This window comes from Paenibacillus sp. FSL L8-0708 (genome assembly GCF_038009325.1).
GTDB lineage: Bacteria > Bacillota > Bacilli > Paenibacillales > Paenibacillaceae > Paenibacillus_AQ > Paenibacillus_AQ odorifer.
Genome location: NZ_JBBPBC010000001.1, coordinates 115,343 through 346,028 on the forward strand (window position 1 = coordinate 115,343; position 230,686 = coordinate 346,028).

Annotated in this window: 184 protein-coding genes, 12 tRNA genes, 3 rRNA genes, 3 other RNA genes and 1 pseudogene (2 of these 203 cut by a window edge); 146 read left to right on the forward strand and 57 right to left on the reverse strand. The window is 44.7% G+C overall.

From position 1 onward, the window contains the following. Both NYE58_RS00550 and NYE58_RS00555 read right to left on the reverse strand, forming a co-directional pair. A protein-coding gene (locus NYE58_RS00550) for a hypothetical protein (protein ID WP_076187222.1) crosses the window boundary here: on the reverse strand, positions 1-545 show its 5' portion. Its footprint begins 286 nt before the window's first position; 545 of the gene's 831 nt are visible here — the first part of the coding sequence; its start codon is at positions 543-545; its stop codon lies beyond the left edge, outside the window. 11 nt (positions 546-556) lie between these two features. Beyond that, positions 557-2,563 (reverse strand): M1 family metallopeptidase, encoded by a 2,007-nt coding sequence (locus NYE58_RS00555; protein ID WP_341000894.1) that lies wholly within the window; start codon positions 2,561-2,563, stop codon positions 557-559. Between the two features lie 103 nt (positions 2,564-2,666). Here NYE58_RS00555 and NYE58_RS00560 point away from each other — a divergent pair, with 103 nt between their 5' ends. Further along, positions 2,667-3,173 (forward strand): YwhD family protein, encoded by a 507-nt coding sequence (locus tag NYE58_RS00560; RefSeq protein ID WP_036679953.1) that lies wholly within the window; start codon positions 2,667-2,669, stop codon positions 3,171-3,173. A 79-nt stretch (positions 3,174-3,252) separates the two neighbouring features. Here the strand turns inward: NYE58_RS00560 and NYE58_RS00565 are convergent, their stop codons facing one another. Both NYE58_RS00565 and NYE58_RS00570 read right to left on the reverse strand, forming a co-directional pair. Then, complete coding sequence (locus tag NYE58_RS00565) at positions 3,253-3,726, reverse strand: AbrB/MazE/SpoVT family DNA-binding domain-containing protein (protein WP_038568063.1); 474 nt, start codon at positions 3,724-3,726, stop codon at positions 3,253-3,255. 204 nt (positions 3,727-3,930) lie between these two features. Continuing rightward, entirely contained in the window at positions 3,931-5,997 is a 2,067-nt protein-coding gene (locus NYE58_RS00570; protein WP_280753842.1) for a transglycosylase domain-containing protein, read from the reverse strand. 181 nt (positions 5,998-6,178) lie between these two features. Here NYE58_RS00570 and NYE58_RS00575 point away from each other — a divergent pair, with 181 nt between their 5' ends. The 3 genes from NYE58_RS00575 (at position 6,179) to argS (ending at position 10,102) form a co-directional block, all read left to right on the forward strand. Continuing rightward, on the forward strand, positions 6,179-7,351 hold the full coding sequence (locus tag NYE58_RS00575) for a hypothetical protein (protein WP_341000896.1): 1,173 nt from the start codon (positions 6,179-6,181) through the stop codon (positions 7,349-7,351). 625 nt (positions 7,352-7,976) lie between these two features. Beyond that, a complete protein-coding gene (locus tag NYE58_RS00580; RefSeq protein ID WP_036679946.1) occupies positions 7,977-8,420 on the forward strand; it encodes a DUF1934 domain-containing protein in 444 nt (147 codons plus the stop codon). Continuing rightward, on the forward strand, positions 8,417-10,102 hold the full coding sequence (gene argS / locus NYE58_RS00585; protein WP_036679944.1) for an arginine--tRNA ligase: 1,686 nt from the start codon (positions 8,417-8,419) through the stop codon (positions 10,100-10,102). The genes NYE58_RS00580 and argS overlap by 4 nt, the downstream gene beginning before the upstream one ends. A gap of 127 nt (positions 10,103-10,229) precedes the next feature. Here the strand turns inward: argS and NYE58_RS00590 are convergent, their stop codons facing one another. Beyond that, the gene (locus NYE58_RS00590) at positions 10,230-11,396 is read right to left on the reverse strand and encodes a S8 family peptidase (RefSeq protein ID WP_076278006.1); all 1,167 of its coding nucleotides are present in this window, start codon (positions 11,394-11,396) and stop codon (positions 10,230-10,232) included. Between the two features lie 460 nt (positions 11,397-11,856). Between NYE58_RS00590 and rpoE the strand changes: the two genes are divergently transcribed. The 35 genes from rpoE (at position 11,857) to NYE58_RS00765 (ending at position 39,523) form a co-directional block, all read left to right on the forward strand. Beyond that, entirely contained in the window at positions 11,857-12,405 is a 549-nt protein-coding gene (gene rpoE / locus NYE58_RS00595) for a DNA-directed RNA polymerase subunit delta (RefSeq protein WP_036679939.1), read from the forward strand. A 324-nt stretch (positions 12,406-12,729) separates the two neighbouring features. Next, positions 12,730-14,337: a CTP synthase gene (locus tag NYE58_RS00600; RefSeq protein ID WP_076130377.1), complete on the forward strand. Its 1,608-nt coding sequence runs from the start codon at positions 12,730-12,732 to the stop codon at positions 14,335-14,337. Positions 14,338-14,607: 270 nt separating this feature from the next. Continuing rightward, entirely contained in the window at positions 14,608-14,994 is a 387-nt protein-coding gene (locus NYE58_RS00605) for a response regulator (protein ID WP_036679935.1), read from the forward strand. Between the two features lie 207 nt (positions 14,995-15,201). Continuing rightward, positions 15,202-16,056 (forward strand): class II fructose-1,6-bisphosphate aldolase, encoded by an 855-nt coding sequence (gene fba / locus NYE58_RS00610; protein WP_036679934.1) that lies wholly within the window; start codon positions 15,202-15,204, stop codon positions 16,054-16,056. A gap of 188 nt (positions 16,057-16,244) precedes the next feature. Next, the gene (locus NYE58_RS00615; protein ID WP_036679932.1) at positions 16,245-17,498 is read left to right on the forward strand and encodes a UDP-N-acetylglucosamine 1-carboxyvinyltransferase; all 1,254 of its coding nucleotides are present in this window, start codon (positions 16,245-16,247) and stop codon (positions 17,496-17,498) included. 164 nt (positions 17,499-17,662) lie between these two features. Continuing rightward, entirely contained in the window at positions 17,663-19,015 is a 1,353-nt protein-coding gene (rho, locus tag NYE58_RS00620) for a transcription termination factor Rho (protein WP_036679930.1), read from the forward strand. A 25-nt stretch (positions 19,016-19,040) separates the two neighbouring features. After that, complete coding sequence (locus tag NYE58_RS00625; protein WP_341000898.1) at positions 19,041-20,318, forward strand: radical SAM protein; 1,278 nt, start codon at positions 19,041-19,043, stop codon at positions 20,316-20,318. Positions 20,319-20,439: 121 nt separating this feature from the next. Continuing rightward, positions 20,440-20,637, forward strand: coding sequence for a 50S ribosomal protein L31 (gene rpmE / locus NYE58_RS00630; RefSeq protein WP_036679927.1), 198 nt, complete (start codon positions 20,440-20,442; stop codon positions 20,635-20,637). Positions 20,638-20,754: 117 nt separating this feature from the next. Next, an RNA gene (gene ffs / locus NYE58_RS00635) (signal recognition particle sRNA large type) lies at positions 20,755-21,023 on the forward strand. 137 nt (positions 21,024-21,160) lie between these two features. After that, positions 21,161-22,930, forward strand: a complete 1,770-nt coding sequence (dnaX, locus tag NYE58_RS00640; protein WP_076305520.1) for a DNA polymerase III subunit gamma/tau — start codon at positions 21,161-21,163, stop codon at positions 22,928-22,930. A gap of 47 nt (positions 22,931-22,977) precedes the next feature. Beyond that, the gene (locus NYE58_RS00645; RefSeq protein WP_036679924.1) at positions 22,978-23,289 is read left to right on the forward strand and encodes a YbaB/EbfC family nucleoid-associated protein; all 312 of its coding nucleotides are present in this window, start codon (positions 22,978-22,980) and stop codon (positions 23,287-23,289) included. A 38-nt stretch (positions 23,290-23,327) separates the two neighbouring features. Further along, positions 23,328-23,927: a recombination mediator RecR gene (gene recR / locus NYE58_RS00650; protein WP_036679922.1), complete on the forward strand. Its 600-nt coding sequence runs from the start codon at positions 23,328-23,330 to the stop codon at positions 23,925-23,927. Between the two features lie 137 nt (positions 23,928-24,064). Further along, the gene (locus NYE58_RS00655) at positions 24,065-24,316 is read left to right on the forward strand and encodes a DUF2508 family protein (protein ID WP_076130375.1); all 252 of its coding nucleotides are present in this window, start codon (positions 24,065-24,067) and stop codon (positions 24,314-24,316) included. Between the two features lie 42 nt (positions 24,317-24,358). Further along, a complete protein-coding gene (locus tag NYE58_RS00660; RefSeq protein ID WP_370510561.1) occupies positions 24,359-24,616 on the forward strand; it encodes a pro-sigmaK processing inhibitor BofA family protein in 258 nt (85 codons plus the stop codon). 306 nt (positions 24,617-24,922) lie between these two features. Beyond that, a 16S ribosomal RNA gene (locus NYE58_RS00665) occupies positions 24,923-26,480 on the forward strand. A gap of 124 nt (positions 26,481-26,604) precedes the next feature. Further along, positions 26,605-26,721, forward strand: a 5S ribosomal RNA gene (gene rrf / locus NYE58_RS00670). 46 nt (positions 26,722-26,767) lie between these two features. Next, positions 26,768-26,844: transfer RNA gene (locus NYE58_RS00675), tRNA-Ile, on the forward strand. A 24-nt stretch (positions 26,845-26,868) separates the two neighbouring features. Further along, a tRNA-Ala gene (locus NYE58_RS00680) sits at positions 26,869-26,944 on the forward strand. Positions 26,945-27,116: 172 nt separating this feature from the next. Further along, positions 27,117-30,042 (forward strand): 23S ribosomal RNA (locus NYE58_RS00685). Together the 16S, 23S and 5S rRNA genes with 10 tRNA genes alongside form the textbook arrangement of a ribosomal RNA operon. Before the next feature lie 82 nt (positions 30,043-30,124). Beyond that, positions 30,125-30,216: transfer RNA gene (locus NYE58_RS00690), tRNA-Ser, on the forward strand. Positions 30,217-30,246: 30 nt separating this feature from the next. Continuing rightward, a tRNA-Met gene (locus tag NYE58_RS00695) sits at positions 30,247-30,323 on the forward strand. An 8-nt stretch (positions 30,324-30,331) separates the two neighbouring features. After that, positions 30,332-30,407: transfer RNA gene (locus NYE58_RS00700), tRNA-Val, on the forward strand. 32 nt (positions 30,408-30,439) lie between these two features. Then, positions 30,440-30,515 (forward strand) — tRNA-Thr (locus tag NYE58_RS00705). A 14-nt stretch (positions 30,516-30,529) separates the two neighbouring features. Beyond that, positions 30,530-30,607: transfer RNA gene (locus NYE58_RS00710), tRNA-Asp, on the forward strand. A gap of 62 nt (positions 30,608-30,669) precedes the next feature. Next, positions 30,670-30,742, forward strand: a tRNA-Phe gene (locus NYE58_RS00715). Between the two features lie 8 nt (positions 30,743-30,750). Then, a tRNA-Tyr gene (locus NYE58_RS00720) sits at positions 30,751-30,836 on the forward strand. A gap of 5 nt (positions 30,837-30,841) precedes the next feature. Beyond that, positions 30,842-30,914 (forward strand) — tRNA-Lys (locus NYE58_RS00725). 149 nt (positions 30,915-31,063) lie between these two features. Next, complete coding sequence (locus NYE58_RS00730) at positions 31,064-32,158, forward strand: PucR family transcriptional regulator (RefSeq protein ID WP_341000899.1); 1,095 nt, start codon at positions 31,064-31,066, stop codon at positions 32,156-32,158. 111 nt (positions 32,159-32,269) lie between these two features. Next, a complete protein-coding gene (locus NYE58_RS00735) occupies positions 32,270-33,391 on the forward strand; it encodes an ABC transporter ATP-binding protein (RefSeq protein ID WP_076126826.1) in 1,122 nt (373 codons plus the stop codon). Between the two features lie 210 nt (positions 33,392-33,601). Further along, complete coding sequence (gene hprK, locus NYE58_RS00740) at positions 33,602-34,540, forward strand: HPr(Ser) kinase/phosphatase (RefSeq protein ID WP_036687047.1); 939 nt, start codon at positions 33,602-33,604, stop codon at positions 34,538-34,540. 12 nt (positions 34,541-34,552) lie between these two features. Next, positions 34,553-35,584: a prolipoprotein diacylglyceryl transferase gene (lgt, locus tag NYE58_RS00745; RefSeq protein ID WP_076126827.1), complete on the forward strand. Its 1,032-nt coding sequence runs from the start codon at positions 34,553-34,555 to the stop codon at positions 35,582-35,584. 5 nt (positions 35,585-35,589) lie between these two features. Further along, positions 35,590-36,246, forward strand: coding sequence for a pyrophosphatase PpaX (ppaX, locus tag NYE58_RS00750; RefSeq protein ID WP_076126829.1), 657 nt, complete (start codon positions 35,590-35,592; stop codon positions 36,244-36,246). Next, positions 36,243-36,752 (forward strand): acyltransferase, encoded by a 510-nt coding sequence (locus NYE58_RS00755; RefSeq protein WP_170914218.1) that lies wholly within the window; start codon positions 36,243-36,245, stop codon positions 36,750-36,752. The genes ppaX and NYE58_RS00755 overlap by 4 nt, the downstream gene beginning before the upstream one ends. A 293-nt stretch (positions 36,753-37,045) precedes the next feature. Continuing rightward, on the forward strand, positions 37,046-38,254 hold the full coding sequence (locus NYE58_RS00760) for an acyltransferase (RefSeq protein WP_076219572.1): 1,209 nt from the start codon (positions 37,046-37,048) through the stop codon (positions 38,252-38,254). 111 nt (positions 38,255-38,365) lie between these two features. Further along, the gene (locus NYE58_RS00765; protein WP_076219571.1) at positions 38,366-39,523 is read left to right on the forward strand and encodes an acyltransferase; all 1,158 of its coding nucleotides are present in this window, start codon (positions 38,366-38,368) and stop codon (positions 39,521-39,523) included. 70 nt (positions 39,524-39,593) lie between these two features. Here the strand turns inward: NYE58_RS00765 and gntK are convergent, their stop codons facing one another. Continuing rightward, positions 39,594-41,123, reverse strand: coding sequence for a gluconokinase (gntK, locus tag NYE58_RS00770; protein ID WP_076277742.1), 1,530 nt, complete (start codon positions 41,121-41,123; stop codon positions 39,594-39,596). Positions 41,124-41,403: 280 nt separating this feature from the next. On the opposite strand from gntK, the gene NYE58_RS00775 reads away from it, so the two are divergent. The 27 genes from NYE58_RS00775 to NYE58_RS00905 all read left to right on the forward strand — a co-directional run bounded on the left by NYE58_RS00775 (position 41,404) and on the right by NYE58_RS00905 (position 69,171). Beyond that, positions 41,404-42,621, forward strand: a complete 1,218-nt coding sequence (locus NYE58_RS00775; protein WP_076219570.1) for an ATP phosphoribosyltransferase regulatory subunit — start codon at positions 41,404-41,406, stop codon at positions 42,619-42,621. A gap of 69 nt (positions 42,622-42,690) precedes the next feature. Further along, complete coding sequence (hisG, locus tag NYE58_RS00780) at positions 42,691-43,329, forward strand: ATP phosphoribosyltransferase (RefSeq protein ID WP_036687062.1); 639 nt, start codon at positions 42,691-42,693, stop codon at positions 43,327-43,329. 38 nt (positions 43,330-43,367) lie between these two features. Further along, the gene (hisD, locus tag NYE58_RS00785; RefSeq protein ID WP_341000900.1) at positions 43,368-44,678 is read left to right on the forward strand and encodes a histidinol dehydrogenase; all 1,311 of its coding nucleotides are present in this window, start codon (positions 43,368-43,370) and stop codon (positions 44,676-44,678) included. Then, the gene (gene hisB / locus NYE58_RS00790) at positions 44,665-45,273 is read left to right on the forward strand and encodes an imidazoleglycerol-phosphate dehydratase HisB (RefSeq protein WP_036687073.1); all 609 of its coding nucleotides are present in this window, start codon (positions 44,665-44,667) and stop codon (positions 45,271-45,273) included. The genes hisD and hisB overlap by 14 nt, the downstream gene beginning before the upstream one ends. A 1-nt stretch (position 45,274) precedes the next feature. Continuing rightward, positions 45,275-45,898 carry an imidazole glycerol phosphate synthase subunit HisH gene (gene hisH, locus NYE58_RS00795; protein ID WP_340033846.1) on the forward strand — a complete coding sequence of 208 codons (624 nt, stop codon included), beginning with the start codon at positions 45,275-45,277 and terminating at the stop codon, positions 45,896-45,898. 42 nt (positions 45,899-45,940) lie between these two features. Then, complete coding sequence (gene hisA, locus NYE58_RS00800; protein WP_076126839.1) at positions 45,941-46,678, forward strand: 1-(5-phosphoribosyl)-5-[(5-phosphoribosylamino)methylideneamino]imidazole-4-carboxamide isomerase; 738 nt, start codon at positions 45,941-45,943, stop codon at positions 46,676-46,678. A 776-nt stretch (positions 46,679-47,454) separates the two neighbouring features. Further along, complete coding sequence (locus NYE58_RS00805; protein WP_341000901.1) at positions 47,455-47,625, forward strand: hypothetical protein; 171 nt, start codon at positions 47,455-47,457, stop codon at positions 47,623-47,625. Between the two features lie 130 nt (positions 47,626-47,755). Next, positions 47,756-48,514 (forward strand): imidazole glycerol phosphate synthase subunit HisF, encoded by a 759-nt coding sequence (gene hisF / locus NYE58_RS00810; RefSeq protein ID WP_036687077.1) that lies wholly within the window; start codon positions 47,756-47,758, stop codon positions 48,512-48,514. Further along, positions 48,511-49,224 carry a bifunctional phosphoribosyl-AMP cyclohydrolase/phosphoribosyl-ATP diphosphatase HisIE gene (hisIE, locus tag NYE58_RS00815; protein ID WP_076220888.1) on the forward strand — a complete coding sequence of 238 codons (714 nt, stop codon included), beginning with the start codon at positions 48,511-48,513 and terminating at the stop codon, positions 49,222-49,224. The genes hisF and hisIE overlap by 4 nt, the downstream gene beginning before the upstream one ends. A 14-nt stretch (positions 49,225-49,238) precedes the next feature. Continuing rightward, entirely contained in the window at positions 49,239-50,066 is an 828-nt protein-coding gene (gene hisJ / locus NYE58_RS00820) for a histidinol-phosphatase HisJ (protein WP_076277719.1), read from the forward strand. Between the two features lie 26 nt (positions 50,067-50,092). Then, positions 50,093-51,043, forward strand: a complete 951-nt coding sequence (locus NYE58_RS00825) for a ribose-phosphate diphosphokinase (RefSeq protein WP_036687083.1) — start codon at positions 50,093-50,095, stop codon at positions 51,041-51,043. Between the two features lie 232 nt (positions 51,044-51,275). Continuing rightward, positions 51,276-53,015 (forward strand): tetratricopeptide repeat protein, encoded by a 1,740-nt coding sequence (locus NYE58_RS00830; protein ID WP_076277720.1) that lies wholly within the window; start codon positions 51,276-51,278, stop codon positions 53,013-53,015. A gap of 150 nt (positions 53,016-53,165) precedes the next feature. Beyond that, positions 53,166-54,119, forward strand: a complete 954-nt coding sequence (gene trxB, locus NYE58_RS00835) for a thioredoxin-disulfide reductase (protein ID WP_341000902.1) — start codon at positions 53,166-53,168, stop codon at positions 54,117-54,119. Between the two features lie 350 nt (positions 54,120-54,469). After that, a complete protein-coding gene (gene uxaC / locus NYE58_RS00840; protein ID WP_341000903.1) occupies positions 54,470-55,897 on the forward strand; it encodes a glucuronate isomerase in 1,428 nt (475 codons plus the stop codon). A 57-nt stretch (positions 55,898-55,954) separates the two neighbouring features. After that, on the forward strand, positions 55,955-56,959 hold the full coding sequence (locus NYE58_RS00845) for a LacI family DNA-binding transcriptional regulator (protein ID WP_076126848.1): 1,005 nt from the start codon (positions 55,955-55,957) through the stop codon (positions 56,957-56,959). 157 nt (positions 56,960-57,116) lie between these two features. Further along, positions 57,117-58,586 carry a tagaturonate reductase gene (locus NYE58_RS00850; protein WP_076219202.1) on the forward strand — a complete coding sequence of 490 codons (1,470 nt, stop codon included), beginning with the start codon at positions 57,117-57,119 and terminating at the stop codon, positions 58,584-58,586. A 33-nt stretch (positions 58,587-58,619) separates the two neighbouring features. Further along, complete coding sequence (locus tag NYE58_RS00855) at positions 58,620-60,110, forward strand: UxaA family hydrolase (protein WP_076219204.1); 1,491 nt, start codon at positions 58,620-58,622, stop codon at positions 60,108-60,110. A 207-nt stretch (positions 60,111-60,317) separates the two neighbouring features. Further along, entirely contained in the window at positions 60,318-60,542 is a 225-nt protein-coding gene (locus NYE58_RS00860) for a DUF1858 domain-containing protein (protein ID WP_076219201.1), read from the forward strand. A gap of 15 nt (positions 60,543-60,557) precedes the next feature. Beyond that, positions 60,558-61,817, forward strand: coding sequence for a DUF438 domain-containing protein (locus NYE58_RS00865; RefSeq protein ID WP_076308723.1), 1,260 nt, complete (start codon positions 60,558-60,560; stop codon positions 61,815-61,817). A 209-nt stretch (positions 61,818-62,026) separates the two neighbouring features. Next, the gene (locus NYE58_RS00870) at positions 62,027-62,977 is read left to right on the forward strand and encodes an ROK family glucokinase (RefSeq protein WP_036687097.1); all 951 of its coding nucleotides are present in this window, start codon (positions 62,027-62,029) and stop codon (positions 62,975-62,977) included. A 46-nt stretch (positions 62,978-63,023) separates the two neighbouring features. After that, positions 63,024-63,923 carry an RNase adapter RapZ gene (rapZ, locus tag NYE58_RS00875; protein WP_076126855.1) on the forward strand — a complete coding sequence of 300 codons (900 nt, stop codon included), beginning with the start codon at positions 63,024-63,026 and terminating at the stop codon, positions 63,921-63,923. Positions 63,924-63,977: 54 nt separating this feature from the next. Further along, the gene (locus NYE58_RS00880; protein ID WP_169744815.1) at positions 63,978-64,925 is read left to right on the forward strand and encodes a gluconeogenesis factor YvcK family protein; all 948 of its coding nucleotides are present in this window, start codon (positions 63,978-63,980) and stop codon (positions 64,923-64,925) included. Positions 64,926-64,970: 45 nt separating this feature from the next. Beyond that, positions 64,971-65,900, forward strand: coding sequence for a DNA-binding protein WhiA (gene whiA / locus NYE58_RS00885; RefSeq protein WP_036687104.1), 930 nt, complete (start codon positions 64,971-64,973; stop codon positions 65,898-65,900). A 97-nt stretch (positions 65,901-65,997) separates the two neighbouring features. After that, positions 65,998-66,267: an HPr family phosphocarrier protein gene (locus NYE58_RS00890; protein WP_036687106.1), complete on the forward strand. Its 270-nt coding sequence runs from the start codon at positions 65,998-66,000 to the stop codon at positions 66,265-66,267. A 169-nt stretch (positions 66,268-66,436) separates the two neighbouring features. Further along, on the forward strand, positions 66,437-67,192 hold the full coding sequence (locus NYE58_RS00895; protein WP_076126857.1) for an SIMPL domain-containing protein: 756 nt from the start codon (positions 66,437-66,439) through the stop codon (positions 67,190-67,192). Between the two features lie 125 nt (positions 67,193-67,317). Continuing rightward, complete coding sequence (locus tag NYE58_RS00900) at positions 67,318-68,421, forward strand: PdaC/SigV domain-containing protein (protein ID WP_076219200.1); 1,104 nt, start codon at positions 67,318-67,320, stop codon at positions 68,419-68,421. A gap of 111 nt (positions 68,422-68,532) precedes the next feature. Then, entirely contained in the window at positions 68,533-69,171 is a 639-nt protein-coding gene (locus NYE58_RS00905; RefSeq protein ID WP_076186860.1) for a GDSL-type esterase/lipase family protein, read from the forward strand. An 89-nt stretch (positions 69,172-69,260) separates the two neighbouring features. Here NYE58_RS00905 and clpP read toward each other — a convergent pair whose 3' ends face one another. Further along, on the reverse strand, positions 69,261-69,857 hold the full coding sequence (gene clpP / locus NYE58_RS00910) for an ATP-dependent Clp endopeptidase proteolytic subunit ClpP (RefSeq protein WP_036687113.1): 597 nt from the start codon (positions 69,855-69,857) through the stop codon (positions 69,261-69,263). 193 nt (positions 69,858-70,050) lie between these two features. Continuing rightward, positions 70,051-70,125 (reverse strand) — tRNA-Arg (locus NYE58_RS00915). A gap of 268 nt (positions 70,126-70,393) precedes the next feature. Between NYE58_RS00915 and NYE58_RS00920 the strand changes: the two genes are divergently transcribed. The 22 genes from NYE58_RS00920 to NYE58_RS01025 all read left to right on the forward strand — a co-directional run bounded on the left by NYE58_RS00920 (position 70,394) and on the right by NYE58_RS01025 (position 93,388). Beyond that, positions 70,394-71,446 carry a sugar-binding transcriptional regulator gene (locus tag NYE58_RS00920; protein WP_076126862.1) on the forward strand — a complete coding sequence of 351 codons (1,053 nt, stop codon included), beginning with the start codon at positions 70,394-70,396 and terminating at the stop codon, positions 71,444-71,446. 113 nt (positions 71,447-71,559) lie between these two features. Beyond that, the gene (gene gap, locus NYE58_RS00925; RefSeq protein WP_036687120.1) at positions 71,560-72,570 is read left to right on the forward strand and encodes a type I glyceraldehyde-3-phosphate dehydrogenase; all 1,011 of its coding nucleotides are present in this window, start codon (positions 71,560-71,562) and stop codon (positions 72,568-72,570) included. Between the two features lie 116 nt (positions 72,571-72,686). Next, positions 72,687-73,868, forward strand: coding sequence for a phosphoglycerate kinase (locus NYE58_RS00930; protein ID WP_076277723.1), 1,182 nt, complete (start codon positions 72,687-72,689; stop codon positions 73,866-73,868). A gap of 26 nt (positions 73,869-73,894) precedes the next feature. After that, positions 73,895-74,647: a triose-phosphate isomerase gene (gene tpiA / locus NYE58_RS00935; protein ID WP_076126864.1), complete on the forward strand. Its 753-nt coding sequence runs from the start codon at positions 73,895-73,897 to the stop codon at positions 74,645-74,647. Position 74,648: 1 nt separating this feature from the next. Then, on the forward strand, positions 74,649-76,193 hold the full coding sequence (gene gpmI / locus NYE58_RS00940; RefSeq protein WP_076277724.1) for a 2,3-bisphosphoglycerate-independent phosphoglycerate mutase: 1,545 nt from the start codon (positions 74,649-74,651) through the stop codon (positions 76,191-76,193). A gap of 73 nt (positions 76,194-76,266) precedes the next feature. Beyond that, positions 76,267-77,553, forward strand: coding sequence for a phosphopyruvate hydratase (eno, locus tag NYE58_RS00945; protein ID WP_036687130.1), 1,287 nt, complete (start codon positions 76,267-76,269; stop codon positions 77,551-77,553). Between the two features lie 231 nt (positions 77,554-77,784). Further along, positions 77,785-78,018, forward strand: a complete 234-nt coding sequence (gene secG / locus NYE58_RS00950; RefSeq protein WP_076126868.1) for a preprotein translocase subunit SecG — start codon at positions 77,785-77,787, stop codon at positions 78,016-78,018. Positions 78,019-78,372: 354 nt separating this feature from the next. Further along, the gene (rnr, locus tag NYE58_RS00955) at positions 78,373-81,240 is read left to right on the forward strand and encodes a ribonuclease R (protein WP_341004224.1); all 2,868 of its coding nucleotides are present in this window, start codon (positions 78,373-78,375) and stop codon (positions 81,238-81,240) included. 757 nt (positions 81,241-81,997) lie between these two features. Then, positions 81,998-82,477 carry an SsrA-binding protein SmpB gene (gene smpB / locus NYE58_RS00960; RefSeq protein WP_036687155.1) on the forward strand — a complete coding sequence of 160 codons (480 nt, stop codon included), beginning with the start codon at positions 81,998-82,000 and terminating at the stop codon, positions 82,475-82,477. A 201-nt stretch (positions 82,478-82,678) separates the two neighbouring features. Continuing rightward, positions 82,679-83,043: a transfer-messenger RNA gene (gene ssrA / locus NYE58_RS00965) on the forward strand. Between the two features lie 461 nt (positions 83,044-83,504). Then, positions 83,505-83,648 (forward strand): recombinase family protein, encoded by a 144-nt coding sequence (locus NYE58_RS00970; protein ID WP_341000906.1) that lies wholly within the window; start codon positions 83,505-83,507, stop codon positions 83,646-83,648. A 103-nt stretch (positions 83,649-83,751) separates the two neighbouring features. Next, a complete protein-coding gene (locus NYE58_RS00975) occupies positions 83,752-85,350 on the forward strand; it encodes a recombinase family protein (RefSeq protein ID WP_341000907.1) in 1,599 nt (532 codons plus the stop codon). 169 nt (positions 85,351-85,519) lie between these two features. Continuing rightward, on the forward strand, positions 85,520-86,521 hold the full coding sequence (locus NYE58_RS00980; RefSeq protein WP_341000908.1) for an AAA family ATPase: 1,002 nt from the start codon (positions 85,520-85,522) through the stop codon (positions 86,519-86,521). Between the two features lie 12 nt (positions 86,522-86,533). After that, entirely contained in the window at positions 86,534-89,107 is a 2,574-nt protein-coding gene (locus NYE58_RS00985; protein ID WP_341000909.1) for a S8 family peptidase, read from the forward strand. 156 nt (positions 89,108-89,263) lie between these two features. Next, positions 89,264-90,673 carry a hypothetical protein gene (locus NYE58_RS00990; RefSeq protein ID WP_341000910.1) on the forward strand — a complete coding sequence of 470 codons (1,410 nt, stop codon included), beginning with the start codon at positions 89,264-89,266 and terminating at the stop codon, positions 90,671-90,673. Position 90,674: 1 nt separating this feature from the next. Further along, positions 90,675-91,011: a transfer-messenger RNA gene (gene ssrA / locus NYE58_RS00995) on the forward strand. 263 nt (positions 91,012-91,274) lie between these two features. Then, positions 91,275-91,499: a recombinase family protein gene (locus NYE58_RS01000; RefSeq protein WP_254847761.1), complete on the forward strand. Its 225-nt coding sequence runs from the start codon at positions 91,275-91,277 to the stop codon at positions 91,497-91,499. A gap of 9 nt (positions 91,500-91,508) precedes the next feature. Then, positions 91,509-91,712: a hypothetical protein gene (locus NYE58_RS01005; RefSeq protein ID WP_341000911.1), complete on the forward strand. Its 204-nt coding sequence runs from the start codon at positions 91,509-91,511 to the stop codon at positions 91,710-91,712. After that, positions 91,713-91,880, forward strand: coding sequence for a recombinase family protein (locus NYE58_RS01010; RefSeq protein ID WP_341000912.1), 168 nt, complete (start codon positions 91,713-91,715; stop codon positions 91,878-91,880). Further along, a complete protein-coding gene (locus NYE58_RS01015) occupies positions 91,873-91,989 on the forward strand; it encodes a hypothetical protein (protein WP_341004225.1) in 117 nt (38 codons plus the stop codon). Before NYE58_RS01010 ends, NYE58_RS01015 begins: the two co-directional genes overlap by 8 nt. A gap of 38 nt (positions 91,990-92,027) precedes the next feature. Next, complete coding sequence (locus NYE58_RS01020; protein WP_076275893.1) at positions 92,028-92,906, forward strand: hypothetical protein; 879 nt, start codon at positions 92,028-92,030, stop codon at positions 92,904-92,906. Between the two features lie 71 nt (positions 92,907-92,977). After that, positions 92,978-93,388 (forward strand): hypothetical protein, encoded by a 411-nt coding sequence (locus NYE58_RS01025; RefSeq protein ID WP_341000913.1) that lies wholly within the window; start codon positions 92,978-92,980, stop codon positions 93,386-93,388. Between the two features lie 294 nt (positions 93,389-93,682). Here the strand turns inward: NYE58_RS01025 and NYE58_RS01030 are convergent, their stop codons facing one another. Then, entirely contained in the window at positions 93,683-93,886 is a 204-nt protein-coding gene (locus NYE58_RS01030; RefSeq protein WP_076186845.1) for a hypothetical protein, read from the reverse strand. 431 nt (positions 93,887-94,317) lie between these two features. On the opposite strand from NYE58_RS01030, the gene NYE58_RS01035 reads away from it, so the two are divergent. The 4 genes from NYE58_RS01035 to NYE58_RS01050 all read left to right on the forward strand — a co-directional run bounded on the left by NYE58_RS01035 (position 94,318) and on the right by NYE58_RS01050 (position 98,767). Next, on the forward strand, positions 94,318-94,683 hold the full coding sequence (locus tag NYE58_RS01035; protein WP_076275896.1) for a hypothetical protein: 366 nt from the start codon (positions 94,318-94,320) through the stop codon (positions 94,681-94,683). A gap of 399 nt (positions 94,684-95,082) precedes the next feature. Beyond that, a complete protein-coding gene (locus NYE58_RS01040) occupies positions 95,083-95,448 on the forward strand; it encodes a hypothetical protein (protein ID WP_076275897.1) in 366 nt (121 codons plus the stop codon). A 663-nt stretch (positions 95,449-96,111) separates the two neighbouring features. After that, a complete protein-coding gene (locus NYE58_RS01045; RefSeq protein ID WP_081398313.1) occupies positions 96,112-97,419 on the forward strand; it encodes an aminoacetone oxidase family FAD-binding enzyme in 1,308 nt (435 codons plus the stop codon). A 31-nt stretch (positions 97,420-97,450) separates the two neighbouring features. Then, positions 97,451-98,767: a BaiN/RdsA family NAD(P)/FAD-dependent oxidoreductase gene (locus tag NYE58_RS01050; protein WP_076220239.1), complete on the forward strand. Its 1,317-nt coding sequence runs from the start codon at positions 97,451-97,453 to the stop codon at positions 98,765-98,767. 162 nt (positions 98,768-98,929) lie between these two features. Here the strand turns inward: NYE58_RS01050 and NYE58_RS01055 are convergent, their stop codons facing one another. Together NYE58_RS01055 and NYE58_RS01060 are read right to left on the reverse strand one after the other, a co-directional pair. Continuing rightward, positions 98,930-99,313: a YdeI/OmpD-associated family protein gene (locus tag NYE58_RS01055; protein WP_076275898.1), complete on the reverse strand. Its 384-nt coding sequence runs from the start codon at positions 99,311-99,313 to the stop codon at positions 98,930-98,932. A 50-nt stretch (positions 99,314-99,363) separates the two neighbouring features. Beyond that, positions 99,364-99,834, reverse strand: a complete 471-nt coding sequence (locus NYE58_RS01060; protein WP_179086299.1) for a DinB family protein — start codon at positions 99,832-99,834, stop codon at positions 99,364-99,366. A 261-nt stretch (positions 99,835-100,095) separates the two neighbouring features. On the opposite strand from NYE58_RS01060, the gene NYE58_RS01065 reads away from it, so the two are divergent. The 3 genes from NYE58_RS01065 (at position 100,096) to NYE58_RS01075 (ending at position 103,383) form a co-directional block, all read left to right on the forward strand. Next, positions 100,096-100,779 carry a Crp/Fnr family transcriptional regulator gene (locus tag NYE58_RS01065; protein WP_076275899.1) on the forward strand — a complete coding sequence of 228 codons (684 nt, stop codon included), beginning with the start codon at positions 100,096-100,098 and terminating at the stop codon, positions 100,777-100,779. 147 nt (positions 100,780-100,926) lie between these two features. Then, positions 100,927-101,550: a hypothetical protein gene (locus tag NYE58_RS01070; protein WP_076219839.1), complete on the forward strand. Its 624-nt coding sequence runs from the start codon at positions 100,927-100,929 to the stop codon at positions 101,548-101,550. Between the two features lie 12 nt (positions 101,551-101,562). Then, entirely contained in the window at positions 101,563-103,383 is a 1,821-nt protein-coding gene (locus tag NYE58_RS01075) for a cyclic nucleotide-binding domain-containing protein (protein WP_081387383.1), read from the forward strand. A gap of 100 nt (positions 103,384-103,483) precedes the next feature. On the opposite strand, the gene NYE58_RS01080 is transcribed toward NYE58_RS01075, so the two are convergent. Further along, positions 103,484-103,660, reverse strand: coding sequence for a hypothetical protein (locus tag NYE58_RS01080; protein WP_175617392.1), 177 nt, complete (start codon positions 103,658-103,660; stop codon positions 103,484-103,486). A gap of 344 nt (positions 103,661-104,004) precedes the next feature. On the opposite strand from NYE58_RS01080, the gene NYE58_RS01085 reads away from it, so the two are divergent. After that, a complete protein-coding gene (locus tag NYE58_RS01085; RefSeq protein ID WP_076219838.1) occupies positions 104,005-106,140 on the forward strand; it encodes a pectate lyase family protein in 2,136 nt (711 codons plus the stop codon). Positions 106,141-106,283: 143 nt separating this feature from the next. Here the strand turns inward: NYE58_RS01085 and NYE58_RS01090 are convergent, their stop codons facing one another. The 3 genes from NYE58_RS01090 to NYE58_RS01100 all read right to left on the reverse strand — a co-directional run bounded on the left by NYE58_RS01090 (position 106,284) and on the right by NYE58_RS01100 (position 108,803). Further along, entirely contained in the window at positions 106,284-106,505 is a 222-nt protein-coding gene (locus NYE58_RS01090; RefSeq protein ID WP_076219837.1) for a helix-turn-helix domain-containing protein, read from the reverse strand. A gap of 200 nt (positions 106,506-106,705) precedes the next feature. After that, positions 106,706-107,503 carry a WYL domain-containing protein gene (locus NYE58_RS01095; RefSeq protein WP_076192619.1) on the reverse strand — a complete coding sequence of 266 codons (798 nt, stop codon included), beginning with the start codon at positions 107,501-107,503 and terminating at the stop codon, positions 106,706-106,708. Next, complete coding sequence (locus NYE58_RS01100; protein WP_341000915.1) at positions 107,490-108,803, reverse strand: helix-turn-helix transcriptional regulator; 1,314 nt, start codon at positions 108,801-108,803, stop codon at positions 107,490-107,492. Before NYE58_RS01100 ends, NYE58_RS01095 begins: the two co-directional genes overlap by 14 nt. 229 nt (positions 108,804-109,032) lie before the next feature. Between NYE58_RS01100 and NYE58_RS01105 the strand changes: the two genes are divergently transcribed. Genes NYE58_RS01105 through NYE58_RS01115 form a run of 3 tightly spaced genes read left to right on the forward strand, consistent with a single transcriptional unit; the run spans position 109,033 to position 113,704 of the window. Next, entirely contained in the window at positions 109,033-109,824 is a 792-nt protein-coding gene (locus NYE58_RS01105) for a nucleotidyltransferase domain-containing protein (RefSeq protein ID WP_076192614.1), read from the forward strand. A 25-nt stretch (positions 109,825-109,849) separates the two neighbouring features. Next, positions 109,850-111,115: a class I SAM-dependent methyltransferase gene (locus NYE58_RS01110; protein ID WP_076219836.1), complete on the forward strand. Its 1,266-nt coding sequence runs from the start codon at positions 109,850-109,852 to the stop codon at positions 111,113-111,115. 3 nt (positions 111,116-111,118) lie between these two features. After that, entirely contained in the window at positions 111,119-113,704 is a 2,586-nt protein-coding gene (locus NYE58_RS01115; protein ID WP_341000916.1) for a metallophosphoesterase, read from the forward strand. A gap of 214 nt (positions 113,705-113,918) precedes the next feature. Here the strand turns inward: NYE58_RS01115 and NYE58_RS01120 are convergent, their stop codons facing one another. The 3 genes from NYE58_RS01120 to NYE58_RS01130 form a co-directional block, all read right to left on the reverse strand. Further along, positions 113,919-116,300: a GH36-type glycosyl hydrolase domain-containing protein gene (locus NYE58_RS01120; protein WP_076275901.1), complete on the reverse strand. Its 2,382-nt coding sequence runs from the start codon at positions 116,298-116,300 to the stop codon at positions 113,919-113,921. Positions 116,301-116,515: 215 nt separating this feature from the next. Beyond that, positions 116,516-117,124 (reverse strand): zf-HC2 domain-containing protein, encoded by a 609-nt coding sequence (locus NYE58_RS01125; RefSeq protein ID WP_341000917.1) that lies wholly within the window; start codon positions 117,122-117,124, stop codon positions 116,516-116,518. Beyond that, a complete protein-coding gene (locus NYE58_RS01130) occupies positions 117,121-117,603 on the reverse strand; it encodes an RNA polymerase sigma factor (RefSeq protein WP_036687188.1) in 483 nt (160 codons plus the stop codon). The genes NYE58_RS01125 and NYE58_RS01130 overlap by 4 nt, the downstream gene beginning before the upstream one ends. A 204-nt stretch (positions 117,604-117,807) precedes the next feature. Here NYE58_RS01130 and NYE58_RS01135 point away from each other — a divergent pair, with 204 nt between their 5' ends. Continuing rightward, on the forward strand, positions 117,808-118,149 hold the full coding sequence (locus NYE58_RS01135; RefSeq protein WP_076275903.1) for a nitrous oxide-stimulated promoter family protein: 342 nt from the start codon (positions 117,808-117,810) through the stop codon (positions 118,147-118,149). A gap of 48 nt (positions 118,150-118,197) precedes the next feature. On the opposite strand, the gene NYE58_RS01140 is transcribed toward NYE58_RS01135, so the two are convergent. The 5 genes from NYE58_RS01140 to guaD form a co-directional block, all read right to left on the reverse strand. After that, the gene (locus NYE58_RS01140; protein WP_076218295.1) at positions 118,198-119,349 is read right to left on the reverse strand and encodes a glycosyltransferase family 2 protein; all 1,152 of its coding nucleotides are present in this window, start codon (positions 119,347-119,349) and stop codon (positions 118,198-118,200) included. 269 nt (positions 119,350-119,618) lie between these two features. Continuing rightward, positions 119,619-120,698, reverse strand: coding sequence for a saccharopine dehydrogenase (locus NYE58_RS01145; protein WP_076218283.1), 1,080 nt, complete (start codon positions 120,696-120,698; stop codon positions 119,619-119,621). Between the two features lie 98 nt (positions 120,699-120,796). Further along, positions 120,797-121,117 carry an ArsR/SmtB family transcription factor gene (locus NYE58_RS01150; protein WP_076126921.1) on the reverse strand — a complete coding sequence of 107 codons (321 nt, stop codon included), beginning with the start codon at positions 121,115-121,117 and terminating at the stop codon, positions 120,797-120,799. A 328-nt stretch (positions 121,118-121,445) separates the two neighbouring features. Then, positions 121,446-122,798, reverse strand: a complete 1,353-nt coding sequence (locus NYE58_RS01155) for a uracil-xanthine permease family protein (RefSeq protein WP_076192601.1) — start codon at positions 122,796-122,798, stop codon at positions 121,446-121,448. A gap of 38 nt (positions 122,799-122,836) precedes the next feature. Continuing rightward, positions 122,837-124,201, reverse strand: a complete 1,365-nt coding sequence (gene guaD / locus NYE58_RS01160) for a guanine deaminase (protein ID WP_341000918.1) — start codon at positions 124,199-124,201, stop codon at positions 122,837-122,839. 311 nt (positions 124,202-124,512) lie between these two features. On the opposite strand from guaD, the gene NYE58_RS01165 reads away from it, so the two are divergent. The 7 genes from NYE58_RS01165 (at position 124,513) to NYE58_RS01195 (ending at position 133,430) form a co-directional block, all read left to right on the forward strand. Then, complete coding sequence (locus NYE58_RS01165; protein WP_036687195.1) at positions 124,513-124,701, forward strand: hypothetical protein; 189 nt, start codon at positions 124,513-124,515, stop codon at positions 124,699-124,701. Positions 124,702-124,788: 87 nt separating this feature from the next. Then, the gene (locus NYE58_RS01170) at positions 124,789-125,511 is read left to right on the forward strand and encodes a GntR family transcriptional regulator (RefSeq protein ID WP_076126926.1); all 723 of its coding nucleotides are present in this window, start codon (positions 124,789-124,791) and stop codon (positions 125,509-125,511) included. A gap of 293 nt (positions 125,512-125,804) precedes the next feature. Further along, positions 125,805-128,186: a phosphoketolase family protein gene (locus NYE58_RS01175; protein WP_175618986.1), complete on the forward strand. Its 2,382-nt coding sequence runs from the start codon at positions 125,805-125,807 to the stop codon at positions 128,184-128,186. 160 nt (positions 128,187-128,346) lie between these two features. After that, complete coding sequence (locus tag NYE58_RS01180; RefSeq protein WP_076282639.1) at positions 128,347-130,542, forward strand: ABC transporter ATP-binding protein; 2,196 nt, start codon at positions 128,347-128,349, stop codon at positions 130,540-130,542. Continuing rightward, positions 130,535-131,068, forward strand: a complete 534-nt coding sequence (locus NYE58_RS01185) for a DUF1854 domain-containing protein (protein WP_076275906.1) — start codon at positions 130,535-130,537, stop codon at positions 131,066-131,068. The genes NYE58_RS01180 and NYE58_RS01185 overlap by 8 nt, the downstream gene beginning before the upstream one ends. 153 nt (positions 131,069-131,221) lie before the next feature. Beyond that, positions 131,222-132,544 carry an MFS transporter gene (locus tag NYE58_RS01190; protein ID WP_076275907.1) on the forward strand — a complete coding sequence of 441 codons (1,323 nt, stop codon included), beginning with the start codon at positions 131,222-131,224 and terminating at the stop codon, positions 132,542-132,544. Further along, a complete protein-coding gene (locus tag NYE58_RS01195; RefSeq protein ID WP_076275908.1) occupies positions 132,516-133,430 on the forward strand; it encodes a polysaccharide deacetylase family protein in 915 nt (304 codons plus the stop codon). Before NYE58_RS01190 ends, NYE58_RS01195 begins: the two co-directional genes overlap by 29 nt. Before the next feature lie 36 nt (positions 133,431-133,466). On the opposite strand, the gene NYE58_RS01200 is transcribed toward NYE58_RS01195, so the two are convergent. Then, on the reverse strand, positions 133,467-133,904 hold the full coding sequence (locus NYE58_RS01200; protein ID WP_076126935.1) for a hypothetical protein: 438 nt from the start codon (positions 133,902-133,904) through the stop codon (positions 133,467-133,469). 816 nt (positions 133,905-134,720) lie between these two features. On the opposite strand from NYE58_RS01200, the gene NYE58_RS01205 reads away from it, so the two are divergent. The 6 genes from NYE58_RS01205 to NYE58_RS01230 all read left to right on the forward strand — a co-directional run bounded on the left by NYE58_RS01205 (position 134,721) and on the right by NYE58_RS01230 (position 147,297). Next, a complete protein-coding gene (locus NYE58_RS01205; RefSeq protein WP_341000919.1) occupies positions 134,721-139,055 on the forward strand; it encodes a bifunctional 2',3'-cyclic-nucleotide 2'-phosphodiesterase/3'-nucleotidase in 4,335 nt (1,444 codons plus the stop codon). Positions 139,056-139,282: 227 nt separating this feature from the next. Further along, positions 139,283-139,366: transfer RNA gene (locus NYE58_RS01210), tRNA-Leu, on the forward strand. Between the two features lie 118 nt (positions 139,367-139,484). After that, the gene (locus tag NYE58_RS01215; RefSeq protein WP_076218289.1) at positions 139,485-140,879 is read left to right on the forward strand and encodes an MATE family efflux transporter; all 1,395 of its coding nucleotides are present in this window, start codon (positions 139,485-139,487) and stop codon (positions 140,877-140,879) included. A 164-nt stretch (positions 140,880-141,043) separates the two neighbouring features. After that, positions 141,044-142,144, forward strand: a complete 1,101-nt coding sequence (locus NYE58_RS01220; RefSeq protein WP_076218290.1) for a glycerol dehydrogenase — start codon at positions 141,044-141,046, stop codon at positions 142,142-142,144. 216 nt (positions 142,145-142,360) lie between these two features. Then, positions 142,361-142,606, forward strand: a complete 246-nt coding sequence (locus NYE58_RS01225; protein WP_076275910.1) for a hypothetical protein — start codon at positions 142,361-142,363, stop codon at positions 142,604-142,606. A 389-nt stretch (positions 142,607-142,995) separates the two neighbouring features. Further along, positions 142,996-147,297: a glycosyl hydrolase gene (locus NYE58_RS01230; RefSeq protein ID WP_341000920.1), complete on the forward strand. Its 4,302-nt coding sequence runs from the start codon at positions 142,996-142,998 to the stop codon at positions 147,295-147,297. A gap of 99 nt (positions 147,298-147,396) precedes the next feature. Here NYE58_RS01230 and NYE58_RS01235 read toward each other — a convergent pair whose 3' ends face one another. From NYE58_RS01235 to NYE58_RS01245, 3 genes are all read right to left on the reverse strand, one after another. Further along, a complete protein-coding gene (locus NYE58_RS01235; RefSeq protein WP_076206080.1) occupies positions 147,397-148,152 on the reverse strand; it encodes an SDR family NAD(P)-dependent oxidoreductase in 756 nt (251 codons plus the stop codon). Positions 148,153-148,904: 752 nt separating this feature from the next. After that, positions 148,905-150,257 carry a sensor histidine kinase gene (locus NYE58_RS01240; protein ID WP_076275911.1) on the reverse strand — a complete coding sequence of 451 codons (1,353 nt, stop codon included), beginning with the start codon at positions 150,255-150,257 and terminating at the stop codon, positions 148,905-148,907. After that, positions 150,235-150,972 carry a response regulator transcription factor gene (locus NYE58_RS01245; RefSeq protein ID WP_076126944.1) on the reverse strand — a complete coding sequence of 246 codons (738 nt, stop codon included), beginning with the start codon at positions 150,970-150,972 and terminating at the stop codon, positions 150,235-150,237. The genes NYE58_RS01240 and NYE58_RS01245 overlap by 23 nt, the downstream gene beginning before the upstream one ends. Before the next feature lie 160 nt (positions 150,973-151,132). On the opposite strand from NYE58_RS01245, the gene NYE58_RS01250 reads away from it, so the two are divergent. Beyond that, positions 151,133-151,780: a hypothetical protein gene (locus NYE58_RS01250; RefSeq protein WP_076275912.1), complete on the forward strand. Its 648-nt coding sequence runs from the start codon at positions 151,133-151,135 to the stop codon at positions 151,778-151,780. A 96-nt stretch (positions 151,781-151,876) separates the two neighbouring features. Here the strand turns inward: NYE58_RS01250 and NYE58_RS01255 are convergent, their stop codons facing one another. Further along, the gene (locus NYE58_RS01255; RefSeq protein ID WP_076206086.1) at positions 151,877-152,800 is read right to left on the reverse strand and encodes a DMT family transporter; all 924 of its coding nucleotides are present in this window, start codon (positions 152,798-152,800) and stop codon (positions 151,877-151,879) included. Positions 152,801-152,942: 142 nt separating this feature from the next. Here NYE58_RS01255 and NYE58_RS01260 point away from each other — a divergent pair, with 142 nt between their 5' ends. Further along, on the forward strand, positions 152,943-154,283 hold the full coding sequence (locus tag NYE58_RS01260; RefSeq protein WP_076275914.1) for an aminotransferase-like domain-containing protein: 1,341 nt from the start codon (positions 152,943-152,945) through the stop codon (positions 154,281-154,283). 549 nt (positions 154,284-154,832) lie between these two features. Here NYE58_RS01260 and NYE58_RS01265 read toward each other — a convergent pair. From NYE58_RS01265 to NYE58_RS01290, 6 genes are all read right to left on the reverse strand, one after another. Further along, positions 154,833-156,143 (reverse strand): 6-phospho-beta-glucosidase, encoded by a 1,311-nt coding sequence (locus NYE58_RS01265; protein ID WP_076126950.1) that lies wholly within the window; start codon positions 156,141-156,143, stop codon positions 154,833-154,835. Positions 156,144-156,149: 6 nt separating this feature from the next. Beyond that, positions 156,150-157,145, reverse strand: a complete 996-nt coding sequence (locus NYE58_RS01270; protein WP_341000921.1) for an N-acetylglucosamine kinase — start codon at positions 157,143-157,145, stop codon at positions 156,150-156,152. 30 nt (positions 157,146-157,175) lie between these two features. Then, entirely contained in the window at positions 157,176-158,165 is a 990-nt protein-coding gene (locus NYE58_RS01275) for a LacI family DNA-binding transcriptional regulator (RefSeq protein ID WP_036687224.1), read from the reverse strand. 135 nt (positions 158,166-158,300) lie between these two features. Then, positions 158,301-159,686 carry an ABC transporter substrate-binding protein gene (locus NYE58_RS01280; RefSeq protein WP_341000922.1) on the reverse strand — a complete coding sequence of 462 codons (1,386 nt, stop codon included), beginning with the start codon at positions 159,684-159,686 and terminating at the stop codon, positions 158,301-158,303. A 52-nt stretch (positions 159,687-159,738) separates the two neighbouring features. Further along, positions 159,739-160,617 (reverse strand): carbohydrate ABC transporter permease, encoded by an 879-nt coding sequence (locus NYE58_RS01285; RefSeq protein ID WP_038568194.1) that lies wholly within the window; start codon positions 160,615-160,617, stop codon positions 159,739-159,741. Continuing rightward, on the reverse strand, positions 160,614-161,507 hold the full coding sequence (locus NYE58_RS01290; RefSeq protein ID WP_341000923.1) for a carbohydrate ABC transporter permease: 894 nt from the start codon (positions 161,505-161,507) through the stop codon (positions 160,614-160,616). Before NYE58_RS01290 ends, NYE58_RS01285 begins: the two co-directional genes overlap by 4 nt. 362 nt (positions 161,508-161,869) lie before the next feature. Between NYE58_RS01290 and NYE58_RS01295 the strand changes: the two genes are divergently transcribed. Then, the gene (locus tag NYE58_RS01295) at positions 161,870-162,667 is read left to right on the forward strand and encodes an ATP-grasp domain-containing protein (protein WP_341000924.1); all 798 of its coding nucleotides are present in this window, start codon (positions 161,870-161,872) and stop codon (positions 162,665-162,667) included. On the opposite strand, the gene NYE58_RS01300 is transcribed toward NYE58_RS01295, so the two are convergent. Genes NYE58_RS01300 through NYE58_RS01310 form a run of 3 tightly spaced genes read right to left on the reverse strand, consistent with a single transcriptional unit; the run spans position 162,662 to position 165,790 of the window. Further along, positions 162,662-164,011, reverse strand: coding sequence for a bifunctional folylpolyglutamate synthase/dihydrofolate synthase (locus NYE58_RS01300; RefSeq protein WP_076275918.1), 1,350 nt, complete (start codon positions 164,009-164,011; stop codon positions 162,662-162,664). The genes NYE58_RS01295 and NYE58_RS01300 overlap by 6 nt on opposite strands. A gap of 14 nt (positions 164,012-164,025) precedes the next feature. Further along, the gene (locus NYE58_RS01305) at positions 164,026-165,174 is read right to left on the reverse strand and encodes a hypothetical protein (RefSeq protein ID WP_143761864.1); all 1,149 of its coding nucleotides are present in this window, start codon (positions 165,172-165,174) and stop codon (positions 164,026-164,028) included. Further along, the gene (locus NYE58_RS01310; protein ID WP_076192573.1) at positions 165,140-165,790 is read right to left on the reverse strand and encodes an N-formylglutamate amidohydrolase; all 651 of its coding nucleotides are present in this window, start codon (positions 165,788-165,790) and stop codon (positions 165,140-165,142) included. The genes NYE58_RS01305 and NYE58_RS01310 overlap by 35 nt, the downstream gene beginning before the upstream one ends. A gap of 333 nt (positions 165,791-166,123) precedes the next feature. Between NYE58_RS01310 and NYE58_RS01315 the strand changes: the two genes are divergently transcribed. The 5 genes from NYE58_RS01315 (at position 166,124) to NYE58_RS37410 (ending at position 170,902) form a co-directional block, all read left to right on the forward strand. After that, complete coding sequence (locus NYE58_RS01315) at positions 166,124-167,506, forward strand: ABC transporter substrate-binding protein (protein ID WP_076126963.1); 1,383 nt, start codon at positions 166,124-166,126, stop codon at positions 167,504-167,506. A gap of 160 nt (positions 167,507-167,666) precedes the next feature. After that, positions 167,667-168,509, forward strand: coding sequence for a carbohydrate ABC transporter permease (locus NYE58_RS01320; protein ID WP_036687240.1), 843 nt, complete (start codon positions 167,667-167,669; stop codon positions 168,507-168,509). Continuing rightward, a complete protein-coding gene (locus tag NYE58_RS01325) occupies positions 168,509-169,342 on the forward strand; it encodes a carbohydrate ABC transporter permease (protein ID WP_036687243.1) in 834 nt (277 codons plus the stop codon). Before NYE58_RS01320 ends, NYE58_RS01325 begins: the two co-directional genes overlap by 1 nt. Positions 169,343-169,506: 164 nt before the next feature. Then, positions 169,507-170,538 carry a LacI family DNA-binding transcriptional regulator gene (locus NYE58_RS01330; protein WP_076275921.1) on the forward strand — a complete coding sequence of 344 codons (1,032 nt, stop codon included), beginning with the start codon at positions 169,507-169,509 and terminating at the stop codon, positions 170,536-170,538. A gap of 88 nt (positions 170,539-170,626) precedes the next feature. Further along, positions 170,627-170,902, forward strand: a complete 276-nt coding sequence (locus NYE58_RS37410; protein WP_367946839.1) for an ArsR/SmtB family transcription factor — start codon at positions 170,627-170,629, stop codon at positions 170,900-170,902. A 30-nt stretch (positions 170,903-170,932) separates the two neighbouring features. On the opposite strand, the gene NYE58_RS01335 is transcribed toward NYE58_RS37410, so the two are convergent. The 5 genes from NYE58_RS01335 to udk form a co-directional block, all read right to left on the reverse strand. Beyond that, a complete protein-coding gene (locus tag NYE58_RS01335; protein ID WP_254847760.1) occupies positions 170,933-171,163 on the reverse strand; it encodes a hypothetical protein in 231 nt (76 codons plus the stop codon). A gap of 22 nt (positions 171,164-171,185) precedes the next feature. Then, positions 171,186-172,298 carry a GerAB/ArcD/ProY family transporter gene (locus NYE58_RS01340; RefSeq protein ID WP_341000925.1) on the reverse strand — a complete coding sequence of 371 codons (1,113 nt, stop codon included), beginning with the start codon at positions 172,296-172,298 and terminating at the stop codon, positions 171,186-171,188. Positions 172,299-172,319: 21 nt separating this feature from the next. Continuing rightward, positions 172,320-173,519 (reverse strand): Ger(x)C family spore germination protein, encoded by a 1,200-nt coding sequence (locus tag NYE58_RS01345; RefSeq protein WP_076126972.1) that lies wholly within the window; start codon positions 173,517-173,519, stop codon positions 172,320-172,322. Between the two features lie 3 nt (positions 173,520-173,522). Then, on the reverse strand, positions 173,523-175,115 hold the full coding sequence (locus NYE58_RS01350) for a spore germination protein (RefSeq protein WP_076219031.1): 1,593 nt from the start codon (positions 175,113-175,115) through the stop codon (positions 173,523-173,525). A 147-nt stretch (positions 175,116-175,262) separates the two neighbouring features. Then, entirely contained in the window at positions 175,263-175,889 is a 627-nt protein-coding gene (udk, locus tag NYE58_RS01355) for a uridine kinase (protein ID WP_036687251.1), read from the reverse strand. A gap of 157 nt (positions 175,890-176,046) precedes the next feature. On the opposite strand from udk, the gene NYE58_RS01360 reads away from it, so the two are divergent. Next, positions 176,047-177,147 (forward strand): threonine aldolase family protein, encoded by a 1,101-nt coding sequence (locus NYE58_RS01360; RefSeq protein ID WP_076275923.1) that lies wholly within the window; start codon positions 176,047-176,049, stop codon positions 177,145-177,147. Here the strand turns inward: NYE58_RS01360 and NYE58_RS01365 are convergent. From NYE58_RS01365 to NYE58_RS01380, 4 genes are read right to left on the reverse strand one after another with little or no spacing between them, the layout of a single operon-like run. Continuing rightward, positions 177,133-178,449, reverse strand: coding sequence for a glycosyltransferase family 2 protein (locus NYE58_RS01365; protein WP_076220995.1), 1,317 nt, complete (start codon positions 178,447-178,449; stop codon positions 177,133-177,135). The genes NYE58_RS01360 and NYE58_RS01365 overlap by 15 nt on opposite strands. A 19-nt stretch (positions 178,450-178,468) precedes the next feature. Then, positions 178,469-180,016, reverse strand: coding sequence for a sugar isomerase (locus NYE58_RS01370; RefSeq protein WP_076126979.1), 1,548 nt, complete (start codon positions 180,014-180,016; stop codon positions 178,469-178,471). Beyond that, positions 179,991-181,118 carry a polysaccharide pyruvyl transferase family protein gene (locus NYE58_RS01375; RefSeq protein WP_341000926.1) on the reverse strand — a complete coding sequence of 376 codons (1,128 nt, stop codon included), beginning with the start codon at positions 181,116-181,118 and terminating at the stop codon, positions 179,991-179,993. Before NYE58_RS01375 ends, NYE58_RS01370 begins: the two co-directional genes overlap by 26 nt. Next, positions 181,115-182,173, reverse strand: a complete 1,059-nt coding sequence (locus NYE58_RS01380) for a glycosyltransferase family 2 protein (protein WP_076220588.1) — start codon at positions 182,171-182,173, stop codon at positions 181,115-181,117. The genes NYE58_RS01375 and NYE58_RS01380 overlap by 4 nt, the downstream gene beginning before the upstream one ends. Before the next feature lie 220 nt (positions 182,174-182,393). Here NYE58_RS01380 and NYE58_RS01385 point away from each other — a divergent pair, with 220 nt between their 5' ends. The 4 genes from NYE58_RS01385 to NYE58_RS01400 all read left to right on the forward strand — a co-directional run bounded on the left by NYE58_RS01385 (position 182,394) and on the right by NYE58_RS01400 (position 187,588). Further along, positions 182,394-183,620 (forward strand): Zn-dependent hydrolase, encoded by a 1,227-nt coding sequence (locus NYE58_RS01385; protein WP_076275926.1) that lies wholly within the window; start codon positions 182,394-182,396, stop codon positions 183,618-183,620. A gap of 281 nt (positions 183,621-183,901) precedes the next feature. Next, positions 183,902-185,035, forward strand: coding sequence for an alanine dehydrogenase (gene ald, locus NYE58_RS01390; protein ID WP_341004226.1), 1,134 nt, complete (start codon positions 183,902-183,904; stop codon positions 185,033-185,035). Positions 185,036-185,521: 486 nt separating this feature from the next. Beyond that, positions 185,522-186,784: a PucR family transcriptional regulator gene (locus NYE58_RS01395; RefSeq protein ID WP_076275928.1), complete on the forward strand. Its 1,263-nt coding sequence runs from the start codon at positions 185,522-185,524 to the stop codon at positions 186,782-186,784. A 75-nt stretch (positions 186,785-186,859) separates the two neighbouring features. Beyond that, positions 186,860-187,588: a protein-glutamine gamma-glutamyltransferase gene (locus tag NYE58_RS01400; RefSeq protein WP_076186204.1), complete on the forward strand. Its 729-nt coding sequence runs from the start codon at positions 186,860-186,862 to the stop codon at positions 187,586-187,588. Between the two features lie 156 nt (positions 187,589-187,744). On the opposite strand, the gene hflX is transcribed toward NYE58_RS01400, so the two are convergent. Further along, positions 187,745-189,010, reverse strand: a complete 1,266-nt coding sequence (gene hflX / locus NYE58_RS01405) for a GTPase HflX (protein ID WP_341000927.1) — start codon at positions 189,008-189,010, stop codon at positions 187,745-187,747. A 527-nt stretch (positions 189,011-189,537) separates the two neighbouring features. On the opposite strand from hflX, the gene NYE58_RS01410 reads away from it, so the two are divergent. Further along, the gene (locus NYE58_RS01410) at positions 189,538-190,338 is read left to right on the forward strand and encodes a hypothetical protein (RefSeq protein ID WP_076275929.1); all 801 of its coding nucleotides are present in this window, start codon (positions 189,538-189,540) and stop codon (positions 190,336-190,338) included. 50 nt (positions 190,339-190,388) lie between these two features. Here NYE58_RS01410 and NYE58_RS01415 read toward each other — a convergent pair whose 3' ends face one another. Continuing rightward, positions 190,389-193,409, reverse strand: a complete 3,021-nt coding sequence (locus NYE58_RS01415) for a DEAD/DEAH box helicase (protein WP_341000928.1) — start codon at positions 193,407-193,409, stop codon at positions 190,389-190,391. Continuing rightward, a complete protein-coding gene (locus tag NYE58_RS01420) occupies positions 193,406-195,052 on the reverse strand; it encodes an SWIM zinc finger family protein (RefSeq protein WP_341000929.1) in 1,647 nt (548 codons plus the stop codon). Before NYE58_RS01420 ends, NYE58_RS01415 begins: the two co-directional genes overlap by 4 nt. 409 nt (positions 195,053-195,461) lie before the next feature. Here NYE58_RS01420 and NYE58_RS01425 point away from each other — a divergent pair, with 409 nt between their 5' ends. The 3 genes from NYE58_RS01425 (at position 195,462) to clpB (ending at position 200,390) form a co-directional block, all read left to right on the forward strand. Then, complete coding sequence (locus tag NYE58_RS01425; RefSeq protein WP_076186194.1) at positions 195,462-195,935, forward strand: Hsp20/alpha crystallin family protein; 474 nt, start codon at positions 195,462-195,464, stop codon at positions 195,933-195,935. Between the two features lie 175 nt (positions 195,936-196,110). Further along, positions 196,111-197,109, forward strand: a complete 999-nt coding sequence (locus NYE58_RS01430) for a DnaJ C-terminal domain-containing protein (RefSeq protein ID WP_179086975.1) — start codon at positions 196,111-196,113, stop codon at positions 197,107-197,109. Positions 197,110-197,735: 626 nt separating this feature from the next. Next, positions 197,736-200,390: an ATP-dependent chaperone ClpB gene (gene clpB, locus NYE58_RS01435; protein WP_341000930.1), complete on the forward strand. Its 2,655-nt coding sequence runs from the start codon at positions 197,736-197,738 to the stop codon at positions 200,388-200,390. Positions 200,391-200,447: 57 nt separating this feature from the next. Here the strand turns inward: clpB and NYE58_RS01440 are convergent, their stop codons facing one another. Beyond that, positions 200,448-202,025 (reverse strand): glycosyltransferase family 2 protein, encoded by a 1,578-nt coding sequence (locus tag NYE58_RS01440; protein WP_341000931.1) that lies wholly within the window; start codon positions 202,023-202,025, stop codon positions 200,448-200,450. 435 nt (positions 202,026-202,460) lie between these two features. Here NYE58_RS01440 and NYE58_RS01445 point away from each other — a divergent pair. The 7 genes and pseudogenes from NYE58_RS01445 to NYE58_RS01475 all read left to right on the forward strand — a co-directional run. Continuing rightward, positions 202,461-202,574 (forward strand): annotated as a pseudogene (locus NYE58_RS01445) (peptidylprolyl isomerase); the annotation flags it as partial. 82 nt (positions 202,575-202,656) lie between these two features. Further along, on the forward strand, positions 202,657-204,273 hold the full coding sequence (locus NYE58_RS01450; RefSeq protein WP_076127005.1) for an ABC transporter substrate-binding protein: 1,617 nt from the start codon (positions 202,657-202,659) through the stop codon (positions 204,271-204,273). Between the two features lie 68 nt (positions 204,274-204,341). Continuing rightward, on the forward strand, positions 204,342-205,292 hold the full coding sequence (locus tag NYE58_RS01455; protein WP_036687292.1) for an ABC transporter permease: 951 nt from the start codon (positions 204,342-204,344) through the stop codon (positions 205,290-205,292). A 4-nt stretch (positions 205,293-205,296) separates the two neighbouring features. Then, positions 205,297-206,142, forward strand: a complete 846-nt coding sequence (locus NYE58_RS01460) for an ABC transporter permease (protein WP_036687295.1) — start codon at positions 205,297-205,299, stop codon at positions 206,140-206,142. 15 nt (positions 206,143-206,157) lie between these two features. Then, the gene (locus NYE58_RS01465) at positions 206,158-207,177 is read left to right on the forward strand and encodes an ABC transporter ATP-binding protein (protein WP_076127008.1); all 1,020 of its coding nucleotides are present in this window, start codon (positions 206,158-206,160) and stop codon (positions 207,175-207,177) included. Then, on the forward strand, positions 207,170-208,087 hold the full coding sequence (locus tag NYE58_RS01470) for an ABC transporter ATP-binding protein (RefSeq protein WP_280753353.1): 918 nt from the start codon (positions 207,170-207,172) through the stop codon (positions 208,085-208,087). The genes NYE58_RS01465 and NYE58_RS01470 overlap by 8 nt, the downstream gene beginning before the upstream one ends. Before the next feature lie 33 nt (positions 208,088-208,120). Further along, a complete protein-coding gene (locus tag NYE58_RS01475) occupies positions 208,121-208,570 on the forward strand; it encodes a hypothetical protein (protein ID WP_076192528.1) in 450 nt (149 codons plus the stop codon). Positions 208,571-208,664: 94 nt separating this feature from the next. Here the strand turns inward: NYE58_RS01475 and NYE58_RS01480 are convergent, their stop codons facing one another. The 6 genes from NYE58_RS01480 to NYE58_RS01505 are packed head-to-tail and all read right to left on the reverse strand — an operon-like array spanning position 208,665 to position 213,886. After that, positions 208,665-209,534: a metallophosphoesterase family protein gene (locus NYE58_RS01480; RefSeq protein ID WP_076275938.1), complete on the reverse strand. Its 870-nt coding sequence runs from the start codon at positions 209,532-209,534 to the stop codon at positions 208,665-208,667. A 51-nt stretch (positions 209,535-209,585) separates the two neighbouring features. After that, positions 209,586-209,927 carry a DMT family transporter gene (locus NYE58_RS01485; protein ID WP_248549163.1) on the reverse strand — a complete coding sequence of 114 codons (342 nt, stop codon included), beginning with the start codon at positions 209,925-209,927 and terminating at the stop codon, positions 209,586-209,588. Continuing rightward, complete coding sequence (locus NYE58_RS01490) at positions 209,924-210,712, reverse strand: HAD family hydrolase (RefSeq protein ID WP_076275939.1); 789 nt, start codon at positions 210,710-210,712, stop codon at positions 209,924-209,926. The genes NYE58_RS01485 and NYE58_RS01490 overlap by 4 nt, the downstream gene beginning before the upstream one ends. Positions 210,713-210,727: 15 nt before the next feature. Beyond that, positions 210,728-212,074, reverse strand: a complete 1,347-nt coding sequence (locus NYE58_RS01495) for an ABC transporter substrate-binding protein (RefSeq protein WP_081387137.1) — start codon at positions 212,072-212,074, stop codon at positions 210,728-210,730. 35 nt (positions 212,075-212,109) lie between these two features. After that, positions 212,110-212,955, reverse strand: a complete 846-nt coding sequence (locus NYE58_RS01500; RefSeq protein WP_076275940.1) for a carbohydrate ABC transporter permease — start codon at positions 212,953-212,955, stop codon at positions 212,110-212,112. 25 nt (positions 212,956-212,980) lie between these two features. After that, positions 212,981-213,886 (reverse strand): carbohydrate ABC transporter permease, encoded by a 906-nt coding sequence (locus NYE58_RS01505; protein ID WP_341000932.1) that lies wholly within the window; start codon positions 213,884-213,886, stop codon positions 212,981-212,983. 195 nt (positions 213,887-214,081) lie between these two features. Between NYE58_RS01505 and NYE58_RS01510 the strand changes: the two genes are divergently transcribed. The 3 genes from NYE58_RS01510 (at position 214,082) to NYE58_RS01520 (ending at position 217,190) form a co-directional block, all read left to right on the forward strand. Next, positions 214,082-214,639, forward strand: coding sequence for a GbsR/MarR family transcriptional regulator (locus NYE58_RS01510; RefSeq protein WP_076101159.1), 558 nt, complete (start codon positions 214,082-214,084; stop codon positions 214,637-214,639). 209 nt (positions 214,640-214,848) lie between these two features. Further along, the gene (locus tag NYE58_RS01515) at positions 214,849-216,033 is read left to right on the forward strand and encodes a polysaccharide deacetylase family protein (RefSeq protein ID WP_341000933.1); all 1,185 of its coding nucleotides are present in this window, start codon (positions 214,849-214,851) and stop codon (positions 216,031-216,033) included. A gap of 140 nt (positions 216,034-216,173) precedes the next feature. Continuing rightward, on the forward strand, positions 216,174-217,190 hold the full coding sequence (locus tag NYE58_RS01520; RefSeq protein ID WP_036687315.1) for an AI-2E family transporter: 1,017 nt from the start codon (positions 216,174-216,176) through the stop codon (positions 217,188-217,190). A 107-nt stretch (positions 217,191-217,297) separates the two neighbouring features. Here the strand turns inward: NYE58_RS01520 and NYE58_RS01525 are convergent, their stop codons facing one another. After that, complete coding sequence (locus tag NYE58_RS01525) at positions 217,298-217,684, reverse strand: hypothetical protein (protein WP_038568262.1); 387 nt, start codon at positions 217,682-217,684, stop codon at positions 217,298-217,300. A gap of 256 nt (positions 217,685-217,940) precedes the next feature. Between NYE58_RS01525 and NYE58_RS01530 the strand changes: the two genes are divergently transcribed. The 6 genes from NYE58_RS01530 to NYE58_RS01555 form a co-directional block, all read left to right on the forward strand. Beyond that, on the forward strand, positions 217,941-223,886 hold the full coding sequence (locus NYE58_RS01530; protein ID WP_341000934.1) for an S-layer homology domain-containing protein: 5,946 nt from the start codon (positions 217,941-217,943) through the stop codon (positions 223,884-223,886). A 406-nt stretch (positions 223,887-224,292) separates the two neighbouring features. Next, positions 224,293-226,047 carry a CHASE2 domain-containing protein gene (locus tag NYE58_RS01535; RefSeq protein ID WP_256718934.1) on the forward strand — a complete coding sequence of 585 codons (1,755 nt, stop codon included), beginning with the start codon at positions 224,293-224,295 and terminating at the stop codon, positions 226,045-226,047. After that, positions 226,044-227,789: a FecR family protein gene (locus NYE58_RS01540; RefSeq protein WP_341000935.1), complete on the forward strand. Its 1,746-nt coding sequence runs from the start codon at positions 226,044-226,046 to the stop codon at positions 227,787-227,789. The genes NYE58_RS01535 and NYE58_RS01540 overlap by 4 nt, the downstream gene beginning before the upstream one ends. A gap of 35 nt (positions 227,790-227,824) precedes the next feature. Then, positions 227,825-229,294: a stalk domain-containing protein gene (locus tag NYE58_RS01545; protein WP_341000936.1), complete on the forward strand. Its 1,470-nt coding sequence runs from the start codon at positions 227,825-227,827 to the stop codon at positions 229,292-229,294. 245 nt (positions 229,295-229,539) lie between these two features. Further along, a complete protein-coding gene (locus tag NYE58_RS01550) occupies positions 229,540-230,079 on the forward strand; it encodes a MarR family winged helix-turn-helix transcriptional regulator (RefSeq protein WP_076275944.1) in 540 nt (179 codons plus the stop codon). A gap of 27 nt (positions 230,080-230,106) precedes the next feature. Beyond that, positions 230,107-230,686: the start of an aryl-sulfate sulfotransferase gene (locus NYE58_RS01555; protein WP_341000937.1), read on the forward strand. It continues 875 nt past the right edge of the window; the window shows 580 of its 1,455 coding nt (coding positions 1-580); its start codon is at positions 230,107-230,109; the stop codon falls past the right edge of the window.

The window sequence follows — 230,686 nt, forward strand, 5'->3', positions numbered from 1 at the left end:
ACGATAAAAATATATATAAGCCATGCCAATACGTATGGTACTAAATGAAGTAACAAAGTGTAGTTAAACAAAGAGGATAAGAACAGCCCGTACATTTTTGGAGCAAGCCAGTAAAGCGGCAGCAGGGTCAGAACCCATTCGATTAGGCTAAAGACTAAGACAGGTAGTCCATAGATCTTCATGCCGGGGAAAAAGAACAGTCCGCGCTCGCCCCTTCGCTCCTGGTGGAGCTCATGCAGCAATCCTGCCCTTATGAAAGGAGAAAGCAGAAGTCGCAAGACAACAAGTCCTAGAAGCATCCATAACCAAGTGCGTATCGCAGGGTCAGTATTCAAGCTGAACTGTCCCTCGATATAATACAACAGTCTGCCCATACCGCTGCCGCCGGCGTCTTTATCTGGATAGCGCAGTAGAATTGGAATAATAGCAGATCGGATGAAACCATACATAAAGTAGCCCCAGAGCAGTCGGTAGATGAAGAGCAGAATTAAAATATAAAATTGCTCCTTCATGCTTTGCCAGCCGCGGGTTATCGATGTTCTCACAATCATTCACCTCACCAGACAAGAGTTCCGAGCACGGTTTCAAGTAGTTTAGTTACACTTAACGTCCAGCGAGAGAGCGTCTTGGGCTCTATTTCCGCCAGCCTAAAGTTGTTTAAATGTTTGCTCTCCAATAAGATGGAATGCTCAGGGTCAATCTCAGCAGAGAGAAGAGGCTTATCGCTTAACAATTGAAACGTAGTCTCTGCTCCTTCACCGTTCCAGACCCGCTGCACCGAAGAGCTGTCGGCGAATGTGAATTTCACGGGAACATCAACGTAATGGCTCCCTTTATTTGAAATCTTCACTAATGATTCGTAGCTTTGAGCATCGCCGCTGTTATTTTTTTTAAAAGTAATCGTATCTACTGAGAAGTCAGGCGCCCCATCGCCATAAATGTAATCATCGAAATATGCCTGCCATGATTTTTTGGTTACCTTCTCAACCACTTTCTGAAAATCTGCCGTAGCGGGATGCTGGAAACGGAACTTACGAGCGTAGGAGGACATGATGTTGTTCATTGCTTTGGTACCTACCTGGCGTTCGATATCTTTAAGTACAAGCTTGCCGCGGATATAAACATTTCGGCTATAGGAATCCGCCCCTGCATATTTCCACGTTTCCAGATTTAACGGCTCAGGTATAGTTACCAGGCTGGCCTGTAAAGGCAAATTAGACTTGATACCGTATTCTTGTTCCATAAGTCTGTCTTCGGCATAGGAAGTAAAGCTTTCATCCAGCCAAGCCTCCTCGAATTCATTGCTGGCTACCATACCGTAGAAGTATTGATGGCCGATCTCATGAATGACGGTTCTTTCAAGTGAGGTATCTGGAGAAGAATCCGCGGCCCCAAAGGCTGTAATAAGGGTAGGATATTCCATTCCTCCCGCGCCGTTTCCCTCCTTAGGTGGGACGATAATAGACAGCGTAGAGTAGGGATAAGGGCCATACCATTTGCTGAAGTAGGTCAGGGCAGCCTTGGCAGCTTGAAGGTAACGCTCTTGTAAGTCTTTGTGCAGAGGGTCGAGATACACCTTAATTCGCACTCCAGGCACCTCCGGCGTAGAGAAAGCTTCCTCTGCTACTGTAAAATCAGGGGATGCAGCCCAAGCGAAATCGTGGACATCATCGGCGTAGAACTGATATATTTTCTGATCTTGTTTGAGCTTGGCATTTTTTACAGGAAATCCGGTCGCTGCCACCGTATAGTTGGAAGGAACGGAAATCGTTACATTAAAGATGCCAAAATCACTGTAAAACTCAGAAGTTCCGTGATACTGATGCAGGTCCCAGCCTTCTTCTTTAACTCCGCGCGTGCCCTTAGGCTCGTATACACTAAGCTTAGGAAACCATTGCCCAGCCATAACGAAGTTACCTGAAGCACCCATGCGAGCAAAGATTTTGGGCAGCTGGACTTCATACTGAAGCTTAAGTGTTACACTTTCCCCACCATTAACAGGCTGAGGAAGATGTACCTTTAGGAGTGTCTTATCGTTGATATTGCCGTCATCAGGTTGGACATATTGCACTCTTTGCATTAGCGAAGTTCCTTCTGTCGTGCGCAGATCGGTCAGCGTCATATTTCCGAAGCCGTTCTCAGGCATGCTGTCGCCTCTGAGCGTCCCCCCGGATTCCTTCATAAAGGTGGTATCTGATGAGGCAAATGCATTTGGATACATGTGAAAATATAAATCACTTACTGGCTTTACTCCGGGGTGTGTCCAGGTTACTGTCTCAGAAGCTTTTAAGGTTTCTGTGTCAGGAACAAGCTGGACATCAATGTGATACTCGACTACCCGCTGGCTTAAAGCCTCCTCTGCCGGGACGGGTGCGCTCTCAGGCAATACCTGCTGTGGTACGGCTGCAGGCGCTGTGCCGCTGGAGGACTTGGCCTCTTTTGAAGCAAAGCTAGTAACAGAAGCTGTTGAGCTATCTCCTGAAAAGGCCCATATTCCTCCTCCCAGCAGCGCGAGGATGGCCAGGGTCGCAAAGATGATGTACTTTAATGACAGTGACTTCATAGTGTGATTCCTCCCGTGACAAGCATCTACGGGATGTATATGTTTGCAATCGCCGCATTATTAGCTAAAATTAAATTATTCGTAAGAGGAAGGGTGTGCACTCGTGGACAACATACAACCGGAGGGCAAGAAACAGATTGCCTTAAATATTGTGAACGCTAAAAGTAAACATAAAGGCTTTGGAGCAGGCTCTATAGATCTCAACAACGTTTCACCTGTCATTATTGATGGTGATGTGGCGGTTATTGATATCGGTGCCATGCATGCCAAGAGCAAGGTGGAAAAAGGAATTAAATTTTCCATGAATCGTGAAGATGTACCGAATGGAAGACAGGTTTGGGTGGTATGGGTAGCGGTAGACCGTACATTGGAAGCTCAATTTTATGGTGGAATCACAGCCTGTGAAATGTGGATTGATACAGAAGCGCGCCGCGGATGGAAAATTCTTGCCGAGCATGTCAATAAGCTGGATGCAGCTCTTAAACGCAAGATCGATGTGGCAGGGCTTGGAGCCATTGAGAAGTCGGCGCTCAAATCCCTTCTGATCTCTCATAATGAAGCATGGTGGAATGCATCCTCAGATGAGCTTAAAGCTGCACTGACTGAATAGTATAGGAGCCTCCAGAAGGGTTATCCGATATAAAAAAAGCTTCGACCTCCGGAAATAGGAGCGTCGAAGCTTTTTTAATTTATGATTTGCTTGTACTGCTAAGCTTGCGTTTGAGCTGACTCACTCTGGCTTGGCTAATCCCGAGGATTTCTGCAAGTTCTTTTTGGTTGGCATAGGGATGATCTTCAATAGCTTGTTCCAGACGTTGGCACATTTCCTCTGTCTTCGACTTTCGGATGCTGGTGTTGTGCTCTGGTGCCTCAACAACAAAATCCTCACGTGACTCTGGCAATTGAGACATGCGTTCAGGATCGACAATTTCTTTTAGACAGCTGCTACAAATAAACTGCTCTTTATAGTAGGTGACATGGTCGTGGCTTCTGCAAAATGTACACTCTGTCGAGGTGTACTTCCTAAGGACGATGATTTTTTCGTCTAAAACAAAAAATTCGATAGGATCACCAATGTCGATATTACGCGTCATACGGATTTCTGCGGGAACCACAATTCTCCCAAGACTGTCTAAACTCCGGATCATGCCTGTATCCTTCATCCCATGTCCCTCATTTACATCAATTTATTTTGGTTTCTAATAACTATTATAGCAGTAATTGAGAGTTAAGAGAATGGGGTAAGCATAATAAATAAAACGGTTACATCCCTTATGTGATAAGTGATATTTGAATTTGGAAATTCTGTTGTTACTACAATATATAACTTATAAAAAAGAAAAACCCCTTCAATATAAATGAAGAGGCTAATTCAACCACCAGCGTTTAATGTTCTTCCATAGGGAACGGTTCTCTTCCGCAGGATCAACCTTGCTTTGTGTGTCATCGACAGCAGGAGCGGCGCCAGTTCCATGCAATTCGCAGTACTCGGTGGGCTCAGTTCCACTAATAAAGGTTTCCAGTTCTTTGTCGGGACATGCTGCTGTAGCAAGTTTACCGGATTGTGGATTGACGTATACGCTGACCACTCCATCTGGAATGGGGAAAATTTTTGGAGGGACATTTTCCAGCGCTTTTTCAGTAAATTGGGCGAAAATGGGAGCCGCACGCCGTCCGTCGGTAGTTGCGATGTCGCGCCCCTTGTCGTATCCAACCCAGACTGCCGTGGATAGCTCCGGGGTGAATCCTACCATCCAGCCATCTGTATCCGTAGTGCCGGTCTTGCCGGCTACCGGACGTTTGATTATGGAAGCCACACGATTACCCGTCCCCCCAGTCTCGAATACCCCCTCCATTAAACGAGTCAGGACATAGGTAGCTGAAGGTTCTACGACGGTTACTCCTTTGGGTTGAGGTGCTTCATACAGGACCATGCCATTTGAATCGGTTATTTTTAGAATGGCTGTGGTCGGCATTTTCTGACCGCTGTTTCCAATTACAGCAAAAGCCGCAGCCATTTCAAGCGGACTGATCGGTGAAGTGCCTAGTGCCAGCGAAGGTACGCTTTGAAGTGGACTGTCAATGCCCATCTTCGCAGCCATTTCGCTCACTTTATCCGCGCCGATCTTCATAATTGTATTAACAGCATAGATATTGTCCGATGCTGCGATAGCTTGCCGCATATTAATTTCACCCAGATACTTATCCCCAAAGTTTCGGGGCTGATACGTTTTGCGGTTGTTATCATAATGAAACATCGTTGGCTGACTATTGAAGACCGAAAGTCCTGTCATCTCTTTGGAAGAGAGTGCGGCCAAATACATAATCGGCTTAAAGGAAGAACCCGGCTGGCGTGTGGTGGCCAAAGCATGATTGTACTGGTTGGTACGATAATTTTTTCCGCCGACCATTGCTTTGATGTAACCGGTGCGAGGATCGATGGATACAAGCGCAGTCTCCAGATCACTAGTTTGATCCATCTCTTTATCAACGGCATTTTCTGCGGCATGCTGCATGTCAGGGTCAAGGGTGGTATAGACATTTAGTCCGCCTTGCTCCAGCTCATCATTACTGATGTGGAGCGATTCTATAGCCAAATTGCGGATATAATCCCGGAAATAAGGCGCAGCTACAAGCGTATCCTTTTGTCCTTGCGGCTTGAAGTTTAAGTTCTCTTGGACAGCTTGTCCGGCTTCTTCCTGAGTGATATTACCTAAATTCGCCATGACGGTCAGGATGATTCTCTGGCGCTTTTTAGCATTGTCCATGTGGTTGTATGGTGAATAATAGGTAGGTCCCTTTGGAATTCCAGCCAGCATGGTACTCTCTGCCAGGTCTAAATCAGCTGCAGATTTACCAAAATACATCCGTGAGGCTGCTTCAATGCCGTAAGCACCGTGGCCATAATAGATATTATTTAAATACATGTTCAGGATTTCATCTTTGCTGTATTTCATCTCCAGCTGCATCGTATAGACAGCTTCTTTAGCCTTGCGCGTCCACGTTTTTTCATGGGATAGGTAGAGGTTACGTGCGAGCTGTTGAGTTAGCGTACTAGCACCCTGCGACCGGTTCCCCTCTTCCAGATTGACAAGAACAGCTCGTGCCATCCCTTTCAGATCAAATCCGGAATGCTCATAAAATTTACGATCCTCGACTGCTAGTGTAGCTTCAATGAGCAGGGGAGAAATTTGACTTAATTTGACGGGTTCACGGCTGCGGCCGTCTGAGGTAAAGGTGGCAAGAACATTGCCCCGGGAGTCAAACAGCTTGGAGCGCACATCATCGCTAATCGGTGGAAGATCTTTTTGATATAGATAACCGAGCAGAGCTCCGGTGGTTAATACAAATAATATGATCAAGGCTGCCAGCAGCCGAAATAAACGCCGGAAGCGGCTTTTTCGTTTCGGTGGATTCGTTGATTCGCGTGTCATGGCACCAGACTCCTTTCTTTCATATTATGGGGAAGGATCTGGAAGGATATTCATTAGGGATATGGAGGGTAACAAATTGTTTCTATTTTGTGATTGTTTAAGGTAGATAGGGTATCCTCTCTGGCGGTATAACAGAGTAGGGATTGTGAGTAAGGGTATATACATATTAGGAGGTGTCATCATGAAATGGACGAAAAGGATTCATAAGACGACAATAACCGCCCTCTCGGCGACGCTTATTATGGTTTCAGGCTGGAGTGCACCTGTAACTTCTGTACATGCTGCACCAGCGACTTGCGGCACGGGAGATCACGGCTTGCTACAGGCCCTGCAAAACAAGCATTCAGGCGATGTATCCACACCGCTTAGCTTTTCTGATGTTCAGTTTTTGAATGGGAATATTGGACGGGCAGCAGGTAATGGATTTATGATTGGTACCTCTGACGGAGGTTGCCATTTTCAAGAGATCTATCAAGGCCAATGGAGCTTCAAACAATTCGATTTTCCCGATAATGTACATGGCTTTGCTCTTGCTTCTGTAGAGGAGGGGCAGGCTCAATATTTAATTGGTACCTCTAACGGTGGCTCGGAGTGGAAGAGACTTTCGAACAATGCCGTCAGCTTTGAAAGAATAAATTTTATCGATAGTAAGAAAGGTTTTGCTTATGAGAGAGCCGCCACGTTTTACACCAAAGACGGGGGGCTGAGCTGGAGTAAAATTTCCACCCCACCCAATACACGAGGCGCTTATTTTAGTGACCGGAATACCGGCTGGGCGGTTGTAATCGTGCCGGGAAGCGGATATCGGGTAATGAAGACCACAGATGGAGGGGGAACTTGGAGCCTTTCATTGAAGGCGGCTTTTGCCGAGCCCGAGTTTGGACAAATCTCCGCTAAGGGAGATCAGGTCGCTGTATTGCTCTATGGCGGTACGGGGATGAGTCAGACCTCTTACTCGCTGTATGAAAGTGCGAACAGGGGGAAAAGTTGGAATCGTGTGATCGCTCAGGAAACTGCCGGCGGCGGACCTGCGCCAGGCAGTGGCAAGGCTGAATTCAATAAAGGGCCAGCCGCTGGCAAACCCGGGAATCTGCAGCTTGTGGGAAACAGCACATCTTTTTTAGTGGGATTTTCCCCAGCAGCAGAGAAAGTGGCAGTTGGACGCTCTTATAACGGCGGTAAGCAATGGGCTAATCTTCCGGAGCTCGCTGGTTATGACGGGGTAACTTCCTTTACTAGTAATAAAGAGGGCTGGCTCGCCATCCATGAGCTTGATTACTCTTCCTTGTATGTGACCAAAGACGGCGGAGCTTCATGGGAACGCAGGTTTTCTTTAAAAGTGATGACCCAATAATTCTCTTCAATAAAAAATATAAGGGTCCGAAGTATTGTAAACATCGCAAATAGGCAGCAGAGCAGCGATTCTCCGGATACTTGGAGAATCGCTGCTCTGTATTTTTTATCCTTGGTTGCTTGCTTGAATAGTACCCTTATCAGTGGCCTTATCAGATCCCTCATCCTCGGAGGGGTACGGACCCAGTTGACGTTATTTGCAAATTTTCGGCCTTTGGGATAGCGTTTCGGACTCCAGTAACACTATTGCCTAGAAAGAGGTTCAAATGGGTTGCTTTTTATGCCAATAGCGACTAAGGGGTCCGTTATCACACCGAATATGGAATCATACTGCGTTTAAGGTCATCTATGTCCGATAGGTGCTTGGTAGGTGCAAATATAATCGAAGTAAATGATATACATAGAGAATGGACGTTCAAAGTGTGCTTTTAATCATCAATATGGTAATATTTTATGTGCTTATGAAGATATGCTTGATTCTGTATTGAAATGCTTCTTTGAACTGGATTATAGTGTACAATGGGAAAGCGAAATAGGCCTTTGATTAATATAAAAATGTTTAAGCTTTGCCATTAGACGTTTTTCTTATGCAGAATGCAGAGGCTTGCAGAATGGAGGAACGTGTGATGCCTGAAATACAGTCTGACAAATATGATGTCTCTATTACGCTCGTGAGCCTTCAAGATGGTCAGCGAAATGTTATGGAAGCGAATGGAGAAGTAACATCCAAGGGACCGCATCTATATATTCAATATGAAGAATTAGAGCAGGGTCCTCGCGGAGAGGAAGTTTCTGTTCGTACAACGATAAAGATTGCAGGCAATCAACTGAAGCTAATCCGCCATGGCGGGATTCAGTCGGAGCAGAGCTTTGAAGCTGGACGGCGTCTGCCAGGATTCTACCGCTCGCCATATACGCAGTTCAATCTTTCTACGGAAACGAACAAGCTGGAAGTTGTGCGCGAAGGGCGTTCTTTAACGGTTGCCTGGGAATATGATTTGTACGTTTACGAGGAATTGACAGGAAAGTTCGCTATTAGTTTGCATATACAGGAGGAACCGAAATTATGACACATAGTAAGAATCCGTTAGAGCTTGTAAATGAACGGGTAAAAGAAGCCATCGCCGATGCGATTGTGAATGCTGGGCTGGTTGCACCGGAAGAGGTTCCGGATATTGTACTTGAAGTACCAAGAGATAAGGCGCATGGTGATTTGGCTACGAACGCTGCTATGCAGCTGACCAAAATTGCTAAACGTAATCCACGCCAGATTGCTGAAGCTATTATTGAGCATTTGGATACGAGCCGAGCTTCTATTGAGAAAGCGGAGATTGCAGGACCAGGCTTTATTAACTTTACCCTGTCTAAGAATTACTTGTACCCAATCATCAGCCTTGTTGCTGAGCAGGGGGATGACTATGGCCGTATTAATCTGGGTCAAGGTCAGAAGGTTGAAATGGAGTTCGTCAGTGCCAATCCAACGGGTAGCCTACATTTAGGGCATGCCCGTGGTGCTGCTGTCGGTGATGCGCTGTGTAATGTGCTTGATTATGCAGGTTATGAGGTGACCCGGGAATATTATATTAATGATGCCGGTAACCAAGTGGCTAATCTGTGTAAATCCATTGAAACCAGATACCTGCAGGAGCTGGGTCAAGAGGCAGAAATGCCGGAAGATGGTTACCATGGTGAGGATATTAAGGGTTTTGCGAAGGAGCTTGTGGCAGAAAAGGGCGATACCTTGCTCGAGATGAGCCCTAGTGAGCGCGCTGCTTTTTTCCGGACCTATGGACTTAATAAAGAGTTGGATAAAATTAAACGTGATCTAGGTCTTTTCCGTGTAAACTTCGATATCTGGTTCAGTGAAACTTCGCTGTATGAGAACGGAGAAGTACTGCGCTCGCTGGACGAGCTCCGTGATCGTGGAGAAGTGTACGAGCAAGATGGGGCAACCTGGCTGCAAACGACAAAATACGGGGATGATAAAGACCGTGTCTTGATCAAAAATGATGGCACATATACCTACCTTACCCCGGATATTGCTTATCACAGCGATAAGTATGGCCGTGGTTACGATAAAATGATTAACATTTGGGGCGCTGATCACCATGGTTATATTCCGCGGATGAAGGCGGCAATGTCAGCACTTGGCAATGATCCTGAGAAGTTAGTGGTTCTGATTGCTCAGATGGTCAGCCTGTTCCAGAATGGTGAAAAGGTCAAAATGTCCAAACGTACCGGCAAAGCGGTTACGATGGAAGATTTGATGGAGGAAGTAGGAATCGATGCGATTCGTTATTTCTTCACCATGCGCAGCATGGATTCTCATCTTGATTTCGATATGGATTTGGCGATCTCTACTTCTAATGAAAATCCTGTATTCTATGTTCAATATGCGCATGCGCGTATTTGCAGTATTTTCCGTCAGGCAGAGGAGCAAGGGATTTCTATCCCTGATTACGCGGAAATTGACTTCTCCAAGCTGACAGCAGTGCATGAATATGACCTGCTGCGCAAAATTGGTGAGCTCCCGGCAGAAATCGCTGTTGCGGCTGAAGGTTATGCTCCACATCGCCTCATCCGTTATGTATATGAGCTGGCTGCGATGTTCCACAGTTATTACAAAGCTGAACGTGTAATTACTGAGGATGCTGCTCAAACCGTGGCGCGTCTTGCACTGCTGGGCGCAACACGTACTACTATTGCCAATGTACTGCGTCTTGTCGGAGTTTCTGCACCGGATCGCATGTAAATCAACAGCAAACGACAAAAAATCCGCCTTCCGGTTTCCTGGGGGGCGGATTTTTCTTTGCTGCCGTTCTTCGCACCGACATCAGCTGCGCTAACGTCAGAGTGACCCACCCGGTGCCCGGGCGGGTCTACACGTTCGCGGAGACCGAACGCTTCGCCCTTACTCCTGCTCTCAGCAGGCGTAGGGCATCGGCAGAGCCGCCGCCTAGGGATGCGCGGCGCTGCCCCTTACGCAGCCGCACCGGGGACGCGGTGCGGCGCAAGAGCAGCTTCAGCTCCCTTGGCGTGAGGCCCGGTCGCAGTGCGAGCAGCAGTGCTGCGGCTCCCGTGACATGCGAGGTCGCCATGGAGGTGCCGCTCATTTCTTTGTAGCCCTCCTTCAGCCAGCAGGAGGGCACGCCTTCGCCGGGCGCGTATACATCGATATATGAACCGCGATTGCTGAAGCCGGCAACCCGGTGTCTTTTATCGATGGCGCCCACGGCTATCGTCTCGGGATAACGTGCAGGATAGTCCCCGCCACGTTTGCCGTCATTCCCAGAGGAGGCAATGACGGCGATTCCGGCCCGATACGCTTTTATAACCACATTGTGGAGCGCCTTGCTTCTAGTCTTCATTCCAAAGCTCATATTAATGACGTCGATTCGGTTCTGCACACACCAATCAATACCTAGCACAATATCGGATACATAGGCTGATCCACTATGATCAAAAGCCTTGACTGGATATAGCAGCGCTCGCGGCGCCACTCCCATCATTCCGCGATTCCCCCCTGCTGCCGCTAAGGTTCCGGCGATATGAGTTCCGTGCCCATTATCATCCAGCGGCAGCATTCCGCGGTGTAGTAGGTTGACTCCAGTGGCTAATGAATGCTTCAGATCGGGATGACGGTAATCCGCGCCGGTGTCAATGACGCCGATTTTGACGTGAACTCCGGTTGATTTAGACCATGCCTGAGGAGCATGAATCGCTTTCACCCCCCATGGGAGCGCTGCAATTCCGCTTTTTTCGTTAGCTATGGAATGGATTTGGATTTGCAGATCGTCTTCGACATTTAGAAGGTCTGTAAATCGGTTCATCAGCTTTCCGGCGGCAGCGGGCACGAAGAAGGCCCGAATCAGCGGAGATACCTGTACTTGCCGCAGCTCGGGCTGCTTTGCTTTTAGAGCCTTCCATTGGGAGAAAGCTCCGGCATACTGGCGGGGATCGTTGAAGGTAAGAATACGCCGCTCACCATTTTTGGGGGCAACCGATATTTCTTCAAGAAGCATGTTCCAAAATTTGTAATAGTCCATAGGTTTCGCTGTCCCTCCTCGGTGCCCTGCTGCCATATTGTATGAGCGGAGGGAGGGGTCCGAATGGGAACTTGCCCTTTTTTAAGGAAATGGGCTGCCCAGCGTGTCAAAAGACGGCGCTTTACATAAAATAAACAGAAGAGATTAAAACTCTCTTTGTAACATCCCGTAAGGAGCCGATCCTTGGCGTGGATACAGTCATGCGCGGAGGTCTTCCTCCGCCTTTTTAAATCCCATTTCTAAAAACTTTGGGTGCGGCGAACCTTGCTACAATTACATATCAACTCTTCTTGATGAAGACAGGTTTCCTGTATGGATAATAAGCAGGAGGCTTTTTCTGTTGGGCGGTTCTTGCATTTGACTTGCATTTTGTTGTTAAATAGGTTTTACTTAGTTTTGTTAATGGATATTATTGAAATAAACCGTAATGTGAACAATGCGTGAGAGGAAGTGTCCTTTAGTGAGTACGCCACTCAATTTAAAGCTAGACCCTGAGAAAGTTAAAGAAATGCCAATGGTGGATCTTGCCTTTCTGGTGCTTAAAGCAGCCAATACACCGTATTATTACCGTGATCTGATGGTCGAGGTAGCCAAGTTACGCGGCATGACCGATCAAGAAAGCCAAGATACTATTGCCCAGTTATATACCGAGATTAACATTGACGGGCGTTTTGCCTGTGTCGGAACCAACCTTTGGGGACTGAAACGCTGGTATCCTCTTGAGCGCTCCGATGATCCGGTTGGTAACACTAAACGGGTTCGCATCATCAACGATGAAGACGATGATTTAGAAGATGACGATTTTGCTGATGAAGAAGAAAACTACACAGCTGAAGAAGAGGATTTCGACGCTATCGATGAAGATCGCGACGACCTCTATTCTGACGACGACAGCGAAGAAGAAGTCGACGAAGATGTCGTGATCGATGAAGATGACATAGACGAAGACGATACGGACGAAGACGATGCAGAAGATGGCGACGATGAAGATTCCGAGGATGACAAGTAAGATCAATAATCAGAGAGTCTTGTCTGTGGCATAATTCCTCCCTTGACAGTGGGGGATCGTCAGAGTAAACTATTGCATGGGCTTATCATGTAAGTTAATAAACGTGTTTTCTAAAATAAAAAGTGCCCCGGTTCTACGGGTGTCACTTTTTTGTTTTTTTAGATGCAAAGTAGCTGTAGATTAATGGAATTTGAGGGATGACCGTTTATGTTTTCCCCGGTGAATTAAACTTTTGATTTCCCCTGTTTTGATGATAGTAAAACGGGTTACGATAAACACCATGTGCCGCTTTTATGTTTGGACTTTATTTAGGAGGGTTTTACAGTGACAAAGTATATTTTTGTAACGGGTGGCGTTGTGTCTTCCCTGGGTAAAGGCATTACCGCCGCTTCGCTGGGCAGGCTGCTCAAGAACAGAGGTCTAAAGGTAACGATTCAGAAATTTGATCCGTATCTTAACGTAGACCCTGGAACAATGAGCCCTTACCAGCACGGAGAAGTCTTCGTAACGGATGACGGTGCAGAGACTGACCTTGACCTTGGGCACTATGAACGGTTTATTGATATCAATCTGTCGAAGAACAGCAATGTGACGACAGGTAAGATCTATTCATCCGTAATCAGCAAGGAACGTCGTGGAGAGTACTTGGGTGGAACTGTACAAGTTATCCCGCATATTACGAATGAGATCAAAGAACGCGTGTTCCGCGCGGGCCGCGAGACCAACTCTGATGTTGTTATCACAGAGATCGGCGGTACTGTAGGGGATATTGAAAGTCTTCCGTTCCTGGAAGCGATTCGTCAAATCAAGAGTGATATTGGCCGGGAAAATGTGATGTATATCCACGTAACCTTGATTCCTTATATCAAGGCTGCTGGAGAAGTGAAGACGAAGCCGACACAGCATAGCGTTAAAGAGCTGCGCAGTATCGGTATTCAACCGAATGTCATCGTGTGCCGTACGGAATATGAGCTTTCCGCAGATATGAAAGCCAAAATCGCACTCTTTTGCGATATTGATGCTAATGCTGTTGTGGAATGCCGCGATGCTTCGACGTTATATGAAGTTCCATTGAACCTTCGTGATGAAGGATTGGACGAGATTGTTGTTAATCATTTGAAGCTTACAACACCTGCGCCAGATATGCGCGAATGGGAAAGTATGCTTAGCCGGATTCAGAAATTAGAGAAGACAGTAGAAATCGCAATTGTAGGTAAGTACGTAGCACTGCATGACGCTTATTTGAGCGTTGTTGAATCACTTTCACACGCAGGTTTTGCTGCGAATGCAGAGGTTAAGATCCGCTGGGTGAATGCAGAGGAAATTACGGATGAGAACGTGGACGAAATGCTGCGTGGTATTGGCGGTATTCTTGTTCCTGGTGGTTTCGGTGATCGGGGAATCGAAGGTAAAATCTCCGCTATTCGTTATGCCCGTGAGCAATTGATACCTTTCTTTGGCATTTGCCTTGGAATGCAGGTTTCTGTAATTGAATATGGCCGTTCTGTTCTTGGACTACAAGGTGCAAACAGCTCCGAAATCGATCCAAATACACAATATCCATTGATTGATTTGCTTCCTGAGCAAAAAGATATTGAAGATATGGGCGGCACTATGCGTCTTGGGTTGTATCCTTGTAAGATTATTCCGGACTCTCTGGCAATGTCTTGCTATGATGATGAACTGGTATATGAGCGTCACCGTCACCGGTATGAGTTCAACAATGCTTACCGTGACGAAATTGAAAAAGCAGGACTGGTTATCTCCGGAACTTCTCCGGATGGCCGTCTAGTAGAGATCGTAGAGCTTCCAGAGCATCCGTGGTTCCTCTCGGTTCAATTCCACCCGGAATTCACTTCACGTCCGAACCGCCCGCAACCGCTATTCCGTGAATTTGTCAAAGCCTCTTTGACCCATTCCGAGCAGCAATAATTTATACACAGACAGAAAGAACCCTCGGTTCTTAAATAGTCGAAGAGAGCCTTCATCCGAAGGCTCTCTTTTTGTATTACCCTTTAATAGAAATATTGTAACTGACATTTATTTCATTTTAGACTCTTTATTTACCCATTTTATCCAATTAGCAGGATTTGGACAGTAAAGCACGAATAATAGGTTTCGTATGGAGTAGTTTCTAAAGGGGCCGGTCGCTGTGGAGAGCGCGGTATAGTCAATCTGCCTTAATTTCTGGGAGGGTATCGTATGGAAAAGAAGAAAGTATTAATTGTCGATGATCAGAATGGGATCCGGATTCTTCTTATGGAAGTGTTCAATAGTGAGGGATATACAACATTTCAAGCGGCTAACGGAAAATTGGCATTAGACATTGTTCGCAGCGAGTCACCCGATTTGGTCTTACTCGATATGAAAATACCGGGAATGGATGGACTCGAGATTCTGAAGCATCTAAAGGAGATCAATCCGTCCATTAAGGTCATTATGATGACGGCATATGGTGAACTGGACATGATTAAGGAGGCGACCAAGCTAGGGGCGTTAATGCATTTTACAAAGCCGTTCGACATAGACGAAATGCGCGTAGCGGTAAACATGCATCTTCATAACAAGTCTGTGGATCAATGCAGTTAGAACGGTGATTTCTGTATCGGTCCTATTTCGCGTGGTGACTCCGAAGAGGATGAGTGTAATTGTTATATGGGCTGGATAAAAATCGTCCCACCGGGACATTTTTTTGTTTACCCTATTTAGTATTTGACACAGGATGTGCTATAATAAGCCTGTATGTGATGTCGGTTTAAAAACATAGCCAACCAACATTCTTAGGAGGATGAAACCATGCCATTAGTATCTATGACAGACATGTTGAACAAAGCACTTGAAGGAAAATATGCAGTAGGTCAGTACAACATTAACAACTTGGAGTGGACTCAAGCTATTCTTGGTGCCGCTGAACAAGAAAAATCACCAGTAATCCTTGGTGTATCTGAAGGCGCAGCACGCCACATGGGCGGCTTCACTACTGTTGTTAAAATGGTTGAAGGTCTAATTATTGACATGAATATCACTGTTCCTGTAGCTATCCACCTTGACCATGGATCTAGCTTTGATAAATGTAAAGCAGCAATTGATGCTGGATTTACATCCGTAATGATCGACGGTTCCCATCACCCAATCGATGAGAACATCGATATGACTAAAAAAGTCGTTGAATATGCTCACGCTAAAGGCGTTTCTGTAGAAGCTGAAGTAGGTACTGTTGGTGGACAAGAAGACGACGTTATCGGCGGCATCATGTATGCTAAGCTTGATGAGTGCGTACGTATTGTGAAAGAAACAGGTATCGACACCCTGGCTCCTGCACTTGGTTCCGTTCATGGACCTTACCATGGCGAGCCTAACCTCGGATTCAAAGAAATGGAAGAAATCCGTGACGCTACTAACATCCCAATGGTTCTTCATGGTGGTACAGGTATTCCTGAACATGACATCAAGAAAGCCATCTCCCTGGGTACTTCCAAAATCAACGTGAACACTGAGAATCAAATCGTGTTCGCAAAAGTGGTTCGCGAAGTTCTAGCTGCTAAACCTGATGCTTACGATCCACGTACATTCATCGCACCAGGCCGTGATGCAATCAAAGAAACCGTTATTGGTAAAATTCGCGAATTTGGATCCAACAACAAAGCCTAATCATTGTAGCTTCCGCCTCAGGTGGACAAGCAATTTGTTAAAGGATAGGGCTATTACTCTGTCCAGTTGAATAGTTTGATGAGGAAAGCACACCGCTTAGCCGGTGTCTTTCCATTTTCATCACTAAAAGTCCACAGCACGTATTGCCCACCCAGCTGCAATACACGTAGGGGGAAATTGATAAATCTATGGAAAAATTAATGATTGGCGGTGGACGTCCGCTAGAGGGCGTTGTAACCATCAGTGGAGCAAAGAATAGTGCCATCGCGCTTATTCCTGCGGCAATTTTGGCCGAATCTGAAGTTGTTCTGGATAATTTACCGTCCCTTAGTGATGTAGCCGTTTACTCCGAAATCTTGCAAGAGCTTGGCGCTAATGTATCCTGGTCAGGCAATCAGATGAGAATTGACCCTTCACGTATTGTATCTATTCCAATGCCCAATGGGCCGGTTAAGAAACTTAGAGCTTCGTATTATATGATGGGAGCTCTGCTTGGAAGATTCAAAGAAGCGACAATAGGTCTTCCTGGTGGCTGTAATTTTGAACCTCGTCCAATTGATCAACATATCAAGGGATTCGAGGCTTTGGGAGCAACAGTTACCAACGAACATGGTTCTATCCACTTATATGCAAAAGAGCTACGCGGTGCGAAGATTTATCTGGACGTATCAAGCGTAGGTGCCACTATAAACATCATGCTGGCGGCTTCACGAGCCAAAGGCTCTACAATTATTGAAAATGCGGCTAAAGAGCCTGAGATTATAGATGTAGCTACCCTATTGAACTCTATGGGCGCTGTTATTAAAGGCGCTGGTACAGAAACCATCCGGATCGAAGGGGTCTCGGAAATGCACGGTTGCCGTCATTCCATTATTCCCGATCGGATTCAAGCAGGAACTTATATGATTGCCGCTGCGGCTACGCGCGGTAATGTGTTGATAGATAATGTTATTCCTAAGCACTTGGAAGCCTTAACAGCCAAGCTTTTAGAGATGGGCGTGGATATTGAAGAGCTTGATGAAAGTATCCGAGTTATAGGTAGAGCTAATTATGAACATGCAGATGTTAAAGCACTGACCTATCCTGGATTTCCTACAGATTTACAATCTCCTATGACAAGTATGCTGACACAGGCAGAAGGGGTTAGTGTGCTTAGCGATTTCGTCTACAGCAACCGCTTCAAGCATGTGCCAGAGTTGGTAAGAATGGGCGCAAAGATTCGTGTTGAAGGCCGATCTGCAATTATTGAGGGCAGTAAACTTAATGCTGCAAAAGTAAAGGCAGCTGATCTGCGTGCGGGTGCAGCCCTTGTCATTGCCGGGTTAACAGTAGAAGATGGTATTACTGAAGTGACCGGCGTAGAGTATATTGATCGTGGTTATGATAATTTAGTGAGCAACCTTCGGCAACTTGGTGCTCATGTTTGGCGTGAGAATGAATAATATTAGGATATCCCGCTTGGAAGGAGTATTAATTTGCGGCCAAACCGCATATTTCCTTCCATTTGGGGTAATACTAACCTAATGAGCATTTTAATAGAATCATATTTTTGCCTAGTAGATAGACTAGGAAGAACTCATTTAAAAATTGAATAGGTGGTTATTACATGGATCTTCAAATTTCCGATCTGGAAGAAATGAAGCTGACCGAGTTATATAAGCTGGCCAAGAAATACCAGATTCCTTATTACGGACAGCTGAAGAAACGGGAACTGATCTTTGCGATCCTTCGGGCACAGGCAGAGCAGAGCGGTCTCATGTTTATGGAAGGCGTACTAGAAATTTTGCCTGAGGGCTATGGATTTCTTAGGCCGATTAACTATTTGCCCAGTGCTGAAGATATTTACATCTCAGCTTCACAAATTCGTAAGTTTGATCTCAGAAGCGGAGATCTTGTGTCTGGTAAATGTCGGACACCAAAAGAAAATGAACGATATTTTGGCCTGCTTCAAGTCAATGCAGTTAATGGCGAGAACCCTGCTAGTGCAGCGGAGCGTCTTCATTTTCCAGCATTAACACCACTTTATCCGCAAGACAAGCTACCGCTTGAAACATCCCCTACTCATTTGTCTACCCGAATAATGGATTTGCTCGCTCCTGTAGGTTTGGGGCAGCGGGGTTTGATTGTAGCACCTCCAAAAGCAGGAAAAACGCTCCTCTTAAAAGAAATTGCCAATAGTATTTCCACTAATAATCCTGAGATTGAGCTCTTTGTATTGCTGATTGATGAACGTCCTGAAGAAGTAACCGATATGCAGCGTTCTGTAAAAGGCGAAGTGGTTGCATCGACGTTTGATGAGCTTCCAGAGAATCATATTAAAGTGGCTGAGCTTGTGTTGCAAAGGGCACTTCGTTTAGTTGAGCACAAGAAGGATGTAGTTATTCTTTTGGATAGCATTACGCGTCTGGCGCGTGCTTATAATCTGGTGGTTCCACCATCTGGACGTACACTTAGCGGGGGGATTGACCCGGCGGCTTTTCACCGGCCGAAGCGGTTTTTTGGTTCTGCACGGAATGTGGAAGAAGGCGGCTCATTAACTATTTTGGCAACAGCATTAATAGATACTGGCTCGCGTATGGATGATATTATATATGAAGAATTTAAGGGTACCGGTAATATGGAGCTTCATTTGGACCGCAAATTGGCGGAACGCCGGATATTCCCAGCTATCGATATTCGTCGTTCAGGTACACGTCGCGAAGAAGTGCTCTTGAGCAAAGAAGAACTGGATACGATTTGGGCGATTCGCAAAAATATGAACGAGTCCTACGATTTTGTGGAGGGATTCATCAAAAAGCTGCGTGATACGAAGACTAATGCTGAGTTCTTGGCATCCTTTGACGTTGCTGGGGCAAAAACAACACCAAACGGGACTGCAAGTAACGGAGGCACCTCCAACAGCGGTACAGCTGCTCGTCGTACCACACGGGCGAAGACACCTTCAGTACCTACAACTTGAGAATTGATAATAAGAGGAGACTAACATGTATTTGGTATATGCCGACGGGCAAGGAAACGTATATGATCATCCTGAACTGTACGGGCTAGCCCGTAGTGGGGATATGATTGTTGAAATGCTGGAGGAAGAATTAATTCCATTACCAGAAGGTGCTACGCTCGTGGGCTTGCCTAGTACACGTGCTGTGGGTATGAATCCTGAGACGGGTGAAATGATGTCTTTGCCGGAAGGTTCGCAGGCTGTCGGAGCGCTGCTGCCGCAAGGCTACACTCGTCTATGTCTTCCTGGTTATGTGAAGACAGATAAGTCTTATAAGCTTCCTCTGTTTGGGTATTCGGCTGTAGTGTGGAAGGATGGCGGGTTCTATGTTGCGGCAGACCCTACCGATAATCCAGAGAAATGGAATCCACTTAATTGTGACAAAGAAGATCTTGAAGTCAGTGTTGGTGAGATGACAGCCAAATATCCTGATAACCGCCTCTATGAGCATCTTTCTAACTGTGCGCTTGGCTATGAATGCCTGACTTCCTCCAATACCTTTTTAGGGCGTTGGGAGGGCGGTGTACCCGTCTCTTATTCATGTAATGCTGGATGTTTTGGCTGTATTTCTGAGCAACCTGATGATAGCGGCTTTGTATCTCCGCAGACTCGGATGAATTTCCGGCCTACGGTCAACGAAATTTCACAAGTTATGTTGGAGCATTTAAAGACGCCTGAATCGATTATCAGCTTTGGACAAGGCTGTGAAGGGGAACCTTCCACGCAGGCAAAACTTATTATAGAAGCTATTCGTGAAGTGCGCTCGATTACTGATATGGGCTATATCAATATCAACACCAATGCGGGATTAAGCGATCATATGCGAGGAATCGTTGATGCTGGGCTCGATTTGATGCGTGTCAGCACAATCAGTGCCCTTGATGACCATTATAATGCTTATTACAAACCACGCGGTTATACATTGGCCAATGTAGAAAAATCTTTGAAATACGCTGCTTCGCACGGGGTTTACACATCGATCAATTATCTGATCTTCCCTGGAGTGACTGATCGCGAAGAAGAGATTGAAGCGATGCTGGAGTTTGTAAGACGTACTGATCTTAAGCTTATTCAGATGCGCAATCTAAACATTGACCCGGAGAGTTATTTAGAGTTGATTCCTCCTGCCCAGGGTGAAATCCTTGGGATGAAGACGATGCTTGATATTTTCCGCGATGAACTGCCGGATGTAGTTATAGGCTCTTATACACATGTGCCACCAGCAGATATGGCGCGGTCTAAGCGGCGGGGAATCAATATTTAAGCAGCTAAAATGTAAAAATGAAACATATTGCCCAATTTGATATTTCGTGCTAAAATACCACAGTGTAATCATATAACTCTGGGTCCGCATGAGGCTTAGGGCATGAGAGGTGAAATTCAAAATGCAAGAAGCAATTCAACCAAAGTATAATGTAACTAAGGTAACCTGCGCATGTGGCAACACTTTCGAAGCTGGCTCTGTTAAACAAGAGCTTCGTGTCGAAATTTGCTCCAACTGCCATCCGTTCTTCACTGGCAAGCAGAAGTTCTTGGATGCCGGCGGTCGCGTTGATAAATTTAAGAAGAAATATGGTATCTAATTCGAACAGTCGCTTTGCGGCTTAACAGTTAGATTGAGCCCCCAGCTGTATAGCTGAGGGGCTCATTTTATGTCTTAGAGTTGATTTTTGTCCGAGCGTGAGCTATACTTATCTTCGCCGTGCTAGACGGGGAGGTAGCGGTGCCCTGTAACTCGCAATCCGCTGTAGCGAGGTTGAATTCCTGTTAGAGGTGCTATCGATGTGAGGCCTTGGTTCCTACGGGCTGTGTTGACAGTTGGGTCCTCCGCAATGAGTGCTTATGAACCTGGTCAGGTCCGGAAGGAAGCAGCCATAAGTAAGATTACTCTTGTGCCGGAGGGTGGCCTAACTCGAGCAGTCATGTAGGGTTGCCGCTTGGATCGTAGCCATCAATAACAGGTGCACGGTTTATAATTCTGTTTATCATAGCATCTTTGCCACAAGCAAAGATGCTTTTTGTTTTTGGTCAATAGCCGATGAATATAGTATAATAAATTTGCGACAAATGCCGGGAAAGCGGCAGCTTAAGAGAGGGTAATGCATAGTGGAACATATCGCGCTGTACCGTGCTTGGCGGCCGCAGTCGTTTCAAGACATGGTTGGACAACAGCACATTATCCAAACGCTGCAGAACGCAATTCGTGAACAGCGGGTTTCGCATGCCTATCTGTTCAGCGGTCCGCGGGGAACTGGTAAGACAAGTGCTGCTAAAGTCTTAGCTAAAGCGGTTAACTGTGAACGTGGGCCAGGTCCGGAACCTTGTAACGAATGTCCATCCTGCCTGCGAATCGCTGCGGGTAATGTAATGGATGTGCAGGAAATAGATGCGGCATCAAACCGGGGCGTAGAGGAGATCCGTGATCTGCGTGAGAAGGTGAAGTATGCACCTACCGAGGTGCGCCGTAAAGTGTATATCATTGATGAAGTGCATATGCTGACGACAGAAGCTTTTAATGCTCTATTAAAGACTTTGGAGGAACCGCCGTCACATGCGATGTTTATTCTTGCGACAACGGAACCTCACAAATTGCCGGCGACAATAATTTCCCGTTGTCAGCGTTTTGACTTCCGTAGAGTGGCGTTAGAAGAACAGACCGCCCATCTGACTGCTATTTGTGAGAAGGAAGGGATTACAGCGGATAACAACGCATTGCAGTATATTGCCCGTCTATCTGATGGTGGTATGCGTGATGCATTGAGCTTGCTGGATCAGATTTCATCCTTTACAGATGGTAATGTTACGTACGAGCAAGTGTTAGGAATGACAGGGGGAATTCCCTCCGAGCAATTTGCACGTCTTGCCACTGCCATATTAGAAGGTGATATGGGTCTTCTTCTGGAGCTCGTTGAGCAGCTTATGCATGAAGGTAAAAGTGCAGATAAATGTCTAGAGAATCTCATGTATTATTTCCGTGATTTATTGATGATTAAGATGGTACCCGAGGCCGATCAATTAACAGAGCGGGTGCTGAATCCTGCTGAATTTAAAGATATGGCTACCGCATTTTCTCGGGAGCGTCTATTTCAGATTGTAGATACAATCAATAAATACCTAGGTGAAATGAAATACGCAACACATCCTCAGACACTGTTTGAAGTGGCGCTGATGAAGCTTTGCAGCTTGCAGCAAGAGGTAAGTCAGAGCGCCGCATTTGCTCCGTTAGGTGAAACAAATGCCGGAGTAAGCGCGAATCATTCGAGCGTTGACTCTGGTGAACTGGATCTTCTCAAAAGACAGATCGCAGCACTGGAGAAGAAGCTGGAACAGGCAATGCAATCCGGTGGTATTTCCGGAGGAGGGCGTGATGGTGCTCCTGCACCGAAATCGCACGCGGTTCCAACACCGCGGGTTTCTTCAGCCTCGAAAATGCCTCCTAACGTAGATAGGTTTATTGCTGGTAAGGATAGTCCCGATTTTGCAGCTATCTATAAACAGTGGAGCCTAGTCCTGCAGGGAGTAAAAGAGGAAAAGGTAACGGTTCATGCATGGTTTGTAGACGGTGAGCCAGTATCGATTATGGAGGATGCGGTACTTGTTGCATTCAAGAACACGATTCACCGCGATACTACTGAGAAGCCGGCAAACAGACAGGTTATTGAGAGTGTGCTTGCAGCGCGTCTAGGCAAACCTTATAGACTTGTAACCATGATGCTTCGTGACTGGAATGAAGCTGCCCAGAAGTCTGTGGGACAGACTGGCAAAGAAGAACTGCAGCTGGAGCATGAACACGATACTGCAGAAGCTAAACCTGAACCTTGGATTGATGAGGCTATCCAGCTTTTTGGAGAAGACCTTGTTGTCATAAAAGAGTAATATAAACATACTAGCGCTAATTGCGCATTCCAAAGGAGAGACGATGTATGAATAATATGAACCAAATGATGAAGCAAGTTAAGAAAATGCAGGAGCAAATGCTTAAAGCTCAAGAGGAACTCGGAGGCAAGGTTATTGAGGGTTCATCAGGTGGCGGCGTAGTTACTGTTCAAGTAAACGGCCACAAAAAATTGCTGTCTATTCAAATTAAACCGGAAGCCGTTGATCCGGAAGATGTTGAAATGCTGCAAGATCTTGTAATCACTGCTGTAAATGATGCATTGACTCAAGCTGAAGAGCTTGCTAACAATGACATGGGTAAATTCACTGGTGGAATGAAGATCCCAGGCTTGTTCTAATAGCCCACTCCACTTCAGTCTAAAGGAGAATTATTAATTTGTATTATCCCGAACCGCTAGCTAAGCTGATCGATGCTTTTACGCGTTTGCCCGGGATTGGACCGAAGACAGCCGCCCGGTTAGCTTTTCATGTGCTTAACATGAAAGAGGATGAAGTCATTGATTTTGCAAAAGCGCTAGTAAGCGTCAAACGCAATCTTCACTATTGCTCGGTCTGCTGTAATATTACGGATACGGACCCATGTAAGATATGTCAGGACAAAACTAGAGATCCTTCAGTGATATGTGTGATTCAAGACTCTAAGGATTTGGTGGCTATAGAACGAACCAAGGAGTTTAATGGATATTACCATGTTCTTCAGGGTGCTATTTCACCTATGGAAGGTATCGGCCCTGATGATATTCGCCTGAAAGAATTATTGACCCGTCTGAGTGATGAGAGAGTAAGTGAGCTTATAATGGCGACTAACCCCAACATTGAGGGAGAAGCAACGGCGATGTACATTTCTCGTCTTGTTCGGCCGTTTGAGATTAAAATCACCAGGATAGCTCATGGCTTGCCTGTAGGTGGCGATCTTGAATACGCTGATGAAGTTACTTTGTCCAAAGCGTTGGAAGGCCGTCGCGAGCTATTCTAGCAGCTCTATAGTGGTATTTTTCAAAAAGGAAGCCCTCGGGTTTCCTTTTTTTTGTTCTAAGTTTGTCCCTATCCCGATATGAATGAGAATAACGAGATGTGTATTTTGCATCAGAATTATTCTGAGGAGGAATTGAAATGGGATGGTGGAGAGAGCTGTGGTGGGGAGTGGATAAGGAACAAGGCGCAAAGGAAAGTGAGGGATGGGAAACCCTCTTAGAGGTCCGTAAGGCGCATTCAGAGTGGGAGAGGGCGTACCTGATGTTCGACGAGGCGTTGGGACAGGATCAGATAGATTACGCGATATATATTTTGGAGGCTGCAGAACGTAAATATCAGATACATCTCAAACATGCAAAAAGCTTGGGGTTGAACAGCAGTCAAATATAAGGGCTTATAAATAAATGTATAAGGGGGATCTACATGCTTAGAATGATAGCTATGGGCGTATTGATATTATCCGTTATCTTATTAGGTTTAGTTGTATTTAGAAAAAAGCTGGGTTTTGGGTGGCTAAGTTTATTTGGGGTTCATTTGGTATTGGCTGCACTCGGGATATATGTAGTGAACTTCTCAGGTTTGCTCACGCAGGTATATATCCCTTTGAACCCTGCAACTATAGGCGCAGTAACGGTTCTTGGGCTTCCTGGCGTGGTTATGTTACTCGGATTAAGAATAATTTTATTTTAATGCTTGACGTGGCTTTGAAAAATATGATACATTAAGTCTCGCCCGTTTGGACAAGCTGTTGATTAACAACTTGCTGAAATGGTCAAGCAAAAAAAGAAATTAAAAAAAATGCTTGACGAAAACAAAGGCGCTGTGATATATTATAAAGGTCGCTGCTGACAAGCAACGACGACGAAAGATGAGACATTGATCTTTGAAAACTGAACAACGAGTGAGTGAGTGGGAAATCACGTAAGTGAAATCCAAATTAGAGAATTAATTTTCTCGTCAGATGTTTCAAAATGAGCATATCGCTCTTTTCAATACTAATTGGAGAGTTTGATCCTGGCTCAGGACGAACGCTGGCGGCGTGCCTAATACATGCAAGTCGAGCGGAGTTATTTTGAAAGCTTGCTTTCAAAATAACTTAGCGGCGGACGGGTGAGTAACACGTAGGCAACCTGCCCTTCAGACTGGGATAACTACCGGAAACGGTAGCTAATACCGGATAATTTCTTTTTTCTCCTGAGAGAAGAATGAAAGACGGAGCAATCTGTCACTGAGGGATGGGCCTGCGGCGCATTAGCTAGTTGGTGGGGTAACGGCCCACCAAGGCGACGATGCGTAGCCGACCTGAGAGGGTGAACGGCCACACTGGGACTGAGACACGGCCCAGACTCCTACGGGAGGCAGCAGTAGGGAATCTTCCGCAATGGGCGAAAGCCTGACGGAGCAACGCCGCGTGAGTGATGAAGGTTTTCGGATCGTAAAGCTCTGTTGCCAGGGAAGAACGTCCGGTAGAGTAACTGCTACCGGAGTGACGGTACCTGAGAAGAAAGCCCCGGCTAACTACGTGCCAGCAGCCGCGGTAATACGTAGGGGGCAAGCGTTGTCCGGAATTATTGGGCGTAAAGCGCGCGCAGGCGGCTATTTAAGTCTGGTGTTTAAACCTTGGGCTCAACCTGAGGTCGCACTGGAAACTGGGTGGCTTGAGTACAGAAGAGGAAAGTGGAATTCCACGTGTAGCGGTGAAATGCGTAGATATGTGGAGGAACACCAGTGGCGAAGGCGACTTTCTGGGCTGTAACTGACGCTGAGGCGCGAAAGCGTGGGGAGCAAACAGGATTAGATACCCTGGTAGTCCACGCCGTAAACGATGAGTGCTAGGTGTTAGGGGTTTCGATACCCTTGGTGCCGAAGTTAACACAGTAAGCACTCCGCCTGGGGAGTACGGTCGCAAGACTGAAACTCAAAGGAATTGACGGGGACCCGCACAAGCAGTGGAGTATGTGGTTTAATTCGAAGCAACGCGAAGAACCTTACCAGGTCTTGACATCCCTCTGAATCTGCTAGAGATAGCAGCGGCCTTCGGGACAGAGGAGACAGGTGGTGCATGGTTGTCGTCAGCTCGTGTCGTGAGATGTTGGGTTAAGTCCCGCAACGAGCGCAACCCTTAACTTTAGTTGCCAGCAAGTAATGTTGGGCACTCTAGAGTGACTGCCGGTGACAAACCGGAGGAAGGTGGGGATGACGTCAAATCATCATGCCCCTTATGACCTGGGCTACACACGTACTACAATGGCCGGTACAACGGGAAGCGAAGCCGCGAGGTGGAGCCAATCCCATCAAAGCCGGTCTCAGTTCGGATTGCAGGCTGCAACTCGCCTGCATGAAGTCGGAATTGCTAGTAATCGCGGATCAGCATGCCGCGGTGAATACGTTCCCGGGTCTTGTACACACCGCCCGTCACACCACGAGAGTTTACAACACCCGAAGTCGGTGGGGTAACCCGCAAGGGAGCCAGCCGCCGAAGGTGGGGTAGATGATTGGGGTGAAGTCGTAACAAGGTAGCCGTATCGGAAGGTGCGGCTGGATCACCTCCTTTCTATGGAGAATCGTTCTCTGCAATGAGGACATTCAAATCGGAAGCTCAGCTTCCACAATAGAACCTTCGGGTTCGAACACTCACTCGTGTTCAGTTTTGAAAGAGCAAGTCTCTTTCGTATGCGTTTGGTGGCGATAGCGGAGGGGTTCCACACGTACCCATCCCGAACACGACCGTTAAGCCCTCCAGCGCCGATGGTACTTGGACCGAAGGGTCCTGGGAGAGTAGGACGTTGCCAAGCGGACAACCAATTCATTGGTTGATTCACAATGTTATATATGTTATATGGGCTTTTAGCTCAGTTGGTTAGAGCGCACCTCTGATAAGGGTGAGGTCGGTGGTTCGAGTCCACCAAGGCCCACCATATAACATTATAGAGTAATTTTATGGGGCCATAGCTCAGCTGGGAGAGTGCCTGCCTTGCAAGCAGGAGGTCAGCGGTTCGATCCCGCTTGGCTCCACCAACAAACTTCATCTATTTGTTATGTCTATACACTTGATCCTTGAAAACTGGATACCGAAACGAATTTGCGTTTTAGAACATCTTTTAGCAACTTGTGTAAACAAGTAAATGTTATTAGTGAGATGATTCCAAAGAGAATGTCATCGTATGATATTTTCCTGCGGAAAAATCAAGGTTAAGCTAATAAGAGCACACGGAGGATGCCTAGGCGCCAGGAGCCGACGAAGGACGTGGCGAACAACGAAACTGCCTCGGGGAGCTGTAAGCAAGCTTTGATCCGGGGGTGTCCGAATGGGGAAACCCAGCTGTGGTAATTCGCAGTTACTCATTTCTGAATACATAGGAAATGTAGAGGCAGACCAGGGGAACTGAAACATCTAAGTACCCTGAGGAAGAGAAAACAATAGTGATTCCGTCAGTAGCGGCGAGCGAACGCGGAACAGCCTAAACCTAAGAGCTTGCTCTTAGGGGTTGTGGGACGTCTCACATGGAGTTACAAAGGAATATGGTAGGTGAAGAGGTCTGGAAAGGCCCGCGATAGAGGTAAAAGCCCTGTAACCTAAACTGTATTCTCTCCGAGACGGATCCCGAGTAGTGCGGGGCACGTGAAACCCCGTATGAATCCAGCAGGACCATCTGCTAAGGCTAAATACTACCTGGCGACCGATAGTGAAACAGTACCGTGAGGGAAAGGTGAAAAGCACCCCGGAAGGGGAGTGAAATAGAACCTGAAACCGTGTGCTTACAAAAAGTCAGAGCCCTATTAATGGGTGATGGCGTGCCTTTTGTAGAATGAACCGGCGAGTTACGTTTAACATGCAAGGTTAAGCCGAGAAGGTGGAGCCGCAGCGAAAGCGAGTCTGAATAGGGCGAATTAGTATGTGGACGTAGACCCGAAACCGTGTGATCTACCCCTGTCCAGGGTGAAGGTGCGGTAACACGCACTGGAGGCCCGAACCCACGTACGTTGAAAAGTGCGGGGATGAGGTGGGGGTAGCGGAGAAATTCCAATCGAACTCGGAGATAGCTGGTTCTCCCCGAAATAGCTTTAGGGCTAGCCTCGGTATAAGAGTAGTGGAGGTAGAGCACTGATTGGGTGCGGGGTCCGCAAGGATTACCAAGCTCAGTCAAACTCCGAATGCCATATACTTATTGCCGGGAGTCAGACAGTGAGTGCTAAGATCCATTGTCAAAAGGGAAACAGCCCAGACCATCAGCTAAGGTCCCCAAGTGTGTGTTAAGTGGGAAAGGATGTGGAGTTGCACAGACAACCAGGATGTTGGCTTAGAAGCAGCCACCATTGAAAGAGTGCGTAATAGCTCACTGGTCGAGTGACTCTGCGCCGAAAATGTAACGGGGCTAAACACACCACCGAAGCTATGGCTAGATGCTTTGCATCTGGGGTAGGGGAGCGTTGTGTAGGGGTTGAAGGTGTACTGAAAAGAGCGCTGGACACTACACAAGTGAGAATGCCGGTATGAGTAACGAAAAGATCAGTGAGAATCTGATCCGCCGAAAGCCCAAGGTTTCCTGAGGAAGGCTCGTCCGCTCAGGGTAAGTCGGGACCTAAGGCGAGGCCGAAAGGCGTAGTCGAAGGACAACAGTTTGAAATTACTGTACCACCGTAATCCGCTATGAGCGATGGGGTGACGCAGGAGGGTAGTGACGCGGACTGATGGATGTCCGTCTAAGCAGTGAGGCTGATGTGTAGGCAAATCCGCACATCATTAAGGCTGGGCTGTGATGGGGAGCGAAAATTGTAGTAGCGAAGGTCATGATCTCACACTGCCAAGAAAAGCCTCTAGCCAGGAGAAGGTGCCCGTACCGCAAACCGACACAGGTAGGCGAGAAGAGAATTCTAAGGCGCGCGGAAGAACTCTCGTTAAGGAACTCGGCAAAATGACCCCGTAACTTCGGGAGAAGGGGTGCCCCGGTAGTGTGAATAGCACGAGGGGGCCGCAGTGAAAAGGCCCAAGCGACTGTTTAGCAAAAACACAGGTCTGTGCGAAGCCGCAAGGCGAAGTATACGGGCTGACGCCTGCCCGGTGCTGGAAGGTTAAGGGGAGTGGTTAGGGGTAACCCGAAGCTATGAACCGAAGCCCCAGTAAACGGCGGCCGTAACTATAACGGTCCTAAGGTAGCGAAATTCCTTGTCAGGTAAATTCTGACCCGCACGAATGGCGTAACGACTTGGGCGCTGTCTCAACGAGAGATCCGGTGAAATTTTAATACCTGTGAAGATGCAGGTTACCCGCGACAAGACGGAAAGACCCCATGGAGCTTTACTGCAGCTTGATATTGAATTTGGGTACGATCTGTACAGGATAGGTGGGAGCCGTAGAAATCGGAGCGCAAGCTTCGGTGGAGGCGCCGTTGGGATACCACCCTGATCGTATCTAGGTTCTAACCTAGTGCCCTTACCGGGTACGGGGACCGTGTCAGGCGGGCAGTTTGACTGGGGCGGTCGCCTCCTAAAGAGTAACGGAGGCGTTCCAAGGTTCCCTCAGAATGGTTGGAAATCATTCGCAGAGTGCAAAGGCATAAGGGAGCTTGACTGCGAGACCTACAAGTCGAGCAGGGACGAAAGTCGGACTTAGTGATCCGGTGGTACCGCATGGAAGGGCCATCGCTCAACGGATAAAAGCTACCCTGGGGATAACAGGCTTATCTCCCCCAAGAGTCCACATCGACGGGGAGGTTTGGCACCTCGATGTCGGCTCATCGCATCCTGGGGCTGAAGTAGGTCCCAAGGGTTGGGCTGTTCGCCCATTAAAGCGGTACGCGAGCTGGGTTCAGAACGTCGTGAGACAGTTCGGTCCCTATCTGTCGTGGGCGCAGGAAATTTGAGAGGAGCTGTCCTTAGTACGAGAGGACCGGGATGGACGTACCGCTGGTGCACCAGTTGTTCCGCCAGGAGCATGGCTGGGTAGCTACGTACGGACGGGATAAGCGCTGAAAGCATCTAAGCGTGAAGCCCCCCTCAAGATGAGATTTCCCAATTAGTAAGACCCCTTGAAGACGACGAGGTAGATAGGTTGGAGGTGGAAGTGCAGTAATGCATGGAGCTGACCAATACTAATCGGTCGAGGGCTTATCCTATAGTTAGAATGCAGATTCGTTTCGGATTCAGTTTTCAGGGAGTCAAATTCCTGTTTGGATTGCTGTGGTACTGATATCGTTTGGAGAGATACCCAAGTGGCTATAAGGGGACCCTCTGCTAAGGGGTTAGACTGCGTAAGCGGTGCGTGGGTTCGAATCCCACTCTCTCCGCCATTTTCAATCCATAGCAATACTAATTATTGTGGCGGTGTAGCTCAGCTGGCTAGAGCGTACGGTTCATACCCGTGAGGTCGGGGGTTCGATCCCCTTCGCCGCTACCATAATACCTGGAGGCTTAGCTCAGCTGGGAGAGCATCTGCCTTACAAGCAGAGGGTCGGGGGTTCGATCCCCTCAGCCTCCACCATTTTCATCTTTTTAGAATTGCTTTTACACCGTGCCGGTGTAGCTCAACTGGTAGAGCAACTGACTTGTAATCAGTAGGTTGGGGGTTCAAGTCCTCTCGCCGGCACCATTTTTAATTAATGCGGAACCGTGGTGTAGTTGGCCTAACATGCCTGCCTGTCACGCAGGAGACCGCGGGTTCGAATCCCGTCGGTTCCGCCATTTTTTCCACAAAATGAGTGGGAAGTGTAAGACTTTTCCGCTTAATTGTCATGTAATCTTATGGCTCGGTAGCTCAGTCGGTAGAGCAGAGGACTGAAAATCCTCGTGTCGGCGGTTCGATTCCGTCCCGAGCCACCTTTTTTGGGGGATTAGCGAAGTGGCCAAACGCATCAGACTGTAAATCTGCTCACGTACGTGTTCGGTGGTTCGAATCCATCATCCCCCACCATTTATGAGCCATTAGCTCAGTTGGTAGAGCACCTGACTTTTAATCAGGGTGTCGAAGGTTCGAGTCCTTCATGGCTCATCCCAAATAGAAAGTCATCACCTTAGGGTGGTGGCTTTTTTTGTGTTTTTATGTCGTATTATAGTAGCGCGCTGCTGTAGTGATTAACATAATATTAGAGAATATGCTAAAATAGGCGAAAAGAGCAAAAGTGGTGGAGTATGGTGACTATGGATAGCGAAACATTGCGGAAAAAGTTAGAGCAGCTCACCGGAAAGAAAACCGGAATCAAGCAGTTAGGTAGGCAACATTCAGCTTCTCTTTTTAGTATGGGATTGGAAGCACAGGAACAGCCGGTAATCCATGAGGGTCATCTTTGGGCACCATTATATGAGACTGATGGACGTGTAACCGCTGTCTGGGTGGAATTGGATGGACTTAACTCTTTGGAAATACAATTAGTGAATTATGCAGTTCGAAACTTTGCAATTGCACTAAAAGCTACTGGGGTTAGAGAAGAAGGGGAAGCGGAGGCTCGGCAGCTGGGTATCTGGTTGAACACCGAACTGGAGCAAGAGAAAAATGACTCTGAGATACCCGATGAGATGGCTCTAAAGGGACGTTTATTCGGAGATATGGTTCCATTCCTACTTAGCAGTGAGAATGCACATAGCCCGCAGATCACTTATCGTTCCTTAATGAAGCTGCTGCGCAGCTATTTTGAGAATGAAATTCTGCTTATACCTCTTCAAGAAAAAGAATGGTTAATATTGGCCCGGAAGGAACTACTCACGGGCGGAGATGATAAGGATGAGGAAGAAGAGAGTGTAGATGAAATTCTGGCTCAGACCAGTATGGGCTTACACGAACTGATAGCCAGCGAATGGGTAGGTGTATTCCATTTGGCTGTAGCTCCGGCTATAGTCCCTGTTAAGGGATTGACGGGATCCGTGGCCTTGCTGAGGGAGACCATTGTACTCGGACGTATTTTCCAAGTGGGTGAATATATTCATTTACCTTGGGAGCTGCATTTGGAACGTTTGGTTAACAGCATTCCTGATGCACGGCGTAAACAGTTACTTGGACAGATTGGCGACTATTCTTCCGTATTATCGGATAAAGAGATGCTGATGACCCTGGAGACGTTTTTTGAGATGGATTGTAATGTAAGTGAAACAGCCAAGAAGCTATATATTCATCGCAACACGCTTTTATACCGTCTGGACAAGATAAAACAGGAGACGGGTGCCGATGTGCGTAGCTTTGGGGACGCTGCTATTGTGAAGCTTACTATGCTTTTGTATAAAGTGACGAAAAGGAAATAGGTTTTTTGTGAACGTTACAAATAGCCACCGTGTCCCGTCTAGGGTAATATAAATGTACAAGGAAAAAAGAATTTTTCAATTAATCAATAATTAACTCGAGGGGGAAATACAATGGCAGGCGTACGTTTAGAGCATATTTTCAAAAAATACCCGGGTTCAGATAAAGCAACAGTAATGGATATCAATCTTGATATTAAAGATAAGGAATTTCTAGTATTGGTTGGACCATCCGGTTGCGGTAAATCCACAACTTTGCGTATGATCGCTGGTCTGGAAGAAATCTCCGAAGGTAAAATGTACATTGGCGATCGTGTAGTCAACGACGTTGCACCTAAAGACCGCGATATCGCGATGGTATTCCAATCCTACGCCCTGTATCCGCATATGAGCGTATACCAAAACATGGCTTTCGGTTTGAAACTTCGTAAAGTGAAGAAAGATGAAATCGACAAGAAAGTACGTGAAGCTGCTAGAATTCTCGATATCGAACATTTGCTAGATCGTAAACCAAAAGCACTTTCCGGTGGTCAACGCCAACGTGTCGCTTTGGGACGCGCTATCGTACGTGATCCACAAGTCTTCTTGATGGATGAGCCTCTTTCCAACTTGGATGCTAAACTTCGTGGTCAAATGCGCGCTGAAATCACTAAACTGGTTAAACGCCTTGAAACCACTTGTATCTACGTAACGCATGACCAAACAGAAGCTATGACAATGGGTGACCGTATCGTAGTTATGTATGATGGTATCATTCAACAAGCTGCTTCCCCTGAAGAGTTGTACAATGAACCAACTAACCTGTTCGTAGCTGGATTTATCGGATCCCCTACAATGAACTTTATCAATGGTACTTTGTCCGAAGCAAACGGTTCTATCCGTTTCCGCGCTGAGAACCTTGATGTTGAAGTACCAGGCGGAAAAGCTCAAATCATCCGCAGCAAAGGCTACATTGGCAAAGAAGTAATTATGGGCGTTCGTCCAGAAGATATCCATGAAGAGCCAGTATTCTTGGAAGCTTCCCCGAACACAATCTTTACTTCATTGGTTGATGTAACTGAAAACCTTGGTCACGAAATGCTCCTTTACTTGAGCGGCCTTGGTAAATCTACTGTAATCGCTCGTGTAGATGGACGTTCCACTACTCGCGAAGGCAGCAAGCCAAAATTGGCTATCGATATGAACAAAGTTCACTTCTTCGATAAAGAATCCGAAGTTAACATTCTGTTGGGATAAGATCGCAGGATCTTTTCTCTCTTGATAAAGCCACCCGAAAGGGTGGCTTTATTGTTTAATTAGGGTCGTAATGGATAGGCGTTAAGATTGCATTCACAAGCGTTATCAATTAAGATAGCAGGAGAATTACCTCCGGAATTGTAATGAGATCGCTGTCAACCGGACGCAGTAAGCGGACATATACCGCAGGTGACGAAAGGACGAATTTACATGGCTAAGAAAGTAAAAGTATCTGAATTGGTACAACATTTTCAATTAGAGGTTATTTCCGGCCAGGAAGGTCTAAAACGACCTATTACGGTCGATGACCTGAATCGCCCTGGACTAGAGATTGCTGGTTATTTCGAATATTATCCGGAAGAACGTGTTCAACTATTAGGTAAGACAGAACTCGCATTCTTCTCCATGCTGCCTGAAGCTGAACGTAAAAGTAGGCTTCGTGGAATCTGTAATGACAATACCCCTTGTATCGTAATTACCCGTAGTTTGGATGTGCCACAGGAGTTAATTGATATAAGTAATGAAAAGGGACTTCCTGTGCTTCGTAGCTCGATGGCTACGACTATTTTCTCCAGCCGTTTGACGAGCTTCTTAGAAGGGAGATTAGCCCCTACAGCAACGATTCATGGTGTGCTCTGTGATGTATATGGTGTAGGTATGCTGATTACTGGTAGTAGTGGTATTGGTAAGAGTGAGACAGCCCTTGAACTTGTAAAACGTGGACATAGACTGATCGCTGATGATGCCGTGGAAATCCGCCAGACTTCAGATAACCAGCTGCATGGTACAGCCCCTGAGTTGATCCGTCACTTGTTGGAAATTCGCGGAGTAGGTATCATTAACGTAATGACACTTTTTGGTGCGGGTGCTATCCGTAATCATAAACGGATTACACTTGTCGTTAGATTAGAGGCTTGGCAGCAAGACAAGCAGTATGACCGGCTTGGACTTGATGAGGAAACAACGCGGATTATTGATACCGATGTTCCACTTGTAACCATTCCTGTACGTCCAGGACGTAACCTTGCCGTTATTATTGAGGTTGCTGCGATGAACTATCGCCTGAAGCAAATGGGTTTTAATGCAGCCCTGCAGTTTACGAATAAGTTAACTGCGACCATATCTGAGGATATGGACGATCTCGATTAGGAGTGTGAGACAATGTTCCCATTAGCAATAGATCCTATTGTATTCTCAATTGGATCACTACCTGTACACTGGTACGGGTTAATACTAGGGGTCGGTGCACTCGCGGGATTATTTCTTGCGATCCGCGAGGGCAAACGGTTCGGAATCCCGCAAGAATTCTTTATGGATATGCTGCTACTGGGTGTACCCTCGGCAATTATAGGGGCACGGATTTATTTTGTAGCTTTTAAATGGGACGATTATAAGCATAATCTGATAGACGTCTTTAAGATCTGGAATGGCGGCATCGCCATTTACGGCGCATTAATAGGAGCGATTATTTGCGGAATTATTTATTTCCGTTATAAGGGTTACCCTTTCTGGCGTATTGTTGATATTTGCGCACCTGGACTACTGGCGGGTCAAATGATTGGCCGCTGGGGAAACTTTGTCAACCAAGAGGCATACGGCAGCGTAGTTGAGGAATCTTTTTTACGGGATAAACTGCATTTGCCTGACTTCATCGTTAATCAAATGTACATAGGGGATGCTTTTCATCATCCGACCTTCCTGTATGAATCTCTTTGGAGCTTACTAGGGATTGCGTTATTGATGGTTCTCCGTCGTCAGAAGTTTGTACGTGCTGGAGAAATCTTCATGTCTTACTTTATATGGTATTCCATCGGTCGGTTCTTCATCGAGGCTGTGCGTACTGACAGTTTAGCGTTTAACGGAAGTGCAGGACTGGCTTCGTTTATAAACGGCTTATGGAGTCCGATGGAATGGTTAGGTTTTGAACAAGGATATTTGGATCCTGCCTATGGTAATATTCGTATTTCTCAGCTGCTTTCTCTACTGATTATTGTGGCAGCTATATTGCTGATCGTTATTCGCAGAGTAACCGGAGAGCCTAAAGCACATTATTCTGACCCTATCGTATGTACTAAACCGATCCAAGCAGATACTGTAGTGCCAGAAAGCGCAGTAAATACACCGCAGAAAACTCGTCAAGGAACACAACCTGAGCAAGGACAGCCAGCGGATGGAGATAAGAAGGAGCAGTAAAACTTATGATAGAATGCGTTCTTTTTGATCTGGATGGAACGATTGTCGATACGAATGAGCTAATCATTAGTTCATTTATGTACGCGCTGAAGGACAATGGTCTGGCTCCACTGACCAGAGAAGAGATAATTCCGCATATGGGAACAACCCTTCAGCAACAGATGAGAGTATTCTCTGGACTAGAGGATGTAAATGGTACGTTAGAAAAGTCCTATCGTTCTTATAATAATGAGCATCATGATGAGTTAGTGCGTTCTTTCCCGCTTGTAAAGGAGACTATTGAGGAGCTCTCGCGTCGTGGGATCAAACTTGGGATTGTAACTACTAAGATCCGTCCAACAACGATCAAGACCCTGGAAAGGTTCGATTTGCTTAAGTACATGGATACGATTGTGACTGTGAACGATGTTACTGAACCAAAGCCACATCCGGAGCCCGTTCTGACAGCGGTCCACAATCTTGGTGTTGATCCTCGCAAAACCTTAATGATAGGTGACAGTGCAGTTGATATTCAATCAGCCAAAGCTGCCGGTGTATACGCTGCTGGAGTATCTTGGTCTTTGAAGGGCGAGGATACGCTCCGCAAGTATGATCCGGACTTTATCATCCATAACATGAAGGATATTATAGAAATTATGGAGCGAGGAACGAATGAATCGTGAGAAACGTAACCCGTTATCCAGTAGAAGGTCATAACTCACTTTGGTATATTTACCGTACGGTCAGCCCTTGGAAGGGTGTCCGCAACTTTATTTTTATTCAGATTGCCCGCTATTGTCCGATTCTACCGTTAAAGAATTGGATCTATCGACGGATGCTGGGGATGAAGGTTGGTAAACACACGGCTTTTGGTCTTATGGCAATGGTGGATGTGTTTTTTCCGGAGAAAATAACGGTAGGTGAGAATTCTATTATTGGTTATAACACGACGATTCTGGCGCATGAGTATCTGATCAAGGAATATCGCCTGGGCGAAGTGGTGATCGGTGAAAATGTATTGATCGGCGCGAATACAACGATTCTTCCCGGTGTAACCATTGGAGATTGGGCAGTTATAGCTGCTGGCTCCGTGGTGCACAAAAATGTGGCGGCTGGCTCTTTTGTCGGAGGCAATCCTCTGCGAGAGCTGCGCCCCTCTTCAACGGAAGAACATGCGGAACAAGTGTAAACGATGCTTTTTTAACCCTGCAGTTACATATTGCGTTTTTTTAGCGCAGGTTCTGCAGGGTTTCTTGCGTCTTAGAGAAGATTATTAAGGAAACTTTAAGTTCTTCTTAAGTTTTTAGAACAGATACATTCGATATAATTAGCGTTAGTGATAAGGCGAATCCCACGCTAGGCATTCAGCTTCAAATATCAGAATGTAAAATCAGCAGGTGCAGGCTTCCTGGTATTTTCAGTTTCCACATTCCGCTTAGCGTCTCTATGAACAACCATCATAGTAGAGAAGAGGAATATAATATGAACACTGCGAGACAGGAAAGGCTGCCCCAGCTGGATATTTTCAGAGCATTAGCGATCTTAGGCGTATTGCATGTGCATTCCTCATCTTTTGCGGCTGGAGAGCAGGCACTGCATTCCCCTTATTATTACTGGCTGAACTGGATCAACATTTTCTTTAAATTCGGTACGCCCTCATTTATTTTTCTGAGCAGCTTCGTATTGTTTTATAATTATTATGGGCGTCCTGTGACACGCAGCTTGATTATTAATTTCTACCGTCGTCGATTAAAGTATATTTTATTACCTTATCTGCTAGCCTCTATGGGCTATTATGCACTAACCTTATATGTGAACGGACGATTGACCCAGAACCTCGGTGGCAACCTGTACAGCTTTATTAGAGCGTTATTCTCAGGTTCCGCATATGCGCATTTGTATTTTGTATTTATCAGCATTCAGTTTTATTTGCTTTTTCCAGTACTGCTTAAGCTACTCCAGAGTTCCCGCTTTTTAATTAAATGGGCGGTTCCGCTCGGATTGGCACTTCAGTGGGGGTTTATTTTCTGGAATAAATACGAACTGCACATTGTTGAAAAAGGGAGCCTGGCGATCTCTTATCTGGCTTATTATATGATGGGTGCTTATATCGCGATTCACTTTGAGAAGGTGAAGACGTGGCTGATGAAGCCATGGAGGGAGCTAACTGCCAAGCAAAAGGGATGGACTGCCCTGTTAGTGAGCGGGTGGTTAATTGCAGCCTTTATCCATGTGCAGCTTTGGTATGTGGCCCGCCATTTTGGGGTGTGGACGGATTCGCTGTGGTACGAGCTATTATGGAATGTCCATACGATGTTATCAGCATTGGTTCTGTTGTATGCTACATTCCTGATCTACCGTAAGGCCTCTCGCGGGATTGTTGCTTTTTTAACACGTTTGGGTGAACTCTCATTTGCGATATATTTGGTTCATCCGCTATTGCTGGCGGTATATCGCAGGTTCCGATATCAGATTCCCCTAGAGTCGCTAACATATGTTTTGTTCATCTACGGAGGGCTTGTGGTCGCACTGGGAGGGAGCTGGCTTATTGTGCAGTTTGCTTTCCGGCGAGTTCCGGGTTCATGGATTATTTTTGGAAGCGTGCCTCGCTCTTTGGAATCCAATCCGCAGGAAAAGTCAGGTTATATCTCTGAGGAACGGGCAAAGGGGTTCGTGCAGCAGGAGAAATAGCGTTAGAAGAAGGTCTGATACACGCACACGCTTAAACGTGGGGAAGTAGCCTTCATAATATTTGATTAAAAAGGCATCATTTCGATGCGGAGCTTAACAGGAGGAAAGATTATGAGACAAAAAGAAAGAATTCCGCAGCTGGATATTTTTCGGGCGATTGCTATTTTTGCAGTGCTGGCTATTCATGCTACTTCACGAACGTTGGCGGAGACACTAGGTACAAACATGTTTCATCCGTTCTTATTTATTAATAAATTCAGCCAGTTCGCCGTACCTTCATTCATATTTTTGAGTGGGTTCGTGCTCTTCTATAACTATATTGACCGTCCGCTGGGTGGCAAAACGCTAGGAAAGTTCTACACTAGAAGGCTGCTTTATATTATTGTGCCTTATGTAGTATTTTCACTGCTGTATTTTGCGTTAAAAATGAATGCCGGGAATACTTGGGGCTTACCTCCGGGGGAGATGGCTTCTAAGCTATGGAAGTATTTATGGACAGGAACGGCATATACGCATCTGTATTATATTATTATCATTATTCAGTTTTACGTGTTATTTCCGCTCATTTTGTGGTGTTTGCAAAAGGTTCGTCATCTGGCGGCTTGGGCGCCGCTGATCGGGTTATTACTACAGTGGGGTTTTGTGTTGCTGAATAAATACATGACCAATCACGGGTATTGGCAGTTATCCAAGGGGAGTCTGGCGATCACTTATTTCTCGTATTTCCTGCTGGGTGCTGGGGTTGCAGTGTATTACTCTTCTTTGAAAAAATGGTTAGTGCCTTCACGTGAAGGCTGGCGCGCCGGTAAAGGTCCGGTTTGGATTACGTTGTGGTTGTTATGGATTGTAGCAGGGGTTGTTCATGTTGAGCTATGGTTTAACAATTACACGGAAAAAACTGTCATCAACAGCTTATGGTATGAGGGTTTCTCTAATCTACATGCGCTGCTCTCTTGTGTGGTGCTGTTGCAAATCTCCTTCTTGCTCTATGGGGCGGGTCGTAGCTTGCTGACAAGACTTTTGGTATCTGTGGGAGCATGCTCCTTCGGAATTTATCTATTGCACCCTATGCTGCTGTATTTCTATAGAAAATTACCATTTCACGGGGGTTCTCTTGCGTACATCGCAGCGATTGTAGGAGGATGGCTTGTTGCGCTGCTGGTTTCATGGCTGGCAGTGGCTCTCGTCTTCCGGTATGTGCCTGCGTCTTGGATTATTTTCGGATCAGGCGCACAAAAGAAAGCAAAAACAGGCTCCATAAGCACATAGTCTACTGCTAGGTAATATAAAAGCGCCGGTCTCCCGTATATGCGGGTTGACCGGCGCTTTTATTTTTTGTCTATTCTCCAGCTTGTTCCCGCTGAAACTCCGCAATAGCTTGATACTGGCTTTCCAGACTACGGTAGACGGAAATATAAATCGGCAGCAGCTGCTTGTACACTTTGGTATGTTCATCAATCGGATCATGCTGGTAAGTTGAACCGATCATGTCGAATACAACATCGAAGGAGTCCACACGGCCCGTTGCGTATAGACCAAGCACTACTGCTCCGAGGCAGGAGCTTTCGATACTCTCCGGAATGATGACCTCTTGATCAAAAATATCAGACATCATCTGCCGCCAGATTGAGGAACGGGCGAAGCCGCCTGTAGCCAGAATTTTGCTAGGACGCCCGATTTGCTCTTCCATAGCCAGCAGAACCATATACATATTGAAGATTACGCCTTCTAGTACCGAGCGAATCATATGCTCCTTATGGTGATTCATAGAAAGGCCGAAGAAGGAGCCACGAGCATCAGGATTCCACAGCGGTGCCCGTTCACCAGTTAAGTAAGGATGGAATAGAAGACCACCGCTACCTGCCGGAACTTGTTCCGCGATGCGCGTTAGAACCTCGTAAGGGTCAATGCCAAGACGTTTGGCGGTTTCGACTTCAGAAGCAGCGAACTCATCCCGTACCCAGCGGAACAGCATACCACCGTTATTAACGGGCCCTCCGATCACCCAATGTTTTGGGGTTAAGTTATAACAGAAGGTCCGTCCTTTAGGGTCGGTAAGCGGGTGATCCACTACGGTGCGAATCGCTCCGCTTGTTCCAATCGTTGCGGCCACTACACCGGGTTTAATCGCGCCTACGCCAAGGTTGGACAAGACGCCATCACTGGCTCCTACGACAAAAGGTGTCGTCGGGAGCAGTAGTAGCTCCTCTGCTAGACCGGGAAGCAGGCCTTGCATGATCTCTGTGGTGGGAACAAGCCGTGAGAGTTGACCTGGTGAAATATGGGCTATCTCCAGGGCCTCTTGATCCCACTCCAAAAGTTCAAGGTTGAGCATGCCTGTAGAAGAGGCAATGGAATGATCGATGATGTATTCGCCGAACAGCCGAGCGAATATGTATTCTTTTATAGAAATGAATTTATAGGTTTGTTGAAACAACTGAGGCTGCTCTTCCCGAAGCCACATTAGCTTGGTAATCGGTGACATAGGATGAATAGGCGTTCCTGTGCGCAAATACAACTCATGTCCGTTGAACTCGTTCTTCAGGCGAAGTGCAGATCCGGCACTACGGTTGTCAGCCCAAGTGATGCAGGCAGTAAGTGGTTTACCCAGCTGATCAATTGCAATGACACTGTGCATGGCTGAACTGAAGGAGACGAATAGGATCTTATCTGGAGTTACGGCGCTTTGCCGCATGACATTAGAGAGGGTATGAAAGACTGCACGTAGGATTTGCTCTGGGTCCTGCTCCGCTATAGAAGGGGAGGGTTGATGCAAGGGATAACCCATATTCGCTTGTGCAACTATGGCTCCATTCTCCTCGAAGAGAACTGCCTTTGTACTTGTAGTACCAATATCAACGCCAATCATATAGGATTTAGTCAAGCGTTAGCCCTTCTTTCTAGTTGAAAGTATATTTTTAGAACACCAATTACAAAATTATGAAGTACAATCGTATTAGCTCATTATAGTATTCGATAAGCGGGGAGGCAAAAATAAAGAAAATGCCAAACGCTCGACTAAGGGTTTGATTGACGAAAAAGCAGTGAACATGATACGATATTGAAAATACTTTAATTTGCTACCACTTTACCATAGTAAAGTAAACATAAACAGTATCTAATGATAACTGACGAGGTGAACAATGAAGATGTCCAAACCAAAGGGATTTGAGAAGCCGTCTGGCGTTCGGGACTATCTGCCCCGGGCCGTAACGAAATTGCGCAAAATTGAGAACGATGTACTGCATTGCATGAGTCGCTGGGGATATCAGCAAATGATGACTCCAACGTTGGAATATTACGATACAGTTGGCGTGGCTAGCTCTACGTCGGACCAGAAGCTCTATAAATTACTTAACAATCGTGGTCAGGCTTTGGTGCTTCGATCAGAAATGACTGCCCCGGTTGCCCGTGTTGTTGCCTCTCTATTGAAGGATGAGCCACTGCCATTGCGTCTGTCATATCACGCGAATGTATTCCGTGCCATTGAGGAAGAAGCGGGGCGGGAAGCGGAGTTCTTCCAGACAGGTGTAGAGCTGGTAGGTGATGATTCACCTGAAGCCGATGCGGAGGTAGTTGCGCTTGCTATTTCTTCGCTGCAAGCCGCGGGTGTGAAGTCTTTTAAGATCGCTATGGGGCATGTAGGCTTTCTGAATGGGTTATTTCAAGAGGCACTTCCTGAACTGCCTGAGGCTCAAGAGGAGCTGAAAAGTCATTTGCTGGGCCGTGACTATGTTTCTTTCCGGGAGACTTTACGGCGGCTGGATCTTACAGAAGCGCAGAAGAACGAACTGGATGGGCTGCTGCGTCTGCGCGGAGGCAAGGAGATTTGTGGACAGGCGCTAGAGCTGAGCAATCATCCGCTCGCGCGTCATTCGATTGATCATTTGTGCAAGGTGTGGGAGGTGCTGGTCTCTTACGGCGTATCACAGCATGTACTGATTGATCTGACGATGATCGGGGACTTTTCCTATTATACAGGCATGACTTTTGAAGGTTATGCAGCGGAGTTAGGATTTCCGGTATGCAGTGGTGGTAGATATGACAATCTGCTGCAACAGTTTGGGCGTCCGATCCCATCCACAGGATTTTCCTTAAAAACGAATCGCATCCTGGATGGTGTAACTGGAGTGGCCGAAGAGGAAGAGCTGCCTATTTTGATCCAATATGATGCGATTCGCAGAAAAGAAGGCTTGGAAGAGGCAACACGCCTGCGGTCAGAGGGTCATGCAGTCGTTACTAGACTTGCTGCAGGTCCAGAAGAGCTTGAAACGGTGAAGCGTTTGGATACGGACACGGTTGAAGCAGAGGGTGTACGGTACGGTGAGATCTATACATTCGTATCTTTTGTAAGTGAGCATGGCTGAGGATATCGCTAGTACAAAAAGCGATTAACATAAATTTTGCATGGAGATGGAAAAGGAGGCAACTTAACAATGGCACAGATATTGAAGGTGGCTATGCCAAAAGGCCGGATTTACGAAAAGGCTGCTGAGCTGTTCCGCCAGGCAGGTCTTCCGATTCCACCGGACGGTGAGGCATCACGCAAGCTTGTTATTCCGCTGCCTGAGGCAGGGATGGAGTTTATATTGGCGAAACCAGTAGATGTACCTACATATGTAGAATATGGCGTGGCGGATATTGGGATCGTGGGCAAGGATGTTTTGCTGGAGGAAGATCGTGATGTATACGAGCTGCTTGATCTTGGCATTGCCCGCTGCCGGATGTCGATCATCGGATTGCCGAACTGGCAGCCGGGAATTCAGCAGCGTGTAGCGACCAAATATCCGAATGTAGCTTCAAGGTATTTTAGGGAGCAGGGGCAACAGGTCGAGGTAGTGAAGCTAAATGGATCCATCGAGCTTGCACCACTGATTGGTCTGGCCGATCGTATTGTGGATATGGTAGAGACCGGGCAAACGCTGCGGGACAACGGATTAATCGAAATGAAGAGTATATTCGAAATTACAAGCCGCCTGGTGGCAAATCGTGTGAGCTATCGGATGAAAAATGAAGAGATACAGCAACTGTGTGACCGACTACAGGCAGTTATAGGGCAACCTAATTTGCGGTAGGCGGCAACAGATGTTAGGGGTAAAGGGAGGAACCAGCGATGAAGGTTGTGTCGAGCAAGGACTTTAAGCTAGAGCGGGAAGTGGAGTATGGTACGCCAGAGCAAAATCAGGCGGTAAAGGAAATTGTGGCCGCCATTAAAAAAGAAGGAGACACAGCGCTTCTTCGCTATACGGAGCAATTTGACCGGGTTGCACTTACGCCGAATCAACTGCGGGTAACGCCGGAAGAGCTTCAGGCAGCGTATGGCCGAGTAGAGCAATCTTTCGTATCTGCCATTCAAGCAGCTGCAGCCAATATCCGGGCGTTCCATGCCAGACAGAAACGGAATTCATGGATGGATTTGCAGCCGGATGGCACGATTCTGGGGCAGATTATTCGTCCGCTGAAGCGGGTAGGGGTATATGTACCTGGTGGCAAAGCAGCTTATCCCTCCTCGGTGCTGATGAACGTGATCCCAGCACAGATCGCGGGTGTGCCGGAGATCGTCATGGTGACTCCGCCATCCACCGGCGGCAAGGAAGGGATTGACCCTTATATCCTGGTTGCTGCCGCAGAAGCAGGTGTGAATGAAATCTACCGTGTGGGCGGAGCACAAGCGGTAGCTGCTTTGGCTTTTGGTACGGAGAGCATAGCGCCGGTAGATAAAATATGTGGGCCCGGCAACATATACGTTGCGCTGGCTAAACGCGAGGTATATGGCGCCGTGGATATCGACAGTATCGCGGGTCCAAGCGAAATTGTCGTGCTGGCAGATGAGACCGCTGAGCCGGCTTATGTCGCAGCGGATCTACTTTCGCAGGCCGAGCATGACGAGATGGCCTCGGCGATTCTGGTCACGCCATCGCAGAGCCTGGCGGATAACGTGGCGGCCGAAGTGGAGCGTCAGCTGCAAAAGCTGCCGCGTCAGGCGATCGCCCGTTCTTCGGTAGAGAATTACGGCGCGATCATTGTTGTGGAATCTATGGAGGAAGGGATCTCCGTAGTGAATAGACTGGCACCAGAGCATCTGGAGATTGTTGTCGAAGATCCTATGGGCCTCGTAGGCAGCATTGAGAATGCTGGAGCCATCTTCCTGGGAGCGTATAGCTCCGAGCCCGTGGGTGATTATTTTGCCGGGCCAAATCATATTATCCCAACCAATGGGACCGCACGTTTCTCGTCACCAGTGGATGTGGATGATTTTATTAAAAAATCAAGTCTGATCTATTACAGTAAGGAAGCACTCTTGCGTGATGGGAAGACCATTATAGAGCTGGCACGTCGCGAAGGCTTAGAAGGCCACGCACGAGCCATTGAGATTCGACTCAAGAACGAAGGAAAAGGTGGAGACGGATATGGAGAACAATAACGAACAGGCCCTGCGCCAAGCTGGATTAAGCCGTAAAACAAACGAGACGGATATAAAGTTGTCTCTTAACGTAGATGGAAGTGGAGTTTCAGAGCTGGAGACGGATGTTCCTTTTCTGAATCATATGTTGGATCTGTTCACGAAGCACGGACAATTTGACCTGTCTGTACAGGCGCGTGGAGACATCGAGATTGATGACCACCACACGGTTGAAGACATTGGGATCTGCCTAGGGCAGGCACTGCACGAAGCACTGGGTGATAAAAAAGGAATCAAACGTTATGCGAGTGTTTTTGTACCGATGGATGAGGCGTTGGCGCAGGTTGTGATCGATATCAGCAATCGCCCGCACTTTGAATATCGTGCAACCTATCCTTCACAGCAGGTGGGCAGCTTTTCGACGGAGCTTGTTCAGGAGTTCCTGTGGAAGTTCGCGCTCGAAGCACGGATTACGTTACATGTTATCGTACACTACGGTTCTAACACACACCACATGATTGAGGCTGTATTCAAAGCGCTTGGACGGGCGCTGGATGAGGCAACTTTGATTGATCCCCGTGTGAAGGGTGTGCCTTCTACGAAGGGAGTGCTGTAGGATGACTGTTGCAATCGTCGATTATGGCATGGGCAACCTGCACAGTGTGAGTAAGGCGGTAGAACGTCTCGGTTATGAGTGTGTAGTGACGGGTGATGCCGAGCAAATTCTCGCTGCTGATAGTGTCATTCTGCCAGGTGTCGGTGCATTTGGCGATGCGATGGGGCATTTGCGGGAGAATGGTTTGGATCTTGTCGTCAGACAGGTAGCCGCTGGAGAGCAGCCTCTGCTTGGGATCTGTCTTGGCATGCAGCTGTTGTTTAGCACCGGTGAAGAGCATGGCAGCCATGAGGGGCTAGATATTCTCTCGGGTTCAGTGGTGCGGTTCGCTCCTAGAGATGGCTATAAGGTGCCGCATATGGGGTGGAACAAGCTCAGCTTTAGACAGCCGGAGAATCCGCTTTTTGTTGGCCTTGAGGAGGGGCATGTGTATTTTGTCCACTCTTATCACGCGCTTGTAGCAAAAGAGAGTGATCTGCTGGCTGTCACGGATTATGGTTACCCAGTCACGGCTATTGTCGGGCAAGATAATGTGTTCGGTATGCAGTTCCATCCGGAAAAAAGCGGAGAGCTGGGAATCAAGCTGTTGGGTAATTTTTTGAAGATTAAGAGAGAGCGGGCGTAAGCCACGCTATAAATATAACGGAACGAAAGTGGGGAGCGCCAAATGTCTTCTTTTATTGTATATCCGGCGATTGATATTCGGGATGGAAAATGCGTCAGGCTGCAGCAGGGGGATTACAATCAGGAAACGATATACAATGATAGTCCACTAAAGGTGGCAAAATCATGGGAAGAGCAAGGTGGAAAGTTCATTCATTTGGTGGACTTAGATGGTGCGAAAGCGGGTCATCCTGTGAACGATGCGATTATCGGTGCTATTGCTGCTAATGCTAACGTTCCTGTGCAGGTGGGCGGTGGTCTTCGCAATCTTGCGGACGTAGAGAAATTGCTCGGACTTGGCGTTAGCCGCGTCATTATCGGTACTGCTGCGATTAATGATCATGCTTTTACCGAAGAGGTATTGGCAAAATACGGCGATAAAGTCGCGATCGGCATTGATGCGCGCAACGGTTATGTTGCGACACACGGCTGGCTGAACACCTCTGAAGTACGTGCTGAAGCTCTTGCCAAGGAATTGGCGGCAAAAGGAGCCGAGACATTCATTTACACCGACATCTCCCGCGACGGGATGATGCAGGGACCGAACGTGGACGGTATCCTGTCCATGGCGCAGGCCAGCGGTAAAACTGTGATCGCGTCCGGCGGAGTCACCAGTCTTGATGATCTGTTGCGTCTGAACGTGCACAGCGGCAGCGGTGTAGGCGGAGCTATTGTTGGCAAGGCGTTATACACGGGCAATATTGATCTTTCTGGAGCTTTGCGAGCGCTTGGGCAGAAATAGCGTTGGGCGAGCGCGCTAATTGATGAGCGGATGAACAAAAAGACGACATGAGCTAGCCAAGGAATAGTGGATTAATGAAACAGACAGAACCAACAGTGGGTTAAAGAAATAGACTTAACAGTAACGTAGTGAACACAAATCACTAAATCACCAAACTAATTAATAAACGAGCGAATGAACAAAAAGACAATAGATGAACTAGTAAATGAGCAGTGGGTTAAAGAAATAGACGTAACAGTAAATGAGTAACTAATGATAATTAAATGAACGCCCAGAGAAGCAAACTAGCAAAAGTTAAACGAACAAACCAGCAAAAGGGCTTAATAACAAAGCAACAAACCAATATACCAACAAAAGAGCTAAAACAAACCAGCTGGCCAATAAAGCAACAAACCCAACTAGCTAATGTGTTTTCACTTTGCAAAAATCTCATCTCATTACGAATGGCGTAACGACTTGGGCGCTGTTTCAACGAGGGATCCGGTGAAATTTTAATACCTGTGAAGATAGAGGTTACCCGCTAGCTAAAACCCGCTGCACAATCTGCTACAATAGGCGTAATGAGGCGGCGGGAAGGGTATTTTTCCTCGGATGATGATTTAAGTGTACTTTATACAGCTATTTTTCACATTTAGAGCTGATTAGCTAATTTAGTTGTATTTCGTGCAGCTATAACTCAGAGATGAGTTGATTTATAAGCTCATCCCCAGATTTAGTTGTACGAAATGCAGTTAAAAGAGTAGCTTGCAAACAGGCTGATAAAATAACTGCACGTTGTGCAATTAAATACTCGTGGGCTTGCAGGTGGCGTGAGCCCTTCCGACCACATAAGGGCCAAAACCGCGGAACATGAAGGTGTTATGGATCTAGGAAGCGGCTACGAAGGGGTTAGCGATCATAGCACATGTTCAGCCGTGTGGGCTATGGTTCAGCCGGATGGGCTATGATCCGCCATGCCAACAATCAAGGTTTTCAGAGGGCAGGGGCCCTTGGGCTCCCCCTGGGCTAAGAGGGCTTTAGGGGGACGGACACACTTTAGGTGCTTGAAACGCTTTTTAAAGAAAGGGGGATTTCATAATGTTAGCAAAACGTATCATCCCCTGTCTTGACGTTAAGGATGGACGGGTAGTCAAAGGCGTTAACTTTGTGAATCTGCGTGATGCTGGAGATCCGGTAGAGCTAGCGGCGCTGTATGACCGCGAGGGCGCAGATGAGCTTGTGTTTCTCGATATATCGGCTTCCGTAGAAGGTAGAGCAACGATGATCGAGGTTGTGCGGCAGACCGCTGGTGAGATTGCTATTCCTTTTACAGTGGGTGGAGGGATCTCTACAACTGATGATATGAAAAGAATTCTTCGTGCAGGCGCAGACAAAATCGGCATTAATACGGCAGCCATCACTAATCCTCAGTTAATTTTGGACGGTGCTCGCCGATTTGGCTCCCAGTGTATTGTAGTAGCGATAGATGCTAAATATAATGAGGCTTTTGGTGAATGGGAAGTGTACACTCATGGCGGGCGTAAGCCCACCGGCATCCGTGCTCTGGCTTGGGCTAAAGAAGCTGAGAAGCTGGGCGCAGGCGAGATTTTGCTCACTAGCATGGATGCAGATGGCACAAAAGACGGCTTCGACCTGAAGCTAACCTCGGCAGTATGCGATTTGCTCAGTATTCCTGTGATTGCTTCTGGCGGCGCTGGGAAGAAGGAGCATTTTTACGATGTATTTACGGAAGGGAAAGCCGATGCGGGACTTGCGGCGACCATTTTTCACTATAAAGAGATTGCAATTAATGATTTAAAGGCAGATTTGAAGCAAAAAGGGGTAGAAATCCGATGAGCGAAACACAAAACAATACCACATTAAGCCAAAAAGAAGCTCTGGCAGGCATTCGCTGGAATGAAGCGGGTCTGGTGCCTGCCGTTGTTCAGGATGCTAGCAGTTTAGAGGTACTTATGGTTGCTTATATGAACTCCGAATCGTTACAGCTCTCACTGGAGAGTGGTCAGACTTGGTTTTGGAGCCGTTCACGCAGCGAACTTTGGCATAAAGGCGGAACCTCAGGCAACACACAAGCTATTACCTCCATATCCTATGATTGTGATAGCGACACACTACTCGTGAAGGTTGTGCCTGAAGGACCAGCTTGCCATACTGGAGCTACGTCATGCTTTTTCCGTGAGATTCCTTTGAATAACCCAACAACGGATGCTTCGAAATCAGTGTCTAGTCTGACGGATGGTGAGCGTTTTGCTGTTCTTGGTGAGCTGGAGCGTGTGATTGCTGAACGGGAAGTGGAACGCCCGGAAGGCGCGTATACCACTTATCTGTTTGATAAAGGCGTGGATAAGATCCTCAAAAAGGTAGGCGAGGAAGCTTCCGAGACCATAATTGCCGCCAAAAATAAAGATAACGCCGAGCTGCGCCTTGAGGTCAGTGATCTGATCTATCATCTGTTGGTATTGCTGCAAGAGCGCAAGCTTCCACTGGATGAGATTATGGAAGAGTTGAGTACCCGTCACGAACGCCCACGCCGGGATCAGTACTAAGGGAGGACTGAGTGATGCATATTGATTACCACACGCATCATGAACGCTGTGGCCATGCCGTGGGTAAGCTTGAGGAGTATGTACAGCGCGGGATAGAGCTTGGACTTCAGCAGCTGGGATTATCCGACCACTTGCCGCTCATCCACGTAGATCCCGCCAGCTATTATCCAGAAATGGCTATGCCAATGGCTGAGCTGCCTCGTTATGTGGAGGAATGTCTAACCTTAAAGGAGCGTTACCGTGGAGTCATAGATCTGCGGGTGGGGCTGGAAGCCGATTATATCGAAGGTTATGAAGAGCAAATCCGCGAGATTTTGTCGCCGTATCCATGGGATTATCTTATAGGTTCTGTACATTTTCTTGGGGAGTGGGATATTACGGATCACCGCCAGGTTCATGGTTGGGAAGGCAAAGATGCGCTAGAGGTATATCGTCTTTATTACGATGCGGTAAAGAAGTCGGCGTTATCGGGATTATATGATATTATAGGACATATGGATGTTATTAAACGGTTCGGTTATGGCCCACAAACACCGGAGGGCACGGCTGAGGTAAGGACGCTAGAGCTAGAGACCTTAAAGGTTATAGCGGATAGCGGAATCGCCATGGAGCTGAATGCATCCGGACTTACGAAGCCTTGCGCTGAGATGTTCCCGGCCGAGCATCTGCTACAGGAGGCCCTAAAGCTCGGCATACCGCTGACATTAGGCTCCGATGCACATGATCCTGCCAAGCTGGGGGACGGGCTGCAAGAGGCGCGTAGTATGCTTTGGCACACTGGTTTTCGTGAGCTGGCTGTATTTGAGGGACGCCGCCGTACCACTGTTCAGTTCAAACTATAATAATTTATAATCCGCAGGAGGGTATTATGCATCATCAACAATTACGTATTTTTTCCGGTTCGTCGAATCCAAAGTTAGCGGCTGATATTGCGGAGCGACTTGGTGTTGAATTGGGGCAGATAAAGCTGACCCGCTTCATGAGCGGCGAGATTTACGTGCATTACGAAGAAAGCATCCGGAACTGCGACGTATTTTTGGTGCAATCCCTTTCGCATCCCATTAATGAGATGTTCGTGGAGCTGCTGGTGATGATAGATGCTGCCAAACGGGCTTCAGCTCGTACAGTGAACATTATTGTGCCGTATTATGGATATGCTCGGCAGGAGCGGAAGTCCGCACCTCGTGAGCCGATCTCGGCTAAGATGGTGGCTGATGTGCTCACGACCGCTGGAGCAACCCGCGTAATCACCATCGATTTGCACGCAGCGGCGATTCAAGGCTTTTTCAACATTCCGGTCGATCATCTGACTGCACTCGATTTGATCAGCAGCCATTTGAAAGCCAAGGCAATGTCTGATCTGGTCATTGTTTCCCCGGATGCAGGGCGTGCGTCTATGGCTGAGAAGCTGGCGAATAAGCTGGATTCACCTTTTGCCATTATGATCAAGAAGCGCCCAGCCCATAATGAATCGGTAATCACTCATGTCATTGGTGATGTCGAGGGACGGACACCTATCATTATTGAGGATCTGATCGATACTGGGACGACCATTGTGAATGTGGTAGAAGGTCTGAAGGAGAGAGGTGCGAAGGACAGTATTGTCTGCGCGACGCACGGATTATTCTCAGGGCCCGCGCTACAGCGGCTTGACCATCCTTCTATTCAGGAAGTGGTTACGACAGATTCTATTGCACTGCCTGATGACCATTCAAGTCGGTTTACGGTATTATCTGTTGCACCGATGCTTGCCCAGGCTACGCACATCATCCTTGAGGGTGGTTCAATCGATAAGCTATTTAGAGACGCGGGAATTTAATTCCCCGTCTTTTTTATTTTTTGTCAAAAAAGATGTTGTAAGCAGAGTGGTAGAGTCTTTCTCAACTTGAGATTCTCGCTGTCACATGTGGTATACTGTGTGGAGATACCCGCGCCCAATAAGGGAACGGAATAGCGATTAAGGATGGAGCTCCGGCATACCCCATAGGGCGCCGCCCTCCTATTTTTCGTTAGTATAAGGAAGCTTCTTATAAGGGAGGTGCCTTGCTTCCATGATTGAGAGAACTTCAGAGTATGAACTGGGGAATGATAATGTGATTCCTGTAACTCTGAATGCCAATTTTTTCTTTGAAAGAGCCGTTCGGTCCTTGGATCGCTTTCAATATGATAAGGCATTAAAGAATTTTCGCAAAGCTGTAGAGTACGAGCCGGAGAATCCGGTCAATCATTGCAACGTGGCTGGCGTATTATCAGAAATGGGTAATTATGAAGCGTCCAACGACATTTTAACCCATGTACTGGAGAATATTGATCCGGCAATGACGGAATGTTATTTCTATATGGCTAACAACTTCGCCAATATGGAAAGCTATGAGGAGGCAGAACGCTCACTCGTCACTTATCTCGAAGAAGATGTGAACGGTGAATTTCTGGCCGAATCGGAAGAATTGATGGAGCTGCTGCAATATGAGCTGGACCGTCCTGCTCCACTTATCCGGATTAGAAGCCGGGAAGGTGTAATAGAGCATGAGCGAGCCCGAGCACTGTTGGAGGAGGGCAAGTTTACACAAGCCGTCACTTTGCTTGAAGAGATTGTGAGCAATACGCCTGACTTCCTGGCGGCACATAACAACCTAGCCCTAGCGTATTTTTACATGGGTCGTTTTACCAAAGCTAAGGAATGTATTATGCGGGTGCTGGAGCTGGATTCCGGGAATTTGCATGCACTCTGTAACTTAGCGATCTTCCTTCAGTATGAAGGTGACCGCGGGCAACTGGATGGATTGTTACACCTTCTGGAGACCACCATTCCGTTTCATCAGGAGCATCTGTTCAAAATGGCCACCACCATGGGGATTCTGGGACGCCATAGAACCGCCTATGGCCATTTTAGACGTCTGTTGAAGGATGAAGAGGTCGGTGGCGACGCCAGTCTCTATCATTACTGTGCGGCAGCTGCCAGCAATAGTGGCCTGTATACAGAAGCCCAGCGCTGCTGGCAGAAGGCGGCTAAGCTCGATCCGGAATCGGCTGTGCCGAGATTTTTTCTTGCTCAGCTGCAGCAGGCGCAGGGGGAAGGTAAAACGCTGTCGCTGGTCAGCTACAACTATCAGCTTCCTTTTCAGGAGCAGCTGAAGCTGTGGAAGGACAACAAGGGCAGCTTTACCGAAGAGGTACGGAACAATCCGCTGCTTCGCTCTTCCTTCTTCTGGGCGCTCCGCTACGGGGATGCCAATACGAAGCTTCAGGTTACAGAAGCTCTGCGGTGGATCGAAGATGAAGAGATGTCCGAAATTCTGCAAGGACTTCTAAAGCAGCAGCCCTTGCAGGAAGAAAAGCTGCAAGAAGCGGCACTTCTTAGTCTGCAGCGGCTGATTGGAAGTGTTCCTGAAGAGAATGTGCTTCAGGAAGTCAAAGAAACCTCTTCCCCGCGTCTGAAGGGACTGCCGGAATGGAGAGAGGATTGGCAGAAAGTTATCGACCAGACCCTTAGTATGATGGATCGAAGATATGATGCAATCCACAAAAAAGATGCTGAATTACTGTGGAAGCAATTTCTGAGCAGCCTTTATCCGGATGTTCCGTTTATCCGTCATGCGAATGGCTGGTGTGCTGCCTTAGAATATCTAATCGCTAAAACGCATAACCTGCCGGTCACCTACCGTGAAGTAGCCCAGCGTTACAATGTTTCCGTTTCTATGGTCAGTCGTTATGCTCGGCGCATAGATGAGGAATGTAGTTTCGAGGGAAGTGTGAGCGACAGCCTTCCGCCATTTACCGAGAATATCTAAATCGATCATGTAGTATTTCGTAGAAACGGAGCCCTTTTTATATGTCTTGCGTAACGCTAATGTTCCTTATAGGGACACCGAAGGCGTCTATGCTCGCCAAAAAAGGGCCCGTTTCTTCTAAATAAACCCTATTGTGAGGAGGCCACTGTTATGTACAAAACGATTGTAATCGGAACAGGCCCAGCCGGGCTTACTGCTGCAATTTATTTGGCACGTGCTAACCTAAACCCACTTGTGATTGAAGGTATGCAACCAGGTGGACAACTGACAACGACAACAGAAGTCGAGAACTTCCCAGGCTTTCCTGAAGGAATTCTAGGCCCGGATTTAATGGACAACATGCGCAAGCAGGCTGAACGTTTTGGGGCTGAATTTAAGAATGGTTGGGTGGATTCAGTTGATTTTTCACAGCGTCCATTTAAAGTGACTGTAGATGGATTGGGAGTATTAGAGGCGGAGTCAGTGATCATCTCAACCGGCGCATCTGCCAGATATTTAGGAATCCCCGGGGAGCAGGAGAATGTGGGCCGTGGGGTCAGCACTTGTGCTACTTGTGACGGATTCTTTTTCCGTGGCAAAAAGATTATTGTCGTCGGTGGTGGAGATTCAGCGATGGAGGAAGCCAGCTTTTTAACCCGGTTCGCTTCCAATGTAACATTGGTTCACCGTCGTGATGAGCTTAGGGCTTCGAAGATTATGCAGGCTCGCGCACGGGATAACAGTAAGGTATCGTGGGCTCTTAACCGTACACCGCTTGAGGTTACAACCGACGAGTCTGGCGTTAAGGGACTGACGGTTCGCAACAATGAGACGGGAATTGATGAACTCATCGAAGCGGACGGAGTGTTTGTCGCGATTGGGCACACGCCGAACATCGGATTTTTAGGGGGGCAAATTACGACCGATACCAACGGCTACATTGTGGTCAACCCTGGAACGACAGAAACGAACATCCCGGGCGTATTCGCTTGTGGCGACGTGCAGGATACCCGTTATCGTCAGGCAATTTCCGCAGCGGGATCTGGCTGTATGGCAGCAATGGATGCTGAGAAGTACCTAGAGGGCACGATGGTGCATGACTGGAGCGAAACACTGGATAGTTAATTTTGCGAGAAATCGTAGTCGATGACATATAAGCAGGTTATCCTTTTTCTAAAGGGTTGCCTGCTTTTTTCAATATTGGCGGGGCCGTGTCCAGATATTAAATATGTTGTTTATTTATTACCGCTCGGAAGTTAAAATAACTGTAACAATGTCTTTATAAAAAGACTTGCGCATTTTAAAAATACGTTTACAATGAAGATATAATGTTAACGTGAACAATTTACACAAACCCTATTATAAGCAATAATTTTAAGTTTAAAATATTTATTAAGAAATCGACCGATTGAATAAATGTTCACGTTAAACTTTGTGTAACTCCCATTCGAACTTAAAGGAGAGCAGCAAACCTCATGAGTAAAAAATTCATGGATGAGAACTTCTTATTGTCGAGCGAGACCGCAATTAAGCTGTTTCATCATCATGCGAAAGACATGCCCATTATCGATTATCATTGCCACCTCAGTCCAAAAGAAATTTATGAGAACAAAACGTTCAACAATATCACCGAAGCTTGGCTGTATGGCGACCATTATAAATGGAGAGTGATGCGCGCTAACGGTATAGAAGAGAAATTTATTACTGGCGATGCCAGTGATTATGATAAATTTTTAGCCTGGGCTAGAACGGTTCCGATGATTATCGGGAATCCGCTATACCATTGGACGCATCTGGAGCTGCAACGTTTCTTCGGTGTATATGAGTTGCTGAATGAAGCTAACGCACCAAAAATCTGGGATGAAGTGAATAGACAGTTACAGGGTGAAGGATACGGAGCAAGAGATTTGATCATTAAATCGAAGGTAACTACGGTTTGTACTACCGATGATCCTGTAGATAATCTGGAATATCATGAGAAAATCAGTAATCTGAGTGGGTTCAATGCTAGCGTTGTGCCGGGATTCAGACCAGACAAAGCGCTTGAAATCAACCGTCCTACCTTCCAGCCTTGGGTAGCTCAGCTAAGCGAAGTTTCGGGAATGGCTGTTAAGAATTACGGACAGTTTCTTGCAGCATTGGAGAGCAGAGTGAGATTCTTCCACGCCAGAGCCGGCCGTGTATCTGACCATGCTTTGGATGCGGTAATGTTTGAGCCTACTACCTTGGAGGAAGCTACAGCTATATTCGCTAAAGCACTTTATGAAGGCACTGTAAGTGAGAGTGAAGAAAAGAAATATAAAGGATTCACGCTAGTATTCCTCGGCAAATTGTATAACGAGCTGGATTGGGCGATGCAATTCCATATTCATGCGCTACGGAATAACAACAGCGTAATGTTCGGACGTCTCGGACCTGACACGGGTTATGATTCTATCAATGACGGCGTGATTGCTAAGCCTTTGGCGGGTCTGCTCGATGCGCTGGATCGTGAGAATGCGTTGCCTAAGACCATTTTGTACTCATTGAACCCTAATGATAATCATGTTATTGCCAGTCTAATGGGCAGCTTCCAGGGCGGCGGTATTCCAGGGAAGATTCAATTCGGAACCGCATGGTGGTACAACGATAATAAAGACGGCATGCTGGAACAGATGAAGACACTTGCTAATCTAGGCGTACTTAGCCAATTTGTTGGGATGTTAACAGACTCCAGAAGTTTTTTATCGTATACCAGACATGAGTACTTTAGAAGAATCTTGTGTGATCTAGTAGGCTCTTGGGTAGAAGCTGGAGAAGCCCCGGATGATATGGAGTTAATGGGCAGTATGATTGAGAACATCTGTTACAATAACGCTGATCATTATTTTAATTTCTCGAAACAGGCATTGGTGACTAGGTAATCGTTATGATATCCTTACATGGAAGAGCCAAACCCGTTTAATAAGGAAGGTTGACCCATGGCACCTACAATCAAGGATATCGCCAAATTGGCGAATGTATCGCATACAACTGTATCGAGAGCACTTAACAATAGTCCACTAATTAAAGAGGTCACACGTAAAAAAATTGCCGAGATCGCTGCGCAAGTGGGTTACGTCCCTAATTACAATGCCAAAAGCCTTGTGATGCAGCGATCCTATACCATTGGTCTGTTCTTCACGAGTATTGCCAACGGCACAACTTCTGGTTTCTTCTCTGATACGATTCGTGGTGTAAATAGGGTCATAGATGTAGAGTACAATCTGTTCATCCGTGGGATCGACGATTATGCGGATTACTCCTCTATTCATCGCAAACGTTTTGATGGAATTATTCTAATGAGCCAGAGTGAAGCAGATAATAAATTCATTTACCATGTTGTCCAGCAAGGCATTCCAATCGTTGTGCTGAACCGGCAAATTGATGACCGTTCCATTATCAACATCATCTCGAACGACCGGGAAGGTGCTTATAATGCAGGCAAATACCTGATCGAAAACGGGCATCAAGACATTGCAATTATTGAAGGTGTCGAGGGCTTTAAATCCACACAGGAACGCAGAGATGGCTTTATAAAAGCTTTGATTGACCATAATATCCCTGTTCGTAATGACTACATGATAAGCGGTAGTTATGATATGCAAAGTGGATATGAGGCGATGGGCAAGCTGCTGGATCTCGAGAAGCCACCGACTGCTGTGTTTTGCTCCAATGATGATATGGCGATCGGGGCTATGAAAGGCGTGTTTGAGCGAGGGCTGCAGGTGCCAAATGATATCTCTGTTGTTGGTTTTGACGACATTGGGTTTTCACTTTTTGCCAATCCTTCACTCACCACGGTCAAACGTCCTATTGAGAAGATTAGTGAGCAAGGCGCTCGCCAGCTGTTAAGCTTGGTCAAGGAACCCTCAGAAAAAGACGGGCGAATCTCGATCGAGACAGAGCTTATTGCCAGAGAATCAGTCAGGAAGTTGCAGAAGTAGAGGCTGCGCATAGCAGCCTAATCCTTTACCTTCGTAAAGGGTTGCTATTTAAAATTTTCACGTGTGCATATATTTAATTGATTAGTAATATAAATATGATTTTATATAGTTTATTTAATAAGTTTATCGTGTGCATTTACTATTAGGAGGCGTTAATATGAAAAGATTAAATAGTGATAATTGGACAGCTTACAAGCAGTATCCTGAGAAGGTTCTACAATTTGGCGAAGGCAATTTCATGCGCGCCTTTGTAGATTGGCAGATTCATACCATGAATCAAAAAACGGATTTCAATGGTGGAGTGGTTGTTGTACAGCCATTGGCTAACGGACTGGCAGAAATGCTGAATGATCAGGATGGGCTGTATACCCTTTATCTGCAAGGCATTAAAGACGGAGCGGCTGTAAAAGAACACGAGGTAATTAATTGTATTACGCGGACGCTTAATCCCTATTCACAGCATGAGGAGTATATGAAGCTGGCTGAGAACCCTGAGCTGCGCTTTATCGTGTCTAATACTACTGAAGCGGGAATTGCTTTTGAAGCTGGCGACAAGTTAACCGATACGCCGCAGAGTAGTTTCCCAGGCAAGCTGACGGCCTTATTGTACAAACGTTATCAAACTTTTAATGGGGAGGCTTCTAAAGGTTTTATCATCATTCCATGCGAGCTGATTGACCGGAATGGTGATGAGCTCAAAAAGGTTATTTTGAAATATGCTGAGCTGTGGAATCTTGGAGAAGGTTTTGTGAACTGGTTGAATGAAGCTAATACCTTCTGCTGCAGTCTGGTGGACCGCATTGTTCCCGGTTATCCAAGAGACAGCATTGCCGAGATTACAGAAGAGCTGGGTTATGAGGATAAGCTGGTCGTTGTCGGCGAGCAATTCCATCTTTGGGTGATTGAAGGGCCACAGTGGATTAAAAAGGAGTTCCCGGCTGAACTAGCAGGTCTTAATGTGCTGGTGGTGGATGATATGGCCCCTTATCGGACTCGTAAAGTGAGGATTTTAAACGGAGCTCATACAGCTATGACACCCGTAGCGTATTTGTACGGTATTGATACGGTTGCTGAGGCCATTGAGCACGAAGAGGTTGGAGCGTACGTGAAGTCCTTAATCTATGATGAGATTATTCCAACGCTGGATCTGCCGGCAGAGGAATTGAATTCTTTTGCAGACGCGGTATTAGAAAGATTCCTGAACCCTTATGTGCAGCATTACTTGATGAGCATTTCCCTTAATTCTATATCGAAGTTTAAGACAAGAGATCTGCCTTCTTTACTGCAATATGTAGAGGCCAAAGGACAATTGCCTGAAAAGCTTGTCTTCTCATTGAGCGCATTAATTGCCTTCTATAGAGGACGCAGAGGGGAAGAAAACATTCAACTGGCTGATGATACGGATATTTTGGAATGGTTCGCCTCCTTATGGGGAGGATGGGATGGCACAGACACCGGGCTGCGCGCACTGGCCGTCGAAGTACTTGCCGCAACCAATCGCTGGGGCTGTGATCTGAATGAAGTGGCTGGACTTACTGACAAGGTGACAGAAGGACTGATTGCGATTGAGAAAAATGGCATGAAGCAAGCCTTAAAAGCGTTCGTGAAGAGACCGGCACACAACTAATACCCTGGAGGTGACAAATATATGATCAAGACGATGAAAGAAGTATTGCAGATTAATGAGGCTGATAATGTCGCTGTTGCACTTAAAGACTATAAAGCAGGCGACACCATTGTGATTGGTTCAAAAGAGATTAAAATTACTGAAGATATCGCTAGAGGCCATAAAATTGCACTATCCAGCATTAGCGAAGGTGAAAACGTATTGAAATATGGTTACCCCATTGGTCATGCTATAGCGTCTATCGCGCCGGGGCAGTGGGTGCATACCCATAACACTAAGACAAACCTAACAGGGGTAGAGGAATATACCTTTGAGCAGAAGCTGACGCCGAATCCTTTTGCAGCGGAGAATTTGACCTTTAAGGGGTATCGCCGCTTTGATGGATCTGTAGGTATCCGCAATGAGCTGTGGATCGTCCCTACTGTTGGTTGTGTGAATGGAGTGGCGGAGCAGATCATCAATATTTTCAAAGCAGAGGTTGGAGATATCGCACCTTTCGATAACGTGCTCGTGCTTAAGCATAACTACGGTTGCTCCCAGCTGGGCGATGATCATGACAATACACGTACGATTCTGGCTAACGCGGTTAAACACCCGAATGCGGGCGGCGTGCTTGTGCTCGGATTGGGCTGTGAGAATAACAATTTGCATATTTTTAAAGACATGCTGGGCAGCTATGATGAGGATCGTGTGCGTTTCCTTGTCTCCCAGGAGGTTGGGAATGAGATTGAAGAAGGCGTGAAGCTGCTGAAGGAAATCTACAATAATGTACAAGGTGATCAACGGGAAGAGGTATCACTCTCCGAGCTGAAGATCGGTCTGAAATGTGGAGGCTCCGACGGGTTATCCGGTATTACTGCGAATCCGCTCCTTGGACGTCTGTCTGATTATATGGCTGCTCAAGGCGGGACCACTGTACTGACAGAAGTGCCTGAAATGTTTGGTGCCGAAAAAATTCTAATGGAACGTGCTGCGGACGAAACTATTTTCAACAAAATTGTCGATCTCATTAATGACTTTAAGCAGTATTTTATGGACTATAAACAGCCGGTATATGAAAATCCTTCTCCAGGGAATAAAGCCGGAGGAATTACTACGCTTGAGGATAAATCATTGGGTTGTACTCAAAAATCGGGGAACGCTACAGTTATGGATGTCCTCAAGTACGGGGAGCTTATCACTAATAAAGGCTTAAATCTCCTTAACGCACCTGGCAATGATCTTGTGGCTTCCTCTGCACTGGCTGCTGCTGGCTGCCAATTGGTGATCTTTACGACCGGGCGGGGAACACCATTTGGTACATTCGTGCCAACGATGAAGGTATCTACCAATACCCCATTGTATGAAGGCAAACGTCATTGGATCGATTTTAATGCAGGTGTGTTGGTGGAAGATGGTTCTCCAGATGAGGTCCTGCGCAGCTTCATAAACTATATTATTGCGGTGGCCAGCGGTGAATGGGTTAATAATGAAAAGAATAATTTCCGTGAGATCTCCATATTCAAAACAGGAGTAACGCTATAATAAATCATTAATTAATGACAAATCAGGCTGTCTCTTATGCTTTTTAAGCGTAGGGGGCAGTTTTTTTAGGTTCACAGGAGACATAATCCGTCTTAAAAAGAACGATAATTGCATTCTTTTGAATTAGTGATTGCAATCACAATGGTCCTGTACGGCCTGTGCTAATCTTTTATTGAGAATAGTTCTCACATGAAGGAGAAGAGTCAGATGGAAAAAGTGCTGAGTTTGGATGAATCTATATTCGAGATGGTATCACGGCATCCGGAGGTCATCGAGATTATGGTAGAGCTGGGCTTTAAGGATATTGCCAAGCCTGGCATGCTGCAGACCGCTGGCCGTTTCATGACCTTATCCAAAGGAATTAAGCTGAAGAAAATGGAACTCGAGCACGTGAAGCTAACTTTTGAACGTCATGGTTTCGGGATTATTTAATAAAGGAGTGTTAATATGAGCGAACTGATTAACAACCGTGAAGTTGATGTGCCTGAACAGACTCGTCGCCAGGCTATGCTTAAGGAGATTATTAAAGAGCTGCATGCAGGGAAAAGTGTAGAAGAGGTTAAGGCGCGGTTCGCCGAAGCTGTGGGTGATGTTACCGTAGCGGAGATTTCCGCGATGGAGCATTCATTAATGACCGAAGAAGGAATTCCGGTATCCGAGGTCCAACGTCTTTGTTCGGTGCATACAGCCATTTTTAAAGGCTCTATTGAGCAAATTCACCGCTCGTCCCAGCCCGAGGAGCAGCCAGGCCATCCAGTACACACCTTCAAATTGGAGAACCGTGAGATCGAAAAACTTGTTAACTTCCGCATGGATCTGCACGCAACAAAGTTTCAAAAGAATGATAGTGAGGAACTGATCTTCAAATTGTTGGAGGATCTTAGCTTGCTGCTGGATCTTGATAAACACTATAGCCGAAAAGAAAATCTGCTGTTCCCATACCTCGAAAAATACGGCATTTATGGCCCAACCAAGGTAATGTGGGGAGTGGATGATAATATCCGCCGTATGATTAAAGAGGCAAAAGCTGCGCTCAGCACTTATAGCGGAAACGCAACAGAAATAGGCATTCAGCTTGAGGAGATCATCAAGGAAGTTAATGAAATGATCTTTAAGGAAGAAAATATTCTATTGCCCATGGCCCTGGACAAACTGACGGAAGATGAATGGGTCAAAATCGCCCGGGAGAGTGATGAGATCGGGTTCTGCCTAACCGCACCGGAGCAGGAGTGGATCCCTGAGCGGGCCGCTGAGCCGGACGGCGCAGTGCTGGAAGAAACAGAAGGAGCTACGCCGCAAGGCGGGTTTATCCGTTTTGAGACAGGGTTGTTGTCACTGCATCAGCTGGAGACCGTACTCAACCATCTTCCTGTAGATCTAACCTTCATTGATGAGAATGATGTTGTCCGATATTTTTCACACGGGAAGGAACGTATCTTTGCCCGAACTAAAGCGGTTATCGGCCGTACAGTACAGAACTGTCATCCCCCGCAAAGTGTTCATGTGGTAGAGAAGCTTTTGGAAGACTTTAAGGCAGGCCGTAAGGATGCTGAGGACTTCTGGATCAATATCAAGGATAAGTTTATCTACATCCGTTACTTCGCTGTACGAGACGAGTCAGGCCAATATATGGGCACGCTAGAGTTCACACAGAATATCGCTCCAATCCGAGCATTAGAGGGCCAAAAGCGCATTTTATCAGAATAAATCGGTGCGTTGGGTTATTTTCCAGATAATAATATAGGTACAAGACTCTCTTACTTAGGCGTAAGGGGGTCTTTTTAGAATATAATAGAGTATACTCTTAAAATAAGGAATTCCCGGGTGTGTTGTCTTTCCTTGACCACAGAGAGGGCTTCTATTATAGTTGGTACTTAGGATTAACTATTTTAGTATAAAAAAAGGTGGCTTGTTACATGTCTGAGAATATCTACGTTGGCGTGGATTTGGGTGGAACTGCAATTAAGGTTGGAATCTGTAATGCTGAAGGTACCCTGCTACATACTTATGAGGGACCTACAGGAACTGCAGAGGGTGTCGATACTGTTATCGATAATATCGAGAAGTATGTACGCCAAATTGTGGAGGATTCCCCGTACTCTTGGGATCAGCTTGCAGGTGTAGGAGCGGGTGTAGCCGGGTTCACAAATATTCGTGAAGGAATCATCATCCTTGCGCCTAACATAGGATTTAGAGATGTGCCGATCCGTTCCATTTTGGAAGATCGTTGGAACAAGCCTGTCAAAATAGACAATGATGCGAATGTGGCTGCACTGGGCGAAGCTTGGAGTGGTGCGGGACGTGGCGTTGATAACTGTGTCTGCTATACGCTTGGAACAGGTGTCGGTGGCGGAATTATTATTAATGGAAAGATTTATCAAGGCTTTGCGGGATTAGCTGGTGAGCTTGGTCATATCACAGTAGTGCCGGATCTGGAAGCTATTCAATGCGGCTGTGGCAACATGGGCTGTCTGGAAACCGTTTCCTCCGCCACAGGTATTATCCGCATGGCTAATGATGCAGTAGCTCGTGGCGATCGTACTTCCCTCTCTATGGTAGAGAAGATTGCTGCGAAAGAAGTCTTTGATGCGGCTAAGGCTGGCGATGAAGTAGCTATCCGTATAGTGAATCGTGCAGCGTACTATCTGGGTAAATCCATGGCTTCTGTTGCGGCTGTGCTTAACCCTGAAGTATTTATCGTTGGCGGCGGTGTGTCTAAGGCTGGAGATATTCTATTTGATGAGGTTCGTCGTGTGTTTGCGAAATTGACACCGGCTCCGCTTCAAACTGGTGTTTCGATTATTCCAGCTGAGCTTGGTAATGACGCAGGTATTGTTGGGGCTGCCGGCCTTTTGCTGCGTTCTTAAAAGACGGGAAGTATTCATATACTAAATCTAGGGAGGGGACGCTTTTATGACCGAATTGGACAATACCCCAACGGCTGGAGCCACCCTGATTATTATTACGGGAATGTCAGGTGCGGGGAAGACAATTGCTGTACAGAGTCTGGAAGACCTAGGGTTCTTCTGTGTCGATAATTTACCACCGGTGCTGATTCCCAAGTTCGCAGAGCTAATTGAACAGTCGAAGGGTAAGATTGCCAAGGTAGCCCTTGTAATTGACCTGCGTGGTCGAGAATTCTTCACTGCTTTGTCTGAGTCTCTTGCCTATATCAAGGATGAGTCAACCATTGGCTGTGAGATCTTGTTTTTGGATGCTACAGATTCAGTACTTGTTCAGCGTTACAAGGAAAGTCGACGTCATCATCCATTAGCACCTAAGGGGCTGCCGCTTGATGGTATCAAGCTAGAACGTAAAATGCTTGAAGAATTGAAAAATTCAGCTACGTTATGTTTAGATACCAGCAGTATGAAGCCCGTGCAGCTTAAGGAGAAGATCGTTTCACGGTTTTCGCATCTAGGAAAAAGTACGCTTTCCGTCAATATTACATCCTTCGGATTTAAGTACGGTATCCCTATTGATGCAGATCTTGTCTTTGATGTCCGCTTCTTGCCTAACCCACATTATGTGGACCATCTGCGGCCTAAAACCGGCCAGGACAGTGAAGTCTACGATTATGTAATGAAGTGGCCTGAAACACAGGTGTTCCTGACCAAACTGCTCGATATGCTTCATTTTCTAATTCCGCAATATCGCAAGGAAGGTAAGTCCCAGATTATCATTGGCATTGGCTGTACGGGAGGTAAACACCGTTCCGTAGCCATATCTGAGTATTTGGGTAAAATGCTGGGCGTTAGCGAGACGGAATCCGTAACCGTTAGTCATCGGGATTCCGAGCGTGATCGGCACTAGAGAGAAGGGGTCATAGTGGCTGAAGAACAAAGACAGCGTCCACGTATCGTCGTTATGGGCGGTGGCACGGGGTTATCTGTTATGCTTCGTGGTTTAAAAGAGAAGCCATTAGATATTACTGCTATTGTTACCGTTGCCGATGATGGGGGAAGCTCAGGTATTTTGCGCAGTGAACTGCAAATGCCTCCTCCTGGGGACATCCGCAACGTATTGACAGCTATGGCTGATGTTGAGCCGCTCATGGCAGAGATTATGAGATACCGTTTCAACACGGGTGAGGGACTAGCTGGTCATAGTCTCGGCAACTTGATTCTTGCTGCGCTCACGGATATATCCGGCGATTTCGTTACAGCTGTACGGGAGCTCAGTCGATTATTCGCTGTTCGCGGCCGGGTATTGCCTGCGGCCGGTGAGGCTGTAATCCTGCATGCAGAAATGTCGGACGGCACGATTATCACGGGGGAGTCCAAAATCCCTGAAGCTGGCGGGATCATCAGACGAGTGTCCTTGGAGCCGCCAGATGTAGAACCGTTGCCCGAAGCGCTTGAGGCGATTCGGAATGCAGATGCGATCCTGCTGGGTCCTGGCAGTCTGTATACGAGCATTCTTCCCAACCTGCTTGTTCCGAAACTGGCAGAAGCGGTTGTATCTTCGAATGCTATCAAAATTTTCGTCTGCAACGTAATGACTCAGCCGGGTGAAACGGATAACTATACCGTCAGCGATCATCTTCAAGCTGTATATGATCATATCGGGATCGATTTATTCGATTATGTTATTGTTAATGACGGTGAGATTCCGGAACAGGTCCAGACGAAGTACGCCGAGAAGGGCGCGCGCCCGGTGCAGCTTGATAAAGAAGCGCTGGATGGCAATGGATACAAGGTTATAGCCGATAAACTGGTTTTATTCCGAACTTATTTGAGACATGATACCGATAAGCTTAGCCATCACATTTATCAGCTTGTGCAGGATTGGATAAACAGAAACCCTAGGGTATAACTTATAGATGAGAACGAAGTACTTATCAAGAAAGAGGTGAGACCCTTGTCTTTTGCGGCCCTTACCAAAAAAGAGCTGACGATGGTGGAGAGTGAACCCTGCTGCGAGAAGGCGGAAATGTCAGCGCTTATCCGTATGAATGGATCTGTGCAGCTTTCAAGCAAAAAGGTTATTCTCGACATTTCGACGGAGAACGCCGCGATTGCAAGGCGGGTATATTCTTTACTTAAGAAATATTACCAGGTCCATATTGAGCTACTCGTGCGTAAAAAAATGCGTTTGAAGAAAAATAACGTCTATATCGTCAGAATCCCAAACCGTGTACAAGAGATCCTAAAGGATCTTAGAATTGTGTCGGAAGGATTTATTTTTACCGATGGTATTGATGATGAGATTGTTGGGAATAACTGCTGCAAGCGTGCTTATTTGCGCGGTGCCTTTCTGGCTGGCGGATCGGTTAATAATCCGGAAGGCTCCTCCTACCATTTGGAGATTTCCTCGATGTATGAGGAACATTGTAAAGCATTAGTGGATCTGGCTGGGGAATTCCACCTAAACGCACGCTGTATTGAACGTAAAAAAGGGTTCATTCTTTACATTAAAGAAGGCGAGAAGATTATTGAATTCTTAAGTTTGATTGGAGCGCATCAGGCGCTGTTCAAATTTGAGGATGTAAGAATTATGCGCGATATGCGTAATTCCGTGAATCGGATCGTGAACTGCGAGACCGCAAATCTCAACAAAACTATAAGTGCTGCGGTGCGGCAGATTGAAAATATCAAGCTGTTGCAGCGAGAAATGGGACTGGAGAATTTGCCGGATAAACTGCGTGAAGTAGCAGAAATTCGAATGGCGCATCCAGATATCAACCTCAAGGAGGTTGGTGAAATGCTCAAAGGTACAGTCAGTAAGTCGGGAGTAAATCATCGGCTTCGTAAGATTGATGAGCTGGCGGACAAGGTTCGAGGCGGCTAATTACTTTTTTTCTAGTGTGGTTTACGTTATAATGATATAATAATATAAAATTAATGTGAAACTTTTGGGGAGAACTCAATTAGGGGGTAAGCGTTTCATGACAAAGCACCCGGTAGTTGTTCGGTTGAAGACAGGGCTTCATGCCCGACCGGCAGCATTGTTTGTGCAAGAAGCTAACAAGTTTTCGTCGGAGATTTTCGTGGAAAAAGATGATAAAAAAGTAAATGCTAAAAGTATTATGGGGATTATGAGCCTCGCTATCAGTTCCGGCACGGAGATTTACATTAGCGCGGACGGTGCGGATGCCGATCAAGCTGTAAACGCTTTGACAAGTCTGGTCAGCAAAGAAGAGCTTGAGAACCAATAATAGGAAGACAACATCGTTTCTGCTAGGAAGACTTTATTTATCGCATGACCAAAAGCCCTTCGGGGCTTTTTTTAATACCAAAAAATAGATGGAGAACGTGCAACATTTACCAAAATGACTCGTCTAGAGGATAATAACAAATCACAAGAAATGAAAGGGGCTGGCAAATATGAAAGGTTTATTGAAGAAAATTGGTTCAGTGATGATTGTAGGGAGTTTGTTAATTGGAGGGATCAGCATGAGTGGTGTTTTCCAAGGTCCTGCAAAGGCTTACGCAGATGAAGTGCAGAAAAATGTCGTTAGTGTAGTAGGTAAAGGCGAATTGTCCCTCAAGCCGGATATCGTATACTTGTCCATCGGTGTGGATACTACGGCCACAACTGCGCAAGAAGCGCAGAAGACCAATGCCGCTAAAATTCAGAAGATTATGACTTTACTGAAGAATACTTGGAAAATTGCAGATAAAGATATTCAAAGCACGCAGTTTTATGTGCAACCCAATTATAGTTACAGCGAAAAAGAAGGACAGCAAGTGAAGGGGTACAACGCCAATCATACGCTGTTAGTGTCTTATAGAGATCTGACCAAGGTTGGTGAATTGCTGGACGCTGCATCTGCGGCAGGGGCGAATAATATCGGAAATGCACGTTTTTCTGTGGAAGATACTTCTGCATTTGAAGCTCAGGTGATTGAAAAAGCGATGGCGAATGCAGATGTTAAAGCAGGGGCTATTGCTAAGGCAGCTAAACGCAGCTTGGGTCAAGTGATCACGGTCAGCCAAAATGATGGCGATATCACTCCGGTTTATTTTGAACAGAATCTAAAAATGAATATGGCTGCAGCAGATGCTGGTGCAAGTACATCCGTGCAACCCGGAGTAGTTAAAGTTACAACTCAGCTGAGCGTAATGTATGAATTGAAATAGTATCAGAACAAGGTGAATGCAGAGAGGAGAGGTGATCTTCCACTAGTAATAGTGGGGGGGCCTCTTTTTTTGTGTAAGTTCTCTACGATTCTGTTTAATAAATTGGAAAGGAGAGGAAAAATAAGATGATGAATATTATTTCAAAAGAATCAGCACGCAAATGGGGCATAGGTCTGATGTCAGCAGGTTTATTGTTTGGTGGAGGTCTGCTGCCCAGCGAAACGGGTTATGCAGCAGCTAGTAAAACGGAGAATAAAACTATTGAATCGCGTATCGTTTTAAAGGCAAACGGGATAAATTCGTTGCAGGAAGGTATTTTGAAGGAAGGACAGGCCTGGATTCCCCTAACTTTTATGCGAGGTGTGTTGGGATTACCGCTTGTGTATGATAAGAAGGAAAATGCGTACATGATTGGAAAAGGATCGGCCAAGGCCAAGTTGATGTTATCCAGCTACGGTACTTCTGTGTGGGTGAACAACTATTTCATTCGAGAGTATGAAGGGAAGTTAATTAATAATCGCCTCTATGTTCCATCAGGATTGTTAAATGATTATATGGGTTATAAGGTAGATTGGAGTCGGGCCGCCAGTAGGCTGAATGTGGTGAACAGACCGCAGAACGCGCTGACGGTAACCACGGAAACTTATGCTAAAGATCGGGCAGAAGCTTTTATTCAGCTTGATTATCCGAAGATCAGTGGATTGGGCAACTCCAGTGCGCAACAAGCTATTAATAATACTTTGAAGGAAAGTGTTATGAAATTCGCGGCGGGTGCAGAACAGGATATCTCCGATCGAGATGGAGCAGAGCCCAAATACACCTATGATTCAGGTTATGTAGTGACCTACAATCAGAATGGTGTGATCAGCATAGTGATGCATCAGTATAGTGATACGGGCGGCGCCCATGGAATGACTAACCGTGAAGCCTTCACCTTCTCGCTTAAGGATGGTAAACGTCTACTGTTGGGCGACCTGTTTGGAGCTAATCCAAACTACAAAAAACAGCTGAATGCAAAGCTGAGCAAGCTGCTGAAGGCAGAGGATAGTTATTTGGGAGGATTCAACGGATTGAATACGGAGAAATATTTCTATCTGAAGGACGACAAGGTTGTTCTGTTCTTCCAATTATATGAGTACACAGCGTATGCTGCAGGCTTCCCTGAGTATACTTTTAGTTTCAAAGAGCTTTTGCCGGATGGCAGTAGCCCGTTTGCTGGCATGAAATAAATGGAAATGCGTCGTCTCCGCTAATGTCGGCACAAGACATCTCCCCCTTACCAGAGTTGTCTCTTGTTCATATGCTAAAGGGAGTAACTAGTTTATGAACGGGGGAGAGCTATGGGCTACCAATATACTGCAATTGGCGATTCCTTGACGACTGGATTTGGTGCTCTGCCAGGTAACGGTTTTGTACCGGTGTACCGTAGAATGGCAGAAGGGAGACTGCGGACTACTGTAGCCTCTACGAATTTAGGCGTGAACGGAATGACTACTTCAGAGCTGGAGCAGCGGCTGCGCGGAAATTCCATGATGCGTGAGGCCGTTCGAGTAGCCGATATCATCACTGTGTCTATCGGTGGTAATGATTTGATTCACGCGGCCAAATCAGCAGCAAGACAGCAAGGCAACTTATCCGCAGAACTGCGCAGATCGCTTCAGGAATGCAAACAAAATTTCTCTGCAATTATGAATATCCTTATACAATTGAAGGCGAGGACGCGTAGACCTTTTATCATTAGAATTGTGGGATTATATAACCCCTATCCTCAGGTGGTTGGTGCGACAGAGTGGGTCAGGCAGTTTAATCAATACGCAGCACAGTACAGCAGCCGAGTATGTGGATTTGCTTCGATTTACAGTGAGTTCGCAGGAAATGAGAGAGGGCTGTTATCCATTGATCATTTGCATCCGAATGGCCGGGGTTATCGCGTAATTGCCGAGAAGCTGGATGCGCTAGGTTATGGCGGGCTGGCTTAATTGGATTTAGGTCTTCTATAAAATATAAAGAGGCTGTGCTCTAACCATAACGGATAGAGCACAGCCTCTTTATATTTTTACTTTATAGCTTACACACCGCTAGGCAATGTCTTCTCGATTACTTTATCTACGATACCGTATTCAGCCGCGTCTGCAGCAGTCATGAAGTAGTCGCGATCTGTATCCTTCTCAATACGTTCTAGAGGTTGACCCGTACGTTCTGCTAGAATACGGTTCAGCTTATCGCGCAATTTGAGGATGCGGCGGGCACGGATTTCAATGTCCGTTGCTTGACCTTGAGCACCACCCAGAGGCTGGTGGATCATAATCTCGCTGTTAGGCAGTGCGAAGCGTTTGCCTTTGGCGCCAGCGTTTAGCAGGAAAGCTCCCATGGAAGCTGCCATACCCACACAAATGGTGGAAACGTCTGGTTTAATGTACTGCATTGTATCAAAAATAGCCATACCTGCAGTAATGGAACCGCCTGGACTATTCACGTAGAGGTGAATGTCCTTGTCAGGATCTTCGGCAGCTAAGAACAGCATTTGTGCGATGATAGAATTGGCTACCACGTCATTAACCTCCGTTCCAAGGAAAATGATGCGGTCCTTCAGCAGGCGGGAATAGATGTCATAAGCGCGCTCGCCGCGGTTGCTCTGTTCTACTACCATAGGAATATAACTCACGTGGAAAACCTCCTTGATATTGGTTCTTTAAATGTATTCATTTTTACTCTTGCCGTATTACCCACATGATAAACAAATTCAAACAAAAAGTCAAAGAAAGTCAAACTTATATTCAAAAAAAAGAGCCGACAAGCGGCTCTTTGGTTAAGTAGTAGTATAGGCACTACTAAATTATGTGCAAAAATGAAATTAATGGCGCGCCCGCCAAGAATCGAACTTGGATCTCAGGCTTCGGAGGCCTACGTCATATCCATTGGACCACGGGCGCAACAAAAATGATTATAATACAATTTTTACACAATTGCAATGTAATATTAATACTGGACAAGCGCTCTAGGGACAGGCATCTGGCGCTATATCTTTTTCTGACCTTATTAATGTATAAGAAGACAAGCGCTTGAGAATTCTACTCTCGGAAGACTTGCGCTTCGAGCAATATTTGGTTAGAATATGGGTGGGACTTAAAAAGTTTACCCGGGACGTTTTGAGACCATGAACAAGGGAATAGAGGAAGACGAAGTTGCAGGAGTGAAAGTATGCGTAATTTATTAGATATCCAAAAGCAGCTTCTGCCTGATCTCATGGAAACCCTTAAGAGACGGTACACGATTCTTCATCAGATCATGCTGTCCGATATTATTGGGCGCAGAACGCTAGCCGCTTCGCTAGATATGACTGAGCGGGTACTGCGTGCCGAGACGGATCTTCTGAAATCGCAAGGGCTTATTGAGATCGAGAGTGTTGGCATGCGCATTAGCGCTGCTGGACGTAGACTGCTTGATTTGCTAGAGCCGGTTGTTAAGAGCCTATTTGGTCTGGATGAGCTGGAAGAGAAAATTCGAGCAACGTATGGTCTGGATAAAGTTATTGTAGTACCGGGTGATTGTGAGTCATCGCCGTTCACCAAACGAGAGCTTGGCCGAGCGGGTGCGAAAGCGCTGCTGAGTATACTTCGCGCAGATGATACAGTTGCCGTCACAGGTGGATCGACGCTTGCCGATATGGCTGATCAACTGGCACCGCCGTTGTCCCTTTCCTATAAGAACGCTTGGTTTGTTCCGGCGCGTGGAGGATTAGGAGAGAGTATGGAGATTCAAGCCAACACGATTGCCTCAACCATGGCAAAGCGGGTTGGAGCCAACTACCGGTTGTTGCATGTCCCTGATTTGCTTAGCGGGGATGCATACCAATCGCTGGCACTTGACTCTAATATTGGAGAGATTGTACAAACCATCCGTAGTTCGCGTATTATTGTACATGGGATTGGGGATGCCATTGAAATGACCCGCCGCCGCAAACTGGACGAGGCTACAGTCTCGGAAATCCAGGGTGAAGGGGCAGTGGCCGAATCTTTTGGCTATTATTTCAATGAAGAGGGTCAGGTTGTCCATACCATGCTTACGATGGGTCTACGTCTAGAAGATATTATTCGGACAGAGAAAGTCATCGGTATTGCAGGAGGCAAACCCAAGGCCAAAGCCATTCATGCCATGCTGCGTTTCGGGCAGGAGAATATTCTCGTCACGGACGAGGCTGCTGCAGTAGAAATAGGCAAGGAAATTGACAATCAACTACAGCTATCTTCGTAGTTTTTAGATTGCAGGCAATAACATACTTCTTGCATCATACTTAACATTGTTGTCATGACAGACCTCACCGTCTGTTTTGAATAAATAAAACGAATTCTAGGAGGAACTATTCAATGAGTGTAAAAGTTGGAATTAACGGTTTTGGACGTATTGGACGCCTTGCTTTCCGCCGTATTCAAAATGTAGAAGGTATCGAAGTGGTAGCAATCAACGACTTGACTGACGCTAAGATGCTTGCTCATTTGCTTAAATATGATACAACTCAAGGTAAATTCCAAGGTGATGTTGAAGTGCATGATGGCTTCTTCAAAGTCAATGGTAAAGAAGTTAAGGTTCTTGCTAACCGCAACCCTGAAGAATTGCCATGGGGCGACCTAGGCGTTGATATCGTACTTGAGTGCACAGGTTTCTTCACAACTAAAGAAGCAGCTGAAAAACACTTGAAAGGTGGAGCTAAGAAAGTAGTTATCTCCGCTCCAGCTACTGGCGACATGAAAACTGTCGTTTACAACGTTAACGATGACATTCTTGATGGTACTGAGACTGTTATTTCCGGCGCATCTTGCACAACTAACTGCCTAGCTCCAATGGCAAAAGTACTGAACGACAAGTTCGGTATCGTTGAAGGCTTGATGACTACAATTCATGCTTACACTGGCGACCAAAACACTTTGGATGCTCCACATGCTAAAGGTGACTTCAGACGCGCTCGTGCAGCAGCTGAGAACATCATTCCTAACACTACTGGTGCTGCTAAAGCAATCGGTCTGGTTATTCCAGAACTTAAAGGTAAATTGGATGGTGCAGCTCAACGTGTTCCAGTTGCAACTGGTTCCCTGACTGAACTTGTAACTGTTCTTGATAAGAGCGTTACTGTTGAAGAAATCAACGCAGCAATGAAAGCAGCTTCCGATCCAGACACTTATGGTTACACTGAAGATGAAATCGTATCTTCCGACATCAAAGGTATGACTTTCGGATCCCTGTTCGATGCTACACAAACTAAAGTATTGACTGTTGGCGACAAACAACTGGTTAAAACTGTTGCTTGGTATGACAATGAAATGTCCTACACTGCACAATTGGTTCGTACTTTGGAGAAATTCGCTAAAATCGCTAAGTAATTGACTTGATATAAGCAACATCTATAGAGCGGAAACAGAAATTCCTTGTTTCCGCTCTTTCTAAATGTATTTCTTGTTTCCTGCTAGAAACAATTTTGGGTGTGGAGGAATTAATCATGAACAAAAAAAGCGTCCGTGATGTAGAAGTAAAGGGTAAGCGCGTATTTGTACGCGTGGATTTCAACGTACCTGTAGAAGACGGTAAAATTACTGATGATACTCGTATTCGCGAAACACTTCCAACCATTAAATATTTGATCGGGAACGGTGCAAAGATCATTCTTGCGAGTCATATGGGTCGTCCTAAAGGCGAATTCGTAGATTCCATGCGTTTGACTACTGCTGCTGAACGTCTGTCCGAGCTCCTTGGCAAACCAGTAGCTAAAGCTGACGAAGCAATTGGCGAAGCTGTAAAAGCAAAAATCGCTGAGCTAGGCGAAGGCGACGTACTTGTACTTGAGAATGTTCGCTTCTACCCAGGTGAAGAGAAAAACGATCCTGAACTGGCTAAACAATTCGCTGAATTGGCTGATTTGTTTGTTAATGATGCGTTTGGTGCGGCTCACCGTGCACATGCATCGACAGAAGGTATCGCTCATTTCTTACCAGCTGTATCCGGTCTTTTGATGGAGAAAGAATTGTCCGTTCTTGGTAAAGCTCTTTCTAACCCAGAACGTCCTTTCACTGCGATCATCGGTGGTTCGAAAGTTAAAGACAAGATTGATGTTATTGATAACTTGTTGTCTTTGGCTGATAACGTCCTGATCGGCGGTGGATTGTCTTATACATTCACTAAAGCACAAGGCTTTGAAATCGGTAAATCACTAGTAGACAACGACAAACTTGACGTTGCTCTTGGATTCATCGAAAAAGCAAAAGCACTTGGTAAAAACTTCATGCTTCCTGTTGATGTTGTTGTTGCTGATAAATTTGGTGCTGACGCTAACACTAAGATCGTTGATTACAATGAAATCCCAGAAGGTTGGGAAGGACTTGATATCGGACCTAAGACTCGTGAACTTTATGCCGATATTATCAAGAACTCCAAGCTGGTTGTCTGGAATGGACCTATGGGCGTATTCGAAATCGATAAATTCGCTGAAGGTACACTTGCAGTAGCAAAAGCTTGTGCAACTACTGAAGGTTACACTGTTATTGGTGGCGGAGATTCCGCAGCAGCAGCAGAGAAATTCCACCTGGCTGATCAAATGGATCATATCTCCACTGGTGGCGGTGCATCCCTTGAGTTCATGGAAGGCAAGGCGCTTCCTGGCGTAGAAGCACTGAACGATAAGTAAGACCTAAGAAGGAGGCAACATAAGTCATGAGAACACCTATTATTGCAGGTAACTGGAAAATGTTCAAAACAGTTCCTGAAGCAGAAAGCTTTATTGCTGAAATTAAAGGCAAAGCAGAAGTAGAAGGCGTTGAGACTGTAATCTGCGCTCCATTTACTAACCTGCCTGCACTTGTAGCAGCTGCAAAAGGTACTGACATCAAGATTGGTGCACAAAACCTACACTTTGAAGATAACGGTGCTTACACAGGCGAGATCAGTGGTGTAATGCTAAGTGATCTTGGTGTGGACTATGTTATCATTGGCCACTCTGAGCGTCGTGCTTATTTTGGCGAAACGGATGAAATCGTGAATAAGAAAATGCATGCTGCATTCCGTCACGGAATTACTCCTATCGTATGTGTTGGCGAAAAGCTCGAAGAGCGTGAAGCTGATCAAACTAAAGCAGTATGTAAAGTACAAACTGAAGCTGCATTCCAAGGTCTTAGTGCCGAGCAAGCAGCAAAAGTTGTTATTGCATACGAACCTATCTGGGCTATTGGCACAGGTAAATCTTCCACTTCCCAAGATGCTAACGAAGTTATTGCTTACATCCGCAGTCTTGTAAAAGATCTGTATGATGCAGCAACAGCTGAAGCTGTTCGTATTCAATACGGCGGCAGCGTGAAGCCTGAGAATGTAACTGAGTACATGGGCCAAAGCGACATCGATGGTGCGCTTGTTGGCGGTGCCAGCTTACAACCGGATTCCTTCGTTCAATTGGTTGAGGGGGCGAAGTAAGATGTCAGCTCCAAAACCCGTAGCTTTGATTATCATGGATGGTTTTGGTTTGCGTGGAACGACAGAAGGTAATGCCGTTGCTCAAGCCAACAAACCTAACTATGACCGTTACCTGAAACAATATCCTAACACTACACTCACTGCTTGCGGTGAAGCTGTAGGCCTTCCGGAAGGGCAAATGGGCAACTCCGAAGTAGGGCATTTGAATATTGGTGCAGGCCGGATCGTTTATCAGGATTTGACTCGTATCGATAAATCGATTCGCGAAGGTGAGTTCTTCGATAACGAAACCCTGGTTAGCGCAGTTAGAAATGCTAAGAACAGTGGCAAAAAGCTTCACCTTTACGCGCTTGTATCCGACGGAGGGGTACATAGCCATATTAACCACTTGTTTGCTATGCTTGACCTTGCTAAAAAAGAAGATATGCATGAAGTGTATATCCATGCTTTTATGGACGGTCGTGACGTAGCTCCTGATAGTGGGAAGAAGTTTGTCCAAGATCTAGTAGCTAAAATCGAAGAGGTTGGCGTGGGTACAATTGCAACGGTGTCCGGACGTTATTACGCAATGGATCGTGATAAACGTTGGGAACGTGTAGAGAAAGCCTACCGTGCTATGGTTTATGGTGAAGGCCCTAAATACACGGATGCTGTGCAAGCCATCACTTCATCTTATGAAAACTCGGTATTTGATGAATTCGTTGAACCTAGTGTAATTGTAAACAGTGAAGGCAAACCTGTAACGGCAGTAGAGAGCGGCGATTCCGTCGTATTCCTCAACTTCCGTCCTGACCGTGCTATTCAATTGTCACAAGTGTTCACGAATCAAGATTTCCGCGGTTTCGATCGTGGTCCTTTGTTCCCGCAAAACCTGCACTTCGTATGCCTAACTACTTTCAGCGAAACGGTACAAGGTTATGTAGCCTATTCACCGAAGAACCTGGATAACACATTGGGTGAAGTGCTTGTTCAACAAAACAAGAAGCAACTGCGCATCGCGGAAACTGAGAAATATCCGCATGTAACCTTCTTCTTCAGCGGTGGACGTGACGAGGAGCTTCCTGGTGAAACTCGGATCTTAATCAACTCTCCTAAAGTGGCGACCTATGATCTTCAACCTGAGATGAGCGCATACGAAGTGGCTGCAGCCTGCGTAGCGGAAATCGAAGCGGAAAGACAGGATGCTATCATTCTTAACTTTGCCAATCCTGATATGGTTGGACACTCCGGCATGCTGGAACCAACAATCAAGGCTGTAGAAGTGACGGATGAGTGTGTAGGTAAAGTAGTGGATGCGGTTGTTGCCAAAGGTGGCGTTGCCATTATTATCGCTGACCATGGTAATGCAGATATGGTATTTGACGAGAACGGTCGCCCGTTCACTGCTCATACAACCAATCCTGTTCCGTTCATCGTGACTACTGAGAATGTTGTATTACGTGAATCCGGTATTCTTGCAGACGTAGCACCAACAATCCTAGATTTGATGGGACTTCCGCAACCTGCGGAAATGACCGGACAATCCATGATTGCTAGCCGTAAGTAAGGTAAGGTATAACGCCTTTGATTTTAAGCTATACAAGTAAGACCAAAACAATGTTAAAAGGAGATTAACTTACATGACTATTATTTCTGATGTATATGCTCGCGAAGTCCTTGACTCCCGTGGTAACCCTACTGTAGAGGTTGACGTTTATCTGGAATCCGGTGCTAAAGGCCGCGCTATCGTTCCTTCCGGCGCTTCCACTGGTGCTCACGAAGCTGTAGAACTTCGTGATGGCGACAAATCCCGTTACATGGGTAAAGGCGTTCTGAAAGCTGTTGAGAACGTAAATGAAATCATCGCTCCAGAAGTTATCGGTATGGACGCTCTTGACCAAGTGGGCATCGACAAATTGATGATTACTTTGGACGGAACTCCTAACAAAGGCAAATTGGGCGCTAACGCAATCCTAGCTGTATCCATGGCAGTAGCTCGTGCAGCTGCAGCAGCTTTGGATATTCCTTTGTACGTATACCTGGGCGGATTCAACGCTAAAACTCTTCCAGTACCAATGATGAACATCATCAATGGTGGTGAGCATGCGGACAACAACATCGACGTTCAAGAGTTCATGGTTCTTCCTGTAGGAGCTCCAAGCTTCAAAGAAGCTCTTCGCACAGGTGCTGAAATCTTCCACAACTTGAAATCCGTACTTCAATCCAAAGGCTTGAACACAGCTGTAGGTGACGAAGGTGGTTTCGCACCGAACCTTGGTTCGAATGAAGAAGCAATCACTACAATCATCGAAGCTATTGAAAAAGCTGGTTACAAACCAGGTGTTGACGTATTCTTGGGTATGGACGTTGCTTCCACTGAGTTCTACAAAGACGGTAAATACACCCTTGCTGGCGAAGGTAAATCTTACACTTCCGCTGAGTATGTTGACCTTCTTGCTTCATGGGTTGAAAAATATCCTATCATCACAATCGAAGACGGTATGTCCGAAGACGACTGGGATGGCTGGAAATTGCTTACTGAAAAATTGGGCGATAAAGTCCAATTGGTTGGTGACGACTTGTTCGTTACTAACACTGAGCGTCTTGCAACAGGTATCGAAAAAGGTATCGGTAACTCCATCTTGGTTAAGGTTAACCAAATTGGTACATTGACTGAAACTTTTGATGCTATCGAAATGGCTAAACGTGCTGGTTACACAGCAGTTATCTCCCACCGTTCCGGTGAATCCGAAGATAGCACAATCGCTGACATCGCTGTTGCGACTAATGCTGGTCAAATCAAAACAGGTGCTCCTTCCCGTACAGACCGTGTTGCTAAATACAACCAATTGCTTCGCATCGAAGATGAGTTGGGTGAATTGGCTCAATACAACGGCCTGAAATCCTTCTACAACCTTAAAAGATAATCTGCTTTTATAGCAGACTTCGAAGACCCGCCGTTATGGCGGGTCTTTTTTATGATTTGAAGAAGATAGACTTTAATAGGTTTATCCTTATCTTGCAAGAAAAGCTACGACTTAACAGTCTAAGCTGTTGTATTACCGACAGCGCTATGATAAAATAAGAATACTGTTTATGTATCGTGATAACCTAAATTACCATAGATAGTGATGCTTAGGCGTAGGAGGTGGAAGTGAATGGATATCTTTTTGAAAGTTGTGCTCCTGATTTTTTCCGTCGGTCTTATTGCGGTCGTTCTTCTGCAAAAGGGGAAAAGCGCGGGTCTTTCCGGTGCCATCTCTGGCGGTGCTGAGCATCTCTTTGGTAAAACAAAAGCTCGTGGTATGGAGCTTGTACTACAACGTGTAACTGTTGGACTTGCTGCTGGTTTCTTCATCATGGCGATTCTAGCTGCTATTCTAATCGACTAAAAGATCTACCGTAAGCCCTCGCTCTGTTCTAAATGGAATAGAGCGGAGGCTTTTTTGTTATATTAAAAGGAGTTAAAAAGCACCTAAGGGTGCTTTTCTTTTCATATTCGCAAAGAAAAAGGCTGGATCGATAGGAAGTAAATCTGAAATTGGCATGGATGTATTTCAGCAGTTAAAGGAAATTTTGTACTGTGTTAACCTTTGGATGACAGTAACAGGGATGCGCAGGATTGATTTCGTGTATACTAGGGTATGAAGTAGTAAAGGTAAAATTTACTTGGCATTACTGCAGGGCAGGACAAGATATACATATTTGCCAGCGGCTTGAAGCCGCGGAGGGCTGGGGTGACGAACATGATAACACAAGAAATATTACTCGATTTCATGCGGGAAACTGCATATAAACCAATGACTTATGAAGAGCTGGTGAGTCATTTTGCTCTAGAGGATAGTGAAGGGTTTAAAAAGTTCGAGGAGCTGCTGATTGAATTAGAGCAGGATGGAAGAATTGTATTGACCCGTACTGCACGTTATGGCGTGCCGGAACGGATGGATTTGCTGCGTGGACGTTTACAAGCACATGCGAAGGGTTTTGCTTTTTTAATCCCGGATGATCGTGATCATCCTGACGTATATATCCATGCAAATGATCTTAAGGGAGCTATGAATGGCGATATCGTTCTGATTCGTATTACCTCTAAAAGTCCGTCCGGCGGACGTATGGAAGGCGAAGTAGTACGTATTGTAAAACGTGGCGTGTTGCAGACGGTAGGTGTTTTTCAAAACCTGGAGACCTATGGCTTTGTGCTGCCTGATGATAAGCGGATTAATCGTGATATTTTCATTCCGAAGCAATCCTTTAAAGGTGCTGTAGATGGTCAAAAGGTCGTTGTGCGTATTGTGAGTTATCCGGAAGGCCGAGCAGCGGCAGAGGGTGAAATTATTGAAATTCTCGGACATAAGGATGATCCGGGTGTTGATATTCTTTCCATTATCCGCAAACATCAATTGCCTGAAGCATTTCCAGCTGAAGTGATGGATGAAGCCGATAGTGCTCCTGATTCAATTACAGAAGAGGAGATTGCGGAGCAAGGAAGACGCGACCTGCGAGGGCTGAACATTGTTACGATTGATGGCGAAGATGCTAAGGATTTGGATGATGCGGTAAACGTACAGCGCTTGGAGAATGGACATTACAAGCTGGGCGTCCATATAGCAGACGTAGGTTATTATGTGCGTGAAGGCTCTGAGCTGGATAAAGAAGCCTATGACCGCGGTTGTAGTGTGTATTTGGTAGACCGGGTTATTCCGATGTTGCCGCACCGTCTATCGAACGGGATTTGCAGCTTGAATCCACAGGTAGACCGGTTAACAATGTCCTGTGAAATGGAATTTAACGAGCAAATGAAGGTTGTGAAGCACGATGTCTTTACGAGCGTGATTCGCACCAAAGAGAGAATGACTTACTCCAATGTTCGTAAAATTCTCGAAGATGAAGATCCAGAGCTGCTGGAACGTTATAGTCCACTAATTGATGATTTCCGCCTCATGAAAGAATTGGCGATGAAGCTGCGCGATGCGCGGATGCGCCGGGGTGCGGTTGATTTTGATTTTGAAGAGAGCAAAATCATCGTCGACGAGAACGGCAAGGCTGTAGATATCGTGAAGCGCGAACGTTCTGTAGCGGAGCAGATTATCGAGGAGTTTATGCTGGCGGCAAATGAAACGGTTGCTGAGCATTTCCACTGGTTGAAGGTTCCGTTCCTTTACCGGATTCACGAAGATCCAGATCCAGAGAAGCTGCAGAATTTCATGGCTTTTGCGGCCAATTTCGGATATCACGTCAAGGGCCGTGGCAATTCGGTTCATCCACGTGCTTTGCAGGATCTGTTGGAGCAAATCCAAGGCACGAAGGAACAGACGGTCATCAGTACGATGATGCTGCGTTCCATGAAGCAGGCAAAGTATGATGCGGAGAGCACGGGCCATTTCGGACTGGCTGCGGAATACTATTCTCACTTTACTTCTCCAATTCGCCGGTACCCCGATCTGGTCATTCACCGCGTAATGCGTGAAGTGATTGAGAATGGAGGGGCACTGACCCAGAAACGGCATGATTATTTGTCTAGCCGGATGCCTGACATTGCTCAGCAGTCCTCGGAACGCGAGCGTGTGGCGGTAGAAGCTGAACGCGATACGGAGCAACTGAAGAAAGCAGAATACATGCAGGATAAAGTAGGCGAGGAATTCGAGGCTATGGTCAGCAGTGTGACCAGCTTCGGAATGTTCATCGAGCTGGATAATACCGTCGAAGGTCTTATTCGTCTCAGTGCAATGAGCGACGATTATTATCACTTCGACGAAGGTCATATGGCGCTTATTGGCGAGCGCACATCGCGTGTGTTCCGCATTGGTGACGAGGTGAAGATCCGAGTTGCCAAAGTAAATATGGATGACCACACGATCGATTTCGAGTTGGTCGACATGAAGCCACGCGCGCCAGGTGAGCACCGCGGCGGTGGCTTTGCAGGCGGCCGCGGAGGCAAGGGCGGCCGTTCGGGTGGCGGCTTCATTAAGCCGGCCGGGGGCAAAGGCGCCGCGGGCAAGGGACGCGGCGGTAAAGGCAAGCCCGGCGGCGCTGCTGCAGGCGCGGGCAAGGGCAAGCCGGGCGCAGCTGTGCGCGCCGGTGAAGGGCCGCGCGAAGCGGCCGGTGTTGGCGCAGCGGGCGGACGCGGTAAGCGGAAGCGCGGGCGCGAGGCCGGCGAGGATGCGAGCCGGGTAGTTGCTGCGCCGGGCGCAGAGCGCGGAGGCGAAGCCGGCGGCAACGCAGGCGCGCCGCGTGAGCGCAGCGGCGGGCGAGGCCGCGGCGGAGACACCGGCGGTGCCGGTGGTGGACGCGGCATCAGCTTCGGCTTTGGATCAGGCAAAGGCGGATACGGCGCTCCTGCGTCCGACGCCTCCGGCGGCGAAGCGCGGGGCGTGGACGGCAGCACGAAGTTCCGCAGCCGCGAGGATCGCGGGGGGAACTTTGGCGGTGGAGAAGGCCGTAACGGCGCTCCTACAGGCAAAGGCCGCCGCAAAAAGAAAACCAAAGGCGGCGTGTTCATCGGCCAGTCCGTGACACCAGGCAACGTAGAGACGTTTGAGCAAGTTACTTCTAAACGAAGTGACAATAATGGCGGCGCTCCAGAAGGAGCACCACGTAAGCGTAAAAAGAAATAAATGACGGTTATGCGTTGCGTAACTCTATAATGTTACTAAGCACCGTCCCTCCTGGGGGCGGTGCTTTTTAACTCATAACAGGCTTGGTTAATTGCATTATGTGCAGTTAAATTTGGGTTATGTAGTAAAAGTGGCAGTTAGTTGCATTTTGTACATCTAAATCTGATGAGTTACCTCTAATTGGTCTGATTTCGCTTTTTTAGCTGCAGAAAGTGCAACTAATTAGTTTTTTGGCGGTGATAAGGCTTAAATAGTTGCACGAAATACATTTATATAGAAAAACGTAGGTGATAGCAAAGTGGATAGGTAGAGGATAGGTACAGTATACGATAGGCACAGTATAGGTAAAAGCGGCACTATTTGAATAGGCGTCGAATAGATGTATATCCAAGTAGGGGGAAGCGGATAATTGAGAACAATAGGTAATAAGTAAATAGGGTAGATGGATATAGATATGTAAGAGATTAGTGGATAACTATCTGTTAATTAAGGCGCACAAGCAAAAGGCTAACCTCGCTATTTTCTAAAAAATCCAGATCAACTCAGCTTAATGTTTTTTTGTAACAAATGCTAGATATTGGGTAATGTTACTGACAACTATATGACAAATTAGGTGAGGTATATTTGGTTGAAGGTTCCTTGCGCTCACTTGATTCCATTTGTTACAATATAGATCAGACGTTCGATGGCTGTGTCGTTTAAGATTAGACAGACATGGTTACTTTAACTTATGAATATGATTCAAGGAGTGATTCTCATGGGTAAAAAAGCAGACGGGAAAGTACTCGCCCAGAACAAGAAAGCTTCCCATGATTATTTTATCGAGGATACTTATGAAGCTGGCTTGGTGCTGACGGGTACAGAGATCAAGTCGCTGCGTAATGGCCGCGCTAATATTGGAGATGCTTTTGCTACGATCCGCAATGGTGAGATTCAGATTCACAACATGCATATCAGCCCTTTTGAACAAGGTAACCGTGCCAATCCTACTGATCCGACACGCACACGTAAATTGTTAATGCATAAGGAGCAAATTCATAAACTGCTGGGCTTGTCCAAGCGAGATGGGTTTACGATTGTGCCGCTTAAGATTTATGTGCGGAATGGCTATGCGAAGCTGCTGATTGGTCTTGGTAAAGGTAAAAAAGAGTATGACAAACGTGACTCGGCTGCCAAGCGAGATGCTCAACGTGATATCCAGCGTGTACTGCGTGATAAGCAAAAGATCGCCAGATAATCTGGGAGAACTAGACGTTTCAAAGGAGTTCCAGTTTCAACCTTCAATTCCTTTAACCCACGTGTTAAAGTGTTGATAAATGTGCTATACTGAGTAAGTAAGTTAGTTATTGCTTCGTTACAGTTTTCTTGAATAAGAAGCTGTAGATTGGATCTCTCTTGCTTGGAAGATCCGCTTGATCCGAAGCGCCCTTTTTAATGAGGGGCCGTTCTTGGATTCGACGGGGATAGTTCGAGCATGAGTAGCGAGTAGTGGGGACGCGTCCGCTTCATCAACGCTAAAGCCTATTAAACGGCAAACAACAAAACAACTACGCTTTCGCAGCCTAAGAAACTGTGTGCGTGCTTCTACTCTGCATCGCCCATGTGACAGGGATAGGGGCTAACAAATAGTGGGATACGCTGTCTCATCTCCGCCTGCGGTGAGCTGAAGAAGACAATCAGGCTGACCCAACGTATAGCCGGTTACGGGGCGATACTCGGGTGACATCAAAACTGTGACTACACTCGTAGAAGCTTATGTGCCGTTATCTTCGGACAGGGGTTCGACTCCCCTCGGCTCCATATGGAGTATCAGTGAAGACACCTTAATCGGTGTCTTTTTTCGTTTTAGCAGTTGTTTTGGACTATACATGGTGGTTAAAAAGCTTGTTACGACGCGGTTTCTGAGGCTTGCTGTTAATGGATAGAGTGAGTTTCACTGAGGCTATACGGAGACAGGAGGTTTTGGCCGCCACGTAACCAGTGATGAGATACAAACCCCTTCGGCGTTGTGCTTTTGCCCTCCATGCCTCATCATCCGCAGCTCAATTCTTTAATACTACTTCTCAAAGTACCTCTCTAAAGCCTCCAAAGCCTCCAAAGCCTCCAAAGCCTCCAAAGCCTCCAAAGCTTCTCTGTTATTCAATTACTCTACTCTTGCACATATCTGTACCTGAATATTTCAAACGACAACCTGAGTCAATCTGAGCGGTTTTACGTATCTTTGCAGGGTTCATAACCCTTGAAAAATGATATAATAATAACGAATGGAGCTGATCGTAGAAGGCACCAGAAATGCTGAGACTGAATGGATCGTTGTAAAAGACGCCCATCTCGCAATCATAGATGATAAGCTCTGGAATACTGCTCAGTCGGTCTTGGAGCTTCGTAGGCCAGCAAAGTTCAAATGAGAAATATTTAATCGAATAGCTTTCCCCAAGCAGGTATGCCGCATTGACGGTGTGCCTGCTTTTTTTGTGTCCAAAATAATCTATAAAAAGGAGATTGAATGTAATGAAAGTAGTCGTATATGCACGTGTATCTTCGGAACGCCAAGCAGAGAAAGAATTATCAATCCCGGCCCAGCTCAAAGCTATGCAGCAATATTGCCAAACTAAGGGGTGGACTATCGTTAATGAATTCATCGAAAAAGGCAAGTCCGCCAAGACCGATGATCGTCCAGAGTTTCAGCGAATGATTGCAATGGCGAAACGTACAAATCGTTCTTTTGAAGCTATTCTAGTTCATAAGTTTGACCGCTTCTCGCGTAACCGTGACGATCATGTGCTTTACAAGGCTCTGCTGAAGCAATGCGGGGTTAAGGTGATCTCCATTGTTGAACAGACAGAGGCTGATTCTCCGCAAGATATGCTGCTTGAGGGGATGCTGGAAGTGATCTCTGAGTTCTTCAATGCTAATCTGGCCGTAGAAGTCCGTAAAGGAATGACTCAGAACGCGAAGCAAGGTTACAACAACGGTGGTACGCCTCCATATGCTTACCGTACTGATCATATCGCACTCGGTAACCAAAAGACAAAAGCAGTATGGGTACTTGGACCACGGGAAGAGATTGATACAATCCGTTTTATATTCAATCAGTATGCCTATGAAGAGATGGGCTACAAGCGAATAGCCTCGCTCCTGAATGAGAGCAATGTTCCAACGCAAAAAGGAGGAAAGTGGTCGGCCAGCACTATTCAAGCCATTATCCATAATGAATCGTACCTGGGCCGTAGAATATGGAACAAGCAGGACTATCAAACCAAAGGGAAGAAGTGGCGGGATCGCTCTGAATGGATCATTACGGAGAATGCACATCCAGCCATTATTAATGAAGAATTATTCAAGCTCTGTCAGCAGCGTTCCGAGAAGAGGGATAATGGGGGCGGCGTGACTCATAATCCATATCAAATCAAGCCAGCTTCACCGTTTTGGCTCAGAGGTATTTTTACATGTGATAAGTGTGGGTCAAGAATGGTTGGCAACTCAACATCAACGACAAAAAAGTATGGGGGTCAGAAATATTATGTCTGCGGTGGCTACATGCGGAAGGGTAAAGAGTTCTGCCCCTATGTAAGCTGGAGGAAAGATCGTATTGAACAGGTTGTCGTCAATAAGCTGCGTAGTGCATTACTGAGGCTTACATTCGACAATCAATTGGAGGAAGAGATTCGAAAGTATCATGATGAAGCCAATCGTCACCAGATCGTATCGGCAGCAAACATGGAAGCTGAGATTAATTTCTTGGAGAAACGGGTTGAACAGATGCAGCAGGAAGTACAATCCGGCAGCGGTAAGGTATATTACGCGGAGATAATTGCCGAAATGTTTTCAGAATTGACGGAGAAGCGAAGAGAGCATGCCGAGCACCAGTCAGCCAATCAAGCGTTTAATGTATCGCAGGAGAGCTTACAGACGCTTCAGCAAGACATTAAGGCAATGATTGCATTGTTGGATGAGGAAACGCCGAGTCCGCAGTTGATGAATGAGTGGGTGAAGAGGTTTGTTTCTAATGTGGCAGTGCATAGGGAGACGAAGAATGTATATATGACAGTGCAGTTTGCGAATGCGGTTGAGGTTTTGTACGAGAAGAAGATAGTTGCTGAACTATAATAAAGCTCTTATATGAAGCGGTTGACAATTGTTTTGACAGTGAATTCATGGTGTGAGAGTATGTGTGTAAGTAATGTAAAGATGTTGAAGCGGTTAATACAATTGTCAACTGTAATCATGATGGTTTGGTTTTCTTAGAATAGTGAGAGATAGAAAGGATAAGTTAATTATGAATGCAGATTTATATAAGAGGCTTTTCAAAGCGATTTTTTCAGAGGATATAGTTGCTTTAAAGAAGATAGCCGATCTTATAATTTCAAGTGAACGAGATATTAATCATAAGGTTTTGGCGGATTCCCTTGAAAAAATTAAATATAATGAAAAGCCGAAAACAAATAATACATTTGCACAATACAAGAACGATAAAAGCAATATTAGTGGGATGGGCACACTGCCTACAAGCAAACGTAATGATACGCAATTAGTTTCGTACGTTCCACGTGATCAATTGAAACACCATATGATTCTAAATGATGAAATCGAAAATAGGCTTTTGTGCATTGAAAAAGAATATGCTGCTAAAGAAAGATTGGCTAAGTTTAATCTTACTCCAAAGAAAAAAGTTCTTTTATATGGAGCACCTGGTTGTGGAAAGACCTTAGCCGCAGAAAGACTAGCATGGAACTTGGGTTTGCCTCTATTAAAGGTGCGATTCGATTCTTTGCTGTCTTCATATTTTGGAGAATCTGCATCAAACTTGAGAACTGTATTTGATTATTGTAAAGATGAACCTGTAGTCCTCTTACTTGATGAATGTGATTTTATTGCTAAATCCAGAACTTCTAGCCAGGATGTTGGAGAGGTTCCTCGAATTGTGAATATGCTGCTGACGTTATTAGACGAGTATAATTCGCCGGGTCTTGTGGTAGCTACTACAAACTTAAAAGTCTCACTTGATGAGGCGTTGTTTAGAAGATTTGATGATGTCATTGAGATACCCAAACCCTCTATTGAAGAGATAAAAAAATTGCTTATAATTACTTTTTCTGCTATGAATGTTAGTAAGGAGATGGATTGGGAATTTCTTTCGAAGAAACTCGAAGGGCATTCTGCTGCTAACATTGTCACAATAGCACAAAATGCTGCTAAGAGCTGCATTCTTGAGGGTTCTAAAATTGTAAAAAAAGAGCATATTTTAGGTGTGATTAAAGACGTTTCTATGAAATATTAATGAGGTGAAATTATGGCGAAGCCAGGCGATTTCTCACATCTTCCCTTATCAATGATCTTGTATGGGAAGCCAAAACTTTGGGGCGGGGGAGCTAAAGACCCAAGAACACTTGAGAATAAAAAAAATCGTGTCAAGCATGGGGGGTATATAAAAAGAAAAGCTGCTCAGTTATCTAAGTTTTGGAAAGAACAACAAGAGGAACGAGTCAAAGAGCAATTGCCGGAAATAAGAACGGGAATTCCTATATTGTTGGAAATAGATCCTAATAACGATGTTAGCTTTCTGAAGGGTTTAGGATTTGAGGTTGTCTCTGAACTGGAAAATGGCTATGTAATTGTTTCAAATGGTGACATGAATTTTGCAACTTTGAATATGAAGACAGATGAATTTATTAATGAAGTCTCGGATAGATGTAATACACCTGCTCGTATATATGCTTTCCACAAAGATGAAGCACGTTTCGAAAAAATGTTTGGGAAGAATTTGTTGGGCATTTGGAATACAGTAAATGAGAATGAGAACTATGAAGTTGATGTTAGTATCAGTTGTTCCGGACACATATTCGAATTAAAGAAAAAGCCAATAAAACCAGATGATGTAAGTGAAGAAGAGTTTGAAAAGAGCAGGAAATTCCAGAGTTGGAGACAAAAATATTTTGAGGCTTATGACTTGTGGGATGAATTAAAATCAAATCGAGAACAGCAATTTGGAGAGTTTATTGCTCATTACAAAGGTGAGTTTATAAGTTCATATATTGATGGAGAATCAACATTTTTAGAGTTCTGTGATAGTTTTTCAGTGAGAGTTAACATAAGTGGAAAATGTTTACGTGACTTAGTCTATAATTTTTCCCCTATATTTGCAATTGAATACGTTGGAGATTTATGTATTGGGCAGTCTACGGAGACTGTTATAGAGGAGTTAAACCCAGATATCATAATAATTCCACCAGATGAGGACGCACCGATTGTTGTAGTTATTGATAGTGGAATCCAAGAAGGACATAAATATATTGAACAAGCAGTGCTTAGTGACGACTCTAAATGTTATGTGAGGGGTACCACATTAGTTTCAGATGGAGTCAGTAATGGCGGTCACGGTACTAGAGTTGCTGGGGCAATTCTATATCCTTTTGAGATACCAAAAAAAGGTACATATCAACTCCCATGCTTTATTAGGAATGCACGTGTTTTAGATGAAAACAATGAATATGCTGTTCAAAGCAGTATTTTTCCGCCACTTTTTATCAAAGCCATTGTAAATGAGTTTGCAAAAAAAGCGGATAAGAAAACTAAGATTTTCAATCATTCTATCGCGGAGAGGTATTCATGCGAAATTAAACATATGTCGCCGTGGGCTGCGGAAATTGATGTACAAAGTTATGAAAATGATGTTTTATTTATACAAGCCGCAGGTAACATTTATATGGATACCATTAAAGATTTTTATAATGAGAAGATTCCATATCCAAAGTACTTGTTTGAAGAGCGTTCAAGGATTGCCAATCCCGCACAGAGTATGCAGGCTTTAACAGTAGGGTCTATAACATATTCAAGCTATGAAACAGAGGATACAGTAAGTATAAGTGGGGAAAATGAGCCTTCTGCCTTTTCGCGGTCAGGTTCGGGGATTTGGAATTCTATTAAACCTGATGTAGTTGAGTATGGAGGGACATGGGCTAAAAATAAAGAGGGCGATGATGTACGGCTTACTACCCCGCCAGAGGTTTGTCCTGATTTGATTAGAGTTTCACCAGAAGGTGCTGCTTCTTCAAGAGATGCGATAGGTACATCCTTTTCAACACCTAAAGTTGCATATATTGCTGCTGAAATTCAAAAAATATTCCCTAATTCTCCTGCCTTACTTTATAGAGCCCTAATTACACAATCTGCACAATGGCCAGTAAATATAAATGAGAACTTTGTAAACGCACAAGACATTATCAGACATATTGGTTACGGGCTCCCTGATGTTACGAGAGCAACAAAGAATGATGAATACCGTGTTACTTTAGTAACTGAAGAATGTTTGTACCTTACCGAAGAACAATCGCATATTTTTAAGGTTCCTATTCCTGAAGAATTATATTCGGTTGGTGAAGATTTTGATATTCGGATAGAAATAACTTTGTCATATGCTGCTATGCCAAGAAGTACAAGAAGAACAATTGGTAGATACTTATCTACTTGGTTGGATTGGAGAAGCAGTAAGATTGGTGAAGATATTGATTCATTCGCAAAAAGAATTCTGGTTACGGGTTCTGCTGTTGATGATGATGGTAGTTTTGATTGGGTTATAGGCGAACAAAGTAACTATGGGCAAGCTAAAGACTTTTCACGATCTCATAGTACACTGCAAAAAGATTGGACTATAATTAAGTCGAATCAGTTGAGAGATGGTTTTTGTGTAGCAGTTCGTGGACATAAGGGCTGGAATGCCAACGTACCTGCAAAGTATTCTTTGGTGGTTAGCCTGGAAGCTGTTAATCAGGATATAAAAATCTATGAACTGGTTCGTAATCTTGTTGAAGTTGAAATTGATAATGTGGAACAGGAGATAGAAGTCGAAGAAAGAATTCAAGAGTAGTTTTGATCAATTTCTAAAGTAATTTTTGCATCTAAAAAGTTAGCCCCTTTCAATTAGGTCATAGGTAATGATGCGACATGCTGCGTAAACAGACATGTTTATCTAAAATTTGCTGCTAGAAGTGGTCAAGACTGTGAAGATTATGGGGATGAGTAAATGAATAAGATAGAAAAAAAACTTGAAATACCGATTAACAATTCATCTTTAGATGATTACTTAAAGAATGAATTCCAAAAGAAAAATCAATTAAGGGTCATTCATGAATACGTTGAAGAATTTGATGTATATAGATTTAGTTTTATAGACAGAATCAGAGAAGAAGAAGCTCAAATTAATGTGGATGTATACATTTTAAACAAAGGTAAATTGAAGCAATTAAATAAAATGACTATTTATTCTCCTGATGAAAATATTAACTCATATGATCTAGACCACTATTTTTTTAGTGAGTTGTACTATCCTATTACGAAGAATGATTACGGCGATAAAAAAGCCAGCTACACAGTGAGGATATATTGTTTCATTGAACATGACGTTGGTTTCAAAGGAGAATACGTAATAACGTGGGATAATAAAATCAAATTCAAACCTTTGTTTAATGAGAAACAAAAAAACACAGTCGCTGAGAGAATAGTATGCTTTGATGTAGAAGTAGATGCTAGTTCACTAAGTCAAGCACGTTCAAAAGCATACAATATTACTAAAGAGTTTATATCCTTTTTATCCGTATTAATTGATACAGGTTTTCATGTGTTTGATTCAAAGTTTACACATTATATTAGAAAGGTTGATGGTGGGTTAATAGGTGAGTTTGAAAGGCAAGCATTCTATGATAACGAATTGGAATTGTTTGTTATGGATAATATGAACGGGTTAAGGCATAAATTAGATTACAAAGCGGTTGAACAGCCTGCCTTTTACAATATAGGATTTGTGAATGAAAATTTTGAAGCAAAATCAACAATGATTTATAATAATGATCATTTAATGAATGAAAATCTAGAAAAGACGTTTCTAAGACATAAGATTACTAATCCCACAATAGATATGCGAGAATATTACTCTGAAGATATCAATGAGTCTGCTTATTATGGCTTTGAATTAAAAATCCCAAGAAATATACGAGCATTTTACAAGTCTCTAATTGAATTAAAGTCAGACGATAATAAAAAATATGAAGCATTTAAAAACTGTTGCAGACTGTATAATCTTTCTCATACCGCTGGGGCTAGAGAATCAACATTAATGATTTCATACCTAGTGTCTTCTGTGGAGTCTTTGGCAAAAGCAGAAGGGAAAAAAGTTTCTTTTAGCGAATTTATGTCAAAGTATTTGAAGGAAGATTACGATAAAGATCTATGTGACTTTTTATATGGGAATGTTAGGTCGGGGCATTTCCATTCGGGAGAGTTTTTCTTTCAAGAATTTGCTCTTAGCTTAGATGTAACATTTCAAACGGAATATTTTAGGATGCGAGATAAATATATTAAAGCTAGAAATATTTTAAGAAAAGCAATAATCTCATGGATAAGGATTCATATTTTAAAAAAGCCAGAAACTCAGTAAATACGGGGATAGTTCGAGCATGAGTAGCGAGTAGTGGGGACGCGTCCGCTTCATCAACGCTAAAGCCTATTAAACGGCAAACAACAAAACAACTACGCTTTCGCAGCCTAAGAAACTGTGTGCGTGCTTCTACTCTGCATCGCCCATGTGACAGGGATAGGGGCTAACAAATAGTGGGATACGCTGTCTCATCTCCGCCTGCGGTGAGCTGAAGAAGACAATCAGGCTGACCCAACGTATAGCCGGTTACGGGGCGATACTCGGGTGACATCAAAACTGTGACTACACTCGTAGAAGCTTATGTGCCGTTATCTTCGGACAGGGGTTCGACTCCCCTCGGCTCCATATGGAGTAAAGTAAAAGACACCTTTAGGGGTGTCTTTTTTACGTTATCGTGCTGAAATGATTTAATCGTGACCGAAGATGCTCAACCTGCGATTATTGACATGGAACTGTGGAATACCGATCAGGCTTCTTATTGAGTCGCAGACAGTCCAGGTAATATTGGCCTCATTTATCAGCAGGTATGCCCTCATGGGTGTGCCTGCTTTTTTATGCCCAAAAATCATATACGAAAGGAAAGTGTAATTATGAACATATTATGTCCGTGTGTCATCTGAGCGTCAAGCAGAGAAAGAGTTGTCTATTCCTGCTCATTAAGCCCCAACAATATTGTTTGGAGAAGGGGTGGAGTATCGTCGGTGAGTTTATTGAAAAAGGGAAATCTGTCAAAACGGATGATCGTCCGGAATTTCAAAAGATGATCGCTTTAGCCAAACGCTCCAATCACCTTTTTGCAAGGTGCTGCTTAATCAATTTGGGGTGAAGGGAGAAGATGGAAGGGGAGACGCTGCAAAATATGCTGCTGGAGGGAATGCTTGAAATTATTTCTGATTTCTTCAATGCCAATCTTGCTGTAGAGGTGTGGAAAGGAATGACTCAAAAGGTCAAACTGGGTTACGACAATGGTGGAACGCCGCCATACGGATATCGGACGGAACACATTGCTTTGGGACATCAGAATACGAAGTCGGTGTGAGTGCCGGGGCCGCGTGAAGAGATAGATATTATCGGGTGGGTATTTAATCAGTATGCTTTTGAAAACAAAGGCTACCATAAAATCGCATCTGAATTGAATCAACAGCAAGTGTCTACGGAAAAAAGTTGGAACATGGTCAGTCAGTACCATCTGCGCAATTATTTTTAATGAATCGTATATCGGAAGCAAAATCATCACCAAGAATGCTCATCCAGCGTTGATTACGAAGGAACTATTTGAACAGTGCTCCCACTGTTATACGAATCAATGTCTCTAGATGTTCTGTAACTTCAAAGTGATGGGTAAAAAGTCCTCATGTATAGACTGGAAATTATTCCAAAATATTTATTGGTTTGCGTACTTTCTTTCGGTGCTCTTTTTAACACTGCATCAGCAAATCCTGTTGATCCTGCAGAGGGAGGTAAAGGGATTCTAGTAAGTCAAACAGTTTCTAATGAGTATGACTCTTTCAAAAAAATTCAGAGTACATCTTTTGAGGATTTAAAAGCAATGGGTTATACTGAAGAAGATATTGAGTATATTAAGAATTTCGATTACGAAGCGAGTATGCAAGTGAAAGTGAATAAGTTACAAAAACTAGATGAGTCCTTGCTAGAGAATGCAGGATACGATGAAAAACAAATAACCACTATCCAAAATTATAGTGGCACAGAAGAACAGTTAGCTCGTGCATCTGCTACGTTATCATTATCTACTTATAGAAACGGTTCTTCGAGTTCAAGTACATTCAGTTCTATTACTTTCTCAACTTACTACAATTGGTCTAGTGCGCCGAACTTCCTTCTTACTGACATTGTGGCAGTACCTTGGTCAGAAGGAATGTATTTAGATAATTCAAATAGCAATGCTACTATTTCTTACGTTGATCTAACAACAGGGGCGTTTATTAAAACAGCTAATCCAACAGTAGTACCAAACATAAATACAGGTGCATCTATTAAGTTTGGTCTTGGTTATGCAATCAATGGTACTGAAGCCTATGCAAAATCAGGTAATTTCAATTATAGATTAACTAAAAATAGCAAAGTAACTGAAGTCGCAATCCAACCAGCATATGGACATACTTTTTTGTCTGTAGGTTCGCCGACAGTGACTTACCCAGGCGGATTAGCAGTAACATTTTCATACCAAGTAAGTAAAGAAGCTGAAAATTATGTTTACTCCGCTCTGTAACTAAAATAATTCATAAGCGAGGCGATTAAGTTTGTCTATAAAAATACACCGTATATAAAAGAGGTTAAATGATGAAAAGAAAGTTTCTATTACTCCTTTTGGTTTCTTTAATGGCAATAGTCACTGGGTGCATGAATCGTAGCACAATAAATATACAGTATCTAGATACGAATGAAACTGAAGGTGTAGTGAGTAAATGGATAGATAGTAAAGATAAAAATAACGGTATCTACCTAGGCAGAATTAAAAATGAAAATAACATGTACGTATATTTAAATTATAAAAATGAAGAGAATAATGAAAAATATACAGTATCGATGGTAAACATAGATTACCAAGATCAGAAATTAAGTATAAAAGTAAATCCTATAGCATCTGATCATACTTTTGAGAAAGTTTTTTTAGTCAAAGAAAAAAAAATTAAGGAAATTATTCTAAATCGAGAGGAATTAAAAATAGAAGAAATAGAAGAAATTAAATAATTTTGTGGTCCACCTTTACAACTAAGTAAATCATCTAAGATCATCTGAAAAAATAAGCATGAGAAGAGAACTTCTTGTTCTTGCTTGAAGGTCTCTTATAGAGCATTTGTTCTGGATTTTAGGTCTTCTATAACGTTGTCCTTCACAATGGTTTCGATGTTTTACATTTTTTTATTTTTTGGTATGTTCTCGTTCTCAAGTTCATGGTTGTTTGCTGTTCTCGGTATTTCTCACACAGTAGCACCGTTGTGATACTCCCATCCCTTTCGGTTACAACAAACATATCTTTTTTTGTCAAATTTCAGAGTAAGAACTGACTAGTCGTTCCCCATGGCTAATTGCCCAATCGTTGAGTTTCCAGTCAGCCTCGCTGATGTCTCCCCGTTTACCATATGCGTGACAATTTAGTGGGAAAATAGAACCTGCGTGACGGATCATCTGTAGGGCTTTTGGTGTTACTACTATTTCTCCTAGCTCAAACAAAACTTCCGTATCCATTTTATCTCCTCCTTAACCGCTAACGTTAGCAGATTCTACCACATAAAAATTCAGTTGCACAATCTCCCTGTTTATCCGAATCTGTGCTTTGGAAGGCTCTGCGATTTTAAACCAGTGAGTAAAAGTTTTCTCAAGAAAATGGTTAGTCAGGGACCCTCTGTTCAAAGTTGGTTTGTTCGTTTTACGAAAGGTTCCAGATTGCTTTTTAATGATTTCAGCCAATTCCTCAAATGTGTACTTGTGGTTTATCATGTCTACTATGAGGTCTCGGAATGTTTGGTATGCATATTTTTAAACTGCAAAAGATTTCTCTACCACCACGAATACCGTCCGCATGAGGATGGTTCCCATACTATTGTTAACTGTACCCTTTTGCAAAGTTTCTTTGTTATAATTATTATAATAATCTCTTTATTGGCTGGTGATTATGAATGAGTGAAAGATTTTGGTTAGTAGTACAGTATCCTCTGAAAAGTGAAAAAGGAAGCCAACGTGATAACTGGTTAAGAGATAAAGTAATAGAATACCTGGACACATCTCTAGTAGATACTAACTTAGGTTGTGTTGATGGCTTTGATATGGGTAAATGCACTTCCGACCCGAAAAAGTATGCTCTTAATATATTTTGTATCATTACGGAAGAAGAACGGAGTATAGCCTTGATAAAGAGAGTTTTAAAAGATAGCAGGCTTGATTATACTCGTATAAAAATTGCTACAATGCCCTATGGAAAAGAAGAAGAAACATATAGGCTTAAATTTTCCTATAAAAAGGGTGATACCGATTTTTCGCTATAGCACAGTTTTGAGTTTAGAATTACAACTACACCGTAAAACAATCTTCTGGCGGGAGTCATGAATTTTGTGACATCAAAACTGTAATTACACTCATAGAAGCTTATGTACCGTTATCTTCGGTCAGGGTTCGACTCCCCTCAGCCCCATAAGAAAACCCGCTGAAATAGCGGTTTTTTTGCTGTTTAGTGATTGAATTGTAGACGAATGCAGGCAAGGAATTATGGGGAACTAAATGTATTTATTTTTGTAGACATGTTGTCTACACCTAAAATTAGATCATTCACTTTGAAGTTAATAATTCGTGACACATTTTCCGAAACTACATCTATAAGAGCTCGAACTGATATAAGATTATGGCATAAGCATTCAAAAGCAAAAACATTCGGAGGAATTACTATTATGAGTTTTACTATTGATTATGTTAAAAATAAAAACAGAATTATTGTAACATCGGACGGTATGGAAGTTGAGGATGCCTTTGCGTACGCAGAACAATTTCCGAAGATACTGAAGAAAACTAAGCGAGGGTTTACAGGTATGACTGTAATCACTGGTGGTCTGGTATTTAAGCAAGAGGTGATGGCAATTCTTGCTCCAACTGGTGAAGATGCTGTCAAAGCTGGAATGTCCACAAAACACAAATGGGTGTATGTTGCGCCTACGGCGTTCTACAAAACGCAAATGAATCGTATGTTTAAAGATATTGCAAACTTGTACGAATTAATAGAAGAAGCTGAAGCGTATCTTGATTCCGCAGGGAATTAGCAATTTTTAAAAAACTTTAGTAAACCTTCTGGTAGTATACAGAAGGTTCATCGTTCTTCATTCAACGTTGAGGTCGGTGATCATAATTGTTGCTTGGATCCAGCCATCATCTGTAGCGCCAAAGGTACTTTCTGCGTATCGAAGAAGCACTGTGAAAAACCGATATATTCACGATTAACTTATATAATTGCATCACTATACTAAGGAGTTATTCCTATGATCAGTCTCCTTAATCAGAATGACTCATCAAATATTGGTTAGAATGCTTCTAGGGGTCATCAAAACTGTAATTACACTTGTAGAAGCTTATGTGCCGTTATCTTCGGACAGGGGTTCGCCTCCCCCGGCTCCATATGGAGTACTATTGAAGACACCATGAAAGGTGTCTTTTTTCATATTTTCAGAATATGATCTGGACTATGCGTGGCGGTTCAAAAAAATGAGTATCTTGCTAGATCCAGTATCTTTCGTATGTGGAATTAAAGATTGCAGTGAAGAAGGTGTAAAGATAAATTTAAGGTTCTATATAGGGATAAAAAAGACAAACCTAGGATAGGAAGAGTTAATAGGGAGATATAAATGAAAACCAGTATACTTATGCTATAATTTAATAAAGTGACTCTGTGTTTTAGAAAAATTGGATAAAGGATGCATTGACCAACCATGTATGAGAATCAGACTTCTATGCACCACAAGCTGTTTATTATCGGCGCAGGTGCTGCTGGATTAATGGCCGCTGTTACTGCGCGGGATATGGGTATCGATACGGCCATTCTGGAGGGTAACGACCGGATTGGAAAGAAGATATTAATGACAGGTGATGGCCGCTGTAACATTACGAATGAATCCACTGCGACGGGTACGGATGAAGCAATTGCTTTATCGCACAAGTATCACAGTAATCAGGCCGGATTTCCACTTGCGGTATTGCAGCAATTTGGTATCCGTCAGACTATAGATTTTTTCTCCTTTCTCGGGCTTCCACTTACAAGATTGAAGGAGGGCTTGATGTATCCAATGTCGCTGCAGGCAGCAGCGGTGCTGGATATTTTCCAGCTTGCGCTGGAGGATCGGAATGTTCCGGTATACCTCAATAACAAAGTGTTGGATGTTACTGTTTCGAAGAATCATCCGCGCTTCAAGATAAAATGCCAAACGGAGACAGAGGAGGAGGTTGTTTATACTAGCGACTATCTACTTCTATCTGCGGGTGGCCTTGCCGGTCCAAATGCGGGAAAAGAACCTCCTGGGTATACACTTGCCGAACGTCTGGGGCACACCCTGATTGAGCCTTTGCCGGCCATTGTGCAATTGAAGCTGCAATATCCGAATATGAGGGCACTGTCCACTATCAAATCTCAGGGACAAGCCCATATCATTGTGAACAGTAAAGTCATCTGCAGTGAACAGGGTGAAATTGCCTTCACGGATTATGGTATTACCGGCCCGCCGATTCTTCAGCTAAGCAGGAAGGCTGCGTATCATCTTGCAAGAGGAGAACAGGTAACATTGTCGGTTGATCTGATGCCGGGCCGCACGGAGGAAGAGTTAGTTGAGTTTTTAGAAAGGCTCTGGGAGACCTTTGGACACCGGACTGTGGCGGATTGCCTTGTTGGCATCTTCAATAAGAAGCTTGTTTCTGTCCTACTAAAAGAGACTGGCTTAGATCAACAGCCAGAGCTGCTTTGCCAGGATCTATCGATGAAAACCAAGGGGAAATTTTATCGAATCTTGAAGCGTTGGGAATTTAAAGTGACGGATACCAATGGCTTTACGAATGCGCAAGTGACAGCCGGCGGCATTGATACGTCGGAACTCATCGAAGGAACGCTGGAATCCAAGCTGGTGCCTGGGCTGTATTTGGCTGGCGAAGTGATGGATGTCGACGGAGATTTCGGCGGCTATAACCTGCAATGGGCCTGGAGTTCCGGATATGTGGCCGCCATGGCGCTAGCTAAGTCAATTCAATAAATTTATTAGGAAAAGGGATGCATCAATTAACATGTATAAGGATCAGACTTCTAAGCACCACGAGCTGTTCATTATCGGTGGGGGTGCTGCAGGTCTAATGGCTGCAGTTACAGCGAGGGATCAAGGTATTGATACAGCAATTATTGAAAGCAATGACCGGCTTGGGAAGAAAATAATAACGACGGGTAACGGGCGTTGCAATATTACGAACCAATCCACCGCCACCGGTACGGATGAAGCGGCCGCTTTATCACGCAAGTATCACAGTAATCAGGAAGGATTCCCAATACATGTATTGCGGCAATTCGGTGTCCGCCAAACGATCGAATTTTTCTCCTCACTCGGGCTTCCTTTTGTAAGCTTGGAGAATGGCCGGATGTATCCGATGTCGCTGCAGGCGGCTTCGGTGCCGGGTGTATTTAAGCTGGCGCTGGAGGATCGGAATGTTCCCGTATATTATAAACATAAAGTGTTGGATGTTACCGTTTCGGCAGGACATCCGCGGTTCGCGATAACCTGCCAGACGGAGACAGAGGAACAGGTTGTGTATACCAGCGACTATCTTTTTCTATGTGCAGGCGGCCTTACCGCTCCCAAAACGGGAACGGACGGCTCCGGTTATACGCTTGTCCAACGCCTGGGGCACACCCTGATCAACCCGGTGCCAGGCATTGTACAATTGAAGCTGGATTATCCGTATTTGAAGGAACTATCGGGCATCAAATTTGAGGGAGAGGCCCATGTTATCGTAAACAATGAAGTCATCCGCACTGAGTCTGGTGAGATTCTTTTTACGGACTATGGTATCTCGGGCCCGCCCATACTTCAGCTCAGCAGAAAGGCTGCGTATAATCTCGGAATAGGAGAATCGGTGACATTGTCGGTTGATTTAATGCCGGAGCGCACGGAGGAAGAGTTAATTGATTTTCTGGAGATCCACTGGGGGATCTTCGGACACCGGACGGTTGCCGATTCTTTTGTGGGCATCGTCAGCAAGAAACTGATTCCAGTTCTGCTGAAGGAGGCTGGAATTGATCAACAGCCGCACTTGCTTTGTATGGATTTATCATGGAAAACCAAGAAAATATTTTATCGAATCTTGAAACGTTGGGAATTTAAAGTGACCGATACCAATAGCTTCACGAATGCACAAACAACAGCCGGTGGCATCGATACGACGGAGCTAATCGAAGGAACGTTAGAATCTAAGTTAGTCCCTGGGCTGTATTTGGCAGGTGAAGTGATGGATGTGGATGGAGATTGCGGCGGCTATAACCTGCAATGGGCTTGGAGCTCCGGCTACGCCGCTGCTATGGCGCTTGCTAAGCGACGTGCCAGCACCACGTAAGGGGACAGAGGGTTGCTGTAACAAGTCTGGTTTTAGTAATGTGAAAGCGATGAGGATTGTTTCTCATCGCTTTTTTGTGATTTTTTAAAGTTTGGTGCTCATTTTATTCGTTGCTTAACTCTGATGTCTTTATTTTACCTCAACTTTATTGTCGTCCCTTTATTAATCCTTAAGTTTATCAATTAGAGTTAGTATTCGTCTATTTTTTGTGTCTTCCTTTTTAGCAAGCTCAATATAATTAATCTGCTCTCGTTTAATGTAATCAGGCTGGTTTAGAAATGTATTCAGCATGTGGTACTCTTCAAGGTTTGTAGTAATGTAATCTGGAACAATCAGTTTACGATTTTCCTCGCATTTCTTAAGTATTATATGTAATGTATCACCGAGCTCTTTTTGTACTGCTCTTCGAATAAATTCGTTATAAACAAAATAATGCCCATTCTTTGACGGCAATAAAGTATGGTCAAATTCGTACCCGTCAACAGAGATTTGAATAGGTACTTTACCATTAGTATTGAATATCTCACTATCAAATTCATAAACCATATTAAATAACACTCCTCGTGGAAAGAAGCTGATTTCGGTCACTAATTTTATCATAGCCACTTTGCTGTTTGTAGGTGATTCGAATTCAATATGCTGTTGCAATAACCTATATGATGTTGAACATGCCTTATCTGCATGAGGATAACATCAGTTTTAGTTATTTCTTCGTATAGTACACATGGTTCCAATAATCTGCCGTCGGTAAGTTCAGCAAAAAAATTACGAGCCACACTCATTATCTCCTCTACGTACTCCGTCATTTCCTCCTTAGTAGGGTAGTCAGAGCACTCCTTATCTAAGTCTTCTGTTATATCTTTACCGAAGTCAGGTATCGTGAATTCTTCATCCTTCTGCTGCCTAAACCAAAATTTCATGCTGGTTGTAGCATGGAATATATGCTTCCAGTATTTATGCTTGGCATCCTTCCAAAAATGATCAGGACATACTTCGATAAGATTCTTCAACATTTCTACGGTTGGATCAAACTGTCTTCTAAAAACAGTCACCATCTTATCACTCATGTTCATCAACTCACTTCTCGGAATTTAGAATCTTAACTTTATTCTTGTCCTAAACAACCAAAACCTTCCATTTTACGATGATGCATTTGGAAAATTTGTGAAATATACTCAATCACAAACCCATAAAATGTAAAAATGTCACATCATAATTTAATGACTGCTGTCACTATTTATCTTAAATTAAAAGCATTACAATATAGGATAGGTTTCGCGATTCAATCCTAAAAAATTTATTACTTATACTGGAGGAACCTCTAGAAGATGAACCCACAACTGTTACGGGATTTTCCGTTCTTTGAACATCTTGATGATGAATATTTAGCTGAAATTGCTAAGGTATGTAACGAGCGTACTTATATAAAAGGAGAGTCCATTTTTTTTGAGGGTGAAGAGGGAGAGGAGCTTTATCTGGTTCTCTCTGGAGTTGTTCAAATCTATCAAGATAACCACTCTAGGGATGTAATTCTTTCTATTTTTAGAGAAGGTGATTTCTTTGGAGAGATGGCTTTGTTGCAAAACGAAAGAGCGCGCTCTGCTTCTGCAAGGACCATTGAGAAGTCTACCTTATGTATTTTGAAAAAACGTGATTTCATTCCTTTACTAAAAAGTAATCCGGAAATACTAATCGGCATTTTGGAAACAGCATTAGATCGTCTGCGGGATGCCAATAAATTAATAACAGACTTAACCGTTATCGACGTGCGTACGCGTATTGCTCGCGTGTTGTTGCGTCTAACAGAACAGCACGGAGTGCCCTCTGATGAAGGTGTTCTAATCGATTTGAAATTAACGCATCAACACCTGGCGGATATGACAGGAACGGCGCGTGAGACCGTGACAAAATCATTGCTTGGATTACAGGATGAGCAGTTGATACGTATTGATCAGAGGAAAATACTTGTGTGTAACATAGATAGACTTAGAAATATACTTGACGTAATCTGAGTGAGTTCAAATGTTTGAATTTGTAATTGGGGTTACAGACCATAAATCACCCTAAATGATATAACAATATTAACAAAGAACGCGTACATTTTGCTTTATTAATCGTGATGACACAATGATCATCCATAAATGAAAAGGGGAAATGAAATGAGTGTAAAAAAATTGGTTTTATCTATGTCAGGTACTTTTTTACTGGGGATCATTGTAGGAGGGGCCTTGTTATATAACAATTCGGTTTATAACTCTGTTAAGGATGCCCTGAATGGAAATGCCACGCAAAACTCGGTAGGTAGCGTTAATTTGGAGGGGATGACACAGGTTAACATTCAGGGCATGGATCTTGAAACCGCAATGATGGCTGTGCAGGAGAATCGTACTAATATGTTAGAGAGTCAGTTAAAAGATCAAATCACAGCTGTACAAGCCCAGAATGAAACAATCGCAAAACTGAATCAATTGTTGGGAGTTATTAATGAAGAGCTAGGGAAGCTTCCTTCTGGTGCTGAGGCCGGCTCTGCTGTGGAGCTGGTAGATGACAAGGGTGCTATGTTTACTGCTATGGGCATGGCTATACCGCAAACCAAAGGGGAACTTGAGAAGCTGTTAGGGCAAATCAAGTCACAGATTGATAGTGCAAGTAATAGCCAGCAAATGGACATGCTGCGCCTGCAAAGTTTAACGAATAAACGTAACGAAGCCTTCGATGTAATGACGAATTTTATTAAAAAAATGCAAGATTCCAGAAGTAGTATTATAGGGAATATGCGGTGATGAGTTAAAACTATGATATCCAAAGCTGCAGTTGATTTTCTACGAGATCATCCGTTTTTACGAGGTATTCCTGATGATGAGCTACAAAATGTAATTAACGCTATAACACTTGTGTCTTTAGAGGATGGACAACGACTTCTTATGGAAGCGTCCACCTCTAAGGACTGTTTCATTTTATGGCAAGGGAAGGTGCAAGTAACCTCAGTTAACTTAGTTGGGAAAACACTGCTCTTAGCTGAACTTGGACCGGGAGAGTTAGTGGGAGAGATGGGTCTTATTCGGAACGAACAAAGATCAGCTAGTGTTACGGCAATCGGGCCAGTAAAGGCGTTGCGTCTAGACCGTCCATCCTTCGAATATTTGGCGAACCTAAGTCCATTATTTTACGAGAGTGTGCTTGTGAACATACGGATCCGAATGATCCATAGTATGCTTCGTAAAGCTACAATCTGGTCGGTCATACCTGATGCTGAGCTTCGGGGTCTTGCAGAGATTACAATGTTCAAGAAAGTCACGAAGGGTGAAGAGATTATCGTGGAAGGTGCGGTAATTGATCATTTTTTCATGATTAACAGCGGGAGTATCGAGCTTCGTGGCCAAAAGCGGCGTAAGACTGTTCTTCGAGAAGGAGATTTTTATGGAGAGACAGAGTTACTAACAGACACGGCTGCCTCACACACGTTGATCGCGGTAGAAGATAGTGAATTACTTATCATGGGCAAGTTAGAGTTCTTAACTATACTCGACTATTACGCTCCGGTTCGTCAACAACTCATTAAGGTTCTAAACATACGAACACCCCATCTGCTGGAGAAAGTTACAATTGCCATCGGCGAGGAGTCTATTGCCGAGGATAAGGAATCTCTACCTAAAACCAAAGACAAGTGGATTGACCAGCTGTTATGGCTGGTAGGTGGATTTCTTGTAGTCTCCTTCTTGGCACTATTCCTTCATAGCCAATGGTGGAAGATCGCCACCTTGATTGTTGGAGGAGTGGTGGGTCCCGCAGCCTTCGTAGCTTTTGTGAGAAGTCAGCAGTTAATAGGCTTCCGTCAGCGGAGACTTGTTTTAGTTTTTGTATCTACCGCGGTTGTGGCTATCCCTCTGGCTTGGTATTTAGAGCGGATATGGCTTTTTGAAGTAAAAGCAAATTCTTCTGATTTTTCACAGCTTTACGTACCTTTGTCTGTAGCCCTAATAGAAGAAACAGCGAAATTATTAATTTGTGTGATGCTCGTTCGAACGCGGAAAATCCAATTTCTAATGGATGCAGTGGTGTTTGGTGCGGCAGCAGGCATGGGATTCGCGGCAGTGGAAAGTGTTATTTATGGATGGGTTCATCTAGACGAGGCATCGTCAATAGGGATGCTTACCGTCCTATGGATGAGAGCATTATTATCGCCCTTCGGTCATGGAACATGGACTGCGATTGCCACTGTGGGGATATGGTATGCAAGTAGCATGCATAAGAATTCGAGCTTGGGGGACGTCAAGCCATGGACAAGATGGCGACGCGCAATTGAAATGTTTTTAGTAGTAGTTGTGATGCATGCATTATGGAATTATCACTTTGAACCGGGGCTGATGAAGGCCGGTGTTATGGCCGTAGTCGGGATTATGGGTCTCTTTTTATTGTTCTTACTCATTCGTAGGGGAAGAAGAGAGGAATTCCATGCCTTGAATATGTTAAATCCAACAATGAATGAGGCGATCCGACATGACGAACAAGTGAAGCCTATGACGCAGGAGCTTTATTGTGAAGGCTGCGGGTCAATGTCTCCGCCGGGTACACGTTATTGCACACGTTGTAGCCAGGCACTAAGGATTAAATGATTTGATACGGCTCCATAGGTAGTAAAAGAAAAGACACCTTGAAGGGTGTCTTTTTACGTTATTGCAGCTCGAAAAAAAGATGCCAACATTATCCCTGACTTTAATGAAAGTTCCCGGTTTCATTTTCCGTGAATTTGCCGTCGCTGTCATGCTGGGATTGCTTGCGGCGATCATTACGGGCTTGTTGCTGCTGTTGGGCTTCCAGGCTGTTTACGGGCGTGGCTTCCAAATCTTTTACAGTGTTGATCAGATTCTTGTCTGGTTTACTTGCGCTCAATTGAAAATTCCTCCTTGATTACCTAATGGTTGTGAATTTTATTATGTGCTGGCTACTGTGTGGCTATTCGTGTTGTATGATCACAATCCATTCGCTGTCCTATAATCATTAGCTCAGAACACGGTTAGATAGGGGAGATATGAGTAAATGATTGTTTCGGAACCTTTTTTAGTTTTGATATGTTGAACGTGTTATGGTTCCAGAATTTGTATTATTTTCGAAGGGATACAGGGGTTAGATGCAGGATCTCTTTCTAAATATTTAGGAGGTGAAAAGAGAAACTTCATTCTTTTGCAAGCGGTTACAAGGATATCTGCAACAAATTAAAATAGGGAGGAAATAAAATGAAAAAAAGAGTTGCAAAGGTAACCAGTATTGTTGTGTTGTTTTCTCTTGCTCTTTCTTTAATAGTAGGTGGATGGACAAATACGGTGGTGCATGCTGCTGGTCTTGCGGTAACAGGCAGTGGAGGCTGGAATGAAACGGCATACGTGGAATGGTCACCTGTAAGCAATGCGACAGGGTATAACGTTTATGTTAAATTGGCAAGTGCAGCGGATTCTGGGTATCAACAAATTAATAATGAGTTAATCCGCAAATATCCTTCCTACTGGAGAGCAGATGCTGTAGGGCTTGCAGCCGGAAATTATGTGATGAAAGTTGAAGCTACTTTGTCAGGGGGTGGGACGGTAAGTGCGGTTTCAAATCCACTATCCGTAACGTCATATGACCGCTCAGGATTTGCTTTTTCGACTAGTTCGCAATATGGTACAGGATCAGGGGCTTATAATGAGAATGGAACCCTCAAGAATGGTGCTCAAGTGCTTTATATAACATCTCAGACTGCGCAAACCATAACCCTTGGTGTGAAAATCAACAGCTCCGGCGCTGTACAAACAGGGGTTGGCCTGGGCGGTATTTTGGCACTGAGACAAAAAGGCTATGATACCACTCCACTTGCGATTCGAATTATCGGAAAAGTTACAGCTGCTGATCTGAGTGGACAGCTTAACAGCAGTGGGTATCTTGAAGTCAAAGGTAAAAACAATTATTCGGAAATGAATATTACTATTGAAGGTATCGGAAATGATGCTTACGCATACGGTTGGGGAATGCTTCTAAGATATGTAGGTAATGTGGAAGTAAGAAACCTGGGTGTAATGTTATTCCCCGACGATGGCATTTCAATGGATTCTGGCAATATGAATGTCTGGGTGCATAATAATGATATTTTTTATGGAGCTGCTGGAGGCGATGCAGACCAAGCCAAGGGCGACGGTTCCACAGACCTTAAAAATGGATCCAACTATATTACAATCTCTTACAACCATTACTGGGATTCCGGAAAATCTTCGCTAGTTGGTTTGAGTGAGCCGGCTGAATTTTTTGTTACCTTCCACCACAACTGGTTTGACCATTCGGACTCCCGTCATCCGCGGATTAGAGTGGCATCCGTCCATATCTATAACAACTTTTTCGATGGTATCTCCAAATACGGTGTGGGTGTTACTACAGGTGCTTCAGCTTTTGTAGAATCTAATTATTTTAGACATGCTAAGTTTCCAATGATGATCTCTTTACAAGGTACAGATGCTTTAGGGGAGGGCACATTCTCAGGCGAAAATGGAGGTGTGATTAAAGCCTATAACAATCTTATTGTAGAGGCTTCAAGTCTCATCTATGCGAATTCAAACACAGGGACAGCTCCTGCTAATGTTACCTCATTTGATGCTTACTTAGCTTCGTCAAGAAATGAAACCGTCCCAAGCTCATACAAAGCATTAAAAGGCGGAACAGCCTATAACAACTTCGACACGAGCGTAAATACAGGAGTGAACGTATCTAATATTGATAACGTAAGCAATGTTGAACAGATTGTTATGGCAAAAGCCGGACGTCTGAATGGCGGAGACTTCACATGGGAATTTAATGATTCAGTGGATGACGTTTCGTATGCGTTGAATACAGCGCTGATGTCTGCAATCAGAAGCTACACAACGGGACTTGTCTCTGTAGGGGGGAATTCAAACCCAACGAACCCGACTCCGACTCCATCAGTAACACCTACGCCAACAGTAACTCCTGTGCCAACAGCGACCCCAGCTCCAACAGCGACTCCAGCACCGACGACAACGCCAGTGCCGACAGCGGGAGCAACCGTTCACAACTTTACTACGGATGGAACAACAAGCAGCTTCTTCAATATTCAAGGCAATCTCTCAACAAGTAAGGGAACTGTGGCCTATCAGGGTTTAACCCTAACCCAATGTCTAAAAATCGAGAGTGTTACCAGCATTCAATTCACTGCTGCTAAAGCTTCAACGCTAACCCTAGTGTTCAACACAGAGGGATCGAAAATCAAAGTGGATGGAACAAGTTATCCTATAACCAATGGCATTGCCACTGTCTCTCTAGCCGCAGGTGCACATACCATTACAAAAGATAGTACGGCGAATCTATACTATATGAAGCTGGAATAGGGGAATGGCTGCCTCTACTTTAATATGGAGTATCAGAAACGCAGAAAAGCGACCTGTAGGGGTCGCTTTTCTTTGCTTTTTCTTATGATCTTATTACTTGAGTTATTGTCGATTCAAAAACTATTAATTTTGTGTTGATTTGATTAATCTTTATCATCAACCAAATCAATAATCTCACGAATATCCTCAATATTTAAAGCTTCTGCAATTTTGCCTATATGACTAAAGTTAATATTCTCCCTTTTTCCATTAGCTAACTCACTTAATGCGGCATGTCGGACATCGGATATTCTGGACAATTGTCGTAGGGAAATCTTATGTTTTTTGGTCAATTCTGATATTTTTACTATAACTCTCTTTCCCACTTCTAATCCCCTCACTAACTCTGAGTTTTCATCTTGACTATATGCATAAGACGGATTTTCTTTTCATGAGAATAAACCTCTCAGTTTTTAAGAAAGCTGCTGTAAGTAAAGTAAAAGACATCTTAACCGTGTCTTTTACTTTACTATATAAGCACGTTTCAACACTTCAGGATAGTTGACCAGCTTATACTAATTCTCGGTTATTCCCCATACCGGTCAATCGCCATAGCTGCGGATTTCAGCATGCGCCGCTTAAGATGCTCACCCTCGACGATTTTTACGCGGAGGCCAAGAAAACGGATTTTGGACAATAGGAATTCGCTATCGTCTCTCATGTAGATGACTTTGATTCGATAGATACCCGAATTTTCATCAAAGGACACGGATTTATCAAAACAGGAAAAGGCGTACAGAATTCGTGATAGCTCAGCATTAAAGGTGGGGATGACTTGAATACATGCACATTCCTTCTGATCCTCTAATAATCGCATTATCCTTGCTTTTAAATCATTAATCCGTTTGGCAGGGAAGGGAGCTACTTCAACAGAAATAATGTTTTTTAGTTTAGTGGACATAAGAGAACGTTGCCGGGTGCTGTACCATTGCAGATACCACTCCCGCTTATACATGTTGTATTCCAGCTTGTGAGGGAACCCGGCTTGGTCAGTTCGTTGGCCTCCATGCTTAATATGGAAAGTAATAAGGATCGCTTGATTCTGCATGATTATACGGCGGAGTGTACGAAGCATTGGATGATAGACCTGCCGCTCTTTGCTTTTAGCTTTCTCCATAATAATTTGCCGCACTTCTGTGGACGCTTCTGCCTCCAATATGGCGTTCAATTTACTTAAGGTATCCAGTGTAAAAGCTGCTTCTGAGGCCGGGTGCATTAACATGGTTTTCAGCCAGGAACGTTCCTGGGAGGTCAGCGCTAATGAACCCACTTCGTCGAGGCGTGAAATGATTTGGAAGTTAAATATTTTCTCAAATGGATTCATAATAGCTGTGAATCTCCTTCCACTCCGCGATAAATTGCTTACGCAGCCAAGGGGGTTCTAATACCTCGCAGCTCGAGCCAAAGCTTCGTAACCACGGCTTAATTTCATAAATACCATTCACTATGATCTCATAAAGGAATGTAGAATCGGACTCTTCCGTAATTTCTCCCCACTGTCCCTGCGCTTCAACCCGCTCCCGAATAAAATTAACACCTGGGCGATTGGGGTTATATAATCTCGCCACCACTTTAATTGCACGGGTGGTATCTATAACCCAGCTGGTTGTCATCTGTTCTTCCAGATTGCTGAGTTTCTGAGCAAACTCTGCTTCTTCCACAGTGTCGCCCTCCTCAATTTGAGTAAGGCCCTCCATTCGGAATTTCATGATGCCCATACGTGAATTATGTCCGATTAAATACCAGCGCCCATATTGATGGTCATAGATGACGCGGAGCGGAAGAACAGTTTCTGTGACGCCCCTTGTTTCCCGCTCAAAGAGAGGATTGGTATTCTGAGAGGCGTAGTTTTTGCCCTTTTTAGGGGATAGATATAGAAACTTGATTTTTTTTCGCTGCTGAATGGCTGCAAATATCGTATATAGGTGTGCCTCATCAAGAATACGTGAATGATAATTATATTTGTATCTATGGGTTTCCGTAGCTTCGAGGGTATAACCCCGCTTCCGCAGGACCTTTTTTAAGGTGTCGCGCAGCAGGTAACCTTGTACAGACGGAGTCTGCGTGTTGGCGATGACATCAACATAGTCGTAAAGATCCAAGAGCTGATCGCCGGATAATTGATCAATCAGATCGTTAGCAGCCTTGTATCGATAAGGCCGACCTTCGTTTACACGAAGAATAACGCCAACTTCCTCAAGGTATTTCAGATCTCCACGGATGGTTTTCTCATCGGGCATTGGATAATCGGTTGGCATTTGCTCACTGCAGACATCCTGTAGATCTTTAGCCGTTAGCTCCTGAGTCTGGAGCGCAGTTAATAGTAGAGTAAGCCGGATGCTCTCCGTTTCCTTAAGCGACTTCGCCCGGAACAAGAACAGGAGCAGCGGGTCGGCAGATTCATAGTAGTTATAGCGGAGCCACTCAGAGAGTTCTGTTCCTTGTTCTGTAGGCAGATCCTGTTGTAAGACGGTTACCATGCCCTTCAGGTTGCGCAGCGTTTTGTCATAGGTATGTACAGAAATGCCGAGACGATCGGCGAATTGTTGTCTGCTGTAAGCTCCCCCCGCTAAAGAGAGCATGCGAAGAAATTGAATCTCCTTGTCAAAACTTTCCCGGGCCATTTGTATCCCTCCAGCCTGTAGCGAATCCATAAGAAATAGTAGTACTCATTATATTAAGCACCAGAGTTGAATAAAATGGAAGTGTTTTTGGCCGCCGCCATACTTCCGCCCTGTTCGTTACAGGGAAGATGAGCGAAGATAGATCCATGAAGCCAAAGCAATTCTGATGAGGCGTTCGAATAGTAACAAGGGTAGAGAATAGGGAAGTAACCGATCTGGAGGGATGAAGATGGATCCTATAAACAAGCTTATCCGTGAGCAGCTGGAACAGATTGAACAGGAGGAGCAAGTTACAATATTGTATGCCTGCGAATCAGGCAGCCGGGCGTGGGGATTCCCATCGCAGGACAGCGATTATGATGTGAGATTTATTTATCTGCATAAACCGGAATGGTATCTATCTATTTTTGATAAGCGGGATGTGATCGAGCGTCCTATTAACAATATGCTTGATATCAATGGCTGGGATTTGCGGAAAGCACTGAATTTATTTCGGAAGTCTAATCCACCGCTGCTGGAGTGGCTGCAATCACCCATTCAATATGCAGAAAAGTACAGTACAGCAGAGAAGCTTAGAAGCATCTCCCCGTACACGTTTTCGCCGAAGTCTTGTATGTACCATTACTTAAACATGGCAAGAGGGAACTACCGTGATTATTTGCAAGGCGAACAGGTCAAGATCAAAAAGTACTTTTATGTACTTCGTCCCGTTCTAGCCTGTGAATGGACTCACCGATATGGAGAGATGCCGCCGATGGAGTTCGATGTACTGGTAGAGCGGCTTATTCCGCAGGATGAAGAGCTGTGGCAGGTGATTCAGCAATTGCTGGCACGAAAAAAATCCGGTGAGGAACTAGACTACGAGCCGCAGCTAACCGCGATTAACGATTATTTAGAAGAACAGTTCCAAGTGTTGGATAAGGTGGCGGCGTCCTTGAATGCTAAGGAGAACAACAAGGATCATCAGCTGGATGCTCTATTTCGAGAAGCTTTACAGGAAGTATGGGGACGGGCCCTATAGAAAGATTGATAGGAGGAAGATGGTAGTGGCTATTGTACAACTGAAATCTACGAATCCAAAATTCACTTTTTTAATTAAAAAAAATCCAGTGACAGGTATGCAGCTTCGTCCGGTTCGTCAGGGAGTGGCGTATGGATGGTATTCTGATGAGGCAACTTATAACGTTTATTTTAAGGACGCAGATAACGATATATCCTACAAGCAGAATGGAAGCGAGGGCTTTGAGTATCTAAATGTCTCCCGGTTTAACACACCTCTATTTCCGCTTAATGCGGTCAATGAGTTTTTCTCTACACCCTTCAAAGCCCAGGATGAACGGGATGCGGAAGGATATGAGCATTCTTTTTTCATCAATATGGTTCAGGTTGAGCGGATACACTATGTTGAATTTTTCCAAAAGCATTTAAAGGGCTATACCTTCTCCTTGCAGCATCAGGCACATAAGAGCTATTCGCTGACGATTACCACACATAAAAGCTTGTATCACCTCTTACATGTTGTTGGTGTGCTGTCCTTGTTCTTATCCATATTTGGGGATGAGTACATAGATATTTCGGATGCTATTTTGGATAAATATATCCGCAGCCTTAACGTCATTGATGCACCTTTTTATATAAGAAGTCTATTTGCAAGGAATTTCCTTACCTCTAAGGAACGGTTCAAGCGATATAAAGCCTCCATCGAACAAACAGACCAGTATTCTATTGGGCTGGAGTATGGCGGTACTGCGATGCAGCGGCGTACTTTTATTTCGAGTGTGCTTCCATTCAATAAGCCGATTCTGGACATCGGCTGCGGAGAAGGTTTCTATGCAATTCCGTTTGCCGGAAAAATAGAGAGCACCTATTATGCGGTAGATATAGCCGAGGCGTTGCTGGAGGTTGTGAATCGGAAAGCGAAAGCTAAGGACATTGATAACATTGCAACCTTTGGCTCACTGGACCATTTTCTGGAGTCGTACAATGGGGAGCAGGTTGATGTGATTCTAACAGAAGTTGTAGAGCACATGAGTGAGGGTGAAGCGGCAGAGCTTATTCAGCAAATAATCGGTAATGTGAATTTTCAACAGCTTATTGTGACGACACCAAATGCTGATTTCAATCGTTACTATGAGCTGGAAGGATTCCGGCATGAAGATCACAAGTGGGAAATGGGACAGGAAGCGTTCGTGCAATGGGTTTTGGATACGGTTCAAGGTTTAGCAGTCGAGGTTGAATATTTGATGGTTGGTGACCGGGTTGGCGAGATCCGTACGACGCAATGCGCTATTGTGCGAAGAAAGGAGGAGTAGACAGTGGAAATTCAAACGCGTGTACATACCATATTTCTGCTTGTAGGAGCAACGGAATGCGGGAAATCAACTTTTGCTAAAGAAGTTCTGATCCCGCAGTTAAAACTAGAGGATGCCTCCAAAGGTTTACGTACGAATGTGCAGTATTTATCCTCGGATAGTATCCGCCAGGAGATATTGGGCTACGACTATGATAAGTATGATCAGGTTATGCTGGAGGCGAGTTCGCATACCTTTCAATTATTGTTTGAGAGATTGAAGTTAGTCACTTCTTTTCCGATTAATTCGGAGTTTGTGGTGATGGATACCATTGGGCTATCCGAAGATTACCGTAGTAAAGTCCGTGAGATCGCCGGGCAAAATAATTATAATCTGGAGGTTATTCTGTTTGATTACCGTAAACGGGAGGATTACTACGTCTCGGAGCGCTCGAAGAAGCTGATCTCCAATCATTTAAACCGGCTGAGAAAAGAAGTCCTGCCTGTTCTGTCACGGGAAGGTTACAACAAGATTCATAAAGTGCGTGCTAAAGATTTTATTCTCGAGGGTGAAGGGATACCTAACCCGGACTACCGGGTGATTATACAGGATTGGGATACTTACGCATCTACGGTACTTCTACAAGCACAAGAGTATATTGTGGTTGGGGATGTTCATGAGTGCGTCGAAGAGCTTCAGGGACTATTACGTAATTACGGCTACAGGGTGCACGAAGGTAAGTTAAGTGCAACAGATAAGCTCAGTAACACACGAGTCATTCTTGCTGGTGACTGGATTGATAAGGGCAAAAAGACACGGGAGACGATTGAGTTCTTATTTGATAACCGCGAGCATTTCCTATTTGTTATGGGCAATCACGAGAACTTTGTATACAAGTACGTAAAGGGTGAGATTCAAGGAACCGATCCGGAACTGCTAAGAACGTACTTTGATTCCACCCAAGTGCTTAAGGAGGATACCGCGCTTTTTAGTAAATTTTCGGCTTTAGTGGAGCAATCTCAGCCCTTTTACCGCTATATAGGTATGCAAGGTCCTTCTTTTTATGTTACTCATGCTCCTTGCCGTAATAAGTACATTGGTAAGCTGGATACGAATTCACTACGCCATCAGCGTAACTTTCGGCTGGATCGTGAGGTTTCCTTTGAGGAACAGCTTGATTTCCTAAAGCAAGAGGCTGTGAGTAATCACCCCTTTCATCTCTTCGGACATATTGCAGCCAAGCAGACTTTTCGGATCAAAAACAAACTCCACCTCGACACAGGGAGTGCGCAGGGTAATGAACTAACTTCTGTTCGCATGTCGTTTAAACCTTTCTATAAAAGTCAAAAATCGCGTGTGACTACGGTGCACGAAGAGCTACCTATCCTGTTCCGGGAAAAGCAAACCGTATCCTTGTTAGAGCTTGATTACGAGTCTGTGCGCAGACTGCAGTATTCCTCGCAGAACCGGGTCAACTTCATCTCCGGGACGATGTCACCTGCGGATAAGGATATGGCTGCCGGTGAGCTTGAGTCTCTGCGAAAAGGGTTGGATTATTTTGCCGAGCGTCGTATATCTGAAGTCGTCCTGCAGCCTAAATATATGGGATCACGCTGTAGTGTGTACCTTTACCGGGATATAGAGCAGTGTTACGCAATTAGCCGGAACGGCTACAAGGTTAAGGCGGTCGATCTGACGCCTATCTACGAACAACTGCTGCATAGATTCGGAACCTATATGGCTGAGCAGGGGATCCGTGTGCTTTTACTGGATGGCGAGCTGCTGCCTTGGAAAGCGCTTGGGGATGGGTTAATTGAGCGTCAGTTCCGGCCGATTAGCAGGGCGCTGGAGACAGAGCTGGATTTCTTAAGACAAAATGGATTTGAGGAGTCACTGGGTAAACTGATACAGGATTTTGAAGCAAGCGGGTTTGAACAAGACCAGCACCATATGTCGAAAGAGGCGCTTAACAACAACTATGGGCCTCATGTTTACCAGACTTTTAAGTATGTCCGTGACATAAGAGAATCGTATGTTGATCTTGACCAGCGTGAGGAAGCTTACAGAGTATACAAGCAGCAACTGGAGTTGTATGCGGGTGATGCAGAATTAGCGTACAAACCTTTTGCAACCCTGAAGGAAGTACTGGAGAATGGTGCTGAACGGGTACCTGACGGTAAAACCTCCGAATTATACAGGTTCTTAAATGATGATGAATCTCTGGTTTTGGACTTGAAAGAGCCTGATGCCTACATCAGAGCAGAGGAGTATTTCGCAAAGATAACGGTAGAGAAACATATGGAGGGAATTGTAATCAAACCGGAGCAAGAACAGCAGGGGGTAGTCCCATACATGAAGGTCCGCAATCCGGGCTACCTGTCGATCATCTACGGGTACGACTACAAGTTTCCACATAAGTATGCCAAGCTGATGAAACAGAAGAATATCGCTCCTAAGCTTCGGACGTCCTTAATCGAACACCGGCTGGGCAGACAAATGCTAGAAGTGAAGCTGGATGAGATCTCGTCTGACAACGAGGACTACAAGCAAATTGCAGCAAACCTGTTATTCGAGGTAACGAAAGAGAAAGAGATTGACCCGAGGTTGTAGAGGATTGTTACAGGCGAAGAAACTTGGTTTGCCAATTATGAGAATGAGTTCAGGCTGTCGGGAAGGTCCCGGCAGTCTTTTTTTCGTCATTTGAATCCAGCTCAATCGCGGTCATAGAGCCGGAAGGCAAGTGTACAAGCCTCGTTCTAATTGTAAAAACAGGAGGACGCACCTTATCGGGTCCGTCCTCCTATCTATTCCTCATAAATACGCCTTAACCCATAATAACGAGCACGTTGTTTTCTGGCGCCATTTTGGCCACCGGGATCAGGTTGCCTTGAATTTCTTCACCGTTAATAACGATATGGGTAACCCCTTTTTGTACACCCTTCTTGTTCTCCACCTGGATGTTCAGCTTCTTCCCACGGAATTCCCGGACCATGGAAAAGTCTGTCCAGTCGGAAGGAACACACGGGTTGAGGCGAAGGCCATCAAATTGCGGTTGAACCCCCATAATGCCTTCCACCAAGGAGACCATCACGGTTGAAGCGGTGCCGGTCAGCCAGTGGACATGCGCCCGGCCTTGATATGGGCTGTCCTTGGACTCGACAAACTGGCCATGTACATAAGGCTCGAGTTTACGGATTTCAGCCTTATCGTTCATGCTGGCCGGACTGCAATTCAGGAAGTATTCGAACGCGCGCCCACCGTTGCCGATCATGGTTTCCGCCAGAATGAGCCATCCCTGCGGCTGGCTGAAGATGCCGCCGTTTTCCTTAGTTGAGGCGTTGAAAAGAGCCATCAACGCTACTGGCAAACCGTATTCACGGAACGGAGGGTAGAATAACATAGTGCCGTAATCGGTCCGCAGATTCTCATACACTTTGTCCATGGCGAGCTTCGCCTGATCCGGGCGGGCTGCACCGCTTAATACGGCCCAGCTTTGCGGATTGAGCCAGATCTTGGCTTCATCATTCTCCCAGGAGCCGATGGTATAGTTGTCTTCGGTAAATCCGCGGACAAATTGATCGTTCTCCCAAGCGTGCCTTTGAATGTTATCGTCCAGCTCATCAAGCAGGCCCTGCGCCCATTGAATATCTTCAGGCTTGTTCTTATTTTGTGCGATTTCCATGAATACCTTGAATGCCATATACAGCTGGAATGCGACGAACAACGACTCACCCTTGGCTCCAAGCCGTAGGCAATCGTTCCAGTCGGCATGAAGCCCAACCGGCATGCCGTGTGCGCCCATACGATCCAGACTGAACTGAAGTGCCTGGCGCAAATGCTCGTACACTGTGCCCTCGCCTTTATCCGAATAAGGGATTATTTCATCTGTGAAATCCCAGTTGCCACTTTCATTCAAGTATTTAATGACGGTGGGGAACAGCCATAAAGCGTCATCAGCCCGATAATGGGGGTGACCGGTTTCCCGCACGTATTCTGGATCATCCGGTGTGCCCTCATGTCCAGGGTTGTGGTCAAATTTCACCAACGGAAGTCCACCGCCGTTGGAAACCTGGGCGGATATCATCAGTCTTAGACGTTCAAGGGCCATCTCATGATCCAGATGAATGATGCCTTGAATATCCTGCACGGTATCCCGATATCCGAGTCCATTACGAAGACCGGAGTATTGGAAGGAGGCTGCACGTGACCAGATGAAAGTGATAAAGCATTGATATGCATTCCAAGTGTTGATCATGTTGTTCAGGTTATCGCTTGGTGTCTGGACCTGGAAGCGGTTAAGCTTGCTGTGCCAGAATGCTTTTAACTCTTCGAGTTCTTTATTTACCACGGACAAGTCCTTATAATGGCTGAGAATCTCGGAAGCGCCTTTCTCATCATACTGTCCCAGTAGAAATACGATTTCTTTCTCTTCTCCCGGCTGTAAATCTACGTTAATCTGCAGGGCCCCGCAGGAGTTAGTATTGTAGTTTAATGAATTGGAGCATTGGCCGTTCTCAACAGAGGCCGGATTGCCATAACTGCGGTAATCGCCTAGGAACGTATCCCGGTCACCGTCATAAGCGGTAACTTCTGCACCTGCAGCCCCGAAGAATCTCCAGGTTTGTTCTTCGGGGGTGTTTTCATTGATGACTTGAAGGATCATATTATTTTTATAGTAGGTCCGTGAAATAAACAGAGTGTACTGAAGGTTGACGGTATCCTGCTCATAGTTGTTATTGTTGGTTAATTCAACAAATCCGAAGAGAGCCAGCTTGCGTGCTTTGGAGCCATCATTGCGCACCTTCATGCGCCACACCTCATAGGTTTTGTTCAGTGGTACATAATATAATGATTCTGTATGGATGTTATCGTAGTCCGAGACGATGCTCGTGTATCCGGTTCCATGATGGCATACCGACTTATATTGCTCCAGATCTTTACCCACTGGCTGCCAAGAGCCGGACCAATAATCCCCGTTCTCCAAATCTCTCACGTAAATATAGCGTCCGGGCTCGTCCTTAGAGTTGAAGTGGTAGCGGATATGCCGCCCATTTGCGCCAGACTTTACAAAGCTATAGCCGCCTGCGTTACCTGAGATGATCGCACCGTATTCCGGCGAGCCGAGGTAATTCGCCCAAGGGGCAGGCGTATTCGGCTTGGTAATGAGATATTCCTTGTTTTTTCCATCAAAATAACCATATTGCATGACCATTCCTCCTATTAAGTGGTTAATGGGCCGATCTATAAACGCGCGTTCACAAAGAGGTGAAATATCCATGTGTAATTTTATTATAAGATACTTTCAGTAAATCGATAACCCTATATTTTAGCGAAAAAACGAACAAAAATGCTAACTTTTTTAGTAGGGTGCAAAGCGAAAGACACCTAAAAAGGTGTCTTTATTTATTTTAGCGGCAATGTCTACTCCACTAAAACACCATTAACAAACGTCATAGTTTTATCTTTGAATTCAAGAATAAACTTGTTTGGAAAATCTAGATCGGTATGAATCTCCGTCCCCAACATAACTTTTTTGCCTACATCATCAAAGGGATTATGAAGTAAACCTCTAGGCGTATACCTAGTTTCAGAACCGATTACATTATTATTCTCATCGTGGATAAATTTGGTTTTTCCTGAGAACACGAGGTCCTTGCCATTTTCCAAAGTTAGATGAACTTCCAAACGATCCTTTGTCTTCTGATAATCTATAACTACATCTTTAGAGGATACAGGGAAACCGATAACAAAAAGTCCAATAAGGGCTGTAGCCAGTATGAGTACCGATAAGACGGAAAAAATGAGAGTTTTTATATTCTTTTTTTTCACTTTTTTAAAATAATTGAGTTTGTTAACTTCCTCTTTATCAATAATAGGCACACTTAGATTTGCTGTGGCGGTCATTTCATTATAGAATTGAAGGCAGCTTTCACAGGATTGCAGGTGTTTTTCGATTTCTTCGTTACTATGTACAGAGGTTAGCTTTTCAATATAGGAAGGTAATAAATCCTGAATGATCTCGCATTTCATGAAGATCTTCCTTTCATTAATTTTTGTTTTCCACGGTAAAAGGTAACTCTTGCCCAGGTCTCATCTCTGCCAAGAATTTCGCCAATTTCCCGAAAACTGAATTCTCCGGTCAAACGCAGATATAATACTTCTTTGGTGTTTGGATCAAGTAAATGAAGTTGTTTAAATAAATCCATTTTGTCCTGAGCAAAAATGAACTGGGATTCTGTTGAATTTGCGTTAGCCAAAGGAGCGTCTTCTAATTCCTCAGACTTCCGCTTGCGCTGCTTGTCCAGCTCCTGATACCACACATGTTTAGCAATTTGACAAAGCCAAACGTATACTTTGCAGGTCCCATCGTATTTATCTATCGATTTTATAGCTCTATAAAAAGTTTCTTGGGTGATTTCTTCTGCCAGCAAGTGATTATGACAAAAGCTAAATACGAATTTATATACTTGGGTTGAATATTCCCTGTATAATTGCTCGTTGTCCTGCATCCATTCACCTCCTCAAGTTATATATCCGTAAAAAGCTATAAACGTTACAAGTTTTTTTAAATAAATTTGATTTATAAAATAATCGCTTTCAACCCCGGTATGTGAGGGAATTAAGGAGGTTTAGCGTTAAGGCTGGTTTCACAGTTGGTTTACCCTTTATAATTACATGAGATCTTATTGTACAAGTTACAAGGGGGTTCATATATGATAACAAAGGTAAACCGGCAGTTAAATGAGGGTCCTAAAATTCAAAAAGAACAAGAGCTTGTTACCAAAATGATTCGTATATATTGTAAGAAAAAACATCATCATAAAGGCTTTTGTGAGGAATGTCAGGAATTAAACGAGTATGCGCTGAAGAGGTTAGCCTATTGTAAGTTTGGTGAAGAGAAACCAGCTTGTGCCAAATGTCCTGTTCATTGTTACAAACCGGATTATCGCCAAAGAATTAAAGGGGTTATGCGTTTTTCTGGTCCGTGGATGCTGCTCTATCACCCCATTGAGTCGATTAGGCATATTCCGCTACCTAATAAATTGAGAAAATAAGTAAAAACCGGACATCATTTGATGCCCGGTTTAATGTATTTTTAGGTATTATTCTCCCAGCTTTTCAGCCTTCACCAAAATCTCTCGCAAAACACGGGCAACCCGGCTTTTTCTTCTCTTTACTTTTACACTTATCCGTCTTAACGACTCTTGGTATAGGGCGGTATCATTGGGTTCATAGAGCTGTTTGGCGGCAATCCGTAACGTCCTTCTCATTAATATTGCTGATGAACGTGTTGACTTCGTTCGGTATCCTCTGCGCAAGACCCGTATAGTATGTTTGTATTTCTCCAGGTCTTCGTTTGGAGGAACAAGGGCGAACAGATTTAGGGAAGAGTCATTGAACCCGTAGCTTTTGAACATGATTTTTAGATTCTCAATATTTATGAGATTTCCTCTGAAGTGGGTTGGATGTTCTTGGTGAACGCCGACAACTTCTTTGATGCTGTGAAAAGGGATTTTTAATCGATGCAGTCGATACCCAAGATCCCAATCTTCGAGTCCATAGAGGATAAACTGTTCATTAAAACCTCCAGCCCGTGTTAATTGGCTGCGTCTTATGGACACACAACGTGTGACGAGTAACATCCAAGGGGCTACATCTGTGCTGGCAAATTGCTTTTTAGTATTTGGAGGAACTCTTGAGGCAAAGGTGACTTTTGATAACGTCTCCGTCTGCTGAAGGATATCATTGGGTGTGATTATTGGGATAATTTCAGTCGCTGATTCGAAGTCAGGATTCCATAAGTTAGAAGGCGAAAGTGTATTGCGGCAATGTTCTTTTTCTTCAGGAGAAAAGTCTGGGTAGTAGTGGGTATAAGCGTCATCCCATGAGTGTGGAATACCTGAAATTATCGACTTAGGATATTTACGGTGATACTGGTTTACGATCCTAATGAATTCAGGGAATACCAGAAAATCAGCATCGCAGAAGATGACGTATTTCCCTTTTGCCTGACTCAGCCCCAGATTTCTTACGGCAGAACGGCCGCGTTGTTCCTGCTGAGCGACATAAATAAGCGGATAAGAAGTTTGAAAGCTTTCGACCATTTCCTTAGTACCATCTGTAGAACCGTCATCTGTGACGATCACCTCGAACCGATCCTTCGGATAGGTCTGTGTCTCGAATGAAGTGAGTGTAAGTAGCAGCTGCTGAAGTCGGTTATAGGTTGGAATTATGATGCTGTAACGGATAGCCAGAATGATCACCCCCACCATTTAATAAAAGTCCTTGAATAGGATAAATAATAACAATATATTCAGGGACTTTAGCCTGGTCTAGTCAAACGCCTTTAAGGGTGGAAATAGGCAGGGGACAGGGTTTAGCACGAATCAAAGATTTTATCTTTTTGTGAACTTACCTAGCTCCGTCTCATCTCTATTGTAAAGAACCCGCTATATTAGCGGGTTCTTTACTGTCTGTGCACTTAATTGTAGTAGACAGAATGCTCGGTATATGTGAAGTGCTATTAGTGAGATATAAGAACCCCATATTGTTTAAAAAAGTTGGTGATTTCAGAGATGTCCATCCGTTCATCAGGCAGATCTTCTGGATAATAAATGCCTGGGACCAATGGTTCTTCCTTTGATATCCGCAATAGCTTTTCTGCTTGGACAGCAGCTCCCAAAGCGGTAAGATGAGTCTGACCAAGCGGGTCAGAAATCGCTATTGTCCGTTCAACCCAGTGCCCATTATGATCCAGGCCCTTTAGATGAATAAGGATATGATGTGCGCTGCCAGTACCAGGATTGTAGAGCAGTCTTCGTCTAAGCGAACGGAATCGGTCCCCGCTGATCATCTTCCATATTCCGCTGTTAACTAGTCCGACAAGGATGGAGGTGGAGGCTTTGCTGTCGAAGGAGATGCGGAAGCTGGCGGAGTCGATATGCTCAGCTGTTGGCAAGGTGACATGATCTGGGGTGTCAAGCCGATAGCATTTTGCTGTATATCCATCTGGAAATTGGACTTTGATAGGGTCAGTCATTGGAAATACAAGACGTTTTTCCCCCCGTTCTGTAATATGGAATGGAATGGTCATACGATCCATGTACGCCGCGGAGTCGGGTCCTGCTTTGTCACGTAGAGAGTACAACGCGTGAATATCAACGGCGACGTTTTGAAGTGTGGCCGAGTGCAGCATGGCGAACAGCGAAGCAGTTCCCGCCATCCATCCCGAAGAAAGCACGATAGGAGCATAGAGGTCTGCTTTTTCTAACTTTGTGATTGATTGTTGGAATATCTCTGTCCAGCGAGTAAGATCGATCAGTGGGATTTTTCTTCTAACTGCAGACATAAGTAGCCGATCCTGCAGATCGTTGACGGAATTGATGATTAGCGATACATTATCGCCTGCATAAAGCAGTGGATCATCCGCATTATTATCAACTACGACTGTTTGTACCCGTGTGGACTCAAAAGGTGCTGCTTTTTGCGGTGACCTTCCTCCCAATATAATCTCGAGATCGGGATGTCGATCGTGTAATATTTGAGCAATTTGTCTGCCGACGGCACCGTATCCTCCTACAATAAGTACCTTTTTCCTATGCATATCTGCAACCTCCGTTTAAATGTTTATATGTTTAAGTTATTTAACATATTGCTTAAAAAAATAGGAATGACAAGTGCTAGTCAGGTTAATGGCATTAATTAGCACTGGCATTCCTCTTCAACGAAATGGACAAGTTGTTTCATAAGCGCTATCGCTTCGTCAAACTCAAGTCTGTAGAACATTTCCGTGCCCTTCTTCTGAACCTTAAGCAGCCCTGCTTGCCGTAATATTTTCAGATGATGAGAGACTGTAGGCCGGGACATGGGGATATGCTCTGCAATTTGGCTCACATTCATACTCTCTTTGTCGATCAGCAATGCAATGATTTGCTGACGAATAGGATCTCCCAAGCCTTGGAAATAGGGGCTTAAATTCTCGAAAATATGAATCGCCTTCTGATTACTATTAGATTCGTTCATAACTCCCTCCGTTATAATGTTTAATTGTTTAAACGTATCATAATATATTTCAGGGAATAATTCAATGCGTTGATAATCTCCGTTATTTTGGAGGAATCCTAGTTTATTAAATATAATCAAGGGACATATGGATATTTGTATTAAAATTGTGAGGTCATATGGTAAGGCGGTTTTATGGATGAACTCAAGTAAAAAATAATCATGTCCTTAAACAAAAGACACCTCGATGGGTGTCTTTTGTTTAAGGAATTCCAGAAAGTAGCATACAAAGCTCGGCTTATTCGCGGGGATAAAAAAGGATCAATAAGAGGCTGCTCTTTTTTATGTTCTATTTTCCACTAGGTAATAATTTATTCAATAATATTGCTGCCAATGAAGCAGCTAGGATAGGTGAGCCTAATAAATACTGCACGAATGTAGGCAAAGAGTTCAAGTAGTCACCAGGAATGAGTACCAAAGCCAAGGTGATGATCATTGGTAAGGCAATAATGTACATTTCTTTTTCGCCGATGGTTACATTTTTCATTACTTGCACACCATTAATTGCGATGATGCCGCAGATGATGGCGAAGACGCCGCCGATTACAGCGGATGGAATGGAAGAGATCAAAGCGGCGAGTTTACCAGAACATCCAAAGAGGACAAACCATCCTCCTACAGCGAGAAAAACCCGGCGGCTGGCAACACCTGTAATGGAGATGATCCCTGCATTAGTTGAATAACCTGTAACAGGAGTCGAACCGAGCACAGACGCAATAAGACAGCCAATTCCTTCTCCAATTACGCCGCGGTTAATATTTTTGTCTGTCAAAGGTTTATTGATTACATTGCTGACCGCAAACCATGTGCCTGTTGTTTCAGCCAGCAGCACGATATAAATAATAACCATGGTGATAATAGCTGAAAAGTTGAAGGAAAAGCCGAAATCAACAAAAGCGATCCGCGGCATGCTAAACCACTTGGCACTACTTATCGCTGAGAAATCTAAAACGCCCATAATATTAGCGGAAATACATCCGACTACTAACGCCATCATTACGGAAAGAATTCGGAAGACAGATCCTTTATTACGGAACAAAGTACCGAGAACCACAAAAATAAGCAGTGTAGCACCTGAAATAAGGGCTAATAATACATTTTGATTAATTGAAGCCCCGGAGGCTCCGTAGATATTATCTCTGATCGCAACAGGCAATAAAGATAGACCTACAATGAAAATGATTGTGCCACCTACGATAGGCGGGATAAAGTTTTTAACGATTTTATTAAAAATCCCCGCATAACCCAAAATAATAACCAGGATGGCCCCGATTAAGCTGGCACCTAACACGGAGCTCCAACCGAGCTCCCCGCCACCACTAGCTGCATAAATACTGACGATCGCACCCAGTGGAACATAAGAAGGACCTTGAGCGATAGGCAGCTTCATACAGAAATAGGTTTGCACAATCGTTGCAAGTCCTGCGGCAATAAAGGTGGATTGGATTAACGCGCTGGACTGATTGGGCTGTAAGCCGATTAACATCGCAATCAGGAATGGCACTACATAGACATCCATAGCCAATACATGTTGAAAGCCGAGAATGACGGATTTACTAAATGAAACTTTTTCATCGGGTAGGACAGTTAGTAGCTGTGATTCCAAATGTGCTTGCTCTTGTACGTTTGCTTGTGTTTTCACTCCGATGCCCACCTTAAGTTTTCTAGTTTAATTAATCTTTAACGCGAATGAACTTTTTCACCCTGTACCCAGACTTCACGGATATTTTCAGGTCTAGCCAGATACATTATCTTTTGAAAAATATCTTGCAAATCTTCATTCTCATCAAAGACGGGCAATTTCGCCGAGGGTACTTTCGTATCGATTATTTGAACATCCCATGCATAACCTTCTAGTAACCGGCCGATAGGTAAGCTTAAGCTTTCTCCGCCGCCAGCGGTAGCAAGATAAAAGGATTCATGGATCGTAATTCGTGATCCCGGTACTCCGCGGTTTTGTGCAGAAAGTGAGGGATTCACACCATCCTCCAGCATTCTTGAAGACATTACGGCTTGTCTAATGTTGTCGAAGAGACTAGGTGAAAAACCTCCGGAAATATCAGAGCCTAAACCAATCTCAACGCCTTTGGCATGGAAGTCAGCGATCGGAATGACACTATTGGCAAAATACGCATTGGATATCGGACAATGCGCAATAGCTGTTCCTGTCTCTGCAAACAAATTCACATCATTTTCATCTAAAAAATTACAATGAGCCATGACAGATTTATCACTGAGCAGACCAAAATCATGCAAGGCAAAAGCATCGTTCTTCTGGAACCGTTCTTGCACATAACCATGTGCCCAATCACTTTCACTACAGTGCGATTGCACATACGTATCATATTTAGCGGCAAGTTCTCCCAAGCCTTGTAAAGCCTCATTAGTGCAGCTTGGAATGAACCTTGGTGTCACTACTGGATAAACGCCTTGTTTAGTAGATTTAGCGAGTTCTTGTACAGCTAGTATAAATTCTTCCGTATCCACTAGTGCGGTGTGGGTGTCGGAGTCGCGGTAATTCTCAGGATTTCCCTGCGGATCGTCCATAACCACTTTTCCAACGAGTCCACGTTGTCCTTTTTCCGCACATATTTTAGCCAATAATAGACTGGCCTCTTTATGCACCGTTGCAAAATAAAGTGCTGTAGTGGTTCCGTTTGCGAGCAAAGTACCAACCACGTCATCGTAGACTTTTTTTGCAAAAGCCAGGTCCGAGAATTTAGACTCCAGTGGGAAGGTATAAGTATTTAGCCAATCATAGAGCGGGATATCTAATGCAGTTCCAGATTGAGCCCATTGTGGCGCGTGGACATGCAGATCGATAAAGCCGGGCAAAAAATACTGGCCCTCGGCTAATACATGAAAATTGTCCTGACCTTGATAAGCATCAAGCAAGGGTTGATAGTCGGCGTGCTCCGGTGCAACGATCATTTCTATCATCCCATCCGAATTGATACAGAAGAGATGATCCTTTAAAATTTGAATTTCTTTTGGGGATAGGCTAGAAAATGAAGTGCCTAGGAATATTCGCATATAATTTCTCATGATTTCCGCCTTAATGTTCGTCTTTTGGTGTGCATTCGTTATTATAATTCGTAAAAAAGGATAAGTCCAGACCAAAAGTCGAATAAAGGCGTAAATGACGGATAGGAGGAGCTGAGGAATTGAAAGCGAATATGACACATAGACGTCACGTTCGCTAGGCTAGAATACAGAAAAAGATAGAGGAAAGTAAAAAATGCTGATCGGCTTCGATTTCTTTACGGTTATAGGAAATGAATGCGGTTACTATCTTGTGATATAATAGATGAAATCGATCAATAGTTTGAGAAAATTGGATTAGGAGTGTTGCCTGGATGAGAAGATACAACATTTGGCGCCCGTTGATGTTAATTATTGTTGCTGTACTTACAAAAAGCTTGGTCACTAACCTATGTATTTTGTTTGGTATGCAGGCTGAATCAGCAAGTAGTATGGGGACGCTGGGCATGGTCATTGCCGGTTTAGTGATGTACAATCGCATGACAAATCGCCGACGTAAATAAGCTGGCCGGATAGATTATAAACGTCTGGTTATTATGTTATAGTAAAGATTGAAATAAAACTTGTATCGACCTGAAAAGGAGTACTTCATGACACAGTTTGTCTACAAACAAATTATTGATGACTTAAAAATGAAAATTTTTGCTGGGCAGTTTCCCGATATGAAATTACCGGATGAACGAACGCTTAGTGAAACTTATCAAGTGAGTCGTAGTTCTATTAAAAGTGCTCTGACTAAAATGGCAAATGCCGGCATTATTTTTAAAAAGCGTGGCTCAGGGACATTTATAAATCCTTTATACATAAAAAATGAATCTATTTTTAACTACGAAGGCTCTAATTTAGGTGTCACCGACAATTTTCAAATGAATGGGAAGAAGCCAAAGATTAAAGTTTTGAAATTTGAGGTCATTCCACCAACGGAAGAACTACAGCGGGATCTGTTTTTAGGCCCTCATGATTTTGTTTACAAAATCATTCGCTTACGTCTTTTTGATGATGAACCCTTTATGATTGAAACGGGTTATATCCCAATCAAAATCGTGCAGAATTTAAATCAGACCATTATTGAAGGATCTATCTTTAATTATTTGGAGGATTCACGAAATCTGGCGGTAACCAAATCCTTTTTATCGATATCCGCAGAACCCTCTGAGGCTACGGATCAAGAGCTGCTGCATTTGCAGGCAAATGAGCCAGTAAGCATTATGGAAGGGATTTTCTTTTTAGATAATGGCACGCCATTTGAATTCTCCCATATGCGCTTCCACTATAAATACTTAAAATTTAATACCTTTGTGTCCGTTCATTAAAAGTAAGACTGGGGAATTTTTCTCGGTCTTATTTTTTTTATTTTGCGCAAAATAGAAGAAGGACAAGTAGCAAATACCCCCGCAAACTTCAGTCCATATTTTTACATATATATTAATATTGACGTATTTTTACAGACAATTGACACTGTTTTTCATACTATGTTCATATTTTCACAAAATTGGACCGTATCATTTGTTGAAAAGGTTGAATTAATTTTTCGCGGCGGTATGATGTACTTGTGGAAGAAATTACGGCAATGTAGACACAGAAAAAATTTTGGGGAGTGGAAGAAATGGTATTATCCATGGATGTTGATTACTCATCAAAAACTTATTTAGAGAAGCTTGATGCATACTGGCGCGCAACTAACTACATCTCTGTAGGTCAACTGTATTTGAAAGATAATCCGTTGTTAAGAGAACCGCTGAAAGAAGCAGACGTAAAGATTAAGCCCATTGGACACTGGGGAACTATTCCAGGCCAGAACTTTATTTATGCCCATTTGAATCGGGTCATTACTAAATATGATTTGAATATGTTCTACATCGAGGGCCCTGGTCATGGCGGTCAGGTTATGGTTTCGAACTCCTATCTCGATGGTAGCTATACTGAAATTTATCCGGAAATCACACAAGATATCCCAGGCCTGAAGAAATTGTTCAAACAATTCTCTTTCCCAGGTGGAGTTGCTTCCCATGCTGCCCCTGAAACACCTGGATCGATCCACGAAGGTGGCGAATTAGGTTATTCTCTATCCCATGGTGTAGGTGCAATTCTGGATAATCCAGATTTGATCTCCGCTGTTGTTATTGGTGATGGAGAGGCTGAAACTGGCCCATTAGCGGCTTCATGGTTCTCCAACCGGTTCATCAATCCAGTTACTGATGGTGCAGTTCTGCCGATCTTGCACTTAAATGGTTTCAAAATCAGTAACCCAACGATTCTGTCTCGTCAATCCAAAGAAGAAATTACTGCATACTTTAAAGGTATGGGTTGGGAACCGTTCTTCGTTGAAGGCGAAAATCCTGATCTAATGCATCCGGAAATGGCTAAGGTGCTTGATACCATCGTTGAAAGAATTGAAGCGATTCAAAAGAATGCACGTGACAACAATGACCTGACGCGTCCGGTTTGGCCAATGTTGGTCTTCCGTTCTCCTAAGGGCTGGACGGGTCCAAAGCAATGGGATGGTGTTCCGAATGAGAACTCTTTCCGTGCCCATCAGGTGCCGATTCCAGTGGATCAAAAAAATATGAAGCATGCTCCGGCGTTATTGGAGTGGATGAACAGCTATAGACCAGAAGAATTATTTGATGACAATGGTCGTCTGAACGCTGAACTTGCTGAGATTCTGCCAACTGGCGACAGACGTATGGGAATGAACCCAGTTACTAATGCTGGCAACCAAATTAAAGATCTAAACTTACCGAATTTCCGTAAGTTCGCACTTGATAATTCCAAACCAGGTGAAGTAATAGCACAAGATATGGCCGTTCTGGGTAAATACATGAAAGATGTTATCTCTCTGAACGAAGAGAACCGCAATTTCAGAATTTTCGGACCGGATGAAACAATGTCCAATCGTCTGGGACCTGTCTTTGAAGTGACGAAACGTCAATGGTTGGATCAAGTGATTGAGCCGAATGACGAATTCCTAGCTTCTTATGGCCGTGTTATCGATTCCCAATTGTCTGAACATCAGGCAGAAGGTTTGCTTGAAGGTTACGTATTGACAGGTCGCCATGGTTTCTTTGCAAGCTATGAAGCTTTCTTGCGTGTCGTGGATTCGATGATTACTCAGCATTTCAAATGGCTGCGTAAAGCAACAGATCAAAGCTGGCGTGCTGATATTCCATCATTGAATGTGGTAGCAACTTCAACTGTATTCCAACAAGACCACAATGGTTACACTCACCAAGATCCAGGTTTGCTAGGTCACTTGGCTGATAAAAAACCAGAATTTATCCGTGAGTATTTGCCGGCTGATGCCAACTCCTTGCTGGCTGTTTTTGACACCGTCTTAAATGACCGTCAAAAAATTAACTTGATTGTTTCTTCCAAACATCCTCGTCCACAATGGTTCAGTGCGGATGAAGCACAAGAGCTGGTGGATAAAGGACTGAAGATTATTGACTGGGCAAGCACCGATCAAGGTGGAGAGCCTGATGTTGTCTTTGCTTCTGCAGGTACAGAACCAACTATCGAAAGCTTGGCTGCCATCTCTATCCTGCATGAAAAACTGCCGAACCTTAAAATTAGATATATCAACGTGGTAGACTTGTTGAAACTGAGAAGTCAAAAATTAGATCCGCGTGGCTTATCTGACGAAGAGTTTGATCAATTTTTCACAAAAGATAAACCAGTTATCTTCGCTTTCCATGGATATGAAGGTCTGATTAAAGACTTGTTCTTTGATCGCCATAACCATAACCTGCACGTACACGGATACCGCGAGAATGGCGATATCACAACACCATTCGATATGCGCGTATTGAATCAAATGGACCGCTTTGACTTGGCGAAGGAAGCTGTTCTGAGCTTGCCTAATGCTAACGACTATAAAGCGATCGCAGATGAAATGGATGCTATCGTTAAGAAACATCACCAATTCATTCGTGAAGAGGGTATTGATTTGCCAGAAGTAGAGAACTGGGTATGGAAAGCTTTGAAATAAGCGTATAGCCAGTACCATAGGAAGTAATACAAAAAGACACCTTTAGAGGTGTCTTTTTATTTGTTTAAATAACCATACAAAACAATTATAATCATTTTTTCATCTTTACCACTGTAAATATATGTGAGTAAATAGGTGGGTAAAGAAAGGGGAGAAATGTATGACATCTATTGATAAACTTCCCAAGTCTATAGAAATACAGCTTACAGAACAACCTTTATTTCACTCTGTATCCGATTTAATGAAAGATGGGCAATTCGGTGAGCAGTGGCTTGTATTGACTGAGAAGGAGATTTCCGTTTGGGGAACGGACGGGAAACTGGTCTCAAAGCTTCTAGTCTCGAATATTACTGATGCCCGGGTAGTAGGCGGGGTAGGCGGCGGATCGTTGCTTGTGGATACCCAAGAGGGGCCTATTATACTTATACGTTATACAGCATCACTTACCTCTATATTTGGTTTTGCTTCTAAATTAATTGGCGCTGTAGCTAAAGGCGAGGAACGGCCAACCGCTTCTGAAAAAGAGTTTCCAAGGAATTGTCCAAAATGCCGCAATCCACTGCCGGAAGATTCGCAAGCTTGTCCGGTGTGCAAGAGTAACGGCAAGGTTCTATTTCGGATGCTGAGCTATGCCAAGCCTTATAAGATCCAAATGATCGCTGCGGCGATTATGTTGATTTTTACTACATTGGTAGAGCTTGTTCCACCTTTTTTGACGAAGATGATCGTTGATAATGTGTTGACAGAAAAGGATATGGGCTCAACGCTTCTATGGATTGTGATCGGGCTAGCAGCCACATCCCTAGTAATTACTTTAATGCAGACTGTACGTGGACTTATAGGGGTATGGATTGGTTCCAAAATCATGGGTGATCTTCGTCATGATGTGTATCATTCCTTGATGAAATTATCTTTATCTTTTTTCGACCGAAGACAATCTTCGCAATTTATTGGACGGGTGAATAATGATTCAGAGGCGATGCGGCAATTTATGACTGACGGTGTAATCTGGGTCTCGGGTGAATTGCTGCGGGTAATCGCTATTTTCACTATTATGTTCAGTATGGATTGGAAGCTAACGCTGCTTGCTATGCTGCCTATGCCGCTTATGGTGGTGCTGTCGACAGTGTTATGGCCGATGATTGGCAGACGTTGGTACCAGCAGTGGAGATCTATTTTTAGATTAAACGCTTTGGTTGGCGATTCTTTGCAGGGGATTCGTGTAGTCAAAGCATTCGGTCAGGAAACAACAGAGATGTCACGTTATACAGTCGCCAATAAGGAGCTGGTTCGGCATAATATTCGGATCGAAGGCTTATGGCAGGGGATGTTTCCTGCTTTTGCGTTGGTTGCTGGTGTAGGTACGTTATTAATTTGGTTTTATGGCGGGAAAACGGTGCTACAGGGACAATTATCCATCGGTACGCTAATCGCTTTGGTGACCTACCTTGGGATGCTTCTCGGACCTTTGCAGTGGGTGAGCCAAATGATCAACTGGGCCAGCCATGCGATTTCAGCAGCAGATCGGGTCTTTGAAATTATGGATACACCGTCAGATGTGCCTGATACTGTGAATCCAGCAGCCATCGGCCGCGTAAACGGTGAGGTTGAGTTTAAGCGGGTTACTTATGGATACGAAAAACATCATCCTGTGCTCAAGAATGTGAATTTAAAAGTGGGTGCGGGCGAGATGATTGGTCTGGTCGGACATTCAGGTGCCGGTAAGTCGACATTCATTAATATGATCTGTCGCTTCTATGACACAGATGAGGGAACCATTACCATCGATGGTGTGGACATCCGAAATATCAGCCAGTCAGATCTGCGTAGTCAGATCGGTGTAGTGCTGCAGGAGACGTTTCTATTCGACGGAACGATTGCTGAGAATATTGCCTATTCTAAACCGGACGCTACGGAATTAGAAATCATGCGCGCTGCAAAAATTGCCAACGCCCATGATTTTATCGTTCAATTGCCGGATGGCTATGATACAAGAGTTGGGGAACGTGGGCATAAATTGTCCGGTGGAGAGAAGCAGCGAGTGTCTATTGCCCGAGCAATAATTCACGATCCGCGAATTCTAATCCTAGATGAAGCAACAGCTTCTGTAGATACAGTGACCGAGCGGCAAATTCAAGAAGCGATCTCGCGACTGGTAAAAGGCAGAACGACATTCGCGATTGCCCATCGATTATCCACGCTAAGAAATGCGAACCGTCTTGTAGTGCTTGAACGCGGGAAGATCATTGAAGTGGGTACACATGAGGAATTGCTTGCTGCAGAAGGTGCTTACTTCAAGCTAGTTGAGGCACAGAAGGAAATGTCGCAGATTAAGGGGGTTGAGATGCATGAGTGATCCGAATCTTGTTAACGGGGAATTGAATCCTAAAGATCCCTATGAGATTAACATTCTTGAACCGGGTGCAATCTCTTTTAGCCGCAGTCAAGGTGGCGTGTTTCAAGGAGTAGTGGAGGGTCAAGTCTATGAGGAATTAATTCTTTTTCGTATATTTCCATTCCAATATACCACGGAGTATATTTCAGTTCGTAACTCCAAGAGTGAGGAGATCGGGGTCATTCGTGACATTGATCAGCTCGATGAAGAAAGTCGGGTGGAAGTGGACACAGAGCTCCGGCTGCGGTATTTTCTTCCGGTTGTAACCCGCATTGATTCTATTAAGCAAAAAGCGGATATGTGGATTTGGGAGCTGCAAACGAATCTGGGCCAGACCCGGATCGTTATGCGGAACCTGCACGAGCATATGCAGTATCCAAGTCATAAACGAATCATTCTTACGGATATCAATGGAAAAAGATGCGAAATCCGTGATTATCTAGCCCTGGATGTTCAGAGCCGAAACAAGCTGAAGGATGTTTTATAGTCTAGTTATGAAAAAGCTCCGCAGCCATTTGTTGATGGTCTGCGGGGCCTCTTTTTTTATCCGTAGTTTCTGCTAAGGAAAAATTTGATGGCGTTCTCTCTTCGGTATGGTAATATATTACAACCGGATCTTTACCATAGGGGAGGTATGTGAGTGAAGCATAAATGGATCAATTCGCCGTACACCTTTGCTTTAGGGATGTTTGCGATGATGGTTCCCAGTCAGGCATTTAGTTCATTTTACAGTTACTTTTATGTTGAAAAATTAGGATTGGGCATTGGACTTGCTACATTAGCCAGAACCATCTTTCTGATCTGGGATGCGGTAAACAATCCGTTATTCGGCTATTGGTCAGATCGCACAGATACTCGTTTGGGTCGACGCAGACCATGGGTGTTTGGCTCAATTCCGTTATTCATGCTGGCATTTGTACTGGTTTTCTCCCCTCCCGGCGGATTATCTGAAAATGGATTGTTCACTTGGTTTCTAGTCACACTTATTTTCTATGAGGCTGTCGCCACTGTGTTGTGGGTGAATTATGGAGCGTTACTCCCGGAGCTCTTCCGTGGAGACCGTATTCGGGCAAAAGCCTCCGCGATTCAGCAAGGTTATCAAGTTGTAGCTTTGTTAATCGGTACTGCCTTAACCCCAATTATTTTTGCAGCTATTGGTTTCTCTAATATGGCTATAGTGTATGCCTGTCTCTTTGGAGTGTTTATGTTTTTATGTATGATGAATGTCCAAGAAAAGAAGGAGCCCACAGAGCAGGAACCCTTGAAGTTGATTCCGGCTTTTCGGGAGACCATTCGGAATAAAAAGTTTTGGGTGTTTAATATTTCGAACTCTTTTGCCCAAACGGTGAATGGACTTGTAAGCTCGATGATTCCTTTTTATGCAAAATATGTACTTCATATCTCAGAGGCTCAGGTATCGATTTTACTTGCAGCTGTTTTTGTTTCGGTCATTCCATTAGTATTCGTGTGGTACTGGATGATTCGTAAGATGGACGGGGTTAAGGCGTGGCGGTTATCACTGATCTTATATGCGTTATCGGTAATTCCGTTATGGTTTGGTTATGATCTCTTAAGTGGTGTGGCTGCTGGCGTAGTTGTCGGTTTCGGATTAGCCGGATTTCTAGTGACCCCAGCAATAGTAGGTGGCAAGATTATTGATGAGGATGCGGAAAAAACAGGTCTGAGAAGAGAAGGAATCTACACGTCTGTAAGCGGATTCATTACTCGTTCAAGCGGGTTAATCTCTGCGTTAGCTTTTTTCATTGTAGGTATGATCTTTGGCTATCAAGGCGGCGATGATCCAGGGTCCGATCCTGAAGCGACATTTAGGTATTTAATAAGTGTGGTGCCATTATGTCTGTTGGCCATAGCTGTTGTCATATCCTTCACAATGAAATTTACATTTATGGACTCTTTGAGAGGTGAGGCTGACTATGAACAAAAAATTAATCATCAATTGTGATGATTTTGGGCAAAGTCCCCCCATGAATCAGGCGATTAAACATCTGCTGGAAGAGGAAAAGGTATCCTCAGCAACGATTATGGCGGTGGCCCCTGGGTTTGAGGAGGCCGCTGCATGGTGTAGTCGCAGGCAACAACGGAATGTGGGACTTCACTTGACGATGACTAGTGAATTTGAGGCTTTGCGCTGGGCGAGCCTGACGGGAGAGACTTCTCTTCATGACGAGAGCGGACATCAATATAGGACGGTAAAAGAGTTCGAACAGGGGGCGCAGACAAAAGCCGTACTAAAGGAGATAGATGCGCAGTACGAGCGAGTAAAACAGTCGGGAATAGTGATTAGCCATGTAGACAACCACATGGGTAGTTTATACGGAGTGGAAACAGGACGCAGCTTGCTACCGCAGACGTTGTGGAAAATTTCGCGCTGGGGATTGCCCTCACGATTCTTCAGATACATCCATGCTGAGGATCCGCTTTTGGCATCGCTGAAAAATATTGAACGACCAGTTGCCCTTGGAGCAGGGCTGGCGGATACGTTTGGGGTGCCGATTCCCGACTATTTGCTATCGCATCCTTTTGGTGTAGAGGAAGGCGAGACGTATGAAAGTTTTAAAAGATCTATTATTGCTAAGCTGTATTCGTTGCCGGATGGCGTTAGTGAGACCTATATTCATCCCGGGATAGACGATCCATGGATGCAAGCAAATATTCCGCACTGGAGTAAGCGAGTTTGGGAGTATAAGTTGCCCTTTGATGATGATTTTACCTATGCCCTCAGTGATGCTAAGGTTGAATTGACCAATTATCGTTATGTACAGGAGCATCTAAAACATCCACGGTTAAGATCTGCAGCCAGATTGTTAAAGAACCTGATAAGATTATGAGCAAAAATAAAAGACACCTTGAGGGGTGTCTTTTGATTATCCCATTAATCCTTTTAGCCCGTTAAGGAAGGGGGAAATAGATTTAATCATATTGTAGCCCATCTTCATAACCGGCATAGTTTTTTGTACCATTCCAATAAAGTTGCCGATTCCCCCGAACCCGCCAAATCCGCCAAAACCACCGCCTCCAGAACTGGCAGCCCCTGCTCCTGCGGAGCCTAGAGCGCCTCCACCCATTCCGAAAAGTGAGCCGAATAAGGGCATTAATCCTGATACGTTTGCTTTCCGGGAGCGGGAAGAAGAGTGTTTTTTTGATTTTCTGTGTTTGTTTTTACGTGGTTTGGAAAGGGTCAGTCCATTCTTATCGAGGCCGGTTATCCATCCTATATACGTACGTCCATCATGTAACGTAATGCACACGGGTCTACCTTTCAGCTGTTCAGCACGTTTGCGAATCTTCGTTGTATTTGCCATTTGTGGATCACCTCATTGGTCTATTTACTTCTATATTACTCAGATATTTTTGTGTTGCTTGTGCTAGTTCATCATAAAAAAATATTTGGGTGAAAGAGCTACCACTTGTGTTGATGCCCATAATAATTCATTACACTCATATAATTTAATGTGCGATAAATAAATTATGGAGGGGTGAAAACTTGATATCAGCATGGATTGGGAGTATTACTTTTTTGGGAGCAGTGATTCTTTATATACTGCTGTCTCTGGGATTGCCTTATGGGGAATTTGCAATGGGAGGAAGACATAGAATTATGCCTTCACAAATGAGAGTCGCGTGTGGAGTTTCAGTAGTGATACAGCTAGTTGCCATCCTGTACTTATTGCAGGCAGGGAATGTGATCTCTATTGGATTACCTTTTGATAGAAGGGTATGTTATTTTTTTGCCGTCTATTTAATGCTTAATACTATAATGAACTTATTGTCGAGGAGCATGAAAGAAAAACTTGTGATGACACCCTTATCTTTAATAACTGCAATCTGTTTTGGGATTACTGCTATGAATGGGTAAAAAGTAGTGCCGGACATAGATTCGACTTTTCTAGACTTTATATAGGATTGTTTTTAGGACACATCTGGTGAAGATGTGTTCTTTTTGCATCTATTGACTCTTGACCTATAAAAACGGATTCATAAGTCTAGGTCTTTCTTCTTATGTTATTATATTTAACATTGTTTTATATTATTTTTACAATTATATGATAATTGGTTATGTTTGTGTGATATAATATCACAGAAATTATGTGAAAATGATAGGGAGGACTAATATTATTATGGGATGGAAGACACGATGGAATAAGCCGCTTGCGTCCGTGCTGGCAACTGCTGTGCTATCAGCGCAGGTACTAGGCGGAGTCGTTCTGGGCACAGTTTGGAGTCCAGACAAGGTAGCTGCTTCACCCGCATCTGGAGCAAAGGTTGAGCTCCGGTTAATGAGCACAACAGACGTACACACCAATGTGTATGGCTGGGATTATTTTAAGAATGCGGCATCGGTAACTGTCGGTCTTGACCGCACAGCAAGCTTGGTGAAGAAAGCTAGAAGCGAAAAATCCAATACCCTCCTGCTTGACAATGGGGATCTGATTCAAGGAACTCCGTTAGGTACTTACGTGGCGAAAAAATCGGAACTTAAAGATCCAACTGAGATTCATCCGATGATTGCGGCCATGAATGCTATAGGATATGACGCTGCGACTTTTGGGAATCATGAATTCAATTATGGATTGGAATTTTTAGATCGTACTATAAATGGTAGTGATGGACATGAGGATACAACAGGTGCAAATTTTGATTATGTGAATGCAAATATATATAAAAAAGATGGCTCGAATGCCTTTACTCCTTATGTCATTCTCAATGAGAAATTAAAGGATAGTAATGGTCAAGAACATACGATTAAAGTCGGCCTGATAGGCCTGGTTACTCCACAGATTATGGAGTGGGACAAGGTTAATCTGGAAGGCAAAGTTACCGTTGAAGATATTGCAGCAACGGCTACGAAGTTTGTCCCAGAAATGAAAGCTGAAGGAGCAGATGTCATTGTCGCTATGGCCCATACTGGGTTTGACATCAATGCTGTTGAGGGTGATGGCTCTGAGAACGACATTAATGCGCTGAGTAAGGTTGCAGGTATTGATGCAATCACGTTCTCTCATACGCATAAGGTATTCCCGACTGGAAAAGACGATACCCTGGATGGTTTGTTCAAGGACCCTGTTACTGACAAGCCATATAATAACGAGAAAGCAGTAATTGATAATGTGAATGGCCACATTAACGGTACGCCTGCTGTACAAGCTGGTTACGGCGGTGCTTATTTGGGTCTAATTGATCTGGATATTGTACAAGGTGATAAAGGCTGGACGGTAGATAAGGAAAGCTCAAAAGCTTCAGCACTTTCCATTTACAAGACGGTGAACAAGGTTAACATTCCTACTGTTGAGCCTGACCCGACTGTAGATGCTGTGGTTGCAGCAGCGCATAATGCTACTATTGCTTATACTGAACAAAAACTGGGCGTTACGACGGCTCCAATGAACAGTTACTTCGCAATGGTTCAAGATGATCCTACCGTCCAACTTGTTACGTACGCACAGAAATGGTACGTACAGAACTATATTGATGTCAATGTTCCTCAATATAAAGATCTGCCAATTCTAAGCGTGGGTGCTCCTTTTAAAGCAGGGCGTAACGGTCCAGAAGAATACACTAGTATTGATGAAGGGAACTTGACTATTCGTAGCGCAAGCGACCTTTATCTATATGACAACACGCTTAAAGCAATCAAGGTTAAGGGTTCTGTTGTAAAAGAATGGCTGGAAATGAGTGCGGGCGCATTTAACCGCATCAAACCAGGGATCTCGACTCCGCAGTCTCTGTTGAATACGAAATTTTCAGTTTTTAACTTCGATGTAATCGATGGGGTTCAATATAAAATTGATGTGACGAAAAACGCGAAGTACAATCCGGATGGTACGATTAATGATGCTTCTTCGAGTCGTGTAACGGATGTCACTTACAATGATCAACCTTTAGATCTAGATCAGGATTTCATTGTTGTTACTAATAATTACCGCGCAAGTGGTGGCGGGAACTTCCCGGGTGTTAAAGGTGCAGAGCTGGTTGTAGACTCTCAAGATGAGAATCGTCAGGTTCTGATGGACTACATCAGTGAAGCTGGTACGATTGATCCAACTGCTGATGGTAACTGGTCCTTGGCACCCATCAAGGGCAATGTGAATGTTACATTTACAACAACACCTAAAGCGGCAAATGTACTCCCAGCGAACATTTCCGATACTGGACAGCAAGATAATAAGGGCTTTGGAATTTTCAAGCTAGATCTAAGTGTGAAGACACCTGCACCGACGGAAGATGTGGAGGTTCACCTTCTTGGAATTAATGACTTCCACGGTCAACTCGACACTGTTTCTACAGTGAACAATAAGTCTGTAGGCACAGCAGCCTATCTCGCGACTTATTTGAAAGCAACTCGTGCAAAATATGAGAACTCATTACTCTTCCATAATGGTGACTCCGTTGGAGCATCCGCTCCAGTATCATCCCTTGAGCGCGATGAGCCGACTCATGCTTGGATGAACATGATGAAATTTGATGTGGGTTCTCTTGGTAATCACGAATTTGACCAAGGTGTTGATGCACTGATGACACAGCTTTATGGCGGTGTCGACCCTAAGGATAATAAAGTTAACCATGCTGGATCTGATTTTGATTATGTTAATGTGAATGCAGTGGATGCCAAAACTGGCGAGCCAATTATTAATCCTTATGTAATCAAAGAAGTAGGCGGTGTGAAGATCGGCTTTATTGGTCTGGTAACGAAATCCACACCAAGCAAGGTAGCACCTTCCGGTACGGCTGGCGTGCATTTCCTTACGCCTGATGAGGAAGTGGCGGCTGTTGAGAAATACGCTAAGGAACTTCAATCTAAAGGTGTTGAGACGATTATCGTGCTTGCGCATGATCCTGCAACAACCAAAGATGGTGTGACTACAGGTGAAGCGGCTGATCTAGCCAATGCGCTTCCTGCGGAATCCCCTGTTGATGTTATCGTTGCTGGTGATAACCATGCACTTGCAAATGGAACAGTAAACGGCAAGCTGATTGTACAAGCTTATTCTTACGGTACAGCATTTGAGGATATCAAGTTGATCATTGATCCTAAAACAGGTGATGTGAAGGACAAGTCTGCTGTGGTAACTTCCACCTTCCATGATGGGGTAACCCCAGATCCGGAAAGTGTGGCACTGGTTAATGCTTACCTTGAGAAACATCCTGAGCTCACTCAACCAGTGGGTACAACGGACGGAACTATCACTCGTACCGATGCTTACAATAATGAGGCTGCACTTGGTAATCTGATTGCTGACTCTATGCGTAATGCTGACTTCGGCGATGGTGCAAAAGCTGCCGATTTCGCCTTTATGAATCCAGGCGGTATCCGTGCGGACCTTCCGAAAGGTCCTGTAACCTTCGGCGATCTGGCTAAAATTCAGCCATTCGGCAACACGCTTGTGAAGCTGACACTAACCGGAGCGCAAATCAAAACATTGCTGCAACAGCAATGGAATGTAAAAGCTGATGGAACACCAGATATCAAAACGCTGCAAATTTCCGGACTGAAATATACAGCGAATATGTATCTGCCAGTAGCCGATCGTATTGCGAGCCTCACACTAACTGATGGAACACCAATTAATCCTACGCAGAAATATACAGCAGTAGTAAATAACTTTATGGCTGCGGGTGGAGATAACTACAAGGTTCTGACTCAAGCTAGTGATTCATTGGCTGGACCTATTGATTTGGACGTGTTCTACGACTACATTGTAAAAACGTTTAATGGCAAAGAGATTAAAGCAGCCATTGAAGGTCGTATTATTAATAAATTAAAAGCTGATTCGGGATCAGGCAGTGGCAGTGGAGGCGGTTCTACCGGTGTAACTCCAACGCCTACTCCAACCGCGAAACCAACAGCAACACCAGCACCATCAACAGCGCCAACGGCAACACCTGCACCAACTACTGCGCCAGCAGCAAACTTCAAGGATCTGGGCAAGGTAGCTTGGGCGCAAGAAGCTATTGAAGCATTGGCTGCTAAGGGCATTCTGAAAGGTCTGGATGCAAATACTTTTGCGCCAACCAAAACAGTGACTAGAGCAGAGTTCGTTACGATGCTGGTACGCGCACTGAATCTTACGGGTTCAGCAACAACCAGTTCGTTCAACGATGTTAAACAAGGAGTTTGGTACACGGATTCTATCGCCCTTGCGGTGAAGGCTGGACTTGTACAAGGCTCTGGAAATGGCAAATTTGAACCGGGTCGTGAAGTGACTCGTGAAGAGATGGCCATTATGGTTGCTAACGCACTGAAAGACAAACTACAGCCGATTGATAAAAATGCAGCATTGGGTAAGTTTGCAGACAAATCCAGTATTGCTCCTTATGCACAAGAGGCTATCGCACAGCTAACTCAATTGGGAATCGTCAACGGTGTTGATGGTGGGAAATTTGCACCTAAGGGTATAGCTAATCGCGCTCAAGCAGCGGTTATCATCTATCGCATGCTTGGACAAGCATCATAATTCTATTGTTCTAACTAAAAGTGTATCGATGATCCTCTTGAGGGCATCGATACACTTTTTTTAAATATAAGAAAGTATAAGTGACACCAATACTCTTATAGTCTTCCCTTAAACGCTTACTGCCCTTACAAGGACACCGAAGGCGCTTTTACTTGTTAAATTTGTTGTTGCTCTTTCTCTGAAATCATGTTAACTTATATTCTGCACTGTATTTTTTTATATCTTGTGCGGTCGTGGCGGAATTGGCAGACGCGCACGGTTCAGGTCCGTGTGGGCTAACCCCCGTGGAGGTTCGAGTCCTCTCGACCGCATACCTAAGTGCATATAAACAGGCAATACTTTTGAATCGCTCTTCAACCTGAAGAGCCTTTTTCTATTTATACGCATAATTCAATTTGACAAACTCTATGTAAAAGAAGTGAAGCAAAGATGGAGCCTAATGTAGGTGTAAATACGAAGCAAAGTGTGCGGTTTCTGGAAAAGTATTTTTCTGGGGAGTCGATAGATTATCGTCAGATGATTGCTTTATTCATCCCTATCCTAGTGGATCAGGCCTTTGTGGTGGGTCTTAATCTAGTGAATACAGCTATGATAAGCTCGTCTGGTGTGGCAGCTATCAGTGCGGTCAATATGATAGATTCTCTTAATATTTTTCTCATTAGTGTGTTTATTGCCGTCTCAACAGGTGGGACGGTTGTTGTTGCGCAGTATAAAGGGAGCGGCAATGACCTCATGGTGTCAAAAGCTACGGCAGGTGCTACGTCATCTGTTTCGCTGATGGCATTTGCTATTGGGATGTTCGGAATTCTTTTTCACAATCCGCTGTTGAATTTACTATTTGGAGCGGCCTCACCGGAGGTTATGGAGAACGCCCGAATATATTTAATCGGGAGTTGTATCTCTTATCTTGGTATAGCTGTTGTGGAAGCGGTATGTGGTGCTCTTCGTGGAATTGGTAGAACGAGGGCCTCGCTTGTACTTTCGCTAATTATGAATTTAACTTATGTCTTATTGAATCTCGTCTTTATTAACCTGTTGCATATGGGTGTTCTGGGGATGACCATTTCTATAAATATAGCTAGATACCTGGGGGCGTTCTGCGCACTTTATTATCTATTCCGATTGGACAACGATCTGCATATCCGTATTCGCGATCTTGTAGCGGTTAAGCTGTCTATGCTGAAAAAAATAATGTTCATCGGGATGCCGTTTGCGGCAGAGCAGATGTTCTTTAATGGTGGTAAAATTCTGACTCAGATCTTCATCGTTAGTCTGGGTACGTATGCACTTGCGACTAATGCGATTGCCTCCTCCTTTGCAGGGATTATGCAAATCCCGGGGAATGCGTTGTCCTTGACGATTATTACAGTGGTGGGACAATGTATGGGAAGCAATAATGTTAAGGATGCTCGAAAATTTATTAAATCATTCCTTGTCGCCTCTTCTCTTTCCCTGGTGGTGATGGGGTTGCTGATTATGCCTTTTTTCAATCCATTAGTGTCTATGTTCCATCCTCCTGCTGAGATTGTGGGTGATATCTTCCTGATTGTGCTCATCAATACGATTGCGCAAATTCCGTTATGGTCTATAAGCTTTATTACGCCTTCGGCGCTTAGAGCGGCAGGGGATTCCAAATTCACCTCCATGGTTTCGATGCTTACGATGTGGCTGTTCCGTGTAGTGCTCGGATACATCTTAGGTATTGTTCTGAACTTTGGTATACTCGGCGTTTGGCTGGCGATGAATTGTGAGTGGGGGATCAGAGGTTTGATTTTCCTGCGGCGATTTATGGGCAAGAAATGGGTTCAGCATCGTGTTATATAATAGATATAAAAAAATCAAAGGACGCCCTGAGGGGTGTCTTTTTTGTATGCTCTGATGAGTGCCTTTGGAGAATGCAGCTTGAGTATTTCTTGGGTAGCGGGGTAATAATATGTAGGAATTGCGTCTTTATGCTTACTAAAACACACAACAAGGAGTCTTGCACAATGTCACATTTCGTTAGATCCGTTACTTCACCAAAGAAATTTATCTCCGGCCATAACTTACTGTCAGATCTGAATGAGTATATTAAGGCGTTTGGCGATCATGCCTATGTGATCTGTGATGAGTTCATTTTGGAACGTGCTAAGAAAGAGGCGGGGAGTTCCATCGAAGGTGCGGGGAATAAGGCTACTTTTGAAAAATTCAATTATGAATGTACTCAGGAAGAGATTAATCGTAATCGGGAACTTGCCCGTAAAGCTGGGGCGAATATCATCGTCGGTATCGGTGGAGGTAAAACACTGGACACCGCCAAAGCTACTGCGTATTATGAGAAGCTGCCTGTAGTTATTTTTCCGACGATTGCATCTACTGATGCACCATGTACAGCGCTGGCTGTCATTTATAATAAAGATGGTTCATTTGATCAATACTTATTCCTCCCAAGTAATCCGGATGTGGTCTTGGCGGATACAGCGATTTTAGCTTCAGCGCCTTCCCGTTTTTTCGCAGCTGGAATTGGCGACGCACTGGCTACTTATTTTGAAGCCCGTGCTTGTTATGCCTCTAATGGCGACAATCTCGTACTCATGAAACCTTCTACAACGGGTCTAGGTATATCAAGACTTTGTTATGAAGCTCTACTTAAGAATGCGGTAAAAGCTAAACGTGCGGTCGATCAGAAGCTCTATACACGCGCGGTGGAGGAGACCATTGAAGCGACAATTTATCTAAGTGGTGTGGGTGCTGAATCTGGTGGTCTGGCTGCCGCGCATGCTATCCATAATGGGATGACAGCCGTTCCTTCACTACACAAAGCTCAGCATGGTGAAAAGGTTACGTTTGGTCTTTTAGCCCAGTTAGTACTGGAAAATGCCTCAAATGAGGAGCTGGAAACTGTCATTGAGCTTATCAAGGATGTAGATCTTCCGCTAACCCTCGCCGATCTGGGGTGCACGGAATTTATCGAATCCGAATGGCGCCAAGTTGCTGAAGCTGCTTGTGCAGAAGGAGACACAATGGGCAATATGCCGTTCCCGGTTACTCCGGAAGATGTGTACAATGCGATAGTGGTGGCGAACTCGCTGGCAGAGTCTTATAAATAACTAGCACAACTAATATGTAGTGATAATGAAGGCGCCCTTGGGGGTGCCTTTTGTTTTTATATAGGTTAAGCTGTTGAAGTAGAGTAGGGGTAAAATTATGCTTATAGGTATCGGCTTCGGCATACTTAATCACGGGATAGGGTGCCTACGGAAACGAGATTATTGCTAATCGCCCCGTTGCTGTGCCAATATCACTCTATGTAATAAGGAGGAAAGATGAGAAAAAAACATTTAGGTTATCTAGTCCTTATTATCATAATTATTGGAGCGGTAATAATAGCAGTAATTCACGGAAATTCGGAGCGTCAGAACAAGCAGGCAGCAGGAAGCCTTGGAATGGATTATGTGCGCAAAGAGTACACGGAAAGTGCGTCGCTGAGAGTTGCAACGATTTGCAAACCCTTATTTGGAGGGTCGGGTTATCAGGTAGTGCTCGAGGATTCAAGTGGGCAATCTTATTGATAAATGAATCGGATCTCATCTATATGATTATTGGGAGGCACTCCTGCGGGGTGTCTATTTTTGTTATATTAAATTGAATTTTGTTATTTATTTTCGGAATAACTAACATTAATACTAACGTAAACAATAAAATAATTATAACAAAAGGGAATATTTAGATTGTTTTATGCCAATGTAACCGCTATAATCTTGCATATACCGAAATATCTAACGAAATTAAAATATTTTGTTAGTGTTTGTTATTAATAACGAAGCTGAATATGTGGAGGTGAATAGTTAGCGAGTAGGTCTGTAATTGTCTTCTATAAGGACAGATAGTTATTGGGTTCATAACAGCTGGTTGGCTATTCTTATTATCAAATCCATTCATTTTCGAAGGAGAATTAGGAATGAAAAAAGCGAAAAAGTGGCTGGGGAGTATACTTGCCTGTGCAATGATAATGTCTCCTTTCCCCTCTGTAATTTCTGCAGCAGCAGCGCCATCGACTGTGGGATTCGGTGATACACAGGGTCACTGGGCACAACAAAATATTGCGAAGTGGGTAGAAAATGGCGTATTAAACGGGTATCAGGATGGTTCTTTTCATCCCAATGAAGGAATTACAAGAGCTGAGTTTGCTACGATCTTGAATAAGGTATTTGGTTTCTATATGAAGTCAGATCAATCTTTTTCCGATGTAAAAGCGACCGATTGGTATGCAGATCAGCTTTCGTTGGCACGATATGCTGGGTATTATGAAGGATACTCAGAGAATAAAGCACAAGCTACTGATTATATAACGCGTCAGGATGCGGTGACGATGTTGGCTCGGATATTTACTCTTCAAGCCACTGAAAGCGCTTCATCGATGAGTGGATTTAGTGATTCCGCTCAGATTCAGGCTTATGCTAAGGATGCAGTTCATGCGCTCTCAGGTTTGATTACAGGGTATGAGGATGGAACCTTTAAGCCGCTTGGAAGGATCACCCGTGCCGAAGTTATAACGTTAATTAATAAAATAGTGAAGAGTTATTACTCGCAATCTGGAAGCTTTGAAGGAGGAATAGTTTCTGGGAATGTAGTCGTTAATCAGGATGGTGTTGTGTTAAAAAATGCAACGATAAACGGAAACCTGTATCTAACTGCTGGGATCGGTAACGGCGAAGTGACCCTTGAGGGTATTAAGGTTACGGGCACCACATTTATTGCAGGTGGCGGGATAAACTCCATTCTTATTAAGAATAGCTCATTAGGCAAAGTAAATATAAATCGTAAAGAGGGTGAGGTTCGTGTCCTCACGAGTGGTACAACCCAAATTTCTCAGCTAACGGTAGATAGTCTAGCAAGACTGGAGTTTGGAACTGGGACGATGATCACAACGGGAATTCTAAATAGCACTGTGGGGCTGATCCTAGGTGAAGGCGCATCGATTGCTAATCTAAACGTAGCTGTCAAAGCGACTGGAACCACTCTTTCCGGTCAGGGCGACATTGCAAAAGCGGACGTTAAAGCAACAGGAGTAACGTTGAACGGTAAGCCCATTGCTTCTGGCACAATTGTCATTATCAAAGGCAATCAAGGTCCTGTAGCAACGACTACCCCAGCGCCTACCTCGGCATCAGGCTCATCAACAACGCCGGTAGGTCCGACTAATCCAACCGCGGCACCTACAGCGACACCAATACCAACGGAAACACCGACACCAACAGCGACACCGACAGCAACAGCAACACCGACAGACCCGACGGGTCCTGTGGGACGTATCGAGAATTTAGCGGATGTTGATGCAAGTAGTGAGACTAGATCGCTATTTGCCTATTTACAGGATATCCGCGGCAGTGAGATCTTGTTTGGACATCAGCATGCTACTACAGAAGGACTTTCTATTACTGAAAAGGACGGAACGCAATCTGAGGTCGAGAATGCAGTAGGCGACCTTCCGGGGCTGTTCGGCTGGGATACGCTTAGTCTTGAAGGTTTTGAGAAACCAGGCGATCTAGGCGCAACCCAGCTGGAGAATCGTGATAAATTAATCGGCGTGATGAAATCTGCTTATGAAAAAGGCGGCGTGCTTACATTAAGCTCGCATATGCCGAACTTCGTCACAGGAAAGGACTTTTATGACACCAAAGGGAATGTGCTTACGCATATATTACCCGGCGGTGACAAACATGCGGAATTTAATATATTCCTGGATATGATTGCGGACTTTGCAAATAACTTAAAAGATGATGATGGTAAAGCTATTCCAGTCATTTTCCGTCCATTCCACGAGCAAAATGGTGGCTGGTTCTGGTGGGGTGCGCCTTACCGTACGAAGGAGCAGTATGCTGAAATTTATCGTTATACCGTTGAATACTTAAGGGACAAAAAAGATGTGCATAACTTCTTATATGCGTTCTCACCGGGAAGTCCATTTAACGGCACAGATGCGACATTCCTTGAGACGTATCCGGGAGATGACTATGTCGATATCCTTGGCTTCGATAATTATTATGACGGAACCACTGAGGGTTGGTTTGATTCAGTCGTGAAGGATGCTAAGCTGATCTCGAAGCTGGCCGATGATAAGGGGAAAATCGCAGCATTTACTGAGTTCGGTTATTCGGGTGTGAAGCCAACTGGAACGAAGGACCTGAAATTCTTTACCAAGCTAATCGCTGCACTGCAGTCTGATCCGGATGCTAAACGGATGGCGTACATGCAGACTTGGGCGAATTTCAATACAGATTCTATCTTTGTCCCTTATAGAAATGCTCCAAACGGGCTAGGGGATCATGAACTGCTCCCTGATTTTGTAGACTATTATAATGATCCGTATACAAGCTTCAGCCATGAAGTGGCTATTGCGGATGCGTATTCGAAACAGGTAACTACAGAAACCGAGCAACCTTTTTTACACATTGCCTCACCAACGGCAAACCAAACAGTGCCCACGACAAAAGCATCGACCCTTCGTGTTCGTGTGTTGAATCAGGACGTAGATAAAGTAACCTACCTGATTGGGGATGACACAACAGAGTACAGCATGGCAGCTGACGCAGAAGGTTTCTATTACTTGGCAGATTGGACACCAGGTGTAGCCTTCGACGAAACTGGCGTGATGCTTACTGTTAAGTCCTATGCAAAGGATGGTTCTGTACTTTCACAAACGATCCAAATCTTTGTAAGTGACGTAGAGGGCAATGGGGACCCATTGATTGTAGATACTTTTGAGAATTACAAAGGGAATGATGAATTACTTCGTGCGGCATTAAGTCCTGCGGGTGATCTAAATACGATCTCACTTGATGCGGACCATAAAAATGATGGCAAGTATGGCCTGAGATTCGATTATAATGTGGATGGCCAAGGTTATACAGGTCGTACCAAAAACATGAATAATGCCGACTGGTCGGACGCCAACAAATTGAAGCTCTGGATTGCACCTGATGGCAGCGACCACAAGCTTGTTATTCAGGTCAATGCAAGCGGCATTTCTTTTGAAGCTTATCCTTCACTGGCAGGTACGACACCTGGCTTGGTGGAAATTCCATTCAGCCAGTTCGCTCCAGCGCCATGGGATACAGGAAATGCCGGTAAAGTAATCACTAAAGAGAACCTTAAGGACATTCGGGCAGTGTCTATCTACGTAAATAAAAAGGACATAGTAGCAAGTACGTCTGGTACGCTGTACTTCGACGATATTGCAGCGTTTAATGATGGAACGGGTGGCGTTCCTAATGGGGGCGAAGGCCCTGGCAGCACGCCAGAACAGGCGAAGCTGTTGTATGGTTTCGAAAAAGATACTCAGGACTGGACAGTAGAGCAAAATAATGCGAGTGCAAGCGCGGTGGTAATCTCGACTGATGAGGCTGCTGAGGGAACTCATTCGTTAAGCACCTTGTTCTCACTCGATTCAGATGGAGCTTTTGAGCTCACCAAAAATGGCAGTCTGGATCTGAGCGCGGTTGATAAATTAAGCGCACAAATTAAACTGTCGAACGGAACAGCGGATGCACGTTTGTATATTAAGACGGGATCAACCTGGTCTTGGGCTGACAGTGGAGCTGTGAAAGTAGATTCGAGCGGATTTACTACGGTTTCGCTCAACTTGGCAGGTATTGCAGATCTTAATAGTGTAAAAGCCATAGGTATCAAGCTCGAGGGATTCAGTGGTACGGGAACTTCTACGCTGTATCTGGATGATGTTCGGACCCTGAGGAATGGTACCGCACCTGAAGCTGTCGTCTATGGCTTCGAGGACAATACACTGCAAGGCTTCAGCATCAATGTGGATGAAAATAATAAATATAATACAGCGCTGGCTCAGAATCTATCGGTGAGCAATGCTGTGTATGCTGAGGGAACTCATTCGATGCAAGCGGACTTAACATTGAATGGAGGGCAATTCCAGCTGCGTCGTATGGTGGTTACCAACTTAGCGAATGCATCAACAATTACGCTTAAAATCAAGGTTGGACCTATTGATGCAAGCGATGTTAGCGGTGTAATGGCTCAGCTGTTTACCCAAAGTGGCTCAAGCTGGGGAACATGGACTGCTTCTACGGCTATACCAGTAGATGCCAATGGATTTACTACAATAACACTGGATATCAGCAAGGTAGCGGATCGTAATTTGACCCAAGCGATTGGCGTTCAAGTCATGACCACAGCAACTGATCCAGTAGGTAGTGCTACCGTATATGTGGACGAAATCACGATTAAATAGAAAGTAGTAAAGCCGGAAGCGAACATTTTACGATGTTCACTTCCGGCTTATTTATTTAGCATCAAATTTATTCATTTTAAGTCGAGTATCTGCTTGAAATTAACGAAGCTTAATAGACCCGCCATCTACCATGATAGTCTGGCCCGTAATATAATCGGAATCTTCACTCGCTAGGAATACCGCAACACGACCAATATCACTTTCCAGTTCACCCAATCTTCTCAAAGGTATTTTTGAAATCATGTTTTGGTAATACTCAGGGTTTGCTTCTGCCCATTCAATCATGCCAGGGGAATTAGCAATTGGAGCAATGATGTTTACGTTGATACCAAATGGACCAAATTCATTAGCGGCTACCCGGGTAATTCCACGGATGGCTTCTTTTGCAGCAGCATATGTTCCTTGATTGGTATCCCCGTTGAGGCCAGCGCCCGATGCAAAATTAATAATTTTACCTTGTGCTTCTTTTAAATACGGTAGTGCTGCTTGCATGAAATAGAAGGTTGGATAGAAGCCTGTATCAAAAGATAAATCGAAATCAGCCTGTGTAGTTTCTTCAATAGATTTCATTCTGGATGCGTGGGCATTGTTTACTAAAATATCTATTTTTCCAAATTTATCAGCTACTTGTTTAACAAGGTGAGCTATTTTATCGTGTTCCTTGAGGTTCGCTTGAATAAAGATAGATTCAGGTTGATATTCTTGTAATTCTTTAATTGTTTCTTTGCCGGTTTCTTCATTGAGGTCAATAATAGCTACCTTAGCGCCTTCTTTAACAAAAGCCAGGGCCATCCCTTTACCAATACCGCCTGCTCCACCAGTAATAATAGCTACTTTTCCTGCAAGTCTGCTCATGTTGGTATCTCCTTTTTGTGAAAAAAATGTAGTATCTAACTCTTATCAGAGGTAAGGTGTAATTGTTACTTCGACTATATATTACCCAAAATAGTAGCTATATTTACCATGAAGTAGAAACGGAATCATTTACCAGTAAAAATATAGATGGTGACCGACGATGAATGTTCAAGTAGCTGATGAGGCCTGTTCCAGCTCTTATGTACATGTTGAGCGATTGAATTAAGCGGCGCACCAAGTGATGAGCAATTGATGATTCATGTGTCGCACCAAGTGATGCTGCAAGTGATGCTGCAAGTGATGCAATAAGTGAAGTATTTATAGAGTAATTAGGGAAAACTTACCTGATTTTCGGCCGATTTAGTAACTAATTAAGAAATCCCCCTAATTATTAGGGAGGAATTTCCTGATTTCGTGCATTTAGAGTGAATATCGGCTATTTTTAGGGAGTTTTTCCCTAATTAGTTTAAACCCTACCGCAAGCCGTATGAAAAACTCACCTAATATATCGTCCACCGCTCACCGCCCAACCGCCCACCATCCAACCACCTACCGCCCAACCGCCCACCATCCAACCACCTACCGTACAACCGCCCACCATCGAACCGTCCAACCACCCAACCCAATATCAGAGAACACTACGCATGGTATATAGTCATATGGCACAGTAAAATCCATTACTTTTCTATTCCATAAAAAAGAAGCTGCCCCAAGTAGAGTTTACTACTTTTGAGACAGCCTCTTATGGATATTTATAAAGGAAACCCCATCGAGATTACCGCACCGCCATTTCTTCGGTTGCCTGCGCTGATCTGACCTCCACAACGCTCGATGATTGCGCGGGAAATAGCCAGTCCAAGTCCGGATTCTCCGTCTTTTCCTTTTACAAAACGATGGAAGAGATAGGGAAGCAGATCGTCCGAAATTCCAGGGCCATCGTCACTTACGGATAACAGAGCCCGGCCCTCCTTGACCGAAACATGGATATAGATATGTTGATTAGCATAACGTGCTGCATTGGAAACTACATTAAGAAGCGCCTGTAGCAGCTTATCCCTATCCGCACGGATCGTAAGAGAATCTTGATGATCGTGGGAGATATGGAGGGTTAATTCTTTTTTCATTAATAGAGGGTTCATTCGTTCGATGGTTTCTGTCAGTAGATCTTTTAAACAAATAACCGTAGGCTTGAATATATCTTCCTCGCTGTCCAGCTTCGCAAGTAAAGTCATTTCGGACACGAGCTTCTTCAAGCGGCTGCTTTCGCTCATGATAATGTCTAGCCCTTTTACTACATTCTCACCTTCAAAAACACCATCCTTAATCCCTTCAGCGTAGCCGGAAATGGACATTAAGGGAGTTTTTAATTCATGAGACGCATTCTGGAAAAATTGTTTCTGCACATGGTTGAAACGATTTAATTCATCTGCCATGTCATATACCGATTGAGCGACAGATCCAAGCTCTCCACCAGCTTTAATTAATTTAACATCTGAGAAGTGCCGTTCTTTGACTTTGCGGAGTTCTAGTTGCAGCCTCATTAGAGGTTGAATCATCTTCTTGGTGATAAATAGGCCAAATAGGAACATAAATGCTCCCGCTGCGCTGAAAACGATCAGCAGTCTTTTGAGCAAAGCTTGTTCAATAGCAGTGACTGCGCTCATAGGGGTTAGCAGAGTTAGCGTGCCTATAGGTGTAGCCTTCACTTCAGTAATATACCGTGTATCTGTTCCATTCCAAATGTTCTGGAGCTCAGTGGCTTGGCCTGTGACACTCTTGGCATCATAGTTTATTGCAATTGAACTCATCTCTGATGATGTGGACAAGACTTTTCCTGTCTCATCGCTAAGAATGGCTTCGACGCCTGCAGTGCTTAGAGAAGGTATGGTCACCGGCAGAGCTTCCAGCTGAGTGCCAATCTCCCCGATGTATTTACTTTCTTCAGTCAATGTAACTGACATCGCCGCACCAATGGTTCTTAAATCCTCTTTTTGTGTTCCGACAAAATGGTTGAGTAGTACAAAATGGATCACGACTGCAGTAATAGATAGTAGCAATACCAATGCAATACTAAAGGCTAAATTAATCTGATGTGCTAGTTTCATTCGTATGCTCACCCCCATCTGTTCTCATGCGGTATCCGTGTCCCCATACAGCCTCAATGGGCAAATGCTCCAGTTTTTTGCGCATCCGTTTAATGAGATGATCCACGGCGCGATCACTTCCAAAATAGTCGTCCCCCCACACATAGCTCAGCAGCTCATCTCTTGTAAATGCCCGGTTAGGGGCATCAGCGAATACTTTTAGCATGGTGAATTCCTTGCTGGTCAAGTCTACCTCTTCACCACACCAAAATACACGTCTTTCTTCCGGCAATAGTAGAAGCTGGTCGATTTCAAGACGGGTGGAAGTGGTCTGACTATTCAATTTTTCGGCCTGATTACTCATTTTGTACCAGCGTTGAAGCTGCCGTTTGATCCGGGCGACTAATTCACGAGGGCTGAACGGCTTGACTAGATAATCGTCACTGCCAAGCTCCAATCCTAATATTTTATCCACTTCATTATCTCTTGCGGAGATCATAATGATCGGTACTTCGGCTTCGTTACGAATCCTTTTACAGAACTCATAACCATCCATGCCGGGGAGCATAACGTCGAGTACCCACATATCCGGGGGGCTAGTCTGCCACAAGGTCCATGCTTCCTCAGCGCTGCCAAGGCCGATGGTGTGGTAGTTTTCTTTTTGTAAATAAGCTTCAACAAGATTGCGTATATGTTCATCATCGTCGACTACGGCAATGAGATATGGATTATTCATTTCGGGTTACCTCCAAATTATTCTCCTACAATTATATCAATCCAGAGGTGGGTAAGGGCGGCTGCCATTGTTTTTCCACAAATTAACCAATGTTCTGCCACACCCATTATGTAAGCTTGGTCTTGTAAGATCATTCGATTCGACGAGGAGTGTTGTATTTATGAATCAACAGATGTTATTTAAAAAGTTAGCGCTGTCCGCCCTGCTAGTGTCCGCCGTTGCTGCACCGTCTGCAACGAACGCAGCAAGTGGAGCGCAAGACGGAAACACGAAAACAACGGCTGCAGCCGTGGTTACTGCTGCCTCTAAAGGAACAATTGCCACTAAAGTAACCACTATTGATTGGGTAGATCCCCTAGAGTTGGCTAAGACCTACGCACCTAATACCCAAGAAGATTGGAAGAACACCTTGGATCAGTATTATAAGGTTGCTGGATTTAGTGTAACCGCACTTGCCGAGCTTGTGCCTGCGGAACTGGTGGAGGGAGTTCAATTATCTAAAGAAATACTATCCACCGAAGCTCTACCTGCAGGATATATTGAAGCTGGTCGTAACCTTGAAGTAATACCTGTAGTCGATGATATGCAGGTAGATAGCAATATCACTACTTCAATGAAAGCTGTAGACGCGACTTCAATTGCTATTTCCATTCCAGATCTTAGCGACGCGGATAAAGCTTTTTTCAAAGCCCAAGATGATCTGAATAGTGCCGCTATATCCAAAGATGTGACTGTGATCAAGGAAGCTTTAGCTAATCTGTTGGATCAATATAAAGAGAAGATCAAGGAGCTTGAAACAGCCAAATAACGGCGATTAGTGAGGCTTGCTACAGAATAGAGATACTGAAAAGGGTAAAGATAAAAGACACCTCGCGGGGTGTCTTTTTTGTATGCATATCAATCTTCACGCTTTGCCTTTGGCCCTTACTTGCTTCCGCCAGTTCACACCGATCACCCCGGCGATGATCATCACTGTACCGGTCCAATGGTACCATTCCAGTTGCTCATTCAGCAGAAGTACACCACCGAGAATAGAGACAACTGTTGAAAGACTGCCGAAAATGCTCACGCGTGAAGCTTCCATCCGTGATAAAGCATAGTTGGAGAGGAAGGAGGTCACGAGGGAGGAGAGTACGCCGAGATAGAGCATGGAGAATATAAATTTGGGCTCTTGAAAAGGTGTGAAATACTGATCCAAGGTTCCTGCCGAACCATGCTTAATGATCGACAGTCCATTAAAAAATATAAATCCGAACAAAGTAATCATATAGGTAAGTTCTTTGGGACTCCAGGTACGTGTCAGCTTTCGAGCCGCAACATTATAACCGGCAAGGGATAAAGCTGAGATTAGGATGAGCAAGACGCCCCAAAGACTAGAAGAAGAGATACTCAAACCTGGAATGGCAAAGATAAGAATAATGCCTGCAACTGAGATTAATGTAGAGATCTTTTGGAAGCTGCTCGTGGTTTCCTTCAAGAACATCGCCGCCAAAAGGATGGTGAAGATGGGCATTGTCGCCTGAATAATACCCGCTACAGCGGAGGTTGTATACAGAAGTCCATACGCCTGAAGGGTGAAATATAACGCTGGATACATTAAAGCCAGTGGGATTATCACTGCTGCCTTGGATATTCCAAACTTCACCCGCCCCCACCCTGGAAAAGTAAATAAAGAAGCGGCAAGGAAAGATAACGTGAAGCGATGAGCTAGCGTATCAAAAGGATCCGAGACGGTTAGGGCCATTTTTACAAATATAAAGGAAAACCCGACGATAATCGCATTCATGACAGCTGCTGCTATCGCTTTTTGAGTAGAAGATGTATTCATTAGTAAAGACCTCCAAAGTGTTGCGCGCATTTAGGTACCGGTCCTGTTCTGCTCTTTATTCTAAGGCTAGAGTAGCTGTGCTACAATGTAATTATTATTCATCTGTACCGGTACAGAATAAGCTTGGAGGAAGGTGAAAGGGATGTATAAGTATTCGGAGTTAATCAACGAGCTGGAAGCGCAAATTGCCGAGGATACGTATCGTGAGGGAGATAAATTACCGTCTATCCGGGAGTTGTCCTTACGTTATGGATGTAGTAAAAGTACAGTAATTCGCGCTTTACAGGATCTTCAGGACAAACATTTAATCTATGCCGCCTCAAAAAGTGGTTATTATGTCATGAAACGAAGCGGACAACGAAAAGACGAAGGTGCACATTGGATCGATTTTACGGTGTCTGCACCCGACCCGGATATTTTTCCGTATCTGGATTTCCAACATTGTATTAATAAAGCGATTGATATGTACCGCAATGACTTGTTCATCTATGGAACGCCGCAGGGGCTTCCTTCTCTTATTCGTGAAATGCAGCGGCATCTGGCTTCTTATCAGGTATTTGCCAATCCGGAACAGATTTTTATTACCTCAGGTGTGCAGCAGGCGCTTGGCGTATTGACCCGAATTCCTTTTCCGAATGGCAGGCAGCGAGTGCTGATTGAGCAGCCGGGTTATCCGCTTTTTATGGAATATCTGAAGACGTATGGCATTGAGACAGAGGGGATAAAGCGTTCGGATGCTGGGGTGGACTTGAATGAATTAGAACGGTTATTTAAGACAGGCCAGTTCAAGTTCTTTTATACCGTCCCGCGATTTCATAATCCGCTTGGCGTCTCCTATACCCGTCCCCAGAAGAAGGCGATTGCTCAGCTAGCAGCTAAATACGATGTATACATCGTTGAGGATGACTACATGGCGGACTTGGAGCAGGATGCAAAAGAGGATCCGATCTACGCTTATGACGATGCTTCCCATGTGATCTATTTGAAAAGCTTTTCCAAAATTATATTTCCGGGTCTGCGTGTCGGTGTCGCTGTACTGCCAGCGGTCCTGTGTGACTCTTTTAACCGATTCAAAAGACTGATGGATATAGATAGCTCTATGCTGTCTCAGGCTGCCCTGGAGTTGTATCTGAAAAGCGGAATGTTCGAGCGCCACCGAAAAAAGATGCGTTCCTGCTACGAAAAAAGATCCACGCTGCTCCATGAATCGATTATGAGAGAGTTAGATACAGCGACAGCACAGCATTATTCCTACCATCCAACCGGCCAGCTTGGTGTGCATACGTATCTGAAGCTTAGTGACAGCATAAAGACAGAACAGATGAGCAAACGTCTGCAAAAAAAGTTCATTCGCATCGAAATGGCGGACAGCGGGTATCTGCCCTCTTTTAATAAAGAGAAGATTCTAAAGCTCAATGTATCCAGTGTAAAAGAGCCGGATATTCGCTTTGGCATTGAACAGGTAATGCAAGAAATACGCTGAGAGCGCAGCAATAAATGAGTGGATGATAATGGTGGAAATGCTGGGAGTCCATTGGAGTAGAAACAAAAAAGCGTTCCTCCAGTAACAGGGATCGTTTTTTTGCGTTGTGGGTCGTTGGCAAATCTGGCAGCAGTGAACTGATGGACAGCAGATCTCATTATCGGTACAACTCGCAGTAATCTCTGGTTCTTCTATAAATATCCGAACACATTTTCTGTGCAATCTTCGGCCGAGTCATGCGGACCCAGATAACGTTATTTGCTAGTTTTTAGCCTTTGGAGCAGGTTTTCGGACACCAGCGCCGCTATTCAATTAGAAAGGGGTTATATTGGGTGGTTTTCATGCTAATAACGGCTATGGGGTCCGCTAGCACTCTAAAAATGTGAAAAAGCCGCTTTTAAGGTCAGCTGTGTCCGATAGCGAATTCGCTAAGTGCAAATTACCAAGATGCTTTATTTATCTTTGCTTCGGTAGCGAGTATCAGCAACAAGCGCAAAAAAAGAGACCGGGTTCGGTCTCTTTTAGTTATTTCTCGATAGGAGGTATGAATTAATTCGCAAAAAAGTTCGGCAGGAACTCTTTATTAGCTTCCAGCATTTCGTCCAGCATCCGAATCGCTACGTCCACGGACGGAACAAGCGGGTGATGTGCGAGCGCCTGAAGGGCAAGGGCGCGGTCTCCGGTTACAGCGGCGTCAATCGCCAGCTGTTCATAGGTTTTGACAGCATGAATGAGTCCTTTAGCCATGGTTGGAATTTTGGTCAGTGGCAGAGGTAGTGGGCCGTTTTTGGTGACCACGCAGTTCACCTCAATGCTGGCGTCATCTGGCAGGAAGTCCAATATGCCACGGTTAGCGACATTTAGGGTCTGAATGTCGTTTGATCCGTTATGAAGCGATCTCATGAGATTAACAGCTGCTTCTGAGTAAAAAGCACCGCCGCGCTGTTCCAGCTGCTTCGGCTTCTCGCTTAGCTCTAGATTGCCATAAAGCTCGAAGAGCTCCTCTTCTACACGTTTGACGACTTCAGCACGGTTAATGCCTTGCTTATGGGAGTCCATCTGCTCTTCGAGCATGGCATCGGTCATATAGAAATATTTTAAATAGTATGAGGGCAGTGCATGAAGGGATTGCAGGAATTCCGGGTTCCATTCTCTTGCCGGTACGTTCTTAGCGCTGTAGCTGGTTGTATCTGCAAGCATATCATCCAGCTTGTCTTCACCTTCAACATCGATACGAGTAATCCAGTGCAAGTGGTTGAGGCCCACAAATTCGGCATATACGCGGTCTGCTGCTACATTATATTTGGCAGAGACTTGCTTGATCAGGCCGATAGGTGCGTTGCACAGGCCAATACTTTTTACCTTAGAATATTTCAGAACGGCTTCGGTGACCATCCCAGCAGGGTTAGTGAAATTGAGCAGCCATGCGTTGGGAGCCAGTTCCTCGATATCACGGCATACATCCAGAATAACAGGGATGGTGCGCAGTGCTTTCATCATTCCCCCAGGACCTGTTGTTTCTTGGCCAATAACGCCATATTTGAGCGGAATCGACTCATCACGGGCACGGGCATCAAGCATGCCGACACGCATCTGAGTGCTGACGAAGTCGGCGCCTTCGATCGCTTTACGGCGGTCTGTTGTCAGATGAACCTCAATCGGAAGGCCGGATTTCTCCACCATACGTTTTGCCAAGTTACCTACAATATTCAGCTTGCGAAGACCAGGCTCAATATCTACAAGCCATAATTCGCGCACGGGAAGTTCTTTATAGTGAAGAATGAATCCCTCTACTAATTCTGGGGTATACGAAGAACCTCCACCGATAACTGCAATCTTTAATCCTTGGTTAGCTGCCAAGATTAATCACTCCTGTCTTGTAGTTTGTTTGATCGATTCATAATCCTGGAATTTCCGCATTTTCTCATATACTTCACTACTATTGGTCAACCCATCTTGATCCATAGCTGACCATACTGCACCGACTACAGGCTCTGTGGCAAGGGTAACCACGGTTGCCTGAGGGGCTGCAGCGTGTACAGCTTTCTCGATAGGCTGGCGAATCCAACCGCGATCCCCTCGGGTTAGCAGACTTCCTGCCAGCACCACATCGAAGGTCTCCTGCTCCATGCCTAGCTTGTGAATGATAGCTGCCGCAGACTTACCCAGTTCAACCCCTTGCCGATGTAAAATCTCCAATGCTACGGCATCTCCTTCAGCTGCTGCTTCAAAGAGCAGGCGAGCAACATTTACGGGGACTTTTTTCCAATGATCAAGGAAATCGTGAAACATATGCCCAACTTCCTCATAACCTAACATTTTTAGCAGTAAGCCTGTTAATAGGGTGGGCTGTTCCCGGCCGTCCCAAGCTCGGATAACGGAACGAAACACCTCAATATTGAGTGCGCCACCCCCGCCAAAATCACCGTACATATAGTCAAAGCCGCCGCATTGATAATGCTCTCCCTGCAGGTTTCTGCCTGCTGAATTGGTGCCGGTGCCGCAGATGAGCGCGACACCATATGGGCGATTCGTTCCGGCGCGTAGACCGATCATAGTGTCACAGTTAATGGTGTATTTGGTGAATCCTATCTGGCGTATCATCGGATGGAGAATAGCATAGTCGGCCTCGCGATCAGCACCGGCAAGTCCGAGATAGGTATGCTGGATGTCTTCCAACCGGAGTCCGGCTTCAGCCAGCGCCCCGAATGTGGCCTCTTTAATACTGTTGGCGGCCTCAAGGGCGCCTGTCTGGTGGTTGCCGTTACCACTCTTGCCTTTGCCAAGAACATTGCCATGTTCATCGCTTAGCAGAGCATAGGTTTTCGTGCCTCCCCCATCGATCCCCAAGTAGTAAGTCAATGGTCGTCACTCCTAGTGTATAAATTTAATCTACTCAGCTCCGGTAGATTCACGTACGATAAGTTCAGGATCAATCCGCATCCCGGCTCCACGTTTCATCTTTCCGGAGATGCGTTTGAGCAGCATATCCGCGGCTGCCAGCCCGATTTTGTCTGCAGGCTGACGTATTGTTGTCAGATGTGGATGAAGCTGTGAAGCAATATAATGATCGTCATAGCCGACCACTGCCACCTCTTCGGGTACCTGAATGCCCGCTTCCATCAGGGCATTGATGACTCCAAGCGCGATATTGTCATCCCCGGCAAATACGGCGGTGGGCAGCTTTCCTTCCTTCAGCCAACGTTTGCAGGTATCGTATCCCATCCCAATATCGAAATCACCAGGCACGATCTCAAAGGGGGCCAGTCCTTGTTCCTGAAGCGCCTGTAGAAATCCACTGCGCCGCTCCCGCGTACTCCGGAACATTTCCTGACCGCAGAGATGAGCGATTGAAGTGTGTCCCAGCTCCAGCAGATGACGCGTAGCTGCGTATCCCCCCTTGAAGTTGTCGATCGTGATGGAGTAGGTATCATTTTCGGGCTTCTGATTATCTATCAGCACATAAGGGATACCCCGCCGTTTTAACTCCACAATATAATTGTCCTCTTCCATCGGAGAGAGCAAAATTAAACCGTCTACACGATCCTCCTGAATTAAATAATGGCTATCATCCGATTCGATGCCTGTTGAGATGGATATGGCTAAAAAATAACCATGCATCGCTAATATTTCATTCAGCTCTTTGACCACTGCGTCAAAAAAGGAATCTTGCAGGGTAGTGACAATAATGCCGATAATTCCCGTCTTACCGCTTGCCAGACTGCGTGCCGCAGCATTAGGGCGGTAATCCAGCTCTTTAATTGCCTCCAGCACCTTTTGGCGATTATTCTCGCGCACCGATTCGGCCCCATTTAACACCCGGGATACGGTTACAACGGATAATCCGGATTTTTTGGCTACATCAAAAATACTAACTTTCATCTTTAATTCTCCTCACGGCAGATTTTCCGATCCTGTTTTCTACTTTCAGTATACAGGGTTGGCAGACTGTCCGCTAAACGTATGATTTCACGCAGGTATACCGTCCCTAAAGGGGGCGGTATACCTGCCAAACAGTTATCGCTGAATGATCTCTGTAACCTTCTTCTGAATCGTCGCCATCACCTCTTCAACCGTCTTATGTCCAGTTTCTACTGGCTGCAATTCATTAATGAACATGTCATTAATTTGCGAGTAGTTGGTGATTAAGTGGTTATAGGATTCGAAGCCGTAGTTAACAGCACCCTCGTAGACATTTTTGATATCCTGTGGATCGATACCTTCAAAATGTTTATAGTAAGCTTCTGCAGCTTCGGTGTTGACTGGTGGGTTACCGCCACTAAGCTCAATGGATTTCTCTTGCACTTCGCTTGTGATCAGGTATTTGATCCATTCAAAAGCTTCCTTCGGATGTTTGGAGTCCTTCAAGATCAGCAGCGGATCGACATAAAGGGTGCTGCGTACCTTTTCGTTTCCTCCCCATGGTACAGCGGCTACGCCAATTTTGAAGGGGAAGTCATTTGCACCTGCAAGGTTCCATGAGCCTCCGATAGACATGCCGATTTTACCAGCAACAAAGGGATCGCCGTTCTGTCCAGCTACACTTTTGCTCCATTCGGAAGAAGGAGAGACTTTATCCTTAAAGACAAGATCAAAAAGCTTGTTGTAGGCAGCGATCACTTCAGGGGAGTCAAAATAAGTCTCGGAAGGCACGCCGCCATTAGTCCATGTATCTTCTGAGTAAGGCTCCGCTCCAAAATATAACGGCCGCATATCGCGTTCGGACCAAGTGAAGTCTACGCCATATTGAGTTTTGGCGATATCATCGGATACAAGCGTCATTTGTTTAGCTTCGTCGACCATTTTTTCAAACGTCCAGCTCTTATCTTCATAATCGCTTGTTGGATAAGTCAGTTTGGCAGCATCAAACATGTCTTTGTTATAGAGCATTAAGGTGACATACATATTGACCGGGATGCCGTAAGTGTGATCTTTAACCTTGTAGATACCCATTAGATTCTCTGGGATACTATAATCCTCTGCCTTGAAACCATCCTCTTTCATAAGGTCGGTCATATCGAACAACATACCCTTATTGTAGTATTCTGCGAAACCTCCATACCCCCAGTGACTTGTCACGTCGGGCGATTTGCCGCCGGCAATTAGCGTTTGCAGCTTGCTGTCGAACTGCTCATAAGGCGCTTTTTCCACTTTCACTTTAATATTCGGATGCAGCTTCTCGAAATCAGGGATTAATTTTTCGACAAATGTGCGGTCTTCTGAATCTATTGTGTAATGGGTAATCGTTACCGTTTCTGCTTTGCCTCCAGAATTAGTAGAGCCACCGTTTCCTTCAGATAGGGCGTTACCCGCCGATTTGCCGCCGCTACAGCCTGATAAGGCTAGAACAACGAGCATGGTAGCTGCAAGTAAAAGCGCAATACTTTTCCTGTTCTTGTTCATTAGCTAAACCCTCCATGATTTCAAGTATATTTGGCCGCCGGATGGCGGATTATTACTTAATCCCTGTAAGTACAATCCCTTCGACGAACTGTTTCTGGGCTACAGCAAACAGCGTAACGATTGGGACCATAGCTAGAACCGAAGCAACCATTAGCAGATGCCAAGGTGGTATGCGGAACCTCGATGAGGTAAGAGAAGCCATCCCGACGGGTAGCGTGAACTTATCTGATGAGCTTAAGTAAAGCACTGGCGTAAGCAGATCATTCCAGTTGTAGATAAAAGCAAAGATAGCTACGGTCGCAAGTGCAGGTTTGGAGAGTGGGATTGCTATGGTAGCCCACATCCGTATTTCACCACAGCCATCAATGCGTCCGGCATCAAACAGCTCTTCAGGCAATGTGGAGAAGAATTGGCGCAGCAGAAAAATATTATAGGCTGAGCCGAAGAAAGCAGGCACGATCAGGGGTAAAAAGGTATCTATCCAGTTCATTTGCGAAAAGAGTACAAATTGCGGAATCATAATGGCCGGATAGGGTAACATCATGGTGCTCAGCAGCAGGATGAACCACACCTGATTACCTGTACCTCTGAATCTGGCGAATCCATAGGCAACCAGCGCCGAAGAAATCAAGGTTCCCACAACACTAAAGCCGGCGATAATCAGACTGTTTTTATAAAGTGTACCGAACTGCAGGGTATCAAATATTTCTGTGTAATTGCTCCACTGCCAGCTCTCCGGAAGAAAGGTGGGTGGGAACTTCAGCATCTCGCGTTTGGACTTAAGTGAAGTGGAGACCATGAAGAACAAAGGAAGCAGCATCAGAAATGTTGTAACTACTAGAGTAATAAAGCTGAAAATCTTAACAGGCTCCGCTTTCCGGCGGCGTTTTGTTCCTTTAGTCCGGGGGCTTAGCGCTCTGACTGTACTCATTTGCGTCCGCCTCCTTCATAGTGAACATAACGGTTAGACAATTTCATAATTAGTGCAGTGCAGAGCATAACTACGATAAGGAGCACCCATGCCAAGGCTGAGGAATAACCGGCACGATATTCTTTGAAAGCGCTGGTGTAGAGATTATAGACATAGAACCAGGTAGAGTAATTCGGCCCCCCTTGAGTCATGACAAAAGCTTGGGTAAAGACTTGGAAGGAATCAATTAGTCCCATGATCAGTTGGAAGAGCAGCACGGGAGAGATCATCGGTAAGGTAATGTTCAGGAAGATTCTGGAGCGCCCGGCACCGTCAAGGTTAGCGGCTTCGATCAAGCTAGCCGGTACGCCTTGCAGACCTGCGAGGAATAAAATCATTCCTGAGCCTGCTGTCCAGAAGGTCATGATGATTAAGGCATATAGAGCAGTGTCTGGGTTCATCAGCCAAGCTGGTCCATGAATGCCGAACCAGGAAAGGATGTAATTGAAGAGCCCGATCTGCGGGTTGAAGATCCAGTACCACAGCAGGGACATGGCCACACCGGATACCATGCTTGGGAAATACATTGCTGTTCTGAAAAAGCCGCGCAAAGGAATGGTCTGGTGGAGCAATAGCGCAAAGCCAAGACCGAGTGCAAGCTGGATAGGTACACCGATGAAGGTATATCTCAGCGTGACAACCACCGATTTCCAGAACAGGTCATTGTGAAACATCTCTGTGTAGTTAGCGAGCCCGATAAATTTAGGTGGGTGTATGATGTCATAATCAGTAAAGCTGAAGTAAAGCGATGATAAGATAGGATAAAGGGCGAATACTAGGAAGCCGATAATCCAAGGAGAAATGAACAGATACATATAGAACGTCTGCCGCCTGTTCTCGCGATTGATCATGACACACCAACCTCTCGTTTTAAAAGTATAAGCGCTTTAACTTTTGATCATACTAACACTATTAATTAGTAATAATACTAGGTACATAGAGATTAAAGTTTAACCGCTTTAACTTTTTGATTCGCTTTAATAAGCTTATCATAGAGGATGATCACTAAATAATCAACACTTATTTTAACTATAAAAGCGCTGTCAGTCATTAAACGTAACATACAGTCTGTCATTTTTGTGAAAAAGGGACCTGAAATAAGATTCGGGAGATTATTGTGTTAACTATTATAACGCAATTTTATTATTTTTTATTAATATTCCTCATGCTATGATTAGGGTTGGTCATATTTTGTTAGAAATGAGGAAACTGAATGACGACTAGACCTTACTTAAAAATGATCCAGCATTCTGTTACAGCCTCAGGGATTAGCTTTGAGGAAATTACACCGAATTTCGTATATAGAGCGACAGATGGAGTGAAATCATTTGTGATGGTAGACGCTGAGATCGGACTAAACAACAGTGCTTCTACGATCATTGCCATGAGTAAATCTCTAACTTATGATGTTTTGCATAAGGCGAATATCCCAGCTGTAGAACATATTTATTTGCCGCATCCTGACTCCAAATTTAGCAATTTGAATCCTTATCCATTGGCTGAGCATTATTTCCAAGCATGCAATGGGGAGGTAGTTATGAAGCAGGATAACGGGGCGCAGGGAAATCATGTGTACAAAATCAATGAGATAGCCGATCTGCACGAAAAGCTGGATTTATTATTTTCTTTACAGCTTAATGGGGCAATAGGTCCTTATTATGAAGCGGAGATTGAGTATAGAATTGTAACTTTTAATCATCAGGCGCGTGTATTCCTTGGCAAAAAAAGAGTTCGTTCGTGGAAGCATAATTTGATTAACGGAGCTGTTACGATTGAGGTGAAAGATCAGGCCAAACAAGAGGCGCTGGCGGAGCTTGCCTCCCGGACCTCTAAAGCGCTGGGCCTTGATTTCTGCTCAGTAGATATCTTAGAGACAAATCAAGGCTTGATGGTGATTGAGGTCAACCATAAGGTGATGTTAGATGAATATTGTAAGCAAAATCCAAGTGAAGTACCTGGCCTCTCAGACCTTTACAGGGAAGTTATTCTTCAGCGTATGAATCAGTTATAAGCCGATATTCAGCAGCGATTGCCCGAATAATCTTTTGGCATTTCCGATTAGAGTTTGCGTACCCACGATTACAATAATCTCCGAAGGTGATTGTTCTTTAACATACGTAAGAGCATCCTCTAAATAAGGGAATTCGGAACTTTTTTCGAGAAAACTTTTAGCGATAAGCAGGGCATCCGTTGGGAAAATTAGATGGCTTATATCGGGTTTGGTTACGATTAGTTGATCCGAGACTGTACTCATGACTTCGATGACCCCTGTGTAATCTTTATCCTTAGGGACACCGATGATGGATGTGACGGTACGGCTGCGCTCAGGATTCACTAATTGAATAAGTTCAGCCAGATAGCTTGCAGAATCTCTATGAATAGCTCCGTCAATAATCGTCAGTGGGTCATGACAGATAACTTCACAACGTCCCGGCCATTGTAATTGTTCAAAACAGTGATGTACGATCTCCTGATCAAGGGGTCCCCCTGTAATCTCTTCACAAAGTGCGACTGCGCTGGCAGCATTGACCGCTTGAAACTGTCCCAATAGCGGAAGGGTCAAGGCTGGATAAACGGCTGGCTTCGTCCGGACATCAAAAGTAGTTCCGACAGAAGTGGTGGTGATAGATTCAGCTAAAAACTGTTCTTCATAATATTGCACAGGGTTGGAGGAGAGGTTGTCCTTCATGATCGCAAGAACGTCGGATTTCTGTTTGCTAACATAGACGTTTGTTGTGTTGTTTTTGACAATCCCCAGCTTGTGCAGTGTAATGCTGTTCAGATCAGGTCCCAAATGGGCTACATGCTCTTCCATAATCGGGGTAATGACAGCCCAGTCATTGCTCAGGACATTGGTGTCATCAAACCTTCCTCCTCTACCGCATTCAATCACATTGATATCTGTACCCTTCTCCTTAAAGTACAAAGCTGCAATAGCCAAAGCAACCCCAACCGGACCTTGATATTCATCAGCAGCAAGCTGCTCTTCGATCTCGTAGAAGCCCCCGCGAATTACATTACCTAATCGTACAAAATCTTCTGTGGCTATTGCCTGCCCATTGATCCGGATTCTTTCGTTGAAATCTACCAGGTGAGGGGAGGTGAATAACCCCACTTTATATCCCAAGTGACTTAACAGAGAGGAAATAAATCTAGAGGTGGAGCCCTTACCTTTACTGCCTGTGACCAGTATGTATTTTTGATTGCGATCCGGACTTCCAACTGCATCCAGTAATGCTCTGGTTAACTCCGGTTTTCTAACTTCTTCATCCAAAGTTTCTGTAATGTTGTTAATGGCCCTTAGGTAAGAGCTGTAGATCATATCTTCTACTTGGGATTGTGAAGTGAATTCCACGGAAATCCCTCCATTTAATTAATTTTGGCGCGTTCCTCAGATAGTGTTGTGTAGATGATAATCGGAAGTAACACAAGAGAAATGATGACGGTCAGAGCGATGCTCCAGTTCAAATCTTTATATAGCTGTACTATGGTGAACAACAAAGCGATAACAGGTAAGACCAGTTTGTTTAAGTGCTTTAGGAATAAGGAGTACATACTTCTTTTTACGGTAACTGATGTGCCGATGCTTGGGATTTCTAACTCGTTACGCGATAAGGCGGTGATCCCGATAAATAAGTGGCTGTCGACAAATTTAAGCTGCTCATTATCCGCATGAAGCTTGACTGACTGGGCAATATGCTCCGTATCGATGTCTAAGATGGGGATGGTGATTTGTTTGGAATTATAGGAGATCACGATCTGATCTGTTTCTTCCATGCCTAGCAGTTTTCTAACATTCGGATGAATTCTGCATAAATTCTGGTGCTCATCAAAAGGGTAAGGATGACCCACTCTGAGGGTGAGCTCTCTTTTGCCAATAAAAAAGTTCCCTAATGCACTTAAGGGCCGTTGGATCAGTTGATTTATAAGTTTATGTATGCCTGGCTTGGGTTGAGAACGCGTCCTAGCGCGAGTAATGATTAATGGATCATGCCCCTCGGAATGGGTTTCAAGCAATAACATGATGTATCTGTTGAAGTAAAGGGTATTCGGTTTGGCTGTGCTATCTTCTCGTAAAGTTAGGTTTACCCGGAAGCCATTTTTGGGATTGATAAGTTCTACTTGATTTGTATATTTACGGACGAGTGCTGGACAGGCTTTTACATAGGGTTTGGCAATCTCGTCCACTTTAGGAATTCCCCGAAGAACTGTGTCGTATTCTGGCTTCGTTATTGTTAATCCTGTAGTCAGGCAGTCCCCGAGCTTGTCCTTTGCCCGCTTGGATAATTGGATTGTACCTCTTGGCACCTCATCTGCCGATAAAATTAAACAGCTGACTTTGACACCATTCTCTGCTGTAAGATCAACGAAGATATGCTGGACTAAACCTAATTCCTTTAACTCTTCGGAGTTCATTGTGATTTCTTCACGAGGTTGAAGGCTTTGTTTGTCTAGAATAGTAAAGGTTTGCTCGATAATAATGTCAGACACCGCCCAATAGTTTAATGATTTGTTCAAGGGAATGAATGGTTTTTTGGAATAAATCAAACGCATTCGGGTTACGATAATTTCGATTAATTTCAATTTGAATACTTTGAACTAACAATTCCTTAGCGCAATATGAAGTAATCGTTCCAGGATGGGATGCAGAAAATGTATGATTTTGTCGAACATTGGTAATACCATTATTGTTAAAGATGCCTATGACGTCATTTAAATTATTCTCTCGTATAGAGGTTCCGTACAGTGTCCCTAGGTCAATATCAAACTCTCGAAGTTTGGAAGCTCCGTGCAGATCGATCACAAACTGAATGCGATGTTCTTTGACAAGCGCTCGTAGCGCCGCCTTATATTCTCCACCTAAGATGTAATTTGGGTCTTCTTTGGAAAAGCTATTCGAATAAATACAGTAGCAATTGGTGAGCTTTTGTAACAAGAGGGCAAGGGAGCCTGTATACATGTCAGCTGGTTTTACAGCATGTTCTCGAAAATGATTAATGGCATGTGGAGCTGAGACTAGTACAGGAAGGGAGCCTTCTACAATGGAGTAAGAGGGATCTACCCCGATATCGCCAAAATAATTATTATTGGAGAATTGTAGCTCATACTGTTCGATCAGAGATAAAATATGCAATCACCTATTCATAGTTATTTAATGGGTCGTTAACCATTAGTATGTCCTAAGCATTCACCATTCATGAATAAGGATGAATCTATTATAACGCTTGCAAGGTTTGCCGTGGGCAGTTTTTCCATAAAATGATTCTAAAAGATTGGCTATTGAAAAGTTCAAAATGGTGTGCTAATATTTCAATTGAAAACGTTACCGATAAGGATACCGAGAAGGATACCAAAAAGTAGGCTGGGGATTACTTAAGCAAATGAAAACGCTGACATAATTTTCACTAACAGCATCGGAACGTCTTCATGCGAAGTAATCTAATAAAAAGTACGAGGGGGAAGAAGAATGAAGAATATCAAAAAATATTTAGGGCTCATGTTAGTAATGTCTATGGTTGTTGTCTTAGCGGCAGGATGTGGGAATAAAGAAAATAATTCTGCATCCAATGATGGAAACGCTACATCTGGTAAAAAAGGGTCAGTTTATTTCTTGAACTTCAAACCTGAGATTGCAGAAATATATGAAAAGATCGCTAAGGATTACGAAGCAGAAACAGGAGTTAAGGTAAAAGTCGTAACGGCTGCTGCGGGTACTTACGAAACTAAATTGAAATCCGAAATCTCCAAGTCTGAAGCGCCAACTATTTTCCAAATTAACGGACCTGTTGGTTTTCAATCCTGGAAAGATTACACCTTGGATTTGAAAGATACTAAGCTTTACAGCTATCTGTCCGACAAAAGCTTGGCTGTAACTGAAGGTGAAGGCGTGTATGGTATCCCTTACGTAGTTGAAGGATACGGCATCATCTACAACGACGCAATTATGAAGAAATACTTCGCTTTGGCTGATAAAGCGGTATCGATCTCCTCCACAACTGAGATCAATAACTTCGACACTTTGAAAGCAGTAGTAGAAGATATGACGGCTAAAAAAGACCAACTGGGCATTAAAGGTGTATTCGCCTCCACTTCCCTCGCTGCTGGTGAGCAATGGAGATGGCAGACTCACCTTGCAAACTTGCCGCTGTACTATGAATTCAAAGACAATACTGAGTTTGACAACACCGTTCTTGCGGGTCTAGCTTCTAAAGAAGTTGAATTCAAATACAACGATAAATTTAAAAACATCTTCGATCTGTACATCAAGAACTCTGTAACTAAAGAATCCTTGCTGGGTAGTAAATCCGTAGCTGACTCCATGGCTGAATTTGCACTTGGTAACGCAGCTATGGTTCAAAATGGTAACTGGGCATGGTCACAAATCAACGATGTTGACGGTAACGTAGTTAAAGCTGAAGAAATCAAATTCTTGCCTATCTACACAGGTATGGAAGGCGAAGAAAAACAAGGTTTGGCTGTAGGTACAGAAAACTATTTCGCAATCAACAGCAAAGTATCTGCTGAGAACCAACAAGCTTCTATCGCTTTCCTGGAATGGTTGTTCTCCAGTGAAAAAGGTAAAGCTTATGTAACTAACGATCTAGGTTTCATCGCACCATTCAATACCTTTGAAGACAGCGAAAAACCAGCAGATCCACTTGCTAAAGAAGTATCTGCTTGGATGGAAAAAGATCTTACTTCTGTAGCTTGGACATTCGCAGCATTCCCAAGTGAAGAATTCAAAAACGTCTTTGGTGATGCCCTCTTGCAATACGCTCAAGGAAACAAAACTTGGGATGAAGTTGTAACCATCTTCAAGGACACTTGGAAGGCTGAAAAAGCAAAATAATAAATGCATGGAAAGATGCTTGAATAACTCTCAGTTGTCATACAGATAAAAGCTTAGTGCCACTGGGCTCCCTCGGGATTCAGTGGCACTAAGCAACAATTGGAGTGGATCTTGCTACATCTGTTTCATCATTTTCCATACTGAGATAGGAGAAGACTCCATGGAAAAATCGATAAAAAAATATTTTGCTCTTTTTGCATTACCGACCATAATAGCCTTTGGAATTGCCTTTGTGATCCCTTTTCTTTTGGGTATATATTTGTCTTTTACAGAGTTTACTACAGTCAATGATGCAACATGGATAGGGTTTGGCAATTACGCTAAAGCTTTTTCGAATCAAGAGTTTCTAAATGCATTAGGTTTCACCGTTAAATTCACAGTTTTATCTGTTCTTACTATTAATGTGTTCGCCTTCATCTTGGCGATGTTATTAACTAGAAAGCTAAAAGGTACCAACGTATTTAGAACGATCTTCTTTATGCCTAACTTGATAGGCGGTATCGTATTAGGATACATCTGGCAGCTGATTTTTAATGGGATTTTGTACAAATTTGGTGTCACTTTGACCTCTGATGCAACGTATGGATTTTGGGGACTAATCGTTCTTATGAATTGGCAATTGATAGGGTACATGATGATTATCTATGTTGCAGGTATTCAGAATGTTCCTAAAGATATAGTAGAAGCCGCAAGAATTGACGGAGCTTCACGTTCTAAGATTTTGCGTAATGTGACTATTCCACTCGTAATGCCGTCCATTACTATTTGTTTATTCTTAACCTTATCCAATTCATTTAAATTGTTTGACCAGAACTTAGCGTTGACCGCTGGTGCTCCTTCTAAGCAGACCTCCATGTTAGCACTGGACATCTACAATACATTCTACGGAAAATCAGGATGGGAAGGTGTCGGTCAAGCGAAAGCCGTCGTATTCTTTGCTTTAGTAGCCTTAATCGCCTTAATACAACTTGTCATTACTAGAAGAAAGGAGGTTGAGAACTAATGCAAAAGACTAGAGCAAAAGATTACTCTATATTCACCATTTTGTTGGTCTTGGCCATTGCGTTCTTATCTCCTATTTTTATTGTTCTGATGAACTCCTTCAAGGGTAAGTTCTACATTAGTGATACGCCGTTCTTATTCCCTAATGAGACTACGTTTGTTGGTTTAAAGAACTATACTAGTGGTGTAGCAAAGATTGATTTCTTCAGTGCCTTCGGAATGTCCTTGTTTATTACGGTATGCTCGGTGGCTGTGATCGTGTTATTTACTTCCATGACTGCATGGTACATTACCCGGGTGAAGTCCAAATTCACAGGCATGATGTATTATGCGTTTGTATTCTCGATGATCGTGCCTTTCCAAATGGTTATGTTCACAATGACTAAGACTGCAAACGTGCTGCATCTCGACAATCCGATTGGGATTATCTTAATCTATTTAGGGTTTGGATCAGGGCTGTCTGTGTTTATGTTTAGCGGATTTGTGAAGTCTATCCCGCTTGAGGTTGAAGAAGCGGTAATGATTGATGGCTGTAATCCACCTCAGGCCTTCTTTAAAGTGGTATTGCCCATCCTGAAACCTATTGCTGTAACTGTAGCTATCCTTAATGTAATGTGGGTATGGAACGACTTCCTATTGCCAGACCTGCTGATTGGTACAGAATATAAAACGATTCCTATTGCGATCCAGTACCTAAAAGGTGGATACGGATCGATTGACATGGGAGCTATGATGGCGATGCTGGTCTTAGCTATTGTGCCAATCATCATTTTCTACCTGACTTGTCAAAAGTACATCATCGAAGGTGTCGTTGCAGGTGCGGTTAAGGGTTAAGCTTGATCTACCTCGTTAAATAAATTAATATTCATGTAAGAAGCGAGTAGGGTGTTTTTCTTGGTGGGTGACCATCAGGAATCCCCTGCTTTCTTATTTTGACTATGAAGTTGAATAAGGATTAAGGAGTTTGATAGATACTAACAAGTAAAGGATAGATAGAAATGGAGAGACTGACTATTATAGACATCGCCAAATTATGCGGTGTTGGCGTGACTACTGTATCAAGGGCTATTAACAATCATCCGGATATTAATGAAGAAACAAAAGCGATGGTTATGAGGGTTATCAAAGAAAATCATTATGTCCCGAACAACAGTGCAAGAAATTTAAAACGTTCTGATTCGAAAACGATTGCAGTATTGATTAAAGGGATATCCAATCCATTTTTTAGCCCGATGATCAAAGTGTTCGAAAAAGAGATTCAACGCAAGAAATACTCCTTCATCCTACAGCGAGTTGATGAGAATCAAGATGAGATCGAAGTGGCGATTGAGCTGGAGAAAGAAAAAAGGCTGAAGGGAATTGTCTTTTTAGGAGGTTTATTCTCACACTCTCAAGAGAAATTACAGCAATTAACGGTTCCATTTGTCCTTAGTACGATTGGGATGACGGAAGAGTTTGATTTGAGCGACTATTCATCTGTATCTGTCGATGACTTAAATGAGAGCTATAAAATTGTCGACTATTTATGTAATCAGGGGCATGAGAAAATTGCGGTCATTACTGCTCCAGAAGAAGATGTAAGTATAGGTAAGTTAAGATACGAGGGTTATAAAAAGGCTTTAGCTGATCATGGCATAGCTTATAATGAACAACTGGTACGGCGAATGAAAGAGGATATTGATAGCTACAGCATGGAGAATGGGTATGCGGTTACAAAAGAATTGCTAGAGTTAGGGGAAGAGTTCACCGCTATTTTTACCTTATCGGATAGTATGGCTATTGGCGCCTGTAAGGCAATATTCGAAGCAGGCAAGCGAGTCCCGGAAGATTACTCTGTGGCTGGTTATGACGGATTGGATATTTCTTTTTATTATAATCCTTCTATTACTACCATCAAACAGCCGGTAGTTGAGATTGCGGAAGCAACGATTAAGATTCTTTTTGATCTCATCAATAAGAAGGTTAAGCATGCGCATCAGATTTTCCCGGCAGAATTAATTGTTAGAGAGTCTACGAGGTCTTTATTGTAGTTTTAACAAGTGAGTATGTTTAAGTTTATTTACGAATCGGGGTGGGGAGATAGAACCGCAAGAGATTAAACCTAACGATATCAACAGCATCACACGGTTTCTCACCGCATTTGGTGATCCTACTCGGATTCGGATTGTTACGTTATTAGGGAATAAAGGTCGGCTGAATGTTGGGGAAATTGCAGGTGAATTCGAAATAAGCAGGCCAGCGATTTCACATCATCTCAAAATCCTACGGGATGCCCGCATTGTTGACCATAAAAAGAGAGGCCAGGAAGTCTATTACTGGCTGGCGCGTGAACGGCTAGCAACAAACTTTAGGGCGCTTGCTGATTTGGCAACGTCGTTTAATCATGGGGACTAAGCCATCTCAAGGGAATGGTTCAGTCCCATTTTAGGATAACCAGGCATTTACCATATCGGAGACGGGTTTATAGATAAATATCATCCATCCCAATGGGTTAGAGACCGAAATATGTAACGCATTAATAAGACTGAAGAAGGTTCCCAGCAACAGAAGAAATGAGAAAACCCACATCTCCTTGATTAATTTTTTCCTCCACATCAGGGGAACTTCAATGGCTGCTATAACGGCTACAACTATGAGAATCACTACTATACCCAATATTCACAACCTCCCAAACCATTTAGTTTCGAGATATTAAGTCTTTGCTCAGTGCTCTTCTGAACATTACTACGCTTAACAAAACCAGGGGTAGAAATAACCCAAAGGTTATAACATAATACACCCAATAATTATCAAAAATTTCGCCGTAATAAGTGTAATTTGGGGCTATAAGAGGTGCTAGTGCGACCAAAATCAACCCTGTCGGTAAGGATAACACTCGATACTCCTTCAATTTTAATAATTGGGACAACCCCAGAATAAAAGCATAGAAATACAAAGTTACTTTTATAAAGAAAGTTAACATCCACTGTAGAGCTATCATGGCTTCCACCCGCTCAAAGATTCCACCAACAGATATGCGCCTTGCGATGTTATAGCTGGGATATATATCTCTGGCCGTCAGATCCGGACCTAAGACCAGTATGGAGACGATGAGCGTTATGAAAATTACAGTCCCCCCTAGGAGGGTGCCTTGTAAAAAACTCCTTGTTATCTTTTGTTGTTTATCTACATAAGGAAGTATCATTAGAAAGACGACTGGTTCTAAAAAGGTGTAGGCCGTAATGGGAATAGTCCCTCTCAGTACTGGCTTTATTCCATCTTCCAGGATGGGGAATATTCTGATAATTTCCATCTGAGGAACAATTGCGACCGTCAGGATCAGAAATAGGATAACGACCATTGGAGTGAAGATCTCTCCCGCTCGTCCGATAACCTCAATACCGAGCCGCGTTGCCATAATTACGATAAGTATAAATAAGAGCAGAATGGCCGGGATAGGAGTTCCAGGCAACATTTCTGAAATCACAAAATCACTGATCTCCCTCATACTTCCAGCGATAACTATAAGAAAAAACAATAAAGTCATAAGCGATAGAATAGTCCCAAGCCATTTTCCGAAGGCCTTTTGAATTGCCTCAATAAGCGTTAATTTGGGATATAACTTTGCGAACTTGCTGTACATATAGTTGGCCAGCAAACCTAATGCCATTCCAATTAAAGTGGAAATCCAGGCGTTTTGTGTGGCGTAGTGTGTGGATGAAGAAGGGATTATAAGGATGGAATCCCCAATAGTAAGGAGCATAACCAGTAAGGTTAGCTGGCGAGTACTTATTTTTCCCTTTTCCAACATGGTTTTGTTCACTCCAATTCATCACTTCGCCTCTTCTAGGAAAGAGTTAGTCACTTTCCCTAACAGGCGAATCTTAATATCCATCTTTACGCTTACTGGAAGGTTAACAAAGGTCTCATCCCAATTGTTTCGCAGTTTCTTCCACGCCTGCGGGTTAGAACGATGGATGATTTCGCCGAATCCAAAAATATCACTTTTGTATTCAGTTTGTACCTTTTTAATTGTAGCTTCGAATAGATTTATTACTTTTTTATTGGCGATTTGTTCTAATTGAGTGATGGTCTTTGGGTCCCTTAGATCAAGATTTCTGCATTGTACCTCTCCTAAATCTGATTCTAAATGCTGCTCAATAGTGATTTCTGGTTTGCCACTATGGATGCTGCCTTTCATTTTGGAACGGGCTTCAAATACATCAAGTGAAACCTTTTTACCTTCGGGACATTGGATATAGAAAACAGTGCTCCTTACTTTATTGGTTAAATAGTTATACACTTTTGATTCCTCTGGATTTAGCCAACCAATCAATTTGTCCTCCTTGAATATGGCCAATCCGGAGTATTTCAATTCCGTTGGAGAGTCTACCGTTTCAACATTCTTCGGAGTTTCTCCTTCATCTACACTTCCATCGATGACAACACCTGTTAAGACTGGATTTTTACCTTTACTCACAAGTTCTGTAATTAGGGTTCCTAATGTCACAGTAGATGTAGGTGCCCAATTTTTCTCAGAGGTTTCCAGACTGGAAAACAATCGCACGGCAGGAATCTTTTCAAGACTGGTTAATATTTTCAACGCATCTTCTGCCCTCGCATCCTTTGCTACCACTATAAAATAATCATTTCGCGTATCGTTGTCTCTTGACATGAAATCAAGAACATCGCTGATTCCCTCTTTAGCCAAATCCTCGCCAAGGACTAGGATTCGTAAATGAGAGATATAAATTTTACGTGGACTAACGGTTGTGATTTTTCTAAGGGCTTCATATACGGTATTTCCCGTCGCTTTATAAAGGTTGACTGGTGCCTGAGGAGAGCCCCCCTTTGAGCCAGCGATTTGACTGGGTAAGACCACTTGCGCAGAAACTTGATATTGATCTCCGATTTTATCGATACCTATTCCTACAGCAATCGCAAGATCATTTAATTCTCGGCGGCTCCAGCAACCTGTTACAAATATTTGCATGAGAATAAGAACACAAATCAGAAGCGATCTTCGTTTCATGAATTATTCCTCCGTGAGATCTCCCGGTTTCTCCGGTGGTGAACTCTTTTCCCGAACGATATTTTTTTTATTGATAAGTCTAGGGCGGGTAAACATAGCCCAATGCGGCATTCGGAAAAAGGTGTCCTTTTGATCGGCGAGATTATAGGGAGCAAACGGGCTCAAATAAGGAATTCCAAAGGAACGTAAGCTGCACATGTGAAGAACTATCGCAATAACGCCGATAATGATCCCAAACAATCCAAAGGATGCAGCAAGGAACATCATTGGGAAACGGAGCATTCTGATGGTCAGGGCAAGATCGAAGGATGGCAGCACAAAGCTGGAGATAGCAGTAATAGCGACGACAATAAGCATGGCAGCAGAAACAATGCCGGCATCAACTGCCGCAGTCCCAATCACTAGGGTGCCTACAATGGATACAGATTGGGCTATGGTTTGAGGCATTCGTACACTCGCTTCTCGTATAATCTCAAAGGCAAGCTCCATTAAGAGTGCTTCAATAAATGCTGGAAGCGGCACGCCCTCCCGTTGTGCGGCTAGACTGATCAGCAGGGTTGTGGGCAGCATCTCCTGATGAAAGGTAGTAATAGCTACATACAAAGATGGGGCAAGTAGTGAAATGAAAATACTGAAGTATCGAAGCATTCGTACTAAGGTGCTAACATCAGCACGTTGATAATAATCTTCCGCCGTCTGCATGAAGGAAACAAATAAGGTAGGCACCGTCATTACTATAGGAGTCCCATCTACTAATATGGCTACTTTTCCTTCCATAAGAGCAGCTGCTATAACGTCAGGGCGTTCCGTATGATGGATGGTTGGAAATGGGGTATAGGTTTCATCCTCGATTAATTCTTCGATATAGCCACTTTCCAGGATACCGTCAATGTCGATCCGATCTAAACGTGAGTGGACTTCTTGCAGAATCTCATCACTAACAATGCCATTGATATACATGAGGGCTACGTCTGTCTGTGTTACACGTCCAATTTGCTGTGTTTCTAACCAGAGATTGGGGTCTTTTATTTTCCGCCGGATTAATGCGGTATTCGTGCGTAAGCTTTCTGTGAAGGCTTCCTTAGGTCCACGAATCACCGTTTCAGTGGCACTTTCCGTTACGCCACGGTCTTTCCAGTCACGCATGCCTATGGTGAACCCTTTGGTATATCCATTGAGTAAGAGGATCACATCTCCGGATAATAGAGAGGTGAATAAAGAATTGAACTCCGTCGTATCTTTAATATCCCCTACAGTGAGCATGTGATCTTTTAATAATTGATAGTTGGTTGTTTGTGTATCAAGACTTGGATCTGGAAGTTCTAAGATTAGTGATTCCAGAATGAAATCCTGAATAGCTTTACTATCCGCCAATCCATCTGTATAGAAAATAGCTGCTTTAATCTGGTGTTTGGAACCAATAAAGAATTCTCTAATCACGAGATCTGTACTATTGCCGAGTGTTGTTTTTATATATTGAATATTATCTTGAAGTTTTTCTTTAATAGGTTCCTTGGGTAATTCTTTAGTGGGGTTAGGGTGCCCTAATGAAGGGTTCTTAAAAACTTTTGTTATTGTTCTGTTCAGAAATCCCATAGTTGTTATCCCTCTTCCGCTGGTGCTGTAAATATAGCTATTACCATAATGAGGTGGGATTATTCTGAACCACGGATGGGTCAACGCATATCAAAAAAAGCCGCAGAGAGATTCTCTGCAGCTAGCTAGAAGCGCTTAATTAAGACTTTAAGACGTCCAATCGTTATATAGATGCTTCTCCGTTAGGATGGACAACAACTGAATACCAACCTCATTATGGCCACCTTCAGGGATGATCAGGTCAGCGTATTTTTTGGATGGTTCGATAAAAGCTTCATGCATGGGTTTAACTGTACTCAAATATTGATGATGGATCGACTGGATGCTCCGTCCACGTTCTTCAATATCTCTAAGGACCCGGCGGAGAATACGTACATCAGGATCGGCATCCACGAATACCTTGATGTCGAGCATTTCACGGAGATTCTCGTCAGAAAGGACGTGGAGTCCCTCAATGATTACAATATTGTTTGGCTTCAGTTCTACCGTCTCTGTAGTGGAGCGGGCATGGACTGTAAAGTCATACACGGGAGCGAATGCGGTCTGTTCTTCGCGCAGAGATTTAAGATGCTCAATGAGCAGCTCGTTATCGAAAGCGAAAGGATGATCGTAATTAATGGATTCACGTTCAGCAAAGCTGAGATGTGAGTGATCCTTATAGTAGTTATCTTGAGATATGAAAGTTACCTTTCCCGTTCCAAGACGGTCAATGACGGAGCGGGCTACGGTTGTTTTTCCCGAGCCGGTGCCGCCGGCGATACCAATAATGAGCATGTGATTCAATAACCCTCCCTAAGATTGCCGTTGCAATTCCAATATTGTAGCACAGCGCTCATGTTTTTTCACCTTAGATCGGGTAAAATTAAGATGGGATTTTTGGAAATTCGTCTATATTAGGGACAAGGCAAATCCGGAAGGGGTTATCCAACGAATGAACGGAAAAAAAACCGTACAAGAGGCTTTTAATGAAACGGCCTATCGAATCGCAGGGAATGGGAATAGAGATGTGCAAGTGTTGAAGGAAGCCTTGGCAGCCGTAGAGAACAGTACGGCATCTGATATTTATGGAACGGGCGAAGTGATTGAAGATTTCCAGACGAAAATGGCGAATATCCTGGGCAAAGAAACCGCGGTTTTCTTTCCGAGCGGAACGATGGCGCAGCAAATCGCTTTAAGAATTTGGTGCGATGAAAAAGAGGTGAAAAAAGTAGCCTATCATCCCTTATGTCACTTGGAGATCCATGAGCAGGATGGCCTGAAGGAATTACATCATATTGAGCCTATCTTGCTTGCGGACAAGAACCGATTAATCACTTTGGAGGATGTGGCGAACCTAAAGGAGGATATCGCCTGTCTGTTGCTGGAATTACCCCAGCGCGAGATTGGTGGTCAGCTGCCAGAGTACACGGAGCTTGAAGCTATTTCTGCTCATTGCCGTGCACGCGGCATTAAATTGCATTTGGATGGGGCAAGATTATTTGAGATCCTCCCGTATTACGGGAAGTCAGCAGCTGAAATCTCTGCACTCTTTGATAGTGTGTATATATCCTTTTATAAAGGAATTGGAGGAATCGCTGGGGCAATTCTTGCAGGCAGTGAAGATCTTACGAAGCAATCAAAGATATGGAAACGGCGGCATGGTGGAGACTTAATCAGCTTATATCCGTACATCATTTCTTCTGATTATTATTACCAGCAAAGAGAAGGCAACATGCAGCAGTATTATGAAGGTGCAAAGGAGCTTGCTGCTTGGGTTAATCAATGTCACGACGTAACCACTCTGCCCGCTCAACCTGTCTCCAATATGTTTCACATGCATTTTCAAATGTCTAAGGAACAAATTGAACCGATTCTGTCAGCGGTGTATGAGGCGTCAGGAATCGGTTTAAGCGCGGGTATAAGAGCTACCGGGGAACATACTTCTTATTGTGAGATCAGCATTGGAGACAAGTATGCCGACATCCCGAAAGAAAAGCTTAAAGAGTTTTTTCTGCTGCTCGATAAGCTAATGAGCGAATCATCTGCCGAGTAGCGAGCGGAGTAAGGAGATTCGTAATAGTTGTTTTTTAATAAGCTTCATGCGAAACTCATTTTTTAATTGATTGTAGATCAGCGGGCAATGGTTAAGCGCCCAATGGTACATGAATTTAAAGTCTGTAGCGTCTTTTGCAGAATTTAATAAATAGTATGAGATCGTATCGTAAGCATTGTGGTTGAACCATTCCGTCATTTCCTGTGCGTTATATCCATATTTCTGCACGGCCATATTCTTAATGAGTTTCTTTTCTTCCAGATTCTCAATTAAAAATCCTTGGCTCAGATTAAAGGTGATATTGTTCCCGTGTATTCTGTACACGCCGGCAATCACATCAATGAAGCCCGCATCACCTACCAGCAGGGAACGCAAATAGATGGAAGCATCGTTGACCATATTCATATCTAGGATATCCATAGCCATTAAGGCCTCTCGTTTAAAGACAGTAGTTAAAGTAGAGGCGGGTTTTGGATATCCTTTTTTCTCGAAATTCATGAAATAATCGCGTTTCTTAATAATGCTGCTAAGCTGCAGATTGGAGATTTTTAGTTGTTTGGCTTTGGAATACTCCAGGAACACATTCGCAGCTACAAATGAAATTTCGGGATGAAGGAGGTGGAAGCGGACTGCTTTACTGAAATAATTCATGTCGATCAGATAATCATCATCATCGAGAAAAAGAACATATTCCCCATCACCATGTGCAGCAAAAGCTTTTCGACGATTATTTCCAGGTCCGCTATTGGTAGCATTGCGCATGTAAATGACCCGTGGCTCCGCCCCAAAGTGTTGCTGCATTAACTCTTTCGTGCCATCTGTAGAACAATCATCAATCACTGTAATCTCTTTATTGGGATAGTCCTGCATTAAGATACTTTGGATCGCTTGATATAGGAATTCTTTTCTATTATAGGTGGTGATAATGACACTGATCTTGGGAGAATCGGATAAGGATTGGACTGTTGGGTAGGAAATTTCCGTATCCGAAATGCGGCTTTCCATTTTAACCAACCCCTGAATTAAACCTGCGATATCACTGGCAACAATGTTGAATTGTTCAGACAGATAGAATTTCAAAGTATCCTCTGAAGCCCTCCCCGTCAGAAAGGCATGAATAACCTCAGATAAGGTTTCCAGATAAGGTTTGATTTGTACATTTTGTTCTTGATCTATGATCTGGCGGCATCTTTGCAATAGTTCTGTATCCTCTATTTGGATGGTAGGTGAATGGTTTATTTCGTCATTTAGGTCGTTTAGAAAGACGTAACAGGCTTGCTGCAAAACCTCGCTATGATCCATTTCCAGTCCTCCTGTTGTGTTATTTGGATAAACCACTTACCTCAGGCTGAGCGTTAATTTTATTTTTGAGTTTGTATCGATACTTTTTGAGATGTTCCCATGTATAGAGGAAGACTTCCCGTTCCATTAAAGAGCCGATTACAAAATATACAGGCAAGATCACTAGCCCTAGAAGCACACCCCAGATCATAAGCCCCAGATAGGAATGGATTGGGATGTCGATGGCGGTGGTGATTAGAATAATACCTACAAAAACTACTGCATTCGTAAGCCATCTTCTAAAAGTGACCCAAGGACTGCGGTCCAGCAAATGTTTGCTGGCATAAATCACAATATCTATGGAGCGGTATAGGAGGGCAACTATCGTTCCCATCAGTACACCGTAAATTCCCATGAAGATTACGAAGACAACAGAAGCCACCAGATTAATGGCGGATTCCAGAATGGAACGGTTTTGTGTTTTTTTGAAATGTCCAGCGATGGTAATCACATTATTGGAAGACGTTCTGGCATTGGTTAATAATTTGATGACTACGAACAAGACCGGCAGCCACATATCAATGTAATTCACGTCGTTTACCCCAGCGGTATACAATTTCATAAAGGGTAATATCAAAATGTAAGCCACCGTTAGAATCGAGAAGATAAGCCCCATAAAATACACTTCGTAAGCATCATAAAATTTAATAAATGCTTCTTTACTCTCATGGTAGCTTTGCCCGAGGGCAGCCTTCACACTTCCGTTTATGGTCTGGACGATATTATCCACGATCGTAAAAATCATATTGTACATAACATAGATACTGACGATTTTTAGATTCGTAAAGATGGTTAATATAAGTACGTCCGTATTTCTAAACACCAAATAGGAGATTTCATGGACTAATACGGAATTCTTTTGACCAATGGCTTCATAGTCTGGTTTGAGATTCAGGTTGATCCACTTGTAATTCTTATTCATATAAATATAGAAAGCGATGATTTGAAGTAAAGTTAAGATAAAATAGGAAGCTTGAACCGCAATAATGTCCACACCTTGCAGTAATAACAGAATCCGGATCAGGCTGTTCATAATATTAGCCACAGTGACAATAGAAGTCTCTACATAGCTTTTTCCCTCCGCAGCGAGCAGGACCTTGAATTTCCCCTGAAAATAATAATTGATTGCTCCGCCCATCCCCGTAAGCAAAATAATGACCATAATCGATAATTTATCGATCTCAGATGAGATCACTAGCGGGTACACGATGGCGAGTAGCAGTACGGCGAAGAAATAGTAAATACCTGTTTTTTTATAATAGCTGGAGGTGGCAGCCAGAATAGAGTTGATATTGTTTTTATTATCCGAAGCTACCGGCTTGTAAAGTGCTTGGATCGAGGCAGCCCCAACACCTGCTTCCAGCAGCGCCAAATAACTAATAATCTGCACAATCGAAGCGATCAACCCATTGGCCTCAGAGCCATAGTTGACCATTATCAGTCTGGGTATAAAAAAACCGAGGATAATCGTGATGAGTTGACTTCCCAGTCCAAAGGATAAGTTAAGAATGCTCCGCTTGGCTTTCATAACGAATCCCCCTTTCGTAAAGCGGTAAATACGTATCTAGATGCTCGAAATGTCTTTCGGCTTGTTTTGCTTGCAGTGTGACATCCATAGAGTGGTTGATCATACTTTCAAAAATCTGTGCAGGCTGGACCTGTTCCAGCGTGTTGAAATCGGCATACAGACCTGTGAACCCAACATCTTCCATTACATTGATCATTTTTTTGCTGTAGGCTACGGGGAACACCGGTTTATTAAATACCCAGCCCAGAATCATTGCATGGAATCTTGAAGCCACAATAGAACTGGCATTAGCTAACACGGACAACACTTCTTCCATGTTCGTTTTATATAAATGCACTTGAATAGCATCGTTGTAGGAGGGACCGATAAGGCGCTGAATCTCTTCAATTGCCAGTTGATCGCCTTCGTGTTCGCAAAATGACATGAAATGAACCGCGTAACCTTTTTCAATGAAATAAATTGCGAGTTCTTTCATTTTTTCATAATAGAGGTTGTCAAAACCGTTCAGACCTTTCGCAGAAGGTTTAATAACGGATAAGACGATGTAATCCTCCGGTTCGTTTGGAATATCTGGCGGGTCTAGCTGAAAAATAATATCTGGGGCTAAGCGGACATTATCCAGATCCTTAAATAAATCATAAGAGTACTGTTCTCTGAAACATATATCTGTATAATCCTTGAAAATCCGCTTGTGCTCATCATAGTATTCTTGATTTGTAAAAGGGCCAAAATTAGATCCTAACAGATAGTAAGGCTTATTTTGATTACGAATGACTTCTGCATTCTTGAAATGCTCTGCCCAGTGGTCTGCTTCCATGAAAATTGAGCCGCCGATATGAACGACGCCATCTGAGTGATCTGCCAGATATTTGTGAGCCACATTATGTATCTTTAGCTTCCTGCAAATATAGCCAATGCCTCTTAGAAGAAGGGAATCGGAAGGATACACTTTGAGGTTAGGGAGCTCTTTGAAACATTGTTTATAGAGGCGTGGTGCGCAAATTCTGAATTTGGTATCCGTATATCTTTCGCACAGCACCTTAATGAATAGATCATCGCCCAGATTAAATTCGGTATAGGCGTATATCAGCATCTTTTTCATATTCTAGATTCCTTTCGGGTTCCGTTCCCTTTAAGTAGGTTTCGCTTGAACCTGGATAAGCCTCTCTCCACAGAGATGAATCTGTGATATAGAAGCGGGGAGATTAAAAATGTTCTGATATAAAGGGTTAATCTGCGATTATCTCCTCTATAACGTCTTATGAGTTCATCCATTTCTTGATTGAGCTTGGGATAGGTATGGTTGATGTCACGAAGTAATTCCTGAATGCTTACCCCTTCCGTACCATTTAGACAGGTTTTGAGGTTGAAAAAGTAGTTCTCGATCAGCTCCCGGTTCATTAACAAAGGTGAGATCGTATCTAGTTCAGCAAAGGGATAGGTTTTGAAATATTCATCCACCCTTTTGAAAGCATCCACTACATCGAATTTATTCACGTTATAGCTGTTGGAGATGGAGGAGTTTCTCTGTAAATAAAATGATAGTATATCCGGGATTGAGATGACTCTGGCCGCTCTGGACAAGGCTTTGTAGATGAACTCTTGATCCTCTCCATTCACACAGCGTTCTGTATAACCTAACCCGTGGAGAAGTAAGAATTCTCGCTTATAAGCGATACTCCCTGTCCATATTCGCAAGCTTTTGTTCACGAAAATCCGCGCCAGTGCTTCGCTTCCCGTCACGTCGCTGAAATCAGAGGTACAGCTTAATAGAGTTTCTCTGCCTTCTGAGACATGATTATAACCCCAGCAAATAATCTCGGGTTGTTCATCTTGAGTATAAGAATGAAGGGTTGAGACCAAGTCTGCGGAGACATAATCATCTCCATCGACAAAAAGAACATAATTACCTGTGGCTTCAGCTAATCCCCTATTTCTAGCCGCGCTTACTCCATGATTCTCCGTTCGAATGACTTTACAGAAAAGGGCGGGATTACGCGAAAGAATCTTTTCTATAACGTTGTAAGTGTTATCCGTAGAACCATCATCTACGATGATGACTTCGAAATGCGGATCGCTTTGGTCAAGCAGTGAATTAAACATAGGGGTTATATACTGCTCTATATTGTATACCGGGATCACAAGGCTTAGATTCATGGGCTCGCTCCTTTCCTGTGGAAAACTGGATGATAAGCTATCTTAAGCTTACCCCTCGTATGAAAAGATTGTATATACTACTTTAGTTTACTTATTGCTGGCTCTACTCGTTGTAGCATCATGTGAATAATAGTTATTACAATATGTAAAATGAAAATATTATGGTTTGGTTTAACATAGATAGAAAGCCAATAAAATGCTCGAAGCGGAGGGATCTGGGATGCAGCTGCAAAAAATATTCGTGAACGGTGAGAGACTGAAGAATACAATCGAGGCATTTGCCGATCATGGGCGTACAGATAAAAATGGCGTGACCCGATTATCGCTGACGGAAGAGGATCTTAAAGTTCGGGATTATTTTCGTGCCTGTTGTGAAGAGCTCGGAATGTCTGTGAAGATGGATGATATGGGGACGATGTATGCCACACTGGCAGGCGAAACTTCCGGGCCTCCGATTGTGATTGGCTCGCATATGGATACTGTGAAAAAAGGGGGCAGATTCGATGGCGTCCTAGGGGTTATCGCGGGTCTAGAGGTGGTGCGGACGCTTGTAGATTACGGGATTAAGCCGAAGTTTCCGGTGACGATTATGAATTTTACGAATGAAGAGGGGGCGCGTTTTGAGCCATCGATGATGGCCTCTGGTGTGCTGTCCGGAAAGTTTGATAAAAGTGTTATGTTGAACAAAAAAGATCCGGCAGGCATCACCTTTGGTGAAGCGCTGGAGAAGAGTGGATATAAGGGAGAAATGAGCAATCGTATCACCGAAGCCACCGCTTATTTGGAGCTTCATATCGAGCAAGGGCCTGTTCTTGAAAAAGAGGAGCTGACGATTGGGCTGGTTGACTGTGTAGTTGGTATGGCCTGTTACGAGATTGAGGTGACGGGAGAATCCGATCATGCGGGCACAACCCCTATGGCGATGCGCAAAGATGCTTTGTTTGCTGCCACAGATCTGATTATTGAGCTGCGGAGCAAGCTGGGGGCGCTCGATTCCGAGCTTGTGTATACCATGGGCAGAATGAATGTGCTTCCTAATATCCATACCGTCATTCCCAATAAAGTGATTTTCACCATTGAAGCCAGACATAAAGAGATGGAGATTGTGCGTGAAGTGGAAGCCATTATCAACGGTTTGCCAGAGCAACTGCTGGATTGTGAAGTAAGCAAGACTAAGCTTTGGGGCCGAGATACGGTGTGGTTTGATCAGAATGTGTGTGGTTTGGTGGAGCAAGCGGCTCAAACCTTGGGTTATTCCAGTCGAAAGATCGCAAGTGGTGCAGGGCATGACGCACAATTCGTAGCCAGCTTTCTGCCATCCGCAATGGTGTTCGTGCCTAGCGTGAAGGGTAAAAGCCATTGTGAAGAGGAACTAACCTCTTATGAAGACTGCGAAAAAGGGGTAAATGTAGTGTTAGAAACAGTGATGTTGTTATTATCAAGATAGGTAATGTCACTTAATATAACATCGTGCGATAAGGTAGTCGCTTTAATTTCATACAAAAACGTCAAAAAGGCACTCTATAGGGTGTCTTTTTTTATGAGATAATAAAGATGGTTGTGTTGAGTACCAAAATGGTTAAAGGTTAATGGGCAGTTAAGTCTGATCCTTTGTGTAAAAACACAATCATGGTAGATAATATTTTAATTTTTTAACAAAATGGGAATGCTAATCATATGTTATCATTCTTTACATAAGGGATCTACATTAGATGGGAGAGATGAATGATGATTATCGGAGTACCTAAAGAAATTAAAAACAATGAAAATCGTGTTGCCATAACCCCTGCGGGTGTAGTTAGTTTAATTACTGAAGGTCATCAAGTGCTCGTAGAAGCTGGAGCCGGTGTGGGCAGCGGATTTCCTAACGAAGAGTATGTCTCTGCCGGAGCACAATTGATTGAGGATGCAGCAAAGGTCTGGAGCTCTGCTGAAATGGTGATGAAGGTAAAAGAACCATTAGCAACTGAGTACCCCTATTTCCGTCCAGGCCTTATTCTATTTACGTATCTTCATCTTGCTCCAGAGCCTGCCTTGGCTGCTGCGCTAAAAGACAAAGGCGTCTTTGCGATCGGATATGAGACGGTTGTTCATGGACGCACCTTGCCGCTGTTAACACCGATGAGCGAAGTAGCTGGCCGGATGTCCGTCCAATTGGGCGCGCAGTTCCTGCAAAAGAACTACGGCGGACAAGGTATTCTTCTTTCCGGAGTTCCTGGCGTTAGCCGAGGTAAAGTGAGTATCATTGGCGGCGGTGTAGTAGGTACTAATGCAGCTAAGATGGCTATTGGTTTAGGCGCAGATGTTACGATAGTTGACCTCAGTGCGGAGAGACTACGTCAATTAGATGATATTTTTGGAGCACAGATCAATACGTTGATCTCTAACCCTTATAATATTGCCAGAGCAGTGGCTGAAGCGGATCTGCTGGTAGGTGCCGTGTTAATTCCGGGTGCTAAAGCACCGAAGCTGGTTACAGAAGAAATGGTCAAGACCATGAAGCCGGGATCAGTGATCGTTGACGTGGCCATTGACCAAGGTGGTATTGTAGAAACCATCGACAGAGTGACGACACATGATAATCCCGTGTTTGTGAAACACGGCGTGCTGCATTATTCCGTGGCTAATATGCCAGGCGCTGTTCCTAAGACCTCAACTATTGCCTTAACAAATGTTACAGTTCCATATGCCCTGCAAATTGCCAATAAAGGTGTGATCAAGGCGATTCAGGATAATGACGGCCTAAGAAGCGGCGTGAATGTAGCCAATGGCAGAATCACCTGCCAAGCTGTTGCCGAAGCGTTGGGTGAGACACCTTATACGGTTGAGCAAGCCATGGAGCAGACATTCACATTGATCTAAAATAGACACGTTCCATAATGGAATGAGCCAAACAGCAAGCTCTCTGCGGGGAGCTTGCTGTTTGGCGTTTCTTGCGGTGGAGACCGGGTGGAAGTTGGTCAGTACGGCGTTAAAGTAAATAGATTGCGTTTCAGTGTAATTAGATACAGTAGTTGTTTGCTCGTACGGTGCTATGGTGGATAGATTAAGTAGTGAAGTTGGATGGATCGGGTGAAAGCTTTGATGGAGATTTCCGGGGGTTATTCCCTAAAAACCACTTATAACATTTGGTAAACACCAACAACTATTAAACCTTCCCAAATACCCCGACAAAACTCCCCACACCCCCCACCAATCATCCCCGTCCCAAACACCTTCCTCAACAAGCCGATCTCGCCCCTCACCTACACCAGCTATTTATCTTATAGTCAGCTAGGGGGATGCATACTATAATGAAATCACTCTAGAGTACAGGATTTGGTTATTCTTCAGGTGGGAGTGAAGCTAGTGACAGATAAGGATCCATTATTTGATCGTTTCTTCGACAGTATGGAATCATTGGCGGATACGATAAGTGAATCGCTACAGTCTCAAGTTACCATCGAGGACAGCAATCATCATGTGATTGGCTACAGCTCGCATGAATTTGAGAGTGACTCCGCGCGGATTTCAACGATTATCGGGAAGCGTGTACCTAACGCTGTGATTATTGGCTTGCGCAAAAAAGGGATTATGCAGCAGCTGGAGAGCGCGGCACATCCCATTCGAATTCCTGCAGTGCTGGAGGTGGGACTTGGTCCCCGGCTGGCCATTTGTATTAAACATCAAAAGGAAATTCTCGGGTACATATGGGTAGTAGATACAGGCAACCTGGTAGAAGGGCATGCCGAAAATATCGTTGAGAAGGCGGCAGGTATCGTAGGCCGTTATTTACTTAAGCAGCGAGGCTGGAAAACGAAGCAGGACAAAACGCATGAGGACTTTTTCTGGAAGCTGATTACCTCCCACTACGACAACGAAGCAAATATTAAAAAGGATGCGGAATTTTGGTCCATTCTTTTGCCGGAAAAATATTATATTAGCGTGTTTGAAAGTGACAAGGTAATCGATGATCATTTAATACTCCGGTTTCGGCAGGTTATGGCATCTTATTCCGGTCTGCAATTACTATTTCTGACGGCTGAGCATAATCGGCTGATTATTTTGTTTTCCTTCAGCTTTGTGATCGAAGGGGCGGGTGGATTATCTTCATTCCTGCATAAAACAATGGAGGATATGTATAAGAGTGAAGGCTGCACACTGGCTGCTGGCTGTAGTCTCGATTACACTGAATATATGTCCGCGGCTATTGCCTATTGGGAAGCGGTATCCATTGTGGAGATCAAAAAGTTGCTGCCTTTTCATGGGCGGGAGCTGCTATTGTACGAGGAGATTGGATTTTGGGCTTATATACCGGCTATTATGGAGCAAAAGCGCAGTCGAATTCGTAAAAGCCCGTTGCTATATCCGCTAAAAGAACATGATCGCGAGCATAAAAGTGATTTTCTCAAAACGATCGCTGTCTATTTATCATTAAGCGGCAATTTAAAGGAATCCGCGGCTTTTTTACATATACACACTAATACATTGCTTTATAGATTAAACCGAATTGCAGAGATTACGGGCAAAAGCTTGAAGGATACGGGTTATCGCACTTCTATTTTCCTGGATATTTTGACGGAAGAGACACGGCAGCTTAACCAGTGGTTCGTGGATGCCAGGGAATCATGAGAATTAAGCACCAACCCGGTGACGAACACGTACAATAACCTATATTTAGAACCTATAACATTGGAGGGACTAAGCATGGTGAAGGAAGTTCGTTCACCCGATGCCCTTGACTTTGAGCGCAAAATGAGAGAAAGCATCGTGGAATCGGCTGAAGCTTTAAATGAAAGTGGAGTGGATTTTGCAACATTTGATGATTCCCGCTGCAATCCGCAGTTTTGGACACGTACAGAGATTGGTGGGCTTCAGCTGAACGCTGGCGTGGAACCCACAGTGGGGATTAAAGATATTTTTCGGAATGGTCATTTATATGCCTTTGAATGCGCGACAGCCATGGTCATTGTTATGTATCGGGCGACGATTGAAGCTATAGGTGAAGAAGCGTTTAATAAGTATTTCAAGGACTTGTTCTTATGGGACTGGAATTATGACGAGAATTTACGCTTAATCACGAACTACAACAAGGAACTAACGCAGCGGGGAGACGTTGTATATTTCAAGAATCCCGATCATGCTCCGAGCAAGCCAGAATGGCAGGGCGAGAATGCAATTAAACTCGAAAATGATCTGTTCTACGGCCATGGCATAGGGATTACTACTGGAGAGATTATCATAGACTCTCTGAATCAGGAAAGAGTATATGGGAGTGATATCTCGGCCTATTTAACGGATGAATCGGTGCATCCAGACTTTAATTACTTACAGCGGTTATCTGCAGGAACGGTTTTACCGGCAGCCAACAATAGAAGCTTCCGATACACTGTATGTTCAAGAATAGGGTCTAGAAACTATATTTATAAGATCTAGCGTCTGCCTATTTTATACTTACTGAGCAATGCAAAGAGAGGGCTCTTTTGTATTGTTCATTTTTTTATTCACAAAAGAAAGGGATAGAGCTTCAGATAACTCTGAAAACTCTATCCCTCTTTTTTAATTAAGGATTACCACGTCGTTCCTAATTTGTTATAGCTCAATAAAATCGTTGCGGAATTTCTCAAAATCAGATTTTCTGCATTCCAGCTCAAGGCGTGTGCCTGTTTCTTCATAGCTAGTAGATTGAACATGGGCGTGTTCATTGAAATAAGAGACTACATTACCCCGATCAAATGGAACCAGAATCTCACACTGGACATAGTCCGTAAAAACATGGCTGCGGATCAGAGCGGTAAGTTCAGCCATTCCACTATTTTGCTTGGCGGAAAGGTAGACATTGTCACTTTCAATTTGCGGGTAAGGCAAATCAGTCAGATCAGCTTTATTATAGGCATAGATCGTTGGAAGCTGGTCAGCGCCGAGTGCTTTGAGCGTCTCATCTGTAACCGCCATATGCTGTTGATGCTGCGGATCGGAAATATCGACTACATGAATCAATAAGTCCGCTTCGGTAACCTCTTCAAGAGTGGAGCGGAACGCTTTGACCAGATGATGGGGAAGCTGGCTGACGAATCCGACAGTATCTGTTAATAAAAAGGTTTTGTGATCAGGCAGCTCAATGCTGCGAACCGATGTCTCTAGTGTAGCGAACAGCATATCCTTGGCGAATACTTGTTTATGGGAACCCGGATGGTAAGTCTCTACCATGACATTCATTAAGCTGGATTTTCCGGTGTTCGTATAGCCTACCAGGCAGACGACGGGAACTTCATTTTTATGCCGTTGTTTCCGCTGGATTTGGCGTCTTGCTACTTGTTGTTGCAGTTCAACCTGTAAAGCAGTAATCCGCTCTTCAATTCTTCTGCGGTCCAGCTCTAGCTTGGTTTCACCAGCACCTCTGTTTTTAAGTCCAGCTCCGCCACCTTGTCTGCCCAGCGACTCACGAAGACCTGTGAGGCGCGGCAGCATATATTGCAGCTTGGCTACTTCAACTTGCAGCTGGGCTTCCTTGGTCTTCGCTCTTTCCGCAAAAATATTCAAGATCAGAATGGTCCGGTCAATGACCTGACGATCCAGTGCGGACTCCAAATTGCGGATCTGTGAAGGTGACAGTTCGTCGTTAAAAATAACAATAGGAGCATCGTGTGCCTCTAAAAGTGCCGATAATTCCTCGATTTTACCTGTCCCGATATAATGGGAGGGGTTAATTCGACTTGCCTTTTGACTAAGCTCTCCTACGACTTCAAGGTCACAGGCAACTGCCAGATTGCTCAGCTCTTCCATCGAATAGGCAAAATTCGTTTCGTTCTGAAGCTGGACACCGACTATAATTGCTTTTTCTCGTATTTGTTCCATATATTTATTCATCCTCCAATAGTAAATAATAAACGCAAAAAAACACAGGCAATCTGCCTGTGCTTACGGTTCGTTAGAGGACGTCAGAGTTAGGGCCTTCCATAGGTAGAATGAATTAAACAACAGTCCAGTCGCAGGGAAGAGTCACTTTGATCCCTTGCGAGCAGCAGTTGGCTAATCGGCTTCTATGGATGTTCAATTCTTAAAGGAATGGAGGTGAAGAGAATCCTCCCTACACGCTGTTGTTAAATTATCGGGTTACCTTTAAAAATGGGTAGACCAATCCTGAGTCCTCTGCACATGGGCAGAGCTTTAGCGCTATTCAATTAGCCGCGCAAAGTTCTAACTCGGATAAAGTCTATCACACGTAACCCTCCGTTCATAAAAAGTTAAGTCGAGTTTACCACATTCGTTATTTAGTGGCAAATCTCTATTTATGCTCTGGAACATCTCTTGTATTTTAATTACACCCAATAATTCTAAACAATGTTTACATATCATATATGAATTGATATATAGGAGGTGTGATGACATTGCCTGTTCTGTCCACAAACACCATTATTAATTTACCAGTCGACGGTACTCGGCCAATAGATCAAGTAGTGATCAAAGTTGTCAACAATGGATCGGCTGGCGCGTTTTGTTATATTACGGGCTTATCCAATAGTGTCAGTCCCCAGGCCATTTTTGTTGAAGAGTTATTTGAGCTGCAATATCAGGAGACCTTAAGCAAGACCTATGTCATGGTAGAGGATTTATTCCAATTTAATTTTGTATATTCGCAGGAGCAGATGAAGATTCAGGTTTTCCTTGTTGATGTGGACGGTGTATGGACGGCCGTTGATCTTGAAGTGTTTCAAGTGAGCCGAATAACCTCGGAAATACGTGATAACGTGACCGTTACATCGACTGACTTCGCAGCGATCAGCTTTATGAGACGTCCTGGCTTTGCTATTCCACAAGGTCTTGCGGCTGAGATTCGACCGGCAGCTTTAGATGTTATGTCCAAAAGACCTGTGCGATATATGGTCGTTGCAGGCGGGACCCTTGATGGGGCCTTCGAGAATTATCCTACACCGACTACAAATATTCCTGTCACGGACACGGCGCTGCTAGTGAACTATACCTGCACTACGGTCACGGGTGGAAAAGTTATTATGCAAGGTACAGGATCAGGGATTTCTGGGGCGTATGCGAATCTGGCGGTCAATTTACTTAATGAGCGACTCTCATACGAGTTCCATGATGAACCTGTCACATTGGTGGTAAACTCCCTCTCGGGCGGGGACGATCTCGCAGTTACCTTTAAAATGTCCGAGCAATGGTAATTATTCTTGTGAAAAAGGAACATTCGCATTTACGCGAATGTTCCTTTTTGCTAGTCATTTAAGTCACGACGCAAGGTGAAGAGATCTTTCAGAGCCTCTGTGGACAGCTCGGTAATCCAGCCTTCCGAGCTGGAGATCACATTATCGCTGAGCTGCTGTTTGTTCTCCAGCATCTCATCAATCCGTTCTTCGAGTGTGCCCAGGGCGATGAATTTATGCACCTGCACATCACGAGTCTGGCCCATGCGGTAAGCGCGGTCAGTTGCTTGATTCTCCACCGCTGGATTCCACCAGCGGTCGAAGTGGAATACGTGATTGGCTGCAGTTAAGTTCAGGCCAACTCCCCCAGCCTTGAGTGAAAGGATGAATACATTCGGCTGATCAGACGGCGATGTGTCTGGGCGTGTAGACCCATCTTCCGCCGAAGGGGCTGGTGTCTGAAACCGCTCGATCATGCGGTCGCGCGCCTGTTTGGAGGTACTTCCGTTCAAATAAAGGACGGGTTCGCCCAGCTCCTGCTGGAGAACAGCCTGAAGCATTTTTCCCATACCCACATATTGAGTAAAAATCAGGCAGCGCTCGTCTTCCGCGCGCAGCTCCTTAACCATGTCCAGCAGTCTTTCCAGTTTGGAGGAACGGTTAATAAGAAAGCTGGTATCCAGTTTATTGTCCGTATCAAGCTCAGGGATAGCTTCTTTTGTCACAAGCATCGGGTGATCGCATAGCTGCTTAAGCCCGGTCAGAGCCCCGAGAATTGCCCCTTTGCGCTCAATGCCTTCCAGCTTCTTCATCCGTTCCAACAGTCCGTTTACGGTTTGATCGTAAAGCGCCGCTTGTTCGGCTGTCAGATGAACATAGGTTTTCATTTCATTTTTATCAGGTAGATCGAGCTGTATATTAGGGTCTTTTTTCTTGCGGCGCAGCATGAATGGTTTTACTAGATTTTGTAGGTCCGCTGTACGTTTCGCGTCGCGTTCCTTTTCAATAGCATTCGTGAATCGGTCATTAAAAGACTTGGCGCTGCCCAGATAACCTGGGGTTATAAAATCATAAATGGACCACAGCTCGGATAATCTGTTCTCTATCGGCGTCCCTGTTAAGGCGACCCGGTGTAGAGCTGGAAAACTACGTACAGCTGCGGATTGTTTGGTTTGGGCATTTTTGATATTTTGAGCTTCATCCAGGCAGATCGTCGCCCAAGTGAATTCCTTTAGCAGCTCTTGGTCAAGCGCAGCAGTCGCATAAGAGGTCAGTACCACATCGGCTTGCGAAGCTGCGCCATAGAAGAATCCTGCGTCCAGACGGCGGCTTCCGTAATGAAGCATAACATTCAACGAAGGCGCGAAGCGTTCCAGCTCTTTCTGCCAATTGCCTAACACGGAGGTCGGGCAGATGATCAATGAAGGCCAGCCTGGTGGGTCGGTCTGCCGCCGGGCTGAGCTTGCATCCGTGTTTTCTTGGATGTGTAGCAGATAGGCGATGAGCTGTACTGTTTTGCCTAGTCCCATATCATCGGCTAGACAGGCCCCCAGCCCAAAGCGGCGCAGAAAGGTCAGCCAGGCGAATCCTTCATGCTGATAGGTGCGCAGCTCCGCTTTAAGGCCTGCGGGTACGGGCGGCTTAGGCCATTCTGAGCGCTGGCCCAGCTGACCGATAAGGCTGATCAAATGCTCGTTCAGCTCTACCTCCAGACGCAGACGCGCGGCATCCTCTTGCAGCTGCTCTTCCGTAGCATCAGCGTCTGCCTCTTCACCAGCTCCTAGCAAGTGGAGCTGAAGCACGTCTTGGAAGGACAAGCCTTGCGACTTGTCCATTCCCGCCATGGCTCTTTGGATTTGCGCCAGCAGAGCCGGATCGAGTGAGACCCATTTGCCCTTGAAGCGGACGAGCCGTTCCCCTCTTGCGACCAGCTCGGCAAATTCGGCTTCAGTGAGATCCGCATCGCCGATGGAGATTCGCCAATCGAAATCGATGATCGAATCGAGACCAAACAGCGACTCGCCACCGCTGCGTTTGTCTTCGCCGGAGCTGATCTTTGCGCGCAGGCGCGGCTTTTTCCGGCTGGCGGCTTCCCACCACGCCGGCAGCAGCACTTGCCAGCCTGCTTCCAGCAGCCGCTGGCTCTCGGCCGTCAAGAACCGCCAGGCGATGGCATCGCTCAGCGGTTCGGCCAGCACATCGCCGCCCGCCGCGAAGCGCTCGGGCGGCAGACTGCCGCGGAGGCGCTCCAGCCATCCCGCGGCCCGTTCATGCACGTGAGCCGACCACGCGGCCGGCCACAAGCCGTACGGCTCGCCGTTATCGGCGAGCCTGATGGGAACAAGCGCGGATTCATCGCGCTTGTCCTGAAGGATCAGCTGCAGCCGCCAATAGGATTCATCCTCATCGGGCTCCAGCAGCTGTAGAGCGGGCCGGAAAGGCGCGGAGTCCGCCTTCCAGCCAATGGCGATAAGCCACGCGGCGGTATCCATGCCCGCTGCAAGTGCTCCGCTTCTATCGAAGAGAAGCGGGAATTCGCTGCGGAGGTCGCCGGCCTCGGCCTCCGTGCTGTAATAGCGCTGCGATACGGCGGCAGAGAACGCCGCACGTAATCCACGGCTAAATTCGCTGCCGCCATTTAGCGCCTCAAGGGCTCCCTTAGCAGTGTCACTGTCCACTGCCACCTGCGCAAGAGCCCCCTCGTCCCAAGTCCATTGCAGCCTCCCGGCGCGGTAGGCGGAGATGTCGGGAATATACTGTTTGTGCTCCAGACATATAGCCAGAAGTGGCGCCAGTTCTGTGAGGTGGGCGGCATCGCCCTCCCAGCTCCATTCGATATGCGCCAAAAGCTTCTGCTCGGCAAAGAAGGGGATGACCTGCTCAGCAGGAAGAATCACTAGCTCCACGCCTTCGCCAGCGGGCTGCACGGTTAACTCTGTACCATAAAAAGACGCCTCATGCCAGGCGAAAAGCCGCTGCTTAAGCTGCAAGCCCGGCACGAGATCTTCGCGCTCATTCATTCCAAATATTAAAGCATCGCCATACTGGCTTAATGCAAGCCGGATGGTTAGCGTGCGTAAATGCATGTTCATGGTATTAGCTTTCCTTTCCGAAGCTCCTCTTGCAGCGCACGGAGCCTGCTATGCCTAATGGCGAAGGCAGTGAGGAACTCTTCCCAGCGTTCTTCTTGTTTCAGCTTTTTATACAGCTTGGATAATCGTTTCAACAATTTCACAGCCGCTTTGTAGCTATGTCTGTTCTTATCCAGCACGAATCTTTCGGCGGCCTGATGGTAAAAGGGCAGCAGAACCTCAGGTGCATTCTTTTCCACCGGTTGGAGGTCTTTGACACGAAATTCGGAGGGCTGTTTACCGATGGACAGCTGATAATCCATCCAGGTCTGCCATTTCTCATAGGTGATTAACTTCTCTTCATAGACTTCGCCAGAGATAGGTAACATGGTGGCTAGTGTGTCCCACATTTGCAGCTCAGCTTCAGGCAGGTGGCGAACAGCTTCTTCCCAACTGGTTGAATAGCTATTGAGATTATAGAGTCTGCTGCTCAGCAGTGGACCGATCTGAACAAGCCAACCCACCAACCGGGACCAATCCCCTGCATCCAGCAGCGGAGAGGTGAAGCTCATGAGCTCATCGGGATGGAGACCCGGGCGTTCGGCAGCCTTATTCAGTAAGTCCCAAGCTTTCTGGTCATCCATCAGATAGTAATACATGCGGCTCTGAGCTAACAGCCACGCATGTTGTGACAGGGAAGCGCCTAATTCACCTTCTGCTTGCTGCAGCTGTTCGATTTCATTCAGGTAAAGCTTAGTTCCACCTGTATTCGGATAAATCCAATTTCTCCACAGCAGATCATAGCTAAGAGAAAAAGAGGGTTGATCCCGTGAGCGATCCCGTGACTCCGTCAACATCTCGCGCCGCAGATAAGATAGAGTATCGATGACGTATGGCCATAGATCCTGCTCTTGCTCGGGGGACAGCGGAAGTGTCTTTTTTAAAAGACCTGTGATTACTTCCTGTAGCTCTGAGACTGCTACCTGTGTGTAATAACCAAGAGAAGGGGCGTAAGCGGCCTGACCGACGGATTGCGTGGAAGGCTTAGCGAGCTTTTCCAACAGATAAAGATGAGCATGCAGAGTGAACAGCTTCTCCGTTTCCGGAAGCATCTTTGGTTTGAATTTATTAATTGCAGACAAGGCCCGACTCACATATTCAGGATTTCGGGTGGTATGGGCTAGAGGGGAGACACAGAATTCAAAATACTCCCGCCACTCCGTTATTTTCCCGCTAGCGATGTGGTTAGCCATCTCTTTCATTTGCTGCTGACGAGTTGCATCGGCTCCAATAGAAGTACTTGTTGCTGTACTTGATATTTTGGGCAAAAAGGAAGCAGCTTTAGCGTTAGCTAGAACTTGTACAGATCTATTCTGCTGTTCGGCATAATTCAGCAGCACAGCAGCCATATGCTTGCAATGACCTGATACTGGACAATTACAATGACAATTGGTGAAGCCGTCGAGATCAATGGTGACGCGGTAATCCTCTCTACCTTCAACTATAGCGTTAATCTTACGAGGCTCCGTCATAGTAAACGGCTGCACTCGATTTTGTTTATAATATTGGAACCCCCGCTTGAGGGTAAGATCATCGAAATAATAGGCGACATTTTGGATGAGCTTACTCCACTGCGTATCATCCATAGGATAGGTTGGTTGCATACAATTGGTCTCCTGTAACGAAAATGGTCTTTAGTTGTCTTTCATTATATCACTTCTGCTGGCTTCATCTTTAAATCGTTAAATTTTGATAGATCGTAAGAAAACTCTGTGTAAAAGCTGGCGTGAAGATGATTAGAAGCTAATGGCTTGTATTGAACGGAAGGTCTGAACATATAATAATCGTACTGCAAGTTGGATCATGATTAAATAGGTGTCATTTACGAAAGATCAAACAAAGGTCAAAATTGGTCAAATAAATAAAAAGAACTAATTTTGTTGTGGAAAATCAGCTAATTCGCCTGAATTCGAGCGATAATCGGCTTAAATCGGTTTTGTTATTTCTCGGGTAGGGGACTATAATAAGGTCATAGGTCAAATAAAGTCAAAGTCAATGAGAGGAGAATGGATAATGTTTGATATGGTTCCTTTTGGTAAACGTAGAGATGATGCTTTTGGTGTGCTGGCTAAGTCCTTGAATGATGTTTTTAATGATGATTTTTTTGCACCGATTAAGAGCTCCACGATGTCCTTCAGAACAGATATTCGTGAGAGTGAGCAGGCTTACCTGATTGAAGCTGAACTTCCTGGTTTGAAAAAAGAAGAAATCGACATTGATTATGCCAGTCCTTATTTGACGATTAAAGCGGTACGTAAGGAAGAAAATGCTGAGGAGAACAAGGAACATCAGATTGTACGCAGAGAACGCCGATATGGTGAATATGTGCGCAGATTCTATGTTCAAGATATTGCCGAGGAAGAAATTCGCGCGTCTTTGAAAGATGGAGTGCTGAAGCTGGAAGTTCCCAAACGGCAAAAAATGCAAGGTAAACGCATCGAGATTCAAGACGGAGATTCTAATTCTACGGGTTCGCAGTCTGAATAAGCATAAATTAAGCGGAATGAACTTCCGCTCAGTCTTTTAGAGATGGCAGCGGGCTTTTAATATAGTGTTATGAATAGAAGGCGCATTGTAGTGGAGGATTCCGGCTATGGTGCGTCTTTTCTCGGAGTGCAATGGTGGTCAATATGAGAATAGGGATGGAAAGGAGGAAGCGCGAGTGGCTAGTAAAAGCTATTATGATGCTTTGGGTGTGAGCAAAAAAGCTACTAAACAGGAAATTAAAAAGGCTTATCAGAAGCTTGCCAAGAAGTGGCATCCCGATGTTAACAAAGCCCCTGAGGCAGAGGCGAAATTCAAAGAAGCAGCTGAAGCCTATGAAGTGCTTGGTAATGAGGATAAACGGAAACTCTATGATGAAGAGCTGCTTTATGGAGCTCAACGTGGCAGAGCTAGTGGAGGGGCGGCGAGTGGAGCCTCCTCTTGGGATTCAAACTTTGGTGGAAGTGGAAGCTGGAAAGGTGGAACTTATTCAACAGGAGGTTCTGGTATTTCGGAGGAAGATTTATTCGGGATGTTTTTTGGGAATCGGGGCTCGGCGGATCGGGCTGGCTTTGATTTTTTCTCGGGAAGTGGAACGGGGCGTGCGAATGGCAATCCGTGGGGCGAGGCCCGCAGTACCATGCAGGCGCAGCTGGATATTACCTTGGAGCAGGCTTATAAAGGCGCCACTGTAAGAGTACAGGTCAGTGACAAAACGGTGGATGTGAACATTCCGCCTAGATCCTATGAGGGTACAATTATTAAAATCGCGGGAAACACTCCGGGTGGCGACGTGTTGCTGGCACTTCATATTCTTCCTCATGATATTTATGAGATTCGCGATGGCGACTTATATGGCATGGTTGAAATCGCTCCTTGGCAAGCGGTATTGGGTGGAGAAGTAAAGGTTCCATTACCGGGGGGCGGCGCCGTGAAATTGAAGATTCCAGCAGGAATTCAGAGCGGCAAAACGCTACGTATCCCCGGCAAGGGCTTAAAACGTGAGAATGGTGCGAATGGCGATATTTTATTTGGAATTGAGATTGTTATCCCTGAACCTATCAGCGAAGCGGAGAAAAATCTCTACCGAAAGCTGGCAGACTCCAGCCCTTTCGAAGCCAGAGCTAAACGTCAAAGCACTGGCACCCAGCGGCAGAAGGCGAAAGTGGGTAATTAATAGATAGGTAGAAGAGGTAGAGGTGAGGTAATTACACTCGTTTGTGATCAACTCTGGTTGGTGAATAAGGTGATTTGAATGCTAATTGCAGAACAGTAACTTATTTAGCCACTAACTATAAATGAACGTTTCGCTCAAACGGTGAAAGTCGGCACTATGGTGGGAAAAAAGTGCCAAAAGTGCTTTCGAAAGTGCCTTCGAAAGTGCCAAACTGGGATCGATGGTCGAAAAGAACGGTATAAATCCCGCAGAATGAGTGCAAACCAGCTAGTTACTCGAAAAGAGCGGCAAAAATCCCGTAGAATGAGCGCAAACCAGTTAGTTACTCGAAAAGAACGGTAAAAATCCCGTAGAATGAGTGCAAACCAACTAGTTACTCGAAAAGAACGGTAAAAATCCCGCAGAATGAGCGCAAACCAACTAGTTACTCGAAAAGAACGGTATAAATCCCGTAGAATGAGTGCAAACCAACTAGTTACTCGAAAAGAACAGTATAAATCCCGCAGAATGAGTGCAAACCAGCCAGTTACTCGAAATAAGCGGGATAAATCCCACTAAATTAGCCTATCCCCGGCCCAAAAGGCCGATTTAATATAATCACTCCTAAATAGAAAGGTGAGAGAGCTATGGATTTCAATAAATTAACTCAAAAGCTGCAGGAAGCAGTAGCTGCGGCGCAGTCGCTGGCATCAGACAGCGGTCATCAGGAGATTGATAATCTCCATCTGTTAAAAGCGTTGCTTCAGCAGCAAGAAGGATTGCTGCCAAGATTGCTGCAAAAGATGAATATCCCTGTGGCTGAGCTGATGCGCAGCACAGATGAACTGCTTCAACGCAAGCCGAGCATCAGCGGGTCAGGAGTAAGCACGGTAAGGCGTTACGCCTCGCAATCGCTGATTCATCTGCTGGAGCAGGCGGAGAAGGAAGCGGCGAAGATGCAGGATGAGTTTGTTTCTGTGGAGCATGCGGTGCTGGCCATGGTGTCGGATTCGAGCGGGGAGAATCGTGAGCTAAGGGATCTTTTTGTCCGCCGTGGGCTGACCCGTGAGAAGCTGATGTCGGTGCTTGCTGAGATCCGTGGACATCAGCGGGTAACCAGCCGGGAGCCAGAAGCTACTTATGAGGTGCTGGAGAAATACGGCCGTGATCTTGTAGCAGAGGTTCGCGCGGGCAAGATTGATCCAGTCATTGGTCGTGATGGCGAGATCCGCCGGGTAATCCGGATTTTGTCCCGTAAAACGAAAAATAATCCTGTGCTGATCGGTGAACCAGGTGTAGGGAAAACAGCCATTGTGGAAGGCTTGGCCCACCGGATCGTGCGCAAAGACGTACCAGAGGGGCTGAAGGATAAGACGATTTTTTCACTGGATATGAGTTCACTTGTGGCAGGCGCGAAGTTCCGTGGTGAATTCGAAGAACGCCTGCAGGCGGTATTGAGGGAGGTTCGCGAAAGTAACGGCCGCATTATTCTTTTTATTGATGAGCTGCATACGATTGTGGGAGCAGGTAAAACCGAAGGCTCGATGGATGCGGGCAATATGCTGAAGCCGATGTTGGCCCGGGGTGAGCTGCACTGTATTGGTGCCACAACGCTCGATGAATATCGCAAATATATAGAGAAGGACCCTGCGCTGGAGCGCCGTTTCCAACAGGTGCTCGTGAGCGAACCCGATGTAGAGGATACGATCTCCATTTTGCGTGGTCTGAAGGAGCGGTTTGAAGTTCACCACGGGGTCAAAATCCATGACAGCGCACTGGTAGCCGCAGGGGTATTGTCCAATCGTTATATTACGGATCGATTTTTACCGGATAAGGCGATTGACCTAGTGGACGAGGCTTGCGCCATGATCCGCACAGAGATAGACTCCATGCCGGGTGAGATGGATGAAGTGACCCGCCGCCTGATGCAGATGGAGATTGAAGAAGCAGCGCTTAAAAAAGAAACCGATGACGCCAGCAAACGCCGTCTCGAAATATTACAGCGCGAGCTCGCTGACCTGAAGGAGAAGCAGCTAGGAATGACGGCGCGCTGGGAGAAAGAGAAGTCGGCCATCCAAGGGATTCGCGACCTCAAAAAACGGCTGGAGCAAGCACGTAAGGATCTGGTTGATGCACAGGAGGAATATGATCTTAATAAGTCAGCCGAACTGAGCTACGGCATTATTCCTGATTTGGAGCGTCAGCTGAAAGCAGCGGAAGAAGCGGCACAGCAGGATCAGGATACAAGATTGCTACGTGAGGCTGTTACTGAAGAGGAAATCGCAGATATTGTCTCCCGCTGGACCGGCGTTCCGGTTAGCCGACTGGTAGAAGGCGAGCGGGATAAGCTCCTGCGTCTGGAGGATACGCTGCATGAACGGGTAGTGGGCCAAGACGAAGCTGTCAGCTTGGTGGCCGATGCAGTGCTTCGGGCAAGAGCGGGAATCAAAGATCCGAATCGCCCGATTGGCTCATTCCTGTTCCTTGGCCCGACGGGTGTAGGGAAGACTGAGCTGGCTAAGTCGCTTGCGGTATCTCTTTTTGACCGCGAAGATGGCATGATCCGTATAGATATGTCGGAGTATATGGAAAAGCATAGTGTCTCCCGCCTAGTCGGTGCACCTCCAGGATATGTTGGATATGAGGAAGGCGGGCAGCTCACGGAAGCTGTGCGGCGTCAGCCTTATACTGTAGTGCTGCTCGATGAAGTGGAGAAGGCGCATCCCGATGTGTTTAACATTCTGTTGCAGCTGCTTGATGATGGACGGCTGACTGATTCACAGGGCCGAATGGTTGACTTCAAGAATACAATCATCATTATGACTTCCAATATCGGTTCACCTCATCTGATTCAAGGCACCGATGAAAAAGGTCAGCTCACGGAAGCTGCAAAGGATAGAGTGATGAAGGAACTGAGTGGTCATTTCCGTCCAGAGTTCCTGAACCGGGTGGATGACATTGTAATGTTCAAGCCGCTGACACTGGGTGAGATCGAGAAAATTGTGGACAAACTGGTGGATGGATTGCGTCTACGTCTGGCAGAACGGGAGATCGGGCTGGCATTAACTGAATCGGCGGTGCGTTTTATCGCTAAGGAAGGTTTTGATCCTGTGTATGGGGCAAGACCGTTGAAAAGATTTATCCAGCGCAGCTTGGAGACACGTGTGGCGCGTGCGATTATTGCTGGTGAAGCCGCAGAGGGATCAGTTATTCAGGTGGATGAATCCGGCAACGAGCTGACAGTAACCATTCTGAAGCCAGAAGTCGATGGACCAGAGAGTTCTGAATTGAGTTCTGAATAAAAAAAGGGCGTTCACAAAACCCTAATGGTTTTGTGAACGCCCTTTTTATTGTAAGCCTCATTCCACCCAAGGGATTAGATGAGGCTGTTCATCCAAGATGGACATGTACTGCTCTTTCCAGCCGTATTTGCCGTCGGGGTCGAGGAGCATATAACGCAGATATTTTTCCAGCCGGAACTCGGCTTTGGACCAACCGAGATGCTTGAGCCGCAGATTGCTTAGCTGATGAGACAGCTCGAAAATATTTTCCGGGAACCGCCCACAGTGCTGTGGGGATTCATTCCATACATAGTTGAAGTCTTCTTTATAGCGAAGCAAAAAAGGGCGGTAGTTCAGATGAGAGCGCCAGTAGGTATCCTCCCTGTAATGGTTCGCGTTCCATAAATCGTAAAGGCGGAAGCAGAACAGATCGACCCCATCTGCATACAGCAAGGAATCTATATTTTCTGCAAAGCTGGCTTCAAAGATCTCATCCGCGTCCAGACTCAGAATCCACTCGGGATTTGTCTTTAGGACTTCCTCCCACTGCTGTTTTCGCAGCTCAATTTCATTGCTGAACTTGGATTCGGTATTATGCACGAGACGAACGGGAATGCCTTCAAGTGCTTCCAGACAGACAGCTGCTGTATTGTCGGTGCTGCCGTCATCAATAATGACAGCCTCATCGATATATTTGCGGTGTTCCTCCAGAACCTGTCGCAGGAAGCGCCCGCTTTCATTTTTTACAACCATGGTAAGGGTTAGCTTGGGACGCTTTTTGGTTATAGGAGCAGCTGCAACCTCATTGGAATTTTCCTCGATGGGTGTGGGTGCCGATTCAGCTTTTACCCCTGTTGTTTCTCTGATGAAATCTTCAACTTTGTTCAAATCACTATCTCTGTACAAATGAAGGGCAGGATAATGGGTGTCAACAAATAGCGGAATGCCAAGGGCCGCGGCACGAATGCAGAAATGGCGATCCTCGCCCCAGTATGATATGTTCCGGATCTGATTGTAGCTCACCCCGGCTTTTATCGCATGCTGACTAATCAATGTACAAGCGCCGAGACCCCCCACTTCATAGATTCCAGGATTGCGGAGTTTGGTTATGAATTCATGAAATCTGCGGTTGATCTCCTCGGGTTGCAGTTTTTCGCCGGGAAGTATCTCCCACTGATTATATTCGTCATGCATCCAGACCTGCGGCTGAAACATGGTATCTGGCTGCCACTGTGTCCAAAATACCTCTGAAATAATATCTTTGTTCGTCCCTATTAGATGTCTTAGCGTATCGGGGTGGAGGATGAGGTCTGAGTCGATCAGAAACAGGTAGTCGTAGTTCAGGGTTTGCGCTCGGTTAATCATGAGGTTTTTGAAGTTGGCGACTTTCCAGACTAAATCAGAATTCCAATAGTGAGTCGTATCATTGCGAATGTACGCATCGTTAAAGCCGGAGCTTTGAATAAAAATATGCTCGCCCTTGCTTTTAAATTCCTGGAGCAGCCGGCTGGATTCCTCATCATCATTGTCATCAATCAGATGGAAATCCAGTTCGATTTGCTCGATATTCAAGCGCAGCAGGGAATTCAGAAATTCCCGTAATACATTGGGCTTTTGATGGATCGGGCTGCCGATTAGTACGCGTGTCTTATTCATTGCGGCCTCCTTGGGGGACTCTCCCTTTCTTCCGAGAGGTATAGGTATGTTCTCAATATATTTACAGTGAGAGAGTAATAATCCTTATTTCGCAAAGTTCTTATAGTAAATGAGAAATGAGAGTTGGATAAATTGAACTTTTTAGATATATTAATTTTGATGAATCTGCTGTACAATTACCGGATAATTAGATAAGAATGCAGCCAGATGAGCACAGGAATGAGACTATGGATAAATCACCACTAAAAGTTCAGTAGTTAATCAATCTGTTACTGGCCATGAATCCTCGTGCGGATGTGTTCTGGGATGATGGAAAGGGTGAATACCGACCTCTGCTGAATGAGGATGCTGAGGAAATTGATTGCACCGGAAGAGACAGCGAAGACTGAAGCTCATATTGGTGGCTGAACAGAGTTTGATTATTGCGACCCTTGGCATACTGTATTCGGAAGAGTCATTTCAGGTATGGACCCTGTGGATACTTTAAGGCGTGGGGATGTCATGAAAAAGGTTGAAACTATCAGTTCCCTCAATATTACATTAATGTGAAATGCTATCCATTGTAATTCCTAGTATCCCGATATACAATATAAAAACAAACAAAGACAATATAGACACGGGGGAGAAACTTATGCGTAGAGGATTATCTGGAGTTATTACTTTGGTTTTGTTAACATTTTTGATTAGCGCGTGCTCCGGGGGAAATAACGCCGCTTCGACAAATACAAATCAGACGCCTACGGCTACTGAAGGATCGACAGCAAGCACTGAACCAAAAGATGGCGGCAACTTAATTATTGGGGTCGCTGCAGATCCTGTCATTCTAAATCCGAACTATGCAGGTGATCGTGTCAGTCTGACGATTGACCAAGCGCTCTACGCGCCATTGTTCCAAGTGAATAACGGAGAGAAGACCTTCTACTTGGCAGACAGCCTGACACTTTCCGAAGATAACCTGACTTATACATTGAAACTGAAAAGTGGACTAACTTGGCATGACGGAGAAAAGCTTACAGCTGACGATGTCGTGTTCACGATTGATAGCATCCTCGATGAGAAGCAAAACAGCATGCTGAGAGCGAACTTATTCATCGGTGATAAACCCGTTAAGGCAGTTAAGGTGGATGATCTGACTGTAGAGTTCAAGCTTCCGCAGGTCAGCCCAGCTTTTGAAGCTACACTAGTGCAAGTATTTCCGATTCCAAAGCATATTTTTGAGAATGAGACGGATCTAGAGAAAAGCACCAAGAATGCTGCTCCGGTTGGATCTGGCCCATTTAAATTTAAAGAATACAAAGCAGGCGAATATGTTACACTCGAGAGATTTGATAACTACTTTGGCGGCAAACCACATCTTGATTCTATAACGTACCGGATTGCTAAAGATACGAATGCTGCGAATCTCGCACTTCAGAATGGTGAGATCAACATTAAGTATCTAGATCCACAGGATGTTGGAACGATTGAGGCTTCGAACAATTTCGAAATCCTGCCTTATAGTGAAGGCCGATTGTCCTACCTGTTGTTCAATGCAAACAGTGATAGAGGTGCTCTTGCTAAAAAAGAAGTTCGTCAAGCCTTGTCTTTAGCCCTAAATCGTGATGAAATCATTCAGGCTGCTTATACTTCTAACGAGTATGCAGACCCGGCGAAGTCCTTTTTGACTCCGGATGCATTGTTCTATACTAATGACGTACCTTCTTTTGATAATGATGTAGAAAAAGCCAAAGAGCTTCTGCAATCGGCAGGGGTTAGCGATCTGAAATTGAGATTGATTGTATCGAGCGGTAATAAAGCTCAGGAAGCCATTTCACTATACGTGCAGCAAAAGCTAAAGGCCATTGGCGCTGAAGTTGAACTGCAAAATATGGATGCCTCGGCATATGGCCAGAAATTCAGTGATATGAATTCAACAGATTTTGAACTTGCGATTGCAGGTTATATTATGGGTTACGATCCTGATGCTTACAGAATTTTGTATACTTCTACTGCAGACTCTAACTACTCGCATTATAATAATGCTGAAGTCGATAAGTTGTTCAATGATGGTGCAGGAGAAGCAGATGTAACTAAACGTGGTGAGATCTATAAGAAGATCCAAGAGATCATTGCTGATGATGCACCGATTTATCCAATTGCTAATACTAAGACTATTGTAGCTGTCTCCAAGAACTACGGCGGTCTAGAAGAAGCAGTCTTGAAGCCTGTCGTTATTTTTGAAGATTTATCGAAAATCTACCTTAAATAAGAACGGGAAAAATAAGCTGGTCAATCCAGCTTATTTTTTTACCGATATAGAACTGGGAGAATATACGTATGAGACAACTTATCGTCCGAAGATTACTGCAAACCCTGCCGATGCTGTTTTTTGTCTCGGTTGTGTGCTTTGCGATGATTAAGCTGGCTCCGGGGGATCCGGTACTATCCTTCGTTACGCCGAATATGCACGCGGATGATATTGAGCGCATCCGGCATAACCTTGGGCTGGATAAGCCAGCCTACATTCAATATTTTATATGGATCAAAGAAGTACTGCAGGGCAATTTCGGTTATTCCCTTGTGAATCATCAGCCTGTATTGGAGCAAATTCTAGAACGTTTACCTGCAACAGCAGGTTTGATGGGCAGTGCAATCGGCTTAGCCGTTCTGTTGGCGATCCCGATGGGTCTGCTTGCTGGAGCTAACCGGAACCGCTGGGTGGATAAACTAATTAATTTTTTATCCTATATCGGAATTTCAGTGCCTTTATTTTGGCTGGCCATCTTACTTATGTACTTATTCGCAATTAAGCTGCACCTGCTGCCTATTATGGGGATGCGAACCATTGGTGTGGAATCAGCGGTTGATGTATTGAAGCATGGTATTTTGCCTTGCGCCGTATTGGCGTTTGGATTTCTGGCCGGTTACGTACGATACATCCGCTCTAGTACGATTGGACAGCTAAAAGAAGAATATGTGCAGATTCAATATGCTTTTGGATCCAGCAAGACAACGATTCTGTTCCGTCACGTGCTTAAGCATGTACTGTTGCCAGTAATTACATTGCTCGGGATGTCGATGGGTGATCTGGTGGCGGGTGCAATTGTAACGGAGACGGTATTTTCATGGCCGGGTATTGGCTCTTTAGGGATGACTGCGGTTAAAGGGATGGATTATCCCGTAATTATGGGAATAACTTTGTTCTCTTCTTTAATGCTGATCATCGGCAATCTGGTCGCGGATATTCTATATAGCTTCGTGGACCCACGAATTAAATTAACGAGGTGACCTCATGAATCGCAGTAAATGGAAAAGTGTTGGAGATGAGCTATTTACGAATAAATTGGGTGTCGCAGCCCTCATTACTTTAATCGTCTTCACACTAGGCTCTATATTTGCTTTTTTATCCGGACATGATCCGAATGCAATGGATGTTTTGGCACGTTTGAAAGCACCCGGGGCGGATCATTGGTTTGGTACGGATGATTACGGCCGGGATTATTTTGCCCGAGCTTTGTATGGTGGCCGGGTATCTTTGCTAGTTGGTTTTGCTTCAATGATCATTGCCACGGGTATAGGTGTGACGGTGGGCGTAATCAGTGGATATTTTGGCGGATGGATTGATAATCTATTGATGCGGATGCTTGATGTAGTGATGTCCATTCCATCTTTCCTTGTGCTGCTGCTGCTCAGCGTATTTCTGAAGCCGAGTGTAGGAAACATCATTTTAATTATTGCTCTATTAATGTGGATGAACATTGCCCGTGTGATTCGTGCGGAGACGATGACGATTAAAGAACGGGAATATGTACTGTATGCAAAAGCTTCCGGCCAGAGCAACTTCGGAATTATTTGGCGTCATATTCTTCCGGGGCTAGTACCTGTTGTGATTGTAGGTGCGACGAATAATATCGCTTCCGCGATTATGATGGAGTCGTCCCTAAGCTTCCTTGGGTTCGGGGTACAACCTCCGAATGCCACTTGGGGCAGTATGCTTAACAATGCGCAGGGATATATCGCTCAGGCACCTTATTTGGCATTGTTCCCGGGGTTATTGATACTATTAACGGTTCTGAGCTTTAATGTTCTGGGCGATATTTTGCGGGTTGGCTTTGAACCGAAGCTGATCCGAAGATAGGAGTGTGAAGACATCATGACGGAACGGCTATTGTCTGTTGAGAATTTGAAGGTTTCCTTCCAAACTCGGGATGGAGAGAATCAGGCAGTTCGTGGCGTTAGCTTTCATATAGATGCTGGAGAAACGGTAGGGATTGTTGGTGAATCCGGAAGCGGGAAAAGTGTAACTGCGAAGGCGATTATGTCGTTGATTACACCTCCGGGTAAAATTATCGCTGGAAATATTAATTTTCGTGGTGACAATTTATCTAACCTTTCGGAAAAAGAGTGGAGAAAACTGCGCGGTAACCGCATAGCGATGGTGTTTCAGGACCCCATGACTTCTCTTAATCCTGTGAAAAAAATCGGCCAGCAGCTTACGGAGGTCATCCGGCGGCATCGCGGCTTAAATAAGGAAGCAGCGTTTAAAGAGGCAGCAAGTATCCTGCGGCAGGTGGGCATTAATAATCCTGAGCAGCGGCTGCAGCAGTATCCGCATGAATTCAGCGGCGGGATGCGGCAGCGGGTCATGATCGCTATGGCTCTTTCCTGCCAGCCAGAGCTATTGATTGCGGATGAGCCGACAACTGCGCTTGATGTAACAATACAGGCCCAAATTCTTGATCTTTTTAAAGAGCTAAAAAATAATACCAGTACAGCTATAGCGCTGATCACCCATGATTTGGGTGTGGTGGCTCAGGTATGTACACGGGTTATCGTAATGTATGGTGGACTAGTGATGGAGGAAGGTACGGTGGAGGATATTTTTTATCGCCCACAGCATCCTTACACGAAAGGTCTGCTTCGCTCCATTCCGAAACGTGACGGCAAATCGCGTGAACGTCTAATTCCAATCGAAGGCACACCTCCGGATTTGTTGAATCCTCCTTCTGGCTGTCCCTTTATGGAACGTTGCCCTAATGCTTTTGCCCGTTGCAGCGAACGTCCTCCGGTAATCGAATTATCGCCCGGTCACCGTTCGATGTGCTGGTTAGCAGATGGCGTGCAGGAGACTCCAGCCGTAGCTGGCGTTGAAGGGAGCGGTTCGGTTGAGTGACAATAAGATTCTAGTGGACGTAAATAATCTCAAAAAACATTTCTCCAAAGGCAAGGATATGTGGGGACGCGATACATCGGTGCTTAAGGCAGTAGATGGCGTAAGCTTTCAGATTCGTCAGGGAGAGACCTTTGGGCTGGTTGGAGAGTCGGGAAGCGGCAAGTCCACGGTTGGACGCTGCTTGCTGCGCTTATATGACTACACAGACGGTGAAGTGTCTTTTGACGGGCAGCCGCTGAGCAAGCTTGGAGAGAAGCAGCTAAAACCTTTTCGCAGACGCATTCAGTCGATCTTCCAAGATCCCTATTCATCACTTAATCCAAGCTTAAGTGTGCTTGATCTGATCAGTGAGCCGATGAAAATCCACGGTATCCACGAAGGTGAAGAACGCAAAGAAGCTGTTGCGGCATTGCTGGAAAAGGTAGGTTTAAAAAGAGAACATCTCTACCGCTTCCCGCATGAATTCAGCGGTGGCCAACGCCAGCGGATTTCGATTGCCAGAGCATTGTCCGTAAGACCTGAGTTTGTCGTGTGTGATGAACCGATCTCAGCGCTGGACGTGTCTGTCCAGGCTCAGGTAGTGAACATGCTGGAGGATTTGCAGTCCGAATTCGGCTTGACCTATCTCTTTGTCGCACATGATCTGTCGATGGTACGGCATATTTCTGACCGGATCGGCGTGATGTATGGCGGTCGTCTAGTAGAGGTAGCCGAAAGTGATGAGCTGTACGAGAATCCTATTCATCCTTATACAAAGGCGCTGCTGTCTTCCATCTTGGAGACGGATCCCCGGCGGGCCAATCAGAGAATTATTTTAGACGGATATTCGCAAGAGTATGGCAGAGCTGAGACTTCCACACTACAGGAAGTAAGTCCGGGCCATTATGTTGCTTATGATTTTACGGTATGATTAGACTCTATATATAGATTGGGAGGGATCAGAATGTCAGAGAACTTAAACCGGGTAAAGTTATCCCAGTGGGATGCGTTATTGGTGGAATCACTCCGCTCCTTGGGGTGGTCTGATGAGGATATTCTTCGTAAAGTGGCAGAGGGCGATTTGCCCGTTGACAAGAGCGAATACCAATTTGATTATAAGCAGCTGACTACGTTGCAGTCAGAGCAGCCGGAGTTGTTCGGGCAAGCGGTGAAGACAGGCTATCAGATTAAATACAACACGATTCGTGGGATTCGCAGCTGGATATGGGTAGCTCTGGGCAAAGAAGCGGCTCTGGAGCTTGAGGAAGGTAAGGAAGCCGCTGAGGTGGCTTTAACCTTGGCCGAGAAGGAACGTTTAGCCTCTGTGTTATCCTTCGGTTGGCAGATCGAGAGCGATACGAAGGCAGCGGTTGGAGATACAGCTGTCTACCGGATTGCACCGATTGGACGTTAAGCTGAATAGCTACAGTAAAAAACGATTGTTGCGGGGAAGGACTCCCTGTGCACAATCGTTTTTTTTGTTATAATTCTCGCTTAAATGCTTATCGTTAATATACGTTTACCGCTGGGTAAGCTACCTCATATTGTGCAGCCTCAACCCAGCTTCCTGTCTTAAAATCTCTGCCCCGGACAAGCACTTTATCGCTATACACTTCTACATAGAAGCCTTGGCTGCCCTCTTTATGTTTATCTTCATTAGTCCAAAGATAGGCGACAGAAGCAGCATTAAACATCGTTGCGATCTCTCCATCGCCAGGGAACATAGTGTTGTCTACCTCCAGCTCCCAATGGGTATGTCCAGTGAATAACAAGGTCTGAGGGTATCTCGACAGGATTTCTTTTAATTCCTTATCTTGTGTGACACCATACCAATCTTGCGATTCCAGCGATCCGGCTACGGTGTCTTTAAGCGGTTGATGCAGGAAGAGAAAGATAGGCTGATCTGGTGAAGCTTGTTCTCCAAGCTTATGCTCCAGCCAATCAAGCTGTTCAGAAGAAAGATCACAGAATTTGGGCAATCCTTGTTCTGTCCCTAGCATAATAAAATGATAGCCATTGACCCAGTGATCATGATAGGGTCCGGACATTCCGGTCTGTGACGTATACATTCCTAAACGTGATTCCCAATTTCCGAGGCCCACATCATGATTGCCTAAGGTAAAGGTAATCCCGGGCAGTTCGGTTTTGTATTGTTTGAGGATACGAAGCATTTCTTCGTATTCAGCAGGGAAGCCGTGGTCTGTGACATCACCGATATGCATAATCCCGCTGCTGCCTTCCCCATGCGCTGCTATATCACGGAGAGCCAGCTCGAAGTTAAGATTGTACTCATGATTGCGGTCAGCAGTGACATGGGTATCCGTAATGATCTGAAAGGTGATAACTGGTTTATCTTCAGGTGATGTGTTCGTACTCATGTTTGGGCATCCTCCTTCATCTATGAACCTATCCAATACTGTTGCTGTTCGCTAATGCGTCTTGCCGCTAATATTCAGTCCTATGATCCCGACAATGATGACGGCTATCCAAAGTAGTGAGGATAGGGTTAGCTTTTCTTCAAAGAACAGGGTTCCTATGAAGGAAATCAGGATGATTCCCGCTCCTGACCATATCGCATAAGCTACGCCTACCTTAATAGAGGTGAGAGCATAATTCAGGGAGGTGAAGCTGGCTCCATAGAACAGGAACATAAGCACGGAAGGCCAGAGCTGGGTGAACCCTTGAGATATTTTCATTGAGAGGGTCCCTGAGAGTTCGAACACAATAGCCAGCGCCAGAAACATCCATGCCCATATTCCTTCTATTCTCACAGGGAAGTAACCTCAATTCTGAGCTCAGCATAAGATTGTACAATGAGATCTGCATCCGGGAGAATATGTGTTGAAGCACTAGTACCGTCGCTTTCTGCTAGGCCGATAGCTACCTGTACACCCGCTGCTTTAGCCATTCGCATATCCCCGTTAGTATCGCCGATAACCGCTGTGTACGCGGGTTCCACGGCTAACCTTTTGCAGGCAAGCTGCACCATGTCGGGGAAAGGTTTACCCTGATCCACAAGATCTGTTCCAATTACCTCGGAGAAATAATGCCGTATGCCCAGCCATTGGAGATGTTTGTCTGCGGCCTCTGTTTCATCTGCGGTCACCACGGCGAGAGGAATGCCTGCACTCACACACTCATCAAGAAAACGATGAAGTCCCGGAAGGGAGTGAACGGGGCGTTTCTCTTCTAACCTAACATCCGCTTCGAGACGGCATTGATGGACAAGCTCCATGGACTCCGCCCAAGATAAACCTTGCAGATAACCCTGCCATGACAGAATGGCATAAAGATCACTCATAGTCCCCATAGCCAGCGGTCCGTTGCGATCATAATCGGTAATGCTCCCCTGGGCATTGTGTACAGTTCCCATTAATGCAGGGAGCTGCTCTTCTGCAATCTGTAGCCCTCTTTGTCTCATATACTTCGTGAATCTCTCTAAAAAACATTCGCCCCAGCTGCCCCAGAGGGATACGAACTGGAGCAGCGTACCATCCTTATCGAATAGAATAGCTGCTACAGCATATCTGCCTTGTGGCGTGATGAGCTCAGACATGAAGTCCACCGCCCTTTATTTTAATTTATCAAGCGCAGCTTGCGCCGTTTCTTGTGCTTCCTTAAGTGCTTGTGCTGCTGGGATATTCTCAATCTGCACCTTATCTGCGGCGATTGTCAACGCATCGTTAATTTTGCCGCCAGTTGGGTCTTGGAAAGGTGCAGAACCATGAGAAGCTTGCATCAATGGAACCTTAATCTGTGGATTGCTTTCGCTGAATGACACAAACGCCGGGTCTTGCAATGCGGATTGGCGCACCGAAATATATCCCGTATTAATGGACCAGGACGCAGTATTCTCAGCATTCGTGAAGTAGGTTAGCCATTTCATAGCTGCTTCCTTTTCACTGTCGCTGGCTTTGGATAGAATGCCGGCCATAAGGGCTTGGGCTACGGGTTTGCCCTCACCGATCCCTGCCCAGCCTGGCTGCTCCATAGCCGAAACAATGCTGAAGTCCAAGTCGCCCTGATCGCCGCTGGAGCCAGTGTAGCCTGCGGCTTGACCCTTCATTACATCGTCAATCGTCTTGTACCAATACTCCCAGCCTTGACCGCCGGAATGAATCCGCATGATCTTATCCTCGTGAATCCACTTGCGGAACAAATCCCAGGTTTCAATCCACTCTTTAGAGTCAACCATAACTTGTTTTCCATCCTCACTAAGGATAGTGCCTCCTTTGCTGAGTACGGCATCAATCATGTTCCCTGAACCCCACATAGGCTCCCAACCATAAAGGGTGGTTTTGCCGCCGTCCTTCACTGTCATTTTCGCAGCTGCGGCAGCCAGATCTTCCCAAGTCTTTAGTGTGCTCGCATCAATTCCATTCTTCTCAAAAACATCTTTGCGGTAGTACATGACCTGCGTTGTTCCATACATCGGCAGGAAGTATTGCTTACCATCAACCTGGCCCTGATTTAGAAAGGTTTGGACAAAATCCTCTTTATTAAAATCTGGCTGCAGTGCCATAAGCTCGTCTATCGGAGCGAAATATCCTTTACGGGCCCAATCTACATTGGAGGAGAGAGCAGCCGCAGGTACTTTTCCTGTAGCGATAGCTGCTTGCAGCTTCTGTTCGGTTTCCGTGTAGTCTGCCTGCGCGATACCTTTGACGATGACCTCTTGCTGAGAGGTATTAAATTTCTGAATCAGTGCCTCCATATTCTCACCAAGCTTGCCGCCGAGACCATACCAGAATTCAATTGTTACCGGTGCATTTTGTGTGGGCGCAGCCTCTGTGGAGGGGGAGGAAGAAGCTCCATTCGCCGCTGTAACATTGCCTGTATTCGCATTTCCTCCGCAAGCTGTTAACATTGTAAATCCGGCAACTAAAGACAGGGTGGACAGTCTCTTCAATACGTTCATCATCATTCTCCTCTTATTAAAATAGAATTGTTAGCTTATCCTTTGCTGGAACCAGCGGTCATATTGACACTTTGCATGATCGTTTTCTGAGCTAGTAGAAATACTAGCAGCAACGGGGTGATGGTGAATGCGCTAGCGGCCATGATCAGCGGCCATTTTAATCCGTAAGCACCTCCTTGAGTAAAGAAACTACGCAGACCCGCCGAGACTAGCTGTAGATTAGGATCTTTGGTGATGAGCATCGGCCAGAAATAGTTATTGTACTGATCAATGAAGGTGATCAGGGCTAGCACAGCAAAGGAAGAACGTGTAATGGGGACAAGAATGGTCCACAGAATCCGCATATGTGAGGAACCGTCCACTTCTCCAGCCTCCACCAGCTCATGGGGAACCTGAAGGAAGGCCTGGCGAATTAGAAAGATGGAGAAGACACTTACACAGTTGGATAGAATTAATCCGGCATATGAATCCAGTAGATAGAGCTGGGACAATACCAAATATCCGGGAAGATAAACTGCGGTGGCTGGAACCATATAGCCGAAAAGAATAACGCCTGAGAACAGCCCTCTGAAGCGGAATTTCATATGCGTAAGCGCATAGGCCATCATCCCGGAATTTATGACCTGCAGAATAACAATCGAAACAGCGACAAATATGCTATTGCCCATATATCTGAAGAAAGGGGCTTCGTGCCAGGCGGCTGAAAAATTACTCCACAGCGCATCCTTAGGCCAGATTGTGGGCGGAGACTGCCAGATTTCATCATTGGTTTTTAAGGCGCTGGTGACCATCCAATAGAAGGGGAAGGCCATGATCAGTGCAATAGCTGTAAAAAATAGATGGCGGGTCAGCTTGCCCACGCGTACGATCGTTGCATTCATCAGTCGTTCTCCTTTACAGCAGTTGTTATTGATAATGGGTTGTCCGTTTACTAACCTCTAGCGAGACTACGGAGAGCAGCATACATATAAATACCAGAACCATTGCGACACTAGAGGCTTCTCCAATCTGAAAGGCTTCAAAGGCAGACTGATAATACATATAGAGCAAGGTGCGTGTTGATCCTGAGGGTCCACCTTGTGTAAGTACGTTAATCTGGTCGTAAGCCTGTAACGCCCCGATGATCTGTACGATGAACAGAAACAGTGTCGTTGGCGAGATTAGCGGTAAAGTAATACGGCTGAATTTTTGAACAGCATTTGCTCCATCCAGTCGAGCTGCTTCCAGCAGATCCGTAGGGACATTGCGTAGTGCCACCAAGTAAAAAATCATCGCCCAGCCTACCGATTTCCATATTGTCACGAGCAGAACGCCAAGCAGCGCCCATTTAGGGTCTTGAAGCCAACCGATTTTTTCTAGACCTAAGAGGTCAAGTACAGTATTGGCAAGGCCGATTTCGGGTTCATAGATCCAGGACCAGACAATGGATACAGCCACGGTCGGCGTGACCCAAGGGGAGAACAGCAATACCTGATAGAGGGTGGACCCTTTCAGCTTCCCGTTCATCAGGAGTGCTAGTCCAAGTCCGATCAGAATAACGGGCAGCACACTTCCGGCACAGAATAACAGAGTCACTCTAAGTGCTTTATAGAAGGCAGGATTGCTGAACAGATCCAGATAGTTGGTTAGTCCGACAAAGGTTTTCTCAGGGCTCATGAAGTCCCATTCCGTAAAGCTGAGATAAAATACATAAAGTAATGGCGCTAGCCAAAATACAACGAATGGAATCATTGCCGGCAAGGTGAAGAGCACCGGTTTCAACTCCCCTATAAATCTCGAACGTTTCATTATTCTGTCGATACCCCATTCCATCTTCTGTTTTTTGCGGTATAATTCTGAGGAAAGCTCTTCCGTTCAAAAAAAATTGTACACTCATCGGGCGGCTGCGTGGTCAAGTGGACGTAAAGATCGATGCGAGATTATGTAAAAAATTAAGAGATTAGCGCAGGTAGTTGCTATTTTGTGTAAAATAGAAGGGTAGATTCTAAGTGGAATGAAGGTGCAGCTATGAAACAGGTAGCCTTTGGTGAAGAGAATAAAGACTTATCTCCACGCGAGCAGCTGCTGCGTCCGATGATCGATGCGATTGCTCAGACGATGGACCTATATGGTGCGAATTATTCATTCGGGCAGCTGTATGGAATTATGTTCTTTGAAGACCGTCCGATGACGCTTGAAGAGATGAAGAATGTGATGAATATGAGCAAGAGTAATATGAGCTATGGAGTCCGTTCTTTGATGGCCTCCAAGATGGTCACTAAGCTGGAGGAGAAGCGGGACCGAAAGGATCTGTATGCAGTGGAAACAGATTTCTTTCAGACCTTTAAGAACTTTTTTGGGATGAAGCTACAGCGGGAGATTGATGTCATGAAGCACGCTTTAGACGTTGTCATTCCTGAGCTGGAGGGATTGGTTCAAGCCGTAGATACATCTGAGGAGGAGCGGCAATTCTGCCTGAAGGATCTGGAGAAGCTGGAGCATGCCGTCCAATATTATCATTGGCTGCAGCAGTTCGTGGACGAGCTTGGGGAAGAGAATTACTTCGCAGATAAGAGAAGGTCCTAGACCGTCTACAATCACATATAGATGTACATAATTGTATATAGATCTCCATTTTGCGGGGTGTTCCTTAAGCCGGTTCAGGCTTGAGGTTCGCCCTCTTTTTTATGATAAAGAAACAAAAATAAGAAGAAAATGTAACCAATAGCAGGTGGAACTTCCATAAAATATATAGTTACATAGGGACAAGAAATGTTGTTAAGGAGATTCTGAGATTGAAAACAAAAAAATATATGCTGCTTGTTGTCATAGTTCTACTGCTGAGCCTTGCTGCTATTTTGAATACACAACGTGAACCTTCAACAATTATTATTAACGTAAATGGTCAAATGATAAAGACGATAGCTGCCAACCCAGCCTCGCCTGATGATCTTATGATCCCGAAGGCGGTAGCTGAACAGGCACTAAATACACAAATCGGCTGGCAGAAATCCGGACCTCTTCCAAAAGGTATTTACTACAGAGATCAGGTGGCTGTGCTGATGTATCATCATCTTTCTGAGAAGCCCATGCCACAGTTTCCTTGGGTGTTATCGGTTGATCGGTTTGATGATCAAATGAATCTGCTGAAGCAGGAAGGTTTTCATGTGATCAACATGGCGGAATACCGTGAATTTATGCTGAATAACGGCGCAGTTCCGGACAATGCAGTGCTGCTGACCTTTGATGATGGATATGAGAGTTTCTATAAATTGGCGTTCCCCGTTTTGCAAAAATACGGATATACAGCCGTTAATTTTGTTATCGTATCTACAATAGATCACCCAGATCCGAATAGCGTACCGAAGCTCACTTGGGAGCAAATGCGGGAAATGAAGCATGCTGGGATGGGATTTTATAGTCATACCTATGATTTGCACCATTATGGGATTGTCGATGCCGAGGGCGGGCAGCGGCCAGCTGCAAGTGCCTTGTTATATGTTGATGATGAGAACAGGAATGAGATGAATGTCGAATACTACAGCAGAGTTACACGTGATCTGGCTAAGGCGGAGCAAAGGCTGAAGGAAGAATTGGGCAATACGGATTCGGCGATAGCTTTTCCTTATGGGTCCTACAATGACAGATTGCTGGCTGTTTGTGATTCGCTAGGGATTTCGCTGACCTTCAAAATTGAGGATGGGATTAACACCAGAGCGGATCGGAATGCCGCACGAATTAACGGGGGAAGTGAGACACTTACCGCTGCGTTGACGCTTGATCAGATGAAGCATATCGATTTGCCTATGGAATTGACCTTGAACAACCAAAAGGTGAATATGGTAAGGAATTCTCCTGAAATGAGGAAGGGAACCTTGATGGTTCCATTTCATCAATTATGCAAAGATCTGCATATAGATATGAAATATGATCCGAAACGCCGAATCGTTGAATTGATTCATATGGATGCAGGAGCATGAAAAGTGTCACTTTTATAGATGATGAGATTACAAAAAGTGAGTAAATTCGTCATTTTAGGCGAATCACTAGTTGCTATAAGTGAATTCCTTACTGTAGACTATAAACAGAGTACTAATTGGTAAGCGAATGGAGAGAACTGATGGAATTGTTTAAGCGTTATTACGCAAATTTAACGGTCCGGCGTTTTTTGATTTTAGGATTGGTTGCTCTACTGCTATTCAGTATTAGAGATATGCTTAATTTGGTACTGTTGACGTTTTTGATTGCGTATGTAATGAATAGCTTTCAAGTGCTGCTCACGAAGCGCATTAACAAATATGTAGCAGTTAACAGCAAAGTGATTATTGTTATTCTATACCTTGCCTTAATCGCTGTAATTGTCATAACCCTCGTTAATTATCTGCCTAAGGTTTTCATACAGATTAAACAGTTAACGAATTTTTTGACCAATTTGACCCCTGAGAACATCCCGCAGAATGATATAGTGCAGTATATATTCGCCCAGCTTAAGGATTTGAACTATCAGTCGTACATGAAAGACGGTATTGAATATGTCTTGAAAATAAGCAATTGGGGCACCAGCTTTGTTTTATCAACCATTTTGAGCTTTGTATTTATACTTGAGAAGAACAGGATCGTTAGTTTCACTTCCCGCCTTAAAGAGAGCAAAATCTCTTGGTTCTATGTAGAGCTTGAGTATTTTGGCAGAAAATTTATCTCCTCTTTCGGAAAAGTGATCGAAGCACAAATTCTGATCGCGTTGTTTAATACATGCTTTACGGTGATCGGACTCTGGATTTTAGGTTTTCCTTACCTTTTCGCATTATCCATTATGATCTTCTTGCTTAGTTTAATTCCGGTTGTAGGTTTTGTTATCTCGCTAATCCCACTTTGTATTATTGGTTACAATATTGGTGGCCTAGTCATGACTATCTATGTACTGGCAATGATTGCCGTGCTTCATTTTGTAGAAGGCTACTTCCTAAATCCTAAACTGATGTCATCCAAAATGAATTTGCCTATGTTCTATACGTTTATCGTGTTGTTATTCTCTGAGCATTATCTCGGGGTTTGGGGTCTGATTCTGGGGATTCCGATCTTTGTATTCTTCCTTGATATTCTGGAGATTAACAGAGAGAACAAGATAGGGACTTAGGGATTCTGTTATAAAATAAGTATTAAATATACAAAACCCGGCTAAATGGAAGATCCATTTAGCCGGGTTTTTTTTGTGTATGTTACAGCGTCGCTGTATGTATTCCCTTAACCGAAGGAAGTATGGACACTATCTGAAACGATGTCCCTCAGCTCCGCTTTATATGCCGCATACTGCTCGGTTGTTATGCTTCCAGCGGCTAACCGTGAATCCAATTGATCCGTTAGCTGGGCAACCTGTAGATCGATTACAGCTTCAATATCTTGGCCTTGTTCTGATGCAATATCTTGAAGTGACTTACCGTCATATATGGCCTCGTATAGATCCTCGTCCGTTGGCTGGTTAAGTACCTCCAATAATTCGTCTTGATCCGCGACCTCTGCCGTGGACCATTTTACAGGCGAACTTGCATTAGCGGTAAGACTAGTCCAAGCATTTCCGAAAGACATCACTACAACTACCGTTCCGACTATGATCACTCTTTTTATATCCATTAGAGTCCTCTTTTCTTGTTCTGCAATAACTTATCTTGCTTAAGCATCCGTCTAAAGTATCGTTTAAAATGGGTTCTAACTAGTTATATTGTAACCCGCGAAGCTGAACTGAAGCTTAAGCAATATTAAAAATAACCTAAAGATTTAACACGGCTATGATATAGCGATAATACACCGCAGGTATACTTTCCAGATGAGATTCATTGCATATTTATGCATTGAATCACAATCAAACAAATGGGGAGTGTTCGGAGTTTTGAGAATAACAGCAAAAGCTAAACGTTTATTTTCCAGCATAATTGCCAGCAGTTTGATGTTGGGAATCATGGCTCCAGCAGGATATGCCGAAGAGCAGCAGCTGGAGACGGAGCAGACATCTTCCGAATTAGAGGCGCATTTTGATGAACAGGTTGAGCTCGACACGCTTTTAAGTCAACCGACTGTAATGGCAGAGGTGTACGCGGTACCTAATAATCCAGGAGCGCTACTGATTACAGAGGTTGTTCCGGATACTAAAAATGTAAAAGGGACAGATGGAACCTCTGTAGATGGTTACGAGTTTGTTGAGGTCTACAATAATACGGACAAGCCGGTTAATTTTAAGGATTATTATTTCTTTTATAATGACAAAGATTCATGGGCACCTAATGGTGATGCTGTAATACCGGCGCATGGAAATATTGTTTTCTGGATTATGAACGGCAATAATCTGAATGTTCCTACGGAGGATTTCATCAAAAACTTTAATCCTTCTGCAGCTTTGCAGGAAGGAGTGAATCTGTTCCGGATCAACGGTGGCGGGGGGATGGCTAACACTTCTGCGCGTAATTTACAAATTAAAAGCAAAGCAGGAGATACGCTAATTGTTTCTGCTTCCTATGGAAAAGAACAGGTGAAGGAGAATAACGGGATCTTCTATCAATACTTGCAAGCAGATAGCTCCGTTATGAACCTCATGGTGAATTCGGGAACGGTTGTGGCTACGCCTGGAACCGTAGAGGCAGAACAAGTGCCTGAGCTAGTTCCTGGGAACAAGCAGCCAGTGATTGAACATATTGCACAGAGTAGTGTCGATCCAGCCGATCTCCCTATCAGTGCGAAGATTACTAATCTGGAAAGCGGGGCAGATGGATCACTACCTGTAGTGAAGCTACAGTATGGCTCTCCTTCTCAGGCGAAAGATACGGTAATCACCATGACCTCAAAAGGTGGGGATGAATATGCGGCAATGATTCCTGCAGCTGCGCTGGAAGAGCCGGAGCTGCATTACAGCATCCGCGTTAATAATGTGACAGAGAGTTATTCTGTTCATGTGAACCTGCCGGCGTTTGATTCGAATAATGTGCCGCCGTTGTTAATCACAGAGCTGCTGCCGAATTCGACGAATGTAAAAGGAACGAGCAGCGACGCTTTTGAATTCATTGAGATCTATAACAATACTGATGCACCTGTTAATTTCAAGGACTACAAGGTCTATTATCGTTATCCTGATAAAGGTAACGCTTCCGATGTGAAGTGGCCTTCGACGCCAGAGAACTTTCTGATTCCTGCACAGCAGTCCGTGGTGTTCTGGGTTATTAATAGTGCCAATAGTACTTACACTGCTAATGATTTCAATACAGAATTCAACACAAACTTAATTGAAGGCACCAATCTCTTTTTGATCAAAAGCGATGGTATGGCGAACTCTGGCCGCCGGGCAGTCGTAATCAAAAGTAACACGGAAAAAGAAATTTCCTCCGCGTATTATGATGCTGACCTCACCTACGATGGTGGAGCTAAAGGTGATGACACCAAAGAGAATAAAGCCCTTCTATATAAGTATCCTGTGAATGGGCTGAGCAAAATGCTCAAGATCAGTACGGGGTCAGCCGTTCCGTCACCAGGCCAGACGGATGTAACACAACTTCCAAGCACACCGATCCATGTGGAGCCGGATACAGAGAAACCAACAGTAGAAGATCTGACGGGCGTAACGGAGATTGATCAGTCGCTGGGTCTCGATTTGAAGGCTTTTGCTGATGACAATAAAGCTGTTACTTCTGTGGAAGTTAGAGTGTCTTCGGACAAGCAGCCGGAGGCTGTTAGCCACAATCTATCCCAAGACTTCAACGACAGCTTGTATCACTTCAAATTGACCTCTGCGGATTTGATTGGCAGAAATGAAATCCAGTATTACTTTGTTGTTTCTGATGGAACGAATGAAACACAATCTCCAGTAATGAAAGTAAAAGTTACAGGAGGACAGGATCAATCACCCCTTCGTTTGAATGTGAAGGAAGGGCAGTTGATCAATGGCTCCGTGACCGTAAAGGGAACCTCTGCCACCGCTAAGGCTGATGTCTTAGGCTTGAGCATTGACAGTAAGTTACTGGGCAATAACGAGACATATAATGCACTGGAGAATGATGCCTACTTTGTATTTGAAGCTAAAAATGTGGACTATTATTTTAAAAATGCGATCACGATGGGACCGGAAGAACTAGGAGATGCCAGTATTCTGTATACCTTTATGGACCCGATTACTACGTATACTACATTGACTTTTCCTATTTCTTCTGCCGCTTTAAAAAAGGGTACGGATAATGTGATTTACATTCGGGCGGGCTCTAAATCATCTCCATTTGATCCTCGTCCTGAGGAGAATAAGGATGATTTTGAAGTGAAAAATGTTCGTCTCCTGCTGGCAGATGGTACCGAAATTTGGGACCCGGCTTATGCAGAACGTGATAAGGAAATCAAGATGGGGGACAGCGCAGGTAAGCATGAATCCCTCGGCTTCCAGTTTGATCTAAAAGCGGATTTGTTCCGTTCAAAGGCGTACAACTGGAATACTAAGGAAGCAACTGACGGAGAACATAAAGTAACGCTTACCGAAGGTGTAACGAAAGTATCATCAAACGTAATTGTCGACAACACGCCACCATCCATCAAAGCATCCATAGAAGAAGGACAAACTTACCGTGGCAATTTTGAAATTGCTGCTGAAGTTAAGGATACTTATGCGGGTGTAGATAAGGTCAGCGTGAAGCTGGATGGTAATGTTATTGAACTGCCCTATGCTACTTCATCCGGGAAGTTATCGGCTGGGGAGCATACGCTTTCTATCACAGCCTTAGATAGGATTGGCAATCAGGCAGAAAAGGTCATTACATTCCATGTACCGAATGAGAATCCATTTGCGCCACTGCTTATTTCTCCTACAAACTGGGAGACCGCTGTAGGTACTAATCCGACTTTAAAGGTTAAGGTTGAAGATCCTAATCAGGATAAGATAAACGTTACCTTCTTTAGAGGATTTAAGTACGATGCTAACCATCCGGAGCAAGGCTTTGCTGGGTTTATAAATGCATCCGATACAGAGCCGCCGAAACAATCCGTACCTGCGGGCGAACAAGCGCTTAGCAGTGATGACTACAGTAAAATAAGTGCGGTGGACGGACAATATTTAATTAATGATGCTGTCAATCAATTCCCTTATCAGCGTTATGAAATTAAGCTGGATGAGTCGGTTAAGGCGTCAGATCGTGTAGATATTGAATGGAAAGGGAATTCGTTGCCGGGACGTAAAGTAAGTCTCTACGCATGGAGTCCAACTCAACAAAAATGGGTACAGCTGGATCATTTAATCGCTGGAACAGAGGATTTTGAGCTGAAATCCACGGTTACAGCTGGAGAATATGCTAATGGAAATAGCATTGCAGTAATGGTTCAGGACGAAATTGCTTCGGTGGCTAAGACAGCACCAACAGTAACACAAGATACGTATGACTTTTCTTTTGTATGGATGTCTGATACACAATATTATTCACAGAGCTACCCTTACATTTACCGTAAAAATGTAGAATGGATAGCTGACAACAAAGAGAGCTTGAACCTGAAGTATGTTATTCATACAGGAGATATCGTGGATAAATCCTATCAGGAGTATGAGTGGAAGGAAGCTGACCGGGACATGAAGGTTCTGGAGGAAGCTAACATTCCTTATGGTGTTCTTGCGGGTAATCATGACGTAGGCCATCAAACCGGGGATTACACGAAATTCTGGGAGTATTTTGGAGAGTGGAGATTCAAGAATATGCCGACCTTCGGTGGCTCTTATGACAACAACAGGGGCCATTACGATTTAGTGTCTGCGAACGGAAATGATTTTGTTATTGTATACATGGGCTGGGGATTGGCTGAGGAAGAAATCGAATGGATGAATGAGATCGTTGCCCGTTATCCAGAGCGTAAAGCGATTCTTTGTCTCCATGAATACTTGCTGGTTTCTAATAACCGTGCACCTATTGCGGATAAGATTTTTGAGATGGTTGTGAAACCTAACAAAAACGTAATCGCAGCACTGTCCGGCCATTATCATGATGCTGAGCTTAAGGTAGACGAGCTGGATGATAACGGTGACGGTATTCCAGACCGCAGTGTCTATCAAATGCTGGCAGATTACCAAGGCGCTGAAGAAGGGGGACTCGGCTATATCCGTCTGCTTCAGTTCGATGTTGCTAATAACAAACTTCGCGTGAAGACTTATTCGCCTTATTTGGATGATTATAACTACTATGATGAAGACGAATATCCAGGCAAAGATGAGTTCGTTCTGGATCTGGATTTACAGCCTGTGACTAAACGTGTGGCTACCGACTATATCGGAGTCAAGGTTTACAGCGACCAGGAAATTGCGGCCAATCCACAAGTAGAGAGTGGCGCGGAGACTCAGGTCACTTGGAGTAAGCTGAATCCGGATAGCTACTACCAATGGTATACAAAGGTTGAGGATGATCACTCCGGTAGTGTGCTTTCAGATATCTGGGGCTTTTACACTGGAAAAGAGGATGTGATGCCGACACCAGAGGTGACACCAACACCAACACCGACACCAGAGGTAACGCCGACACCAGAGGTATCGCCATCGCCAGAAGTGACGCCGACACCAGCACCAGAGGTGACGCCGACACCAGCACCAGAGGTGACGCCGACACCAGCACCAGAGGTGACAACGGCACCTCCGGTAGTTTCACCAGTGCCAACAGTGACTCCAACGCCTACAGCCACACCTGGAGCGGGAAAGGGAAACATTGAACTGGCATTAGGAAGTAATGGGACGTATACAGCTGATCCGTCAGCCTTGAAGAAACTGATAGAGGAAGCTGCTACAGGGGGAAGCCTAAAGATTAGCGCAGGCGGAGCAACCCCGGCTCAAGATCAGATTAGAATTGCTCTTGATGCAGCCGCTGTTCAACAGGCTGTCGAAAAGAAGTTGAATTTGAATATTGTTTCATCTAACGTTACCTTGAGCATACCAACAAACTCCTTACCAGCCATTCCGGCAGGCAGTGATATGCTGCTACTAAGCATTGATACGAGTATGATATCTGTACAGGCCAATGACGCTGGAATGAGTCCATTCAGAGCTAACGTTACGCTGAACCTCAGTACATCTGCAGGAGGCAAAGAAACGGCTATCCACCAGCTTAAAGGTGCTGTTACGATTACCTTGACGCTGACTAAGGAACAGCTTGCTAAGCTTGATACAGATTTTGCGGGTGTCTATTATGTAAATGGCAGCACGTTGGAATATTTGGGTGGAGTGTTTAAGGATAATACCGTTACCTTCACAACAAATCACTTTTCCTCCTTTGCGGTACTGGAATACCATAAGCAATTTAGGGATACTGCTGGTCACTGGGCAGAGTCGTATATTTCCAAGCTGACGGCTAAGCATGTGATTAAAGGGATCGACGATACGCATTATGGACCACAGGCGAATGTAACCCGTGCAGATTTTGTTACACTGGCCGTTCGTTCTCTCGGATTGGATGAAGCAAATGGGGCTATCGTACAGAGTGCTTTTGCAGATGTATCTAAAGATGCTTATTATGCACAGTCGATAGAGAAAGCTGTCCAGCTTGGATTGATCCAAGGCAGTGATGGCAAGTTCCGACCTAAAGATGCGATTACTCGTGAGGAGGCGGCAGTTGTCCTGCAGAAACTGATGCAGTATAAAGCAGGATTGCAAGCTTCCGTTGCTGCTGCTGCAAGCTTTAAGGATATGAATAGTGTATCTGAGTGGGCGAAGCAAGCGGTAATTGATTTGCAAGCAAAGGGAATCCTTGACGGCAAGGGCGACAATAACTTTGACCCTCGTGGCAAAGTGACCCGTGCTGAAATCGCAAAACTGTTATATGGAATAATCAAATTATAAGATAGGTTGGCAAAGGCAGGCAGAGGAGACTCTGGCCTGCTTTTTGTCTTTTTTGCGTGTAGTCTCCTTTTTCTTCTATGTAAAAAGGAAATTTCCACTATTCATATGATTTTTCATATATAATATTTTTGAATTAATTTTAAATTTTCAGAATCTTTCAAAATAAAAGTAAATTGCAAGGGAAGCTGGCATTGTCTCTTCTCTAGTACCGTTTTTGTTAGCAGTAATTCAGCTCTTTACGGCACTTCTTCCGCTTGGCGCAGGGCTTGGCATTCATTTATGGGTGCTTGTACTCCTCATCCTGTTATTCACCGACCCCTTCTTCTTTACGTATCAATATCCAACATACTGACCGCTGGTTTGGACTCATTCCATAATACATAGATTGGAGATACCGACTTTGAGAATGAAGTTAGCACATATCCTCCTTTTGCTTACTGCGGTTTTTGCGTTCCTTCTGTATCGGGGAAGCCTTGATTCCATCGATCAGCAGTTACAAGATCGTGTGATGCAGCACGAGAGAGATGTGGATACTACGATTGCTATCATCGGGATTGACGATCAGAGCTTGGAGGACTTCGGCAGCTGGCCATGGAGCAGAAATGTTCATGCCCAGCTCTTGGATACACTCTCCGAGGGCCATCCTGCAGTGATCGGCTTTGACCTCACATTCCCAGTGGGCTCGGAGGATCCGGAGGCAGATGCCGAATTCGCTGCGGCTGTCGCACGAGCGGGGAATGTAGTCCTGCCTGTATATGGCACGTTTGCCCCAAATACTGAGCAGGGGAAGATCGAAGCGTTGGAGTTATCCCAGCCGTTTGAGGCTTTAAGAGAGGCAGCGGCTGCGACCGCCCATATCAATACCATTACCGACATGGACCATGTGGTGCGTAAAGCTCTTTTTTCTTTTGACTATGAAGGTAAACCTATTAACAGCTTGTCATGGACACTCTATCAGAAATATCGAGAGGCGATGGGGGGGACTGCGGATCCGCAGAAGCTACCTTTAGATAAGTTTGGGCGCTTCTATATCCCCTATTCAGGCGGCAAGGGTGATTTTGAAGAGATTCCCTATTCGGAGGTGCTTAACGGGGAGGTTTCTCCATCCTATTTTGAGAATAGAATTGTGCTTATCGGGCCGTATGCTACAGGGTTTAAGGATGACTTTCTAACCCCGATCAGCGGTAAAAACACGTTATACGGCGTGGAAATACATGCGAATATTATTCAATCGCTGCTGGACAATAATTATAAACGCGTGCTGGATTGGAAGTGGAACGAAGTAGTTTTGTTACTAGCTGCACTCCTGGCATATCTACTATTCCGTAAAGTGAAGATGCTATATTCCTACGCTGTCATTGCGGTCATTATTGCACTCCTTATTTTTGCAGGTCGTTATTTCTATGATCAGGGAATGGTGATTTCACTAGGTTATGTGATTCCGTTTCTAATTATTAGCTGCATTGTCGTGATAGGGTTTCAATATTTAGAAGAACTGATGGAGAAACGTAGGGTTACGGATATCTTTGGCCGATATGTTGCCCCGCAAGTTGTGGATCAAATTCTTAAGAAGGGTCAAGAAGGATTGAAGCTGGGGGGGAGCCGCAGAGAGCTAACCTTGTTGTTCGTGGATATTCGCGGGTTTACTCCGTTGTCGGAGGCTGCTGAGCCTGAGGAGATTGTAGAGATTTTGAATGAGTATCTGGATCTCACCGCAGGTTGTATTTTTAAGTATGATGGCACATTGGACAAGTTTATCGGGGATGCCACGATGGCGATTTTTAATGCTCCATTGCTGCTGGAGGATCATCCGATGCAAGCGGTGAAGGCGGCGTGGGCGATGAAGGAAGGCTCGTCTGCAGTGGAACAAAAGCTGTTCGAGCGTTTTGGCTTAGTCGTGAAATTCGGCATTGGGGTGCACACTGGCCCAGCTGTATTCGGGAATATTGGCTCGAAGACACGGATGGATTATACAGCGATTGGAGACACCGTCAACACGGCGGCCCGTCTGGAAAGCAATGCGAAGCCTGGACAAATCCTCATTAGTGAAGCTACCTACGCTTTTGTAAAAGATAGAGTATCAGCTGTTTCATTAGGAGAGATCAAGGTAAAGGGCAAGGAGCAGGGAATCAGTGTCTATGAATTGGAGGGATTGAGATGAAGTCGTTAAAGCTTACACTGGCATTTGTTCTTTTTTTCAGTATTCTTTGGCCAGCGGTTGTCACAGAGGCGAAGGATAGCGTCAAAGTGGGGAAAATAACTGCGGTCTCAGGCAAGTCAGAGGTGAAGAAAAGCGGAGGAACCAAGAAATTTAATGCTTTCAAAGGGATGGCGATTACGCAAGGCGATACGATTATAACAGGCTCGGACGGACAAATCAGCCTCGACCTTGATGCCAACAAAGAAGTTACGATCGGAGCAAACACTACGCTTACCATCAGCCAACTAGTCGAAAGTGCCAAAGCGCTGGGCGGTAAGACAAGTCTGAAGCTTCAAAATGGGCAGGTCCTGATCAAGGTGAAAAAGAAGCTGGAGGGTGACTCCCGGTTTGAGATTGAGACCCCGACGGCTATTATGGGCGTTATGGGCACAGAGTTTTTTGTTAGCGTTAATAGCCAAGGCAATGTAGTCCTTAATGGTGGGGCAGGAATTAACGGCGATTATTTGGGAGTTCTGGAAGGAACAGTTCATGTAGTTTCGCCTGTAGATGCTACTCTTTCTCAATTAATAGGAGCCTCCCAACAGCTTATTATAGAGAATCAACAATGGATACAGGGGCACTTGTCCCTGAATGTATTGCCGCAATTTGCGTTAGAGCAGCATTTGGAATATCTGAACGAAGAAGGGAAATTAACCGAAGCAATAAAAGATCAGTTCGATCGACTATTTGAGCAAATAAAAGCTACTATGCCTGTCCACCCACCTATACCATCAATTCCACCTAAGATTAACTATGATCTATCTAGTCGGGCTCCCTTAGATATAACGAAACCAACACCACCGACGAGACCAACGCCGACACCGGAGCCGACGTCAACACCGAAACCGACGCCAACACCGGAACCAACAGCAACGCCAACACCGGAACCAACAGCAACGCCGACGCCGGAGCCGACAGCAACGCCGACACCGGAACCAACGGCAACACCGACGCCGGAACAGACGCCAACACCGGAACCGACAGCAACGCCGACGCCCAATCCGCTTGACGCGCCTGAGCTGAACCAGCAGGAATTTAGAGAACATATCTATGACTATCTCGTCCGTAATAATGAGATTGCTTTGCCGTTTACGGCACCTTTAGCCTTTAATATCGCAGATGACTCTAATCCTAATGCTGCGAGGGATGGGGTGAGTGTTACTTTGAATCAGAGTGCGGACAAGCTCGATTTAGGAGAGGTATACATTCGAGAGAATGAGCTTATCATTCAACTGCGGGGATCACTTCCTTATAAGTCATTCGTTCAAATCAAGGTTAACGGTGGTTTGTTAAAGAATGCCCTTACCGGGGGGCAGGTACAGGAAGAGGATCAACAGATAGCAGACGGCGGGTTTTACTTTGAAGGAGAGATCACTCCGAGTTATTTTAATCATACGGGTCCTATAGGTGAAGATGAAGCACCGGAATTTATCATCCATTCGCTAGGTTATGATGTAGGGGAGATTAGATATCGTTATGAATATGATCTTGGAGATCCGTTACCGCTAGAAGATACGGATTATGTACTGGATCGGAATGATGAGAATACCTTTGTGCTTAAACTTACTCCAGAATTTTTGAATAGACTAACTCCCGAACCTTATAACGTTATCATTCCTCTGGTGAGGATTGAAGATACTGAAGACGGCCCTGTACAGGTAATAGTAGACACGCTTAAGATCAGCTTATCTTTGTTATTTTAAAGGCGCAATAACCTTCGGGAGGAGAAAATAACGTTATGAAAAAAGAACTCATCTCCATCGCTTGCGGAATTATGCTTATAAGCGCAGCCCTACCTAATATCGTAGCCGCAGAGGTATTGCAGCCTATAAGTGGTGACATTCAAGGGAGTATAGTCCAGAATGTTTCGTCTAATGTTGGACTCTCTCTTAAGCAACCGTTGGGAGTGGCAGCAGTGCCTGGCAGCAATGACCTCATTATTGTGCAGTCAGCAAGCGGCACAATTAGCAAGTGGAGTAACGGAACCCTACAGACGATAGCCGGAAAAGGTAATACTGGGTATAGTGATGGGCAGTCAGCAGAGGCTTTGTTTAATCATCCGACGTACACCGCCGCTGACAGTAAAGGTAATATCTATATCAGTGATACCGACAACCATGTGATCCGCAAAATAGAGGGAGGCACAGTCTACACCCTTGCAGGAACGGGAGTCGCCGGGTACAAGGATGGACAACCCAATGCGGCGCAGTTTAGCTCTCCGGGTGGCCTAGCCATAGACAGCAATAATAACTTATATGTAGCGGACACACTTAATCATGTGATTCGTAAAGTTACTCCAGAAGGGGTCGTTACTACATTTGCGGGTCAGCAGGGGAATGATGGTGCTTATCTGGATGGAGCGGTAGCTTCGGCAAAATTCAATGAGCCAGTGGGTCTTACGTTTGATGAGTCCGGTAATCTCTATGTAGCTGATAGCGGAAATCAGATGATCCGGTTGATTAAAGGCAGTAAGGTTGAGACCTTTGCAGGCAAATCAACCACAGTTGACCCTGTGACTGGCTATATGGCTGGGGGATTCCAGAATGGAGACCGACTGTCTGCTCTATTCAATCGTCCACGGGGACTGGCTTATGCTGATGGAGTACTGCTGATTGCTGATAGTCTGAATCATCGGGTTCGGGCTATTCAGAAGGACGGCAAGGTCATTACAGTCGCAGGACAAAGTACCGCGGGAGATCGGGTCGGAGCTTTGGACGATGTAATGTTTAATCAACCTTCCGGTATCGCTCTTGTGTCCGGGAAGCTGTATGTGACGGACACGTTAAATAACAAATTGAAGGTATTAGATCTCGATGTACAGGCCCTTAAGCCACTGCGTAGTGAAGCTGATCTGCTGGATGCCGTTCCGCTGCTGCCAGCAGGTAAAAACATGCAAGTATGGTTGGACGGAGTGCAAGTGAAATTAAATACCTCTAATCTGCCACTTCAGGAGTCGGGTAAAATATATTTACCAGTTAGAGCGTTATTTAGCTCATGGGGAGCGGACATTAGCTGGAACGCGGTCAACAAGGAAACCGTGATTAGCAAGGGGGATTGGACACTTTCCCTTAAGCCTGACGCAAGTCAGAAGGTACAGATCCTAAAAGGTACTTTATACGTGGCAGCCGATTATCTGCCGACCATTTCATCTTTTATGCAGGTATACGATGAGGACAGTCTCGCAATTGTGCTGGAAAGTGGTCTATAAGCTTCCGAGTTGGAGGACACCTTTGAAGGTGTTCTTTTTTTGAATATATAAAATACTTACTTGACAGGTAGGAATAAAGGGGTATATGATATCACCAATACTTAAACAGTAATTAAATGAACAGTGAAATAATTCAACTGAGCTGATTGGACCACCAAAGGCTCCCGTACTTTTCCCTTGTCAGGGGTAGGTGCTGGGAGTCTTTTTTTATGGGCTGATTGGGAGAAAGCAGAGGTTAGTAAGCCATGAATGAACAATATTGGAGACAGCTGGAGGAGACAGATTGGGCATTTCGCAAGGCGGTTCGCAGATTCGTGAAAGAGCGGGATAAAGTCGCCGTAGCAGGCATCTCCTTACCAGGCATGCTGATTCTGCACAAAATCATTCGCGATGGTGAACAAAGGCTAGGAGATTTAGCGGATGAACTAGACTTCACCTCAGGTGCGATTACCGCATTGAGCGATAAGCTTGAGGCGGGTGGATATACCGTACGCAGACGTAAAGAAGGCGACCGTAGAACGGTAATGCTGGATATTACGGGTAAAGGCCGCAAGATGGCGGAGCAGAACAGCAACATCGGAGAACGATGTATTTCGCTTTTGTTTGAGGGGTTTACGGAGGAGGAATTGGCGCAGCAAAATGACTTTTATCAGCGGATCATTAGCAATTTGGAAGGATTCTCGGATATCCTGCTGAAGCTCGCTAAGGAGAATGCAGAGACCTCACCAACCCTTGAACAGAAGCCACGAACAACCACCAAAAAAAGTAATTATCTTAGCTACTAAAAAAATTGAACGTAGGAGAGATGAACGATGGGACATTCAACCATTTATCCAACTGGAGCAACCGTATATAACCCGAACAAAGCCTGGAGTGGCTATACCGTATTTCAAGCTGGTGAAGAAGGTGTTGTACTGATTGATATGAACGGTAAAGAGGTGCATTTGTGGAAGGGGCTGCTTGGATTTCCGGCTAAAATCTTCCCGGGTGGTTATGTGCTGGGCAGCACAGGAAGAAGAGATCCTAAATTCGGAATACAGGATAATGTAGATCTGGTACAGGTGGACTGGGATGGGAACATCGTGTGGAAATATAACAGCTATGAACATATAGAAGATCCGGGCTATGAACCCCTCTGGTATGCCCGCCAGCATCATGACTATCAGCGCGAAGGCAATCCGGTCGGATATTTTGCACCGGGGCTTGACCCCAAGGTAGACAGTGGAAAAACGCTAATTCTTGCTCATAAAAACATCTACAATCCTCAAATCTCTGACAAACAATTGCTTGATGACACGATCCTTGAGGTGGACTGGGAGGGGAATATCGTCTGGGAGTGGGCTCCAAATGAACATTTTGATGAGCTAGGCTTTGATGAAGCGGCCAAAAATG

What these genes read in the sequence shown, in the direction of transcription:
- NYE58_RS00555 (WP_341000894.1), bottom strand. Translation starts at nt 2,563, where the DNA reads ATGAAGTCACTGTCATTAAAGTACATCATCTTTGCGACCCTGGCCATC.
- NYE58_RS00565 (WP_038568063.1), bottom strand. Translation starts at nt 3,726, where the DNA reads ATGAAGGATACAGGCATGATCCGGAGTTTAGACAGTCTTGGGAGAATT.
- NYE58_RS00570 (WP_280753842.1), bottom strand. Translation starts at nt 5,997, where the DNA reads ATGACACGCGAATCAACGAATCCACCGAAACGAAAAAGCCGCTTCCGG.
- NYE58_RS00575 (WP_341000896.1), top strand. Translation starts at nt 6,179, where the DNA reads ATGAAATGGACGAAAAGGATTCATAAGACGACAATAACCGCCCTCTCG.
- NYE58_RS00580 (WP_036679946.1), top strand. Translation starts at nt 7,977, where the DNA reads ATGCCTGAAATACAGTCTGACAAATATGATGTCTCTATTACGCTCGTG.
- argS (WP_036679944.1), top strand. Translation starts at nt 8,417, where the DNA reads ATGACACATAGTAAGAATCCGTTAGAGCTTGTAAATGAACGGGTAAAA.
- NYE58_RS00590 (WP_076278006.1), bottom strand. Translation starts at nt 11,396, where the DNA reads ATGGACTATTACAAATTTTGGAACATGCTTCTTGAAGAAATATCGGTT.
- NYE58_RS00605 (WP_036679935.1), top strand. Translation starts at nt 14,608, where the DNA reads ATGGAAAAGAAGAAAGTATTAATTGTCGATGATCAGAATGGGATCCGG.
- fba (WP_036679934.1), top strand. Translation starts at nt 15,202, where the DNA reads ATGCCATTAGTATCTATGACAGACATGTTGAACAAAGCACTTGAAGGA.
- NYE58_RS00615 (WP_036679932.1), top strand. Translation starts at nt 16,245, where the DNA reads ATGGAAAAATTAATGATTGGCGGTGGACGTCCGCTAGAGGGCGTTGTA.
- rho (WP_036679930.1), top strand. Translation starts at nt 17,663, where the DNA reads ATGGATCTTCAAATTTCCGATCTGGAAGAAATGAAGCTGACCGAGTTA.
- NYE58_RS00625 (WP_341000898.1), top strand. Translation starts at nt 19,041, where the DNA reads ATGTATTTGGTATATGCCGACGGGCAAGGAAACGTATATGATCATCCT.
- rpmE (WP_036679927.1), top strand. Translation starts at nt 20,440, where the DNA reads ATGCAAGAAGCAATTCAACCAAAGTATAATGTAACTAAGGTAACCTGC.
- NYE58_RS00645 (WP_036679924.1), top strand. Translation starts at nt 22,978, where the DNA reads ATGAATAATATGAACCAAATGATGAAGCAAGTTAAGAAAATGCAGGAG.
- NYE58_RS00655 (WP_076130375.1), top strand. Translation starts at nt 24,065, where the DNA reads ATGGGATGGTGGAGAGAGCTGTGGTGGGGAGTGGATAAGGAACAAGGC.
- NYE58_RS00660 (WP_370510561.1), top strand. Translation starts at nt 24,359, where the DNA reads ATGATAGCTATGGGCGTATTGATATTATCCGTTATCTTATTAGGTTTA.
- NYE58_RS00730 (WP_341000899.1), top strand. Translation starts at nt 31,064, where the DNA reads ATGGATAGCGAAACATTGCGGAAAAAGTTAGAGCAGCTCACCGGAAAG.
- NYE58_RS00735 (WP_076126826.1), top strand. Translation starts at nt 32,270, where the DNA reads ATGGCAGGCGTACGTTTAGAGCATATTTTCAAAAAATACCCGGGTTCA.
- hprK (WP_036687047.1), top strand. Translation starts at nt 33,602, where the DNA reads ATGGCTAAGAAAGTAAAAGTATCTGAATTGGTACAACATTTTCAATTA.
- lgt (WP_076126827.1), top strand. Translation starts at nt 34,553, where the DNA reads ATGTTCCCATTAGCAATAGATCCTATTGTATTCTCAATTGGATCACTA.
- ppaX (WP_076126829.1), top strand. Translation starts at nt 35,590, where the DNA reads ATGATAGAATGCGTTCTTTTTGATCTGGATGGAACGATTGTCGATACG.
- NYE58_RS00760 (WP_076219572.1), top strand. Translation starts at nt 37,046, where the DNA reads ATGAACACTGCGAGACAGGAAAGGCTGCCCCAGCTGGATATTTTCAGA.
- NYE58_RS00765 (WP_076219571.1), top strand. Translation starts at nt 38,366, where the DNA reads ATGAGACAAAAAGAAAGAATTCCGCAGCTGGATATTTTTCGGGCGATT.
- gntK (WP_076277742.1), bottom strand. Translation starts at nt 41,123, where the DNA reads ATGATTGGCGTTGATATTGGTACTACAAGTACAAAGGCAGTTCTCTTC.
- NYE58_RS00775 (WP_076219570.1), top strand. Translation starts at nt 41,404, where the DNA reads ATGTCCAAACCAAAGGGATTTGAGAAGCCGTCTGGCGTTCGGGACTAT.
- hisG (WP_036687062.1), top strand. Translation starts at nt 42,691, where the DNA reads ATGGCACAGATATTGAAGGTGGCTATGCCAAAAGGCCGGATTTACGAA.
- hisD (WP_341000900.1), top strand. Translation starts at nt 43,368, where the DNA reads ATGAAGGTTGTGTCGAGCAAGGACTTTAAGCTAGAGCGGGAAGTGGAG.
- hisB (WP_036687073.1), top strand. Translation starts at nt 44,665, where the DNA reads ATGGAGAACAATAACGAACAGGCCCTGCGCCAAGCTGGATTAAGCCGT.
- hisH (WP_340033846.1), top strand. Translation starts at nt 45,275, where the DNA reads ATGACTGTTGCAATCGTCGATTATGGCATGGGCAACCTGCACAGTGTG.
- hisA (WP_076126839.1), top strand. Translation starts at nt 45,941, where the DNA reads ATGTCTTCTTTTATTGTATATCCGGCGATTGATATTCGGGATGGAAAA.
- hisF (WP_036687077.1), top strand. Translation starts at nt 47,756, where the DNA reads ATGTTAGCAAAACGTATCATCCCCTGTCTTGACGTTAAGGATGGACGG.
- hisIE (WP_076220888.1), top strand. Translation starts at nt 48,511, where the DNA reads ATGAGCGAAACACAAAACAATACCACATTAAGCCAAAAAGAAGCTCTG.
- hisJ (WP_076277719.1), top strand. Translation starts at nt 49,239, where the DNA reads ATGCATATTGATTACCACACGCATCATGAACGCTGTGGCCATGCCGTG.
- NYE58_RS00825 (WP_036687083.1), top strand. Translation starts at nt 50,093, where the DNA reads ATGCATCATCAACAATTACGTATTTTTTCCGGTTCGTCGAATCCAAAG.
- NYE58_RS00830 (WP_076277720.1), top strand. Translation starts at nt 51,276, where the DNA reads ATGATTGAGAGAACTTCAGAGTATGAACTGGGGAATGATAATGTGATT.
- trxB (WP_341000902.1), top strand. Translation starts at nt 53,166, where the DNA reads ATGTACAAAACGATTGTAATCGGAACAGGCCCAGCCGGGCTTACTGCT.
- uxaC (WP_341000903.1), top strand. Translation starts at nt 54,470, where the DNA reads ATGAGTAAAAAATTCATGGATGAGAACTTCTTATTGTCGAGCGAGACC.
- NYE58_RS00845 (WP_076126848.1), top strand. Translation starts at nt 55,955, where the DNA reads ATGGCACCTACAATCAAGGATATCGCCAAATTGGCGAATGTATCGCAT.
- NYE58_RS00850 (WP_076219202.1), top strand. Translation starts at nt 57,117, where the DNA reads ATGAAAAGATTAAATAGTGATAATTGGACAGCTTACAAGCAGTATCCT.
- NYE58_RS00855 (WP_076219204.1), top strand. Translation starts at nt 58,620, where the DNA reads ATGAAAGAAGTATTGCAGATTAATGAGGCTGATAATGTCGCTGTTGCA.
- NYE58_RS00860 (WP_076219201.1), top strand. Translation starts at nt 60,318, where the DNA reads ATGGAAAAAGTGCTGAGTTTGGATGAATCTATATTCGAGATGGTATCA.
- NYE58_RS00865 (WP_076308723.1), top strand. Translation starts at nt 60,558, where the DNA reads ATGAGCGAACTGATTAACAACCGTGAAGTTGATGTGCCTGAACAGACT.
- NYE58_RS00870 (WP_036687097.1), top strand. Translation starts at nt 62,027, where the DNA reads ATGTCTGAGAATATCTACGTTGGCGTGGATTTGGGTGGAACTGCAATT.
- rapZ (WP_076126855.1), top strand. Translation starts at nt 63,024, where the DNA reads ATGACCGAATTGGACAATACCCCAACGGCTGGAGCCACCCTGATTATT.
- NYE58_RS00880 (WP_169744815.1), top strand. Translation starts at nt 63,978, where the DNA reads ATGGGCGGTGGCACGGGGTTATCTGTTATGCTTCGTGGTTTAAAAGAG.
- NYE58_RS00890 (WP_036687106.1), top strand. Translation starts at nt 65,998, where the DNA reads ATGACAAAGCACCCGGTAGTTGTTCGGTTGAAGACAGGGCTTCATGCC.
- NYE58_RS00895 (WP_076126857.1), top strand. Translation starts at nt 66,437, where the DNA reads ATGAAAGGTTTATTGAAGAAAATTGGTTCAGTGATGATTGTAGGGAGT.
- NYE58_RS00900 (WP_076219200.1), top strand. Translation starts at nt 67,318, where the DNA reads ATGATGAATATTATTTCAAAAGAATCAGCACGCAAATGGGGCATAGGT.
- NYE58_RS00905 (WP_076186860.1), top strand. Translation starts at nt 68,533, where the DNA reads ATGGGCTACCAATATACTGCAATTGGCGATTCCTTGACGACTGGATTT.
- NYE58_RS00920 (WP_076126862.1), top strand. Translation starts at nt 70,394, where the DNA reads ATGCGTAATTTATTAGATATCCAAAAGCAGCTTCTGCCTGATCTCATG.
- gap (WP_036687120.1), top strand. Translation starts at nt 71,560, where the DNA reads ATGAGTGTAAAAGTTGGAATTAACGGTTTTGGACGTATTGGACGCCTT.
- NYE58_RS00930 (WP_076277723.1), top strand. Translation starts at nt 72,687, where the DNA reads ATGAACAAAAAAAGCGTCCGTGATGTAGAAGTAAAGGGTAAGCGCGTA.
- tpiA (WP_076126864.1), top strand. Translation starts at nt 73,895, where the DNA reads ATGAGAACACCTATTATTGCAGGTAACTGGAAAATGTTCAAAACAGTT.
- gpmI (WP_076277724.1), top strand. Translation starts at nt 74,649, where the DNA reads ATGTCAGCTCCAAAACCCGTAGCTTTGATTATCATGGATGGTTTTGGT.
- eno (WP_036687130.1), top strand. Translation starts at nt 76,267, where the DNA reads ATGACTATTATTTCTGATGTATATGCTCGCGAAGTCCTTGACTCCCGT.
- secG (WP_076126868.1), top strand. Translation starts at nt 77,785, where the DNA reads ATGGATATCTTTTTGAAAGTTGTGCTCCTGATTTTTTCCGTCGGTCTT.
- rnr (WP_341004224.1), top strand. Translation starts at nt 78,373, where the DNA reads ATGATAACACAAGAAATATTACTCGATTTCATGCGGGAAACTGCATAT.
- smpB (WP_036687155.1), top strand. Translation starts at nt 81,998, where the DNA reads ATGGGTAAAAAAGCAGACGGGAAAGTACTCGCCCAGAACAAGAAAGCT.
- NYE58_RS00970 (WP_341000906.1), top strand. Translation starts at nt 83,505, where the DNA reads ATGGAGCTGATCGTAGAAGGCACCAGAAATGCTGAGACTGAATGGATC.
- NYE58_RS00975 (WP_341000907.1), top strand. Translation starts at nt 83,752, where the DNA reads ATGAAAGTAGTCGTATATGCACGTGTATCTTCGGAACGCCAAGCAGAG.
- NYE58_RS00980 (WP_341000908.1), top strand. Translation starts at nt 85,520, where the DNA reads ATGAATGCAGATTTATATAAGAGGCTTTTCAAAGCGATTTTTTCAGAG.
- NYE58_RS00985 (WP_341000909.1), top strand. Translation starts at nt 86,534, where the DNA reads ATGGCGAAGCCAGGCGATTTCTCACATCTTCCCTTATCAATGATCTTG.
- NYE58_RS00990 (WP_341000910.1), top strand. Translation starts at nt 89,264, where the DNA reads ATGAATAAGATAGAAAAAAAACTTGAAATACCGATTAACAATTCATCT.
- NYE58_RS01000 (WP_254847761.1), top strand. Translation starts at nt 91,275, where the DNA reads ATGTCCGTGTGTCATCTGAGCGTCAAGCAGAGAAAGAGTTGTCTATTC.
- NYE58_RS01005 (WP_341000911.1), top strand. Translation starts at nt 91,509, where the DNA reads ATGGAAGGGGAGACGCTGCAAAATATGCTGCTGGAGGGAATGCTTGAA.
- NYE58_RS01020 (WP_076275893.1), top strand. Translation starts at nt 92,028, where the DNA reads ATGTATAGACTGGAAATTATTCCAAAATATTTATTGGTTTGCGTACTT.
- NYE58_RS01025 (WP_341000913.1), top strand. Translation starts at nt 92,978, where the DNA reads ATGAAAAGAAAGTTTCTATTACTCCTTTTGGTTTCTTTAATGGCAATA.
- NYE58_RS01030 (WP_076186845.1), bottom strand. Translation starts at nt 93,886, where the DNA reads ATGGATACGGAAGTTTTGTTTGAGCTAGGAGAAATAGTAGTAACACCA.
- NYE58_RS01035 (WP_076275896.1), top strand. Translation starts at nt 94,318, where the DNA reads ATGAGTGAAAGATTTTGGTTAGTAGTACAGTATCCTCTGAAAAGTGAA.
- NYE58_RS01040 (WP_076275897.1), top strand. Translation starts at nt 95,083, where the DNA reads ATGAGTTTTACTATTGATTATGTTAAAAATAAAAACAGAATTATTGTA.
- NYE58_RS01045 (WP_081398313.1), top strand. Translation starts at nt 96,112, where the DNA reads ATGTATGAGAATCAGACTTCTATGCACCACAAGCTGTTTATTATCGGC.
- NYE58_RS01050 (WP_076220239.1), top strand. Translation starts at nt 97,451, where the DNA reads ATGTATAAGGATCAGACTTCTAAGCACCACGAGCTGTTCATTATCGGT.
- NYE58_RS01055 (WP_076275898.1), bottom strand. Translation starts at nt 99,313, where the DNA reads ATGGTTTATGAATTTGATAGTGAGATATTCAATACTAATGGTAAAGTA.
- NYE58_RS01060 (WP_179086299.1), bottom strand. Translation starts at nt 99,834, where the DNA reads ATGAGTGATAAGATGGTGACTGTTTTTAGAAGACAGTTTGATCCAACC.
- NYE58_RS01065 (WP_076275899.1), top strand. Translation starts at nt 100,096, where the DNA reads ATGAACCCACAACTGTTACGGGATTTTCCGTTCTTTGAACATCTTGAT.
- NYE58_RS01070 (WP_076219839.1), top strand. Translation starts at nt 100,927, where the DNA reads ATGAGTGTAAAAAAATTGGTTTTATCTATGTCAGGTACTTTTTTACTG.
- NYE58_RS01075 (WP_081387383.1), top strand. Translation starts at nt 101,563, where the DNA reads ATGATATCCAAAGCTGCAGTTGATTTTCTACGAGATCATCCGTTTTTA.
- NYE58_RS01085 (WP_076219838.1), top strand. Translation starts at nt 104,005, where the DNA reads ATGAAAAAAAGAGTTGCAAAGGTAACCAGTATTGTTGTGTTGTTTTCT.
- NYE58_RS01095 (WP_076192619.1), bottom strand. Translation starts at nt 107,503, where the DNA reads ATGAATCCATTTGAGAAAATATTTAACTTCCAAATCATTTCACGCCTC.
- NYE58_RS01100 (WP_341000915.1), bottom strand. Translation starts at nt 108,803, where the DNA reads ATGGCCCGGGAAAGTTTTGACAAGGAGATTCAATTTCTTCGCATGCTC.
- NYE58_RS01105 (WP_076192614.1), top strand. Translation starts at nt 109,033, where the DNA reads ATGGATCCTATAAACAAGCTTATCCGTGAGCAGCTGGAACAGATTGAA.
- NYE58_RS01120 (WP_076275901.1), bottom strand. Translation starts at nt 116,300, where the DNA reads ATGCAATATGGTTATTTTGATGGAAAAAACAAGGAATATCTCATTACC.
- NYE58_RS01125 (WP_341000917.1), bottom strand. Translation starts at nt 117,124, where the DNA reads ATGAAATGCGAGATCATTCAGGATTTATTACCTTCCTATATTGAAAAG.
- NYE58_RS01130 (WP_036687188.1), bottom strand. Translation starts at nt 117,603, where the DNA reads ATGCAGGACAACGAGCAATTATACAGGGAATATTCAACCCAAGTATAT.
- NYE58_RS01135 (WP_076275903.1), top strand. Translation starts at nt 117,808, where the DNA reads ATGATAACAAAGGTAAACCGGCAGTTAAATGAGGGTCCTAAAATTCAA.
- NYE58_RS01145 (WP_076218283.1), bottom strand. Translation starts at nt 120,698, where the DNA reads ATGCATAGGAAAAAGGTACTTATTGTAGGAGGATACGGTGCCGTCGGC.
- NYE58_RS01150 (WP_076126921.1), bottom strand. Translation starts at nt 121,117, where the DNA reads ATGAACGAATCTAATAGTAATCAGAAGGCGATTCATATTTTCGAGAAT.
- guaD (WP_341000918.1), bottom strand. Translation starts at nt 124,201, where the DNA reads ATGAGAAATTATATGCGAATATTCCTAGGCACTTCATTTTCTAGCCTA.
- NYE58_RS01165 (WP_036687195.1), top strand. Translation starts at nt 124,513, where the DNA reads ATGAGAAGATACAACATTTGGCGCCCGTTGATGTTAATTATTGTTGCT.
- NYE58_RS01170 (WP_076126926.1), top strand. Translation starts at nt 124,789, where the DNA reads ATGACACAGTTTGTCTACAAACAAATTATTGATGACTTAAAAATGAAA.
- NYE58_RS01175 (WP_175618986.1), top strand. Translation starts at nt 125,805, where the DNA reads ATGGTATTATCCATGGATGTTGATTACTCATCAAAAACTTATTTAGAG.
- NYE58_RS01180 (WP_076282639.1), top strand. Translation starts at nt 128,347, where the DNA reads ATGACATCTATTGATAAACTTCCCAAGTCTATAGAAATACAGCTTACA.
- NYE58_RS01185 (WP_076275906.1), top strand. Translation starts at nt 130,535, where the DNA reads ATGAGTGATCCGAATCTTGTTAACGGGGAATTGAATCCTAAAGATCCC.
- NYE58_RS01195 (WP_076275908.1), top strand. Translation starts at nt 132,516, where the DNA reads ATGAACAAAAAATTAATCATCAATTGTGATGATTTTGGGCAAAGTCCC.
- NYE58_RS01200 (WP_076126935.1), bottom strand. Translation starts at nt 133,904, where the DNA reads ATGGCAAATACAACGAAGATTCGCAAACGTGCTGAACAGCTGAAAGGT.
- NYE58_RS01205 (WP_341000919.1), top strand. Translation starts at nt 134,721, where the DNA reads ATGGGATGGAAGACACGATGGAATAAGCCGCTTGCGTCCGTGCTGGCA.
- NYE58_RS01215 (WP_076218289.1), top strand. Translation starts at nt 139,485, where the DNA reads ATGGAGCCTAATGTAGGTGTAAATACGAAGCAAAGTGTGCGGTTTCTG.
- NYE58_RS01220 (WP_076218290.1), top strand. Translation starts at nt 141,044, where the DNA reads ATGTCACATTTCGTTAGATCCGTTACTTCACCAAAGAAATTTATCTCC.
- NYE58_RS01225 (WP_076275910.1), top strand. Translation starts at nt 142,361, where the DNA reads ATGAGAAAAAAACATTTAGGTTATCTAGTCCTTATTATCATAATTATT.
- NYE58_RS01230 (WP_341000920.1), top strand. Translation starts at nt 142,996, where the DNA reads ATGAAAAAAGCGAAAAAGTGGCTGGGGAGTATACTTGCCTGTGCAATG.
- NYE58_RS01235 (WP_076206080.1), bottom strand. Translation starts at nt 148,152, where the DNA reads ATGAGCAGACTTGCAGGAAAAGTAGCTATTATTACTGGTGGAGCAGGC.
- NYE58_RS01240 (WP_076275911.1), bottom strand. Translation starts at nt 150,257, where the DNA reads ATGAAACTAGCACATCAGATTAATTTAGCCTTTAGTATTGCATTGGTA.
- NYE58_RS01245 (WP_076126944.1), bottom strand. Translation starts at nt 150,972, where the DNA reads ATGAATAATCCATATCTCATTGCCGTAGTCGACGATGATGAACATATA.
- NYE58_RS01250 (WP_076275912.1), top strand. Translation starts at nt 151,133, where the DNA reads ATGAATCAACAGATGTTATTTAAAAAGTTAGCGCTGTCCGCCCTGCTA.
- NYE58_RS01255 (WP_076206086.1), bottom strand. Translation starts at nt 152,800, where the DNA reads ATGAATACATCTTCTACTCAAAAAGCGATAGCAGCAGCTGTCATGAAT.
- NYE58_RS01260 (WP_076275914.1), top strand. Translation starts at nt 152,943, where the DNA reads ATGTATAAGTATTCGGAGTTAATCAACGAGCTGGAAGCGCAAATTGCC.
- NYE58_RS01275 (WP_036687224.1), bottom strand. Translation starts at nt 158,165, where the DNA reads ATGAAAGTTAGTATTTTTGATGTAGCCAAAAAATCCGGATTATCCGTT.
- NYE58_RS01280 (WP_341000922.1), bottom strand. Translation starts at nt 159,686, where the DNA reads ATGAACAAGAACAGGAAAAGTATTGCGCTTTTACTTGCAGCTACCATG.
- NYE58_RS01285 (WP_038568194.1), bottom strand. Translation starts at nt 160,617, where the DNA reads ATGAGTACAGTCAGAGCGCTAAGCCCCCGGACTAAAGGAACAAAACGC.
- NYE58_RS01290 (WP_341000923.1), bottom strand. Translation starts at nt 161,507, where the DNA reads ATGATCAATCGCGAGAACAGGCGGCAGACGTTCTATATGTATCTGTTC.
- NYE58_RS01295 (WP_341000924.1), top strand. Translation starts at nt 161,870, where the DNA reads ATGACGACTAGACCTTACTTAAAAATGATCCAGCATTCTGTTACAGCC.
- NYE58_RS01315 (WP_076126963.1), top strand. Translation starts at nt 166,124, where the DNA reads ATGAAGAATATCAAAAAATATTTAGGGCTCATGTTAGTAATGTCTATG.
- NYE58_RS01320 (WP_036687240.1), top strand. Translation starts at nt 167,667, where the DNA reads ATGGAAAAATCGATAAAAAAATATTTTGCTCTTTTTGCATTACCGACC.
- NYE58_RS01325 (WP_036687243.1), top strand. Translation starts at nt 168,509, where the DNA reads ATGCAAAAGACTAGAGCAAAAGATTACTCTATATTCACCATTTTGTTG.
- NYE58_RS01330 (WP_076275921.1), top strand. Translation starts at nt 169,507, where the DNA reads ATGGAGAGACTGACTATTATAGACATCGCCAAATTATGCGGTGTTGGC.
- NYE58_RS01340 (WP_341000925.1), bottom strand. Translation starts at nt 172,298, where the DNA reads ATGTTGGAAAAGGGAAAAATAAGTACTCGCCAGCTAACCTTACTGGTT.
- NYE58_RS01345 (WP_076126972.1), bottom strand. Translation starts at nt 173,519, where the DNA reads ATGAAACGAAGATCGCTTCTGATTTGTGTTCTTATTCTCATGCAAATA.
- NYE58_RS01350 (WP_076219031.1), bottom strand. Translation starts at nt 175,115, where the DNA reads ATGGGATTTCTGAACAGAACAATAACAAAAGTTTTTAAGAACCCTTCA.
- udk (WP_036687251.1), bottom strand. Translation starts at nt 175,889, where the DNA reads ATGCTCATTATTGGTATCGCCGGCGGCACCGGCTCGGGAAAAACAACC.
- NYE58_RS01360 (WP_076275923.1), top strand. Translation starts at nt 176,047, where the DNA reads ATGAACGGAAAAAAAACCGTACAAGAGGCTTTTAATGAAACGGCCTAT.
- NYE58_RS01365 (WP_076220995.1), bottom strand. Translation starts at nt 178,449, where the DNA reads ATGGATCATAGCGAGGTTTTGCAGCAAGCCTGTTACGTCTTTCTAAAC.
- NYE58_RS01370 (WP_076126979.1), bottom strand. Translation starts at nt 180,016, where the DNA reads ATGAAAGCCAAGCGGAGCATTCTTAACTTATCCTTTGGACTGGGAAGT.
- NYE58_RS01375 (WP_341000926.1), bottom strand. Translation starts at nt 181,118, where the DNA reads ATGAAAAAGATGCTGATATACGCCTATACCGAATTTAATCTGGGCGAT.
- NYE58_RS01380 (WP_076220588.1), bottom strand. Translation starts at nt 182,173, where the DNA reads ATGAATCTAAGCCTTGTGATCCCGGTATACAATATAGAGCAGTATATA.
- NYE58_RS01385 (WP_076275926.1), top strand. Translation starts at nt 182,394, where the DNA reads ATGCAGCTGCAAAAAATATTCGTGAACGGTGAGAGACTGAAGAATACA.
- ald (WP_341004226.1), top strand. Translation starts at nt 183,902, where the DNA reads ATGATTATCGGAGTACCTAAAGAAATTAAAAACAATGAAAATCGTGTT.
- NYE58_RS01400 (WP_076186204.1), top strand. Translation starts at nt 186,860, where the DNA reads ATGGTGAAGGAAGTTCGTTCACCCGATGCCCTTGACTTTGAGCGCAAA.
- hflX (WP_341000927.1), bottom strand. Translation starts at nt 189,010, where the DNA reads ATGGAACAAATACGAGAAAAAGCAATTATAGTCGGTGTCCAGCTTCAG.
- NYE58_RS01410 (WP_076275929.1), top strand. Translation starts at nt 189,538, where the DNA reads ATGACATTGCCTGTTCTGTCCACAAACACCATTATTAATTTACCAGTC.
- NYE58_RS01415 (WP_341000928.1), bottom strand. Translation starts at nt 193,409, where the DNA reads ATGAACATGCATTTACGCACGCTAACCATCCGGCTTGCATTAAGCCAG.
- NYE58_RS01420 (WP_341000929.1), bottom strand. Translation starts at nt 195,052, where the DNA reads ATGCAACCAACCTATCCTATGGATGATACGCAGTGGAGTAAGCTCATC.
- NYE58_RS01425 (WP_076186194.1), top strand. Translation starts at nt 195,462, where the DNA reads ATGTTTGATATGGTTCCTTTTGGTAAACGTAGAGATGATGCTTTTGGT.
- clpB (WP_341000930.1), top strand. Translation starts at nt 197,736, where the DNA reads ATGGATTTCAATAAATTAACTCAAAAGCTGCAGGAAGCAGTAGCTGCG.
- NYE58_RS01440 (WP_341000931.1), bottom strand. Translation starts at nt 202,025, where the DNA reads ATGAATAAGACACGCGTACTAATCGGCAGCCCGATCCATCAAAAGCCC.
- NYE58_RS01450 (WP_076127005.1), top strand. Translation starts at nt 202,657, where the DNA reads ATGCGTAGAGGATTATCTGGAGTTATTACTTTGGTTTTGTTAACATTT.
- NYE58_RS01455 (WP_036687292.1), top strand. Translation starts at nt 204,342, where the DNA reads ATGAGACAACTTATCGTCCGAAGATTACTGCAAACCCTGCCGATGCTG.
- NYE58_RS01460 (WP_036687295.1), top strand. Translation starts at nt 205,297, where the DNA reads ATGAATCGCAGTAAATGGAAAAGTGTTGGAGATGAGCTATTTACGAAT.
- NYE58_RS01465 (WP_076127008.1), top strand. Translation starts at nt 206,158, where the DNA reads ATGACGGAACGGCTATTGTCTGTTGAGAATTTGAAGGTTTCCTTCCAA.
- NYE58_RS01475 (WP_076192528.1), top strand. Translation starts at nt 208,121, where the DNA reads ATGTCAGAGAACTTAAACCGGGTAAAGTTATCCCAGTGGGATGCGTTA.
- NYE58_RS01480 (WP_076275938.1), bottom strand. Translation starts at nt 209,534, where the DNA reads ATGAGTACGAACACATCACCTGAAGATAAACCAGTTATCACCTTTCAG.
- NYE58_RS01490 (WP_076275939.1), bottom strand. Translation starts at nt 210,712, where the DNA reads ATGTCTGAGCTCATCACGCCACAAGGCAGATATGCTGTAGCAGCTATT.
- NYE58_RS01495 (WP_081387137.1), bottom strand. Translation starts at nt 212,074, where the DNA reads ATGAACGTATTGAAGAGACTGTCCACCCTGTCTTTAGTTGCCGGATTT.
- NYE58_RS01500 (WP_076275940.1), bottom strand. Translation starts at nt 212,955, where the DNA reads ATGAATGCAACGATCGTACGCGTGGGCAAGCTGACCCGCCATCTATTT.
- NYE58_RS01505 (WP_341000932.1), bottom strand. Translation starts at nt 213,886, where the DNA reads ATGGAATGGGGTATCGACAGAATAATGAAACGTTCGAGATTTATAGGG.
- NYE58_RS01510 (WP_076101159.1), top strand. Translation starts at nt 214,082, where the DNA reads ATGAAACAGGTAGCCTTTGGTGAAGAGAATAAAGACTTATCTCCACGC.
- NYE58_RS01520 (WP_036687315.1), top strand. Translation starts at nt 216,174, where the DNA reads ATGGAATTGTTTAAGCGTTATTACGCAAATTTAACGGTCCGGCGTTTT.
- NYE58_RS01525 (WP_038568262.1), bottom strand. Translation starts at nt 217,684, where the DNA reads ATGGATATAAAAAGAGTGATCATAGTCGGAACGGTAGTTGTAGTGATG.
- NYE58_RS01535 (WP_256718934.1), top strand. Translation starts at nt 224,293, where the DNA reads ATGAAGTTAGCACATATCCTCCTTTTGCTTACTGCGGTTTTTGCGTTC.
- NYE58_RS01540 (WP_341000935.1), top strand. Translation starts at nt 226,044, where the DNA reads ATGAAGTCGTTAAAGCTTACACTGGCATTTGTTCTTTTTTTCAGTATT.
- NYE58_RS01545 (WP_341000936.1), top strand. Translation starts at nt 227,825, where the DNA reads ATGAAAAAAGAACTCATCTCCATCGCTTGCGGAATTATGCTTATAAGC.
- NYE58_RS01550 (WP_076275944.1), top strand. Translation starts at nt 229,540, where the DNA reads ATGAATGAACAATATTGGAGACAGCTGGAGGAGACAGATTGGGCATTT.